We start from the raw sequence: 230686 nt of genomic DNA, 5'->3' as shown, positions 1-230686 counted from the left end.
GCTCGAGCACGCCGTCCCATTCCAGGGTGTCCCTGCGTAGCGCGTGCGGAACGTAGAGCTCTGCGTCATGTGCAGGCAGGGTCCACAGCGCGGCCCGCTCGCTGGCGCGCACCTGGGTCCACTGGCGGCGGATGAGCAGCGCCGTGATGTCGGCGGCAGCACTGCTGACGGTGGCTGCTGCGGTGAGCGCGCGAAAACGAGCAAACTTCGGGCTCACGACACTAATCCGTCGTAGACGTCATACGTGAGCTGCCGCCAGTCGTAGATGGTCTCGGTGGTGAGCTTGTCGTCTGCAGCGAACACCATGGCTGACTGGTGAGCGGCCGGATCGAATCGTTTACCGAATGCGACAGTGCCATGGCGGGTAAACAAGGCGCCATGCTCCAGCCAATCGGGGATACTCTTCGGTACTTTCACAACCACTACGAACACGGTCGTAGCGCTCTCGGTCCACTTCGTAATCCAGCTGGGCTTGAGCTGGAGCGACATGTTGCCGTTACCGACCTTGAACTGTGACGTGCACTTGATTTGGACGCGTGCCGCCACACGCGGGTACTCGATGGTGCCGTCGATGGCCATGTAGTCCGAGTCGACCGAACCTTCTTTGAAGTCGACGCCGGCGTGGGCGCACAGCGATTGGACGTACGCAACGCCGTAGCGCGCCTTGCGGGCTTCGTCGGTGAAGTGGTGGTTGGCAGCGGTCTGCAAACGGCTCAGCGGTGTCCCCGTCGCGGCCGTCGTCATGACCTCACTGTAGGGCACGGGATGCTGCGCTCAAGCTAATTCGACGAACCCTCCAACGGGGCTGCCGACACACCACGGCGTCGTCCTTCGGACACGCGGGCTGACGTGGCCGGCGATGCTGCGCGCCTAGCCTATGCAGCACCGCGCACAGAACAGGCATGACCGCTTCGTTCACCCTCGTAGACATCCTCGCGCTTGAAGAAGCTGCGAACGCCGGTCGGTCTCACCACGATACTTGGCCAACTTGGCCCGTGCCGGCGACATCCCTGCGATGAAGGCGGCACGCAACCTGGGATTCCCAGCCAGTGCTCGCCGAATATGTGAACACGCAGACGCACTTGCACACGCGCCTGAGCCCGTCATCGAGGCTGAGCTTGCTGTTCCCCTGCCCTGCCCTGCCCTGGGACCGTTCTAGCGCCGCGCCGCGCCGCGCCGCGCCGCGCCGCAAGCTAGTACGTGCGGCGTGAGCGTTACTCAGCGAGCATCCAAACACGTTTTAGCGGCAGGCCTGGGGACTGCTGCACGGATTCCCCACAGAAGATTCGGGTACACGCGAAGCCCTGCATCAACGACATCCTCTGCCGTCCCAAGGCGAACTCGGAATCGCTCGCATCGCAACCATTGACGCGCCGGACCAGAGACGCCATCCCCGGCGTGGGCATGCGACCCAGGGTGGGCGGACCCGCTTGTCAAAATCCTCGGCCTGGATAGCACAGATAGCATCTCTCCGCCCGGCCGGCACGCACCTTGGTCGGCACGGAGATCGGCAGGGCAATGTCCCTTAGCGCTTGGTGCGCGCACGCAGGAAGGAACAATTTCAGTAAATTCGCCGATTCTGGATCGCTACATAGTCTTACCGACATGAAGGTGCTGGGCCTTCCACTCGAGTAACTCGTGGAAGTCATAGCGGATCGTACGGTGCCCGTATCGATGATGGGGTGGACGAGGAAGATCCAGCCGCCTCCAACCTTCGAGTGTGCGCGGGGATATACCGAGGTACCGGGCAGCCTCCACAGTCGTTAGCGAGATGGTTTCCATCATCTCTTTTCCAGACACTGAACCTCCAAGCTCGGCCGAACGGCATCTGAGAGCCCGGCGACAAACATCCCAGCGCGCTCCTGTCCAGCCGGTGCTCTCTCTCTCGAGAGTGGTCGCCAAGCATCTCAAGTGCCATAATCAACTTCGATTTCGTTACATAAACGTGATAAAGAGGGCGCATTCTTGGCAGCATTCTTGGCAGAGCAGCCAATCGGGCAACCTAATTGGAGGCAAGAAAAGGCCCTTTTTCCGCGTAATTACGCGGAAAAAGGGCCTTGCTCTGCTCCCCGAATTGGACTCGAACCAATAACCTGCCGATTAACAGTCGGCTGCTCTGCCAATTGAGCTATCGGGGATCATGCGTCGTCGCCGAGGCAACTCCACAATCTTAGCAAACTCCATCGGATGCTCGTGACATCGTCGAAGCCCTCGGGCGTGTCGTCAGACGCGTCATCGAACTCGCGAATCTGCCTCGGCATTCGGCACCCAGAGCAGGTCTTTGCCGACGCCACGGGCGACCACGTGCCCGCCCTTCAGCATCAGCGTCTCGGCGTTCAACTCGCGAATGAATGCGGCATCGTTCGTGACGAGCAGAGCGCCCATCCCCTGTTCTTTGCGGCGTCTCGTGATCGCATCGAACACCACGGGCCGCACCTCCAGATCGAGGTTGGCGAGCGGCTCGTCGGCGATGAGCACCCGCGGCTCCAACACGAATGCACGCGCGATCGCGACGCGTTGGCGCATCCCAGCACTGAGCTCGTAGGGAAACTTCGCTGCCGTTCCCAGCGGAAGGTGCAGCTCGTCAAGCAGCGTCGCGACTCGGATCGCGAGCGCCTTTGTGTTGACTCGTTTCTCGCGGATCATGATCGGCTCTGAGATCACCTCGCTGACGGTCATCGTCGGCGAGAGATCGGCACCAGCCCCCTGCGGGATGAACCCGGTGCGGTAGGTCAGTTCACGGTGTCGACGGCCCGGCTTTCGCACATTCACGCCGCACACGTGAGCATGACCGCCGACGATACGCACCGACGGGTCGGTTGAGCCCGCGAGAGCGGCCACCAACGTGGACTTACCGGAGCCAGTGGGCCCGGCAACGCAGATGAGCTCACCAGGGGGAAGATCGAAGGTCACACCATCGACGGCGCGCGTGGCCATCCCATGCCCCATTCGATCGATGACGAGATCGGAGCATTCGATTGCGTGAGGAGAAGCAGACCGGCCAGACATAGGCTCCATCATCTCCCGACTTCGGTATACCAGGCTGTTACGACTCGGTGAAGCGCTGACGCTCGATGTCGAGATCTCGCAGCCGCATCCGCAGGGCACGACCGCCATCAGAGTCAGCAGACACCCGTTGCACTGCCCCGAGGAGTTCGTTCTTTTCGCGCTCCAGATTGCGCAGGATCATTCGCCGACCGAGATCAGCGGTCGACGCGACCGCACCGGCTTCGTCGCGCGCAGGGAATGGTGTCATGAGCAGTTCGCCGGCAAGCGAGCGGTACGGCTCACGCACCGCGTTCACAGCATCCATCGCCCATCCGACGCGGGTGCGATCTGCAACCGCGATCACGACTTCGCGTACTGCTTCGAGCGCAGGATTGCGGAACGGAACCTCCAGCGCACGGGAGAGCATCACCTGATCAACCTGATGGCCGTATTGGAGCGCCCCCATGAGCGCGCCCCGCTCCATCGCGATATCCCCAGTGCGCGGCAGGCTCGACAATGTCACCGGGGTGATTTGAGGAGCATCCGTCGTTGACTGTGACGTTGCCGCTGGCTCTCGACGCGCCGGTGCATGGCTCTGTCCTCGCGCGGCGCGTTCAACCTCAGCACGCACCTCGGTGGGATCCATGCCCAGTCGCCGTGCGAGCACTCGCTCATAGCCGGGCCGCAGCAGCCTGTCACGAATTTCCGCGACGATAGGGGCAGCAGCGCGCAATGCCCCCACCTGGCCCTCGACGGTAGCCAGGTCGAATCCTGCGAGCTTGCGGTCGATTGCGAACTCGAACATCGGCACCTTGGTGTCCATGAGTCCGCGCACCGCGGCATCCCCGCGCTGCAGGCGCAGGTCGCAGGGATCGAGTCCGTTGGGTGCGACAGCGACAAATGTCTGTGCGTTGAAGCGATCGTCCTCCGTGAAGGCGCGCAGCGCAGCCTTCTGCCCTGCCTCGTCCCCGTCGAAGGTGAACACCACCTCACCCGAAGCAGAGTCGTCACCCATCACTCGACGCAGCACCTTGACGTGGTCAGAACCGAATGCCGTGCCACACGTGGCGACCGCCGTGGTGATTCCTGCCAGATGGCACGCCATGACGTCGGTGTAACCCTCAACGATCACCACCCGGCGCGGGTCACCGCGTGAGATGTCGCGCTTGGCGAGGTCAAGCCCGTAGAGCACCTGCGCCTTCTTGTAGATCAGCGTCTCCGGAGTGTTCAGGTACTTCGGCCCCTGATCGTCATCAAACAGCTTTCGAGCGCCGAAGCCGATCGTCTGGCCGGTGACATCTCGAATGGGCCAGACCAGCCGCCCACGGAATCGGTCGTACACGCCCCGCTGGCCCTGCGATACGAGCCCAGCCGCGAGCAACTCATCGCGGGTGAATCCCTGCGTTGTCAGAGCCTTGAGCATCCCGTCCCAGCCGCGAGGAGCGAAGCCGACGCCGAAGTGCGCAGCAGCGCCGGCATCGAAGCCGCGCTCACCGAGAAACCGGCGTCCGGTCTCGGCCTCTGTGCTGAGCAGTTGGCCGCGGAAGAACTCCGCTGCCGCCGTGTTCGCTGCATAGAGGCGGCTGCGTCCGCTGGTCTCTGGCGCAGCACCGCCATCTTCGTAGTGCAGTGCGTAGCCGAGGCGCCCTGCGAGCTTTTCCACAGCTTCAGTGAAACTGACGTGGTCCGTCTCGCGAAGGAACGAGTACACATCTCCCGATTCGCCGCAGCCGAAGCAGTGGTAGTACCCCACCTGCGGCCGAACGTGGAAGCTTGGGCTCTTCTCGTCGTGGAAAGGGCACAGGCCCTTGAGGGATCCGACACCGGCAGACTTCAACGCAACGCGTTCGCCGACGATATCGGCGATGTTCGTGCGCGACTTGACCTCATCGACGTCTGCTTGAAGGATCCGCGGCATCAGTGCGCCCCCTCGACCATTCGGGTCGACGCGTGCGCACTAGCACCGGCGCGCGCAGTACGCGGGGTCCAGATGCCTACTTCGGCGGGGTCAATGTCGCCGACCAGTCTGCTGTGCCAGTCGAGCGCAGTCTGATCGGTGAGGCTTGCGATCTGATCTACTACGACCCTGGCACGCTCGAAATCGGTGGACGCTGCCAGGAAGTCAGCGGCGAAGGCAGGCTCGAGCACGTCGGCACCTGCGGTCCACAGGGTGTCGGTCGACCAGAGCGCTTCAGCGAGCCGCTTGAGCACCCGGCGCTGCTCCTTGTAGACGCCCTTGCGAGCATCGATGGTGACGATGGCCTGCCCCATGATGCCCTTGAGCACGGCGATCTCCGTCTCGACGACGCGCGGAACGACGACGTGCGCGTTGTAACGTGCAAGAGATGGCCCTCGATATGCCTCACGAGTAGCGCTGACAGAGGCACGCGCGAAGCGGCCGATCATGTCACTCGTGAGGTTCTTGAGCCGCGCAAGGTCAGGACGTGAGCGGTCGAACGACTTCAGCCACATCGGCTGACGTGTCAGCCGATACAGCCCGTCGGCCAGTTCCTCGCGCGTGAAGTCGTACCCGACCCACTGCTGGATGCGACCGACCAGCGCATGATGTTCCGCGGGGTCGGAGAGCTGAGCGACATCGAGGTAACCGTTGACGATCGCGTCTTCGAAGTCATGCACCGAGTAACCGATGTCATCCGAGAGATCCATGATCTCGGCCTCAATGCAACGCAGTCGTCCAGGGGCACCTTCGCGCATCCACCGGAAGACCGCTTCATCCTCGGGATAGACGCCGAACTTCAGTCGGCCACCGGGGTCAGGAACCGGGTTGTCGATCGTCCACGGGTATTTACAGGTTGCATCCAAGCTCGCTCGCGTGAGGTTGAGCCCGACAGAGTGCTCGTTCTCATCGAGAGCCTTCGCCTCGAGACGAGTCAGGATGCGCAGCGACTGTGCGTTGCCCTCGAAGCCTCCTATGGGCTCCGCCCAGTCGTTGAGTGCCCGCTCGCCGTTGTGTCCGAACGGAGGGTGCCCAAGGTCGTGGCTGAGACAAGCTGTGTCGACGACATCGGCCGAGACGCCGAGTTCAACCGCCAGCTCGCGTCCGACCTGCGCCACCTCAAGGGAGTGCGTCAGCCGGTTGCGGGCGAAATCGGCAGTGCTCGCTGGGCTCAGCACCTGCGTCTTCGCAGCCAGTCGCCTCAGCGCTGCGGAGTGCAGCACGCGCGCGCGGTCTCTGGCGAATCCGTCGCGCTCAGAACGATGAGTCTCTGTGACGAAACGCTCGGCGTCACGCGGCTCGTATCCGTCGAGAACCTCAACCACCGCTGTTCTCGATCTCCGCGCCGCGCAGCATCTCGCTGGCATCGGCTGCCATCTCGCGCGAGTCAAGCCACTTGTCCGGCAGTGCAGGACGCTTCGGACGACCGGCACGGCCGCGCTGACCCTCGGCATCCGCACCGGGGTACGGTGCGTCGTGGTCGAGCTGACCCAGCAGGTCATCGATGTGCGCCAGGCTCTGTGCGGTGGCAAGGCCTGTGCGCACGTCGCCACCGACCGGATAGCCCTTGAAGTACCAAGCGACGTGCTTGCGGATGTCGCGGCATCCGTGGCTTTCGTCGCCAAGGAACTCGACGAGAAGCTCTGCGTGACGACGGAAAGCGTTCGCGACGAAGCCGAGCGTCGCGTCGACCGGACGCGACTCAGCGCCGAACGCCGTAGCCAACTCGCCGAACAACCAGGGGCGCCCCAAGCATCCGCGTCCGACCACGACGCCGTCACAGTCGGTCTGTGCCATCATCTGCACGGCGTCAGCGCCCGACCAGATGTCGCCGTTGCCCAGCACCGGAATACTGGTGACGGCTTGCTTCAGCTCACCGATCGCATTCCAGTCGGCATGCCCCGAGTAGAACTCGTTCGCCGTGCGCGCATGCAGCGCGACGGCCGCAGCGCCGGCGTCCTCCGCGGCACGCCCCGCATCGATGAAGGTGAGGTGATCGGGGTCGATGCCCTTGCGCATCTTGACGGTGAGCGGAATATCACCGGCCGCTTTCACTGCCTGCGTGACGATGTCGGCGAAGAGCTTCGACTTCCACGGCAGCGCCGCGCCACCGCCCTTGCGGGTGACCTTGGGCACAGGGCAGCCGAAATTCAGGTCGATGTGGTCTGCGTGATCTTCCGCCACGATGATTCTTACGGCGTCAGCAATCGTCTTCGGGTCGACGCCGTACAGCTGGATCGACCGCGGCGTCTCGCTCTCGTGATGCTGGATGAGGCGCATGGTCGTCTCATTGCGCTCGACCAGCGCACGCGAGGTGATCATCTCACTGACGTAGAGTCCAGCGCCGTACTCGCGGCACAGGCGTCGGAACGCGGTGTTCGTGATGCCGGCCATGGGTGCGAGGACGACGGGCACGTCGAGGTCGATCGGGCCGATGCGCAAGGCGCGCGCGGGAGCAGGAGCGATAGTCATATCCGTCCTATTCTCCCACCTCTCGGCCTGTGCAGCCTCAACGCGTCATAGGCTGTGGATATGACCGATTCCGCGCTGCGCCAGATCCCGTTCACGGATGCCCAGGGTGCTGAAAAGACACTCGATGACTTCGGCGCCGATGTGCTGCTCGTCGTCAACGTTGCATCGAAATGCGGCCTCACGCCGCAGTACGAGCAGCTCGAACAGTTGCAGCGCGCTTATGGCGAACGTGGCTTCAGCGTGGTCGGTTTTCCGAGCAATCAGTTCATGGGGCAGGAGCCGGGCTCGCTCGAACAGATTCTCGAGTTCTGCTCGACCACGTATGGGGTGAGCTTTCCGGTCAATGACAAGGTCAAGGTCAACGGCCGAAACGCCTCGGAACTCTATAAGGCGCTCAAAACTGCACCGGATGCCGGCGGCAAGGCCGGCCGCGTGGAGTGGAACTTCGAGAAGTTCCTTGTCCTGCCCGACGGCTCTGTAAAGCGGTTCCGCCCGAAGCAGAAGCCGGACGCCCCCGAAATCGTCACGGCGATCGAGGGCGCCCTCATCCGCTAGCCGGCGGCTTCCTCAGTCACAAGGACATCGTCCTCTGACTCGCCGCGCTTGGACCACAGGTCGCGCAGCACGTTCTCGAACGTCTCCGGTGGCTGAGCGCCCGAGATACCGTACTGGCCGTCGATGACGAAGAACGGCACACCCTGGATGCCGTATGCCGTTGCCTGCGCCTGGTCCTGGCGGACAGCGGGCAGGTACTTGTCGTTGTTCAGCGCGTCACGAGCGGCGTCGGCATCCAAACCGACCTCGACGGCGAGCTCGATAAGATCGTCGATCCGTCCGACATGCTTGCCCTCGACGAAGTACGCGGACATCAGGCGCTCTTCCATCTCGAGCTGCATGCCCTCTGCCTTGGCATGGTGGAGAAGTTCGTGCGCCTTGACAGTGTTCGTGTGCTTGAGCAGGTCGAAGCGGTACTCCAGGTCGGCGTTCTTCGCGACGTTCGTGACGTTGTCGAGCATCTGCACGACCTGCTCGCGGGGCATGCCTTTGTGCCCGGAGAGGAAGTCGATTTCATCACCGTCGAAATCGACGGGAGTATCGGGTGAAAGTTCAAAGGAGTGGAAGGTGATGTTGACCTCGGGGGCATCTTCATCGGATGCTGTGGCAGCGAGACCCCGTTCAAGATTGCGCTTGCCGATGTAGCACCAGGGGCAGGCGATGTCGGACCAGATGTCTATCGAAATGGGGTTACTCACAACAGGCTCAACGACGATCGGTCCCTGAGTATTCCGTTGGTAGCATCTTCGAGTGCTTACCGCCGACGACTCACTGCCCATCGCTGCGCAACGTGTGCTGGTCGCGGGCATCACTGGTGCGGGTAAGACGACGCTGGCAGGGCGGATCGCCAACCGCTGGGGCCTCGTGCATTACGAGCTTGATGCTCTGTACCACGGGCCGAACTGGACCCCGCGTCCGGAGTTCCTCGACGATGTGCGCGCATTCGCCGCCACGGATCGTTGGGTCACCGAATGGCAGTACACCAGCAAAGGCACCGACGCGATCCTGCCAGTCCGCGCTGATGTGCTCGTCTGGATGGACTACCCGTACCCGCTCGTTCGGCGGAGGCTCATGCGTCGCACCATGAAGCGCCGCATCTTGCGCACGAAACTATGGAACGGCAATCTCGAGCCGAATCTGTGGCAAGCGCTCACCATTCGCGGAGACGAGAATATTCTCGACTGGCAGAAGAACACCCGATACAAATGGGACGAGCGGATGCCGGGGATCGAGGCCGATTTCCCGCACCTGACGATCGTGCGACTGCGGCATCCGCGTGAGACGGAGCGGTGGCTGGCCGCGCTTCAACGAGATCAGGAAGCGTCTGGCACGTCCACCGCACCGCCGAAGCGGCGATCTCTGGACACATAAACTTCGATCGCGCGCCACAGCTCTGCGCGCGAGAAGTCCGGCCAGAGCGTGTCGAGGAAGACCATCTCGGCGTAGGCGGACTGCCACAACAGGAAGTTCGAGGTGCGCTGCTCCCCCGAACTACGTAGGAACAGATCGACATCGGGCATGTCTGGCACATAAAGATTCCGACGGATCATCTTCTCGCTGATCGCACTCGGCTTGATCTTGCCCGCAGCGACGTCCCCGGCGATCTGACGCATCGCGTCGACGAGTTCGACCCGCCCGCCATAGTTCACACACATGGTGAGCGTCAGCACGTCGTTGTCGCGCGTGAGCTCTTCTGCGCGCTGCAGCTCTTTAATCACCGAGCCCCACAGTCGAGGTTTCCGCCCGGCCCAGCGCACGCGCACACCCCACTCATTGAGCTGGTCACGGCGCCGGTGCAACACGTCCCGGTTGTATCCCATGAGGAAGCGCACTTCCTCAGGTGATCGCGCCCAATTCTCTGTCGAGAAGGCGTACACGCTCAGGTGCTTGACTCCGGCCTGAATGGCGCCGGCCACCACATCGAGGAGTACCTCTTCTCCGGCTTTGTGACCTTCGATGCGGTTGAGCCCTCGGCGGTTCGCCCAACGACCGTTGCCATCCATGACGATTGCCACATGCTCTGGCACCTTGGGAAACGCAGGCGGATGGATGCCGGTCCAATCCAACGGGCGATACGCGACGGCATCCTTGTGCGTGTAAGGCTTCGGGGGCAACGGCTTCCCTCTCAAGGCGATTCGGAGACGTGGGAGAGCGAGCGGATGCCGCGCTCCAGATGGAACTGCACATACGCCGAGATGAGACCAGAGGCCGCAGCGGTGTCGGAGTGAGCTGCCGCATCCACGGCATCCCACTCGCCACGCATCAATGACCGCAGCAACTGCAGCGTCGAGTCCACAACCTTGGGGCTGCCTGCCGGAGCGCAGTTCGCGCACACCTGCCCACCGAGCTGCCCTACGAAGTTTCGGTGCGGACCAGGTGCCGCGCATCGGGCACAGTCATTCAGCGAAGGCGCCCAGCCCGACAGCGCCATCACGCGCAGCAGGTAGGAATCCAGGATGCTTCGCGGAGCGTGCTCGCCACGAGAGAGCGCACGTAGGCCCCCGACCAGCAGCAGATACTGCTCGGGTGTGGCCTCGGCTTCACTCAAGCGATCGGCTGTCTCGACCATGACATTCGCAGAAGTGAAGCGGTCATAGTGCGCCGCGATCTCGCTGCCGTACGCACCGAGTGATTCCGCCTGCTGCACAATATCGAGTGAACGTCCCTGATACAGCTGCACGTCCGCGACCATGAACGGCTCGAGTCGTGAGCCGAACTTTGACGAGGTGCGCCGCACGCCCTTCGCGACAGCGCGGATCTTGCCATTGCGACGAGAGAGCATGGTGACGATGCGATCTGCCTCACCGAGTTTGTGAGTGCGCAAGATCACCGCTTCATCTCGATAGGTGGGCACCCCTCGATTATCCTCCGCGCGGGACAGAATGGACGTGTGACCGAACCGCTCTTCACCATTCCGCTCTGGGCGGACCTTCTCGGCGTCGGCCTCGGCGGCATCCAGGGCGCAATGTTCGCCTCAGGCTTCCAAGGGCAGCGGCGCCTCGATCTTCTCGGCGTCGCCATCATCGGCATCCTGATCGGAATGGGTGGCGGCCTTATCCGCGACCTGCTGTTGGGACAGCCACCGGCGACGCTCCAGAACAATTGGTATCTCATCACCGCCGCCGGTGCTGCCCTGTTCGGCATGTTGCTTGCCGGTCTTCTCAACCGTGCGAATGCGATCATCGTGGGTCTCGATGCCGTGGTCATCGGTATGTTCGGCGCTTTTGGCACCAGCAAGGCACTCGGACTGGGTGTTCCGGAAGTACCTGCAGTCTTCATCGGCGTGTGCGCCGCCGTCGGCGGTAGCATCCTGCGCGACGTGATCATGGGGCTGCCCGTCGCGATCATGCACGTGGGATCTCTCTACGCCATTGCCGCTGCTCTCGGCTGCACGGTGATCGTGACGGTGCACGCGTTCGGCGTCGGCCTCACGCTCGCCGGCGTCATCGGGCTCATCGTGACCGCCGTGATCCGCGTGCTCGCGGTGATTTTCGACCTGTCACTGCCGGAACAGCGCCGTCTCTACCGCCGCAGAGTAGCGGCAGAGACGGCAGCAATCCCGATCGTGAAGCCCTCCGAGAGCTGACGAGCGCGCTGTCCCCCGGCAGGGGTCGCATTTGGCCGCCTGACTGCCACCAAAGCGGCCATCTGCGCCACCCGCTACGGATCCCACCAGCACACCAGCCCGGAAGGGGTCGCACATCGTCGCCTGACTGCCATTAAAGCGGCCATCTGCGCCACCCGGCAGGCGCAGCGCCGCGCGGCGGTGATCCTCAGACGGTGGCGAGCTCGCGGGTGCGGATCGAGCGGTTCACGCCAGACACAATCGCCTTGAGGGATGCCGTAGAGATGTCTCCGTCGATGCCGACGCCCCACAGACGCTGGTCGCCCACCTGCAGTTCGACGTAGGCCGCAGCCTGCGCGTCGCCGCCGGAGCTGAGAGCGTGCTCGACGTAGTCGTAGACCGTGATGTCGAAGCCCTGCGCGCGCAGCACCTCGACGAACGCGGCAATCGGCCCGTTGCCCTGGCCTGCGACTGCCACCTGCTGCTCATCGTCGCGGAGAGTGACGTCGAGCACGACTTCACCCGACATGTCGCTGCGCGTCTGCGTCGCGAGCAGCTCGAACCGGCCCCACTTGGCCTCGGCGTCGTCGGCCGGCAGATACTCATCGTTGAAGATCGACCAGATCTGGTCGCTTGTGACCTCGCCACCCTCAGAGTCGGTCTTGGACTGCACGACACCGGAGAATTCGATCTGGAGCTTGCGCGGCAGATCGATCGCGTGGTCGGTCTTCAGCAGGTAGGCGACGCCGCCCTTGCCGGACTGCGAGTTCACGCGGATGACCGCCTCGTAGGAGCGACCGAGGTCCTTCGGGTCGATAGGCAGATACGGCACAGCCCATTCGATGTCATCGACGGTCTTGCCAGCGGCCTCGGCTGTGGCGGCCATCGCCTCGAAGCCCTTCTTGATCGCATCTTGGTGCGATCCGCTGAACGCGGTGAACACGAGGTCTCCGGCCCACGGGCTGCGCTCTGGCACCGGCAGCTGGTTGCAGTACTCGACCGTGCGCTTGACCTGGTCGATGTCGCTGAAGTCGATCTGCGGGTCGATCCCCTGAGTAAACAGGTTGATGCCCAGCGCGACGATGTCGACGTTGCCGGTGCGCTCGCCGTTGCCGAACAGGCATCCTTCGATGCGGTCAGCGCCGGCCATGTAGCCGAGCTCTGCGGCTGCGATGGCGGTGCCGCGGTCGTTGTGCGGGTGCAGCGACAGGATGATGTTCTCCCGGTGCGCGAGCCGACGGCTCATCCACTCGATCGAGTCGGCGTAAACGTTGGGAGACGCCATCTCTACCGTGGCAGGCAGGTTGATGATGACCTTGCGCTCCGGCGTCGGCTCGAAGACCTCGATCACCTGGTTGCAGATGTCGAGGGCGAACTCGAGCTCTGTGCCGGTGTAGCTCTCCGGCGAGTACTCGTAGAAGACCTGCGTCTCGGGGATGCGCTTCTCGTATTCGCGGCACAGCCGAGCACCTTCGAGCGCGATGTCGATGATGCCCTGCTTATCGGTGCGGAACACGACGTCGCGCTGCAGGATGCTGGTCGAGTTGTACAGGTGAACGATGGCCTGCTTGGCACCTGCAATCGACTCGTAGGTGCGCTCGATGAGGTGTTCGCGAGCCTGAGTCAGCACCTGGATGGTCACGTCATCCGGAATGAGGTGCTCTTCGATCAGCTGACGTACGAAGTCGAAGTCGGTCTGGCTCGCGGACGGGAATCCGACCTCGATCTCCTTGTAGCCCATGTCCACAAGCAGCTGGAACATGACGCGCTTTCGCTCGGGCGACATCGGGTCGATGAGAGCTTGGTTTCCGTCACGGAGGTCAACGGCACACCAACGGGGCGCTTCGGTGATGCGCTGGGACGGCCAGGTGCGATCAGGAAGATCGACGGCAATCTGCTCGTGGTACGGCCGATACTTGTGGACCGGCATCGTGGACGGGCGCTGGGAGTTCTGCATGATGGGCTTCTTCTCTTCGTCTAATGGTCAGGCCAACACAAGCGCCGCGACGAGAAAGGCCCTAGCTGTTAGGACTCGTCGCGGCGACTAAGAAGAAGCAGACCGCCGAAATGCATGGCCTCAGCGTACACCCGCACGCATGCCTCTCACCAAATCAGGGGATGCCTCGACGGCGCTGTCCGCGCGGAGATGAGACGATCGTGCTGTTTGCGACACTGGAGGGTATGGACACCGCGCCCGCTCGCACGATCGCCATACGCACCGTCGCGCTCGGCGGCCTCAGCATTCTCTTGCTTCTGACTGGTTGTTCTGCGGGTGTGGAGTCCCCCCACACCGAGCGTTCCGGACACCGACTACAGCTTGGCAACCCAGCGTCCAACCCCGCCCGGACTTGTGCTTATTGCGACTGGCACCGTCATCGACGTAGACGGAAATGCCAAGCTGTGCCTCGGCGCCATTATGGAGTCGTATCCTCCGCAGTGTGTCGGCGTCCCTCTTGTGGGCTGGGAATGGACGGACCTGCTGCTGCCCGACGATGAGTCTGGAAACACTCGGTGGGGCCAGTACGGGATGCCGGGAAGCTACGACGGCACGAGTTTCACTCCCAGCGATGGCGCGATCCCACTCGACCTGTACGATCCAATCCCTCGGCCAGAGCCGGTCGTTGGGGTCTCAGGAGCTGCAAGCGCGAAAGAGCTCGCTACGATCCAGGAGACGATCAGTGAACTACTCGGCCCCGACGTGTTTCTCTCCAGCGGCACGGAAGGCGGCTATCTCGTCGTCGACGTCGTCTGGGACGATGGCACTCTGCAGAAGGCGGCTGACGCCGATTTCGGCCGAGGTGTCGTGGTCATTCGTTCCGCGCTCTGGGCCGTCGCGATCGAGTAGCCGCTCCCGGGGCGGCCAGCCATCAGTTCACGGAATGAGGGCGAGCTTCCCGCCCGGGTGACCGTCCCTGAGGAACGCGAGAGCGGCCTGCGCCTCGGTCAAAGGGTACGTGCGCGCGACAGGGACCTCGAGAAGTCCGCGCTGTGCCAGATCGGCGAGTTCGCCGCGGATGCTGTCACGGAAGCGCGTGCTCTCCGGCAGCGAGCCCACAATCCAGCGGATGCCGTCCTGCTGCGCGCGCTGCGCCGCGGCGATCGTGACGATTCTCGAGCGGTCGGCGACAAGCTCGAGTGACACGTCCACGGCCTCGTCGGTGCCAACGGCATCCAGCGCCGCCGCGATCTCGCCATCGGCGGCAGCACGCGCTCGGTCGGCAAGACCAGCGCCATACGTAACCGGGATGCCGCCGAATCGACGCACCTCATCGAATCGCGCCTCGCTCGCCGTACCGATCACGCGGATGCCTCGGTGCGCCGCCTGTTGCAGCACGCTGACACCGACGGCTCCGGATGCCCCGTGCAGCAGAATTGTCTCGCCCGCAGCCGCCGCGGTGACAGCTAGCATCTCGGCGGCCGTCGTGCCTGCCAGCAACAGGTTCGCCGCAGCCGCGTGAGTCAGCGTGGTGGGCTTCGCGAAGGCCTTCTCCGCAGGGATCGTCAGCGCGGTGGCGTATCCGCCCCGTACGCGGAACGCTATTACCTCGTCACCGATCTGTGCGGCGCCAGAGCCGATCCTCGTGTCCGGTCCGATCGCGGTGATCTCCCCCGACACCTCGTATCCGATCGGCACGGGAAGCACAGCATCCGCACGGGGCATAGTGACGTGCTTGTAGTCGGCCGGGTTCATCCCCGCTGCGTGCACACGGACAGTGATCTCGCCGGGACCAGGCGCGGGCACGTCGTACTCGACGAACGACCAGGTATCCGGCGTCCCCCACTCGGTCGCGATCCAGTGTCTGTCCACACCTGTCCCCGTCACCATGTCAGAACCCGAGGCGCCCCAGCTGCTTCGGGTCGCGCTGCCATTCCTTAGCGACCTTTACGTGCAGGCCGAGGAAGACTCGTGTGCCGATGAGCTCTTCGATACCGACACGGGCGCGCTTTCCAACATCAGCCAGGCGCTTGCCCTTGTGGCCGATGATGATCGCCTTCTGGCTGTCGCGCTCGACGACGATCTGCGCGTGCACGTCGGTGAGGTCTGTTCCCTCCCTTGCCGCGATGTCATCGATGACAACGGCGATCGAGTGCGGAAGCTCATCGCGCACACCCTCAAGAGCCGCTTCGCGGATCATTTCCGCCACTCGATCCTCGAGCGACTCATCTGTGGTTATCCCCTCCGGGTACAGCGCCGGGCCCTCCGGCAGCAGCCGAAGAATCTCGTCGGTGAGCACATCGAGTTGCTCCCGGCCAAGCGCCGACAGCGGGATGACCGCGTCCCAGTCTTCACGCAGTGCGTCAACCTCCAGCAGACGCGCGGTGATCTGCTCGCGGGTTGCGGCATCCGTCTTCGTGACGATCGCGACCTTCTTGGCGCGCGAGTAGCCGTCCAGCGAGGCGGCGATCCGCCGATCACCTGGGCCGACCTTCTCGGTCGCGGGAACGCAGAATCCGATCACGTCGACATCGCCAAGCACCTGCTCAACCAGGTCGTTGAGCCGTTCACCCAGCAGCGTGCGCGGCTTGTGAATGCCAGGGGTGTCGACGATCACCAGCTGCCCTGAAGGACGGTTCAGGATGCCGCGGATGGCGCGCCTGGTCGTCTGGGGCTTCTCACTGGTGATGGCGATCTTCTCGCCGACCAGTGCGTTCGTCAACGTGGACTTTCCGACGTTGGGACGCCCGACGAAGGTCACGAATCCACTGCGGTTGGTCTCAGTCATGGTCTGTCTCCTCTGTTGCGCCAGCGGCGCGTTCCACGAATACCGTGGCGATTCCCCGACCGCGGCCGCGCGAGGCGCCGCCGGTCAGGACCAGTCCGTCTATCGTCGCGGTGACCCCAGGCTGCGGGATCTGGTCAACGGCCTTACCGAGCAGCCCACCGATTGAGTCGACGTCCTCATCCTCGAGCTCGATGCCGAACAGGTCGCCTACGTCGTCGAGCGAGAGGCGCGCGCTGACGCGATAACGTCCGTCGCCGAGGTCTACCACTTCTGCCGCCGCGTGGTCGTACTCATCGGCTATCTCGCCAACGAGCTCTTCGATCAAGTCTTCCAAAGTGACGAGTCCGGAAATTCCGCCATGCTCATCGATCACCAGACACACATGCACGGCGTCGCGCTTCATCTGCTGCAGCAGCGTCTCCGCGCGCATCGATTCCGGCACGAAGGTGGCCGGCCGAGCGATGGGGCGAACGGATGCTGCGCGCCACGCTGCATCGTCGCGATACGCGAACTGCACGAGATCCTTCAGGTACAGCACACCGACGACGTCATCCGCTTCATCGTCAACCACAGGGATCCGGGAGACACCACGGTTAAGGAACAGCGACATGGCCTCATCGGTCGTGGCCTCGGCATCGACCGTCACCATCTCGGTGCGTGGCACCATGACGGCGCGTACGAACTGATCGGTGAAGTCGAAAACCGAGTGAATGAGGTCACGATCGTCTTCTTCAATCAGGTCGTTGGAGGCAGCCTCATCGACCATGCTCAGCAGCTGATCCTCCGAGGCGAACGAGCTGCGGCCGGTGCCGGGGGTGACCCTATTGCTGATTACGACGAGACCCTGCGCGAGGGGGCCGAGGATGAAACGCAGACCACGCACGATTGAGGCCGTCCCGCGGATCATGCCTTCGGCGTGTTGTCTGCCGAACGTCCTCGGACTCGCGCCGACGAGCACGAAGGTGATCCCGGTCATCAGGATCGCCGCGGCAAGCATGGCCCACCAGATGTTTCCGAACATGATCGTGAACGCGACGGTGACGAACACGGCCGCCGTCACTTCAACGAGCACCCGAATGAAGGAGATTGCGTTGACATGCGCGTCGAGGTCAGCGCCGATTCGAGCCAGCGTCTTGGCGTTGCGACCTTCGAGCGCCATTTCAGCGAGGTCGGCACGGGATGTGACGCCGTAGGCAGCATCTGTCGCAGCGGTGAGGCCTCCGAACGCCACGAGCAGGAGCGCGGCGAGCAGGAGAAGTACTTCGGTCATCGGCCGCGTTCAGCGTGCCCGAAAGCCTGAATCAGTTCCTTCTGCAGCCCGAACATCTCACGCTCCTCGTCGGGTTCGGCGTGATCGTAGCCGAGCAGGTGCAGGAGTCCATGCGTGGTGAGCAGGATGAGCTCGTCCATCAGAGTGTGGCCTGCGGCCTGTGCCTGTGTCTCAGCGACCTGTGGGCACAGCACGATGTCGCCGAGGAGTCCTGGTGGAGTCGGGCGATCTTCAGTACCAGGGCGCAGTTCGTCCATCGGGAAGCTCAACACGTCGGTCGGGCCTGGCTCGTCCATCCATTGCACGTGCAGTGCCTCCATGGCACCCTCATCGACGAGGACGATCGCGACCTCAGCATCCGGGCTGACGTGCAGCTGGGCGAGGTTGAAGTCTGTGAGCCGCTGCAGGACAGTCTCGTCAATGGCGATGGCGGACTCGTTGTTGATCTCGATCATGATGAGTGTCCTCGTTTAGGCGACCGATCCCGTGGTCCTGGGCGCTGGTTCGTGCGGCGCTCGGCACGACTTGCGAATTCCGCCGCCTGTTCGCGCTCATGACGGGCGGCCGTGCGCTGTTCGTCGTACTCGCTGTATGCGTCGACGATGCGGCCGACCAGCGAGTGCCGGACGACATCGGCGCTGGTGAGGCGGGAGAAGTGGATGTCTTCGATGTCGTCGAGCACGCGGGTGACCAGGCGGAGGCCTGACGCTCCCTGTGGCAGATCGACCTGCGTGATGTCGCCGGTGACAACCATCCTCGTGCCGAATCCGAGGCGCGTGAGGAACATCTTCATCTGCTCGGGAGTGGTGTTCTGCGCTTCATCCAACACCACGAATGAATCGTTGAGCGTGCGTCCTCGCATGTATGCGAGCGGGGCGACCTCGATCGTTCCGGCCGCCATCAGGCGCGGCACGAGCTCCGGATCCATCATCTCGTTCAGCGCATCGTAGAGCGGGCGCAGGTACGGATCGATCTTGTCGTTGAGGGTCCCTGGAAGGAACCCCAGCCGCTCCCCTGCCTCTACGGCCGGACGCGTCAAAATGATGCGGGCGACCTCCTTGCGTTGAAGGGCCTGCACTGCCTTCGCCATCGCAAGATAGGTCTTCCCGGTTCCGGCAGGGCCGATGCCGAAGACGATCGTGTTTTCCTCGATCGCGTCGACGTACTCCTTTTGGCCGAGCGTCTTCGGACGGATCACCTTGCCGCGCGTGGTCAGAATGGCTTCGCCGAGCACCTCGCTCGGACGCGGGCCGTCTTCCTGGCGCAGCATCCGGGCCGAGCTTTCGACGTCACTGGGCGCGAGATCGTGGCCGTCACGGGTCATGATGAGCAGTTCCTCCACGAGGGTCTTGGCATCCGCGACGCGCGCTGCGTCTCCGGCGAGAGTGATCTCATTGCCGCGTACGAGCACCTGTACATCTGGGTGCTCCTTTTCAAGCATCTTCAGCAGCCGGTCCTGTGCACCGAGCACGCGCACCATGGCCACACCATCGACGTAGATGCGTTCGGTGACGCTGTTCTGTTCGGGCTCAGGCACCGACGCTCTTCTCCGTCAGACCGCCGGCCAGGATGTGCGCATGCACGTGGAAAACCGTCTGGCCCGCGTTCGCACCGGTGTTGAACACGAGGCGGAAATCACCGTCAGAGTGCTCAGCCGCGATCTTGTTCGCGAACGCGATGAGTTCGGCCAGCAGCGCGGGGTCGCCAGCGGCAAGCTCGACGACGTCACGGTACTGCTCGGTCTTGGGGATCACAAGCAGGTGCACCGGCGCCTGCGGTGAGATGTCGCGGATGGCGAAGAGCCGATCGGTCGACGCGATGATCTCACCGGGAATGTCGCCGCCCAGGATGCGGGTGAAGATCGAGGGTTCCGTCATATGTCCATCTTAGGCGAGGCGTTTATCCCTTGGCCTGAGACACCATCACCAGCGGCCGAGCGCCGCCGACAGTACAGCAATCGCTGCGGGGCCTGCGGTAGATGTGCGCAGCACCGTGTCACCCAGTCGAACGCGCTCTGCGCCAGCCGTCTCGAACTTCGAAAGCTCCTCGGGTGCGATGCCGCCCTCCGGGCCGACGACGAGCACGATGTCTCGCTCATCCGCGCGGATCGACGACAGCCTCGTGGTCGCCGTCGGGTCGAGCACCAGCATCCGCTGTCCTTCGTTGCGTGCGATCAGCTGCGCAGTGGTGAGCGGCGCCGACACCTCGGGTACCCAGAAGCGATGCGCCTGCTTCGCAGCCTCACGCACGATCGTCGCCCAACGCTCGCGGCCCTTGACCGCCTTCGGGCCCTCCCAGCGGGAGATGCTCCGCGACGCCTGCCACGGGACGACCTCGTCTACACCGAGCTCGCACGACGCCTGCACCGCAAGCTCATCACGATCTCCCTTGGCCAGCGCCTGCGCAAGCACCAGCCGGATCGCAGGAGCATCTTGCTCGGAGCGCTCAGTGATCTGCACGTCAACACGCGACGCCGACACATCGGTGACCGCGCCCTCGAGCCACACACCGGACCCATCACCGATCGTGACCGACTCCCCCACGCGCAGCCGACGTACGACCGCCGCGTGCTTGGCCTCAGCACCGGTCAACGACACGACGTCGCCGATAGCGGCAGTCGACGAGCTCTCGACGAGGAAGTGCAGAGCCACGAGGCCTCCGATTCAGAAACTCAGATCAGCGAACAGACGATCAGTGCCGGAACCTATCGCGCAGCTTCGAGAACAGCCCCTGCTGGAACTGTGCGAGCTGCGGCCCTGGCGCCTTCTGCTTCTTGGCGAAATCCTCGATCAGCGCACGCTCCGCAGAATCGAGCTTCGTCGGGGTCACCACCTGCACACCGACTCGCAGATCGCCACGCTGATTTCCGCGCAACGGCGTGATCCCGCGGCCCTTGATCGTGAGCACATCACCGGACTGCACGCCGGACCGGATCTCCAGATCCACCTGGCCATCCAGACCGTCGATCGAGGTTTCGGTGCCAAGAATCGCATCCGACATCGACACTTCGAGCGTTGCAAGCAGATCATCGCCATCGCGACTGAACGCTGCATGGGGCGAGACAGTGACCTCGACGTACAGGTCGCCGTGAGGCCCACCCGCCTTGCCGACCTCACCGGAGCCGGGCAGCTGCAGGCGCAGACCGGTCTCGACGCCGGCCGGAATATCCAGCGAGACGGTGCGGCGAGAGCGCACGCGTCCTTGACCTGCACAGGTGCCGCACGGATGCGGAATGACTGTGCCGTAGCCCTCGCAGGTGCCGCATGGCTGTGAGGTCACGACGTTGCCGAGCAGGCTCCGCACCTGACGCTGCACGTGCCCAGAGCCGCCACAGATGTCGCACGTCACCGGCGATGTACCCGGCTGCGTGCACGAACCGTTGCACGTCTCGCACAGCACCGCGGTGTCTACCTCGATGTCTCGGTGCGCACCGAAGACGACATCGCCGAGATCGAGGGTGACGCGCACCAGCGCATCCTGCCCACGCTCACGGCGTGACCGAGGCCGACCGCCGCGGCCACCGCCCTGCGCGCCGAAGAACGTCTCGAAGATGTCGCCAAAGCCTCCGAACCCGCCGAAGTCTCCGCCACCGTTGTTGGCACCGTCACCGCCGCCCATGTCATAGCGGCGACGTGAGTCGTCATCGCTGAGCACGTCGTACGCGTGGGTTACGAGCTTGAACTTCTCAGCAGCGTCGTCTCCCGGGTTCACGTCCGGGTGCAGCTGCCGTGCAAGCTTCCGATACGACTTCTTGATCTCGTCCGTCGTTGCGTCACGTGACACTCCGAGGACCTCATAGTGGTCCGCCACAATCACCTTTCTGCGTGTGCGTGCACGCGTGCAATCCGCTTCAGCGGCTCGCTTCGTCTTCGTCGAGCATCCGTGACAGGTAACGGGCGACAGCCCGTGCCGCAGCGAGATTACTCGGATAGTCCATCCGGGTGGGGCCCATTACGCCGACGCGCGCAGTGCCCCCCTGAGTGAGATAGTTGCTCGCGACGATAGATGCCTCTGGCAGCCCGAACGGTTCGTTCTCCGTGCCGATACTCGCCGCCAGACCATGCTCGTCGGTCACCATCTCGCTCATGAGCCGCAGGAGCGTCACCTGCTCCTCGATTGCTTCGAGGAGAGGATGGATGCTACCGCGGAAGTCCTGTTCGCGCTTGGCCAGAGTCGCCGCCCCTGCCATGACCAGCCGCTCCTGACGGAACTCGGCCAGCTCCTCGCCGATGATGCCCGCCACCACGCGCAACGCGATATCGGTGTGGGTTGCGTCGGGCGTGGTGATCATCGACTGCACTCGGTCAGTAGCCTCGCGTACTGATTGGCCGGTCAGCAGCGCAGACAGACGAGCGCGAAGCACGGCGACATCAGCATCGTCGAGTTCGATCGGCAGCCCCGCGATGCGCTGCGACACACCGCCGGCATCGGTCACGAGCACCACCAGCAGTCTGTTCGGCGCGAGCGTCACCAGCTCGATGTGCGTGAGATGTGCACGCGCGAAAGATGGGTATTGCGCGAGTGCAACCTGCCCGGTGACCTGCGTGAGTACGCGCACGGTCCGCGCCATCAGATCATCAAGATCGGCAGGATCGGCAAGGAACGACTCAATCGCAGTGCGCTGGGATCCAGAGAGCGGTCGCAACTGTGCGAGATGATCCACAAAGACCCGGTAGCCCTTGTCCGTCGGCACGCGCCCCGATGAGGTGTGCGGCGCGACGATGAGTTCTTCGTCCTCGAGGAGCGCCATATCGTTGCGGATTGTCGCGGCTGAGACGCCGAAGGAATGCCGATCGACGATCGATCTGCTGCCAACGGGCTCGTGGGTCTCGACGTAGTCCTGCACGATAGCTCGGAGGACTTCAAGTCCACGTTCAGTGACCATTTTTCGCCCTCCCGTCTGGCACTCACATACTCGGAGTGCCAATTCTACCCGTAGTGCTAGTCAGTGAGCTCGCGCACCACGGCGTCAGCCAGGAGACGCCCCTTCAACGTGAGACGAATGCGTCCCTTGAGCGCCGCCGCCGGGTCTACCATCCCATCGGCGATCAGCCCCGCCACCCGGGTGCGGTTCTGAGAAGGAATAGCGGTAACCGCGATTCCCTCAGCGAGTCGACTTTCCAACAGCACTCGCTCGAGCAGGTGAGCCTGGGCATCGGGTCGTTCTGTTCCGGCGGCAGGCGATTCGGATGCCGCCAGGCGCTGCGCATACGCTGCTGGATGCTTCACATTCCACCAACGAAGTCCAGCGACGTGGCTGTGCGCCCCTGGTCCGAAGCCCCACCAGTCGCTCCCGCGCCAGTACGCCAGGTTGTGGCGCGACCGCTGCTCGGCGCTTCGCGCCCAGTTGCTCAGCTCATACCAGTCGAAACCTGCCGCGGCGAGACGCGCGTCGAGGAGCTCGTACATATCGGCCTGCAGATCATCGTCAGGCGTCGGCACCTCACCGCGACGAATCTGACGGGCAAGCTTCGTGCCGTCCTCGATGATCAGCGCGTACGCGGAGATGTGATCGGGCTCCAGCTCGAGGGCGGCATCCAGCGACGCCTCCCAATCGCCGAGAGTCTCCCCCGGCGCGCCATAGATCAGATCGACACTGACAGCGAGGCCTGCGTCCTTCGCCGCTTCAACTGCAGTGCGGACGTTCTCTGGCTGGTGCGTGCGGTCAAGCGCCGCGAGCACATGCGGCACAGCGGACTGCATACCCACCGAGAGCCGGGTGACGCCCGCATCCACCAGTGTGCGAACGACGTCGGGCGTCACGGTGTCGGGGTTTGCTTCGACCGTGACCTCGGCGCCGTCGCTCAGACCGAACGCGTCCACCGCAGTGTCCAGCATCCGAGCCAGGTCGCCCGCCGGAAGCAGCGTCGGCGTGCCCCCACCAAAGAAAACGGTGTCCATGGGTCGCAGCGCGCCAGCATCCGCCAGCACACGTCGAGCCAGCGCGATCTCGACCGCGAGCGTATCGGCGTATTCGTCCTGCCGTGCGCCGCGCAGCTCGCCCGAAGTGTATGTATTGAAGTCGCAGTAGCCACAGCGCACCCGACAGAACGGCACATGCAGATATGCCGAGAACGGCATGCTCAGATCGACAGGAAGATCTTCGGGAAATCGGCCATCTGACGGCGCTGGATCCCCGAGCGGAAGTGGACCCGCCATCAGAGCGGTGTCGTGTACAGCGGAGAGATTGCGCGCAGGTACCGTGCGAAGAGCTCCTTACGGCGGCGCTTCACCAGCCCAGGCACGAATCGATAGAGCAGCGAGTTGGGTGCGTCGAATGCGCGAACCGTGAACCAGACCTCGTCGTTGTCTTCGCGCCAGTCGATCTCGAACAGTTCCTCGCCGCTGACGACCGAGCCACCTACCGTGCCGAGCACGAATCCGATCCGACGAGCGTCCTCTGTGACAGAGATCACACGAAGCTCTGCGTCCGCGCGCATCCCTGAGACGCGTCCGCGCAGCCGCAACGTCATACCGGCACCCACGAACGGGGTGCCCTCGGCATCGAAGCGCTGCTCGACCTCGCGCTTGCTTGGCGCGACGGGGTTTCCCTCTGCGTCAAAGCTAACTCCGGCATAAGCCGGTCCAGCGGCAGGGCGCACATCCTCGAGGGTGAGGCCAGCAGCCCGCTGAGCCGTCCAAGACAGGAGTGCATCGCCCGCAGTGCGGAAGCGGTCTTCACCGCTGCCCAGGCGCCAGGCATTCTCCGCCGGCACACTGCGCTCCGGCGGGTACTGCATCAGGTCGGAGGCATGGGTAGCCCCGACGGCCGCATAATCAACCGTGTCGTCTCGGAAAGTCCCGCGCCGCATGAGTTCCAGACTACTTCGGGTTACCTGAGTGATCACCCCCACTCGCCGCGGGGGTCACATCACTACTTCTTCTCTTTGCCTTCGACGTCACCCGAGAGGGCTGCGATGAACGCCTCCTGGGGAACCTCGACGCGTCCGACCATCTTCATACGCTTCTTGCCCTCCTTCTGCTTCTCGAGCAGCTTGCGCTTACGACTGATGTCACCGCCGTAGCACTTGGCGAGCACGTCCTTGCGGAGGGCCCGAATCGTCTCACGGGCGATGATGCGCGCACCGATGGCCGCCTGGATCGGGACTTCGAAGTTCTGGCGAGGAATGAGCTTGCGCAGTCGCTCCGTCATGAGCGTGCCGTAGGCGTATGCCTTGTCACGATGCACGATCGCGCTGAACGCGTCGACTGCCTCGCCCTGCAGCAGCACGTCCACCTTTACGAGGTCGGCCTCCTGCTGGCCCGAGGGTTCGTAGTCGAGGCTTGCATAGCCCTGAGTCTTCGATTTCAGATGATCGAAGAAGTCGAACACGATCTCACCGAGCGGCATGTTGTAGCGCAGTTCGACGCGGTCCTCCGAGAAATACTCCATGCCCAGCAGAGTTCCGCGCCGCGACTGGCACAGTTCCATCACGGTTCCGACGTAGTCCTTCGGCAGCAGGATCGCGGCCTTCACCATCGGCTCGGTGACGAAGGCGACGCGCCCGTCTGGGTACTCGCTCGGGTTGGTGACAATCACCTTTTCGCCGGTGTCCGTGGTGACCTCGTAAATCACGCTCGGCGCAGTGGTGATGAGATCGAGATCGAATTCTCGGGACAGCCGCTCAGTGATGATCTCCAGGTGCAGCAGCCCCAGGAATCCACAGCGGAAACCGAAGCCGAGCGCCACCGACGTCTCTGGCTCATATGCGAGCGATGCATCCGACAGCTTCAGCTTGTCCAGGGCTTCACGAAGGTCGCCATAGTCGCTGCCGTCGATCGGGTAGAGACCCGAATACACCATCGGTTTCGGGTCGGTGTAGCCGGGTAGAGCATCGGTTGCCGGCTTCCGCGAGGTGGTCACAGTGTCGCCGACCTTGGACAGGCGCACATCTTTCACCCCGGTGATGAGGTAGCCCACTTCGCCGACGCCGAGTCCGTTGGTGGGCACCGGCTCCGGGCTCGACACGCCGATCTCAAGAAGTTCATGGTTCGCGTGCGTCGACATCATCTGAATGCGCTCGCGCGGCTCCAGGCTGCCGTCGATCATGCGCACATAGGTGACGACGCCACGGTAGGAGTCGTACACGGAGTCGAAGATCATCGCGCGCGCCGGGGCATCCGGGTCACCCTTCGGCGCCGGAATCTCCTGCACGATCCGGTCGAGCAATTCCTCGACGCCGACCCCGGTCTTGCCCGAGACCCGCAGCACATCCTCCGGACGTCCGCCGATCAGGTTCGCGAGTTCCTTGGCGAACTTCTCCGGATCTGCCGCCGGAAGGTCGATCTTGTTCAGCACCGGGATGATCTTGAGGTCGTTCTCGAGCGCGAGGTAGAGGTTTGCGAGGGTTTGCGCCTCGATGCCCTGTGCCGCGTCAACAAGGAGGATCGCACCCTCGCAGGCCGCCAACGAACGAGACACCTCGTAGGTGAAGTCGACGTGGCCGGGGGTGTCGATCATGTTCAGCGCGAAGGTCTGCTCGCTGTCTGCCCACGGCATCCGCACTGCCTGGCTCTTGATCGTGATGCCGCGCTCACGCTCGATATCCATCCGATCGAGATACTGTGCGCGCATATCGCGATCGGAGACGACGCCCGTGATCTGGAGCATGCGGTCGGCAAGGGTCGACTTGCCGTGATCGATGTGGGCAATGATGCAGAAATTGCGGATCTGCGAAGCCGGGGTCGCGGCAGGCGCGAGCGGGGTGAGAGCGCGTGGTGACATGTCCTGTCGATTGTACGGTCAGGAGGTCCTAATCCTCGATTCGCGCAGACCGGTGATAGTCTCGCGAGGTTGCCCTACACGGTCTCAGCGAAACCGAGTGTCATATTCCTCCCGACTCCGTATCAGTCGTTTTGAGGGAGATCGGTCGCACAAACGGGTCGAAGATGCTTGACTACATCCCGACTCAGCGCCCAGTCGGCAGATCCCGAGAGCGTCTGTAATAGAGAAAGACAAAACCTTGATCAAGTATCTCCTGCGCCGCACCCTCGGCTGGCTGTTGATGATCGTGATCGCGACCAACATCACGTTCTTCCTGGCTTGGGGCTTCCTCAATCCGCGGAACAACTACGTCGGTCGGCGCCCACCACTGTCTGAAGAGCAGATCGTCAATTTGCTCGAGCCTCGCAACCTCAGCGACTCCGTCCCAATCTGGGAGCGGTGGTGGAACTGGTTCAGCGGAATTCTCTTCCGATGGGACTGGGGCGTGAGCCCGACTGGCGGGTCTGTCAACGAGCAGGTTGCGTACCGCATGTGGGTCAGCGCAGAGCTTGTGCTCGGCGCAACGGTCATCATGACCGTGCTCGGCATCGCGCTCGGCGTCTACACGGCATCGCGGCAGTACAAGCTCGCCGACCGCATCGGTCAGGCGACCTCGATCATCACGATGAATATCAACATCATCGTCGCAGCCTTGGGTTTGGTGCTACTGGCCATCGGCCTGAACAACCTTGTCGGCATCCGCGTCTTCTTCGTGACCGGCGCCGCCAGCAAGGGGGTGGAGGGTTTCTTCCCGGTCCTTATAGACAAACTCCAACACATAACCCTGCCCACGATCGCCCTCGTCATCGTCGGTTATGCAGGAACGCACTTCCTTCAGCGCTCGCTTCTCTTGGACAACATCAACGCCGATTATGTCCGTACTGCGCGCGCCAAGGGCCTCACGAAGCCGCAGGCGATTCGCAAGCACGCCCTGCGCACTTCGCTCATCCCCGTCGCTACGCAGGTTGCGTTCAGCATCCCCGCGGTGTTCACCGGCGCGATCCTCACCGAGACGATCTTCGCTTGGAACGGCATGGGCAAATACTTCATTGAGACCATCACGAAGAGCGACATCAACGGTGTGGTCGCAGTCGCCGCCTTCGCCGGCCTGCTGACCGCGCTCGGAGCGATCCTCTCCGACATCGTGGTCGTCGTTCTTGACCCGCGAGTGAGGGTGAACTGATCATGACAATCGACGCAATTGAGAACCCCGTACTCGACGCGAGCAAACCGATGTCGAAGTGGACGTTGTACTCACGACGATTCATGCGCAACAAGCCGGCGGTCGCTGGCATCGCGATATTCCTCCTACTCGTGCTGTTCGCGATCATCGCGCCACTCATCGCGAAGTACGACCACATCGAGCTCGACTTCCTGAACCTCAGCAGTCCACCCTCGGCAGAACACTGGTTCGGCACCACAGCGTCGGGTAACGATGCCTTCGCCCAGGTCGCCATTGGCCTGCAGCGTTCACTCATGATCGCAGTGAGTGTTTCCGTTGGCACCACAGTGCTGTCTGCGATCATCGGCACGGCTGCGGCCTACTTCGGCGGCTGGACCGAGAGGATCACCCTCACCATCATTCACTTCATGATGGTGATCCCCAGCTTCCTCATCCTGTCGCTCCTGTCCAACAAGTCCGGCGGTGACTGGCGGGTCATTGCGCTGATCCTGATCTTCGTGGTCGGCTGGTACTTCCCGGCTCGCGTCGTTTGGACTACCGCACTGTCGTTGCGTGAACGCGAGTACGTGCACGCAGCTCGCTACATGGGTGTTTCCGGCATGAAGATTGTGATGCGGCACCTTCTGCCTAATATCGGCTCGCTGCTCGTGATCAACTTCACGCTCGGCATCGTCGGGGCGGTCATGGCCGAAACCGGGCTTTCGTTCATCGGCTTCGGCGTGAAGATCCCTGATGTCTCGCTCGGTTCTCTGATCGGATCCGGTGCGAACACAATCACCAGTGCGCCGTGGCTGTTCTACTTCCCGGCAGCAGCGCTCACGCTCCTGACCGTGTCGATGGCGCTCGTCGCCGACGGTCTGCGCGACGCCCTCGATCCCACCTCGGCTGCAGGAGGACAAGCATGAGCGCCATCATCTCGGTACGCGACCTCACGGTCAGCTTCGCTTCAGAGGCGGGTCGGGTCGACGCTGTGCGCGGCGTCTCCTTCGACCTCGAAGCAGGCAAGACGCTCGGCATCGTGGGTGAGTCTGGTTCAGGAAAGTCCGTCACCTCGCTCGCCATCATGGGCCTTCTCGACGAGAACGCCCGTGTTTCGGGTTCGATCATCTATGACGGCCAGGAACTGCTCGGGAGATCCGACAAGCAGATGTCGGTCATCCGTGGCAACGGTCTCGCCATGATTTTCCAGGACCCGCTGACCTCGCTCACCCCGGTGTTCACAGTTGGAGACCAGCTGATCGAGGCGCTGACGGTGCACCGCAGCATGTCGAAGAAGGAAGCCTGGGACCGCTCGATCGAACTGCTGCGCGTTGTCGGCATCTCGGATCCCGAGAAGCGCATGAAGGGCTTCCCGCACGAATTCTCCGGCGGAATGCGTCAGCGCGTGGTGATCGCGATCGCCATGGCGAACAACCCCAAGCTGATCATCGCTGACGAGCCGACAACGGCTCTCGATGTCACCATTCAGGCGCAGATTCTCGATCTGATCGAGAAGGCGCAGGATGAGACCGGCGCCGCGACCATCATGATCACGCACGACATGGGCGTAGTCGCACGCATGGCTGACGACGTCATGGTGATGTACGCAGGCCGCCCCATCGAACACGCTCCGGTGGGTGAGCTCTTCCACCACACCCGGATGCCGTACTCCATCGGTCTGCTCGGCGCGATCCCTCGTGTCGACAAGGCAGAGAAGGAGCCGCTGATTCCGATCAAGGGCAACCCTCCCCTGCTGATCAACCTGCCGGATGCCTGCCCGTTCGCAGACCGCTGCCCCATCGTCATGGATGCTTGCCGTACGCGAGAGCCTGACCTCGTACCGGTGCAGACGGGCACGAACGCGTCGCACAGCGTCGCCTGCATCCGTGCGAACGAGATCGAGGACGGCGGCCTCATCGGCGGCCTTCCGGTGTATCCGATCCCGCCGATCCCGGAGAGCGATCTCACCCGCACGCCGCGCGAAGAACGCCCCATCACGCTCGACGTGCGCAACATGACCAAGACGTTCCCGCTCATGAAGGGTGCATTCTTCAAGCGCAAGGTCGGCGAGGTGCACGCTGTCAAGAGCATCAGCTTCGACGTGCGCGAGGGCGAAACGATGGCGATCGTGGGCGAGTCCGGCTCCGGTAAGACCACCACGCTCCTGCAGATCATGGATCTGGTCAAGCAGCACGATGGCGACATCATCATCAACGGCACGAGCGTCAACGACATCACCAACCGCTCCATCGAGCGCCAGGTGCGTCGCGACATCCAGATCGTGTTCCAGGACCCGATGGGTGCGCTCGACCCGCGCATGACAGTCGCCGATGTGATCGCTGAGCCGCTGCGTGCTATCGGCACGCCCAAGGCTGAGGTACACCGACGCGTCACAGAGCTGATGGATCTGGTCGGCCTGAACCCTGCCCATATCGACCGTTTCCCCGGCGCCTTCTCCGGCGGACAGCGTCAGCGCATCGGCATCGCCCGTGCTCTGTCGACGAACCCGAAGATCATCGTGCTCGATGAGCCGGTTTCGGCCCTCGACGTGTCGATCCAGGCCGGCGTCATCAACCTTCTCGACGAGCTAAAGGTCAAGCTCGGGCTGTCTTACCTGTTTGTGGCACACGACCTCTCGGTCGTGCGGCACATCGCAGACCGCGTCGCTGTTATGTACCTCGGCGATTTCGTCGAGCACGGCGATGTGAACGACCTCTTCGAGAACCCCCAGCATCCGTATACGAAGGCGTTGCTCTCGGCGATCCCCGTGCCCGATCCTGACATCGAGCGCACGCGCGACCGTTTGATATTCAACCCGGAAACGCGGCAGGCCGAGCCTGTTGTGCGCTGAGTGTGTTACCGGCAGGTAACGGTCGGTCACTGTCCGATAACAGTTAGTCCCGATTCACTGTGGTCGCCGCATTTTGACCGGCGTGCGAACTATTCTCGCCTTATGACACGCCGCAAGGCGGAAGGAGAACCATGAAGCAGCACAAGCTGATGGGGACGATCGCGTTCAGCGGAGTCCTCGCACTTGCCCTCGCGGGCTGTGCAGCCGGCACCGGCGACAACGGTGACGGTGGCGAAAACGGCGCAGCGCCCGTCGAGACCAAGGCCGCGGATTACAACCCGCAGGATCGCGAGAGCCTCGCCCAGGGAGGCGAAGTCCGCTTCCCGATCAACGAGATTCCGGAGCAGCTGAACTCGTTCAACGGTGACGCGTCTGCAGACACCACGCGCGTCGCCGCCTGGTACATGCCGCAGATGATGCTGATGGAGGCAGACGGAACTCCATACAAGAACGACGCCTACCTCGATGCCTGGGATCTCGAGACTGTAGACGGCAACACCCAGATCACCTTCACCTTCACGGATGAGGCGCACTGGAACGACGGCACCGACATGGACTGGACCGCCATCGACGCCACGTGGAAGGCCAACCGCTCCACGGAAGAAGGCTTCACCCCGAACGCGACCGACGGCTACAAGCAGATCGCCTCGGTTGAGCAGGGCGACACCGCAAAGACCGCGGTCGTCACCTTCGACGGTGAGTTCGCATGGCCGGAGATGCCTTTCCTTACGGGAATCATCCACCCCGCGCTCGCCGACCCGACGACCTTCAACGAGGCCATGATCGGCGACCCGCACCCCGAGTGGGGCGCAGGCCCGTACAAGATCGAGGAGTTCGACGCGAACTCCCAGTACATCTCGTTCGTTCCGAACGAGCTGTGGTGGGGCAATGAGCCTCTTCTCGACAAGGTCTCCTTCCAGGCGATGGATGCCTCGGCCTCCATCAACGCCTTCAAGGCCGACGAGATCGACACCGTCGAGGTCACGAGCAAGGATCGCCTCGAGCAGGTCAAGGACATGACCGACATCGAGCTGTACCGCGCAACGCAGACCGCGAGCACGCTGATCCAGGTCGACGCTGACAAGCCGCAGTTCGAGGACGTCAAGGTCCGCGAAGCCTTCTTCAAGGCGATCAACATCGACCAGCAGAAGGAGATCGCTTGGAACGGTCTGGACTACGAAGAGGAGCCTGCTGGCTCGCTCACGCTGTTCCCGTTCCAGCCTGGCTACAGCAACGCTCTCGCCGAGGCCGGCTGGGAGTACGACCCTGAGGCCGCTAGCGCGCTTCTCGAAGAGGCCGGCTGGGAACTGAACGACGACGGCATCCGCGAGAAGGATGGCGAGACGCTGTCGGTCGTGTACCCGGTCTGGAGTGACAGCCCGACCAACGAGGCGCTTGCCAAGGCGCTTCAGGCACAGCAGAAGGCAGTCGGCATCGACCTGCAGGTCGAGGTTCGCCCGTCGACGGACTTCTCGAACGACTACGTGTCCAAGAACTGGGACGTCTCTTCGCTGCGCTTCACCTCTTCTGACCCGTTCGGTGCTGCCTGGTTCTGCCAGCTGTACTGCATGGACATGGGCCTGAACCTCTCCGGCGTTCAGTCGGCGGAGATGGACCAGCGCATCCACGATGAGGTTGAGTCGCTTGCGACCGCAGACGAGCAGACGGCCGCGGCCATGAAGCTCGAGGCAGAGATCTTCCAGGACTGGGGCCTCATCCCGCTCTACAACGGTCCGATCATCTCGGCCGTCAAGACCGGTCTTGCTAACCTCACCCCCGAGGCATACGTCGGCATGGACGGCTTCGGCGTCCAGCCCGTAGAGAACGTGGGCTGGGAGAAGTAAGCACCTAGCAACATCCAGCGGGGTCGGTGGTTCATCCACCGGCCCCGCTTTTTCTATGCTGGAGTGTATGAGCATCCAAGTAGTCCTCGTGCATGGCATCCGCACATCCCGCACCATGTGGCGCTCCCAGCTCGCGCATCTTGCCGAGCGAGGCGTCGATGCCGTAGCCGTCGACCTCCCCGGCCACGGTTCGCGTATGGCCGAGACATTCGCTCTCGATACGGCAATGGCGAGCATCGACGAGGCGGTTCAGGATGCCGCCGCTCGAGGCCCGGTGCTGCTCGTGGGCCATTCCATGGGTGGACTGCTTTCGGTCGCTTATGCCAGCGCCGAAGACGCACCGCCGATCGCTGGCTTCATCGGAGCCTCCTGCACTGGCCTCCCTCGGGGCACAGGGCTCAGCGCATATCGCTTCGTTGCGCGCACGTTCAACGCTCTCCCCGACCAGGGGCAATGGCTCACCTCCCAGGTGCTCGCGGCAACGCTGCCTGATGAGACCAGAGGTGATTTCGCCGCAGGCGGCTACGCATTCGCCGCGCAGGACGTCGCATTGGCGAGCCTCGGCGCGCTCGATCTCGCGGCCGGCCTCCATCGGATGACCATGCCGCTGTGGTGGATCAACGGCCAGTTCGACCAACTGCGCACGCATGAGCGGCTCTTCCAAAGCCTCACGCCGCACTCCGAGCTGATCGTCGTGCCACGCACCTCGCACCTGATCACCGCGATGCGTCCGCGGGTATTCAATGCGCTGTTGGACGTGGCTGTCGCAACACTGCAGCAGGATGCACCGCCACAGTCATAACGGCACCGAGCACCGACAGGATGCCAGCGGCGAGGAACAGCAGCCAGAAGCCTCCCACCAGCGCGACCAGGCCTGCTCCCAGAAGCGGGCCCAACAGCTGGCCGAGACTGGCGGAGACGTTCACTATGCCCAGATCACGCGCGTGATGCGAAGCCTTCGGCAGCAGATCGGTTGCGAGCGCCAGACTCACCGCCATGTACGCGCCATAACCGACGCCCATCACTGCGGCCGCGATCGCCGTGCCGAGGAAGGTCGGCGATATGAGGATCATCACCGCGGAAAGCCCTTGGATGAGCGCCGCGATGATGACGATGGACTTTCGATTTCCGGTGCGGTCTGAGATGGAGCCCGCGATGAGAGATGCCGCGACCACGAAGATCGTGTAGATCACGATGAGCACCAGCAGGTCATCTTCAGCACTCGCGGCCGGCGATCCGATTCCGTACAGCAGGAAGAAGAGCAGCAGCGCAGTGCCCAGCGCGTTGCCGATGTTCACGGTGAGGCGACTGGCCAGTACCCAGACGAAGTTCCGGTCTTGGAGCGCGCCCATCCGCTCTCGCCAGCTCTGTTGCGACGCCGGACGAGTCCACGTCGGCTGAGGGTCTGGAAGCAGCACCGCGGTTCCCACACCGACGACGAGGATCAGCCCCGCGAGCATGATGTAGCTCGCCACCACGCCAAGCCCCAGCAGCACGACGGCGCCGACGCCCACGACGATTCCCACTGCCTGGGCCGAACTCACGAACGCAGACGCGGTGCCGCGCTGGGCGAAGACCTGGTCGGCGATCATAGCTGTGAGCGCGGCTGACACCACGGCGACGCCGATCGAGACGCCCACCCACGCCGCGCCGACGGCGACCGGCTCGCTGACCGTTCCGGTGAGCACGAGGGATGCGGCAGACAGTAGAGACCCGCCGATCGCCCAGGGGCGGCGTCTCCCCCAGCGTGATCTGGTGCGGTCTGACAGCATGCCTGCGAGCGGCCCCGCAATCACCCCCGCCATTCCTCCGACAGACAGGATCAGCCCTGACCAGATGACGCCGGTGATCCAGTCGTGCTCTCCTCCAGGAGTGTCCAGCTGAAGCGGGAGCAGCAGTTGCACGGGTGTCAACTGCACGGTCCAGACCGCAAGCCACGCCAGAGCGAACAGAGTCAGCCATCCCCCGCCCACGCGTCCGTCGCGCGGCATCAGGCCCTTCATCGGCGCGCCTTTGTGATCAGCGCGCGGTACCAGTCATACGAGGCCTTGGGCGTGCGGTGCGAGGTCTGCTGGTTCACGTGTACGAGGCCGAAGCGCTGCGTGAATCCGTGTGCCCACTCGAAGTTGTCGAGCAGACTCCAGACCGTGTACTCGTCAATGCGGACGCCCTGGGCGATGGCATCCGCGACCGCGCCGATATGCCCCTCGAGGTAGGCAATGCGTCGGTCATCGTCGATCGGACCGTCGACCACGTCCGGTTCGGGGAAGGACGCACCATTCTCGCCGATGATGATCGGTGGCAGCCTGTCTCCGTATCGTCGGGCAGCGTCTGTGAGGAACATCGTGAGCGCCGCCGGTTCGATGGGCCACAGCTCTCCGAAGCCGGTGTGCTCCACACCGGGCGTGGGTACCTGGAGGAACGGCACAGGTGCTCCGTCGGGCGCCGCGGCGATTGTGGTGGGGTTGTAGAAGTTCACTCCGTAAAAATCGGATGCCGCGGAGATGACGCCCATATCGCCGTCCTTTATCGGAAGGTCGACGCCGAGAGGCGTGAGATCTGGATAGCTGCCCGTCAGCACGGGATCGGCGAACAGGCGGTTGTGGATCACGTCGTACAGGTACGCCGCGGCCTGGTCGGCCTCAGAATCGGAAGCGGGACGCACCCAGGTGTGGTTGTTTGCTATGCCGACGGTGTCCGCACCATGCGCACGCAGCACCGCGGCGGCGCGCCCGTGTGCCAGAAGTTGATGATGCACGGTGGGGAGAGAATCGAACAGCAACTGCCTGCCAGGGGCGAGCTCTCCGATCGCGTAGCCCTGCAGCGCTGTCGAGACGGGCTCATTGACCGTGTACCAGTTCTTGACCCGGTCGCCCAGAGCGTCCGCCACGATCTCGGTGTACTCCGCGAATCGCTCGACCGTATCTCTCGCAAGCCAGCCACCCGCGGCTTCCAACGTTGCGGGGAGATCCCAGTGGTACAGCGTCGGGAACGGGACGATTTCTGCGTCGAGAAGCCCGTCGACCAGGCGGTCGTAGTAAGCGAGACCCGCGCGCTCCGCGGCGCCGCCGCCGCTCGGCTGCACGCGCACCCATGAGATCGAGAAGCGGTACCGGTCGACTCCGAGTCCTCGAAGCAGAGCGATGTCGTCCTCGTAGCGCTCGTAGCTCGCGGGCCCAGGATCTGCGGTCGAGGCATCCTTCACTCGCCCTGGCGTATCGACGAAGTCATCCCAGATCGAGCACCCGCGGCCGTCCGCGTGGCGCGATCCTTCGACCTGGAACGCAGCGGTCGCCGCCGACCAGCGCATGCTGATCGGCGGCGAGAAGGGTCGATCGCTTGCATCCGCCATGGAAAGCTCCTTCGCCCGTATAGCGCCCAGCATGCCGCATCGGAAACACTCAGCGCCAGCGGCGCGCGATGAATGCGTCCGAGACCTGGTAGAGTTGGTTCTTGGCTTGCGTGTGGGTTCGCCCCGCACGACCGTCGGACTGCGGCCCTCTTCCCGCATACGACATACCCCATCCATCACTGAACGGAAGTTTCCACGCGTGGCAAACATCAAGTCGCAGATCAAGCGCAACAAGACCAATGAGAAGGCTCAGGCCCGTAACAAGGCAGTGAAGTCCGAACTCAAGACTGCCATCCGCAGCACCCGCGCGGCCATCGCCAAGGGCGACAAGCCCGCCGCCGAGGCAACGCTGAAGGTCGCTTCGAAGAAGCTCGACAAGGCCGTCAGCAAGGGCGTCATTCACGAGAACCAGGCTGCGAACCGCAAGTCCTCGATCGCCAAGCAGGTTTCGGCTCTTAGCTGATTCAAGCCGAGCTGATTCAAGCTGAGCTGATTCAAGCTGAGCTGATTCAAGCTGAGCTGGTTCGCTTCAGATAGCCCGTCCCGTTCGCGGGGCGGGCTTCTTGCTGTGCCCGGCCGTCGTTCCTCTGTCCTCAGCCGTACACCTGCAGGGCGATCGTACGGATGCAGGGCGATCGTACGGATGCCCCTGCGTTCGTGCATCGGCCCTGCAAGTGTGCAGCACTGATGAGGCCCGGGAGGGCTAGACGGCCTACTCCCCGAAGGGTGCACGCGTGGCGATGACGGTGACCATGCGCTCCAGCGCGAAGATCGGGTCGCGCGCAGCGCCCTTGACCTCGGCATCTGCCCTCGCCGTGGCCTGGATGGCAAGGCCCAGCGATCGCTCATTCCAGCCACTCAGGTCGCGACGGGCTCGATCTACCTGCCAGTCCTTCATCCCGAGGCGCTGCGCGAGACTGCGACTGGGCTCGCGCTGACCGGCCACGCGGGCCATGGTGCGCAGCTTCATCGCGAAGGCAGCGACCATCGGCACAGGGTCGGCGCCGGAGTCGAGCGCGTGGCGCAGTGCCACCAGCGCTTCGCCATACCGGCCAGCGATGGCCGTATCGGCAACGACGAAGGCGGAGATCTCGACGCGGCCACCGTAGTACTTGGTGACGGTGTCTTCACTGATGTCGCCCTCGATATCGCGGATCAGCTGCTGGCAGGCCGACGCCAGCTCGGTCAGATCATCCGCGAAGGCCGATACCAGCGCACGCAGAGCCTGAGGCGCGATCCGTCGCCGAGCCGCTGTGAACTCCCCCGCGGCGAAGTCAACACGGTCGCCATCGCGTTTGATCGTCGGGCACGCGATCTCGATGCCGCCGCCGGTGCCGTTTCGCAGTGCGTCCAGCAGCTTCTTCCCCCGCACGCTCGCGCCGGTGTGCCGCAGTAACACCGTCGCACCGTCCTGCGGATGCTCAAGGTAGGAGACGGCCTCCTGCAGGAACGCATCCGAGCACTTCTCGACGCCGGACACGCGGACGAGTCGCGGTTCGCCGAACAACGACGGCGAGGTCAGCGCGAGCAGGGTGCCCGGCGCGTAGTCATCGGCTCGCACATCGCTGACTTCGAGAGCCGGGTCTTCCGCACGCAGGTAGTCGCGGATGCCGGCAATCGCGCGCTCTGCACACACTTCTTCCGGACCGAAGACGAGCACGAGCGGGGCCGGACGCGGCTCGCGCCACGACACCTGCGGAACCTTCGTCGCTTTCGCACCACCACGGGCTGAGGAACGAGGAGCGGCCATGATTCGAGCCTACCCGGGGTCGTCGACATCGGCGGCGCCGACCGGGCAGTCATCGCGCTCGGCCCACACTTTCGGCAGCGACTTCCTGAAGCCACTGCTCCGCCGACTGCGTCCTGCGTCTGGGTAACGCCGCGCGTGGGCCTGCGGCCGCGCACTACAGGCCTCACTCGACGGACAGTGTTCTCGGGACTACTCAGGCGCGGCGGAGGCCGACGGTTCAGGCGTGCTGGCCGGGGGCGCCGTTGGCGCCGTCGAGGCCGGGGGCGCCGTCGGCTCCGTCGGGACCGGTGGCGCCGTCGGCTCTTGCGAGGCCGGAGGCTGCGTCGGGGCCGGAGGCTGCGTCGGCTCAGGTGAGGCAGGAGGTGCCGTCGGCTCAGGCGAAGCCGGAGGATCCGTGGGTTCCGGCGTGGTCGGCGGAACCGTGGGAGTCGGATCCGGCGTCGGCGTTCCCGGTGGGTCCGTCGGCGTCGGAGTCGGGTCCGGAGTACCCGTCGGAGACGGGGTCGGCGTGCCAGACGGCGTGGGCGTCGGTGTACCACTCGGCGTGGGCGTCGGTGTGCCACTCGGCTTCGGCAACGGTTTGGGCTCCGACGACCCGGGAACCTGCGCTGGCATGCCGCCCCCCGGCCTCGGGGTCCACGGTGCGACCTCGACGGGATCGCCTGCGCCGTCGAGGTAACCGCGCGGATCGACGGCCACGCCGTTGACCCGTACTTCGAAGTGCAAGTGGTTTCCGAAACTGCGGCCAGTGTTTCCCACGAGACCGATCGGATCTCCCGCTTCTACCCAGTCGCCCTCTTCAACGACGCGGCTGCCGTAGGTCATGTGTCCGTAGAGCGTCTGCACGCCGTTGACGTGTTGAATGATGACTGCGACGCCATACCCGGAGTGCGACTCGCTCGAGAGCACGACGATGCCGGGCGAGGCGGCAGTGATCGGCGTTCCTCCTGCTGCGGCGAGGTCCATGCCGGCGTGCCGCCCGCCGCGCGTGCCGAAGTTATCCGAGATTCTGGCGTTCGCGACAGGCCAGATAAATTTACCGACGGACGACATTGCTACATCGTCTTTAAACCGTGAGAGGTCGACATCCATACCCGACGCGATGGCCGACCGGATGAGCGCTTCACGGGCATCTCGACCCATCGCGGCGAGCTCGTTCTTCGTCGTCGCCGAGTAGATACTGGCGGTGCGCGGTGACACCTGGACGAGCGCGCTCTCGGCGAATCGTGTCGCCACGTCGGAGAACCCCGCGGTGGGCGACTCAAGCGCCTCGATGTGATCCGACTCGTCGTGCACTCGTATCGAGGCGGCGGCCTCCGGCGGGTTCTCGTCGGAGGCGACGATGACTATGCCCGCTCCGGTTGCCGCGACGACGAGCGCAGACGCCGCCACGCACGCATAAAAGACGCGCATCAACCGCTTGACGCGGGTGGATGCGACGTCCTTTTCTCGATTTGATTCGTCCGCCTGCATATTTCCCCTGCACTCATCCTGAGCGCTCCGGGCGGATCGCGCAAGGTCAACAGCACCTCCCGCACGCCGCGGTCGCCCTCCCGGGCGCCCCACCGCTGACTGCGCAGTGTTCTTCACCTGTCCGCATCGGCGGCATCGTTCAGGCTATCATCGCGCTCGGTCCATACAGTCAGCTCGCCATTCTTCAGCCCGATCAGGATGCGTCCCTGCAGATCTGTGCGCACGGTGAGAGCACCTGCGGCCTCTGCAAGCGCTATCGTCTCCGCGCGCGGGTGACCGTAGTCGTTGCCCTCGCCAGCGCTCAGGATCGCGACAGCGGGCCTCAGAAGCGCGTACAGACCAGGATCCTGATCGGCGCTGCCGTGATGGGCGACCTTCACGACCGCATACGGCCCGTGCAACTGTGGACTGAGCATCCGCTGTGGCACCGCCGAGAGGTCACCGAGGAAGATTGATCGCGGCACATCTCCGCCTGCGAACTCCATCACGATGCTGGCATCGTTGCCCGCCGGAAAGGCCACCGAGTCTTTGCGCGGCCACAACACGTTCCATGAGGCGGCCCCCAACGTTCCATGCATGCCCGCGGAGGCCGTGACCAACTGAGCGCCAGCCCGAGCCAGGCCTGCCAGCAGTTCCGTCTGCTGCACCGAATCGGTGGGGCCATGCAGCACCGTGCCCACGCGGCCCTCGACAACAGACACCGCGCCGACATGATCGGCATCGAAGTGGGTGAGCACGAGCAAGTCGATCCGGTCGACCTCGAGCGCATTCAGGCACGTCGAAAGCAGATCCGGCTCCATTCCGGTGTCGATCAGTGCGATCTGGTCATCAGAGCGCACGAGAAGCGCGTCGCCCTGTCCAATGTCGCACGCCGCGACAGCCCATTCGTTTGGCACCGTCGTTCCGACCAGAGGGCCGGTCAGAAGCATCCGCGCACCAACAAGCGCCATGGCGACAACGAGCACAGCGAACGACGCTCCGCGCACCCACCGAACGGCCGCGAACCTGCCAGTGCACAACACCACTCCGAGCGCCACGCTCAGCACAGTGACGAGCAGCGCCGCCCCGATCCCCGGGATCACGAGCATCGTCGCTCCCGGCAGCCCTGCAGATACCGTCGCTGTGGTCGAGATCCACGCCGCAGGAAGCCATGCGGATGCCGCGAACAGATCCGCCAGCGGAGGAATCGGAGCCGCAAGACACGCGAGCAGTCCGATGACCGTCGCGATGGGTGCGGCCGGGCCCGCCAGCATGTTGGCCGGGATACCGATGATCGACTGCTGCTCAGCGAACAGCGCGATGACCGGGCCACAGGCGAGTTGAGCGGCGAGAGGAATGCCGATCGCTAGAGCCAGCGGCTGTGGCATCCATCGGGACAGACCGCGAGATAGCGGCGGAGCCAGCACGATCAGTGCGGCGGTCGCCGCAGCAGAAAGCGCGAACCCCGGGGTTGCCGCCAGCCACGGGTCGGCGATGAGGATGCCGACTACCGCGAGGCAGAGCACACCCACTCCTGCGCTTGGGCGGCCGCACAACAGTGTCAGCATCGCAAGGCCAGCCATCACCCCAGCGCGAATCACGCTCGGCTCCGGAGTGACCAGCACGACGAATGCTGCCAGCGCCGTCAGCGCCAGCACGACGCGCAGAGCGCGGCCACCGCCACACAGCGATACCAGCCAGAACACGGCTCCGACGACTATTGCGCAGTTCGCCCCGCTGACAGCCGTGAGGTGACTGAGTCCTGAGCTGAGCATGGCAGCGTTGAGCTCCTCCGAGACGGCCCTGGTGTCGCCGACCGCGAGTCCTGGCAGCAGGCCTGCGCCGGGCTCAGGCAGTGACCCGGCGCGCGCGACAAACTCCTCCCGCACGTGCGCGGCAACGCCGAAGACGCCGCGCGCGGGTTCCACGATCTCCACCGTCGTGCCGAAGACGACCAGCGCGGAGCGCTCCCCCGGATCCGTGATCTTCGCCTGTCCGAGGACGCGAATGAGAGCGCCCAGCTCGATGCCGGGGATGCGTTCGACGCCTACACGCATGGGCACGGACAGTGCGTCGGGTGAACCAGGAGTTCCGGCATACTCGGACTGCACATCGAACCACAGGCGCCCGTCACTGCCCACCGACGATGACGACGAGACTTCCGCCAGGACTTCGATGACGCGGCCGTCAAGTTCTGCCGCTGCGGCACGTTCGGGTCCAGCGAACCCCGCCGTCATGGCAGCTGCAGCCATGGCCAGAGACACCACGACCAGCAATCCGCCCCTCGCCTGGTCCGCTGGCCCTGGCTGGCGTGCGCGCCCGGTCTGTCGAACCATCACGATGAGCATCACCAGCCCGCCTACGGTGGTGACCCCCGCGCACCACCACGCCGCTGCAGGCAGGAAAACACAGACGAAAGCTACGCCCCACACCGCCAGCGCGAGAGGCACCAGGCGCAGGTCCCGCACCCGGGTGGATCCGTTCACACGCGCACCAGGTCTTTCAAACCAGCGAGCATCTTTTCGCCGATTCCCGGCACTGCGAGTAGATCTTCCACCGACTGAAAGCGGCCGTTCTTGTCGCGCCAGTCGATGATGCGCTGGGCCAACGCGGGCCCGATTCTCGGCAGCTCCTCAAGCGCCGCCTGATCGGCGTTATTGAGGTCGATCAGGCCATCGCCGACCTGCGGAGAACCACCGCCTTCTGCAGCTGCCCCGACCACCGGGACGATCAGCTGCTCGCCGTCGCTCAGCGGCCGAGCGAGGTTCACCGCCTGCAGGTCGGCATCGTCAAGCGTGCCCCCGGCCGCCGCAAGAGCATCGACGACGCGGGCGTCGGTCTCGAGCACGTAGAGCCCCGGATGCGTGACCTGCCCGAGCACGTGCACGTAAAGCTCGCCGGCGACCGACAGCTGATCAGACGATGCGTCGGTCGGAACAGTCTGCACTGGCTGAGCCTGCCCGCGCATGATGCCGAGCCCCACGGCGGCTGACAGCACGACAAGACCGAGCACGACAGCTGCGCCGATACTCAGCCGCAGGCGCGAGCGTGCCGGGACTGCGGGGGCCGGTTCAGTCGCTGACACTCCGCCACGTTAGGCACTTTGACGCCCCGCAGGATGCCGGAATCACGGCATCCGTGCACAACTCACTCCGGCGCTGAGCTGTGCAGACGAAGAAGAAGAACTACCTGCGACAGACTCAGCCCTTGACGGCGAAGCTCACGATCTTCGGAGCGCGAACAATCACCTTCACGATCTCCTTGTCGCCGATCGCGCGGATGACACGCTCGTCAGCACGCGCAAGCGCTTCTAGCTCCGCCTCGCTGATCTTGGCCGACACCTCGAACTGTGCCCGCACCTTGCCGCCGACCTGCGCCACAGCCGTGACCGTGTCTTCGACCAAGAGTGCAGGGTCTGCCTGACGCCAGGTCACCAGTCCGACAGACGGCTCGTGTCCGAGCGCCTCCCACATCTCCTCCGCGGTGTGCGGAGCGATGAGGTCGAGCATCACAGCGATCGTCTCCACCGCTTCGCGGACGGCCGGGTCTGCCGCGCCGGCACCGGAGTCGATCGTCTTGCGGGTGAGGTTCACCAGCTCCATCAGGCGAGCCACAAGCACATTGAACTTTGTCTGCTCGACCAGTGCTGGAGCCTCAGCAAGCAGGTGATGCGTGCCCCGCCGCAGCACGGCATTGCCGTCCTTGAACAGCACGTCGACCGGGCTCGACACCTCGCCTGCCAGACGCATTGCACGAGCGAGGAACTTCTGGGAGCCCGTCGTCGAGACGTCCGCCCAGTCCTTGTCATCCTCCACCGGACCGGCGAAAGCTAGGCTCACGCGCACCGCATCGGCCCCGTGCTTGTCGAGTTCGTCCTCGAACAGCACCAGGTTGCCCTTGCTCTTCGACATCTTCGCGCCGTTGAGAATGACCATGCCCTGGTTGATCAGGCTGCTGAACGGCTCTGTGAAGTCGATCAGCCCCATGTCGAACAGCACCTTCGTGATGAAGCGTGCGTACAACAGGTGCAGAATCGCGTGTTCGACGCCACCGACGTACGAGTCGACCGGCGCCCACCGCGCGGCCTCGGTCGGGTCAAACGCGAACTGGTCGCTGTTCGGCGAGAGGAAACGCAGGAAGTACCACGAGCTGTCGACGAACGTGTCCATCGTGTCGGCATCGCGCAGCACAGGGTCGCCGCTGACAGGGTCAACCGTGCGTATCCATGACTCTGCCGCGCCGAGGGGCGAGGTGCCCTTGGGCGAGAGATCCAGACCGTCCACACTCGGCAGCTTCACCGGCAGATGGTCCTCGGGAACCGGAGTGACGTGGCCGTCTTCGTGGTGCAGCATCGGGATCGGCGTACCCCAGAACCGCTGCCGCGAGATCAGCCAGTCACGAAGACGGTAGTTCTTCGCCGCGCGGCCGGTGCCATTGGCAACCAACTGCTCGATCGCGCGAGCGACGGCATTGCGCTTGGACAGACCGTTCAGGTCGCCTGAGTTGATCATTCGGCCATCGCCGCTAAGCGCGACGCCCGTGACAGACGGATGCTGGTCATCGAAGTTCGCAGCGCCGGTGTCGATCGGCACGCCATCCTCGTCGACCTCGATGACAGGCATCGCACCGGTGACGGGAGCCATGGTGTCGACGACGACCTTGACGGGCAGGTCGAAGGCACGCGCGAAGTCGAGGTCACGCTGGTCGTGCGCAGGCACAGCCATGACCGCGCCGGTGCCGTAGTCGGCCAGCACGTAGTCTGCCGCCCAGACCTGCAGCTTCTCGCCGTTGACCGGGTTGATCGCGTAGCGCTCCAGGAAGATACCCGTCTTCGGTCGGTCAGTGGCCTGACGATCGATGTCGGTCGTCTTCTGCACCTTCGCGAGATACTCCTGGAAAGCCGTCTGCACCGCGGGCGACGCGCCAGCAGCGAGCTCCGTGGCCAGGTCGGCATCCGGAGCCACCACGAAGAACGTCGCGCCGTGCAGGGTGTCTGGGCGCGTGGAGAACACCGTTACCGGTTCTTCGCGTCCCTCGATGAGGAAGTCAACGTCGGCACCGATCGAACGGCCGATCCAGTTGCGCTGCATCTGCAGCACCTTGTGCGGCCAGCGGCCCTCGAGCTGGTTCAGGTCATCCAGCAGGCGGTCGGCATAGTCGGTGATCTTGAAGTACCACTGCGTGAGCTTCTTCTTCACGACCTCGGCGCCGCAGCGCTCACAGCGACCGTCGACGACCTGCTCGTTCGCGAGCACCGTCTGATCATTCGGGCACCAGTTGACCGGGCTCTTCTTCCGGTATGCCAGACCGCGCTCGTGTAGCTGCAGGAACAGCCACTGGTTCCAGTGGTAGTACTCAGGGTCCGAGGTGTGCAGCTCGCGCGACCAGTCAAACGAGGCGCCGTAAGCTTTGAAACTCACCTTCTGCTGGGCGATGTTCTCGTACGTCCACTCGCGCGGATCGGCGCCGCGACGGATGGCTGCGTTCTCGGCGGGCAGGCCGAAGGAGTCCCACCCGATCGGGTTGAGCACGTTGTGCCCGCGGTGACGCCAGAAGCGCGCGACGATGTCGGAGTAGAGGTAGTTTTCGGCATGCCCCATGTGCAGGTCGCCCGAGGGATAGGGGAACATCGCCAGCACGTACTTGCGCGGGCGGGTGTCTTCCACACCACCGGCGAGGAACGTCTCGTTATCGGCCCAGTACTTCTGCCACTTGGCTTGGATGGCGTGCGTCGACGGGGACTCGTCGGCGAGCTCAGTGGAGGAAGACAGATTTTCAGACAACGAACGGCCAATCTCAGGAAGCGGACTGCACAGATTCATTTGAACTGCAGAAGTCAGGAACTTCCAGGATATCGGATCACCCGCGGCGCCAGGCCTCTGGTAGCTCTGCACCGAGCGCGGCCAGCGGCGCTCGCGCCTTCGTGGCGACTTCATCGACTTCTGCGCCGGCAACAGAGCCCCAGGTGATCCCGCCGCCCGCGCCGATCACTGCACGTTCCGCGTCGATCAGGATGCTGCGGATCACCATCGCCAGATCCAATGCGCCGTCCACGCCCACATAGCCGAAGCATCCGCTGTACACGCCACGCGGAGCATCTGCCTCGAGCTCGTTCAACACCGTCATCGCCGAGAGCTTGGGCGCCCCGGTCATGCTCCCGGCCGGAAACGCGGCGTCCCACAGCGTCCGAACAGTGAGTCCAGCCGCCGCCTGGCCACTCACCGTGCTGACCAGCTGGTGCACGGCCGGATATGACTCCACCTCCCAGAGCCCGTCGACGCGGATCGTGCCCGGCACGCACACTCGCGAGAGATCGTTGCGCATCAGATCGACGATCATGACGTTCTCGGCGCGCTCCTTCGCACTGTCCAAGAGCTCTGCGGCGAGCGCGGCATCGGTCTCTGCATCCGCTCCGCGAGGACGGGTTCCCTTGATCGGTCGAGTCTGGATGCGCCCACCGGACGCGTGCAGGAATGTCTCCGGGCTGGCGCTGAGCAGCGCTCTGTCACCGATCCGGACGAATCCGCCATGGTGGGCGGGGGTCGCTGTGCGCAGCCGTAGATAGGTCTGCACCGGATCATGACGCCCCACCACGTCGAACCGTGTCGTGAGGCAGAGCTGGTAAGCGGTTCCGGCTCGGATCGCCTCGCGACATCGCTCGATGAGCACCGCGTACTGGTCTGGATCGTGTCGAGCGGTGGCCCAAGTGCGCGCGGGAGCCTCCACCGCAGAAAGCGCCATGTCTCCATCGGATGCCGCCGCCGCGTGCAGCCAGCCCTCGATCTGGATTGCAGAGCCCAGCATCCACGCGGCCCCCGTGGCGTGATCTAGTGCGACAGCACCCTGGACCCGCATCCAAGCGGGACCGCCCTCGGAGGTGGCAGCGGGCGCACCCGCCGCCTGTGCACCGGATTCGTAGTCCAGCCACCCGACCCAGCCGCCGCGGAACGGCGGAGCGTCCTTGAGCCCCGGTGAAGGCACATCGAGCGACACACCACCTGGGCCCTCGGCATCCATCTCCCCCACCCCGAGAATGCTCCATCCCGTGGCGGCGCCATCCCCGGCATCCAGCCAGAAAACGTCGTTGAACCGGGCCTCGAGAACACCGAAAAGCGCTTTGACGTCAACCGGCAAATCCGTACGTCGAAGGTCCAGGGGCAAATGGTGCGGCACCCTCTCAGCGTAAGGTGCGGCCGAGCACGTATTCTCGGGTGCGTGGACGACTTTCTCCAATGGCTTCTCGATGCCGTGCAGGCTGTCGACCCGGTCGCCCGCACACTGATCGCCGGTGTCGCCGTCATGCTGGAGACCAGCATCCTGATCGGACTGATCGTTCCCGGCGACACCATCGTGATCATCGCCTCCATGGGCGTCGAAGGTTGGACTGAGGCGATCGCGATGGTCGTCGCCGTCGTGATCGGCGCCCTCATCGGCGAGAGCATCGGTTTCTGGCTTGGCCGCTGGCTCGGCCCGCGCATCCGACACTCCTGGGTAGGACGGAAAATCGGTGAGAGGCACTGGCAACAGGCAGAGCGATATCTGCAGCGCCGGGGCGGTGTAGCGATCTTCATCTCCCGGTTCCTGCCTGTTCTGCACTCCCTCGTTCCCCTCACCGTAGGAATGAGCACATACTCGTACCGCCGTTTCCTGGCATGGACGGCACCCGCCTGCGTACTCTGGGCGACCGCGTATGTCAGCGTGACGTCACTGGCTGCCGGGACGTTCCGTGAACTCGTCGACCGAGTGCACTTCGCCGGGTACGTGTTCGTCGGCGTCATCATCGTTTTCCTGTTGCTGGTCTTCTTCGGCAAGAAACTCCTTACCCGCTGGGAAGCTCGGCACATGCACGTCGGCGATGAGGGCGAGGATGCCGCGTCAGGCATGAAAGACTGAGCTGATGCCTGAAGACAGCGCTAACACCACCAGGATCCACTGGTTCGCGCGCCTGGAGCACCGCCTGCACGTGTGGCGAGAGAGCCGGGCGCGTCGTCGTGGACGCACAGCAACGATGCTGCCGTTCGCCGGCTATGGCGGCAGCGGCTGGGTTCGCGTCGTCGGCCGTGTGCTGATCGTGCCGCCGCAGCGCCACACCGAGAATGGTGGCCAGCCCAGTGTGCGCGGGTGGAGAAGCTTCGTCGGCATCCCGGTGAGCTTCGCCAAGGTGCACGTCACGATCTCCGGTCGCACACACGATGTCATCGCCGACCGCGGTGGCGTGATCGACACAGTGATCAAGGCTGACCTCGCCGCCGGCTGGCAGACATTCACCATGACCGTCGAGAACCAAGACCCGGTCGAGGCGACCGCATTCATCGTCGGCGATGACGTGGGATTCGGCGTGCTCTCGGACATTGATGACACTGTCATGGTCACGGCGCTGCCTCGTCCGTTCATCGCCGCCTGGAACTCTTTCGTCGTCGACGAGCATGCCCGCCTTCCGGTGCCAGGCATGGCGGTGCTGCTTGAGCAGCTGGTGCGTCAGCATCCAGGAGCACCGATGGTCTATCTCTCCACCGGCGCGTGGAATGTCGCCCCGACGCTCAGCCGCTTCATGAACCGCCATCTGTTCCCCGACGGTTCCATGCTGCTCACCGACTGGGGGCCCACGCACGATCGCTGGTTCCGCAGCGGCCGAGAGCACAAGCTCAGTAACCTGCGCCGACTCGCAACAGAGTTCCCGCAGGTACGGTGGCTGCTGATCGGCGACGACGGACAGCACGACGAGTCGATCTACAGCGAGTTCATGCAGGAGCACCCGGATGCCGTCGCAGGCGTCGCCATCCGACAGCTCTCCGCAACCGAGGCCATCCTGGCCGGTGGTCGCGCCACCGACGACGACCATCCAGAAGGCACCACCCCGTGGGTCGAGGCGTCCGATGGTGCAGGCCTCCGCGAGCGGCTGACCGAGGCAGGCATCCTGCACTGATGTCTGCGTCGTCCCCGCTCGATCGCACGGCCTGGCACCTACGCGAGAGCGCTCATCACGAGCGCGCGGATTCGTTGACCTCCGCGCACCGTGAGCGCGCGGCGCGCGGTGAAAAGCATCCGGTCTGGGACTTTCTGCACACGTACTATTCCTACTCGCCCGCGCAGCTGCGGCGGTGGCATCCCGGCGCCGGAGTGCAGCTGGATGATGCATCGGAGCGGAGCGACTGGCGCTGGTACTCCCCCGGCCTGGTACCGAACTCAGTCATTCCCGACGCCAGCGCATTCGGACGAGAGAAAGCGCAGCTAGCGGAGCTTGTGGAGCGGATACTGCGTCGCACTGCCGCGCGACCAGGACAGTTCGGTTGCTTCGGCTTGCACGAGTGGGCAATGGTCTACCGTGACGATGCGCACCGGCATCCTGCACCCCTGCGCCTCGGTCAGGACGGCACTGACGCTGTCGTCGAGTCGAATGACCTGCGCTGCACGCACTTCGACGCATTCCGTTTCTTCACACCGGATGCCGTGCCACGCAATCGCCAGCTGCTGAGCCGGGCTGACCAGCCGGAGTTCGAGCAACCTGGATGTCTGCATGCCGGCATGGACCTCTACAAGTGGGCGATGAAGCTCGGGCCGCTCATCCCCGGCGAACTGCTGCTTGATACCTTCGAGCTGGCGCGGGATATCCGCCTGCTCGATATGGAGGCGGCGCCGTACGACCTCTCCGCCTGGGACGTGGTGCCTGTGCCGATCGAAACGGCCGAAGGCAAGGCAGAGTATGTGCGCAGACAGCGTGGTTTCGCCGAGCGCGGCAACGCGCTGCGCACGCGGATGCTGGATGCCTGGCTGGGTTCGGCTCAGGATGCTGGCGCGCAGTCCGCGCAAGGCGACCAGACGGCACTGGATGCTGCGCGCGCCAGCCGCAGTGTCATGACGCGCTCTGCGGCGTCCTGAAGGCGCTCCGAGGGAAGTTCTCCGGTCTCAACGGCAGCGACAATCCCCGCTGTCAACTGCGCTGCGCTCTCTGGCGTGGAGTGCGCGATCGCCAGTACGAGGTCGTTTCCCGCAGCGACTGCTACCACGGCATTGGCGACAGGATCGGCATACTCCGGGATGCCGGTGGACTGCAGCATCCCCAGGTCATCAGTCACGATGACCCCTTCGAAGCCCAGTTCATCGCGGGCGATCTCATGCCAGCGCGCGGAGAGGGAGGCGGGTGCGGAATCGACCGCGGTGTACGACAGGTGACCGAACATCAGCAGCGAAGCCCCAGCGTCGGTGCCCCCCATGAACGGCAGCGCGTCTGATTGCTGCCACTGTTCGAAGGATTTATCGGTGCTGGGGATCAGCTCGTGCGAGTCACCGGGTGCGGCGCCGTGGCCGGGAAAGTGCTTGAGCGTGGAGGCGACGAACGGCTCTTCAGCCGTGACGGCGGCGGCCACACGATCCGCCGCCGCCGCAGGGTCAGCGCCGAGCGAGCGCCCGAAGATGAACGACGACGTGTCTGCGGTGGTATCGGCGACGACGCCGAAGTTCACATTCGCACCGCCGCGTGCCACCAGTGAGGCTCGCGCGGCGAATGCCGCTGAGGTCTCGGCGGCAGGTCGGTCTTTCAACGTGGATGACGCGGCGAAATCGTCCCATGGCAGACGCGAGACGTACCCGCCTTCCTGATCTATCGCGATCAGTGGGGGCAGTTCCTCATCGACAGTGAGTGAGGCAGTCACCGCCTGCAACTCCGCCTCGCTGCCCGGCACGTTCGCGCCCATGAGGATGAAACCGCCGATACCGGTGCTCGACATGTACGCCGACAGCGCCGAGGGATCGGTCGATGGGATGTGACCCATCACGATGCTCGCGGCTTGCTGTGCGGTGGTCATCTCAGCGACGAGTTCCTCCGCCCGTACCGCCGGCCCGCCCGGTTCAGCCGGCTGCACGACTGCCGGCTGCACGACTGCGGGACGGATCTGCGCGACGGGTTGTGTCCGCGCGCTGGCAACGCCCGCTGTCGAGAGAACGACGATGCACGCGAGTGCACCTGCGACCCGGAGCGGGATATGACGGCGCATGCCTCCACCCTACGACGTGCCCTCGCACTGTCTCTCGCGGGATGGGATCCTCAGCGTGCCAGCGCCGTCGCGATGTCCTCGGATGACTCGGCAGTGCCATTTCCGAACCGAATAGTGCGTCCGATGGTGAGCGGCTCGTGCAGAGTTGCGGCAATCACCGCTGCGACATCGGCGCGCGAGACGGCACCATTGTCCGGCGCATCCAGATCGATGCGGCCGGTCGGATCGTCGAAGGTCAGGGTCCCCGGGCCGAGGATGGTGCCCTCGAGCGCTGTGCCGCGCAGATGCTCGTCGGCCGCCCATTTCGCGTCGGCATAGGCGAAGAAGGAGTCTTCAGGTGCAACGCCGTGGTCGGCGGTGGATCCCAGCCAGGAGACCATGACGTATCGTTTGACTCCGGCGAGCGCAGCAGCATCCATCGTGCGGATGGCCGCGTCGCGATCGACCGCGTAGGTGCGTTCCGGCGCCCCACCGCCCGCACCAGCCGACCACACCACGGCGTCATGTCCGCGGATGATCTCGGCGAGTGCCGCCACATCCAGCGTCTCAACATCGGCGACGAGAGCAGTGGCCCCGCCTGCCTCCACATCGGCGACGTGGTCTGGGTTGCGGATGACCGCGGTGACCTCGTCGCCACGAGCGACGAGCAGCGGAGCGAGCAGAAGTGCGATGCGGCCGTGGCCGCCGAAGACGATGACGCGGGACATGATGTTCTCCTTGCTTGTGACGGGGGCGACGCGAGTTACTGCGGCGATTGAGTGGTGTCGATGACGTAGGCCTGAGGGTGCGAGGGAAGGTAGCGGATGACCACCGGTTCACCCGATCCTACGTAAGAGCCTGTGTCCGGATGCACCGATGGTGTGAACGAGTCGTTGCGCAGGGTGTACTCGACACCGGCGCTGGAGGTGAAGCTGACCCATCCACCGTCGACTTCTCCCGTGGTGGGAACTCCGTTGTCGTGGATGTAGCCACGGGTGAGCGGCACACCAGTGGTTGCGAGGATGCCGAGAACAAGAGATACGAGCATCACAAGCCCCAGCGCGCCGAAGATGATGCGTCGGATTCGCGACAGCACCTCGATTCCGGGACGCCCCTGCGACGTGCTCGGGAGCCCTTCGCGTTCGCGGATATCTGCCAATGCGACGGAGACCTTCCGGGAACGCGCGGCCAGCATGAAGCATCCGACCATCGAAAACGCAGCGATGAAGGTGATCGCGTAGCCGTGCGTGACCGGAAAATTGACCAGCCAGACGAGCGAGTCGAGCAGATTCATCGGCCGACCTCCTGCTCGATCGTGATGGCAATCGTGTGTGGATCTTCACGCCTGTACATCGCCCACACCGGCGAGCCGACCTGCAACCGTGAGATCGCATCCGGATAGACAAACACCGTGGTGTCGGTCTCCCAGCTCGACTGACCATCCGGGGTCACCAGCACACGCAGCGCGAGCTCGCTCTGCCCTTCTCTGCGAGTACCGGTGGGGCGAGTGCTGAGAATCGAGGCCGGCGCCTGGATGCCTGAGGTGCGCGCCCGCACCTGCCGAGGTTCGATCAGACCGCGGCGGATGCGCCAGTCGAGCATTGCGTCCCGTACGACGAGGTCGGTCATGTCGGCGAGCGTGACCACGTCAGCATCGGTCACGCTGTAATGCACTGGCAACGGCATACCCACCTGAAGCATCGCTTCTTCGGCCGGCTCGAGCGTCCGACGCATATGACTGATGAACTCCACCCCGTCGGCGCCAGTGACTCGGAGGTAGATGTCGAACTGCGGCAGGTCATTCACGCGAATGCTGCCCCGGACGAGGTCCACGATCACCCCGACCCCGATCTCCGTGTCGCCACGCGGCGCCGCACGGCGACCAAATGCAGACGCCGCCCCAGCGATCGTCAAGATGATGCCCCAGCTGGTGCCGATGATGATCGGGGCGGTGAGCGGGTCATCGCTGTGGAAGGGAAGGATCGACTGCCGCTGGTCTATGCCGAACAGGCTCTCGCCCACCCAGATCAGCAGCCAGACCGACAACAGGAGCCAGATGATCGTGAACAGCGCGCGGATCATGCGTCCAGGCTATCCGGCTGCGGCCACAATGCGCCGTAGAATCTCTTCATGCTCGAGCGTGAGATCACTAATCGTGTGTCGCTCATCGGTGCAGACGGCCGGCTGAACCCGGCTGCCCTCGGGTGGACGCGCACCCCGCTGCATGACACCTCAGGCATCCCAGGTCGCGGCCACTGGGGCCGTAACAAGCGGTGGGAGTACTGGGGCATCATGACGCCCACGCACATCGTCGCGCTCACGGTCTCGTGCATCGACTATCTGTCGTTGCATTCCGTGTGGGTGTTTGACCGGGCAACGGGCGAGGAGATCGACACCACGGTTCTCTCCCCTGGCGGGCGCAGTGCGACACTGCCGGCATCCCTCGGCGATGGGCCGGCGAGGGCGCGCACCGGGAAGGTCACTCTCGACATCGATGAGATCGATGAGGATGCCGGGACCGCGGGAGGTACGCGGCTCCGCGGCACGGCGCCACGAGTGTCGTTCGACATCATTGCGGATCGACCACCCGGTCATGAGTCGATGGGCGTTGTCGTGCCGTGGCGGCGAGGCGACAGCATCCGTCATTTCCAGTACACGGTCAAGGATGTCGCGCGCCCTGCGCACGGCACACTCACGATCGATGGCAAGGCGCTCGACGTGCCCGACGGCAGCTGGGCAGTACTCGACCATGGTCGCGGACGCTGGCCGTATCAGGTGTGGTGGAACTGGGCGGCCGGCAGCGGGGTCGTCGATGGACGCGTGATCGGTCTGCAGCTCGGATCGAAGTGGACCGATGGATCAGGCGCAACCGAGAACGCGGTCGTCGTCGACGGGACGCTGTCGAAGATCAGTGAAGATTTGGTCTGGGACTACGACTCCGCCGATTGGATGAAGCCCTGGCATATTCACGGCGAGCGGGCGAATCTGACGTTCACGCCGTTCTACAACAAGCATTCACGGACGAACGTGCTCGTGATCTCTACACGCACAGATCAGTTGTTCGGCACCTGGAGCGGTTGGGTGCTGGATGCCGCCGACGAGCGCGTGCTGGTCGACGGGATCGAAGGCTGGGCCGAGGACGTCCTCAACCGCTGGTGACGCTGGTCGTCATCGTCTCGAGGGCGCGCTGCGCGCCCTTCGCAGCCGTGCGGCCTGCGCGGTTGGCGCCGATCGTGCTGGCGGAAGGTCCGTAGCCGACGAGCTGAATGCGCGGATCCTTGACTGCGGTCGTTCCGCGTCCGTTCCGATCTAATTGGATGCCACCTGATTCGCTGCGCAGGTGCAAAGGTGCGAGGTGTCCGATCGCCGGGCGAAAGCCGGTCGCCCAGAGAATTGCATCGACCTGTTCGAAGGAGCCATCCGCCCAACGCACGCCATCCGCTTCGATCCGCTGGAACATCGGACGACGGTCGGAGTAGGCGCCGAGTCGCTCTGCCTCGCGCTCCTGTTGACGCAGCATGAGCCCGGTGACGCTGACTACGCTCTGCGGCGGCAGTCCCTGCGCAACACGCAGCTCGACGAGGGCGACCGCAGCTGCTCCGGCATCGGGATTGAAGTCATCATCACGCCAGACCGGCTCTCGGCGGGTGGCCCAGAGCGTTTCTGTGATCGGTGCGAGTGCGCCGAGAAACTGAACAGCAGATGCGCCGCCACCCACGACGAGCACCCGCTTGCCCAGAAAGTGGTCAGGACCCGGATAGTCGATCGTGTGCAGTTGGTCGCCGACGAAGGTCTCCATGCCCGGGTAGTGCGGCAGGAAAGGCTGCGTCCACGTGCCGGTGGCGTTCACAAGAGTGCGGGTGCGCCATTCGCGCTCCCCGGCGTGCACGACGAGGATGCCGTCTTCGTCGGTGACATGATCGACGTGCACTGGACGGACGATGGGAAGAACATTTTCGCGCTCGTAGTCTGCGAAGGATGCCGGCACTGCGACGTTCGCACGTTTGCCATCGCGTGCCGGCGCCTGCGCATCGGGGAGTTCGGCAACGCCGTGCACGTCGACCATGGTGAGCGCGTCCCACCGATGCTGCCAGGCACCGCCCGGAGCATCGTTCGCGTCAAGGACCAGGTGATCGATGCCCAGGCGTTTCAGGTGGTACGAGGTCGACAGACCCGCTTGCCCTGCGCCGATCACGATGCTGTCCACGATCTCCATATCTATGGCAACGCATGCATCCGCAACAATGTTCCACCTCCCTCACGATGAAACACCCGGGCGCTGTGCCCGATTGGCGGACGCCGCTTCGAATGTTGTATTCTTTTCAAGTTGCCCCGTTCATCCGGGGCGCAAAGATGGGTCTGTGGCGCAGCTGGTAGCGCACCTGCATGGCATGCAGGGGGTCAGGGGTTCGAGTCCCCTCAGATCCACCAAAGAGAGAAGCCCCCGGGAAACCGGGGGCTTTTTCTTTCCCTCCGCGATGTCGGCCGAATGTTGAACTGCAGGTAGACGGCTGTCACCCGGGGCACTCTTTGCGAGGCGCTGTGAGCACGTGTCGTTTGAGCACGGTGCGTGCAGCGTTCACCCGGAGCCGAAGTCAGGCCGCGCCTTCCCGCAGGGGTCTTCTGCCCCGCGTGCAGCTTTCAACCCACCGCGTTGAACCCGAGTGATGATGACTGTGGACCGAAGTGGGGGCGACTTCGGACACTGAAAATCGAGCCATGACTACCTTTGCGCAGCGGGTATCGGTGGGGACATATGACCTGGCGGATGTAACGTTTTCGACGCTGCGGACACTTCAGAGTGAGGGATAACCTCGGAAGTGAACGGAGACACGATGGCGGCGAACATCAAGAAGCGACTCATTGTGGCAGCGATGGCGGGCGCATTCCTCGCCTCGTCGCTCAGTGCGTGCGCTGTGTCAGCGGGTACCGATCCGCAGATGGCGGAACCGGCGTCGTCGAACAGCGTTGAACTGTTGACGCCTGGACATCCAGTCACGGTCATCGATCGAGGTGATCGCGCTCAGCTCTGCCTTGGCGGAGTGCTGCAGTCCATCCCTCCCGGATGCGCGGACGGCCTCGATTTGGTCGGTTGGGACTGGGACGCGGTTCCGGGTGAATATGACGAGGCAGGGGGTACCCGATGGGGTGAGTACCTGGTCACGGGCACTTATGACACTGCTGCTGCGACACTCACAGTGGAATCAGTGTCAGACGGCGCCAATATCGTGCAGTCAGACGCTACGCCAGAACCGATGACATTCTCCACCAAGTGCACTGAGCCCGAGCACGGTTGGCAGATTGTCGACGAGTCGCGTGCGACGCTGGAAGCGTTGAACGCAGCAGTCGAAGTCGCTGCGCAGATGGAGGGCTACGCGGCCACATGGATCGACAACACCCTCGTTCCTCCTGTTCCTGCGAACACGGATCCATCGGATGGATTGGACCACTACGCGGTGCATGCGGGCCGCAACATCCTCAATGTCGCTATTCGCGGCGACGTGGCAGCGGCCGAAACGCGACTGAGAGAAGTCTGGGGTGGAGCGCTCTGTGTGGTCACCGCTGATCACACAGCGGAGGAACTGGACGCGCTTGTGCAGGAGATCGTGCACGAATATGGCGGGGCGGTGGGTTTTGACACCATGTCCGGAACTGTTTACCTCTCGGTGCCATACGACCGAGGCGGGACCCTGCAGCAGGAACTGGATGACCGTTACGGCGAAGGACAAATCGTGGTTCAACCCGCGCTGGAGCCGGTGTGAGCTCGACAGATCGTGACCTGGATGAAGGAGGAGATGGCGAGCTATGGGCGCGGGCGCTCGCAGGCGATGAGCACGCGTTCGCGACGGTGTTCGATCGGCATGTCGACCGTGTCCATCGGCACGCCCGACGCTTCACCATGAACATGGCTGACGCAGAAGACGTCACCGCGTTGGTGTTCTTGGAAGCATGGCGGGCACGCCGTCGTGTCCGCATTGTGGACGGCTCGGTCATCGCCTGGCTCCTGGTGACGGCGACGAACATCTCGCGCAACACGACCCGGTCCAGGATCCGTCACGAGAAGGCGCTGAACCGCCTGCGAGCGGAGCCTGTACATGATCATGCCGATGCCGTGTTGGAACGCGTGGCGTTGGAGGGGATGCGCGAGCCCGTTCGTATGGCGTTCGACCAGTTGTCGAGATCGGATCAGGAAGTGCTGGCGTTGTGCATTATCGAACAACTGCTGCCGCGCGAAGTGGCGACGATGATGCGGCTCCCTTCGGGAACGATCCGCACTCGACTGAATCGGGCGAAACAGCGTCTGCGCCTAGCGGTGGAGGTCACACACCCGGGCGCGCTCGAGGGCTGGATGGAGGCACGATGACTCGCGAGGATTCTCTCGATCCACAGTTCCGCGAACGGCTGCGCGGTGAGCTCGTGCGGGGCGTGCGTGCGGATGCGACACACCCCTCGAAAGCCCGACGCCGCCGCGCCGGATTAATTGGCGGGACGGGCATGGTTGTGCTTTCGGTCGGTACGTTCGGCGTCCTAGGGTTCCAGGCAGCGACATCGGCACCGGCGGAGAAGTCGACGGCGGAATCGTTGACAGTTCTGTGCGCCGACGGGGTCAACATCTCCGAAGGTCAGTCGGTCTTGGACGGGATTGAAAAAATCGTCGAGAGCGGCGGCGATGCCGACGTGCGGATGCTCGCGGCATGCGCCGAGCTGTGGGCAGACGGCACGCTGACGACCCGTGTCGAGCTACAGAGCATCCAGTCCGAGCAGCAGACGCCCACACTCGTCCCGCAGCTCACCCTGTGCACACTCCCGGATAGTACGTATACCGGAGTGCCCTTCACCTGCGAGGAGCTAGAGGCCTTGCTCAGCGTCGCCGAGGACGACTCCTCGACGCATTGATCCGGCTGCGAGTCGCTACATGCGGTGCAGTTCTGGCGCAAGCTCGAGCCAGAGCATCCAACTCGTGAGGGAGTTCAGGAGCATCAACGTGCACCCACTGCGTCATGAAGAGGGTCTTCGCCCGGCCGAGGCCGTGGCCCAACTGCTCGACCCGACGGGAAGCAGAGTGACGTCGGTCGTCCCGCCCGGCTACGAGTCGTATGTGCGCATCCTCAATCCGATCGAGCTTCGCGACGGCTCGACGGTGTCGTGGACGGATGCCGTGAACCGGAGCGGAGTCGAGCCTCGGGCTTGGATGCAGTGGCCCGAGTTCGAGACCGTTGAAGGTGTCGTGCTTCCCGACGGCGACGGGGAACCACGGATGGGAGACCCCCACGCTAGCCTCGCAATTGCGCTCATCGAGGCACTTCACGTGGATACAAGCATTCACTATTTCGCGACTTGGACCGGCTACGCCACGGAGTTCCGGGGGCCGGCAGTGATGTTTTCACCGTATCGGCGCGAGATGGTGCTCTATTCCGGCCCCTTGATCGACGAGGGTCAAGTTCCCCTCGTTCCGGCTACCGTGATCGGGCGTGTGCCGATGTACTGGTGGCCATCCGATCTCCGCTGGTTCGTCGGTCAAGACATCTACGCGCGAAGCCTCATCGTCGGATGTACACAGAGCACAGCGCTAACGATCCTTGATGCTCCCAATCTCGATGCGTATCCCATCAGCGCCTCAGATACCGTCCTCAACGAGGTGTTTTGACGGACAGCGTCAACTTGATCGGCTGTCGCATAACCTCGGTGTCTCGAAACCCATGGGGTATGAGCGGGCGCGGAAATCGTGACGATAGGGTCGAGGCATCCGCGCGTGCGTGGTGCTGACCGGAGGGAGTACGATGCGGCGTGGTCTGATCGGCGGAGGGGTGCTCGCCGTCCTGTGGTTCCTCTGCGGCTGGGCGCCGCACTTTCTGTACTCGGCCGGCGGGAGTATGGCGACGCTGGCTCAGCTCGTCCCCTCCCCCATGGGCCGCGGGGTCTTCGGAAGCCCAGTCCTGTGGGCGGCCGGCGTTCAGATGCTGATGGCGGCCGTGCTCGTCGCCGGGTTCGCTGTGCTTGCCTCCAGGTTCTCGGCAGGTCATGCTGCCTTCGCGGCCGGTTGGCTCTCCGCGGTTCTGACCGCCTTCGCCATCGGCGCTGCCCTGGATCTTGGAAATTTCGTCTCCTGGGTCGGTGCCTTCGGGGTCCGTGGCGCCGCAGGAACCATGGGTGCCGCACCTCTGACGACCTGGTGGGCCGCCCTGGTGGGGTGGATTCCGGCGCTCGTGTGGGTGCGGTCGGGACGGGTGAAGGACTCGGATTCGACGCCTTCGCGCCGTACCTCCGGTGTGACGGCGTCGACTGCCGTCGTTTCCCTGATCGCGGTCATCGCGCTGATCGGTCTTCCGTTCGCGGCCGTGGCTGGTCAAAACGCGACGCAGGAACAGCTACGCGAGGAACAGGCGGCGGCGCAGGGGCAAGCCGATCCGGAAGGGGCGGCTGCCCCGGATCCCTCCGCGGCAGGTGAACCGGTGCCGACCGCAGCGCCCTCCGAAGGCCTGTCGGCCGAAGATGCGTGCACGTCGACGAACACGACGATCCTGGCACCGGCGCCGGATGCCGCCACCGGACACCGAGGGCAGTCGCTGTCGCTCGTGAACGTCTCGGAGAAGGCGTGCGTCGTCGACGGGTATCCGGACATCGTTTACGGAGACCAGAACGAGCACCTTCTCGACGTGGTTGTCGAGCACGGCCGCTCGTTCATGGCGGAGGACCCAGGCGCATCGCCGGTCACCCTCCAGCCGGGCGAGTCGGCCTCGGCTGTGATCGGGTGGGATGCGAACTCGGTACACGGACAGCTTGCGGCCCGCAGTTTATGGATTGCCGTGCTTCCGGGAGAAGATCGGCTCTCCTGGGATACCCCGTTGGACATCATCTCCGGCGCGACCGTGCATGTGACCGCTTGGCAAGCCGCAATCCCGCCAGGGAGCTGACGCCGCTTCCTGTCATCGAGACCCCTACCGTTGGCCGAGACCGCACTTGGGACAGCGGTGAGATCGATCCGAGACAACAACAAGTCGCCTGCCTCCGTGCTCACAGCCAGCGCACTAACTATGATCGCGATCGCGACCCCAATCAAGATCGCGATCTGCATGACGTTTTGTCGTCGGGTCGCTGCAACACCGACGCTCACGAATCCACTGAGAACGGCGATCACCTCGTTCGACGCCCATAGAATTCGAGACCATCATGAACACGACCATCGCACTGGCGGCGTGACTGGAAACTGTCACCCAACCGTGCAGCAGTCCCATTCGTCGCGGAGAGGTTGTGACTATTCGGGCGGCTGCGGACATTATGAAGTGTGGCGGATGATTCGGATGAGATGGTGTGGGTGCTCGTGCTGGCGGGCGATATGCGTCGTTACGGCGTGATTTGGGACCGGCACCGTGACCGTGTCTTCCGTCATCTGATTGCGAGCGGCAATACCGCGAGTAACTCCGAGGACCTGACTGCGGCCACGTTCCTGGAGTCGTGGCGACGCCGGGGATCGGTGAGGTTCGTTGACGGGTCACTGCTGCCATGGTTGATCGTCACGGCGCAGAACGTGTCGCGGAACGCGGCCCGCGCGAGACGTCGCTATGACCGGTTCCTTGCGGCGTTGCCTGCCCCGCCCGTCGTGCCCGATCCTGCAGATCGGATCGCGGACCGCGCAGACGAAAAACTGGTCGCGCTGCGGGAAGCGATCGCGGCTGCACGCCCGGCGGACGCGAACCTTCTCGCGATGACGGCCCTGGAGGGTTTTACGATCCGTGAGGCTGCGACCGTGTTGGGGCTTACCGAGTCAGCTGCCAAGATGCGACTCTCTCGAATCCGCACACGACTGCGATCCGTCGTCGCTCCGCATCTGCTCACTGAAGGAGGGTCATGATGACAGGTTTCACCCCGGAACGCTCCGAGATCATCAGAGCGAACCTCATCAACCACGTCGCCGAGAACCCGCCCTCCCGCCGGAAGCGGAGGCTGTGGGCCGTGGGCTTTGTTCTGGTTGGCGCACTGGCAGGTGCCGGAGTATCTGCGGGAGCGTTCGCCGCCACCGGGATATTCACCGTGGCGCCGGCCCAACCGTCAGGGGAGCCCACACCCCGCTACTCGGATGCTGTCACGGCGCCCGCAGGCGTGATACCGGGCGCGCCCATCATCTCTCTGCTCGGCGAACCGATCAGCCGAACCGTCGAGACTGCGACGCAGATCTCGCTGCGAGACCGACCGGATGCGGCGACTCACGCCCGCGTCACGATCACGGCGTCGACCCAGGGATCCATCAACTGGGGCACCGATCCGGGCGGGAACAACCCTTCCGCGTCATGGAGCGCCGAGGACCTCTCCGCCGGCCCGAACTCCGCGGCCTGGTACGACTTCCCTTTAGATAGTTCCGTGGACACCTTGTACCTGACGCCCTCCGCGTTCACTGGGATCGTGACTGTTCAGTACGTCACCCACGTGCCCACCAGCCTCGGCATCAACGCGAACGGGCAGACATACGGCATCATGGGCTCAACTCAGGGCGACCCAGACCTGGTCAGCGTGGTCGGCATCGCACCAGATGGCTCAGCCGTCGAGGGATATGCGTTCGCGAACGAACTGAACTCCCCCAGCCCTGACCAAGAGGGAATGCCAACGAATCCAGATGAGGCACTGCGCTGGCAGGAAGAAGCCGCCGAGAAGTACCCGAACGGCTGGACGATCCCCGTCTACACCTCCGACGGCGAAACCGGGATCGGAGTCTTCCGTATCGCTGGGTAACGATCAGAACAGTGCCTCCCAGAGCGCTGACCGATGTGTCTCTGAACCTCAGCGCCTGACGTGTGGAGGTGTCGGTGAGTGGGCTCGCCACAAGGAGGCATCCGCGCGGATCGTGACCCCCGGGACCGTGACCTGGATACCTTGCGACACTGCCTGCCGTGTGAGAGGCGGTTGGTCGATGGTCCGTGACCGCCCGTGCGCCTGGGGAAGGGCTCACCACAAAAATCCGGGACGAACCTCTGCCACACCCTTCAGCTCGCGCTGGAGCTGATCGACAAGCAGCACGCCCCGCTCGCGCCAGCCGTTGGGATCGGCGAGCGGTTCATCCACTTGTCTCGTCAGCCACTCCTCGTTCCAATCAAACAATGCAGAGCCCAAATCAGGTGAGATATCGATGGAGCTGACGCCGAGGCGGTATTCGTCGGAGAAGTCCTCCCACAGCGGCCAGCCGCTGATCCACTCGGGGAACACGCGAAGCAGTCGCAGGCCATTGGGTAGGAGTGGTTGCAACCCGCGTTGAGTCCTGGCCAACAGGTAGCGGCTCTGCATCTGTCGGCGGAGCAGCCATTGACGTGCAGTGACAGGAGTGTCGTTGTAATCCATCCCAGAAAGCCAAATCAACCCGCGTGCACCATGCGAGTCGTCATCCACGATCGCCAACGACCAGAAGTGTTGGTCGCCGTTCGAAAGCGCATGCGCGGAATCCATGGCTTCGTCGAGGGTGGCGTCGACGAGGTCTACGGCTGTCGCTTGGTTGTCAGGGCCCTTGAACACCAGGATGCGGAAGCGAGGGTCGTCACGCTCCCATGTGGAGTCCCGCTCATCGACATACTCGCCGCGCATGAGGACAGAGTACGTGACGGGCTGCCGGCGCTTGAACGGCAGGTGCTGCTAAAGAGGTGCCAAAACAGAATCTGGAAGAATGCACACCTGTGCCGTCTTGGCCGTTGAGTAGTTGAAAGTCGTGTGATCCCCCTATGAGCTTGCATGTGGAAGTCGTCGACCGGATGAATGTCCGCCAGCTCCTCCAATGGAACAGCGTGCTGCGCGATGGGTATGCGGCCGGTCGTCAGCAAGTCTGGTTCCGTAGCGATGACGCAACGCTCGCTCAGTTTCAGAATCCGCACCCGACACGAACCTCGGCACTTCTTATGGCCAAGATCGGTGACGTACCGGTCGGCGCGGCCGAAGCGAGCGTCATTCCGAACGAGCCGGCAGACGTGGAGATCGCTGTCCTGGACAGCTTTCGACGACGTGGCGTTGCCCGGATGCTGCTTAATGCCGTGCGCGACATGCTGCGAGGCACAGCCACCGTCATTCAGACCGAAACCTATTCTGATGCTGGGGTGACATTCGCGCGCGCAGAAGGGCTAAGCATCGGCAATCGCGAAAGTCGACAGATTGTGGATCTCCCTTTCCCGACAGCGCAACTTGCAGCATTTCCGGACGCGCCTGCGGGCATTAACGTGCGTTCCTGGTGCGGGCGTTGTCCCGATGAAATTGTCAAGAACTGGGCCTGGCTGCGCGCAGGGATGTCTGACGACGTTCCGATGGGCGACCTGAGCCGCATTCCGGCGAACATAGACGTTGATGCAGTGCGCCGAAATGAGCGACGTATGCACGATCAGGGCTACATCCTGGTGCGAAGTCTGGCATGCACGGACGGCGACGGTATTGGCTACACCGAGATCCTCCTTTCGCGTTCAGATCCGGAGATTGTGCATCAGGATGACACTTTCGTCGACAAGAGCTTTCGCGGTCGAGGTATCGGCCGCGCTCTGAAGACTGCCAACCTCCGTCTGCTCATGAGCCTGCCCGAGAGTGTGGAATCACGATCCCTGCAGACGTACACGGCGCTAACCAATGAGCCCATGCTCGCGCTTAACAAGTCTGTCGGCTTCTACGGAGTGGACACCCTCACGGTCCTGGAGGGGCCACTGAGCTGAGGTACTAGGGAGCGATCACCGGCATTTGCTACCCTCGATACTCAATGACACCGAAGGACGACCTTCGGCAGCTGCATCATCAAGGGGACGGCCCCACCAAGGAGCCCGTGATGTCCCCCACAGATCTCAAGCAGTTGGTCGGAGCGACCGACATCGTCCGCGTAGTGCTCGGCTGGGGCGCATTCGGCGCACTGCTACTCGCCCGCCCCCTGCTCGATGCGCCTGTCCCGGCGCCGCTGCTGCTCATTGCGCTCGCCATAATCATCGGCGTGATCCTGGTCTGCGCGTTCGGAGTTGTGAAACAGGCGGAAGCGCTCGCCCATCGCCTCGGCGATCCGTACGGCTCGCTGGTACTCACCCTCTCGATCGTGCTCATCGAGGTGATACTCATCTCAGCCGTCATGCTTGGTCCTGGCGAGCATGCCACGATCGCCCGTGACTCCGTCATGGCGGTGTCGATGATCATCCTCAACCTCGTCATCGGGCTCGCGCTCCTCGTCGGCGGTATCCGTCACCGAGGGATGACTCACAACCGAACCGGCACCTCGGCATATCTCGCAATGCTCGTCGTGCTCGTTGCACTCGCGTTCGCCCTGCCCGCGCTCATCGGCGAGAACGGCTCGTACACACCGGCCCAGCAACTCCCGATCATCGTCCTCACTCTCGCGCTCTACGTATTCTTCCTGTTCCGACAGATGGGATCGCAAGCAGGCGACTTCATCGAGGTCGACGAACGGGGTACACCTCGACCGCAGCATCCTGCGACAACGGCACCAGAAGCGCCCGGCATCCAGCAGGTGATCCGCGAGCACCGCACCGAGGTGATCGTCCGCCTCGCCCTGCTGGTGGTCACCGTCATTCCGATCGTGTTGCTATCGCACGACATGGCAGCGCTTCTGGACGACGGGCTCGGCCGCATCGGTGCGCCCGCCGCGCTCGCTGGCGTTCTCATCGCCGCCATCGTGTTCCTCCCCGAGTCCATCACTGCCGTGCGGGCGGCGCTGAGCGGCGAAGCCCAACGGGTGAACAACCTCTGCCACGGCGCACTCGTCTCGACTGTCGGACTCACAATCCCGGCGGTTCTCATCATCGGAATGTTCACGGACCAGACCGTAATCCTGGCGGAGTCCCCCGCGAACCTTCTGCTGCTTGGTGCGACGCTATTGCTCTCCGTGACCACGTTCGCTGCAAAGAGGGTGACCGCGATGCATGGCGCGACGCACCTCGCACTCTTCGCCGTCTACGCCATCGTGCTCTTTAGCTGAGTCTGTTTGCGGGGGCCGGAAGGCGCGTGGGCTCGGGCGCGCCAAGACCTTGCTATGGTGTAAAGGATGTTCGTGTCCGCATGAGCAGGGAGCGCGTGTGCGCTCTCACGCGATAAACGCGCCCGACTGCGCGCCGAACGCAACCGATCTACTTCCCATTCGAGGATGCCTCTTAGTTTGGCGCGCCTCGAAACACCCGAACCGAAAGGAGTCGCACCCCGGGTCTCTCGTCTGTGTGCTGCCATGCACCTCAGTGATCCAGGTTCGTTCGCCCTCATGCTGACAGCATCTATGCCCCAAATGTCCATTACTCGCACCGCTTACTTCTCCCCCACTTAGCGCGCACTTTCTCTTTTCGAACAGCGACTTCTGTCGCATCAAAGACGAGAAAGTGAGACCCGGTGGGCGACCTCCAAACACTGTCAGGACCAATCGTGATCCTGCTCATGCTGCTGTTCTTCGGCGGCAGCCTGTACATGTCCATCCGCATCTCCCGGAAGAAGGAGAACGCCGACGGGTACATGACTGGCGGCGGCAAGATCGGATTCGGCATCTCGGCCGCATCCATGACTGCGACCTGGATCTGGGCATCATCAATGTATGCCTCGGCCACGTCCGGTTACACCTACGGCATCTCCGGCCCCATTCACTACGGGCTCTGGGGCGCGTTGATGATTCTGCTCATCTACCCCTTCGGCCGACGCATCCGCAAGGTGGCGCCAAAGGCGCACACCATCGCCGAGGTCATGTTCGCCCGGCACGGACGCTCCAGCCAGCTCATGCTCGCGGGCTCCAACGTGCTCGGCAGCATCATCAGTCTCACCTCCAACCTGATCGCAGGTGGCGCGCTCATTTCGATGCTGTCGCCGTTCACGTTCACGCAGGGCATCGTCGCAATCGCGATCGGCGTTCTTGCATACACGCTGTGGTCCGGATTCCGCGCGTCGGTACTCACCGACTTCGCGCAGGTTCTGGCGATCTTGGGCGCGGTGGCGATCATCGTCCCGGTGATCTTCTTCGCCGCCGGCGGTCCTGACCTGTTCGTCACCGGTGCGAAAAACCTGACCCCGCAACAGGGCGACTTCTTCTCGTCCGACGCGTTCTTCAACCAGGGTGCGCCGTACATCGCGGCCGTGCTGGCATATGCGATCGGCAACCAGACCATCGCACAGCGCCTGTTCGCCGTGCGGGAAGACCTGATCAAGAAGACGTTCATCACAGCGACGTTCGGCTACGGAGCATCCATCATCGGTATCGGCATGCTGGGCGTCCTCGCCCTGTACGCGGGTATTGAGCCGATGGACGGCGACGTCAACAACCTGATCCCGCAGATGGCGGCGACTTACCTCCCGCCTGCACTGATCTGTGTGTTCTTCGTGATGATCATCGGCTCGCTGTCGTCGACAGCGGATGCCGATATGACGGCGCTCTCATCGATCGCGATGGCAGACATCTATGGTCAGAACATCGCCGGCAAGAAGAACGCCAATCCGAAGACGATGCTGCTCGTGGGACGACTGACGATGGTCGGTGCCACCGTGGCTGCGCTCTGCTTCGCGACGATGCAGTTCAACATCCTCGATCTGCTGGTGTTCGTCGGTGCGATGTGGGGAGCCCTCGTGTTCCCCGTGATCGCAAGCTTCTACTGGAACCGCGTCACCAACGTCGCATTCAGCGTCGCCGTGGCCACTGCCCTGGCTGTGTTCCTGCCTGTGCGCTTCGAGTGGATCGACCTTTCCGGAGGCTTGGGCATCGCCAGCGATGTGCTCTCCGTAATCGGTGTGGGCGTGGTGCTGGCGCTGATGTCGTTCGGATTCTTCGGACTCCGGGTGGCAGTCGTGGTCGGCATCATCTCCACCGTGGCGGTGGCTCCGTTCGGGATCGGCTTCCTGCACACCTACCCGGTGCTGTCGGGTTCGCTGGTTGCCTACGCGGTAAGCACCATCGTCTGTGTCGCGCTGACCATGCTGAACAAGAAAAAGAGGTTCGACTTCGCCCTGATCGCCCAGCGCACTGGCGAATTCGACCCTGTGGATACTGGGGTCATCGATGTTAATGACGCGGATGCCGCCGTCAGCGGCGCATTCGCAGGAAAGGACGCATGATGGAAATCATCATTCTGACCGCATACGTGCTCGTGTGGCCGGTGGTCGTCATCGGTGTACTGGTCGTGATCGTCCGTGCATTTATGAAGGACGCACGCGAAGCGAAGCGTGAGGGTCGTCAGATTATCTGACCCCTCGGAGATCGGAGAGTGCGATGATGAGCGACATGCTGGTCAATCTCCATACGCTGCAGGAACAGTTGCTGTCGACTGCGCGTGAGTCTCATGCGCGCCGCGCTGCTAAGACCGTGTACGGCGGCCGTGAGGCGATTCTGCGGCAGACAGCGATGGCTCTACTCGCCGATCAGGAACTGCCCGAGCATGACAGTCCTCCCGAGGCGACGCTGCAGGTGCTGACCGGGCACCTGCAGCTTCGCGGCCGGGATCGACACTGGGATCTCAGTGCCGGTGACATCATCCCGATTCCACCCGAACGGCACAGTGTCATCGCGCGGGAGGACAGCGTCTTTCTACTGACGGTGCGCCGCTCGGCAGACTGAAAATGGAGTAGTTGGTGGCGCCGGGCGAACAGAGCGGCGCTACCAACTGCGCAGTTGATCTCGGATCGGCGATCCGTAGTCGTTAGACGCCCGGTCGCACCGAAAGATCGGTGACCTGAGCATCGCGCGGAAGATCAAGGACCGTGAGAATCGCGGTCGCGACTGATTCCGGATCGATAAAGCGCTCCGCGTGATACTCGTTGCCCTCTTGATGGTGCACGCGCGCCTGCATCGGTGTCGCTGTGCGCCCCGGGAAAATCGAACTGACCCGCACCCCGTGCTCGGCTTCCTCGTCACGCAGCGCATCGGCGAGAGCCTTGAGACCGTGCTTGGATGCCGCGTATGCCGACCACTCCGCGTGGGCGCGAAGACCGGCGCCGGAGTTCACGAACACCACCTGCCCATGAGACACCCGCAGCACCGGCAGCAGCAGACGCGTGAGCTCAGCTGGCGCGATCAGGTTGACAGCCAACTGCTGCTCCCAGAGAGTCGGAGCAAGGTCTGCCACGCGACCGAGGTCGACAACTCCTGCAACGTGCACAAGAGAGTCAATGCGCTCCGGAAGATTCTGCTTCGACAGCGCCCACGACAGCCGCCCAGGCTGGCTCAGATCACCGACAAGTGTTGAGGCACCAGGGAACTGCGCCGCAATCTCACGGGCGCGACCGATGTCGCGTGCAACCAGCACCAACTCATCACCGCGATCATGCAGGCGGCGAGCAAGCGCGGCGCCGATGCCTGATCCGGCACCGGTGAGCAGGTGCACGCCCACGTCAGGGACGTTCGGTTACGGGTGCGGTCTCGGAGAGCTCGAAGGGCACGACTGGGCAGTCCTTCCAGAGGCGCTCCAAGCCGTAGTAGACGCGCTCCTCCGAGTGGAAGACATGCACGATCAGGTCGCCGAAGTCGAGCAGCACCCAGCGGGCCTCCGCTCGGCCCTCACGGCGCACGCGCTTGTGGCCAGACTCGATGAGTCTGTCTTCGATTTCGTCGGCGATCGCGGCGACGTTGCGCTCACTGTTTCCGGTGACGAGCAGGAAGATGTCGACGAGCGGAAGTGGTTCCGACACGTTCAGTGCGACAAGGTCCTCTCCGCCTTTGGATACTGCGGCGTCTACTGCGAGCTGCAGCATCTCTTCGGCTGTTTCAGGTGACTGCATTAGGAGAGCACATTCATGGTGAAGGCGATGACCAAGGCCGCCGCCAGGACGAGCGCCAGACCACCGGCGGTAATCGCCAGGATCAGCATGAGCTTGTTGCCTTTTTCGGGCGCCGGCGGTCGGATGACCTCGCCGGCAGGTTTGATCGTACTGATCGCAGCGCTGGCTGCGATCGGGGTCGGGGAGGATGCCGGCGGCAGCTCACCGTCAATGAGAACGGCGTCGACTTCCTTGCCGTCTGTAGTACCGTGCGCGTGGCCTTGCGAGCCGATTCCCTGGGGCAGCTCGTAGCTGCCGGTGACCAGCACCTCACCAGTGGACGCGACGGGGCCGGAAAGCGAACGTTCGCCCGCCGACGGAGTAAAGATCAGTGTGTTCGGTGCGAGGTTCTGCGAACCGCCTGAGCCCGAGGTGATCAGATCATCAAACGAAGGGCTGAAGGTGGGCACATCAGACGGCTCATTGATCAGGCCACGGCCGAAGGTCGGGCTGACGATGGGACGTTCTCCGGTGACTACCGGCTCGGCGACGAGAAGTTCGTCGTCGGCATCGTCGGCGTCTTCAGCAGTGTCAGTGGCGGTGTCACCAGCAGTGATAGCGGCACTGACCGGCGCGACATCGACAACTTCTTCGTCGACGTCATCGTCGTCTTCCACTACAACAAGGTCTTCGCTGACCAGCTCATCGGCGATCGGTACTTCTTCGATCGGCTCTTCTTCGATCGGCTCTTCTGCGATCGGCACGGATCCAGTGCGAATCTGCTCCTGCTGACGCACCCGACGGCGGGTCAACGGCGCATCGCTTGAAGCGACGTCGGTACCAGGCTGAGGCGCGGGCGGGACATCGGCGGTCTCGGGTGGGCTCGACGGTGCAGCTTCCGCTTCAGCTTCCGCTGCGGCCGCGGCCGCGGCCGCAGCGGCGGCCGCGGCCGCGGACTCAGCCTGAGCCGCAGCAGCTTCATCCTCAGTGATCACCGGCGTGGAGCCGGTGAGACGTATCTCCCGCAGCTGTTTGCGGGTCAGCGGCAGATTTCCCTGCTGATCCGATGTACTCATGCCTTGCTCCGATACAGATGATGCTTCGCTATGTACTGAACGACTCCGTCTGGGACGAGATACCAGACGGGTTGATCGTCGCCCACACGCTCACGACATACTGTCGACGAGATCGACAGGGCCGGAACCTCAAGTTGGCTGACGTTCTCGCTCGGGAGGCCATCTGTGCTCAGAACGTGTCCTGGACGAGAGACCGCGACGAAATGAGCCAACTCCCACAACTCATCATGGTCCCTCCAACTGAGAATTTGCGCTACGGCGTCCGCACCCGTGATGAAGAAGAGCTCCGCACCGGGACGATCGCGCTTCAGATCGCGCAGGGTATCGATCGTGTAAGTCGGCCCCTCACGCGCGATATCGACGCGACTCACGGTGAACCGTGGATTGGATGCCGTCGCGATCACCGTCATGAGATAACGATGCTCACTCGGGGTGACGTGCGACTTCTGCCAGGGGTGACCGGTCGGGACGAACACAACCTCGTCAAGATCGAAGGAGTGCGCGACTTCACTTGCCGCGACCAGGTGCCCGTGGTGGATCGGGTCGAACGTCCCGCCCATCACTCCAATGCGGGGGGCACGCGTGGTCGTTGTCTCCATGCGCCCTAGTGGCCGTGCCCTGCCCCGTGTCCGTCTTTGCCGTGCTGCTCAGCCCAGGCGTCTGCCTTGGCTGAGTGACGGTTCGCAACGTGACGGTAGGAGAAGGTGACGAGTCCGAGGAGCGCGAAGATCCCGGCGGCGATGAGACCGAACATGAGGGTCTCTGCCTGCACGTTGCCGTGGTGCTCTGTTTCGGCAGCGACCATCGCAAGCTGTGCGACGAGGTTCATCCTGGCTCCGTTTCGTGACCGTGTGCGAGAAGACGCTCACCCATCCTATCGCTCACCCGCGCGTCTGACCTGCCCCACGCGCCAGCCACTTCGTGCTGGTCAACTCGGTAAGGCCCATCGGTCCCCGCGAATGCAGCTTCTGCGTCGAAATCCCGACTTCAGCGCCGAACCCAAACTCACTGCCATCAGTAAATCGAGTCGATGCGTTCGCCATCACCACGGCGGAATCCACCTCCGCGAGGAAGCGCTCTGCGCTGCGCGAATCAGTCGTGACGATCGATTCGGTATGGCCGGTGCTGTACTGCCGGATATGGGCGAGCGCATCATCCAGCGAGTCGACGACCTTCATCGCGATATCGAGGCTCAGATACTCCGTCGCCCAGTCCTCGTCAGTGGCAGCAATCACACCGCTGATGAGCTCTGCTACCGCATCATCTCCGTGAATCGTCACGCCCTCGCTCTGCAGCGCCCCGGCAACCAGCGGAACCAGGCGCGGCGCGGCCTGGCGAAGCACCAACACTGTCTCGACCGCGTTGCAGACACTCGGCCGCTGCACCTTGGCGTTCACGACGATGTCGCGCGCCCAGTCATCCGGTGCGGTTTCATCGAGGACGATATGCACATTGCCTGCTCCAGTCTCGATAACGGGAACTGTCGACTCGGTGACGACCGTTTCGATCAGAGCAGCACTGCCACGCGGCACGAGCACGTCGATGAAGCCGCGTCCGTGCATGAGCGCCTTCGCGCCGTCACGGCCGAAGTCATCGACGGTCTGAATTGCTTCGGCGGTGATGCCGGCTCCGTCAAGCGCATCGCGCATGATCTGCACGAGCACGGTGTTCGAATCGCGAGCAGCACTGCCGCCGCGGAGAACGCTCGCATTTCCCGAGCGCAGCGCCAGCGCCGCGATGTCGACAGTCACGTTGGGGCGCGCCTCGTAGATCGCGCCGACCACGCCGAATGGCACTCGCACCTGCTCCAGCGCGACGCCGTTCGGCATGCGGTGCCCGCCGACGACCTGTCCGACCGGGTCGGCCAGCGCCGCCACCTCACGAACCGCAGAGGAAAGTGCTGAAACGCGCTTCTCGTCGAGACGGAGCCGGTCGATCAAAGACTCGCCAATACCGTTCTCACGCCCGCGTTCGATATCGCGACGGTTCGCATCGATGATGGATGCCGCATTCGAGGTGATTGCCTGCGCGATCGCCTCAAGCGCCCGCGCTTTCTCGTCACTGGTCAGACGCGCGGTCGCGCGTGAGGCTTCTTTGGCGCGCGCAAGGCGGTCCTGCGGGGTCTCAGCGGTCATCCGGTCAGTGTACCGAGCCGCGACCCTGCTGGATCCGCGTGTGACAGTTCAGAGAGCGCTGACGGCCGTTGGAACGGCGGGTTCGAACCAGGTTCCGATGTTCTCACCCTTCAAAGCGCTGTCGACCAGATCTGCGCTGGTGACGAGCACCCCGATTCCGGATGCCGCGGCAAGTCGAGCCGCAGAGGCTTTGGTGGCTGCGCCCCCTGTGCCGACGCTGTTGACGACGGTCGCGCCGAACTCCAGACCGGTGAGGTCAGCGTCAGAGGCGATCACGTTGATCGGCTCAGCTCCGGGCTCGGTCGGCGGCTTCGTGTAGAGCGCTTCGACGTCGCTCAGCAGGACGAGTGCGTCGGCCTGGATGAGCTGTGCAACGAGGGCGGCCAGCCGGTCGTTGTCGCCGAAGCGGATCTCCTGTGTCGCCACGGTGTCGTTCTCATTGACGATGGGGATGACGCGCAGACCGAGCAGCCGATCCATCGCACGACGAGCATTGCTGCGCGACGTAGCGTTCTCCAGATCGCCCGTAGTCAGCAACACCTGACCGGCGACGATCTTGAAGGGTCGCAGCGCTTCCAGATAGCGGTAGACGAGCACGTTCTGCCCCACGGCCGCTGCCGCCTGCTGAGTGGCAAGGTCAGTGGGCTTGGCATCCAGATCAAGAAACGGGATGCCGGTCGCGATAGCGCCAGACGACACCAGCACAACCTCACAACCACGCGCATGCGCAGCCGCCAGGGCGTGCACGATCATCGGGATACGCCACGAGGACTCACCGCTGATCGAAGAAGATCCGACCTTCACGACGATGCGCTCGGCCTGCGCAAGATCCGCACGCGTACGTGCGGTCATGCGTCTTCTCCGTCGAGCTCCTCCTTGGGCGTGACCCGACGCTTGTTGTCTTCTTCGGCGCGGAATGCAGCCCTGGCATCCATCCGCTCGTAGTACTTCTCACGACGCTCGGTGGTCGTGCGACGCGGAATCGGGGCGAGCCGAGGATCAGTGCCTCGGGGCGCAGTCATCAGCTCTGCTGCCGAACGCATCGTCGGCTCCCAGTCGAAGACCCATCCATCGCCCTCGCCGATGACAACGGTTGCGCCGGGGGCCGCGCCGACCCGGAACAGCTCGTCCTCAATGCCAAGACGCTCGAGACGGTCAGCGAGATAGCCGACGGCCTCTTCGTTCTGGAAGTCAGTCTGCTGCACCCAGCGCACCGGCTTGGCGCCGAGAATGCGGTAGTAGGTGCCGTAGGAGCCGCCCTCGACACGGATAGTGAAGGGCTTCTCCGAGCCGCGCGGTCGGATGATGACACGTTCGGCGGGCACTTCAGCCGCTGTTTCAGCACGGTGCTTCTCGACGATGTCGCCGAGCGCGAAAGTGAGCTGGCGAAGGCCCTCGTGCGAAACGGTTGAGATATCGAATACGCGGAATCCACGCGCTTCGAGCTCCGGGCGAACGAGATCAGCAAGATCGCGGGCCTCTGGCACATCGATCTTGTTCAATGCGATGAGCTGCGGACGCTCGAGCAGCGGAATCTGCCCCTCGGGCACCTCATAGGCAGCAAGCTCAGCGAGGATGATGTCGAGGTCAGAGATCGGATCGCGACCGGGGTCGAGCGTCGCACAGTCCAGGACGTGCAACAGCGCCGAGCAGCGCTCGACGTGGCGGAGGAACTCAAGACCAAGGCCTCGACCCTCGCTTGCGCCCTCAATGAGACCGGGCACATCGGCGACCGTGTAGCGCGCCTCTCCAGCCTGAACGACGCCCAGGTTCGGATGCAACGTGGTGAAGGGATAGTCGGCGATCTTCGGGCGTGCTGCAGACACCGCTGCAACCAGGCTCGACTTGCCCGCCGATGGGTAACCGACAAGTGCCACATCGGCCACAGTTTTGAGCTCGAGGGTGACCACGCCTTCAAAGCCGTCGGTGCCGAGAAGTGCGAACCCTGGAGCCTTGCGCTTGGTCGAGGCGAGAGCAGCATTGCCCAGGCCACCTCTGCCTCCTTCGGCAACGACAACGCGCTGCCCAGGCGTAATCATGTCGACGACGGTTTCGCCGGCTTCGTTCTTCACGACTGTTCCGACCGGAACCGGAAGTTCGAGTTCTACCCCTGCGAAGCCAGAACGGTGATCCCCCATGCCGAACCCGCCATTATCGGACGAGCGGTGTGGCGAGTGGTGGTACGCCAGCAGCGTGCTGGTCTGAGGGTCGGCAACGAGAACGATATTGCCACCGTCACCGCCGTTGCCACCGTCAGGGCCGCCGAGCGGTTTGAACTTCTCGCGGTGAACGGAGACACAACCGTTGCCGCCCTTACCGGCGCGCAGTTGCAGCGTCACCGTGTCGACAAACGTGACCATGTCTCCCTTTCATTTCCTGTGCGGAACAGGCTCAGCGACCCGCCAAGTGCGGATACGCAGACGGGGCGGGCCGAAGCCCGCCCCGTCCGGATGCTTGTGTGCTGCGAGTGTTACGCAGCTGCAGCGACGACGATGTTGACGACCTTGCGGCCGCCCTTCGCGCCGAACTCGACCGCGCCCGCTTCAAGAGCGAACAGCGTGTCGTCGCCACCACGACCGACGTTGACGCCGGGGTGGAAGTGAGTGCCGCGCTGACGGACGATGATCTCGCCGGCGCTGACCTTCTGGCCGCCGAAACGCTTCACGCCAAGTCGCTGCGAGTTGGAGTCACGACCGTTACGGGTGGAGCTTGCGCCCTTTTTATGTGCCATGTCCTGAGCCTATTCTGTGCTTACTTGATGCCGGTGATCTTGACGCGAGTCAGGTCCTGACGGTGACCCTGGCGCTTCTTGTAACCGGTCTTGTTCTTGAACTTCTGGATGATGATCTTCGGTCCACGGAGGTTGGTGATGACCTCAGCGGTGACCTTGACCTTTGCCAGCTGGTCGGCGTCGGTGGTCACCGTGGCGCCGTCGACGAGGAGCACAGCGGGAAGTTCGATCTTCTCGCCCTGGGCTGCCTTAACACGATCGAGCTGAACGATCGTGCCGACCTCGACCTTCTCCTGCCGTCCACCGGCGCGCACTACTGCGTAAACCACTTGATACCTGTTTCGTTGGGGAGCTCAAGGCTCCGAAAATCTCACGGAAAGACTGTGCCTGCGTTCGTCGCAAGTCCGACGGTGCGAGCCCGGCAGTACCGCACCGACTCGTGGAAACGACTCAGTTCGCGCACCAAAGGACTACTTTACCGGATCACGGCCCCACTCGCAAAGCGAGTCCGCGCCGTGTCGCGCGGCCATAGGATCACGGGGTGACCCTACTGATCGATGACCCCATCTGGCCCGCGCACGGACACCTCTGGGCTCATCTCGTCAGCGATTACAGCTTAGACGAACTTCATGCCTTCGCACGCCAGAATGGTCTGCCGGCGCGGTCATTTGACCTTGATCACTACGACGTCCCCGAAGACACACTCCCCCGGCTCCTTGCCGCCGGCGCTGTTCACGTCGGCGGCAAAGAGCTCACGCGGAGGTTGATCGCTTCAGGACTGCGAATCCCCGCTCGCGACCGTAGACGGTGACGAGTTCACAGCAATCGGGGTGCCAGTCAGTGCCGCCGTGGTCACCCGGCGACGGTTACGCCCCTGACCTGGCGCCTTAGGCTCCGGCAGAGCATCCAGCACCGAATCCAGCATTTGTTCAGCTTCAGTCTTCGGCGCCGCGTTGCGGTCTGATGAACGCTTCTTGCGCGGCTTCTTCGGACGCTCGGTCGCGGCCGGACGCTCGGTCGCAGCCGCACGCTCGGTCGCAGCCGGTTGCGTGGCTTCCACCACGGGGGCTGAGGCAACCGCGGTCGCCTCAGCGACCGGAGCGAGCGTCGAGGCGGCGATCTGCGCAAGCGCGGATTTTGCTCCCTCAGGGATGCCGTGAGCCACGGGGCTTACTGACTGCGGGCTCTGGCTCTGACCCTGCTGGCCGTTACCGCCACGCTGGCGTCGGTTGTTGTTCGTCTGCCCACCGTTGCTGGAGGTCGAGCGGTGCTTCACAACCGGGTCATGGTGCACGACCACTCCACGACCGGCACACACCTCGCACGCCTCGCTGAAGGTCTCGAGCAGTCCGAGGCCGAGCTTCTTACGCGTCATCTGCACAAGTCCCAGCGACGTGACCTCGGCGACCTGATGCTTGGTGCGGTCACGACTCAGGCACTCGATGAGGCGGCGCAGCACGAGGTCGCGGTTCGACTCGAGCACCATGTCGATGAAGTCGACCACGATGATGCCGCCGATGTCACGCAGGCGCAGCTGACGGACGATCTCCTCAGCAGCCTCAAGGTTGTTCTTGGTGACGGTCTCTTCGAGGTTTCCACCAGAGCCGACGAACTTGCCGGTGTTGACGTCGACCACGGTCATCGCCTCTGTGCGGTCGATGACGAGAGAACCGCCAGAAGGCAGCCAGACCTTGCGGTCGAGAGCCTTCTCGATCTGCTCCGTGATGCGGAAGGCATCGAAGGGGTCGGTGTCATCCTCGTACGGTTCGACGCGCTCGAGCAGATCGGGAGCGACGCTCTCGAGGTACGCACGGATCGTCTGCTGTGACTCTTCGCCCTGAATGAGCATCTTCGTGAAGTCCTCGTTGAAGACGTCACGGACGATCTTCACGAGCAGGTCAGGCTCAGCGTGCAGGAGCGACGGAGCCTGCTGGCTCTCGACCTGCTTGCGGATGTGCTCCCACTGAGCGGTGAGGCGCTGCACATCGCGGGTCAGCTGATCCTCGGTGGCACCTTCAGCGGCCGTACGGACGATGACGCCACTGGATTCGGGCAGCACCTCCTTGAGGATGCGCTTCAGGCGCGCACGCTCGTTGTCCGGGAGCTTGCGGCTGATGCCGTTCATCGATCCGCCTGGCACGTACACGAGGTAGCGGCCAGGAAGCGAGATCTGGCTGGTGAGGCGTGCGCCCTTGTGGCCAATCGGGTCCTTCGTCACCTGCACGAGAACCCGGTCACCGGGCTTCAACGCCAGTTCGATGCGGCGGGGCTGGTTGCCGGTCTCGACACCATCCCAGTCGACCTCGCCGGAGTACAGCACGGCGTTGCGTCCGCGACCGATGTCGACGAATGCTGCCTCCATGCTGGGCAGCACGTTCTGGACGCGACCGAGGTAGACGTTGCCGATCAGCGAAGCATCGAGGTTGCGAGCGACGTAGTGCTCCACAAGCACGGCATCCTCAAGAACGCCGATCTGAGTGCGACCGTTCTTCGAGCGGACGACCATCTTGCGGTCAACCGACTCGCGGCGCGCAAGGAACTCTGCTTCAGTAACCACAGGGCGACGACGACCTGCATCGCGGCCATCACGGCGACGCTGCTTCTTCGCCTCGAGACGTGTGGAGCCCTTGATCGCCTTGGGCTCTGTGATGTACTCGACGACGCGCTGACGCTGACGCGGCTCTTCACGCTGGCGCGGCTCTTCACGCTGTTCATCGCTGTCTGCGCTGCCACCACGACGACGGCGACCACGACGGGCCGAGGGCGAGTCGTCCTGATCGGCGTCGCGCGTTTCTTCGCGATCTTGATCGCGGTCACGACCTGGGCGTGTCGGAAGCGGTGCGATCACAGGCGCATAGAAGTGCAACTGTGTGGAGACCTGCGAGACGAAGACCTCTGGGATCAGCCCGAGCGACACAGCCGTGAGCGGTCCAGACTGCACCGGCTCAGCGATCGGCGTTTCCACCTCAGGCTCGTCGACATCCGGGGTGTCGGCTGCAGCGTCAGCGGGCGTGTCCGCCGCAGTCTCAGCGGGGGTGTCCGCTACAGCGTCAGCAGGCGTGTCCGCCGCAGTCTCAGAGTCCGACGCAGCCTCGGCAACGTCGGCCTCTTCCGAGACGGGAAGGATTTCCTCCGGTGTTACCGGAGCCTCCGCGTTCTCGTCGAGGGTAGGGGTGTTGTTGTCATTGTTTTCATCGGCCATCTCTGGCGTACTCCCTGCGCGGGGCAGCGGGTGCTCCGCGAAATCTCATGCGGCACCCGCGGGTGCCGCGAACTCACTCGGTATGCGACCGGCTCGTAGCTCTGGTCGCGAGGGGCATTGGACCCCAAAGTCTGCGTCGATACTTCGTGCGGCGGTGCCGCGCTATGTATCAAAGGTCATTATCGCACCATGTTGGCCAGTTCGCGGCATCCGAGGCCTGCGACACGTCTTCACGGGGCCGTTCACGCCGCATCCATAGCGATCGCTGAGATAATTCGGAAATGAGCGAGCAGCGCACCCGCCCCGTTTTCTATGCCGTCTGGCTGATCATCGCCGGAGTGGTCGGATGGTGGGCAGCATTCCAGCTCACTGTCGAGAAATTCGTACTGCTGGCAAACCCGGATGACGCGCTCAGTTGCGACTTCAGTGTCCTCATCCAGTGCGGCAAGAACCTGGAGTCCTGGCAGGGATCGGTGTTCGGCTTCCCTAACCCGATCCTCGGCCTCACCGGCTGGATGGCACCGATCGTGGTCGGCGTCGCCGTGGTCGCCGGTGCACGTTTCCCGCGGTGGTTCTGGGCAACGTTCGGCGCGGGCATCACCTTTGCGTTCGCATTCGTATGCTGGCTGATCGCCCAGAGCATCTACGACCTCGTCGTGCTGTGCCCGTGGTGCATGGTCACCTGGGCTGTGACGATCCCGACCTTCTTCGCCACCATGTTGCACCTGTTCCGCAACGGCACGTTCAGCCGCTCTGAGAAGGTTCAGCAGCGCGCCGGCCGGCTCATGGCGTGGGTGCCGCTGGCCACGATCCTCGCTTACGCGATCATCGTCGTGATGGCGCAGCTGAAGGGCATTGACTTCCTCGGTGAGATGGCGCGCATCCTCTTCTGAATTCCACCCGAACGACGAAGCCCGCCCACACCATGATGTGGACGGGCTTCGACGTATGCGGATTCAGCTGAACCAGATGCCGAGCTCGCGGGCGGCGGACTCGGGGCTGTCCGAACCGTGCACGAGGTTCTGCTGCACGGCGAGGCCCCAGTCACGGCCGAGGTCGCCACGAATCGTGCCCGGAGCGGCACTGGTGGGGTCGGTGGTGCCGGCGAGAGAGCGGAAGCCCTCTATGACGCGGTTACCGGCGAGGCGGATCGCCACGGACGGTCCGGACATCATGAACTCGAGAAGCGGCTCATAGAACGGCTTGCCCTCGTGCTCTGCGTAGTGCTCCGCAAGGCGGTCACGGTCAGGCTCGACGAGGCGGATGTCGACGAGCGCGTAGCCCTTCGCCTCAATACGGGCGAGGATCGATCCGGTCAGGCCGCGCGCAACGCCGTCCGGCTTGACGAGGACAAGGGTTTCTTCGATGGCCATGTCAGTCACTCTCTGTATGAGTATCGGTTTCGGAAATGTTCGGATTCGCATCGGCGGGACGTGGTGCATCCAACCGGGCCCCCACGATCGTCGCATATGCCAGCATGCCGCCGAAAATCACAACGACGAACAGGATGGCCGGGACGAAGAAGGCGGAGAGCGCCACAACCACCTGCAGCGCCCAGGCCGCGCTGATCGCCCACGGCCTGGTGATCATGCCAGCGACCGCGATCATCGCGAGGGCGACGATCACGGCTCCGATGATCGCCCACCACTGCGGGATACCCGAGGGCAGCGCTTTCAGTCCGAAGATCGTCAGTCCTGCCAGCAGCACGATGATCGTCTCGAACCCGAGGATGATCGGAACGAGCTTCTGCACCAGCGTGCGAGGAGCACGGGCCCGGCGAGGGGCGGATGCCGAATCGCTCATGCGCGCCACCCTGACTTCCAGTCGTCCTCTTCTGCCAGCACGATCGCTTCGCCGGCGAGTACGACGGATCCTGCGATCACGACAGCACGACGGTCTGATGACGCAGCCCACTCTCGCGCGGCATCCGCGGCCTCCGCGAGGGAGGCGTGCACGCTCGCACGGTGTCCGGTCTGCTCAACCAGATCAGCGATGACATCCGCATCGTTCGCGCGATCTGATGTCGGCGCGGTCGCGAATACATGGGCCGTGGCCGGCGCAAGCTGCGCAACGATGCCCGCGGCATCCTTATCGGCGAGAACGCCGAGCACGAGACCCCACTCATCGAAGTCGAAGCTGTCATCCAGCGACTGCGCGAGAGCCTTCGCCCCGTGCGGGTTGTGGGCGGCATCAACGATCACGGTTGGCGCGATGCCGAGCAGCTGCAGGCGGCCAGGCGAGGTCGCACCCTGCAGACCATCGGTCATGATGTCGTCCGCGATGCGCTGTGAAGCCGCGCCGATCAGCGACTCGACCGCTGCCACCGCGAGCGCAGCGTTGTGGCCCTGGTGCGCGCCATACAGGGGCAGGTACTCCTCGACGTATGTTCCGGCAAGACCGCGGACAGTCAGCAGCTGTCCCCCGACGGCGAGCTTCTGCTCGGCGAGACCGAACTCCTCGCCCTCGAAGGCGATCGTGGCATTCTTCTCCGCGGCGACGCGACTCAGCACCAGGGCCACCTCGTCGGACTGCTGCGCGGAGACGACGGCGGCGCCTTCCTTGATAATTCCGGCTTTCACCTGAGCGATCTCAGCAATCGTTCCGCCGAGTCGGTCGGCGTGGTCGATGTCGATGGGTGCGAACACCGCAACATCACCGTCGGCCGTGTTCGTGGAGTCCCACTCGCCGCCCATGCCAACTTCCAGCACGAGAACATCGACCGGAGCATCCGCTACCGCAACGAAGGCGAGCACGGTGAGCAGTTCGAAGAAGGTCAGCGGAGCATCGCCTGCCTGCTCGAGCTCAGCATCCACCATCCCGACGAAGGGTCCGATCTCGTCCCACGCGTCGGCAATCGCGCCATCGTCGATCGGCTCGCCGTCGATCATGATGCGCTCAGTGAAGCGGTCCAGGTGCGGACTCGTGAACAGCCCTGTGCGCAGGCCGTGCGCACGCAGCAGACTCTCGATCATCCGTGCCGTGGACGTCTTACCGTTGGTGCCGGTGATGTGCACGACGCGATAGGTGCGCTGCGGGTCATCCAGCAGTTCGAGAATGCGCGCGGTGCGCTCCTTGCGGGGCTGCACCCAACGCTCGCCGGCACGAGCCAGCAGTGCGTCGTAGACAGCATCGGCGCGTTTGCGGTCAGACATTCTTCGCTCCCTCGATGTTCGTATCGATCGTCACGATGATGGATGCCTTGTCCGATCCGAGCGCCGTGGCGCCGCTACGGAAGACGCCGTCACCCGGGCTCGTGACGTTTTTCACCAGCTCATCGATCTCATCGGTCGCCTGGACGGCGAAGCCGACAGCGAGCGTCTCCCCCGCGATCAGCTCGGCGTGCGCCTGCAGCGCCTCCGCCTCGGCAGGCCCCACATTGAGCGCGAGAACAATGCGGTCGCTGACATCGAGACCAGCGTTCTTGCGCGCTTCCTGAACGACGCGGATGGCGTCGCGAGCCATGCCCTCAGACTCCAACTCCGGCGTCGTCCGCGTGTCGAGCAGCACGAAGCCGCCCGTTGGTACGATCGCCAGTGCTTCGCCCTCAGGACGACCGGTGGTCTCAAGAGCCAGGTCATACTCCGCGGGCTCCAGTGCGATACCGCCCGCTGTGACAACACCATTGACCTCAGACCAGTCGCCGCTGCGTGCAGCCTTGATCACGGTCTGCACGTTCTTGCCGAGGCGCGGGCCCGCGGCGCGAGCGTTCACGCTCAGTCGGTGGCTGATGCCGTACTCGGCCGCGGCGGTCTCGGTCAGCGGCACGAGCTCGACGGACTTGACGTTGAGCTCTTCGCGCAGGATCTCCTCGAACTGGCCGAGCGAGGCGGCGAGTGGTGAGACGACGCTGAATCGCGCGAGCGGCAAGCGCACGCGCAGCTTTTCCTTCTTGCGCAGGGCATTGCCGACGCTGGAGAGCTCGCGCACGGCATCCATCGCATCGCGGATGTCGTCAGCGGCGGGGAACGCGGCAGCATCCGGCCAATCGGTCAGATGTACGCTCCGCCCGCCGGTAAGACCCTGCCAGACACGCTCGCTGATCAGCGGCACGAGGGGCGCAGCGACGCGAGTCAGCGTCTCGAGCACCGTGTACAGCGTGTCGAAGGCCTCGCGGCTCTTCGAATCGTCTGTGACGCCACCCCAGAAGCGATCGCGTGAGCGTCGGATGTACCAGTTCGTCAGCACCTCGGCGAACTCTCGAAGACGTGCGGATGCGGTCGTCGAATCGAGGCCCTCGAGATCTTCTGACACCTCGCGGACGAGGTCGCCGAGTCGGGCCAGGATGTACCGGTCGAGCACGTCAGTGGAGTCGGTGCGCCACTGGGCCTCATATCCGCCCTCACCGGAGGCATTCGCGTACGTCGCGAAGAAGTACCACGAACTCCACAGCGGAAGCAGGAATTCGCGGACTCCGGAACGGATGCCCTCCTCGGTTACCGAGAGGTTGCCACCACGCAGCACCGAGCTCGACATGAGGAACCAGCGCATCGCATCGGAGCCATCGCGGTCGAAGACTTCACTGACCGCCGGGTAGTTCTGCAGCGACTTCGACATCTTGTAGCCGTCATTGCCGAGCACTATGCCATGGCAGCTGACGCCGGTGAACGCCGGGCGATCGAACAGCGCGGTCGACAGCACATGCATGAGATAGAACCAGCCACGGGTCTGACCGATGTACTCGACGATGAAATCGGCCGGCGAGTGCGCGTCGAACCATTCCTGGTTCTCAAACGGATAGTGCACCTGCGCGTACGGCATCGATCCGGAGTCGAACCAGACGTCGAACACGTCCTCGATACGACGCATGGTCGACTGACCGGTCGGGTCATCCGGGTTCGGGCGCGTCAGATCATCGATGTACGGGCGATGCAGATCGACCTCCCCCTCGGGGTTGCGCGGCAGCGTGCCGAAGTCGCGCTCCATGTCAGCCAGCGATCCGTAGGCGTCGACGCGCGGGTACTCCGGGTCATCGCTCTTCCAGATCGGGATCGGCGAACCCCAGTAACGGTTGCGGCTGATCGACCAGTCGCGTGCGCCTTCGAGCCACTTACCGAACTGGCCATGCTTGACGTTCTCTGGCACCCAGGTGATCTGCTCGTTGTTCGCGAGCATCTTGTCTTTGATGTCGGTCACGCGGATGAACCAGCTCGAGACAGCCTTGTAGATCAGGGGGTTCCGGCAGCGCCAGCAGTGCGGGTACGAGTGGTCGTAGCTCGCTTCGCGGACCATCCGGCCACTGTCCTTGAGCACGCGGATGAGCGGACGGTTGGCGTCCATCCACAGCTCGCCCGCCACGTCCGTGACGTTCGGGAGGAACCGTCCGCCGTCATCGAGTGAGATGATCGTCGGGATGCCAGCCGCGCCCGCCACACGCTGGTCATCCTCGCCGTAGGCAGGAGCCTGGTGGACGATGCCGGTGCCGTCGGTCGTGGTGACGTAGTCGTCGGCGAGGATGCGCCAGGCGTTCTCCGTGCCATAGGTCTCGGCATCCGCGTAGTAGTCGAAGAGGCGGTCATAGGTGACGTCCTGCAGCGCTGAGCCCTGATGGGACGCGTCGACTGCTGCGAGAGCATCCGCTGCCGACTCGTAGCCGAGATCCTTGGCATACCCGCCGAGGAGGTCGCGGGCAAGCAGGTACCGGTGTGAGGCTGCCTCGACCGGCTCGTCCGCGTTGTGCACGTCGGCAGCGCCAGCAGGGCCTGCCGGGAGGACCACGTACTCGATGTCTGGGCCTACGGCGAGCGCAAGGTTTGTCGGAAGGGTCCACGGAGTCGTCGTCCAGGCGAGAGCGCGCACGCCCGTGAGGCCGAGCGACTCGGCCTTGGCTCCGGTGAGCGGGAATGTTACGGTGACGGACGGATCCTGACGCATCTTGTATACGTCATCGTCCATGCGCAGCTCGTGCGCGCTGAGCGGCGTCTCGTCGCGCCAGCAGTACGGCAGCACACGGTAGCCCTCGTAGGCCAGGCCCTTGTCGTAGAGGGTCTTGAACGCCCAGAGCACGCTCTCCATGTAGTTCGTGTCGAGCGTCTTGTAGCCGCGCTCGAAGTCGACCCAGCGCGCCTGGCGGGTGACGTAGTCCTGCCACTGGTCGGTGTACGCCAGCACCGACTCACGTGCCTTGGCGTTGAACGTGTCGATGCCCATGGCCTCGATCTCGCTCTTCTCGGTGATGCCGAGCTGCTTCATGGCTTCGAGCTCAGCAGGGAGACCGTGTGTGTCCCACCCGAAGACGCGATCAACCTTCTTGCCGCGCATGGTCTGGAAACGCGGGAAAAGGTCCTTCGCGTACCCGGTCAGCAGGTGACCGTAGTGGGGCAGACCGTTGGCGAACGGAGGCCCGTCGTAGAACACCCACTCGTCGGCGCCTTCGCGCTGGGCGATGGAGGCGCGGAAGGTGTCGTCGCTCTTCCAGAAGTCGAGGACATCGCGCTCGATCTCCGGGAAGCGAGGGCTGGGGACGACGGTGGCATCGGCGGCGGGGCCGAAGGCGGAGTTGCGGGGGTAGGTCATATCTGCTCGCAGTGTTCGTCGTGGGCTTCTGCGAGGACGATCCACCAGGACCGCGGTACCACCTCACGTGCTGCTTCGCCGGGGACGATGCAACCACTCTCACTGCGGCGATAACGGGCCTGCCCCGCTCGGTTCTAATTGCAGTTGCCTGCGTTCTTCCGAGTGCTCCCCGGTGATGGCCGGATCAAAGCGTGTGCATCCATTGTACGCGGCTCCGCGCTCTCGTGCCGCGTACGTGCGGCCCACTCGCCTGCATGCGTGCGGCTCACTCGCCTGCGTACGTGCGGCTCACTCGGAGATGTACGCGTTCTTCGGACGTTCTGCGTGATTTCGTCCGAGGATGCTGCACATCTCCGAGCAAGCGGTACGCGTTCCTCCAGCCGCTGGGAGTCACTTCGCGAGGTGCAGCCCCTGCGCGACCGCACGCATGATCAGATCTTGCACGCCAGCCCAGTCGAACATCATCTGCTGATAGCTGATGCGGATGACGAGATAGCCCATCAGTCGTAGCTCAGCGTCATGGCGGATGTCCTCGCTGCGCTGCGCACCGACGTGAGTTGCACCATCGATCTGGATGACAAGCCGCTCCCCGATCAGAGCATCCACCCGGTGTCCAGCAATCCATGTCTGTATGAGGATTGGCAGTCGTAGCCAGCGCAATCGTGGACGCAGATATGTCTCCAGCCCCGCATCCGCGAACGGCGTGGCATCAGCGAGCAACCTGCGAGCCTGAGGCCTCCAGAGATACCCCGCGAGCGCTGCCAACGTGACGAGCCCCTTATTGAGCGCAGAATCCCAGGTCGCCAGGGCCCGTTCGTAGGGCTCGCACTCCGCCACGAGGGCGAGAACGTTCTCGATCGGGTCTTCCAGAACATCCGGATGCCGCGGCACGAGCGGCTTCGACCAGTGGATGTGCGCTCGTTCCGTCTTTCCACCGGCCCCGTGGGGATCAGCGCCGACGTGAAAAAATTCTGGTGCTTCGTGCACCCACAGTTCCAGCCGTGCAGCTCGCGACAGACAGGTGACGACCACGCCGGCACGGGCAGCAGCAACCAACACAGGATCGGCATCTGGCGTGGCTACCCATCCTCGCTTCACGCGGACGAGTCTGCCGTCGCGCAGCGCGCCGTCGATCGCACGACGCCCGGCCCCCTGCAGTCTCAGATACTCGACGCGCGCCACACCCGCCTGCTCGGTGACGAGCTGGACAAGATCGGGGACCGTGCGCAGCAGCATCCGGTCATTCTCTGACGATTGAGGCTGACGTAGACCCCGAAATCACGCGTTCTGTGCACAACTACACCGTGCTCTGCGATGTGCAGAGAGAATGAGCGCATGCGAGAGCGTGCGCCAGCCTCGGAGATGTGCGCCTTCTTCGGACGGTCTGCGCGAATTCGTCCGAGGAAGCTGCACATCTCCGAGCGGGGCGCACGGTGTCACGACGCACGAGCCCCCGGTGTCAGCCGCGCGAACGCCGCGGCAGCAGCCCGTACACCGCGACGTCGTGCCGGACATCCCCGACTGGCAACGCGCTGCGCAGCGTCCCCTCATGCTCAAAGCCGAGGCGCTCGGCCAAGCGGATGCTGCGACGATTGTGCGTGGCAGTGCGGATCTCCACGCGGGCGATGCCGCCGGAGAACATGTCGTCGACGAGCGCCTGACACGCGCGCTGCACGATCCCCTGCCCCTCCGCATCAGCGTCGATCCAGTAGCCGAGCTCGCCCGTAGCGGAGTACCGGTCCATCCGCGCCGACACCGACCCGATCGGTCGACCATCGCGCAGCACGACCGTGGGAATCGCAGTGCCGTCGATGAAACGCCGAAGCTGGTCACGATTCCATTCATCCTCCACGCCGTCAGGGTCGAAGGAATGAGCCCATGGCTCCCACAACCGAAGGCGCTCGATGTTCACGGCTGCGACATCGCGAACCTTACGAGCCATCTCCGGTGTCCGCAGAGCCAGGGTGATCCCGCCTCCGAGATCGCGTTCGAACGCCATCAGCGGTGGTACCCGTGCAGGTCTTCCTGCACGCTGTTGATCCAGACCTCATCGTCGCCGTCTGGATTCGGGATCCGAATCGTTCGCGCGAAGGCCTCGTCGACGATGGATGCTGCGAATCCGGCATCCTGCAATCGCGTAGCCAGCGCGTCGAGGTCGCCGCGCGCCTCGAACGACAGGCCAATCCTGGGCTCGCCCGCGTGCAAGCCCACCATGCCGCCGTCACAGAGCATCTCGATCCAGCCGCCGCGATCCGCGACGATTCCGGCCCGGAACCCGAGCGCTTCGAGGATCGCCCGCGGCTCGGCGAGGTCCTCCTGAAACCAGGTCGGCTGCACGGCGATATCGCCTACTCCGCGCTGGACCGCGCCCTCGGATACCGAGATCGAGATACCGGATGCCGCACGCACGATGACCATCTCTCCCACACCATCCATGGTCATGCGCTCGGTCACGAACCCAGACAGAGCGGATGCCGCGGCATCCAGATCAACGACATTGAGATGGATATCGGTCGTACCGGGGCGATGCGCAGCAGCGACTTCCACACCGTGAATGGCAAGCACGCCGTCGGCGTGGAACTCTGCCCATGCCAGCTCCGGTGGGAACGGCGCGACGAAGCCCAGGGACTCGGCCAGCTTCCACCAGGTAGCAGGCTGCTCCGTGTAGAGGATCTGTTGAACGACTGTCATGACTGCTCCTCCAGGTATCCGCGCAGCGCGGCTTCGACGAGCGCAGACAGACTGACGCCCTCATCGATGGCGCGGTGCTTGGCCTCCCGGATCAGATCCGGCGGGAGGTACACGTTGAACTGCGCCTTCTTCTCCGCGGACTCATTTGCTTGCATGCTAGCAATATAGCATCAGCGGGCGGATATCCTTTAGGCATGGCCCGAGCTACCGATTCTCCCGCACCCCCTCGCATCTCCGAGCCGGACCTGCCGCGGCACCTCGAACCCGCCCAGCCCTCCCGCGGTGCGGATTTCCTGCAAGCGGCCCTCGATTTGGTCGGCGATGTCAACCTCGCCCACGCGACACTCGAGCAGTGCACCGTCACCGCTGATGCGGACAGCATCGACCTCACCGGAGCCACAATCCTCGATGTCGACGCGAAGGACCTACGCGTCGCATCCATGACGCTCCGTAACGCTGGTATCCGCCGACTGCGCATCCAGGGAGGCCGCATCGGCACCCTCGATCTCAGCGGCACACGCATCGATGAACTCGAGATCCGGGACGTGCGCATCGACTACTTGACGCTGGGCGGCGCGAAGGGCACCGACATCCTCATCGCGGACTCCACCATCCGCACCTTCGATCTACCCCAGGCAGAGATCACGCGGATGGCGTTCGACGGATGCCGTACGCAGGAGGTCGACCCGCGCGGTCTGCGCGCGAAAGACGTCGACCTACGCGGGCTCGACGCCGAAGCTTTCGTCGACGCCAACAGCCTGCGCGGTACGACTTTGACGACGCATCAAATCGAGCAACTCGCCCCGGTGATCGCTGCGGGGCTGGGCATCCAGATCAAGGACTAGTCCCCAGATGCCGCGAGCAATTCTCGGGTGAACGGATGCTGCGGCGCCGCGAACACCTCGGCCACGGGCCCCTGCTCCACAACCACACCGTCCTGCATCACGAGGACGTCGTCAGCAACCGCCGCGACCACATCAAGGCCATGCGACACGAAGATCATGGTCAACTCACGCTCGCGCTGCAGGCGCCGCAGCAGCTGGAGCACTTTCTCGCGCACAGAGGGATCAAGCGCCGACACCGGTTCGTCGAGCACCAGCACATCCGGATCTGCGGCGAGCGCTCGTGCGATCGCCGCCCGCTGACGCTGTCCTCCCGACAGTTGGGCGGGACGACGCGTTGCCAGGTCCGGCGAGAGGTCCACCTCGGCCAGCAGATCTGCGACACGCGCTGCACGCGCCGAGCGCGGAACCCCACCCGCCTCAAGCGCTTCCCGCAGTGATCGCCCGATTGTCCACCGCGGGTCGAACGCGCCTAGGGGGTTCTGATGCACGAGCTGCACGCGGTGCTGCCCGTGCCAACGGAGACTCCCGGCGTCGGGCTCCTCAACACCAACGATCATGCGTGCGAGGGTCGTCTTTCCCGATCCCGACTCCCCCACCACACCCAGCGTCTGCCCTTTCAGGAGAGTGAACGACACCGAGTCGACCGCAGGTACACCGGAGAAGGCCTTGGAGACTTCGACAGCAGCCAATACTGACTCGCCAAGCCCGAACCGATCTGCACGAGGCTCGTGGATGCTCGCGGCGATGAGCTCGCGCGTGTAGTCCTGCTGCGGAGCATCCAGCACATCTGCCACGGTGCCCTGTTCGATCACACGCCCGGATCGCATCACGAGCACGCGATCCGCCACCCGACGCACAGCCGCGAAGTCGTGGCTGATGAAGACGATGGCGGTCCCGGCATCCGCGATCGCATGCAGCAGTGTCAACACCCGCGCCTGCACCGTGGCATCCAGAGCGGTGGTCGGCTCATCCGCCACAAGCACGGCCGGTTCACCGGCGAGCGCCGAGGCGATCAGCGCGCGCTGACGCAACCCGCCCGAAAGCTCATGCGGATATTGCGCGGCGCGACGAGCGACATCCGGCATCGACACCGATTTCAGCAGGTCCACCACGCGCACTCGGCGCTCGCCGCGTGACAACCGCGTGTGGATCACAAGCGGTTCGGCAACCTCGGCCCCGATACGGCGCAGCGGGTCCAACGACACCAGGGCATCCTGCGAGACCAGACCGATGCGGTTGCCCCGCAGTCCCCGCCAGGCTGCATCCGAGAAGCCCCGCGCATCGACACCATCGACCATCAGCACGTCTGCCGTGACTCGCGCCGAATCCGGAGTCAGCCCGAGCAGGGCCGAGCCCGTCAGCGACTTGCCAGCACCCGACTCCCCCACGATTGCCAGGCATTCACCCGGTGCGATCTCGAACGACACGTTCTCGACAAGGAACGCCCCACCGATCGTGACCGAAAGACCTTCGACGCGCAACGCACTCATGAGGTCCTCCCCTCTGCCCGCGCACGCAGCGTGCGGCCGACGATGGTCGCCGACACGACGGTCAGGGTGATCGCAATGCCGGGAAACACAGCAATCCACCACGCCGTCCCGAGAACATTTCGTCCACCCGAGAGCATGAGACCCCACTCCGGGGACGGCTCGATCGGTCCGAGGCCAAGGAAGCTGAGGCCGGCGGCCGCGAGGATGCTGGAGCCGATCCCGATCGTCCCCAACACGCTGAGCGAACCGAGCACGCCGGGAATCACATGCCGCGTGAACGCCTGCATCGGGCGCACCCCGAGAATGCGGGCGGCCTCTACATGCTCAGCGAGCGCCAGCGAGCGCGTCTGCACTCTCGCCAGCCGCACGTACACCGGCACGGCCGCGATCGTCACGGCGATCGCGACGTTCACGGGCCCCGGCCCGAGGATCGCCACGACTACCAGCGCGACGAGGAACTCAGGGAAGGCGAGCAGCACATCGGTGATGCGCATCGCCGTGGCATCCACCGCTCGCGGCGCGATGCCGGAGAGCGAACCGACGATGAGCCCGATCACCAGTGCCAGGCTCGTCGCGAGCAGTCCGATCCCCACCGAACGCCCCGCGCCATAGACGACCCTTGAAAAGACATCGCGCCCACTCTGATCGGTGCCGAACAGGTGCGCTGCACCCGGTGCCTCCAGCGCGGCGCGCACATCGGTGCGCAACGGATCATGGGTGGCGATCAGTTGCGGCATCAGCGCCATCGCCGCCACGACGGCGAGCACAGCCAGAGCAGCCCACAGCAGTACTCGTCGAGAGGTGCTCATACAGATGCCTCCCTCGCGCGGCGCTGCCGCGGATCGAGTAGCGGATGAAGCAACTCGACAACGAGATTCACGATCACGAACACCAGAGCGCTGAACAGGATGATTCCGGTGATGACCGGCAGGTCTCGATCGGTGATCGCCGCGAGCGTCACGCGCCCGAGACCAGGGCGCGCGAACACCGTCTCGACCAGCACCGCACCGCCCAGCAATGATCCGATCAGGTACGCGGTGAGAGTGAGTGCGCCGGCCGCACCATGCCGCAGCGTGTGGTGCGCGGTCAGTCGCACTTGACCCGCGCCGCGAGCGCGTACGGTCGTCGCGAATGGCTGGCGCTCGGCCGCTTCGATGCCGTCTCGCAGCACCTGGCCGAGGAGGGCAGCGACCGGCAGTGCGAGGGTGATCGCCGGTAGCACGATCGTCGTAGGGTTGCGTGTCCCAGACACCGGGAACCAGCCCAGACCGAATGCGAACACGCTGAGCAGCAGGATACCGATCCAGAATACCGGGGACGACAACACGATCAGCTCGATGCTGGCAACGATGCCGCGCGACACCCTCCCCCGCACGAACAGTGCCACGGTGAGGGCGAGCACCACGGCGATCACGAGCGCGAGCGCCGTCAGCTGCAACGTCGATCCGAGCTGGCGACCGATCACCTCCGTCACCGGCATCCGCAGCTGATACGACTCGCCGAGATTTCCCTGCAGAAGCTGGCCGAGGTACGACAGGTACTGCTCCAGCGGTGGCCGGTCGAGGCCCAACTCCGCCCGGATGCCATCCTTCACGCCCTCACTCACCTGGGCCTGCGGCCCGAGCATGACCGAGACAGGATCACCCGGTATGACGCGAAAGGCGAGGAACGCGAGCGTCGCCGCACCCCAGAGAACGATGACGACGGATGCCGCGAGCTCCGCGATCCGGATGAGGAGGCGTTTCACTCTGCTAATCAGTTCACGCTGCCGCTCAGTTCACTCGGCTCTCAGCCGACCGTGACCTCGTAGAACAGCGGACGGCCATACAAGTCGTACTCAAGGCCCGAGACGGTGTCGTTCACGGCGGTGATGAGCGAAGGGCTGTAAAGAGGCACGATCGCAGTGTATTCCGCGTTCCACTGCTGCAGCTTCTGGTAGATCGTGGCGCGCTCGTCAACATCGCTCGTGGCCATGCCTTCCTCGAGCAGAGCATCGATCTCAGGGTCGCTCACCTGCGAGGCGTTCTGGAAACCGTCGGTGTGCAGGTGACTGCGCAGCAGGTCGCCGTCGACACCTGAGAAGCCCCAGTCCGTGAGATCGAACGTCTTCGGTCCATACTGCTCGTTGTACGCACCAGGCTCGAGAACCTCACGTACAACTTCGAAGCCGATGTCGGCAAGATCTGACTGGATCGTGTTGCCGAGCGCCGAGTTGTCGTCTGAGACGGGCGTATAGGAGATCCAGCGCACCGAGAGGCGTTGACCGTCCTTCATACGGATGCCGTCACTGCCACGGTCGGTCCACCCGGCTTCGTCCAGCAGGCGGTTCGCCTCATCCTGATCGAATGGCCAACTGCCCTCGAGCGCGGCGTCGTATCCGGGGGTCGCCCCACCGAGGATGCTCCAGGCGCGCGGGAACTGGCCGAAGAAGATCTCTTCCACCGCGGCATCGATGTCAATGCCCCGGGCGAATGCCTGGCGGACCCTCTCGTCGGCGAAGACGCCGTAGGCCTCATTCAGGTACAGCGAGAAGGGGAGGCCTGGATACTCATTCGCATCGACCGTCAATGTGTCGGGCAGCTCGACGGCGAGGTTCGGCGGCAGGTTGCTGGCGAGGTCTGCCTCGCCACTCTCCACGACACCGGTGCGCACTGAAGCCTCAGGCAGGATCTGCACTCGCAGCGTCTCGAACTGCGCAGCCTCCGCGCCATCCGGTCCCCACGCGTAATCAGGGTTCCTGGTATAGACGAGCTCCTGGTCGGGCGTGTACTCGGTGAGTTCAAAGGGACCGGTGCCGACGTTGATGCCGGGGCCGCCGGCCTTGAGCTGGTCAGCGGAGCTCTCCAGCACCGCAGGTGAGTAGAAGCCAAGCAGCGGTGTGCTCGCAGCCTGAAGGAACGGCGCATACGGCTGCGAGAAACTGACCTCGACCGTGTACTCGTCGATGACCTCAGTGCCGGCGTAGAACTCACCGCCGAGCATGCTCGCCGCCTGGGCGGATGCCGTCTCCGGGTCGGCGATGCGGTCGAAGTTCGCCTTCACCGCTTCTGCGTTGAAGGGCTCGCCGTCGGTGAAGGTGACATCTTCGCGGAGATTGAAGGTGTACGTGGTGCTGTCGTCCGACGTCCAGTCCGTGGCCAACCACGGCGAGAACGAGCCGTCGGCCTCCTGGAACACCAGCGAGTCGAGCACGACGCGCTGGACCATGCTCGACACATCGAGCTGGCTGGTCTGCGGGTCCATGTGACCGGCGGAGAGATTTGCCCCTTCGATCGCCCAGACGACCTCGCCGCCACCTTCTGCAGTGTTCTCACCCGCGGGGCCGGCGCAGGCGCTGAGCGCCAGAGCTCCGGCGGCGGTGAGCGCAGTGATTGACAGAATACGGCGCACGAGTTGAGTGGGCATGCGAGTCCTCAGGAAAGATGAAAAGGGGTCGGTCCAGTCTAGCCGGGCTTTGTTGGACAGGGTCGAACTACGGTCGCCTTCCGCCGTGATGCTCTTGGCTAGAATGGTCAACACACCCCACACTCAGGCACGCTCACACAGTGCCGCATACATCGTTCAAGGAGACCTCCATGTCGGCACCCGCACAGAACCAGATTCCCGACAAGCCCGCACTCGAAGGTCTCGAAACAAAGTGGGATGGCGCCTGGACCGCGCAGGGCACGTACTTGTTCGACCGCGTGCGCGCCGCCGAGCTCGGTCGTGAAGGCGTCTACTCAATCGACACGCCTCCGCCGACGGCATCCGGCTCTCTCCACATCGGCCACGTGTTCTCCTACACGCACACCGACATCAAGGCGCGCTACGAGCGCATGCGCGGCAAGAGCGTCTTCTACCCGATCGGCTGGGACGACAACGGCCTGCCGACTGAGCGTCGCGTGCAGAACTACTACGGTGTGCGCTGCGACCCGACGCTCCCCTACGACGCTGATTTTGTCCCTCCCTTCCACGGCGACGCGAAGAGCCTCAAGGCCGCTGACCAGCTGCCGGTGAGCCGCCGCAACTTCATCGCCCTGTGCGAAGAGCTCACCATCGAAGACGAGAAGCAGTTTGAAGAGGTCTTCCGCCAGATGGGGCTGAGCGTCGACTGGACACAGACCTACCGCACGATCTCCGACGAGACGATCCGCCAGAGCCAGCTCGGCTTCATCCGCAACCACGAGCGCGGCGAGGCCTACCAGGCTCTCGCGCCGACGCTGTGGGATGTCGACTTCCGTTCGGCCATCGCGCAGGCAGAGCTCGAGGATCGTGACCAGCAGGCCGCATTCCACCGGCTCGCGTTCCACAAGAGCGACGGCTCGGGCGACATCAACATCGAGACCACGCGCCCAGAGTTGCTCGCGGCATGTGTCGCGCTCGTGGCGCACCCCGACGACGAGCGCTACCAGCCGTACTTCGGTTCCACGGTGCGCACTCCTCTGTTCGATGTCGAGGTTCCGGTGCTCGCGCATCACCTCGCGCAGAAGGACAAGGGATCCGGCATCGCGATGGTGTGTACGTTCGGTGATGTCACCGACATGATCTGGTGGCGCGAACTCGACCTGCCGATCCGCGCAATCCTCGGCCTTGACGGCCGCGTGGTCGCGGACGCCCCCGAAGCAATCGAATCGGATGCCGGGCAGGCCGCATACGCGGAGCTCGCCGGCAAGACGGTGTTCAGCGCTCGTAAGCAGATCGTCGAACTCCTGGAAGTGTCCGGCGAACTGCTGGAGGTTTCCAAGCCTTTCAACCACGCGGTGAAGTTCTTCGAGAAGGGCGACCGCCCCCTTGAGATCGTCTCGACCCGTCAGTGGTACATCCGAAACGGTGCACGCGATCAAGAGCTGCGCGATCAGCTGATCGAGCACGGTCGCGAGCTGCAGTGGCACCCCGACTTCATGCGCGTGCGCTACGAGAACTGGGTCGGCGGTCTCACCGGCGACTGGCTCGTCTCGCGTCAGCGCTTCTTCGGCGTGCCGCTCCCGGTCTGGTACGGCCTGGATGAGAACGGTGAGCGCGATTTCGACCGCGTGATCATGGCGGATGCCGCATCCCTGCCCGTCGACCCGACCAGCGATGTGCCTGCCGGCTATACGGCCGAGCAGCGTGGCGTGGCCGGTGGCTTCGAGGCCGAGACGGACATTCTCGACACCTGGGCGACATCCTCGCTCACCCCGCAGCTGGCCGGCGGCTGGCAGCGCGACGAAGAGTTGTGGAACCTCGTCGCACCGTTCGACGTGCGCCCGCAGGCACAAGACATCATTCGCACCTGGTTGTTCTCGACCATGCTGCGCTCAACGCTCGAGGACGGCCGCTCGCCGTGGAAGCATGCCTCGATCTCCGGCTTCATCGTTGACCCCGATCGCAAGAAGATGTCGAAGTCCAAGGGCAACGTCGTCACCCCGGCCGACATCCTCGAGAAGCACGGTTCGGATGCCGTCCGCTACTGGGCAGCATCCAGCCGACTCGGTGTGGATGCCGCGTTCGACCCGCAGAACCCGACTCAGATGAAGATCGGCCGGCGTCTCGCGATCAAGGTGCTGAACGCTGCGAAGTTCGTGCTCTCGTTCCCGGTGCCAGAGGGCGCGCAGGTGACGCACGCACTCGACGCATCGATGCTCGCCACCCTCGACGAGGTGGTGCGTGAGACCACGAAGGCGTACGACTCCTTCGATCATGCCCGTGCACTGGAGATCACCGAGTCGTTCTTCTGGACGTTCTGCGATGACTACCTCGAACTCGTGAAAGAACGCGCCTACGACCAGACCGACGTCGGACAGTCCTCCGCCGCGCTCGCTCTGCGGATCGCCCTGTCTACGCTGCTGCGTCTGCTCGCCCCGGTCGTGTCCTTCGCCACAGAAGAGTCGTGGAGCTGGTTCGAGGAGGGTTCGATCCACACTGCCGCGTGGCCAGAGCCGCTCGATTCCGAGGGCGACGCCGCCGTGCTCACCGCAGCCAGCGCCGCGCTGATCGGCATCCGTCGCGCCAAGACCGAGGCGAAGGCTTCGCAGAAGACGCCGGTCTCGCGTGCCGTGATCGCGGCGCCGGCAGCCACGCTCGAGGCATTGCGCGGTGCGGCCGACGACCTGCGCGCCGTCGGCCGAATCACCGACCTCGAACTGGTCGAGGGCGAAACACTGGCCGTGACTGAGATCGAGCTGGCTCCGGCCGATGTCCCGCCGACCGAGGAGTCCTGATGCAGCTGGGTACTCGTTGGGCGGCAGGTTCGGATGCTCCGGCATCCGTTCCCGCCGTCCTGCGGCCGGCCATTGCCGATGTTGAGGCTCAGGGTCTCGAAGGTCATTGGACGCTCACCTGGCTTGAAGGTCGACCGATCGCTGAGCTCGATGCTGGCTGGGAAGTCTTCCTCACCGCATCCGGTGAAGTGATCGCTCGCCCGTTCGAGGACTGACGCAGTCAGCGCAACCGCATGCCCATCTGCGCGAGTGCATGATCGGTCGCGCGTGGGTCGGCCCTGCGCGTCTGCTCATCCTTGATCGAGGCCAGCATCGCTTCATGACGATCCTGCCGGCGCTCTGCGCGGTCAGTGGCCCAGCGAGCCATCGCCGCGGCGAGTCGAATCGAGGCGCGTTCGATACGGTTCGCACCGCGAGGCACGGGGTACGTACGGGTGATGACCACGGCACTCATGATGAGGACTCCTTCTTCGTTGTGAGGGTCTTGAGCGGGAAGATGTCGGCGCGCACACTGACGCGTCGTACTCCCTCGCCCTTCTGATTGCGATACTTCTCCGATGCCTCATCGATAAGAGCTTCGATCTTCTGCGTGAGATCGATGGTCTGCTCTGCAGTCATGCTGATGCCACTCGTCACCGACTTGCTCGCATCGCCCCACTCGGCGGACTCCTTGTCGATGCGGCTTGTAAAGAACTCCATGAGCTCGTCATGGCGCCGGCGAAGTGCTTCGGCAACGGCGACCTGCAGTGCCGCCTCTCCGGCGGGTGAGCCCTGCACGGCGCGCGAGTCGTAGACGATGCCGCCCGTGGGTCGTTCCCACCACCGCTCACGCCCACCGCGGTCACTTTCAACCTCACGGATGAGGTCGTGACTCGCCAAGGATCGAAGATGATAACTGGTCGCTCCGGAGGACTCCCCCAGAATCTCAGCGAGCGTGCTTGCCGTCTGTGGGCCTTCCTGGGCAAGGATGTCGAAGATTCGCACCCGCAGCGGATGCGACAGTGCACGGAGAGCGCCAGCGTCGAGGACGCGGCGTTCTGATGCTGCGGGGAGCTTCTCGTTCTCGTTCATAATGCAAAGATACCTTTGCAAAGGTTTCTTTGCAAGCTTTTCTTTGCATGCTAGTGCCGGTCACTCCACGGCGGCGCGCGCAGCGACGAAGGCGGCCACGCAATGCTCAACCTGCTCCGAAGTGTGCGCAGCCGAGAGCTGCACTCTGATCCGCGCGCGATCACGCGGCACGACCGGGAAGCTGAAGGCGGTCACATAGATCCCTCGATTCTGCATCTCCCCCGCGATTCGGGCCGTGACGGCGGCGTCGCCGAACATCACCGGCACGATCGGATGCTCCCCCGGCAGCAAATCGAATCCCGCATCGCTCATTCGACGGCGAAACAGCTCGGTGTTCTCGCGCAAATGCCGCCGCAGCGCCGCAGAGCCGTCGATGAGATCCAGGGCCGCGAGCGTGCCAGCGACGATCGACGGCGCGAGCGTGTTCGAGAACAGATAGGGCCGCGCGCGCTGGCGCAGCAGAGCAACGATGTCACGATGGGCAGCGACGTAGCCGCCGGAGGCTCCGCCCAGCGCTTTGCCGAACGTCCCTGTGTAAATGTCGACCCTGTCCTCAACACCGCACAGTTCCGGCGTACCGCGTCCGTGCTCGCCGATGAAGCCCACGGCGTGCGAGTCATCGACGAACACGAGCGCATCGTATCGATCCGCCAGATCGCAGATCTCGGCCAGCGGCGCGATGTAGCCGTCCATCGAGAACACGCCATCCGTGACGATTACACGGAACCGCGCATCCGCCGCCGCCTTCAGCTGGTCTTCAAGATCAGCCATGTCGCGATTGCGGTAGCGCAGCCGTCGCGCCTTCGACAGCCGGATGCCGTCGATGATCGACGCATGGTTCAACTCATCGGAGATGATGGCGTCCTCCGCCGAGAACAGCGTCTCGAAGACGCCGCCATTGGCGTCGAAGCACGAGGAAAACAGGATCGCCTCCTCGGTGCCGAGGAACGCGGCCAAGCGTCTTTCCAGTTCCAGGTGCTGCTCCTGCGTGCCGCAGATGAAGCGCACGCTTGCGAGCCCATAGCCCCATTCGTCGAGTGCGTTCCTCGCCGCCTGGATGATCCGAGGATCATTAGCGAGGCCCAGGTAGTTGTTCGCGCAGAAGTTCAGCACCTCGGCGCCGTCTGCGACGATCTCGGCGCTCTGTGGCCCCAGGATGCCTCGCTCATGTTTGGTGAGCCCCGCCTCTTCGATGGCTGTGAGCTCCGTCCCGATGTGCTCACGGAATGCTCCGTACATGCGTGTTCTCCTTCTCTCGCGGCCTCAGAGCCGCGTCCAGTCGAGGATGATCTTGCCGGTGCCGGCCGATGCCGCGGCGTCGAATCCCTGTTCCCAGTCCGACGCCGGGATCACATCGGCGATGATGCGCCCGATGGCCTGCCTCAGCAGCGGGCCTGTCTGCAGCATCGCTCCCATCGCATTCCAGGTCTCGAACATCTCACGTCCGTAGATGCCCTTGATGGTGAGCATGTGCGTGACGAACTTGCCCCAATCCACTCCGAACGGCGCACTGGGAAGGCCCAGCATGGCGATGCGTCCGCCGTGGTTCATGTTGTCGATCATGGTCGGTAGCGCGGCAGCGGCACCGCTCATCTCGAAGCCGATATCGAACCCCTCCTTCATTCCCAGAGCTTTCTGCGCGTCTCGGACGTCGGAGGCTGACACGTCGACCACCTGGTCCGCGCCCATCCGCGTCGCCAGCTCCAGTCGCGGCGCGCTGACATCCGTCGCGGTGATGAAACGCGCACCGGCGTGCCGCGCCACAGCGATCGCCATGAGACCGATCGGACCGCATCCGCTGACCAGCACGTCTTCGCCGACGAGGGGGAACGCGAGCGCGGTGTGCACGGCGTTGCCGAGCGGATCGAAGATCGCACCGACTTCCGGTTCGATGTCGGAGTGGTGCACCCACACGTTCGCCGCGGGCAGGGTGAGGTACTCGGCGAAAGCGCCGTCGCGATGCACGCCCAGCCCGATGGTCCGGATGCACATCTGACGGCGTCCCGCCCGACAGTTGCGGCACATGCCGCACACGATGTGCCCTTCACCGGAGACACGGTCACCGATCGTGATGTCGTGCGCAAGCGGGCCGACCTCGACAACCTCGCCGTAGAACTCGTGGCCGGGGATCAGAGGGGCGCGCACCTCCGACGCCGCCCAGTCGTCCCAGCGACGGATATGTAGGTCGGTCCCGCAGATCCCGGTACGCAGCACGCGGACGAGGACCTCATCAGGGCCTGCGACCGGATCGGGACGATCCACGAGTGCCAAGCCCTCGTTCGGACCAGATTTAAACAGAGCCTTCATCGCCTCATCCTTCTCATGCTCCGATGCGCATGGTGGCCGGGACAGAGATCGCCCCGCCCCGGCCACCATGCAGTTAGTACAGGCCTGCTCAGGAGCAGGTGACCTCGGTGCGGTAGATCTGCATGTCGCCACCGGCCGCGTGCGGGGTGACGCACTCGGTGTGGGCGATGTACATCACCTGCTGGTACAGCGGCTGGATGACCTGGTCGGCGAGGATACGATCCTCCGCCTGCTGCCAGAGCACGTCGGCTTCCTCGGTCGTGCCTGCGGCGAGCGCGGCATTCACCAGGGCGACACCCTCGGGGTCGTCATATTGCAGACGATAGTTCGCGTCCACGTGCACGGACGCGATCCACTCGGACGCGGCAGGGAAGGACGAGCCCCACAGCTGGATGACGGGGCCGTCCAACTCGTAGGCGTTGATCGTCTCCGAGAGCGCCGCTGCTGGGACCGGCTTCGGCTCGACGTCGAGACCGATCTCCTTGGCCGAGTTCGAGATAGCGAGCGCTGTCGCAGCATCAGTGGTGTTGGCCGAGGAGTAGTTGAGCGGAATGGTTCCCGTGAAACCGGACTCCTCGATGAGTGCCTTCGCCGCGTCGGGGTCAAAGGAGCAGTACTGGCCGCACGCGTCTTCACGGTAGGCCGAGACGGAGTTGGGCATCAGTGAGCCCGCCGGCACGGTTGCATCCTTGAACAGATCCGTCGAGATGCTCTCGCGGTCGACGATCATCGAGAACGCCTGGCGCACCTCGATGGGGAATGCCTCGTCCAGATATGTCGGCCAGGTGAAGTACGTCTGCAGCGTGTTGCGATCGATGGCCGTCAGACCCGCATCGCCCAGGGCGTTCCGACCCTGCGCGATCAGTCCAGGCGGCAGGCTGCGCAGCACATCCGCATTTCCGGCCACGACATCCTGATACGAGGTGTTGGTGTCGGTGTACACCCGGAAGGTCATCTCGTCCGCCGCGCCATCTGGCACCCAGCCCTGGTAGTTCGGGTCCTTCCTAAGGACCGCCTCCACCTGCGGGTCGAGCGACTCCAGCACGTAGACGCCGTTTCCGATCGGATCCTTGTCGTACGCGAGCGGGTCGGCGAAGGCACTCTCCGGCATCGGGCAGAACGCCAGCTGCGAGAGGATGAACGGCACGTCGTTGTTCGGCGACGACATCTCGATCGTGAAGGTGCGCTCATCCACGACGGTGATGCCGGAGAATTCCGTCGCGGTAGCTTCCCCGTCGGCAAGATTGAGTTCTTCGTACCCCTTGATCGGACCGTATGCGTAGTTGGAGGGCATCGCATTGGCGCCAGCCCCGACGAAATTGAACGTGTCTACATAAGTCTGCGCGGTGATCTCCGTGCCGTCAGAGAATGTCCGGCCGTCCGCTACCTTCACCTTCCAGGTCACCTGATCATCGCTCTCGACGGACTCGGCGCCGCGCATGAACACGCTGCCGTCCTCTTCGATGCCGGTCAGCGGCTCGCACAGCGCCATGCCGATCTGGCTGCCGGGGTTCTGCGCCCCGGTGATGCGGCCGATCTCGCCGTTGTTGACGGCGACGAAGGACGTACCGTCGGCGGTGTCACTGTCGGCGGGTTGGCCGAGACAGCCGGTCAGCATCATGGCGCTCGCGGTGACGGCGATGGCGCCGACCACGATGCGACTACTCGTACGGGTCATGAGTCGTTCCTTTCAGAGGGGGAGGAAGTGAATTTGATCGTGGAGACCATACCGACGCGGGAGAGCGCGATCTGTTCGGAGAGATGACAGGATGCTTTGTGCGTTGATGCTCCACCGGGGACTGCGACGAGCGGGGGTACCTCTGTGGAACACCTCTCCACCGCGGTGTAGCAGCGGGTGTGGAACGGGCATCCTGCCGGAGGATCGATCGGCGACGGCGGGTCGCCCTCGAGCACCACGCGCTCGAGATGCTCGTTCGGAGCGAGCTTGCGAGGAATGGCGGAGAGCAGCGCACGAGTGTACGGGTGCGCTGTCGCGCTGTAGACGTCGTCGCAGTCGCCTTCCTCAACGATCTTCCCGAGGTACATCGTTACGATGCGGTCGGACATGTGCTGCACGACATCCAGATCATGGGCGATGAACACAATCGACAGCCCGAGCTCACGCTTGAGGCGATTGAGCAGATTCAGCACCTGGGCGCGCACTGAGATATCCAACGCCGAGACCGGTTCGTCACACACGAGCAGTTTCGGCTCGACGGCTAGCGCGCGAGCGATGCCGATGCGCTGCAGTTGGCCGCCGGAGAACTCGTGCGGAAAGCGATGCGCGTGGTCGGGGTTGAGGCCCACCTGGATGAGCAGTTCGCCGACGCGGGCGTCGATCCTCGCGGCCGGAAGCAGCGCGTGGGTCGTGATCCCCTCGGCTATCGACTGGCCGACGGATCGACGAGGATCGAGCGAGGCGTGCGGGTCCTGAAACACCATCTGCACCTCGCGATGCAGCAACGTTTTGCGCTCGGAGCGGGACATTTTCCCCACATCAGAGCCGTTCCATCTAACGCTCCCCTCACTCGGCTCCTCGAGACCGCAGATGATGCGGGCGAGGGTCGACTTGCCGCACCCGGACTCGCCGACCAGCCCGACCGTCTCTCCCTCTTCGACGACGAAGTCAACGCCGTCGACGGCACGGATCGGCGCGCGCGACGCCCGAGACAAAAGCGTGTGCTTCTGCTTGTAAAAGCGGCGAATGGAATCAAGCTCCAACAGTGACATCGGCGAGCACCTCCTCCTTGTGGTGGCATGCGGCCGCCCTGTCCGTCGAGAACGACACCAGCTGCGGTGTCTCGGAACGGCACTCGTCCGTCGCGTATCCGCAGCGCGGGTTGAAGCTGCAGCCAGGTGGCCGCAGCCCGATGTCCGGCGGAAGTCCCTGAATGGTCGGCAAATCGCCACCTCGATGCGCGGCGCTCGGGATCGACCCCAGCAGTCCTTTGGTGTACGGGTGGGCCGGGTTGTCGAACATCGGACCGATCGGTCCCGACTCGGCGACCCGCCCTGCGTACATGACCAGCGCACGGTCGGCGAGCTGGCCTGCGACACCGAGGTCGTGGGTGATCATCAGCAACGCCATCCTGCGCTCCGCGGTGATCGATCCCAGCAGATCCAGGATCTGCGCCTGCACGGTCGCGTCGAGCGCGGTCGTCGGCTCATCGGCAATCAGCACATCAGGATCCAGCGCCAGTGCCATCGCGATCATGATGCGCTGGCGCATGCCACCGGAGAACTGAAACGGGTAGTCGTTCGCGCGACTCGCGGCGTCAGGGATGCGCACGGCACGCATCATCTCGATGGCAGCGGTAAGCGCGTGCTTCCTGCTCATACGCTGATGCACCCGGTAGAGTTCCGCGATCTGCGTCGCGACCGTCTGCACCGGGTTGAGTGCGCTGAGCGCGTCCTGGAACACCATCGCGATGCGGGCGCCCTGTACGGTGCGCAGCTTCGCAGGCGAGAGGGTGAGCAAGTCATCGCCGTCGAACATGATGCGACCACCGGTGATCCTCGACGCGGGCTTGGGCAGGATGCCCATGATCGCCTTCGCCGTGATGCTCTTTCCCGATCCAGACTCTCCGAGGACGGCGAGCGTCTCGCCCCTGTCGACGGTGAAGCTGACATTCTGCAACGCGGTGATCGGGGCCGATCCCTGCGAACGGAATTCGAGTGACAGGTTCTGAACTTCGAGGAGGGCGGTCATCGGCGGGCCTTCGGATCGAGGGCGTCACGCAGGCTCTCGCCGAGCACGACGAATGCGAGCGTGGTGAGACCAAGCATCAGGGCGGGGAAGAACATCAGCAGCGGAGCGATCTGCCAGTTCCCGTCCTGGCTGGCGAGGGCGATCTGGATGCCCCAGGAGAACGCAGGGAGCTTCAGACCGACCCCGAGGATCGAGAAGCCCGCTTCCGCGGCCATCCCTGCGCCAACCGACAGGGTGGTCATCACAATCAGCGGGGTCACTGCGTTGGGGATCACATGGGAGCGGAGGATTCGCCACGGCCCGACCCCCAATCCCCGCGCGGCCTGGATGTATTCCAGGTTCCTCACCTGCATGACGGAGCTGCGCATGTAGCGCATGGTCCCGGCCCAGCTGAACAGGACGAGCACGAGCACGATCGTCCACACTGTCCGCGAGCGGAACTGGTAAAGGATCACCAGGCTGGCGATTCCGACCGGGATCCCGAGGATCACGTTCGAGATCCACGAGATCACCGAGTCCACGACTCCGCCGAAGTAGCCGGCCAGCGAACCCGCAATGAGTGCGATGACGAAAGTGATCGCCGCAGTGAACACGCCGACTTCGAGAGACGTCCTGGCGCCATAGACGATGTTCGACCAGTAGTCACAGCCCTGAATGTCGAAGCCCATGATGTGGCCGGCTTCCGGGCCGACGCGCGACATCGACAGATCGCAGTCGCGCGGATCGATCTGAGTGAAAAGACCGGGCACGAGCGCCATTAGCGCCACCACGATGATGATGAACGCTGCGATGTCGAAGAACGGACTCTTCCAGAGGTTGCGCAGACCGCTGCGAGGACGGCCCCGCCTGGCCTTTGCCGTGATCAGAGCGGTGGTGGACTCAGACATGGCGCACCCTCGGGTCGATGATCGGATACAGCAGATCGACGACGAGAGCCGCGACCAGGAAGAACAGCAGCATGAAGACGGAGACGCCGACGACGACCGGCCCGTTCTGCGTGTCGATCGCCCGGGCGAGTGTGCCGCCGAGACCGGGAAGGTTGAAGATCGTCTCGATCAGGACCGATCCGCCGAGCAGCGCGGCGAGACTCAACCCGAGATATGTCACCACCGGCATGAAGGCGTTACGCAGTGCGTGCACCCACATAATCCGCTGCGGGCTGATCCCCTTCGCCGTCGCCGTGACGATGTAGTCCGAGCGCAGCACGTCCACGAGGCTGGTGCGGCTCAATCGCGCCAACGGAGATGCCGTCTCCAGAGCCAGCACGACGGCGGGCATGATGAACGCGAGCGGGAACCCCATCCGCACCCCCGATATAGGGAGCCAGTGCAGTTTTATCCCGAAGATGTACTGGGAGAAATAGGCGATGATGAAGCCCGGCACTGCCAGGAAGAAGATCGTGAAGAACAGATTGAACTTGTCAGGGAACTTGCCCTGACGAAGTCCGGCCCACACGCCGAGGCACACACCGATGACGAGCTTGAGCGCGAACGCCGTCAGCGCGAGGACCACGGTGTATGGCAACGCGGTCGCGATGAGAGTCGACACCTCATTGCCGTTGAAATCGCGCCCGAAGTCGCCGTGCAGCACGTTCCACAGGTACTTCCCGTACTGCACCAGGAAAGGGTCATCCAGGTTGTACTGCGCGCGGATCGAAGCGATCGTGGAATCCGAGAGACGCTTCTCTCCACCCGCCAGCGCGAGCACGGGGTCGCCGGGGATCAGGAAGACCAGCAGGTAAACGAGGAAGGTCGACCCGATGAGGGTCGGGACCATCATCAGAATGCGCCGCAGCGAGTAACGAAGCATCAGCGTCGAGCCGGCTGATGCGCGGCGTAGTAATCGAGCAACTCCTCCGGAATCCGGGGGATCTCGAAGGGCTGAGAGGACGATCGGATCGACAGCGCACCCCCGACACCGGCGGCGACCGCGTCGCGTGCCGCGACCGGGTTGGTCTGGGTCGGCGTGCCGTTGCGGACGAACTCGACAAACTCTGCGACCGTGAGCGGGTCCGCTCCGCCGTGGCCGCCGTCGCCGCCGTCTTCGATCGGGTAGCGCACGTGCCCCTTCTCGAGGTAGTCGCTGCGTGCGTTCCACAGCCGAATTTCCCCCCCGGAGTCGTCGTCGAAGTTCTCGATGCGGCCTTCGGTGCCGATGACCGTGTAGTTGCGCCAGTAGTCAGGGGTGAAATGGCACTGCTGGTAGCTCATCAGCACACCGGAGTCGGTGCGCATCATGATCATTGAGATGTCCTCAACGTCGATGACCGGGTTGAGGTCCTGCTGTGCAGTGGGCGGGTAGTTCGACATCGAGAACCAGTCGCCCATGCGCCGATCGGAGTTGTCCCTACGCGATTGCACATCTCCGTACACCGCGAGGTCACCGACGCCGACCACAGACCGGGTGGGGGTCCCCGCGATCCAGTGCATCACATCGATGTCGTGCGCACCCTTCTGCAGCAGCAGACTCATCGCCTTGTCGCGCTCGGCGTGCCAGTCTTTGAAGTAGTAGTCGCCACCGTGCCCGACGAAGTGGCGGCACCAGATGGCCTTGACCTCGCCGATCTCGCCGCGGTCAACGATGTCCTTCATCATCCGGACGACCTGCATGTGGCGCATGTTGTGGCCGACGTACACCTTGGTGCCGGTGCGGTATCCGGCCTCAAGGATCCGGTCGGCATCTTCGATCGAGATCGCCAACGGCTTCTCGATGTAGGCGGCGATGCCTGCTTCGAGAAGTTCAACCGTGACGTCCGCATGCGTGAAGTCCGGCGAGGTCACGAAGGCGCCATCCACCTCGATACCAGAGGCGATGAGTTCGGTGACCGAGGCGAACACCGGGACATCTCCGAAGAGCTTGACGGCGCGCTCATGGGTTCGCGGGTCCGGATCGACTGCGGCGACGATCGTTCCGCCGACGGTCTGAACGTGCAGGGCGACCCCGGCACGGGCGCCGATGCCGATCACTGCAGCTCGGAAGGGGGACGTCTCGGGGACGGTCTCGCTGGTCATCTGTTCGTGCTCCGGATCGATGGTGAGAATGGGCGCCGGAACATCCGGTACCCCGTAGATGCGGTGGGAATGCTTCTGGAAGGCGAGGCCGAGGGCGCCGAGTGCTGCGGCATCCGCACCCAGTTCGCCGCCTCTGATGAGGCGAGGTCCCGCTTCGATGCCGGTGACCGCTGTACGGATGCCTTCGGCGAGGGGCCCTGCAAGGATGTCGGCGAACTCGCCGAGCTCTCCGCCGAGGACGATGACGTCGGGATCGACGGTGAGCAGCAGGGCGGCCATCGCGGGCGTCATCGCCGCGCTCAGCGCGTCCAGCGCCGCGCGGCCGCGCAGGTCGGCTGGATCGTCGCGCAGTCGCCGCAGTTGTGCTGCGACTTGAGGCACCGCGTCGAGCAGCAGCCCAGGGGGAACCTCGACGTTACTGAAGGCGCGGAGCAGACCGACCTCGCCCGCGCGCCCACGGCGCCCGCGGAGAACATGCCCTGCCGCCGTAACACGCGCCGACACGTGATGCCAGGTGAGGGCGTAAACGCCGGTGTCCGCATCCGTGAGCGCACCGTTGCGAGATTCTGCCTCGGCGGCGAGCGACAGATCGTTGTCGACGACCACCGGCGCGCCGAAGTACGCGGTGAACATCTCTACGAGGTTCTTGCCCGACCAGTCGATGATCTGCGGCGCGGAGATCAACATTCCTTCTTCATCGATGAGACCGGCGACGGCTATACCGATCACGACCACGTCGGATGGCCGGCGGCCGATGCGCTCCAGCGTCTGCTGCAGCAGCGCACGAACCGGGGCGAGGCTCGGCTTGGCCGTGGTCGGCGGCGCGACCTCGGAATCCTGACGACCGAGGGAGCGACCGTTGCGATCCGCGACCACGATCCGCACCGCACTGCGGGTCAGATCGATGCCCACGATGACCGGCGAGCCCGCGATGGGCGAAAAGGTGCGTGCCGGACGGCCGGATGCTCCACGTGCCTCGTGCTCGATCACGAGCCCGGATTCCATCAACGCTCCGAGCGCTGCGGTCACCGTGGGTCGCGACAGACCGGTGCTCTCGGCAAGATCCGAGATCGTCGCACGATCCCGCTCGCGGAGGCTCGCCAAGCACAGGGCGATGAGCTTAACGTCGATTGCCGACACCTAGACCTCAATTTCTAATCAGCTTTCATAACTATTACGAAAGTGTTTTCATCATTGTGTGATCCGGATGCCGCGGTGTCAATCTTTTTCTCGGATCGCCCCTTATGCTCGTTCCATGACCGATGCCGTGAACCCGCTCCTGACGCCATCCGCTCTCCCCTACGCACTCCCGGACTACGCCGCGATCCGGCCGGAGCACTATGTGCCCGCCTTCCGGGCTGCATTCGACGAGCACCTCGCCGAGATCAGGCGCATCACGATGGCGCGGTCGATGCCCACATTCGAGAACACGATGGTCGCACTGGAGCAGTCCGGCGCCCTTCTCGACGCCGTCGCGCATGCGTTCTACACCGTGAGCTCAGCGGATGCCACGGACGAGATCCAGGCGATTGATGAGGAGCTTGCGCCACTGATGGCTGCGCACGAGGACGCCATCCGCTTGAACTCTGAGTTGTATTGGCGAGTCAAGACCCTCCACGAGCAGCTAGACCAACTCGAGCTCGACGCGGAGAGCAAGTACCTGGTTGAGCGTCATTTCCGAGAGATGACACATGCCGGTGCTGCGCTCGACGACGAGGCCAAGGTCCGCTTGACCGCCCTGAACCAGCAACTGTCGACGCTGACAACCACGTTCGAGAAGAATCTGCTCGCCGACACCAACGATCTCGCCGTGTACTTCGAAAGCGCTGAGGAGCTCAATGGCTTGACGGACGGCGAGCTGTCCGCCGCAGCACGCGCTGCAACAGACCGAAGCCACGTAGGCGGCTTTCTGATCTCACTGCCGTTGTTCACGGGGCATCCATATCTGGCATCCCTCACGAATCGCAAGAGCCGCCAGCGCATCATGGATGCATCACGCGCCCGAGCAGCGCGAGGCAACGCCAATGACAACCGCACTGTGCTGAGCGAGATTGTCGTGCTGCGCGCCGAGCGCGCGGCGCTACTCGGATACTCGTCCCACGCGGCTTACGTCACAGCCGACGAGACGGCAGGAACACCCGAAGCCGTATCTGACCTCGTGCACCGTCTTGCACCGGCCGCAGCATCCAACGCGCGCGCCGAGCAGGCAGCGCTGCAGTCGATCATCGATGCGACAGAATCGGAGCCGTTTGCCCTCGAGGCGCACGACTGGGCCTTCTACACCGAGAAGGTGCGTACGGCACAGTACGACATCGACACGGCCGCACTACGCCCCTGGTTCGAGGCCGAGCGGGTGTTGCAAGACGGCGTGTTCTACGCTGCAACGCAGCTCTATGGCGTCACTTTCACTGAGCGCGACGACCTCGTCGCCTACCACCCGGGCGCTCGCGTGTTCGAGGTACACAACCCCGGTGGCAGTGCGCTCGGACTCTACGTTCTCGATCTGTACACGCGAGATTCCAAGCGCGGCGGTGCGTGGATGAATCCGATCGTCAGCCAGTCCGCGCTCCGCGGCACGGCGCCGGTCGTGGTGAACAATCTCAACGTGTCGCAGCCGGGCGACGGGCAGCCGACGCTTCTCACGCTTGATGAGGTGACGACGCTGTTCCATGAGTTCGGTCATGCGCTGCACGGGCTGTTCGCTACGGTCAATTACCCCCACTTCGCCGGCACGAACGTGTTCCGTGACTTCGTGGAGTTCCCCAGCCAGGTCAACGAGATGTGGATTCTCTGGCCTCAGGTACTCGACAACTACGCACGTCACTTTGAGACCGGCGAACCGCTGGATGCCGCGATCGTGGAGCGCTTGCGCGCAACTGAGACGTTCAACCAGGGTCATGACACGAGTGAGTACCTGGCTGCGGCATGGCTGGATCAGGCGTGGCATCGGGTGGGCACGGATTCTTCGATGACCGACGTCGCCGCATTCGAAGCTGCGGCGCTCGCGGAGATCGGTCTCGACAACCCGGCTGTTCCAACGCGCTACTCCTCCACCTACTTCGCCCACGTGTTCTCAGGCGGTTACAGCGCGGGGTACTACTCGTACATCTGGAGCGAAGTACTCGATGCAGACACCGTCGAGTGGTTCCGCGAGAATGGCGGTCTCACGCGCGAAAACGGCGACCGTTTCCGTGCCCGTCTGCTGGGCGTCGGCGGATCGAAGGATCCTCTGGAGGCATACCGTGATTTCCGTGGCCGCGACGCCGACATCGCTCCGCTGCTGAAGCGCCGCGGGCTCGGAGGCTGATGAACGACGAGCGACTCAGCGCCATCAGCCGTACATTCGACGCGCGGTCAGCGACCTACGATGACAGCGCGATGCATCGTGCTGTCGCGGTCGCTGTCGCTGACTTCGCCGATCTGACAGATGTCGAAGAGGTGCTCGACATTGCCACAGGTACAGGGCTCGTCCTGCGCGCGCTGAGCCAGCGCTCCCCCGCACTCGCACTCACCGGGATCGATGTCTCGCAGGGCATGCTGGCGGTCGCACGAGCTCAGCTACCGTCGGCGGTGTTCATCGAGGCGGATGCCGCGGACCTGCCGCTCGTCCACGCCTCAGCTGACCTCATCACCTGTGTCACGGGGCTGCACGTGATTCCGGACACATCCGGCGCGCTGGCGGAGTGGCGCAGAGTCCTGCGGCCGCACGGCCGAATCGTCTCTGCGACATTTCTCGCAGCCGGCCGAGGGGCGCGCCGCGCAAGACGCACATGTATCCGGCCGACCATCAGCCTTTCGAGTCGTTGGATCAACTGACGTCGACAGCGGCCGCGCACAGCTTCACGATCACTCGATCAACGATCTGGTCAGACGACGCCGACAGACTCCTCATCGCCGAGTGGGTGCCCGCGCTTCGCTGAGCGTTCCGACGAGCGTTCTGCTCGGCGCCCCTCACCCACCCAACGGCTGCAGCACGTCGAGTGGACGCGGAACGATCAATGCACCGTCCACGATCTCTCGCTCACCCAGCGGTGACTCCAGCTTCACGGTGAACGGTGTCGGCGGATTACTCTGGCAGGTCGCTACGTCATCACTGTCCGGTCGCACGGCGATATGGACGATCACCGCGCCCTCGGTCTCCTCCAGGGCGACCAGTTCGACCCGCCCTGCCGCATCCATCCCGCTGTTGCAGGCGCGTTCGGTGACGAGCAGAGTCAGCTGAGCAGAGTCAGGGTCCGGCAGCGCGGCCGGATCAAGGTTCACCTCGGCTGGTGTGAGCGGAGCGGGGTCGATCGCGAGCGCGCACGATGCACTGCTCGTGAGCATCCACCCCTCCTCTCCTGTCGCCGGCAGGGCGCGCATCTTCTCGAACTCGAGCACGTCGTGGTCTGCGCCGGCATCATCGATCGCGCCGTACGGCCGAAGCAGGGTGATGCTCGTGGAACTCTCAGCCGTCACCACCCACTCACTGAGGTTCTCGGGCGCGGCACTGGCACCCAAGCCGTCTACGACGGAGGCGAGCGCGGCTGCGGCGTCGCCAGTGAGCTCGTCGGCGCGCACATCGGCGTTGTATCGTGCTGCGTCAACCGTGCGTCCGTTGCACTCGTAGGCGACGGCGGAATCGTCCGTTGCGCTGGTCGGAGGGGTCGAGCCTGCGCCAACAGCGCACCCTACGCAGACCAACAGTGGAAGCAGCACTCCTACCGAGAAAAGCTGCTGCGAACGAATGGCTCTCATGCCAGCAAGTGTGCCAGGAGGGATATTCGTCTCACACTCATGCATTTACGCCCCACCGCGACGGCTCGTTCTACGTCCTGGTGAGCGCTTCAATCGGAGAAGTGCGTCATCTTCGGAGCAACTCGCCGAATGTCCCCGAAGATCGTGCACATCTCCGAGCGACGCGTGCGCACGAGTCGACTACTCCGCACGAACCGAGCGACTGCCCAATAGGACGTAACTGACGCCAAGTAGCACGCTGAGCACCAGCAGACCGGCACCGACCAACGGCACCGCTGTCCAGAACCAGCCGATTCCGGCCTCGGAGAAGTTGAAGCCCACAGACAGCAAGAGTGAGAGAATCGCAGCCACCAGTAGCATCGACCGGCCGCGTGTCGTTTGCCGGATCATTTCAACATCCCCTCGTTATTGCGCCCGACTCTACTCCAGGCTTCGTCACATTCGAAGAGCCTGTGGCGAATGACCATCCACCGCGCCTACGCGGCGAGCAACCCGAGCTCCCGCGCGAAGTCGCGCATCCGCGTCGCCATCTCTTGCGGTACCTCGGCGACCGTGAAGTGCCCGCCCTCCGGCAGCCGATCAAAAGAGCGCAGGTCGCGGTAGAAGCTCCGAGCGACACTCTCCGGATAATCGTGTTCGTGCCGCTGGATCGCGACAGCCGCGGGCACCTCGACCGGCCGTATGCGCTCATCTTCACCGGTATCGAAGTATCGCCTGAATGACGTGGCGATGCTCTGCGTCGCCCAATAGATCATCGCCTCAGTGAGGATGCGTTCCCGCGAGATCTTGCGTTCGAGCAACTCCGGCTGATCTGTCGGTGTGTCACTCCATTCCACGAGCTTCTCTGCGATCCACGCGATGAGGCCTGCAGGGGAATCGTTCAGCCCCGCGGCGAGAGTGTCAGGGCGGGTGCCCTGCACGTGACCGTAAGCGCCGTCCGGCCCACCGCTCGCCGCCAACCGGTCGAAGAACGCTCGTGCTTCTGGATCTTCGATGGCCGCACGCTCGTCGTCGGTACCGAAGTGCGAGTGGGTGGCAAAGATGCCGTGCACCTGGTCGGGGTAAGACGATGCGATCAGGTCGCTCACATTGGCCGAAATGTCCTCGCCGTATGTGAGATACCGCTCATAGCCGAGCACGTCGGTCATCAGCGTATGCATCAGTCGCGCCATCACGCTCTCCGTCATGGTTCCGTCGTACGGTGCGGAGAAGGCGAAGCCAGGCATACTCGGAACGATCACATCGAAGTCCGGAAGCAGCCGGGCGAACTCGAGCTGGAGCGCGAAGGTGTGCGGCCACCCGTGCATCACCAGCAGCGCCGGAGCATCAGGGCGTTCGGATCGCAGATGGACGAAGTGGATGTCGGTGCCGTCGACATCCGCGATGAACTGCGGATGCTGGTTCAGCCATTCCTCGCGTGCACGCCAGTCGAACTCCAGCCAGCTGTCCACCAGGGTCCGGAGATACTCCGCCGACATCCCCGCCTCCGGGTGTCGCGGCGAGTCGGGCAACAGGCGCGAGCGAGAGAGCCGCTCGCGCAGATCGACGATCGCGTCGTCAGGAATCGAGATCTGGAAGCTTCGCATGGCGTCACTATAGAGCGCACCTCAGACGCAGCGCCCGGAAGTCCGAACCATCACAGGAATGGCGCCGTGTACAGTCGCACGCTGCACCCCAGCTCCCCTGGCTCCAGCGAGATTCGATCAAACGACGCCCGGAACACCAAACCGTCGGCACCTCGCACCATCACGACGCAGTCGCGCACGGCCGCGATGCCGACTGCAGCGACCAGTTCTCCGTCGTCCGTCGACGTCACATCGACAGTGACGTCTGCCTCGGGGAAAGCGTCGCGAAGCTCGTCTGAAAGACTCTGTGCGTCAGACTGCAGCAACACCGCTTCTATCATCTCTGCCGTGTCGGCGGGAAGCGCAGGCTTCGGGGCAGCCGTCGGTGCGGGCACACGCTGCGGCAACTCATCGCAGTCCAGATCTTCGCGTTGCACCTCGGTGTACAGCGCCAGCGTGAATCGGTAGCAGCGCTCGGCTGTTCCCGCCGAGGTCCACTGGCCGAAAACCTCCTGGGACCTCTTCGCCTCCACATCCGACCTGATCCGGATGTCGATGATCGCTTCATCGCCGGCGTCCGTCGACCCGCTCCACCGCACTGGCTGGACTTCTGTCGAAGATGACCGAAAACGCTCGGCCGCGATGCTCTCCGCGTCTGTCGCTTCCGTCTGATAACCGAAGGCACTCGTGAGCGCGTCCGCCGTTGCGACAACACTCTTCTCTGCAATGGCGTTTCCATCGCGAGAAGCGGCCACGTCGACGCTAACCACGACCACGGTCGCAGCTACGGCGACAACACACACGCCACCGATCAGAACCAGGCTCCTGAAAACCTGCATTCTAACCCCTGGCCCTAAGCGCTCTTGCGCTTGCGCTCCATCACTATGGTCGGTGGCGCGCCTTCATCGACGGCCGCACGCGTGACTACGACCTTCTTCACGTCTTCGGCAGACGGGATCTCAAACATGATCGGACCGAGCACGTCTTCAAGGATGGCGCGCAGGCCACGTGCACCAGTCTTTCGCTCCACCGCGAGGTCGGCGATAGATCGAAGCGCGTCCTCCTCGAACTCAAGCTCCACACCGTCGATTTCAAACATGCGCTGGTACTGCTTCACCAGGGCGTTGCGAGGGGCAGTGAGAATCTCCATCAGCGCATCCTGATCCAGCGGAGAAACCGACGCAACGATGGGCAGTCGTCCGATGAACTCCGGGATCAGACCGAACTTGTGCAGGTCTTCAGGAAGAACCTCGCCGAATAGATCAAGATCCTTGGACTTGTCCTGTAGCGGGGCACCGAAGCCGATACCGTGCTTTCCGACACGCGCCGAGACGATGTCTTCCAGGCCAGAGAAGGCACCCGCGACGATGAACAGCACGTTCGTCGTGTCGATCTGCAAGAACTCCTGGTGCGGGTGCTTGCGACCGCCCTGCGGCGGAACAGAAGCGACCGTGCCCTCAATGATCTTCAGCAGCGCCTGCTGCACGCCCTCGCCGGAGACATCGCGAGTGATCGAAGGATTTTCGGCCTTGCGGGCGATCTTGTCGATCTCGTCGATGTAGATGATGCCCTGCTCGGCGCGCTTCACATCGTAGTCCGCGGCCTGGATGAGCTTGAGGAGGATGTTCTCCACATCCTCACCGACGTAGCCGGCCTCGGTCAGCGCAGTGGCATCTGCCACGGCGAACGGGACGTTCAGCCGCTTCGCCAATGTCTGAGCGAGGTAGGTCTTGCCACAACCGGTCGGACCGATGAGCAGAATGTTGCTCTTGGCGATCTCGACTTCTTCGGCCTTCTGCTCGGCGAGCTGAAGCGTGCCGTGCGCGCGCACGCGCTTGTAGTGGTTGTAGACGGCGACAGCAAGAGACCGTTTCGCGGGCTCTTGCCCAACGACGTACTCCTCGAGGAACGCGAAGATCTCGCGTGGCTTGGGCAGTTCAAAGTCAGCGACGCCGTCGGCGGAGGATTCCGCCATGCGCTCTTCGATGATCTCGTTGCACAGCTCGACGCATTCGTCGCAAATGTACACACCGGGGCCAGCGATCAGCTGCTGCACCTGCTTCTGGCTCTTTCCACAGAATGAGCACTTGAACAGGTCAGCGCTTTCACCGATACGGGCCATGCGCGTCCTCCTTGGGGAGACTAAAAAACTCCTTCGAGCCTAACCTCTCCCTCGGACACTGGGACGCATTGGCGCGGCTCAAGCCAGATCTCGTCAGCTCAGATCCCCGAGATCCACTCAGCTCAGATCAAGCTCTTGGTGTGCCACACCGTCTTGATCTCGGTTAAAGCCGCGATCCGCTCCGGCGACGCCGTCACATCACCCGGTGTGAGCACGCGCTTGAGCGTGTCAGCCGCAGCGATCTGCAGGTCAACCCATTCGAGAGCTCCGGCGCCTGCCAGGTCGAGCGCGTTGACGTCAGCGTGCGATGCGAGCCACGGCGCCATCTCTGCGGGCGATCCGGTGAGCACATTCACCACTCCCCCCGGAACATCGCTGGTAGCGAGCACCTCTGCGAAGCTGATCGCCGAAAGCGGATGCTGCTCGCTGGCCACGACGATCACCGTGTTGCCTGCGACAAGTGCAGGGGCAACCACAGAGACCAGACCGAGCAGAGCGGAGTCCTGCGGCGCGACAATCGCCACGACACCGGTCGGCTCAGGCACGGAGATGTTGAAGTACGGACCGGACACCGGGTTGGCATTGCCTGCAACCTGGGCGTACTTGTCGCACCAGCCCGCGTACCAGACCCACAGGTCGATGGCCTCGTCGACCTGCGTACCGGCCGCGGCAGCAGAAACACCCTCCTGCGCCACGATCTCGTCGATGAACTGCGCCCGCCGCCCCTCGAGGACCTCGGCGACGCGATAGAGCACTTGACCACGGTTGTATGCGGTCGCTCCTGACCATCCCTTTACCGCCGCACGGGCAGCCACCACAGCATCCCGAGCATCCTTTCGGGAGCCCTTCGCCGCGTTCGCCAGGAACGCGCCCTTCGCTGAGAGAACCTCGTAGGTGCGGCCGGACTCGCTGCGGGGGAACTTTCCGCCGATGGCGAGCTTGTACGTCTTCGGCACTGTCATTCGCTTGCTCATGCTGAGGCCCCCTTCAGGTAGGCGGTGAGACCATGTCGGCCGCCCTCGCGGCCGTATCCGGATTCCTTGTAGCCACCGAACGGGCTGGCCGGGTCGAAACGGTTGAACGTGTTCGCCCAAATGACACCGGCGCGCAGCTTGTCAGCAACGGCGAGGATGCGCGAGCCCTTGTCGGTCCAGATGCCAGCCGACAGCCCGTAGGGGGTGTTATTCGCCTTGGCAATGGCCTCGGCAGGCGTGCGGAAGGTCAGCACCGAGAGCACCGGCCCGAAGACCTCGTCACGCGCGATGCGATGGGATGCTTCGACGCCGGTGAAGATCGTCGGCGCGAACCAGAAGCCCTTCTCAGGGATGGCGCAGTCGGCCGTCCAGCGCTCTGCGCCTTCCGCCTCGCCGATGTCGCTGAGCTCGTGGATGCGAGCCAGCTGAGCGGCGGAGTTGATCGCACCGATGTCGGTGTTCTTGTCGAGCGGGTCTCCCAGACGCAACGTGGAAAGACGTGACTTCAGACGGTCAACGACCTCGTCGTGGATCGACTCTTGCACGAGGAGGCGGCTGCCAGCGCAGCATACGTGCCCCTGGTTGAAGAAGATGCCGTTGACGATGCCTTCAATGGCCTGCTCAATCGGCGCATCATCGAAGACGATGTTCGCGGCCTTACCGCCGAGCTCGAGGGTGACCTTCTTCCGGGTGCCGGCGACGGCACGCGCGATGTCGCGGCCAACGCCGGTCGAGCCGGTGAACGCGACCTTGTCGACGTCAGGATGCCGCACCAGAGTGGCACCAGTGGAACCGGCACCTGTGACGATGTTCACGACACCAGCAGGCAGGTCTGCCTGCTGCAGGATCTCGGCAAAGATCAACGCGGTCAGCGGAGTGGTCTCGGCGGGCTTGAGCACGACCGTGTTGCCCGCGGCGAGGGCCGGAGCGATCTTCCACGCGAGCATCAGTAGCGGGAAGTTCCACGGAATGATCTGTCCTGCGACGCCGAGCGCTCGCGGGTTGGCGCCGAGGCCTGCGTAATCGAGCTTGTCTGCCCAACCGGCGTAGTAGAAGAACCAGGATGCGACGAGCGGAACGTCGACGTCGCGGCTTTCCTTGATCGGCTTGCCGTTGTCAAGGCTCTCGGCGACGGCGAGTTCGCGGGCACGCTCCTGCACGAGGCGGGCGATGCGGAAGAGATACTTGCCGCGGTCGCGACCGCTCATCTTCGACCAGACCTTGTCGTACGCGCGACGAGCTGCCGCGACCGCACGATCGATGTCTTCATCGTTCGCTCCGGCGATCTCAGCAATGTGCGATTCGTCAGAGGGTGAGATGGTGTTGAAACTGGGGCCAGAGCCATCGACAAACTCGCCGTCGATAAACAGGCCGTAGCTGTCGCGCAGGTTCAGGATCGCCTTGGATTCAGGCGCGGGGGCATATTCCAGGAATGACATGTTTCTGTTCCCTTTAGTCGATTGTGACGTAGTCGGGGCCGGAGTAGTGGCCGGTGGTCAGCTTCTGACGTTGCAGCAGCACATCGTTGAGCAGGCTCGAGGCGCCGAAGCGGAACAGGTGCGGCTGCAGCCATTCCTCGCCAGCAGTCTCAGCGACGGTGACGATGTACTTGATCGCGTCCTTGGATGTGCGGATGCCACCGGCGGGCTTGACCCCGATCTTCTCGCCGGTGATGCGGTGCCAGTCGCGGACGGTCTCAAGCATGAGCAGCGTCGTCGGCAGTGTCGCCGCCGGCTGCACCTTGCCCGTGGAGGTCTTGATGAAGTCGCCCCCGGCGAGGATGCCCAGCCAGGAGGCGCGCTTGATGTTGTCGTAGGTGTTCAGCTCACCGGTCTCGAGGATCACCTTGAGAGAGGCGGAGCTACCGTCTGCGCGGCGGCATGCTTCCTTGACGGCGGCGATCTGGTCGAAAACCAGGCCGTAGCGACCGGAGAGGAAAGCACCCCGGTCGATGACCATATCGATCTCGTCTGCGCCAGCCGCGACCGCCTCTGCCGTGTCGGCGAGCTTGATGGCGAGCGAGGCGCGACCGCTGGGGAACGCAGTCGCGACGGCCGCTACCGAGATCTTGCCGTCGTCCGGGTCACCGTGAATGCCGCCCAGCGCCTCAACGGCGTGACCGACCATGTCACCGTAGACGCAGACAGCCGCGACGATCGGGGTCGAGGGATCTCCCGCATCCGGAGTCTTGGCCTTGGCAACGAGCGAGCGCACCTTGCCCGGGGTATCTGCGCCCTCGAGCGTGGTGAGGTCGATCAGCGAGATGATCTTGTCGATCGCCCAGGCTTTCGACGTCGTCTTGATCGAACGTGTGCCGAGGCCGGCAGCACGCTGCTCAAGGCCGATGGCATCTACGCCGGGCAGGCCGTGCAGGAAGCGACGCAGCGTGGCGTCATCGGGCTCTCCGCCCAGCACATCCACCGCGGAACGGCGGGCGAGTTCTTGGGTTGTCATCGTTCCTCCAACAATGCTCGGGCTGTGGTCTCATCGGTCACCAGAACGCTGCACAGGCCACTGCTGACGACTGTACGCGCGATGTCATGTTTCGCGTCCCCCGCAGTGACGAAGATCGCCTGCGCAGCACTGCGCAACCGGTCAAGGCTCACGCCGACCGTACGTGCATCGAGTTGCGGATCGACGATGTTGCCGTCGGCATCGATATAGCGGCCGAGCACATCCCCGACCGCGCCTCGACGCGCAAGTTCCTCAACGTCAGCCGACGTCAGATATCCGTTCTCGACGTGCGCCGAGGTCGCGTCGGCGGGGCCGGCCGAATAGAGGTAGGTCTGCGCATCCGCCGCCTGCTCCAAGACAGCGGAGACGGTTCGATCTGCTTCGATCGCCTGTTTCGTCTCCACACGTTCCAAAATGGCGGGGCTGGGAAGAAGTGTCGCCTGCCCGCCTGCACGCTGCGCGATGGTCATGGCCAGACTCGCGGCGCCCCCTGAGCGCCGGTTCAAGCTGACTCCCCCGTTGAGCTGCACGACGGTCACGCCACTCGCCCAGCCTTCCGGCAGTGCTTCTGCGACGGCGGTGAGAGTACGGCCCCAGCTGACTGCGAGAGTGCGCGGTACCGGTCGAAGCGCCGTGAGATGATCGGCCGCGGCCTGGGCAACGCGATCGAGAGTACTGTTCTCGTCGTCTGCTACGGGAACGACGATGACGTCTGCGAGGTCGAATCGCTGAGCGAGCTCGCGCTCCAGACCCAGTCTGCGAGCACGGGGATGCACGATCTCGATACGGACGATGCCTGCCGCTCGCGCGTGGGTGAGCAGCCGCCCGACTTTCCATCGCGAGATCTTCAGGAGTGCGCCGATCTCGTCCTGCGTCTTGCTCTCGTCGTAGTAGAGCTCGGCGACACGGACCGAAAGCAGATCATCGTCCACGGCATCCTCCCCTCGTGCCCAGAATACTCGCGAACACACAGTCGCGCACGTTGATGCGCATATGAGCATCGAATGCGCTGTGCGCTGCACATTCGCGGCTTCGCGGGCGGTTCGACGCGTCGTTCAGGCGAGCGCTTCACACGGAGATGTACAGCAAGTTCGGACGTTTTCGCGAGATTTCGCCGAGCCAAGCGCACTTCTCCGAGCGAAGCGCACACCGCGACCGGGAACGACAAAGGGCGGCAGTCAGATGACTGCCGCCCTTCGAGGAACGGATACTACGCGCGCTTGCGCGAGGTCAGCACCTGGTCGACGATGCCGTACTCAAGAGCCTCGGCAGCAGAGAGGATGTTGTCGCGATCGATGTCGCGGTTGACCTTCTCTACCGGCTGGCCGGTGTGCTTGGCCATGGTCTCTTCGAGCCAGGTGCGCATGCGGAGGATCTCCGCCGCCTGGATCTCGATGTCGGATGCCTGCCCCTGGCCAGCCTCGCCCATGGCGGGCTGGTGGATCAGGACGCGGGCGTTCGGCAACGCAAGACGCTTGCCGGGCGCGCCAGCCGCGAGCAGCACGGATGCTGCGGATGCGGCCTGTCCCAGCACGACGGTCTGGATCTGCGGCGCGACGTACTGCATCGTGTCGTAGATCGCCGTCATCGCGGTGAACGACCCACCGGGCGAATTGATGTACATCGTAATGTCACGCTCAGCGTCCTGGCTCTCCAGAACGAGAAGCTGCGCCATCACGTCGTCAGCGGATGCGTCATCCACCTGCACACCGAGGAAGATCACGCGGTCTTCGAAGAGCTTGTTGTACGGGTCCTGGCGCTTGAAGCCGTATGCCGTGCGCTCCTCGAACTGCGGGAGGATGTACCTGCTGGAGGGCAGGTTGCCTGCGGATTGGAAAGTAGGCGTGTACATATGAGTCCTTTCGAATCCGTTACTTGTTGTCCTGATCGGTTCCGCCGCCACCAATGACGTCGGAAGCCGATTCGCGGATGTGGTCGACAAAGCCGTACTCAAGCGCCTCATCAGCCGTGAACCAACGGTCACGGTCGCCATCCTCGTTGATCTGCTCAACCGACTTGCCGGTCTGGCCTGCCGTGATCTCCGCAAGACGCTTCTTCATGGAGAGGATGAGCTGTGCCTGCGTCTGGATGTCGCTGGACGTTCCGCCGAAGCCACCGTGCGGCTGGTGCAGCAGCACACGCGCGTTCGGTGTGATGTAGCGCTTGCCCTTGGTGCCGGCGGTCAGCAGAAGCTGGCCCATGGATGCTGCCATGCCGATGCCAACGGTGACGATGTCGTTCGGTACGAACTGCATCGTGTCGTAAATCGCCATACCTGCGGTGATTGAGCCACCGGGCGAGTTGATGTAGAGGAAGATGTCCTTTTCCGAGTCCTCTGCGGCGAGAAGAAGAATCTTCGCGCAGATCTCGTTGGCGTTTGCGTCGCGCACCTCTGATCCAAGCCAGATGATGCGGTCCTTCAGCAACCTGTCGAAGACGCTCGTCGCGACGAGTGGTTCTGCAGCCATTTCAGCTCCTGTTTCCGTGTTCGGTGATTCGAATCTACCGGCGCAGACGCGGCGCTCAGGCCGTGTTCGCCGTCGGCATATCAGCGCGCCGTGCGCAGTTCGCGGGCGTATGCGGCCACGGAACTCCGGTACTGCGGGAGGAACGGTGCCAGCGTCTCCAGCGCGACCGACGCCGCGGCCACGGCGTCGCCCGCAGAGACAAGTGCCAATGCGTAGAATGCCGAAGCTGCGTCAGCGAGCTCTCCGCCACGCTCGCGCTCCTCTTTCAGCATCCGAAGGCTCTCTTCGGTCTTGCCGAGATTGCGTAGCGTACTAGCGAGCTGGATGGTTGCCTGAGCGCGACGAGACTCGTCGAGAGCGCCTGCCAACGCGCGCCGGTAGTAGGACACCGCCGCGTTCTCCAGCCCCGCCGAGTCGCGCGCTCCCGCGCGTTCGAACAGTGCTACTGGATCGTCGACCGCTCGTTCAGTAGCGAGCTCATCAATGAGACGGATCCGCGCGTCATCGGTGATTGCATCATCTGCCCAGACTGCGTCGACTCGTTCCTGCCAGTCGCTCATTTTCCTCCTCATATGCGAAAAGGCGGATGCCGAAGCATCCGCCTTTTCGTCAGAATCGCGTCGCGATCACTCAGCCTTGTCGGCAGCCTTCTTGGCCGGCGCCTTCTTGGCGGCGGGCTTCTTGGCCGGAGCCTTCTTCTCAGCGGGCTCTTCGTCAGCAGCCTCAGCGTCGTCGGCCTTCTTGGCGGCCGGCTTCTTCGCAGGAGCCTTCTTGGCCGGAGCCTTCTTCGCGGGCTTCTCGTCGACGGGAGCCTCAGACTCGGCGGCCTCGTCCTCGTCGTCCACAGAGACGAGGCTTGACAGGTCAACGGGCTTGCCGTTGGTGTCGACAACCTTGACCTTGCCGAGGGTGATCGCGAGAGCCTTGTTGCGGGCAACTTCGCCGGCCAGCGACGGGAGCTGGTTCGAGGACTGCAGTGCCTCGACGAACTCCTGCGGCTGCATGCCGTACTGCGAAGCCGACTGGATCAGGTACTGGCTGAGCTCTTCCTGCGAGACCTGCACGTCGGCCTGCTCGGCGATCGTGTCGAGCAGCACCTGCGTACGGAACTGCTTTTCGCTGGCAATGGTCACCTCGGCGCGATGCTCGTCGTCCTCAAGGCGGTTCTCGCCCTCAAGGTGGTTGTGCACCTCGTCTTCGATGAGCTGCGGCGGAACAGGGATCTCGGTCAGCTCGAGCAGCGCTTCGATGAGCTTGTCGCGGGCTGCAGAGCCCTGCGAGAAGACGGCCTGCTCGTTGACGCGCTCGGCGAGGCTGTCGCGCAGCTCGGCGATCGTGTCGAACTCGCTGGCAACCTGAGCGAAGTCGTCATCAGCCTCAGGAAGCTCGCGCTCCTTGACTGCCTTGACGGTGACTGCGACCTCAGCCTCGGAACCGGCGTTGTCGCCGCCGACCAGCTTCGAGCGGAACGTGGTGTCTTCACCGGCGGTGAGCGACTCAATAGCGTCGTCGATGCCCTCGAGCAGCTCGCCAGAGCCGACCTCGTAGGAAACGCCTTCGGCGCGGTCGATCTCAGCGCCATCGATCGTGGCGACCAGGTCGAGCTCAACGAAGTCACCCTTGGCGGCCGGACGGTCAACCGGGATCAGCGTTCCGAAACGAGCGCGCAGCTTGTCGAGCTCAGCGTCCAGTGCTTCCTCGTCTGCCTCGACAGCGTCAACGGTCAGCGTGACCTCGTCGAACGCAGGAATCTCGATCTCGGGGCGAACGTCAACCTCGACCTCGACGAGCAGGTCGCCGGAGAAGTCCTTCTCGTTGGGCCACACCTTGATGTCAGCCGACGGGCGACCGACGATTCGCAGGTTGTTCTCACGTGCTGCTTCGCGGAAGAACTTGTCGAGGCCCTCGTTGACAGCGTGCTCGATGACGGCGCCGCGGCCGATGCGCTGATCGATGATCGGAGCGGGAACCTTGCCCTTGCGGAAGCCGGGGATCTGGACGTCCTGTGCAATGTGCTCATATGCGTGCGCAATGCTGGGCTTGAGTTCGTCCGGGGTGACCGTGATGCTGAGCTTGACCCGGGTCGGGGTCAGCTTCTCGACGGTGCTGTTCGCCATGCTTCGTGTTCTCCTTTGGATTTCCGCGCAACGGCGCGGCCGTGAGGTTTTAGGGGGCCGTTGTCGGGGCGACAGGATTTGAACCTGCGACTTCCCGCTCCCAAAGCGGGCGCTCTACCAAGCTGAGCTACGCCCCGGTCGGTCCCGCGTACGGGATCGGCCTCGACGAGTCTAACGGACGGGAGCCGTCTCAACGTCCGCTATGCTTGACGAGTCCGTTCTTGAACCCCTGGGTTCGGTTCGGGGCTGTAGCTTAGTGGTAAAGCCTCTGTCTTCCAAACAGATGATGCGAGTTCGATTCTCGTCAGCCCCTCCACCTCTTCCGCGGGAGGATGCGCCGTGACACAGGCACCAGCTCCTCCGATGTCAACCACCCGCAAACTGCTTCGCGTAGTCATCGGCGTTGCGGCGCTCGGCATCGTTTGCGGGGCTATTCAGCTGATAGCGAATCTCAGCTATGACGACGCGCTCGTCGCTTTCGAATCGGTCGAATCGGATGCCGAGCGCAGCCATTCCGAATCGCTTGATGACCTCAGCATCCTTGAGGACGCCGTTGAAGCAGCTGACAGCATCGCCGGCTCCGCCAGCGAAATTCTGATGGATGTCTCGTTGAAACAAGCTCTCATCGTGGCGGTTGATGATGCGGAAATCACCACGGAGGACCTCGCCGCTGTCGTTGAGATGCCGGCGCCTCAGGCCGTAGACAAGCCGGAGTGGGCGTGGGAGCTGTTCGGCGCGACGATGCAGATCAACGCCGATCGCGAGACGTCTACTCAGCTGGTCGATAGCTACGAATCTGCCGGCGAGGATGCAATCGCCGCGGTGAGCGCACTAGAGGGCGCCGGCTCTCCTGCGCTGGTCTCGGCAGCTGACGCCGCAGAAGAATTTGAATCAGGCCACGTCTCCGCACGGAATCCTGACATCATCGCGCTGCGGTCCGCGACCGAGCGCGTCCGGGCAGCCGCAGACACGCTGGACAGCACCACATCCGCCGCATATTCAGATCTGGAGAGTGCGGTCGTGCAGATGCTGGCATCAGAGCACGCCGAACTCTTGGAGAAGGCAGGACCGCTCAACGACGCACGCATCGAGATCGAGGCGTTCGCCCGCAGCCTCGCCCCCGGCCTGCTGCTCGACTTCGACTGGTCACCGCTGGTGAACGACTTCGGCTACGGCGACAGCATGGGAGGCTACGCGACCTGGTGGTTCGGCGATCCTGGCTACGCGAACATCGAGCTGTCGAATTCCGTTGCCGAGTACTGGCCGGGCGATCGCAGCAAGGCTCTTGTCGCGCACGAAGTGGGTCACGCGATCAGCGTCAGGTGCGATGGCATGTACGACGACTCATCCCAGCAGAACATCGAGAACTGGGCGACCGCCTGGGCGATCAGCATGGGCTATCTCAGCGCGTCAAACGGCACAACCACATATGGCGCTCCCCCGCAGTCACTTATCGATGCGGCGGCCGGGTGTCGTTGATATTCGTTTCTGGCGCCGCCTCGTCGCGCCGTTCTCATCGGAGTACGACAAAACCGCCACGACCCGCAGGCCGCGACGGTTCCGTCAGAGTTCAGTGGTAGCGGGTCACGCCTGTCCGCGACGCTCGCGAACCTGTGTGAGGGCATCCTCGAGAAGCTGAACAGCTTCGTCGTCAGTGCGACGTTCCTTCACATACGCGAGGTGCGTCTTGTATGGCTCGTTCTTCGAGAGCGCCGGTGGGTTCGCCTTGTCGCGCCCGGCCGGGAGTCCCGACTGCGGGTGATCGATCGTTTCCGGAATCTCCTCTTCGGGGAGACCAGCGGCGAAGTGGCGAACAGTCTCGTTGCCGAGTCCGTCCCAGTAAGACACCGCAATGCGGTCGGCGTGGTAGCCGTGGTCCTGCTCACCCATCGGGCCGGAACCGACACGGGTTCCGCGGATCGCATTGCCTCCAGAGGCCATGGTCAGATCACCTCGAGCTTCGTGATGAGGCCCAGCGCGACAATGGAGATGAACCATACGAGCGCCAGGACGATGGTGAAGCGGTTGAGGTTTCGCTCCGCGAGACCGGATGAACCGACCACAGAAGTCATGCCTCCGCCGAACATGTCGGAAAGACCGCCGCCGCGGCCCTTGTGGAGAAGGATGAGGAGAGTCAGCAGGACGCTGGTGATGCCCAGCACAACCTGCAGGACGAACTCAAGAATTGCCACGAGGGAGAGCCTTTCGATGGGGCAGAGTGCCCGTGAACGTCAAGTATACGACGGAGGCGGGGCCGAAGCCCCGCCGCCGCTCATACGCCGACGTGCTTTTCGAACCGGATGATTGCGGCGAAGTCCTGGGCGACGAGGCTTGCGCCACCGACCAGCGCGCCGTCTACATCAGGCTCACGCATGAAGCTGGCGATGTTCGCTGCCTTCACCGATCCGCCATAGAGGATGCGGGTGCGTGCTGCAGCGTCCTCGTCGAGAGTCTTCGCCAGAACGCCGCGAAGCGCAGCGCAGACATCCTGCGCCTGCTGCGGAGTCGCTGCCTGACCAGAACCGATCGCCCAGACCGGCTCGTAGGCAACGACGATGTCCGCGGATGCCGGAACACCCTTGAGCGCGGCCTCGAGCTGACCGGCCGGTACGGCACTCGCGCCGAACTTCTCCAGGTCTTCTGCCGTCTCACCGACGCAGATGACCGGAACAAGACCGTGCTTCAGCGCCGCCTGCACCTTGGCCGCCACGACATCGTCACCCTCGGCGTGGTATTCACGACGCTCCGAGTGGCCGATGATGACGTACTTCGCATCGAGCTTTGCGAGGAACTCACCGGAGATCTCACCGGTGTACGCACCGGAGTCGTGTGAGGAGACATCCTGAGCGCCAAGTGCGAACGGGATCTTGTCCGCGTCAATCAGCGTCTGCACACTGCGGAGGTCGGTGAATGGCGGGAAGACCGCGACCTCGACCGAGCCGTCCTCATGCTTCGCGTCCTTGAGCGCCCAGTGCAGCTTCTGCACGAACGCGACCGCCTGCAGGTGGTCAAGGTTCATCTTCCAGTTGCCCGCAATCAGCGGGGTACGGGTTGTTACGCCCATCCGAGCACCTCCAGGCCGGGTAGTTTCTTGCCCTCGAGGAACTCGAGGCTTGCGCCTCCGCCCGTCGAGATGTGACCGAACTGGTCATCCGAGAAGCCGAGCTGACGCACGGCTGCTGCGGAGTCGCCGCCGCCAACGACGCCGAGGCCATCAACCTCGGTGAGCGCCTGAGCGACGGCCTTGGTTCCCGCCGCGAACGCGGGGAACTCGAACACGCCCATCGGGCCGTTCCAGAACACCGTCTTCGAACCGCGGATGGCCTCGGCGAATGCCGCTGCGGTCTCCGGTCCGATGTCGAGTCCGATGCCGGAAGCACCGAACGACGTCTGCTCGATGGCATCCGCGGCAACGGTCTCGTGCGCAGCATCCGCCGCGAACGACGCCGCCACAACAACATCCGTCGGCACCACGATCTCGACGCCGCGCTCAGCGGCCTCAGCAATGTAGCCACGAACGGTGTCGAGCTGGTCTTCCTCGAGGAGGCTCGCGCCGACGGCGTGCCCCTGCGCCTTCAGGAAGGTGAACAGCATCCCTCCACCGACGAGAATACGGTCGACGCGCGGCAGCAGGTGCGAGATCACACCGAGCTTGTCGCTGACCTTCGAACCCCCGAGAACAACCGTGTACGGCCGCTCTGGGTTCTCGGTGAGTCGGTCCAGCACGTCAAGCTCTGTCGCGATCAGCAGGCCGGCCGCTGACGGCAGGATCTCGGCGAGGTCGTAGACACTCGCCTGCTTGCGGTGCACGACGCCGAATCCGTCGGAAACGAGTGCGTCACCCAGTTGCGCGAGCTCGGCCGCGAATGCCCGACGCGTGGCGTCATCCTTCGAGGTCTCCCCCGCGTTGAAGCGCAGGTTCTCGAGAACCACGATGCCGCCATCGTCGATGGCTGCCACAGCTTCCTGCGCGGACTCGCCGACGGTGTCGCGCGCGAACGCAACCGGCTTGCCGAGCAGCTCGGACAGTCGCTGGGCAACTGGTTCGAGACTGTACTGCGGATCAGGAGCACCATCGGGGCGACCCAGATGGGAGCACACGATGACGCGTGCTCCGGCGTTGATGAGGGCATTCAGAGTCGGCAACGAAGCACGCACACGGCCATCGTCCGTTATGACCCCGTCCCGGAGGGGGACGTTGAGGTCACAACGGACGATGACGCGCTTGCCTTCGAGCGAACCCAGCGAATCCAGGGTGCGCAGAGTCATGACGAACTCAGATACGCTCTGCGACGTACTCGGTGAGGTCGACGAGACGGTTGGAGTAGCCCCACTCGTTGTCGTACCAGCTCGAGACCTTCACGAGGTTGCCGCTGACGTTGGTCAGCGTCGAGTCGAAGACCGACGAGTGCGCGTTGTGCACGATGTCGCTCGAGACGATCTCGTCCTCGTTGTACTGCAGGAAGCCGACCAGGCGACCGTCAGCCGCTGCCTTCTTGTATGCAGCGTTGACCTCATCGACCGTGAGGTCTTCACGCTCGGCGATGATCGTCAGGTCGACGATCGAGCCGGTGGGAATCGGCACGCGGTATGAAGAGCCGCTGAGCTTGCCGTTGAGCTCGGGGAGCACAACGCCGATCGCCTTTGCGGCGCCGGTGGATGCCGGGGTGATGTTGATCGCAGCACCACGTGCGCGGCGCAGGTCGCTGTGCGGCCCGTCCTGCAGGTTCTGGTCAGCTGTGTACGCGTGCGCCGTCATCATGAAGCCACGGACGATGCCGAACTCGTCGTTGAAGACCTGAGCCAGCGGAGCGAGGCAGTTGGTGGTGCAGGATGCGTTGGAGATGATGTTGTGCGCAGCCGCGTCGTAGGTGTCCTCGTTCACGCCCATGACGAACGTGGCGTCGACGTCGGTGCCAGGAGCCGAGATCAGGACCTTCTTGGCTCCTGCATCGATGTGCTTCTGTGCGAGGGGACCCTTGGTGAAGAAGCCGGTCGACTCGATGACGATGTCAACACCCAGCTCGCCCCACGGGAGGTTCGAGGGGTCGCGCTCTGCGAACGCCTTGATCTTCTTGCCGTTGACAGTGATGCTGTCATCGTCGTAACTGACCTCAGCATCGAGTACGCCGCTGACGGAGTCGTACTTGAGCAGGTGCGCCAGGGTCTTGTTGTCGGTGAGGTCGTTGACCGCGACGATTTCGAGGTCTGCTCCCTGCGCGAGTGCCGCGCGGAAGTAGTTGCGTCCGATACGGCCGAAGCCGTTGATGCCGATCTTGACAGACACTAAGGTCTCTCCCTGCTTCTCGAGCGCTCTCGCGCATTTTAGATAGAGAATTCGTGGACAACGGCGTCCCGACGGGCTCGATGCCCATCAGGACGCCCGTCTTGGTTACGACAGTACCAGCAGGCCGTTCGTCTGCTTACGGGCGACGTCGAAACGCTGTGCGACGTTCTCCCAGTTAGCGATGTTCCACGCGGCCTTGACGTAGTCCGCCTTCACGTTGAGGTAGTCCAGGTAGAAGGCGTGCTCCCACATGTCGAGCTGGAACAGCGGGATCGTGCCCTGGGCCGCATTCGACTGCTGGTCGAACAGCTGCTGAATGATCAGTCGCTGGCCGATCGAGTCCCAGCTGAGCACGGACCAACCCGACCCCTGGATACCCATGGCGGTGGCAGTGAAGTGCGCCTGGAACTTCTCGAACGAGCCGAAGAACTCGTCGATAGCGGCCTTCAACTCGCCCTCGGGCGCTCCGCCACCGTTCGGGGAGAGGTTGGTCCAGAAGATCGAGTGGTTGACGTGACCGCCGAGGTTGAACGCAAGATCCTTCTCGAGCTTGTTCACGTTGGCCAGATTCCCGCTGTCGCGAGCCTCGGCGAGGCCGTCGAGAGCCGCGTTTGCGCCGGTGACGTATGCCTGGTGGTGCTTGTCATGGTGCAGTTCCATGATCTTGCCGCTGATGTGCGGTTCCAGCGCCGCGAAGTCGTAGGGGAGGTCAGGGAGCGTGTAGATCGCCATGTCGCTTTCATCCAATCCGCGCCGCGCCGCGGCGCTTGTCGGTCCTCCGCGCCACCGAAATGCGGCGAGGAGCAGACTTTTTCATCTTATCGACGACAACGCCCCCACGGTGGGGATCCTTCCTTCGATGACAGAAATTCATCCTGCATCGGCGTGAGGATTAGACGTCGAGGCCGACCGGGACCGCTGCTTCAGTTCCGGAGATGCCCTCCTGCTGAGCGCGCTTGTCTGCCATCGCCAAGAGGCGACGGATGCGGCCAGCGACGGCGTCCTTCGTCAGCGGTGGCTCCGCGTGATGGCCGAGCTCATCGAGACTCGCGTCGCGGTGCGCGAGGCGCAGCTCACCTGCGAGGCGCAGGTGGTCAGGAACGTCCTCGGCGAGAATCTCCAGCGCACGCTCAACACGAGCGCATGCCGCTACGGCCGCCTGCGCAGAACGTCGCAGGTTCGCATCGTCGAAATTGACGAGCCTGTTGACACCGGCGCGCACTTCACGGCGCTGACGCATCTCTTCCCAGGTGGCTGCAGTCTTCTGCGCACCCATCTGGCTCAGAATCGATCGGATCGCTTCGCCTTCGCGCACAACCACGCGCGGCATCCCACGAACCTCGCGGGCCTTTGCTGCCACGCCGAGTCGGTGAGCGGCGCCGACGAGCGCCATGGCTGCCTCAGACGTCGGGCACGAAACCTCGAGCATTGCCGAGCGACCAGGCTCAGAGAGCGATCCCGCGGCGAGGAACGCGCCGCGCCAGAGGCCGGCGATCTCCTCACGAGATCCTGTGGTGAGCCTGTTCGGCAGCCCCCGCACGGGGCGACGGCGCTGATCGAGCAACCCGGTCTGACGCGCGAGGGTCTCCCCCGCGGCGATGACGCGGACGGCGTACCGTGGGCCATCGTGCGAGCCGGACGATTGCACCTGGGCGATCTCGGGGCGTACTCCATAGATCTCGGCAAGATCGCGAGCGACGCGGCGTGCCAACAGATCGGCATCCACCTCTGCCTCAACGGCGACACGACCGGCGATCGAGTGAAGTCCACCGGCGAACCGGAGGATTGCGGTGACTTCCGCGACTCGCACCGAGGGGGGTGCATTGCGGATGCTGACGAGTTCAGCCTTGACGTCGGTGGTTAGTGCCACGGGACTCCTTGTAAAACTTCATGCGTCGGATCGCGACGCAAAGAACTAGTTTACCCGGCGCGGCGCCGATCTATTCTCGGCCTAGGTCTCGGTGGCGCACGTTGATCGCGATCCCGGGGATCGACGACAGTCGTTTGGCGAGCGCTTCAGACATCGCGACGGAGCGATGTTTGCCGCCGGTGCATCCGATCGCGACCGTCGAGTGCCCCTTGTTCTCCCGCTGATATCCCGCGAGAACTGGCTCCAGAGCCGCCGCATATGCCTCAAGAAACTCACCGGCACCCTCGCGAGAGAGCACGTAGTCACGTACTGACTCGTCCTGGCCGGTCAGTCCGCGCAGCTCTTCGTTCCAGTAAGGGTTCGGGAGAAAACGCATATCGGCGACCAGATCCACGTCGGTTGGCAGACCATATTTGAATCCGAAGCTCAGGATCGTCAGTCGGTGCCGGGCTGCACCCTCCTCGGAGAAGGTCTCGGAGACCTGCGTCGCGAGCTGGTGAATGTTCAACGACGAAGTGTCGATGACGATGTCTGCAGCCTCTCGCACCAGCGTCAGTCGAGAACGCTCCAGACGAATGCCGTCGAGCAGCGTGCCGTCGTCCTGCAGCGGATGTGGCCTGCGCACCGACTCGAACCGACGAACGAGCACGTCGTCAGAGGCGTCGAGGAAGACCACTTTGACACTGCCTCGCGAACGAAGAGCACGTGCCACTTCGGGGAAGTCGTTGAACAGATTGCGGCCACGCACATCGACGACGGCGGCAACCTTGGGAAGTGCTCCACCACCGAGTTCGGTGAGATCGAGCAGTGGGCGCAGCATTTGCGGCGGGAGGTTGTCGACGACGTACCAGTCAAGATCCTCCAGCGCATTCGCCACTGTTGAACGTCCTGCACCGGACATGCCGGTGACGATGAGGAACTCGTTCTTCTCCTCGTCGGCCATCGGTTCTCCTTCTCGCTGTGAAGGCCAGCCTATCGAGTCGCGAGGTGAGTGTGGATGCTCTGCGCCAGTGCAGGGCCGATTCCCTGCACTTCCTGAATCTGAACCGACGTCGCACTGCGCAGTGCGGTCACTGATCCGAAGTGCTTCAGCAGCACCTTGATACGTGACGCACCGAGGCCAGGAACCTCCTCGAGCACCGTGGAGATGTCGCTTCTGCGGCGCTTGCGCTGATGGATGATGGCGAACCTGTGCGCCTCATCGCGCAGCCGCTGCAGCAGATAGAGTGCCTCACTGGTGCGGGGCAGGATCACGGGGAAGTCCTCTCCCGGCAGCCACACCTCTTCCAATCGTTTCGCGATGCCGCACAGTCCGATCTCGGTGTGCCCGGAGTCGCGCAGTGCGCGGGCCGCCGCCTCTACCTGTGGCTTTCCACCGTCAACGAGCAGCAGTTGCGGCGGATACGAGAAGCGGGGCTTCTTGCGGGTCGTGACGACCTCTTCGCCGTCGGCGAGTGGGTCAGCATCCACGGCGAGCAACTCGGCATCATCCGGCCGGTCCAGATATGCCAGACGACGCATGAGCACCTGGTACATCGAGTCAGTGTCATCCGTCGTCTCGGCGATGTTGAACGATCGGTACTGATCTTTCCGCGGCAGTCCGTCTTCGAACACGACCATGGATGCGACGACATTCGTGCCGCCGAGATGCGAAATGTCGTAGCACTCGATGCGCAGTGGCGCGGTGCCAAGGTCGAGCGCCTCCTGCAGGTCGGTGAGGGCCTGGGTGCGCGCCACGTAGTCAGTGGTGCGACGAGTCTTGTGACGAATGAGTGCCTGCTGCGCGTTGAGCGTTGCCGTACGCATCATTTCCGCACGCTGGCCACGCTGCGCCACGGCGATCTCGACCTTGCGGCCACGGCGTTCACGCAGCCACATCTCCAGCTCTGGTGCGTCGTCCGGGAGCGAGGGCACAAGCACGCGCCGCGGCACATCAACACCCTCGCCGTAGGCGCGCTGCAGCACCTGGTCGACGAGCTCGGAACCGGAGATGTCGATCTCCTTCTCGATCGTCGTCGCGCGTACTCCCCGCACGCGTCCACCGCGGATCACGAAGTGCTGCACAGTGGCCGCGAGTTCGTCCTCTGCAATGCCGAACAGATCAGCATCCTCGTCCGCAGGCAGCACAAGAGAGCTTTTTCCGAGCACAGCCGCGATCGAGGCCAGCTGGTCGCGATACTTCGCGGCCGCCTCATAATCCATGGCAGCAGAGGCCGCCAGCATCCGCTTGGTGAGTTCCTTGGCGAAACGCTCGTCTCCGCCTGCCATGAACGCGACAAAGTCGTCGACCATCGCCCGGTGTTCCTCGATCGTCACCTTCATCGAGCAGGGGCCACCGCACTTGCCGATCTGCCCGGGAAAGCAGGGCCGCCCTGTCGCCATGGCGCGCTTGTAGCTGGCATCGCTACACGTGCGGATGGGGAAAGCCTTGACCATCAGGTCGATCGTCTCGTGCACCGCCCATACCTTCGGGTACGGACCGAAGTACCGCGCTCGAGGGATCTTTCGATTGCGTGTGACCAGTACGCGCGGTGCTTCATCACCGAGCGTCACCGCCATAAACGGATAGGACTTGTCGTCCTTGTAGCGCACGTTGAACGGCGGATCGAACTCCTTGATCCACATGTACTCGAGTTGCAGCGAGTCCACGTCGGTCGGGACGACGGTCCATTCCACAGAGGCCGCTGTGGTGACCATCCTTCTGGTGCGCTCATGCAATGTGCGCAGAGGGGCGAAGTAGTTCGAGAGCCGCTGGCGCAGGTTCTTCGCCTTGCCGACGTACAGCACACGCCCCTCAGCATCCCGGAACCGGTACACACCCGGATCAGTCGGGATCTCGCCCTGTTTGGGCTTGTAAGGTAAAACGTCGGCCATCAGCTGGCCTTCCGTGCCCCGCGTCCCGCGCCGAGGATCTCACCGAGGAACATGCCCGTGTGGCTCTCCTCAACACGAGCAATCTGCTCCGGAGTGCCGGTGGCGAGGATCTGACCGCCACCAGAGCCGCCCTCGGGTCCGAGGTCGATCACCCAATCTGCGGACTTGATCACGTCGAGGTTGTGCTCGATGACGATCACGGTATTGCCCTTGTCCACGAGAGAGTTCAACACCTCGAGGAGCTTGCGGACGTCCTCGAAATGCAAGCCGGTGGTCGGTTCGTCGAGAACGTAGATGCTGCGGCCGTTGCTGCGGCGCTGAAGCTCTGTGGCGAGCTTGACGCGCTGCGCTTCACCGCCCGAAAGGGTAGTCGCGGACTGGCCGAGGCGCACATACCCGAGCCCCACGTCGACCAACGTCTTCATGAAGCGGTGGATCGCCTGGATGGGCTCAAAGAACTCGGCTGCCTCTGCGATCGGCATCTCCAGAACCTCAGCGATGTTCTTGCCCTTGTAGTGCACCGTGAGCGTGTCGCGGTTGTATCGCTTGCCGTGGCAGACCTCGCAGTCGACGTACACATCAGGCAGGAAGTTCATCTCGATCTTGATCGTGCCGTCGCCGGAGCATGCATCGCAACGCCCACCCTTGACGTTGAAGCTGAACCGGCCAGGCAGGTAGCCACGCACCTTCGCTTCTGGCGTCTCGCTGAACAGTGTGCGGATGCGGTCGAAGACACCGGTGTACGTCGCCGGGTTCGACCGAGGGGTGCGACCGATGGGCGCCTGATCGACGTGCACCACCTTGTCGAGGTTGTCGAGCCCGGTCACGCGAGTGTGCTTGCCTGCGAGCGTGCGTGCACCGTTGAGCTTGGAGGCGAGCACCCGATAGAGGATGTCGTTGACCAGCGAAGACTTGCCTGAGCCGCTCACGCCGGTGACGGCGGTGAGCACACCCAGTGGGAAGTCGGCAGTGACGTTCTGCAGATTGTTCGCGCGCGCTCCGACGACGCTGAGCAACCGCTTCTTGTCGATCTTGCGGCGTTTCTTGGGCATCGGAATCTCACGACGTCCGGCCAGATAGTCGCCGGTCATCGACTCTGTTTCGCTGAGCAGCGCCGAGTACGGCCCCGAGTGCACGACAGAGCCGCCGTTGACTCCAGCACCAGGTCCGATATCGACGACCCAGTCGGCCGCCTCGATCGTCTCTTCATCGTGTTCGACGACGATCAACGTATTTCCGAGGTCACGCAACTTCTGCAGAGTGTCGATCAGACGTCGATTGTCGCGCTGGTGCAGGCCGATCGACGGCTCATCGAGAACGTAGAGCACACCGGTGAGCCCGGAACCGATCTGGGTCGCCAGACGGATGCGCTGCGCTTCACCGCCGGAGAGTGAGCCGGCCGCGCGACTGAGATTCAGGTATGCGAGGCCCACCTGCAACAGGAAGTCAAGACGGAGTCGAATCTCGCGCAGCACCTGAGCCGCGATCTTCGCCTCACGGTCGGTGAGACTCAGCGTCGCCATGAAATCGTGCGCGTCGGCCAGGCTCAGGTGCGAGACCTCGGCGATCGAGTGCCCGTGCACCTTGACGGCAAGCACCTCAGGCTTGAGACGGTTGCCATCGCACGCGGGGCACGGCACTTCGCGGAGGTACTCGCCCCAGCGCGCGCGCTGATTGTCGCTCTCTGCTTGCGCGTACTGACGTTCGATGTATGGCACCACACCCTCGAAGCCGGAGGCATAACGCATCTCCCGGCCGTAGCGGTTCTTCCACTTGACCGTGACCTTGTAGTTCTCGCCACGGAGAATGGCATCCTGCACGTCTACGCGCAGGTCTTTCCACGGCGTGTCGAGATCGAAGTTCAGGTCACGAGCAAGACCATCGAGGAGTCGCTCGTAGTACTGGAACAACCCCTTGCCCTGCGTCGTCCACGGGATGATGGCCCCCTCGCGGATGGAGAGTTCTTCATCGCCCAGCATCAGATCGACGTCGACGGACATGCGTGTGCCGAGACCGGAACAGGTCGGGCAGGCGCCGAATGGGGCGTTGAACGAGAAGGTGCGCGGCTCGATCTCGGTGAGCGTGATCGCGTGCCCGTTGGGGCAAGCCAGATTCTCAGAGTATGACTGCCAGGCGTCTTCGCCCTCCGCCTCGACGAAGTTGACCTGCACGACGCCGTCGGCGAGGCCCAGCGCGGTCTCGACGGAGTCGGTGACGCGGCCGAGAATGTCATCGGATGCGACGAGTCGGTCGACGACCACGGCGATGTCGTGCTTGTAGCTCTTCTTCAGCGTCGGCGGCTCAGCCAACTGGATGAGATCGCCGTCGACGATGGCCCGCGAATAGCCCTTCGCGCCGAGCTCGCGGAACAGGTCGACGAACTCGCCCTTCTTCTGCGAGACGATCGGCGCCACGATCTGGTAGCGGGTGCGGTCTGGCAGCTCCATGAGCTGATCCGCGATCTGCTGCACCGTCTGGCGCTGGATCTTCTCCCCGCATTCCGGACAGTGCGGGATGCCGATGCGCGCCCAGAGCAGCCGCATGTAGTCATAGATCTCGGTGATCGTGCCGACCGTCGAGCGCGGGTTACGGTTCGTCGATTTCTGATCGATCGACACTGCGGGGCTTAGCCCCTCGATGAAGTCGACGTCAGGACGGTCGACCTGTCCGAGGAACTGCCGCGCGTAGGCGCTCAGCGATTCGACGTAACGACGCTGGCCTTCGGCGAAGATCGTGTCGAAAGCGAGACTGGACTTCCCGGATCCGGACAGGCCGGTGAACACGACGAGCGAGTCGCGTGGGATATCGATGTCGACGTTCTTGAGGTTGTGGACGCGGGCACCGCGAACACTGAGTTTTCCGGCGCTGACTACGGGGACAATAGGCACCGAACAAGTCTACGAGGGGCCACAGACATTGGCTCCGCTACAACGTTCAGGAACGCCGCTCAGCGCGTTTCGTCCGCAGCAGGAACAGGATCGCGAATGACACCAGCGCGCCGGCCCCGATGATCGCCGCGCCGGCCACGGTCACTACCCCTGAGAGGAACGCCAGCATCACCAGCAGCGTCAGCGGTTGAGCGATGAGTTGGATGAGCAGCACACGGCGCATGCTCGGCCACAGGGCTGCGAGCACCACCCGAGAACGCCACGGGATCACCAATAGCAGCGACGACACGACATGGATGATGTGCACGGCGAGCACAGCGACCATTGCCCGCCAGATGCTGGGATCGTTCATCAACATTCCGACGGCGACGCCTGCGATCGAGAACCATCCGCCGAAGCTCTGCGGCACGATCACGCCCAACACAGCTGCCGCCACGACGGCGATCTGCCAGCCGGTCACCGGCACAAGCAGGAAGGCCACGACAGAGACAAACACGATGAACAATGCACGCAGTCCGACCGCTGAAATCGAAGCGGCGGTGCGAAGTCGATCGTTCGTGCGACGGAGTCCGCTCATTGTCTGGTCCTCGCCATCGCGCGCAACGCCGCTCCCACGTCGTTCCCCCACGCCGCTGTGTCGACACCGGCGTTGCCCAGGTCATGCAGCACTTCTTCGCGCTCGGCCAGGACGGTGCGCAGCGCCACCTGCTGTTCTCTGCTCAGCCTCGCGCGATCAAGCACCGGCAAGATGTCGACCGCGACCACACGATGTCCTGCTGCCCGCCACATCAGGGCGATATCGGATGCCGCACCGTCGAAGAACGTCGAGAGCACGAAGATCACCGAACCGTGAGGCACCGGCGGTGTCCGGCGAAATCGCGTATCTTCGCCGGCCTGTCCGGTCGCGGCGATCGCCGCTTCGACGCGGGCCAGATGCCGGGCGCCAGCCCCACTGCGCACCGAACGCCCGCCATGCATGAGCACGTGCAGTGTCACTCGGTCCCCCGCGGCGATAGCGGCGGTGGCAATCGACCGTGCCGCCTGCCGCGAGAGATCAAGCGAGGTCACGCCACTGCGTTCCAGATCACCGCTCCCCCACGTCGCCACCGCAGCGCCCAGATCATCTGCCGTGTCCATTGCGATGACGACAGTCGCGTCACTCAGAGTGTTCGTGCGTCGCACCATCAGATCGCCTGGCCGGCGCGCCATGCGAGCGGTGGCACGCCAGTCCACGCGACGCAGCTCATCCCCTGGAACGAATTGATGGGTATCTCGGAAGTCGCCGCCCTGACCCTGCCGCCGCCCTTCATGACTGCCGTGCATGCCGGTCAGTCTTGGCGATAGTGGCAGCAACGGCAGCGAAGTCTCAGCGGGAGCAATGCTGCGGACAGACTGTGTGATCGCCGTTGCAGCGCCGAGCACCGCGCCATCGACGGAGAGTCCCCGAGCGGATGCCTTCACCGCGGTGACGGGCCCCGAGTGCAGCGACCGACTGAGCGAGATCACAGACGCGCCGCCGACGGGCACAAGCAGATGGCGTCGACGCCGCTCTGACTGCACCACGACGAGTTCGGCCAGCTCCGCGTCCCCCGTGACGTTGATCTCGGTGCGCAGGACTCCGTCGTCGTTTTCGGCGGGCAGCGCCCTCAGCGTGACCGCAACTGATTCCGCATCATGGCGCCGATTCAGCGCCGCTCCGCTCAGCAACGCCAGCGGCATTCCCATCGCAACGACGTCGGGCCGCGAGAAGATCAGTCCCAAACCCGCGAGCGCAGCGGCACAGGCGAAGGCGAGCACCAGCCCAGGCCCCCAGCGGCTCTGCATAGAACCGACCTTCACGCCGGCGCACCCACCGTCGGCGGCACTGGCACCTGACTCACAATGCCCTGAATCACCTGCTCGGCGCTGACCCCCTGCGCCCAAGCCTGCGGCGTCAGGGTCAGGCGATGCGCGAGCACCGGCACAGCGATTCGCTTGATGTCATCGGGGCGCACAAACTCGCGGCCGTCCAGCGCAGCCAGAGCGCGGCCGAGCAGAAGCAGTCCCAACGATCCGCGCGGCGACGCTCCGACTGCGACGTTCTGCGCGTGACGTGTGGCGCGGGCGATATCCACGCAGTATCGCGCGATGTCCGGATGCACGTGGATCGCTTCGACGGCCTGCTGCACTTCGACGAGCCGCGCCGCATCGATCACCGGCGCCACGCTGGTTGCCTCCTGCTGACGAGCGATGCGGTTCATCAGAATCTGAGTCTCGCCGGACTCCTCCGGGTATCCCACAGACAGTCGCACCATGAAGCGATCAAGCTGTGCCTCCGGCAGGGCATACGTGCCTTCGTATTCAATCGGGTTCGACGTCGCGATCACGTGGAAGGGCGCGGCGAGCGGAAAGCTGTTGCCCTCAACGGTCACCTGGCGCTCCGCCATCGCCTCCAACATGGCCGATTGTGTCTTCGGTGTCGTGCGGTTGATCTCGTCGGCAAGCAGCAGACCGGTGAAGATCGGCCCGGGGCGAAATACGAACTCGCCGGTATCCGGCGCGTAGACATACGACCCTGTCACGTCTCCAGGGAGCATGTCCGGCGTGCATTGCAGGCGGCGGAAGTCGAGACCGAGAGCGGATGCCAAGCTTCTGGCCGCGAGCGTTTTGCCAAGTCCAGGCACATCTTCGAACAGCACGTGACCGCCGGCGAGAATTGTCGCCAGTGCGATCTCGACCGGGTTGTCCATCCCGACCACGACGGTGCGAACGGCGGCGAGGATCTGAGCACCGGTTTCTGCGATCGAGGTGTCCTGGGCGATCGAGGTGCTCCGGGCGATCGAGGTGTTCTCGGTCATTTCTTCTCCTTCGTCGGTGAAAGCCTGTCGATGGTATCCAGAGCGCGTTCGAGGTCCTGACGCTTCGTTCCAGGTCCGACGAGCCGATCCCAGACGTCGATCCCCACCAGCGCGTCGATCTGATTCCGGTGCTCGGGATTCTCGGTGTCGAGCCCATGGCGCCGCAAGCTGCGACTGAGCGTTCTGCGCACCCGACGGGTGATGAGCTCACCGGCATGTCCCGTGCTCGGATTCAGAGACCATGCCATCTGTGCGATCGCGGTTCCGCGACGCTCGGGCCCGGCAGGGATGTCAGGCGCATCGACTCTGGGGTCATCCGGGAGTGCAAGCTGTGACAGCAGCGCCAGGAGTCCGGCGAGCACAGCCCATGCGATCGCGAACACCAGTTCCACGCCGACGGCGAAGAACAGAATGAGCGTCACAACACCGGCAACCGCGAGCGCGACAAAGATTCGAGAACGCGTCATCGCCACCCCTTTTCGATGATCCGGAGCGCGGCGCGTGCGCTGTCGCGGTCGTCCTCGCCGGCTGCGTGGCCTCCGAAGCGGACGCTCTCGTACAGTCGCAGCAGCTCTTGCGCGGCATCTGAGATGCCCTCACGGCGGGTGATGATGCGCAACGCGAACTCTGATGGTGTTTCGCTCACGCCGCGTGCGATCCCCGCATCCGCTGCACTCTCCTCGAGGCCGACCCACGCTGCGATGATCGCGTCGGTCGGAACAACGCGCTCATCGATGATCCGCAGCGCACCTTCGATGCCGCGACGGATTACCGGAGCTGCAGCGTCAGGTTCTTCGGGCAGCGCTTGCTCTTCGAGGTCTTGGCCGACCTCGCTCCCATCGCGGATGCGCATGGGACGATCGCGCCATGCGCGCATCAGCGCGCGAACCACCAGCACGATGATCGCGATCGCGGCAGCGCTCGCAAGCACAATGAAGATGATCCCGATGATTGCGCTGACGATGTCTGAGTTCGACTCCGGAAGCGGAGTCGGTGTGCCCGTCGGCATCGGTTCGGTGGTCGCTTGGAGAGGCGGAATCTCGCGCGGTTCAAGGTCCGGAGGGTTGATCTCAGGGATCCCCTGCACGGATGCCGCGATCATGACGATCAGAAACAGACCGGCGACAGAGCCGAAGAGTGCGAGCCGCTTCACGCCACGCACCGACCATAGATTGGTGTGACGCAGCGCATGTCCTCACCCTATGGGGTGGGCGCAAGTCACTTGTCCACGCGACCAGAAAATGGGGATAACCCGTCACGGAGAGTCGCGACCTGCTCGACGTTCATGTGCACCGCGGCCATCACCTGGTGCGGCACATCGACAGCGCGGGCGCGAAGTGCTCTTCCCGCATCGGTGAGTGTGATGTCGAGGCGACGCTCATCTGCGCTGCTGCGTTCGCGCGCAATGAGTCCCTCTTTCTCTAGCCTTTTGACCAGCGGCGAGGCAGTTGCGGAGTCGAGCGCGAGGTCGGCCGCAAGATCGTTCAGTGTTCGGGGCGACCGCTCCCACAGAGCAAGCATCACCAGGTACTGCGGATGGGTGAGCCCCAGCGGCTCGAGGATCGGCCGATAGATCGATACGACGTTGCGGGCTGCCGTCACGAGTGCAAAGCAGAGCTGGTTCTCCAGCTTGAGCAGGTCATCGGAACTCTTCACAGTTCGATTATACATATCGCGCTAATAATTAGTACACTAAGCATCATGGAGAACAGTTCAGATCGAGTGCCCCTTCGCACACGTATCCGCGAAGCGGGCGGACTGTACAGGTGGTTCAACTCAAACCTGATCCGCCTTGCGGGTCCGGCCGCGGTCGGCCCGTACGAGTCGACGCCGCCACCCAGTGCGGCGGAGCGCGCTGAGCGTGCATGTCCGCTGTGTGGCCACCCCATGACTGAGCATGAGATCGATCGCTCCGGCACGAAGCCGCTCATGCACTGCCCGCGATAACGCACGCTTCGGAGTGACTCAATCGCGTCACCGGTCAGCGTTGTCCTCTCTGGCGACGTCCAGCCAGAACATCAACTGCGTGTCATCAACGAGCGCGTCCGCCGCGACGTCCAGCCAGCCCGACTTCATCGTGCGCGAGCCCATGATCGCGCGCGATGCTCCTGTCTGCATCAGCAGTGTCGCCGCCTGTTTATCGGACGCATGCACGAGCAGCACGCCGCCTTTGCGTGCTCCAACAAGGATTCGCCCATGCAGGAGGAACGCGCGGCTGCCGAACATCGATTTCTCTTCGCACCCCGGCTCCGCACCCAGCATCGCCCTGACTCGGTCAGCCAGCGCGAGTCCCGCCGTATCCACCCTGTCGCCTCCCGCTGATCACGCGTGACCCGCGCGCTCCATGGCGCGCAGTTCTTTCTTCAGGTCTTGCACTTCGTCTCGCAGTCGTCCGGCGAGTTCGAACTTCAACTCGCCCGCCGCCGCGAGCATCTGGTCGGAGAGATCCTGGATCATCGCCTCCAGTTGCTCAGCGCCTTCGGCCGCGATGCCCACGCGCCGCAACTGAGGTGTCGGGCTCTTACCCTTGCCGGACTTCGTGCCTTTGCCGCGCAGCAGCTCCTGAGTGTCGGATGCTTCGCGGTTGAGCACGTCCGTGATGTCAGCGATCCGCTTGCGCAGCGGCTGCGGGTCGATCCCGTGCTCCAAGTTGTACGCGACTTGCTTCTCGCGACGACGATCCGTCTCCTCGATGGCCTTCGCCATCGAGTCGGTGATCCTATCGGCGTACATGTGCACCTGGCCCGAGACATTTCGAGCGGCACGACCGATCGTCTGAATCAGAGACGTACCCGAGCGGAGGAACCCCTCCTTGTCGGCATCCAGGATCGCCACCAGAGACACCTCAGGAAGGTCGAGGCCCTCTCGAAGCAGGTTGATGCCGACCAACACGTCGTAGACACCGGCGCGCAGTTCGCTGAGCAGTTCGACGCGGCGAAGTGTGTCGACGTCGGAGTGCAGGTAGCGTACTCGGACACCGTGCTCGCTGAGGAAGTCGGTAAGCTCTTCCGACATCTTCTTAGTCAGAGTTGTGACGAGCACTCGCTCATTACGCTCCACCCGCAGTCGAATCTCTTCCAGCAGATCGTCGATCTGCCCCTTCGACGGCTTCACGATGATCTCGGGATCGATCAAGCCCGTGGGGCGGATGATCTGCTCGACGATGCCGTCGGCGATGCCCATCTCGTATTTCCCAGGGGTCGCCGAGAGATACACAGTCTGACCGATACGGTTCTTGAACTCGTCGAACCGCAGCGGTCGGTTGTCCATCGCGCTCGGCAGCCGGAAGCCGTGATCCACGAGTGTGCGCTTACGTGACGCATCCCCCTCGTACATCGCACCGATTTGCGGCACCGCCACATGAGATTCGTCGATCACCATCAGGAAGTCATCGGGGAAGAAGTCGAGCAGCGTGTGCGGCGGCTCCCCCGGTGCTCTGCCGTCCATATGGCGGGAGTAGTTCTCGATCCCGGAGCAGAATCCCAATTGCTGCAGCATCTCAAGATCGAAAGTGGTGCGCATGCGCAGTCGCTGCGCTTCGAGCAGCTTTCCCTGACGCTCGAACTCCGCAAGACGCTCTTCGAGCTCAGCTTCGATCGTTCCGATCGAACGCTGGATCACTTCCGTACCGGCAACGTAGTGCGAGGCGGGGAAGATCGGCACCGCATCAAGCTTCGCGATGATGTCACCCGTGAGTGGATGCAGCGAGTACAGCGCTTCAATCTCGTCGCCGAACAGCTCGATGCGGATCGCGGTCTCTTCGTAAACCGGGATGATCTCGATCGTGTCTCCGCGTACGCGGAAGTTGCCGCGCGAGAAATCGACATCGTTGCGGTTGTACTGCATCGCGATGAACTGGCGGATGAGGGCGTCACGGTCATAGCGCTCCCCCACCTGCAGGGCGACCATCGCGCGCAGATACTCTTCCGGAGCGCCGAGTCCGTAGATGCACGACACCGTGGAGACGACGATGACATCGCGCCGGCTGAGCAGCGAGTTCGTCGTGGAGTGACGCAGACGCTCGACCTCGGCGTTGATCGAGGAGTCCTTCTCGATGAACGTGTCTGTCTGCGGTACGTATGCCTCGGGCTGGTAGTAGTCGTAGTACGAGACGAAGTACTCGACCGCGTTGTTCGGCATGAGCTCACGGAACTCGTTCGCCAGCTGCGCCGCGAGTGTCTTGTTGTGCGCCAGCACCAGAGTCGGGCGCTGAACCTGCTCGATCAGCCAGGCTGTCGTCGCCGACTTTCCGGTTCCTGTTGCGCCGAGCAGCACAACATCGGTCTCACCGGCGTTGATGCGCGCCGTGAGTTCAGCGATCGCCTGCGGCTGGTCGCCGGCGGGCTCGTAATCGCTGATCACCTCGAACGGACGGACGCTGCGCGTAGGTTGCATCCTTCCAGCGTAGGCGGAGCCTCAGACATCGGGGCCGCGCACCTAGAGTGGGGCTGTGATTGAGTTCATCATCGGCTCCAGCCTCGCGGCATCCGCCGGCCTTAACGCGTGGATGCCGCTGTTCTTGCTCGGGTTGGCCGACCGCTTCCTGCCTGCGGTGGAACTCCCCTCTGGCTGGTCCTGGATCTCCAGCGACATCTCCCTGTGGGTCCTGGGAGCTCTGCTGCTGCTCGAGATCATCGCCGACAAGATTCCCACGCTCGATTCGATCAACGATGTCATCCAGAGCGTGCTTCGTCCGGCGTCGGGTGGAATCGCATTCGGGGCGGGTTCCAGCTCCCAGACGGTGGCGGTGGATGACCCTTCGGCCTTCTTCTCCGACAACACCTGGGTGCCGATCGTCACTGGCATCGTCATCGCGCTCATCGTCCACGTCGTCAAGGCGACCGGACGCGTGGCGGCGAACGCGGTCACGGGTGGACTCGCCGCACCAGCGCTCAGCACCGCAGAGGACGGAGCGTCCTTCCTGCTCGCGGCCCTCGCCATCGTCGTACCGGTGCTCGCAGCACTGCTCCTCATCGCGCTGATCGTGGTGGCAGTCATGTTCTTTCGGCGCCGTCGGCGGAAGCGGGAACAGTCCGCCCCCAGCGCCCGGTCGCTGCCACCGAAGACACCGTAAAACTGCTCAGACGTCAGTGGCCACTCGGACATAGGGCGTGGTCGTCGAAACCTTCACCAGGCCTGCACGCTCGAGGATCGGACGCGAGAACTCGGTGGAGTCCGAGATCAGGTACTTCTTCCCTCTATCCAGCGCGGAACGCGCCCGCTTGGCGGTCAGTGCTCGATAGATGCCGCGTCCACGCCATTCCGGCACGGTCGCACCTCCCCAGAGCCCAGCGAAATCAGTGTCGGTCACGGGCTCCAGCCTCCCCGCGCTGACGACGCGGCCGTCGACCAGCGCGATCCACAGCTCGGTGTCGGCTCCGCCGGCGATGCTGGCCACGGTGGCCTCGGCGCGTTCCCTCCACGTTGGATCGCCGAAGATCTCGCCCTGCATCTGCTCCATCGAGAAAATCTCGGCGTCACTGCGGACCTGACGGATCTCGACACCGTCAGGCACCGTCACATCCTCGGTGAGCAGCGCGGCCTCACCGATCATGATCGACTCGGGCTCCTCCGGCACGAAATCACGCGCGACGAGCGCCTCGTACAGCCCGGGCGCGACATCGTGCGAGCGGGTCTTCCACTCGATTCTGGTGACATCCTCACGCGCGACAAAGTGCGCGATCGCCGCATCCACGTATTCGATGATTCGGCTCTCGTCCGCGCCGGCGAGATCTGCATATGTGACGAAGCCATAGCCACCGGGGAACACCGCGAACCACAGCGGCCCGTGGCGTCCGGTGTTTCCCGCACGCAACATCTCGGATCCTGTACGAAGCTGCCGGTCGTAGGCCTCAAGAAGCATGTGGTGCACGGCTCGATTCTATGGAGCCTCCGGGTGATCCGGGCGCAGCACCACGGTCGCGATAAGCGCGGCAAGCAGACCCATCGCGATCACCACCGCCAGGAACCATCCCCAGCCGGCGCGACCGAACACGAGGCCGAGCGCCCATCCGAACACGCTCGATCCTGCGTAATAGGCGAAGTAGTACAGCGACGGCGCCTGCGCACGACTCTCCGGATCGGCCAGAACAGGCGCCCAACTCGAGGCGATCGCGTGCGCGCCGAAAAAGCCCGCGGTGAAGATCACGAGCCCGGCCAGGACGATGAACGGCGCCGGAACGAGCATCAGTGCCGCACCTACGACGAAGAATCCGATCGCGCCGAGCAGCACGCTGCGCCGTCCGTGTCGCGCTGCCAGCACGCCTGCCAATGGCGACGAGACCGTGCCAGCCAGATACGCGAGGAACAGCAGCGTGACCAACCACACTGGCAACAGAAACGGTGGCGCGATGAGGTGGAAGCCGAGGTAGTTATACACCGCGACGAACGCCCCCATGAGCAGGAACCCCTGTGCGTACAACGCCAACAGACGCGGCGAACGCAGAGCACGGATGAGCCGTGTGATGATGCCGGGTCCGGCATCCGCTCGCAGGCGCCCCGGGATGAATCTTCGCGCGCGAGGAACCAGCCAGAGGAAAAGCACTGCGGAGGCGGTGCACAGCACGGTGACGCTCCACACACCGATCCGCCAATCGAACGCCTCTGCCAGTGGTCCCGCGATCAGGCGTCCCGACAGCCCGCCGACTGTGGTTCCTGCCGTGTAGCTGCCCGCGGCAGCAGCGACGTGCCGTGCGTGCACTTCTTCACTGAGGTAGGCGAGCGCCACCGCTGGCACTGCGCCGAGCGCCAGGCCTTCACCGAGACGCAGCGCCAGCAGGACCGTGATTTCGGTGCTCAGCGGTGCCGCGAGCCCGAAGAGGGTGGCTGCGATGATTCCAATCGCCATCGCCGGAATACGCCCGATGCGATCTGCGACGAGTGACCACGGGATGACAGCAACGGCGATTCCCAGCGTGGCCGCCGAAATCGTCAGCGCCGCCGTGGCCGCCGGCACGCCGAGATCAGAAGCTACCTGCGGCAGCACCGCCTGCAGCGAGTACAGCTGCGCGAACGTCGCGACTCCGGCGAAGAACAGTCCGGCGATGAGCCGCCGGTATGACCGAGATCCAGGAATGTGGCCGGCGAAGTCTGCTCCGCTCACTCCCCTGAAAGCTGCTTCCAGAGCGTGTCTGCCTGCTCGCGGGTGTGCTTCAGCGTGCCGGCCGTGTCGATCACGACATCCGCAATGGCGAGCCGTTTCTCATCGGGGACCTGTGCATCGATGCGTTCCTGCGCCGCCTGCGGTGTCATCGCCCGCAGTTCGATGAGCCTTTGCAATCGCACGTCAGCTGGCGCGTGCGCGACGACGATCAGATCCCATGGGTCATTCGCCCTGGCCTCGACGAGAAGCGGAACGTCGTAGACGACCACTGGTTGAGGGTCCTGGGCGAGCGCCTCGTTCATCCGCCGCTTCGACTCTGCCCGCACCGCCGGGTGCACGATTCCGTTCAGCTGGGCGAGCGCCTCAGGGTCTGAGAACACCCGCGCTCCGAGCGCCGCACGATCCAGCGAACCGTCTGGGAGCAGAATCTCGGCTCCGAAGGCATCCGCCATCTGCTGGAGTACAGGAGAGCCGGCCGCCTGTACATCTCGAACGATCTGATCGGCGTCGATCACCACCGCGCCGTGTTCGGCAAGTCGCGCGGCGATCGTGGACTTTCCGGAGGCGATTCCACCGGTCAGCGCAATGAGAGGCATGACGCCATCCTATGTTTCGAACGCCCCTGGACTCAGCGAGCCAGCAGCTGACGCTTTGAGCTGATCACTCCCGTGTCGAAGCCCGCCAAATGCAATCCGCCGTGGAATCGCGCGTGCTCGATCTTGATGCAGCGATCCATGACGACGGAAAGTCCGCCAGCCTCCGCAGACGCGGCGGCCTCTTCGTTCCAGGAGCCGAGCTGCAGCCACAGTGCCTTCGCTCCGACGTCGATCGCTTCCTGCGCAACACCGGGAAGGTCGTCGTGCTTGCGAAAGACATCCACGATGTCGGGAACGACCGGAAGGTCGGCGAGCGACGCATAGACCGGCTGACCGAGGATCTCCGTCTCGCGCGGGTTGACGAGGTACACGTCATAGGTAGAGCTGGAAAGCAGGTACGTGGTGACGAAGTACGACGCACGTGCGGGGTTGTTCGATGCCCCGACAATGGCTACGGACTTCGACCGGCGCAGCAGCGCGAACCGCTCCTGCTGGTTCGGTGCCTGCCAACTGCGGCCAGGAACGGGTGCTGTCGGCAGCGCGCAGGCTGCGGCATCAGCCACGGGAGGGGTGAATTCGCAGGCGTCGACGGAACTCATCGGGTCGCTCCCGTCGCTGTGGTGAGGGCCTGGTCAAGGTCCCAGATGATGTCATCCGAATCCTCCAGCCCGACCGAGATACGGATCAGGTCAGGAAGCACGCCTGCTGCGGCGAGCTGATCCTCGGTCAGTTGGCGGTGCGTCGTGGATGCGGGATGGATGACGAGCGTGCGAGCATCACCGATGTTCGCCAGGTGTGAGGCGAGCTGCAGGTTCTCAATCACCGTCTCACCGGCGCGGCGACCGTCTTCGGCCGCAACACCGAACGCGAAGACAGAGCCGGGGCCGAGCGGAAGATACTTCGCGGCACGATCACGGTGCGGGTGGTTGTCGAGACCGGCCCACGTGACGTAGGAGACGCGAGGATCCGAGTCGAGCCATTCCGCGACGATGCGTGCGTTCGCGAGGTGAGCATCGATGCGCTGCGGGAGCGTCTCGACGCCCTGGAGCAGGTTGAACGCCGACTGCGGGCTGAGTGCTGGGCCGATGTCGCGAAGCTGCTCGGATCGGAGCTTGGTGAGGAAGCCGTACTCACCGAAGTTGTCCCACCACTTGATGCCGCCGTACGACTCGACGGGCTCGGTCATCTGCGGGAACTTTCCGTTACCCCAGTCGAACGTACCCTTCTCGATGACAATTCCGCCGAGCGTCGTGCCGTGACCGCCGAGGAACTTCGTCACCGAGTGGATGACGATGTCGGCACCGTGCTCGAGCGGGCGGGAGAGGTACGGCGTCGCCAGCGTGGCATCCACCACGAGAGGCACTCCAGCCTCGTGCGCGACGGCGGCGAGCCCCTCGATGTCGGCGATCTCACCGGACGGGTTGCCGATCATCTCGACGTAGACGACCTTCGTCTCCGGGCGGATAGCTGCAGCGAAGTCAGCCGGGTCGCTGGAGGGTACAAAGGTCGTCTTGACGCCAAAACGTCGCAGCGTGACATCCAGCTGCGTGACCGTGCCACCGTAAAGCTGGGCAGAGGCGACCACATGGTCACCGGCACCGACGAGGGCAGCGAAGGTGATGAACTCCGCACTCATTCCCGAGGCTGTGGCGACAGCCCCGATTCCGCCTTCCAGGGACGCCAGTCGCTCTTCCAGCGCGGCGACAGTGGGGTTGCCGATGCGGGAGTAGATGTTGCCGTACTTCTGCAGGGCGAAGAGGTTTCCGGCATCCGCAGCGTCGTCGAACACGAACGAAGTGGTCTGGTAGATCGGCACGGCGCGCGCGCCGGTGGCGGCATCCGGTGTTCCACCCGCGTGGAGTGCGCGGGTGCGGAACCCGAAGCGATGTTCTTCCGTCATGACTTCCTTCATTCAGTCGCCGCGAGCGCGGCAGCGATGCCTTCCACTGCGTCAGGGTTTTGCAGCGATGTCGTGTCGCCCAGAGGTTTCGGCTCTCGGCCGGCGCGGCGATCCTGTTCAGCCTCCCACAGCTGCGCGAGCAGCCTGCGCATGATCTTGCCCGAGCGCGTCTTGGGCAGATCCGGCACGACGACAATGTGTTGGGGCTTCGCCACCGGTCCGATCGCGGTCGCCACCTGCACACGAAGATCGGATGCCATCAGCTCTGCCGTTCCCGACGGAGTGACGAACGCGACCACTGCCTGCCCTGTGACCGCATCGAAGACTCCGGCCGTGCCTGCCTCGCCCACGGTGTTGTGCGCGACGAGGGCAGATTCGATCTCGATCGTGGACAGGCGGTGACCAGAGACATTCACGACGTCATCCAGCCGTCCGAGAATCCAGATGTGCCCATCGGCATCCTTCGTCGCACCGTCGCCGGCAACGTAATACCCGCCGAACTCGCCGTGGCCGGCATACGCAGACCAGTATGAGTCGCGATAGCGCTGCGGGTTTCCCCACACCGTGCGGGCCATTCCTGGCCAGGGACGACGCACGACGAGCGTCCCCGAGCGGCCGGGGGCGACTTCATCGCCGTTTTCGTCGACCACTGTCGCGTCAATACCTGGCAGCGGAACGGTCGCTGATCCCGGCTTCAGGGTCGTGACGCCCGGAAGCGGAACGATCATCGCCGCACCAGTTTCTGACTGCCACCAGGTGTCGACAATCGGCAGCTCGTCCCGACCGAACGTGCGGCGGAACCACACCCACGCCTCAGGATTAATCGCTTCGCCGACCGTGCCGAGCAGACGGATGCTGGACAGGTCGTGACCCGCAGGAAGACTGTCGCCGAACCACGTCATGAACGTGCGGATGAGCGTGGGCGCGGTGTAGTAGACCGTCACTCCGTAGCGCTCGATGATCTCCAGGTGACGTTCGCGGTGAGGGCTGTCCGGCGTTCCCTCATAGATCACCTGCGTCAGGCCGTTCGATAACGGACCATAGATCTCATAGGTGTGCGCTGTCACCCAAGCCAGGTCAGCCGTGCACCAATGCACGTCGTCGGGCTTCGCATCGAAGTGTGCCCAGTGCGCCCAACTCGTGTGCGTGAGATAGCCACCCGAAGTGTGGACAAGGCCCTTCGGCTTCCCCGTCGTGCCGGAGGTGTAGATGATGAAGAGCGGATGCTCCGCATCGAAGGGCTGCGCCTCATGCTCGGTCGACGCAGTGTCGACGACGTCGTGCCACCAGACATCGCGCCCCTCGGTCCACGGCACGTCTTGGCCAGTGCGTCGCAGCACCAGCACATGTTCAAGTTCTGGAAGGTCGGCCGCAGCGATATCTGCGGTCGACTTGACCTCAGCCGCAGACCCCCGACGGAACTGGCCGTCGCTGGTGACGAGCAGCTTGGCGCCGGTGTCGGCGAGTCGGAAGCGCACAGCTTCAGCCGAGAATCCGCCGAAGACGAGCGAATGTACCGCGCCGATACGCGCACACGCGAGGGTGATCACGATCGTCTCGACGAGCACCGGGAGGTAAATTACGACACGGTCGCCCGGCCCGATACCGAGCGCGAGCAGGGCGTTCGCTGCCTGAGATACTCGGCGCTGCAGGTCTGCGTAGGTGACCGTGGTGCGATCCCCCGGCTCGCCTTCGAAGTGCAGCGCGACTTTGTCTCCGAGTCCGGCGGCGACGTGTCGATCGACACAGTTGTAGGCGACGTTAAGCGTGCCTCCGACGAACCATCGCGCCGCGGGGATCGCGTCGCCCGTCGGAGGCTCCCACTCGTGAGCGGTGTGCCATGGTTCAAACCAGTCCAGCCGGCGGGCCGCCTGCTCCCAGAACGCGATCGGATCAGCATCCGCCGTCGCGTAGATGTCAGCCTTCACATTCGCCTGCGCAGTGAACGCCGCAGGCGGCGGGTACACACGGGTCTCCTGCAGTCGTGCTTCGGTCATGCTCAGGCCCACTTCTTGAGCAGGTACTTCTCAACCAGCGCGAGAATTCCGTTGGTGACCGTGCCGAGCAATGCCAGCAACACAATCGACAGCAGGATGCGGTCAACACGGCCGCTGTTCTGCGAATCGGTCAGCAGGAAGCCCAAACCCATCGACGAGGCGATGAGTTCCGCGGCGACGAGGAACAGCCATGCCTGCGCGAGGGCGAGGCGTAGCCCTGAGACCACCGATGGCACGACTGCAGGAAGCTGAACGGTGCGAAACAGCGACCACCCGCGCAGACTGAACGAGCGACCGGCCTCGACGAGCTGCGGATCGACGTGACGCAGAGCCGAAGCGACGGTGGTGTACACCGGGAAGAACGCACCGATCGCGATCAGCGTGACCTTCGACTCCTCGCCGATCTGCAGCCAAAGAATGAGCAGCGGCACCCAGGCCAGCGACGGCACGGCGCGCACGGCGGCCAACGTCGGGCTGAGCAGGATGTCACCGAGCTTCGACAACCCGACGACTCCTGCCGCGGCGAGACCGATCACAGACCCGATTGCGAAGCCGAGCAGTACACGCTGCACCGAGATGGCGATGTGGGTCCAGAGTTGTCCGCGCTCGGCGAGCTCCACACCGGCAGCGAGTACCGATGCCGGCGTGGGAAGGCGATACGGCGGCACGAGACCTGTTGTCGTCACGAACTGCCAGGCTGCGAAGATGATGACCGGCAGCAGCAGGCCGGCAGCCACGCGCGCACCGGTGCGATCCCAGATGCTGCGGGTGCCGGCATCCGCTCGACGGCGCTCGCCCTTTGCGAAATCGAGCGCGTCGCGCGAATCTGCGGGTACGACCACTCGCTGGTCCGGGATGCTCACTCGCCGCCAACCGCCTTCTCGGCGAACGTGGCGTTCACGATCGTCTCAAGTGCCTTGTCGACGGACGCCTGACCGCCCTGGACATCGCCGGAGTCGACGAGCACGGGGGCAATCTTCTCCAGTACCTCAAGCTGTGCTTCGCCGGGGACTCCGTTGACGTCGAGGTTCGAGCGCTCCTCGATGACGGTCGTCGCGACCTCGATGTCGATGCTCGCGACCTCGGCGAGCAGCGCAGCGGTCTCTTCCGGGTTCTCCAGAGCCCACGCGCGCGCCTGCTCGTAGGCGTCGACGACAGCCTGGGCGAGGTCGGGGTGGTTGTTGATGAAGTCCTCTGTGGCGTTGAGGAAGCCATACGTGTTGAAGTCGACGTTGCGGTAGATGAGCTGGTCGCCCGACTCCACCTCGGCTGCGGCCATGATCGGGTCGAGTCCCGCCCATGCATCGACTGATCCGCCGTCAAGCGCCGCGCGACCGTCGGCGTGCTGCAGGTTCTGCACCTCGACGTCATCCAGCGTCAGACCGCCTTCTTCCAGCGCCTGGAGCAGGAAGAAGTAGGGGTCGGTGCCCTTGGTGGCAGCAATCGAGGTGCCTGCGAGGTCTTCGAGCGAGGTGATGCCGCTGTCGGGGCCGACGACGATCGCCGACCACTCCGGCTGCGAGTAAATGTCGATGACCTGAATGGGCGAGCCGTTCGCACGCGCGAGCAACGCCGCGGAGCCGGCCGTCGAGCCGACGTCGACCGAGCCGGAGCGCAGCAGCTCATTGGCCTTGTTTGATCCAGCAGACTGCACCCATTCGACATCGACATCGTCGCCGAGGATCTCTTCGAGAATGCCCTGGTCGCGGATGACGAGGCTGAGGGGGTTGTACGTGGCGAAGTCGACGGTGAGCGTGTCTGAGGACCACTCACTCGTGGATGTGGCGTCATCCGTGCTCGCGGCATCGGCATTCTCACCGGCGACGCAGCCGGTAGCGATGAGCATCATCGTTCCGGCGATGGCGATCGCAGGAACAATTCGGCGGGTGATGGTGCTCATCGGGTCTCCTCAGTGGAAATGCGGTGGTGGGTATCGACGCCGAGTCCTTCTAGAAGGTCGGCGCGAAGGTCCGCGAGGCCGCGATCGGCGCGGTCACGCGGGCGGATGCCGGGCACGGTGATCGTGCGCGCGATGGACGGCGCATCCGTGTCGGCTTCGTCGACGAGTGAGCGCAACAGCAGCACACGATCGGCGAGATAGAGGGCCTCTTCGACATCATGTGTGACGAGAAGGATGGTCGTGGGCTCTGCGGCGTGGATCTTCAGGAGAAGATCTTGCATGCGCAGGCGTGTCAGCGCGTCGAGTGCGCCGAACGGCTCGTCGAGCAGGAGCACACCGGGGTTGCGTGCAAGGGCACGCGCAAGCGACGCGCGCTGCGCCATTCCGCCCGATACCTGACGCGGATGCTGGTCGGCGGCGTGGTCGAGGCCCACGAGGTGGAGCAGTTCCCGTACGCGTTCCTGTCCCGCGCGGCGGCGGGTACCACGCGGAAGACCGAGCTCGACGTTCTGTGCGAGTGTGCGCCAAGGAAACAGCCGCGGCTCCTGGAAGGCGATCGCCGTGCGCTCGTCGGTGTCGGTGACACCCGCACCGTCGAGAAGGATGTTTCCGCGGCTGGGGACGTCGAGTCCTCCGACGAGGCGAAGGAGGGTCGATTTGCCGCAGCCGGACGGACCGATAACGGCGACGATCTCCCCCGCGGCAACGTCGACGTCGACGTCACGGAGTACCTCTCGTCGACCCTCGGGCATCGCGAAGCCGCGCTCGATGTTCTCGAGTCGAACGGCGTTCGCAGCGCCGGCTGCAACCGGTTCGGCGACTGCGCGCGGCATAGCGAGGGTGGAGAACATACCTCCATCGTCATGGACGCATCCCAATGTTACGAAAACGAACGTAATGTTTGGTCACGCAGGGAGGATCAGCACGTCCACCAACGCGGAACGGGCCGCCACCCGAAGGTGACGACCCGTTCCAGAAAAAGCGTGCTTAAGCGTTGCCGCCCGAGAGCTTCTCGCGCAGAGCCGCGAGAGCCTCGTCGTCGGCAAGCGTGCCGGCGCCGGAGTCACTCGTGAATGTCTGCGATGCAGCGAAGTCGTCGCCTGCAGCGGCCTCGGCCTCGGCTGCCTTGGCAACCGCAACCTTGTGAGCTTCCCAACGAGTCTGGGCTGCAGCGTACTCCTGCTCCCACTTCTCGCGAGCCTCGTCGAAGCCGTCCTTCCAGGCACCGGACTCGGCGTCGAAGCCCTCCGGGTACTTGTACTCGCCGTTCTCGTCGTACTCGGCGAGCATGCCGTACAGAGCCGGGTCGAACTCGGTGCTGGTGAGGTCGACCGACTCGTTGGCCTGCTTGAGAGACAGCGAGATGCGGCGACGCTCGAGGTCGATGTCGATGACCTTGACGAAGACCTCTTCGCTGACAGAGACAACCTGCTCAGCCAGCTCGACGTGCTTGCTGGAGAGCTCGGAGATGTGAACGAGACCCTCGATGCCGTCTGCGACGCGAACGAATGCACCGAACGGAACGAGCTTGGTGACCTTACCCGCAGCGATCTGACCGATCGCGTGAGTGCGGGCGAAGACCTGCCACGGGTCTTCCTGCGTTGCCTTCAGCGACAGGGAGACGCGCTCACGGTCGAGGTCGACCTCAAGGATCTCGACGGTGACCTCCTGGCCAACCTCGACAACCTCAGAAGCGTGCTCGATGTGCTTCCAGGACAGCTCAGAGACGTGCACGAGGCCGTCAACGCCACCCAGATCAACGAACGCACCGAAGTTGACGATCGACGAGACGACACCCTTGCGAACCTGACCCTTGTGCAGGTTGTTGAGGAACGTCGTACGAGACTCGGACTGCGTCTGCTCGAGCAGCGCGCGGCGGCTCAGAACGACGTTGTTGCGGTTCTTGTCCAGCTCGAGGATCTTGGCCTCGATCTCCTGGCCCAGGTAAGGGGTCAGGTCGCGGACACGACGCAGCTCGATGAGCGATGCCGGCAGGAAGCCACGGAGACCGATGTCAACGATGAGGCCACCCTTGACGACCTCGATGACGGTTCCGGTGACAACACCGTCGTCTTCCTTGATCTTCTCGACGTCGCCCCAAGCGCGCTCGTACTGCGCACGCTTCTTGGACAGGATCAGACGGCCTTCCTTGTCCTCCTTCTGGAGAACAAGAGCCTCGACCTCGTCGCCGACCTTGACAACCTCATTGGGGTCAACATCGTGCTTGATGGAAAGTTCGCGGGAGGGGATGACACCCTCAGTCTTGTACCCGACGTCGAGCAGAACCTCATCGCGGTCGATCTTGACGATCGTTCCTTCGATGATGTCGCCGTCGTTGAAGAACTTCAGAGTCTTCTCGACCGCGGCCAGGAAGTCCTCAGCAGATCCGATGTCATTGATGGCGACCTGCTTGGTGGCCGGGGCGGTCGTTGCGGTAGTCATTTAGTAGGTTGTCCTTGTGGGTGAAAACTCGGGCTTCCCGGCGCTCACGCATGCGTGAATCATCGCCGGAGAGCAGATGGATTTGGTTTGTTCGACACTGGGCGCGCATGTCCACGCCACAAGTGACACTTCAGAATATCAGAGAAATACCCACGATGATGTTGTGGATAACTTCGGCGGGATTCCGCGAGTTCGCGTTACCGTATGCGGGTGACTTTTCTGCGATCAAGGGCGAACCGGATTCGGATGCTGGCACTGCTGGCGCTGACCGCAGGAACTCTGTGCGCCTGCGCGCCTGAACCCGCTCCGAGTCCGACATCGACTGCCGCATTCGCGACAGAGGAAGAGGCATTCGCCGCCGCGGAAGAGGTGTATCGGGCCTACATCGCCACTTTCAACAGCGTCGATCTGCAGGACCCAGCGACCTTCGAACAGCTCTCTGCTTTCACTACCGGTGAATACCTGAGTAGCGAGAAGGAATCACTCAGCGAAATGCATGCGAAGGGTCAGATTCGCGGCGGCGAGATCATCATTGTCGCCTTTGAAGGCACCGAATACTCCAGTAATGGCGTCGTTCTGGCCACGACGTGCAATGACGTGAGTAAAACAACGTTTACTGATCGCGACGGAGTCAACCTGGTGCCTGAGGATCGCCCAGAACGCTCCTCGCTGGTTCTTACATTCGGGCTGACGGACTCGTCACTCCGTCTCGAAAAGGCCACATCTACCTCAGCTACAACATGCTGAGCGCCGGAGTCTTGGCAATCGGCCTGGCCGCCCTATACCTCGCTCCCGCTAGCGAATTTGAGGCCCGATGCACGGCAATCGACCAGGCCACGACCGGCTGTACAGACGGCGAAGACGTCGTGATCGGCGGCACCGAAGAGGTCCCCGGATCACCGGGATCACCGGGATCACCGGGCCATTCTGACCGTCCGCCAATCAGGCCGATCGGCAACGACGGCCAGGACGCCGATCCCCTGCCCAAGCCGATCATTGTCGACTTGGTCGAGTGTCTGGAGGATTGGAACTCCTACATCCGCTGTTTCGAAGGCGCAGAGACGGAGCCCGACGAAGAACAGGAGGACGTCGTCGAGATCCCCGCCGTCACTATCAGCGACGTCGCCCGATTCGCCCCGTCGGGATCTCCGATAGCCGGCGAGCCCGACAACGTCGGAGTCGTCGGACTGCCGACAAACTTCGTGGCAACGGCGTCCGAGCACACGGTCGGCGGCGAGTTGTTCGGCTTCCCTGTCACCGTGCGCTTCACTCCATCCGGCTATGACTTCGACTACGGTGACGGCGGCACCGCTAGCACCGCGGCGGGCGGTCAGAGCTGGGATGAGCTCGGTCAGGCGCAGTTCACCCCCACAGACACGAGCCATACCTACGCTGATCGAGGCACGTTCTCCGCTCACGTGAACACTCGATATACGGCGGCGGTCGACTTCGGCATCGGCTGGTTTCCCATCGCCGGCGAGGTGACGGCGACCGGTGCCGCGCAGGAGGTCCGTATCTTCGAGGCGCACACTGCGCTGGTCGCCCACACTTGCCAACAGAACCCGACCTCACCCGGCTGCTGATCACGGCGCGTCGGAGGCCTGTGCAATGCTGAACTCATGAGCGACAAGCTGATGCTGCTGGATACCGCATCCCTCTATTTCCGAGCGTTCTACGGCGTGCCAGACAAGGTGAAGGCCCCCGATGGCTCGTCGGTGAACGCCGTACGAGGTCTGCTCGACATCGTCGCGAAGCTCGTCAAGCTTTATGAGCCGACACACATCGTCGCCTGCTGGGACGACGACTGGCGCCCGCAGTGGCGCGTCGATCTCATCCCGAGCTATAAAGCACATCGGGTCGTCGAAGTCGTCGCCGCCGGGCCCGACATCGAAGAGGTCCCTGACCCGCTCGAGGCACAGCTTCCGCTCATTCGCGAGTCCCTGACTGCGCTCGGCATCCCGATCATCGGCGTCGCCGAGCACGAGGCAGACGACGTCATCGGCACTCTGGCGACCCGCGCCACCATGCCCGTCGACATCGTCACTGGCGATCGCGACCTCTTCCAACTCATCGACGACGCCCGCGGCATCCGAGTCGTCTACACGGCACGCGGTATGAGCAATCTCGAAGTCGTCACTGATGAAACAGTCGTGAAGAAATATGGCGTGCTCCCCTCGCAGTACGCCGACTTCGCCACGATGCGCGGCGATGCCTCCGATGGACTCCCCGGGGTTGCCGGTGTCGGCGAGAAGACCGCGGCCACCCTGCTGCAGACCCACGGCGATCTCACCCAGATCCGGGCCGCCGCGGCTGCGGGTGAGGGCATGAGCGCTGGCGTGGGAGCGAAGATCCTCGCGGCGTCCGCCTACCTCGATGTCGCCCCGACCGTTGTTGAGGTCGCCAGGGCACTCGACATCACACCTCCGACCGAGCCTGTCCGCGCACTCGATCCGGCCGAGTCCGACGTCGCCGTCGACCTCGCCGAGCGGTGGAATCTCGGCTCATCGATGGATCGAGCCATCGCGGCGCTCGCACGATAGCGAAGCTACTCGGCCCGGCGGAAGGCGACGAACATCGCGGCGGTCAATCCGCCCATGCCCGAAGCCGCTCCAGGCCCCATGTCGTCACGATGCGTTCAGCCGGCACCCCGGCCTTCTCCGCGCGCTCCGCACCATAGTCCAGCAGCGAGAGATGCCCCGGCGCGTGTGCGTCCGAGTCCAGCGAGAACAGGCATCCGGCATCCAGCGCCAGCGGGATCAACTCATCAGGTGGATCCTGACGTTCGGGACGGGAGTTAATCTCCACGGCGACGCCGTGCTCGGCACATGCGTCGAAGACCGCACGTGCATCGAACTGTGATGCGGGCCGCGTTCCCCGCTCTCCCTGCACGAGCCGCCCGGTGCAGTGGCCGAGCACATTCACATGTGGATTCGAGACAGCGGCGATCATGCGCGCCGTCATTGGGCGCGACTCCATACGAAGGTGGGAATGCACGGACGCCACGACGATATCGAGCGCACTCAACAGCGCAGATTCCTGATCGAGCGCGCCATCATCGAGAATGTCGACCTCAATGCCCGCCAGCATCGTGAACGCATCCGTAGACTCGGCGCGCACCAGAGGGATCTGTTCGCGCAGCCGCTCCGCAGACAATCCTCTGGCGACTGTGAGCCTCGGCGAATGGTCGGTGATCGCGAGATAATCGTGCCCGAGGGCTCGGGCAGCCTCTGCCATGGTGCGGATGGAAGTCGTACCGTCTGACCATTCGGTGTGCGAGTGCAAATCTCCGCGCAGCTTCCTGCGCAGCTCAGAAACACGCTCCGGTTCCACCTTGCCGCGCAATTCGATCAGGTATTCAGGCACGTCCCCGGCCTGAGCCTGTCGGATAACAGCAAACGTGGACTCTCCGATGCCCTTCGCTGCGCGCAGGCGCGTTGGGTCATTTCTCACCGCATCCGGCAGCCCCTTCAGTGTGGCCGCAGCCTGACGAAACGCCTTGGCTCGATAGCGCGATGCGCGCTCACGCTCGAGCAGCGTCGCGATCTCAAGAAGAGCGTCAACGGGATCCATGATGTCTCAGGCTGAGGCGAGCTCGCGGGTGGTTTCCACCCACGCTTCCAGCTTCGCCGCCGCGCTGCCATCGTCAACCGCCGCTTCAGCTCTAGCGAAGCCGTCGCGCAGACGCTCAAGGATAGGTCGCTGCACCTGCGCCGCATCCTGCGACAACTCAAACGCGACGATGCCCGCAGCTGCGTTCAGCAGCACGATGTCGCGCACCGGACCTTTCTTTCCTGCCAGGGTGTCCCGCAGGACACCGGCGTTGTGCTCTGGTGAGCCTCCGATGAGATCGGCAATCTGCGCGGTGGGGATGCTGAGGTCGCGCGGATCGAGATCGTGCTCGTGAATGTCACCACGAGTGACCTCCCAGATGCGGCTGTGACCGGTGGTGGTCAGCTCGTCGAGGCCGTCGTCCCCACGGAAGACGAGCGCCGTAGCACCACGAGTGCGGAACACACCCGTGATCAACGGCACTCGTTCCAGCTGAGCGACACCAACGGCGTTCGCCTCCGCACGCGCCGGGTTGCACAGTGGACCCAGCATGTTGAATACCGTCGGAACGCCGAGCTCAGCACGCGCAGGGCCTGCGTGCTTGAAACCGGGGTGGAACGCCGCAGCCCACGCGAACGTGATGCCGGTGCGGTCCAGAACCGTCGCGACGTCCGCTGGAGACAGCGACAGCTGAAGCCCCAGCGCGCCGAGCACGTCCGATGAGCCCGAAGCAGAACTCGCCGCGCGGTTGCCATGTTTCACAACCGGAATGCCCGTCGCGCCGATGATGACCGCCGCGGTTGTGGAAACGTTCACCGTGCCGAAGCGATCGCCACCGGTGCCGACGATGTCCAGAACGTTGGGTGAGACCGGAAGCGGGACCGCCGCTTCGAGAATGGCGTCGCGGAAGCCGACGATCTCGTCGACCGTCTCACCCTTGGCACGAAGTGCGATGAGGAATCCGGCCAGTTTGGCGTCAGACACGTCACCCTGCATCACCTGGCGCATGGCCCAGGTCGACTCCCAGACGCTGAGGTCGCGTCGTTCCAGGAGAGTGGTGAGCACATCGGGCCAGGTCAGGGAATCAGCCATGTGAGTGATCCTATCTGCGTGAATAAAATCCTTGCGCACCCGCCCCGCGGCAGTGCATCCTTGTTTTTCGTTGAATTCACCGAGTATTCGCAGGTGGTTCTTAGGTTCCCCTAAGTCGGTGAACAGCGAAACGGGTGGCACGGATGCAAGAATCACGCTCGCGTATCGGCCATAATGGAAGAGTGACCACCTCAGCGACCTATGCCCCGGCGGCAAGAACCATCAAGCGCCCGAACTCGGTAGCTGTCGGCACCATTGTGTGGCTCGGCAGCGAGGTGATGTTCTTCGCGGGTTTGTTCGCGATTTACTTCACCCTCCGAAGCACCTCTCCCGAGCTGTGGGCTGACCGCACCGAACTGCTGAACGTTCCGTTCGCCGCGGTCAACACCGCGATCCTGGTGCTGTCCTCCTTCACATGCCAGATGGGCGTGTTCGCTGCAGAGGACCTCCAGTCCTACCGCATCAAGAAGGGCCAGGTGAACGGCGCAGGCCGTCGCCGCCTGTTCGGTTGGGGAATGACCGAGTGGTTCTGGCTCACCTTCGTGCTCGGCGCGATCTTCGTCTCCGGTCAGGTCTGGGAGTACGCAACGCTGGTCACCGAAGGCATGCCGATCCAGGCTGACGCCTACGCCTCGGCCTTCTACCTGACCACTGGCTTCCACGCCATCCACGTCACCGGCGGACTCATCGCGTTCCTACTCATCATGGGCCGCGCGTTCGCAGTGAAGAACTTCACGCACAAGGAAGCGACTTCCTCGATCGTTGTGTCCTACTACTGGCACTTCGTTGACGTCGTCTGGATCGTGCTGTTCTTCGTCATCTACTTCCTGAAATAAGAGCGGAGCTGACCTGCGAAATGGCACGAGAGAAGAAGCGTCGCTCAACTGGACGTCGTAACCCCCTGGCCGCTGCGGCGCTGATTGGAGCTGGTCTCCTCATCACCGGCGGAATCTACGCTGGAGCATCCGCGGCAATCGCCTCCACAGACACGCAGCCCACGGCGAGCACACAGCTCACCGTCGAGGACGGCAAGAAGCTGTTCCAGGCCAACTGTGCAACCTGCCACGGGCTTGACCTGCAGGGAACTGACAACGGTCCGAGCCTCTACGGCGTCGGCGAACTTTCCGTCGAGTTCCAGCTCGCCACTGGCCGCATGCCCCTGCAGATGCAGGGCCCGCAGGCGCCACAGAAGCCGGCACAGTTCACGCAGCCACAGATCGAAGCCATGGCTTCCTTCGTGCAGAGCGAAGCACCTGGCCCCACCTACCCGTCGGACGAGATCCTCGATGGTGGCGGCGATGTAGCGCACGGCGCTGAGCTCTTCCGCGTCAACTGCGCGATGTGCCACAACGTATCCGCCGCTGGTGGCGCGCTCACCGAGGGCAAGTACGCCCCCGGACTCGCCAACACGAGCGCCCTGCACATCTACGCAGCCATGGTCACCGGCCCGCAGAACATGCCTGTGTTCGGTGACATGAACCTGTCTGACGAAGACAAGCGCGACATCATCTCCGCGCTGCTCTTCCAGCAGGACGCGGTGTCGATCGGCGGCTTCACGCTCGGAAACTTGGGTCCCGTATCTGAGGGCCTGTTCGTCTGGATCTTCGGCATCGGCGGCCTAGTCGCGATCACCGTGTGGATCACGGCGAAGTCCAACTAACGCTTAATCATCGAGAAGGAACGTACGAGGAGCACCATGGCACACGACGACTCGCAGGCTCTTGACAGGGCCTACCGGCCCTCTCCGGGGCTGGGTGTCGCAGTCAGCGATCCCGTGCAGAACCCGGGCCTGCCGGCTCACCGCGAGCGGATGACCGACAAGGATCCCAAGGCTGAGAAGCGCGCGGACCGCACGGTTTACACCCTGTTCTATCTGTCGCTCGCTGGCAGCATCTGGGCAGTCGCTGCATACATGCTGTTCCCGATCGAAGATGGCTCCCTGGCTTCGATCCGGTACAACAACCTCTTCATCGGTCTGGGAATCGCTCTCGCACTCCTCTGCATCGGTATCGGCGCCATTCACTGGTCGAAGGCGTTGATGTCCGACAAGGAACACATCGAGATGCGCCACCCCACGCGTGGCACTGACGCGACACGCGAGGCTGCCATCCAGGCGTTCGCAGCGGCAAACGAGGAATCCGGGTTCGGTCGACGCACGATGATTCGCAACTCGCTGATCGCAGCGGTCGTTGCATCGATCATTCCTGGTGTCACACTTTTCCGCGGTCTTGCGCCGCACAGCACACCGGAAGATCCCACTGCAGGCGACCCCGTCGTACTGCTGAAGCAGACGATGTGGGAGAAGGGGCAGCGCCTGGTGCGCGACCCAGACGGCACTCCCATCCGCGCAGCGGATGTCACGTTGGGCTCCGCTTTCCATGTGATTCCGGAAGATCTCGCCTCACTGTCGCACCACGACGGCTACCTCGAAGAGAAGGCCAAGGCGATCGTGCTGATGATGCGCCTGCGCCCTGAGCAGCTCATCGAGGCCGAGGACCGCAAGGACTGGTCGTACGACGGCATCGTCGCGTACTCCAAGGTCTGCACGCACGTCGGCTGCCCTGTCGCTCTGTACGAGCAGCAGACACACCACCTGCTTTGCCCCTGCCACCAGTCGCAGTTCGACGTGACCGACCACGCAAAGGTCATCTTCGGCCCGGCGGCCCGCCCGCTGCCGCAGCTGCCGATCGACGTCGACGATGAGGGCTACCTCATCGCACGCAGCGACTTCACCGAACCTGTCGGCCCGAGCTTCTGGGAGCGCCATTGAGTACCGCAACGCTGTCCAAAGAGGACAAGGACACCAACGCCCCTCTGGGAGGCCGATTCATCGGCGCAGCGTCGAACTACATCGATGAGCGCACCAGCATCTCCGGCTTCGTCAAGGAGCTGGGTCGCAAGATCTTCCCCGACCACTGGTCGTTCATGCTCGGCGAGATTGCTCTGTGGAGCTTCGTCGTGGTGTTCATCTCCGGCTCCTTTCTGACGTTCTTCTTCGACGCGTCGATGGTTCCGACCCACTACACGGGTGCGTATGCACCTATGCGTGGCATTGAGATGTCTGCCGCCCTCGAGTCGACACTGCACATCTCCTTCGATTTGCGCGGTGGCCTCCTGGTCCGCCAGATCCATCACTGGGCGGCACTCGTCTTTGTGGCTGGTATCGGCATCCACATGCTCCGCGTATTCTTCACCGGTGCATTCCGTAAGCCCCGCGAGCTCAACTGGGTGATCGGCTTCGTACTGTTCGTCCTGGCGCTGGCCGAGGGTTTCACTGGCTACTCGCTCCCCGATGACCTGCTCTCCGGCAACGGCCTGCGCATCATCGACGGCATGGTCAAGGGCATCCCGCTGATCGGTACGTGGACCTCGTTCATCCTCTTCGGTGGTGAGTTCCCCGGCGACGACATCGTCGGCCGCCTGTATTCGTTGCACATTCTGTTGCTCCCGCTATTGGTCATCGCACTGATCGTGGTGCACCTGATGCTCATGATCATCAACAAGCACACGCAGTTCGCTGGCCCCGGCCGCACGAACGACAACGTCGTGGGCTACCCGATGATGCCGATCTACATGTCCAAGATGGGCGGCTACCTGTTCATCGTCTTCGGCACCATCGTGCTGATCGCGACGTTCTTCCAGATCAACCCGGTCTGGGCATACGGCCCGTACGACCCGTCCCCCGTGTCTGCCGGAACCCAGCCTGACTGGTATATCGGCTTCGCGGATGGCGCGCTGCGTCTTGCCCCGCCGCACCTGGACATCGTCTTCCTGGAGCGCACGCTTTCGCTCGGCATCCTCATTCCGGTCGCCGTGCTCGGTCTTTTCATCGTTCTCGTCGCGATCTACCCCTTCATCGAGGCGTGGGTCACCGGAGACAAGCGTGAGCACCACCTCGCCCAGCGCCCGCGCAACGCCGTGACGCGCACTGCGATCGGCGCTGCGGGAGTCATCTTCTACGCAGTCCTGTGGGCCGCGGCATCCTCCGACCTCATCGCGACGCACTTCATGCTCACGATGGAAGGCGTCATCCACACGCTGCAGGCACTGCTGTTCCTTGGCCCGATCCTCGGCTACTTCATCACCAAGCGCATCTGTCTCGCGCTGCAGAAGAAGGACCGTGAGATCGTGCTGCACGGCTACGAGTCCGGTCGGATCGTCCGCCTCCCCGGTGGCGAGTTCATCGAGGTGCACCAGCCGGTCGACAAGTACGACCGCTGGAAGCTCATGGACATCGACAACTACGAGCCTCTCGTCGTTCGTCCGAACGCCAAGGGACGCATCTCGTGGACCGAGAATGTGCGCTCGTCGGTCTCTCGCTGGTTCTACGAGGATCGTCTGGCCCCGCTCACGCAGACCGAGGTGGATGCCGCAGACGCACACCAGCACCACGTGACATCTCACACGGCTGACATTGAGGCTGAGGAGATCCAGGGCGCTCACGAGCGTGCTGGCGCCCCTGACGCCGCGCTGACACCTCCTGCGGAGACGCACGTGGGCGAGACGCCCAACACTCCGAGCACAGTGATTGCCACTGATCCGGTCAAGAAGTCCAAGAAGAAGGCGGAGGAGGGCGAGTAACACTCCCCTCCCCTACTCAAGGGCCTCGTCCATTTGGACGGGGCCCTTCTTCGTATAGCTTTATCCACGGAGAATGGCGGGAATCCTGCGCTGAGCGACAGGAGCGAGCCTTCCTCCGCACGAATGACGGGCAATAGGCTGAAGCCATGATCGATCGCGCTGACTTCTTCGCCGCCAAACTCGCCTACGAGACAGACGCCAGCGACCTCTATGCCCGCCAGAAGGCCGGAGAGGATGTCGTGGTCATCGATGTCCGTTCAGACGAGGCGTGGGCTCAGGGACGCGTTCCTGGCGCTGTGCACATGCACTACAGCGAGATCGCTTCACGTGCAGCGCAGGAGATCCCGGCTGGCACCGACGTCGTCGTCTACTGCTGGAGTCCCGGATGCAACGCCGGGGCCAAGGGAGCGCTTGAGTTCGCGAAGCTCGGCTATCCGGTCCGTGAGATGATCGGCGGCTTCGAGTACTGGGTACGCGAGGGTTATCCAGTGGAGGATCACGACGGCATCCATCGGCGCCCAGTCGACCCACTCACGGGCGTTCCGCGCATCCGCACTCGTTCCTGAAGGGCGGGGCGCGCCCAACCACGGTAGCGCCCCGCGCCCCGGCGAGGGTCGCAGATTGCCGCATTCGCGCGCACGGGGCGACCAACTGCGACACCTCCCGGCCCCGCCCGCCGCCGCGTCCCCTCGGCGAGGGTCGCAGATTGCCGCATCCGCGCGCACGAGGCGACCAACTGCGACACCTCCCGGCCCCGCGTGACCACTCCGCACACGAAAAAGGCCCCTGGACTCATCCAGGGGCCTTCTTCGTAGACTGCTCAGAACTTAGCGAGCGAAGTGTCCGCGGTAGTACTCGTACACCCAGCCGACGATGGCGACCGCGAAGATCGCTACACCGATCGGCAGCAGGAAGTGACCGACGGCCATGCCGACGAGGAACACTGCTGCGGATGAGGCGAGAATGATCGGCCACCATGACCAGGGGCTGTACTCACCAAGCTCAGGATCGCCGTCGTCGATATCGGCGGTGAGGATGTCTTCCGGCAGCTCTCCACCCTGCGCCTTGTGCGTACGCTGCAGGTAAACGGCGACCATCGCGCCCATGAAGGCAGCGAACAGCAGTGCTACCGAACCGACCCACTCCACCTTGGCGGCACCGACGAGTTCGGGATACGCAACGATGTGCCAGATGGTGTACGTCGCGGCGACGACGAGGAAGAAGACGGTGAGGACCCACCAGAGAACAACATTTGAACGCATGGCTTACTTGGCCTCTCCGCTCGCACCGGCAAGTACAGGCACGGGTGCCTCAACCGGGTGCTCTGCAGCCTCAGGGTGGTTCAGATCGAACGCAGGACGCTCACTACGGATGCGCGGGATCGACGTGAAGTTGTGGCGCGGCGGCGGGCAGCTAGTCGCCCACTCGAGCGATCCACCGTAGCCCCACGGGTCGTTGACCATGACCTTGGGCGCCTTGCGCGCGGTGATCCAGACGTTCAGGAAGAACGGCAGCATCGAGGCACCAAGGATAATCGCACCGATGGTCGACACCTGGTTGCCCCAGGTCCAGCCGTCAGCTTCCGAGTAGTCCGCGTAGCGACGCACCATTCCGTCGACGCCCAACCAGTGCTGGATGAGGAACGTCATGTGGAAGCCGATGAACAGCATCCAGAAGTGCACGTAACCGAGACGCTCGTTGAGCATGCGTCCGGTCCACTTTGGCCACCAGAAGTAGAAACCGGCGAACATGGCGAACACGACGGTGCCGAAGACCACGTAGTGGAAGTGAGCGACGACGAAGTACGAGTCGCTGAGGTGGAAGTCCAGCGGCGGAGCCGCGAGGATGACACCGGTCAGACCACCGAAGACGAACGACACCAGGAAGCCGAGGGCGAAAACCATCGGCGTCTCGAAGGTCACGGACCCTCGCCAGAGCGTGCCGATCCAGTTGAAGATCTTCACACCCGTCGGCACCGCAATGAGCATGGTCATCAGCGCGAAGAACGGCAGCAGCACGCCGCCGGTCACGTACATGTGGTGCGCCCACACGGCAACCGAGAGCGCCGCGATCGCGATCGTTGCATAAATCAGCGTCTTGTAGCCGAAGATCGGCTTGCGGCTGAACACCGGGAAGATCTCCGACACGATGCCGAAGAACGGCAACGCGATGATGTACACCTCAGGGTGACCGAAGAACCAGAACAGGTGCTGCCAGAGAAGCACGCCACCATTGGCCGGATCATAGATGTGTGCACCGAGGATGCGGTCGGCAGCTGCTGCGAAGATCGCGGCCGCAAGAACCGGGAATGCCATCAGGATCAGCAGGCTGGTGACGAGAACGTTCCAGGAGAAGATCGGCATGCGCCACATCGTCATGCCAGGAGCGCGCATGGTGATGACTGTGGTGATGAAGTTCACCGCACCGAGGATCGTGCCGAAACCGGACATGCCGAGGCCGACCATCCACAGGTTTCCACCCACGCCCGGCGAGAACGTCGCGTTCGCGAGCGGTTGGTAAGCGAACCATCCGAAGGAGGCTGCACCCTGCGGCGTGAGGAATCCGGCGACGGCGATGATCGAGCCGAAGAGGAACAGCCAGAATGCGAAGGCGTTCAGACGCGGGAACGCCACGTCAGGAGCGCCGAGCTGCAGCGGCAGGATCGCGTTTGCGAAGCCGGCGAACAGTGGCGTCGCGAACATGAGCAGCATGATCGTGCCGTGCATCGTGAACAGCTGGTTGTACTGCTCCTTCGTGGGGACGATCTGCATCCCAGGAGCGAACAGCTCGGCACGGATGATGAGAGCCATCACACCGCCGAGGAGGAAGAACAGCACAGATGCGATCAGGTACATGTACCCGATCGTCTTGTGGTCAGTGGACGTGATCCACTTGACGACGATGTTGCCCTTCTGCTCGGTACGCGAGGAGCTCAGCAGAGCTGCCTGACGTGCCGGTGTGGCGGTAGGACGCGCTCCGGTTGCGGAATTGGTCGACATGAGGCTTATTCTCCCTGTTCCTCGGAGTCCGTCTCGGACGTGGATGCGCCAGTGCCCGGGAAGTTGTTGAGACGGTCGTAAGCGTCTGTGATATCGCCCGTGTTGCCCTCGTCGCGAAGCGAGTCGAGATACGCGTCGTATTCGTCTTGCTCTACGACCTTCACGTTAAAGAGCATCATCGAGTGGTACTCGCCGCAGAGCTCAGCGCACTTGCCGGCATACTCGCCGACACGCGTCGGGATGAAGGACCAGGAGTTGTCCTTCCCGATGTACATGTCCTTCTTGTAGAGGAAGTCAATGATCCAGAACGAGTGGATTACATCACGCGACTGCAGGCTGATGTGCACCTTCTGATCGACGGGGAGCACCAGCGTCGGCAGCTCTGCGACGTCGACGTCGCCGTTCGCGTCAGCCTGAGCCTGAACGCCCATGGTCCACACTGCGTCAGACAGATCGTCGTCTTCGCCGGCGTACATGAAGTCAAACGCCCACTGCTTGCCGATCGCGGTGATCTCGACATCCGGGTCGTCCCACTGCGTCTCGATCGACGCCTGGTCGCGGGCTGTGAAGAAGAACATGCCCATGACGAGGATCAACGGGATGATCGTGTAGAAGATCTCGATCGGCATGTTGTAGCGCATCTGCACCGGCAGACCGGTCTGGCCCTTGCGGCGACGGTACGCGACTGCGGCCCACCCCATCAGCGCCCACGTGATCATGCCGACAATGAGGAGAACAATCCAGGAGTTCACCCAGAGTCCCGCAACACGGTCGGTCTGGTTCGTGGCGGCAGTGCCGTCTTCCACGAAGCCCGGGAGGAATCCGTGTAGTTCGGTGGGAGAACATCCCGCCAGAACCACGGCTGCCGCAACTCCTACTGGAATTGCGGCCCAACGAAGGCGGCGTTTCGAGGGCACGATTCACCTTTCAATATCGCGGACAGGGCTTAGCCAAGTCTAGGGCAAGCTCACACCTGATTCATGCCAACCACGCAGGCTTGGCACGGCTGACACTCAGTGGAAGCTGTCTCCACAGGCGCAGCTACCGCCAGCATTCGGGTTGTCGATCGTGAACCCCTGCTCGGAAATCGTGTCCTTGAAATCAATCGATGCGCCATCGAGGTAAGGCACGCTCATGTTGTCGACGATGACCTCGACGCCATCGAAATCAACGGTCTCGTCGCCATCGAGGTAGCGCTCGTCGAAGTAGAGCTGGTAGATGAGGCCAGAGCATCCGCCCGGCTGAACTGCGACGCGCAGACGCAGATCCTCACGTCCCTCCTGCTCGAGAAGGTTCTTCACCTTGGTCGCCGCAGCATCAGTCAGTTTGATGCCGTGGGCCGTTGAGGTCTCCGTGGTCAGTGTGGTGTCGCTCATGTCGCTCCTTATGACAGGCCGCACGCACGCGGCTGGTTGCTCTGATTCTACCTTCGGCCGCGCGATACGGCGCCGAAGTCGGGTTGATCAGAGAGTGATCTCATTCATGCGGGTCAGAAGCAGCGCCTCCGTCGCGACTGCGTGCCGGAATGTGTCGAGGTGCAGAGATTCATTAGGGCTGTGCGCACGCGCGTGCGGGTCTTCCACCCCAGTGACGAGAATCTGCGCAGCGGGGAACTCCCGCACCAGATCGGCGATGAACGGAATCGATCCGCCGACGCCGAGGTCCACCGGGTCCGCTCCGTATCCGTCTGCCATGGCCTGGCGAGCCAGACTGACCGCCCAGCCGTTGGTGTCGACAAGGAATCCGTTGCCGAGATCAATGTCGGAGAATGTGAGTTCAGCTCCGAACGGCGCATTCGAGCGCAGGTGCTGCTCGAGTGCCGCGTATGCCTCTTCGCCAGACTGCCCCGGTGCGACGCGCGCACTGATGACCACGCTCACTTCAGGGAGCAGGGTGTTGGATGCCGAAGCCACGTCGGTCGCGTCGATTCCGATGATGGTGACGGCTGGCTTGTTCCAGATTCGGCTGAGGATGCTGTCCCGCCCGATCGGGGCCGTGTCAGGCAACAGCCCTGCTTCGTCGCGCAGCGTCTCTTCGGAGTACTCCGGAGTGGGCGTGTCGCGCTGCGTCATCCCTTCGACCGCCACGGCGCCATCTGCGTCCCAGAGGGTCGAGAGCAATCGGACGGTCGCCATCATCGCGTCGGGCACCGCTCCCCCGAACATGCCGGAGTGTGAGGCGTGCTCAAGAGTCCGCACCTTCAGCGTGAAGCGTGCGTTCCCGCGCAGCGAGACGGTAAGGCCGGGTGTCGTGGCATCCCAGTTGCCGGAGTCGGCAACCACGATGACGTCGGCACGAAGGGCATCGAGGTTGTCGCTGAGGAACTGTGCAAAAGAGGCGGAGCCGTACTCTTCCTCCCCCTCGATGAACATCGAGACACCGAGATCGAGGTCATCGCCGAGTACTTCGGAGACGGCGCGTAGCGAGGCGATGTGCGCCATGATCCCAGCCTTGTCATCCGCAGCGCCTCGCCCGTAGAGCCGGCCGTCACGCACGGTTGGTTCGAACGGAGGCGTTTCCCAGAGCTCGTCGGCTCCTGGAGGCTGCACATCGTGGTGCGCGTACAGCAGAATCGTGGGCTTGCCGCCGCGTGCTGCCCTCGTCGCGAGCACTGCGGGCTGACCGAACTCGTCTGTGCCTGCAATCGCAGCGCGGAGCACGCGAACCTCGTCGAAAACACCCGTTTCGGTGGCGAGTGCCGCAACATGCTCCGCACTGCGCACGAGCTGTGTCTGGTCGAACGACGGCCAGGCAATACCGGGAATTCGCACCAGATCACCGAGATCGGACAGCGCTGAAGGGATGCCGATGGCCACTGCCTCAGCGACAGCGGATTCGATGGCAGGGTCTGCATTGGGCTGGACGGATGTCATGCGAGTAATCTTAAGGCCGATCCCTGTTCTCTACCCGAGGAGCCTCGTGGCCACTTCCACCCCATCGACACCCGACGACTCCGCCGAGACGCCGGCCGTCGGCAAGGGACGGCCGACGCCCAGTCGCGCCGAGCAGGAAGCTGCCCGTCGTCGCCCCCTCGTGGCTGACACCAAAGAAGCCCGCGCCGCAGCGAAGCTGCAGTTGCGCGAGCAGCGCGATCGCGCCCAGGCCGGGATGGCAGCGGGTGAGGACCGATACCTTCCTGCGCGTGACAAGGGGCCGCAGCGCCGTTGGGTGCGCGACTACGTCGATGCAGGCTGGCATGTCTCCGAATGGGTGATGGCGCTCATGGTCGTCGTCATCCTGGTCTCGCTCGTGCCAGACCCCACATTCTCGTTCTTCGCGTTCGCCGGCTTGTGGGCGTTCATCGTCGTTGCAGTGATCGACATGATCCTGCTCGGCATGCGCGTGAAGCGGAAGGCCGCAGCGAAGTTCGGCAAAGACCGGCTGGAGAAGGGTCTCGGCTGGTATGCCGCGATGCGCTCGCTCCAGATGCGTTTCATGCGTCTGCCCAAGCCTCAGGTCAAGCGCCGCCAGTACCCGGAGTGACGCGGCGGCTCAGCCCCGGCGCAAGCCGCGGTTGATCTGACGCGCCCAGAGCGGCCCGCGGTAGAGGAACGCGGTGTATCCCTGCACGAGGGTGGCACCGGCGTCCAGCCGTTCTCGCACGTCGGATGCCGTCTCCACTCCCCCGACGGAGATCACACAGAACTCATTCGGCACGGCGGCGCGGACCACACGGAGCACCTCCATCGAGCGCTCGCGCAGCGGCGCCCCAGAAAGCCCGCCAGCACCCGCCGCCTCCACGACAGCGGCATCCGTTGTGAGTCCCTCACGGTCGATCGTGGTGTTGTGCGCGATGATCCCGTCGAGCCCCTCGGCGACGGCGAGCCGCGCGATTGCGGTGATCTCTTCGTCGGGCAGATCGGGCGCGATCTTTACCAACAGCGGCGTGACCCCTGCAGCATCCTTCACCGCGCGAAGTAGCGGCGCCAGCGTCTCGACCGCTTGCAGGCCGCGAAGGCCAGGCGTGTTCGGCGAGGAGACGTTGACCGCCAGATAGTCAGCCAGCGGTGCGAGCTTCTTCGCGCTCGCGACGTAGTCGGCCGTTGCATCTTCCACCTCGACGACACGGCTCTTGCCGATGTTGACGCCGATGACCGTCTTCGGGCGACGGCGCCGCAGCTTCTCCAGGCGATGTGCCGCGGCATCCGCCCCTTCGTTGTTGAAGCCCATCCGATTGATGACGGCACGATCCGCCACCAAACGGAACAGACGCGGCCGGGGGTTGCCGTCTTGCGGGATCGCCGTCAGGGTGCCCACCTCGACGTGGCCGAAGCCGAGCGCCGCAAAACCCCGCACGCCGACAGCGTTCTTGTCGAAGCCTGCTGCGACGCCGAAAGGCGAATCGAAGGTGAGCCCCAGCGCGCTCACCTTCTGTTCTGCGGGTGGCGCGGTGATCGCGCGCGTAACCCATGAGAATGGCGGAACGCCGAGCACACGGATCACCACCATCCCGGCGTGGTGGGCGAACTCGGGGTCGAAGCGCGAAAGAACGGCGCGAAAGAGCAGCGGATACATCCCTGCCAGATTACCGGTCGGCGGGCTATTTCCCTGCCGCTGCATGATCTGCACGCAGATCACCGATGGCGCTCTCGAAGTCTTCCAACGACTCGAACGCCTGGTAAACACTCGCGAAGCGCAGGTATGCGACCTTGTCGAGGTCCCGGAGAGGCCCAAGAATCGACAGGCCGATCTCATTCGCGTCCAGCTGCGAGACGCCTGTCTGACGCACCGCCTCTTCGACTCGTTGAGCCAGAATAGCGAGGTCCGCTTCTGTCACCGGGCGTCCCTGACACGCCTTCCGAACGCCAGCGATCACCTTCTCGCGACTGAACGGCTCCATGACGCCCGACCGCTTGATCACGTTGAGACTGGCGGTTTCGGTCGTACTGAAACGACCGCCACACTCCGGGCATTGCCGGCGCCGACGAATAGAGAGGCCATCGTCGCTCGTACGAGAGTCGATGACGCGCGAATCGGGATGGCGGCAGAAGGGGCAGTGCATGATGTTACAGCGTACTCGCTCAGTCCTGTACGGACTCGGATACGAACCGTGCATCTATGGCCTCGCCGTGAGCGGGGAGCACCTCAGCGTTCGCTAGCGCAACGACCCCGGCGCGCACCGCGGCCAGGGCGGCGTGATCGTAGGAGATCACCTGTTGCGGGCGAAGGAACGTGTACGCGCCGAGACCTGGCGCGTAGCGCGCCTGCCCTCCGGTCGGGAGAACGTGGTTACTTCCCGCCATGTAGTCGCCCAGGCTCACCGGCGTCTGGTCTCCCACGAAGACCGCGCCTGCGCTGGTGAAATCGGATGCCGCGGCCTCTGCATCGACAAGGTGCAGTTCGAGGTGTTCTGGGGCATAGGCGTTGCTGAACGCCGTCGCCATGGCGCGATCATCGACCAGAACGATCGCCGACTGCGGACCTGCCAGAGACACCGCGACACGCTCGCTGTGTCGGGTCGCTGCCGCGAACGCTGCAACCTCTGTGACCACACGCTCAGCCAGCGTTTCATCGTCGGTGACGAGAACAGCGGATGCCTGCTCGTCGTGCTCCGCTTGACTCACGAGGTCAGCAGCGATCAGACGCGCATCCGCCGCAGCATCCGCGACGATCAGGATCTCTGTCGCGCCGGCTTCGGAATCGGTGCCGACGACTCCGGCGACTGCACGCTTGGCGGAGGCGACGTAGTTGTTGCCCGGGCCGGAGACGACATCGACAGGGTCGAGCCCGATGGCCGGGACTCCCCATGCAAGAGCGCCGATCGCGCCAGCTCCTCCGATGGCGTAGATCTCCGAGACACCGAGGAGGCCGGCCGCGGCGAGGATGTTCGGGTGGATCCGTCCGTCCGCCTGCGGCGGGGAGGCGAGTGCGATGCTGGTGACGCCGGCGACCTGCGCGGGAACCACGTTCATCACGACACTCGAGGCGAGCGGAGCCTTGCCGCCCGGAATGTACACGCCGGCGCGGCTGACAGGCTGCCAGCGCTGGACGATCCGGGCTCCCGTCCCGATCACTGTGGTTTGGGATGCAGGCACCTGTGCTGCAGAGCCCTGGCGCACTCGGCGGATCGCCTCTTCCAGTGCCGTGCGCACGATGGGATCGACGGATGCGAGCGCCTCCGCGATGTGCTCGGCGGGAACGCGAATGGCATGGCCGGTGACGCGGTCGAATCGCTCGGCCTGCTCCCGCAGGGCGTCCTCGCCGCGTGCACGCACGTCTTCCACGATCCGCGCTGCGGTCTCCAATGCCTCCGCCCGCGCCTGCGTGGCGCGGGGAGCGGCGGCGAGCATGTCTGCCGGCGAGAGTTGCTGCCCTCGCAGATCAATCGTGCGCACTTCAGCCTTTCGTAATGTCTTCAATGTCGTGCAGGTAACCGATGCGCCCGTCGTCATGGCGAACCACGTAGGCACCGCCACGGTCTTCGATGACGAGAGCCCAGGCATCCGGGCCGATCCGGAATAGCGGCTCGCCACGCGCATCGAAAACATCGCGCTCGGTGGGCGCGAGCGCCCAGAACGGCTGTGCGTCAGCGATGGGTTGCGCGTACGGCTCTTCTCGCTCAGCTTCGGCCGCAGGCTCAACTTCGCCCACCGGCTCAACTTCGACTGCCGGCTCGACGTTCGCTGCCGGCTCAGCATTCACTGCAGGCTCGGCACCTACTGCCGGCTGGACTTCGGCCACCGGCTCGGCATTCGCTGCCGGCTCAACATCGGCTACCGGCGCGGCATCCGATTCTGCTTCGTCCTGACCGCGTGACGAGCGGGCATAGCTGGGAACGTAGCCGCTTTCCCCGGCATCGTTCACCGTGCCGAGCTCCCCACCCGATGCATGTGATGTCAACGGCACGCTGCTCGCCAAGCCGAGATGCGCGATCTCGTCGGTGTCGTTCTGCATGGATGGCTCCGCGTCGAGCACAGGCTCGTCTGCGGTAGAAAGCGCGCTGTCATCGGTCGCGCGTCCTTCAACAGACTCGCCCGCCGGGGCCGAGCCCGCCGGGGCCGAGCCGACCGGGACCGAGCCGACCGGGACCGAGTCGGCCGGGACCGAGTCGGCCGGGGCAGGGCGCGGCCGCGCGATGACCGGGCGCACCGGGTTCGCATTGCGATGCGAGAGAGTGACCAAGCGGCCACGGAAGTCCTCACGCAGCCCAGGGATGAGCGGCGCAAACACCGTGAGTACGACGAGTGCCAGCATCGCGATGGACTGCACGATCGTCACCCAGCTCAACGTGAAGTAGCCCCGCCCCGCCCCTGCAGAGAAGATCTCCCACTGAGCACTCGCCCAGGAGATCGCGGAAACGGAGAACGCGACTGATGCGAACTGATCGATACCCAGTGACCCGACTCGGCGGATTCCCTCAGGGGAGAGCCTGCGCAGAACAATGAGGAATACGGCAACGGTGGGCAGCCCGATCGGCAGGATCCAGGAGATCCCCGCCATCCAGATGGTGCTGCTGCTCAGTTGCGGGTACAGCGGGAAGAACGAAGTGATGAAAGCGACCAACCACACTGCGACGACAAGAATCTCGCGCAGGGTGAAGCCGAGGATGCCGTACTCCGGTGCGACCTCTTCGTCATAGAGGACGCCGTCCTCGTCGTTGAAGGGCTCGTCGTTGAAGGGCTCGTCGTTGAAGGGCTCGTCAGGGGAATCAGTACTCATGAAGCGAGATCCTTTCCATTTGGTGCGCACCATCGGATCCGGCGCGTCCAACGCGTCCCGATATTACCTGGTGCGCCCGTACGCCTCGTCTGCGTGACTTCGGATGGCGCCTCAGCCGAGGCAGGCGGGACCCAGCAACGACTTCAGGTCACCGAATAGATCGGCAGTTACCTTTACCGGCATCGGCACGTCGAATATCTTGGCCGTTCTACCGCGATGCACCCGGAGAATGACCTCTGTCTCGCCATTGTGTCGACGCAGCACCTCTGCCAGATCATGCATCACCCGCTCGGTCGCACGCTGCTCCGCGAGAACCAGCGAGAGGGGACCCGCGGTATCGAAGGAGCCGATGTCTGGGCTGAATGCCGATTGCCCGTGCAGGTTCAGTCCATCGTCACGGCGCGAGATGCGTCCGCGCACCGCCAGAATGGCATCCTGCTGCAGCGTGTGCTGGTACTCGGTGTAGGTCTTGCCCATGAACATCACGGTGACCTCGCCGTTGAAGTCCTCGACGGTGATCATGCCGTAGGGATTTCCGCTGGCCTTCGCCACCCGATGCTGAACGCTGGTGACAAGCCCCGCGACGGTGACCTGGTCGCCGTCTTGGAGGTCCTCTGAGGCGAGCAGATTGTGGATCGAAATAGAGGCGTGCTTCGCGAGCGGAACCTCTAGCCCCGCGAGCGGATGGTCGGAGACATACAGCCCGAGCATCTCGCGCTCGAAGGCGAGTTTGTCCTTCTTGATCCACTCCGGCCGGTCAGGAACCTTCGCCGGGATCGTCTCTTCCACAGCGTCATAAAGGCTGTCGAAGTCGAAGCCGATGGCTCCCTGAGCTTCCTTGCGCTTCTGATCGACGGCTGCTTCTGTGGCATCCTCATGGATCTCCATGAGCGCACGACGCGTGTCGCCCATTGAGTCGAAGGCGCCAGCCTTGATCAGAGATTCGACGGTGCGCTTGTTCGAGACGTGCAGCGGCACCTTCTTGAGGAAGTCGTGGAAGGAGTCGAAATTCTCCTTCTTGCGCGATTCGACGATGCCATCGACGACGTTGCTGCCGACGTTTCGCACAGCACCGAGGCCGAAGCGGATGTCCTCCCCGACTGCGGCGAAGAAGTTGATCGACTCGCGCACATCAGGCGGCAGTACCTTGATGCCCATACGGCGACACTCGTTGAGGTAGATCGCCATCTTGTCTTTGGAGTCGCCGACGCTCGTCAGCAGCGCGGCCATGTACTCGGCCGGGAAATGCGCTTTGAGATACGCGGTCCAGTACGAGACGAGACCGTACGCGGCGGAGTGCGCCTTATTGAAGGCGTAGTCCGAGAAGGGCAGCAGAATCTCCCAGAGCGCCTTGACTGCTGCTTCGCCGAAGCCGCGCTCCTTCATGCCGCCTGCGAAGCCCTCGTACTGCTTGTCCAGTTCGGACTTCTTCTTCTTACCCATCGCGCGGCGGAGAATATCTGCCTGACCGAGGCTGAAGCCTGCGACCTTCTGCGCGATCGCCATGACCTGCTCCTGATAGATGATCAGGCCATAACTCGTGTCCAGGATGTCCTTGAGCGGCTCTTCAAGCTCAGGATGGATCGGGGTGATCGGCTGCAGGTTGTTCTTGCGCAGGGCGTAATTGGTGTGCGAGTTCGCACCCATGGGCCCAGGTCGGTACAGCGCGATGACGGCTGAAATGTCCTCGAAGTTGTCAGGCTTCATCAGCCGAAGCAGTGAGCGCATCGGTCCGCCGTCGAGCTGGAACACACCCAGTGTGTCACCGCGCGAGAGCAGGTCGTACGCCGGTTGATCGTCGAGCTCGAGGTGTTCGAGATCGACATCCTCACCCTTGTTCGCGCGGATGTTATCGAGGGCGTCGGAGATGATCGTGAGGTTGCGGAGCCCGAGGAAGTCCATCTTGATCAAGCCGAGGCTTTCACATGACGGATAGTCGAACTGCGTGACGATCTGACCGTCCTGCTCGCGGCGCATGATCGGGACGATGTCGATGATCGGCTCGCTCGACATGATGACACCGGCCGCGTGCACGCCCCACTGGCGCTTCAGCCCCTCGAGCCCCAGAGCACGGTCGAAGACCGTCTTCGCCTCCGGATCGGTCTCGATAAGCGCACGGAATTCGCTGGCTTCCTTGTAGCGCGGATGCGCGGAGTCGAACATGCCGGTCAGCGGCATGTCCTTTCCCATCACGGGCTGCGGCATCGCCTTGGTGAGTCGATCGCCCATGCTGAACGGGAAGCCGAGCACACGCCCGGCATCCTTCAGCGCCTGCTTTGACTTGATGGTGCCGTAGGTGACGATCTGCGCCACCCGCTCTGAGCCGTACTTTTCGGTGACGTAGTCGATGACCTCGCCGCGGCGCCGGTCATCGAAGTCGACGTCGAAGTCAGGCATCGAGACGCGATCAGGGTTGAGGAAGCGCTCGAAGATGAGTCCGTGCTCAATCGGGTCGAGGTCGGTGATCTTCATCGCGTAGGCGACCATGGAGCCGGCACCGGAACCACGACCAGGACCAACGCGGATGCCGTTGTTCTTGGCCCAGTTGATGAAGTCGGCGACCACGAGGAAGTAGCCGGGGAACCCCATCTGCAGGATGATGTCGGTCTCGTACTCGGCACGCTTGCGAACCTTGTCCGGAATGCCGGACGGGTACCGGTAGTGGAGCCCTGCCTCGACCTCTTTGATCAGCCAGCTGTCCTCGGTTTCACCTTCTGGCACAGGGAAGCGTGGCATGTAGTTCGCCGAGGTGTTGAACTCGACCTCGCAGCGCTCTGCGATCAGCAGGGTGTTGTCGCATGCCTCCGGGTTGTCGCGGAAGAGCTGACGCATCTCCTGCGCGGTTTTGATGTAGTACCCGTCGCCGTCGAATTTGAAGCGGTTCGGGTCATCGAGCGTCGAGCCGGACTGCACGCACAGCAGCGCTTCGTGAGCGTCTGCCTCGTGCTGGTGCGTGTAGTGCGAGTCGTTCGTGCCGACTAGCGGAATGCCGAGGTCCTTCGACAGTCGCAGTAGGTCCGTCATCACACGACGCTCGATGGAGAGTCCGTGATCCATGATCTCGGCGAAGTAGTTCTCTTTGCCGAAGATGTCCTGGAATTCGGCTGCCGCGGCGCGAGCCTCGTCATACTGGCCGAGACGAATGCGGGTCTGGATCTCGGCGGACGGGCATCCGGTCGTGGCGATAAGCCCCTTGCCGTAGGTCTGCAGGAGCTCACGATCCATGCGGGGCTTGAAATACTGCCCTTCCAAGCTCGCCAGTGAGCTGAGGCGGAACAGGTTGTGCATGCCCTCTGTGCTCTGGCTCCACATGGTCATGTGGGTGTACGCGCCGGAACCGGACACGTCATCGCGCTTCTGATCGGGCGAGCCCCAGGCCACTCGAGTCTTGTCGCTGCGGTGGGTGCCCGGAGTGACGTAGGCCTCGAGCCCGATGATCGGTTTCACTCCGGCGTTCTTCGCCGCGTTGTAGAACTCGAAGGCCGCGAAGGTGTTGCCGTGATCGGTGACAGCGATGGCCGGCATGCCGTAATCAGCGGCCGCTTTCGTCATGGAGGCGATCTTCGCGGCGCCATCCAGCATCGAGTATTCGCTGTGCACGTGAAGATGAACGAAGGAGTCGGATGCCACGTATTCGAGTCTACGTCGGGGCACAGACGTCGAGGTTTTGATATGGAGTAGCGCCGAGATCAGGAGGTCGTCCCGAGATCAGGAGATTTCCCCGGAAACCTCCTGATCTCGGTAATAGCTCCTGATCTCGGGACAGCCCGATCGGATGCTGCAGCTACGGCGCCGCGTCGACGACGGGGACGGTCATACGCGTGTCCGTCAGGGAATCTTCACGGATGCCGGGATCTCATCGATGACAGTCACGATAACTCTGCTGGACCAGCTGCCCTCCTCAAGATCACCGCGACCGACTATCAGCCCCTTTGTCGTATCCACATCGACTGTCTGCATCCAGTCGCTCTCGCCGCCCTCGGGGAAGGCGATCGTGGTGATATCGCCGTCCACTCGCACCACCTCGGCGCCATCCACGAGCGCGAGCGCCTGGAACATCGCAGCCCGCAGCTCCGCGGGCGCGAGGTTGAACTCAATTGGCTCGCCGAGCCGCGGCGGCGAACACGATGACAGGTACTCGTGGTCGTAGGTGTCGAGCCACTCGACCAAAAGTTTGGCGTCGCGCGGCATGTCGTCGTAATAGCAGTCCAACGCATTGCGGTGGAAATAGTGGATGTCCTCCGGTTCGACCCCTTCGGCACCGACACCGGTCAGGCTGTAGACGCCGCCTGGATACACCTGCACGCCCATTCCCGGTCCAGCTCCTTCGGACTCGAGCACGGCTCGGGCATCGTCCGCCTCGGGACCGGAGATCGAGAGAATCTCGGTCGACTCGTCGTAGTCCTCCACCCAGTCCTGCGCCCGATCCGCAGGCACGTACAGCGATCGAGTCTCGCGTACCGTCGCTTCCGTCGCCGAGCCGCGACTGTCGAGAAATCCCCGCTCGGCAGCGCTTGGATCCGGAGTCCAGCCCAGCGTCTGCGTCGACACCTCTTGGATGCGGATGTACTGTCCTGGAGCCGGATCGAGCACGGAGGCGTGCAGCGTGGCATCCGCCGCCTCGTTCAACACCTCGGCCGCCGACGCACTCGGCGCTTCCACTGGAGCCACCACCGACCCCACGACGATGGCGGTCGCTGCGACGCCGGCCACCAACCCGCCGATTCCTATTCCCGCCCAGCGGCGCCTTGTGCGACGCACCCGCTCCGGACGTCGACTCCGCGCAATCTCCCGCGTCAGCGCATTCCGCGCCATTCGGATGTTCTCGTCTGTTGCCTGCGCCTCATCGGCGCCGATCTCACGAACTCGTTCCGTAAGCGACATCGCTCTCCTCCTTCACCATCCAGGTCAGCCGGGACGCACCGTGCGACCCGGGAGGTGCGAGCTTGCGACGAACGCGATTCAAACGAGACCTCACCGTGCCGACGGGCACGCCAAGCGCCGCTGCAACCTGTTCGTAGGTCAGATCTCCCCAGGCGTACAGCAACAGGGTGTCTCGATCCTTCGTCGACAACGCTGCGATCCGTGGTGCGAGGCCGCGCAAGGCTGCCTGCGCATCGAGCTGGTCGTCAGACTCGACGTGCGGTATGCCGCTCGGCATCGCCGCACCAGAAGACGCCTCGAAAGCGCGCCATTGACGCGCCTCTGCGGCCCGGTGACTCTTGACCAGCCGCGTCGCGATCCCCAGTAGCCACGGCAATGCCGATTCCCAGGCACCGTCGAACGAAGCTCGACGCCGGAACGCCACAAGAAACGTCTCGCTGAGGACATCATCGACGGCATCCGTGCCGACCCGTCGCCGAATGTACCCACCGACGGGGCGAACGTGCCGTTCGAAGATCTGGGAGAAGGCTCCTGGTTCGTCGAGCGACCGCGCGATGATCTCGTTGTCTGTGCTCACACTGGGTATTGCCCGCCACCGCCCGGACAGTTCACACTTTCTTCGCGGACTTCGACAGATCCAGCCTCATCACGACGCGAGGGAATCCGTTGAGCACTGAACTTGTCTCCGCGGCCTGAAAGAATCCCGCTTTCTCGAACAGCGATTTGGTGCCGACATACATCATCGTCAAGTCGACTCGCTCTCCCGCATTGTCAACCGGGTACCCCTCCACGGCCGGTGCGCCGCGGTCCTTCGCATATGCGACGGCGCCCTCGATCAGCGAGTGCATCACCCCCTGCTTGCGATAGCCAGGGCGCACCCGAAAGCACCACAGTGACCACACATCGAGGTCATCGACGTCTGGAATCAATCGGTTTCGCGCGAAACTCGTGTCACGTCGCGGATGAATCGCCGCCCATCCCACAGGCTCGTCGTCGAGGTAAGCGATCACCCCCGGCGGCGGGTCGTGATCGCACAGCTTCCGCATCCGCTCAGCCCTGGCATCGCCTCGCAGCGCGTTGTTCTCTTTGCTTCCGATTCGGTAGCTCAGGCAGAAACACACGTTGGAGGTCGGTTTCTTCGGCCCGACAAGCGTCGCGACGTCGTCGAACACTGTCGCTGGGCGCACCGTCATGCTCATGAAGACAGTGTGCCGGACGCTGCAGACAAGCGGATGCCACTCCGCGTCAGTCAGCGCGAGTCAGTCGCCGCGCAGAACATCCAAAGCGTGCACGAAGTCGTCAGGGTATGGCGATTCGAACTCGACCCACTCCCCCGTTGCCGGGTGCGTGAATGCGAGCTTGTGAGCGTGCAGCCACTGGCGGGTGAGTCCCAACCTGGCCGCGATCGTCGGGTCGGCCCCATAGAGAGGATCACCGACGCAGGGATGCCGGTGGGCGGCCATGTGCACGCGAATCTGGTGAGTGCGCCCGGTCTCCAGGTGAATCTCCAGCAGCGACGCTCCAGGGAACGCCTCGAGCGTCTCGTAGTGCGTCACAGAGTCTTTACCGGAAGGCGTGACTGCAAACTTCCACGAATGGCTCGGGTGGCGTCCGATCGGCGCATCAATCGTGCCTGCGAGCGGATCAGGATGCCCCTGCACGACCGCGTGGTAGATCTTCTCGACCGTACGCTCTTTGAACGCATGCTTCAGGGCTGTGTACGCCGATTCGCTCTTTGCGACGACCATGAGGCCGCTCGTGCCGACGTCAAGCCGATGAACGATGCCTGCACGCTCGGCAGCGCCGCTGGTGGCCACGCGGAATCCTGCCCCGGCGAGAGCACCGAGCACAGTCGGGCCCTCCCAACCCTGGGAGGGGTGTGCGGCGACGCCTGACGGCTTGTCCACCACGATGATGTCGTCATCGTCGTAGACGATCCCGAGTTCGGGAACGACGATGGGAATGATCTTCGGCTCTTCTTTCGGCTGCCACTCCACGATCAGCCATCCACCGGCGCGAAGCCTGTCGGATTTTCCGAGCGTGGCGCCGTCCAGGCTCACGCCTCCCGCCTCAGCAACCTCGGCCGCGAATGTTCGGGAGAAGCCGAGCATCTTTGCCAGAGCCGCGTCGACGCGGGCACCTTCCAGCCCGTCAGGAACGGGCAATGATCGCGACTCCACGCTCAGGCGCCTTTGTCAGAATCAGCGTCAACAGCCTCGACAGCGACGGATGCATCGATCGCGGCACTCGAACCCGCAGCATCCGAATCAGCAGCATCCGAATCAGCAGCATCCGAATCAGCCTCTGCCGCGGGAGCGACATCGTCCTTCTCACGGGTGCCGTCGAAACGGAGTCCGAGCACGACCAGCAGCGCGACAGAGATCATGCCGCAGACGATGAAGATGTCGGCGACGTTGAAAATCGCCGGCATCATCCACGGCATCGAGATCATGTCGACAACGTGCCCGACACCGAATCCGGGCTCACGCAGCAGTCGGTCAGTGAGGTTTCCCAGCACTCCGCCCAGCAGACAGCCGAGAACGACCGCCCACAGACGCGAGCGCAACCCGAAGGCCTTCCAGATGATGATCCCCGCAACGATCGCGAGCGCGATCGTGAATATCCACGTCACCTCGCTGCCGAGCGAGAATGCCGCGCCGGGGTTTCGCACGTAGTACAGCTGGAGGAAGTCACCGAGAACCGGCACCACTTCATGAAGCGGAAGGTTCTCAACTGTGAGGTACTTCACAAACTGATCGGCGGCCAGCACCACTGCCGCGAGAACCGCGACAATAATACCGGCCGCCGACCGACGAATCTGGCGACGTCCTGGCAAAGGGGACGACCTAGAGACCGATCGCGGAGACCGGCGTGGAGTCCGTCGAGTTCGCCTTCTCATCAAGGTCGCGCAACTGGCCCTCGATGTACCCACGCAACTGCGTGCGGTAGTCGCGCTCGAAGTTGCGGAGCTCGGTGATGCGAGCCTCCAACGTGTTGCGCTCGCGCTCGAGGCGGGCCGACTCTTCGCGCTGCTGGGCCTGCGCCTCAGTGCGGATGCGGTCGACCTCGGTCTGAGCGTCAGTGATCAGCTGGTTCTTCTTCGTTTCGCCCTCGGCAACGTGCTCGTCATGCAGACGCTGAGCGAGTGCGATGATGCCGGCAGTAGCGGTGGTCGAACCGGTCGCGTCGGACGGAGCCGCGGCGACAGGAGCTTCCGCAGCAACAGACACCGATTCAGCGACAACGGCGGCAGGAACCTCGTCAACGACGGCAGGCGCTTCTTCTGCGACAGGTGCGGCAGCGGCCGGCGTTTCGCCAGACTCGTAAGAGGCGAGCTTTGCCTTCAGCTCAGCGTTCTCTTCGAGAGCCTTACGCCACTCGACGACGATCTCGTCGAGGAAGTCGTCAACCTCATCCGGGTCGAAGCCGTCCTTGAATCGGACGTGCTGGAACTGTTTGGTGACGACGTCATCCGGGGTCAGTGCCATTTTCTCGGCTCCTCTTTCGATGAGTTCTGTGGCCAGTGACTGAAGCATGGCTCGGTATTGATTCGGCGCGTACCCGGGGCGCACGCCTGGGTGCAAGCATAGTCCCCGCTCGCCGACGACGCGATGTGAGCAGTCATATATGCACGCATGGGGCGGGGGCTACACGTAGATGAATGCCCGCACGATCGACATCAGAATCAGCACGCCGAGCATCGTGAGAGTGAATCCGAAATCCAATGAGAGAGTCCCGATCCGCAACGGAGGAATGAAGCGTCGGAACATCCGGATAGGAGGATCGGTCACGGTGTACACGAGTTCGGCTGCGATAAGACCGGCGCCCTTGGGGCGCCACTCACGATTGAACAGCGGGATGTACTCGAGAATGAGACGCGCGAACAGCACGAAGATGTAGATCAGCAGGATCAGATGAATGATCGATGCGATCACGGAGACCAGCGTTGTCACGGTTCAGGACTGATCGAAGCCCGCAGGTTCCGGATCTGCGTGCGCAATGCCACCGTGACCCGAAATAGCGATGTTCTCCGGCGAGAGCAGGAACACCTTGCTGGTGACCCGCTCGATGCGGCCGTAAAGCCCCAGGGAGAGACCGCTCGCAAAGTCGATCAGACGGCGTGCATCAGCATCGCTCATCTGGGACAGGTTGATGATCACCGGAATGCCCTCGCGGAAGCTCTCCGCGATCAGCTGGGCGTCGCGGTACTGCTTGGGGTGCACCGTGAGGATCTCGTTGACCGTGCCAGCCGTGGGCTGACGAACAGCGACCGGACGACGCAGCGGAGTCACCGGCGCGGGAGCGGGCTCATCCTGCTCGTGATCGCGGTCGCGATCACGCTCACGATGTGCACGTGCAGGCGTCGGAGCAAGCTCCTCCTCGTAGGCCTCTTCCTCGTCGGCGAGGCCCAAGTACACCATGGTCTTCTTCAGCGGGTTTCCCATCGTGTCCTCCGTGTTTGGCATGGGCTGATCTGTTTCGAGGTTAACCCCGGTCGGGCCGGGGTCCGGTGATTGCCGAGCCGATCCGCAGGTGTGTCGCACCCGCAGCGATCGCCTCGATGAAGTCGCCGGTCATGCCGGCGGAGATCCAGGTGGCATCCGGTTCGACACGCCGGATGCTGTCGGCAATGCCGCGCAGGCGAGCGAACGCGGATGCAGGAGCCTCATCGAGCGGCGCAACACCCATCACTCCACGCAGCCGCAGTGACGGGAGCGTGAGGATGTGTTCGGCGAAGCGCTCAGCCTCATCGGGGGCGACTCCACCTCGACCGGGATCGTCAGTGAGATTGACCTGCACGAGCATGTCGAGCACGTCACCATCCTCCGCCGCTCGGTGCAGTGAGTCCGCGAGTTTGATTCGGTCGACGGAATGCACGACATCAGCAGTGCGGCGAATCGTGGCAGCCTTGTTCGTCTGCGCCTGCCCGATGAAATGCCAACGCAGGCCGTCGAGTTCCAGCTCGGCTGCCTTCGCAGAAAGCTCCTGCTGGCGGTTCTCGCCGACGTCACGCACGCCGAGGGCGTGCAGCTCACTCACGAGGGATGCTGGATGAAACTTCGTCACCACGATTCGGGTGATGTCAGCGACATCCCGCCCGGCGATGCGCGCGGCATCCGCGATCTGTGAGTCGATCGCGGACAGCCGCGCAGCAAGGTCAGTCAATTTACTTCAGGAACTCAGGGATGTCGATGTCATCGTCGGCGAACGCCGGCTCCAGGCTGGTCGTGGCGATGCGCGGGGCAGGCTGTGTGGCCTCGGGATCCTTCGCGGTGCTCTGCTCACCCGAGTCCGACAGCGCGACCTCCGGCAGTGCGGGCGCCGCTGGGCGAGAGACCACCATCGGGTCGATTCGCAGCGAGGGTCCTCCGTTGTCGAAACCAGCCGCGATGACGGTGACGCGCACCTCGTCGCCGAGGGTGTCGTCGATGACCGTTCCGAAGATGATGTTCGCCTCGGGGTGAGCTGCTTCCTTGACGAGATCCGCGGCATCGTGGATCTCGAAGATGCCGAGGTTCGAACCGCCCTGGATCGATAGCAGCACGCCGTGCGCGCCCTCGATCGATGCCTCGAGGAGCGGAGACTCGACAGCAAGCTCAGCAGCCTTGATTGCGCGGTCAGCGCCGCGGGCAGAACCGATACCCATGAGAGCAGATCCGGCACCCTGCATGACTGACTTGACGTCGGCGAAGTCGAGGTTGATAAGACCGGGGGTCGTGATGAGGTCAGTGATGCCCTGAACACCGGCGAGGAGCACCTGGTCTGCCGTGGCGAAAGCCTCAATCATCGAGATGCCGCGGTCGCTGATCTCCAGCAGACGGTCGTTCGGCACGACGATGAGGGTGTCGACCTCTTCCTTGAGCTTCGCGACGCCGGCCTCAGCCTGGCTCTGCCGACGACGGCCCTCGAAGGAGAACGGCTTCGTGACGACACCGATGGTCAGCGCGCCGATCGACTTTGCGATGCGTGCGACGACCGGAGCACCACCGGTGCCGGTGCCGCCACCTTCACCAGCGGTGACGAAGACCATGTCAGCACCCGTAAGTGCCTGCTCGATCTCTTCGGCGTGGTCTTCCGCAGCGCGACGGCCGACCTCGGGGTCAGCACCAGCGCCGAGACCCCTGGTGAGCTCGCGGCCCACATCGAGCTTGACGTCGGCGTCGCTCATCAGCAGCGCCTGTGCGTCGGTGTTGACAGCGATGAACTCGACTCCACGAAGGCCGAGATCGATCATGCGGTTGACGGCGTTGACTCCGCCACCGCCGACGCCGACGACCTTGATGACGGCGAGGTAGTTCTGGTTCTGGCTCATGGCCGGCCTCCGATATGTTGAGCCTGGAAAGAGTGTGAACTTTAAACCTCAACTAGAGGTGTAAAGTATTTCCCGGTATTGCGTTCTCTGATTGACGGTAGGCGCACTCTGCGCGCGCACGCGCAGCGACACGGGCGTGTCGCTGGTTTCCATCCCGGAACGGGCCTCAGCCGGCGACGGCAGCGTCCGGCGAGGACACATCGTACGTGTGGGCGCCCGGATTCGCCGTCATCACAGATGCCAGTACCACGGCTTTTTTGTCGGAGCGCTCTGCGCTCCCCCACACGACGACCACTCCGCTGGAGAGTGTCAGCGTGACGTCGTCCTGGGTGCTCGCCTGCACCGCGGTCAGGTTCGTACGCACCTCTGGCGGCAGCGACCTGACCACCAGACCGACCGATTTGAAGGCCGCAGATGTCGTCCCGTCTGCGACTTCGATCACCGGCTGCCCGGCCGGAGGGTCAGGCGTCGTCGACAGTGCGACCCCTGCCGCATCGACGAGCGTGAACCCGGCATCCGACGCGATGACCCCGATCGGTGTGCGCTCCACAATACGAAGCGTGAGATCGTGTGGGGGTTTGGCCTCGAGCGCGTACGTCTCGATCAGCGGAAATGCGACCAGGGCCGCCTTCACCGCGTTGTCGTCGACAAGCGCGATCGGCGTGCCAATCTGATCGGCGAGCGCTGCCTCTACCGCGGTTGGATCAAGAACGGATGCGCCGACGACTGTGACCTTGCGCACGGCGAAGAGCGGACTGTATGCGGCAGCCACGCTTCCGCCGATGAGCAACACGACGGCGCCCAGCGCACCGAGCCAGATCAGCCGACGACGACGAGACCGCTGGGTGAATCGGCGGATCTCCGCCCGCAACGTCTTGCGACGCGCGCGGGCCGCACGCCAGACATCCCGAGCGGTCAGTCCCTTAAGCGTATGCGGCTCAGCAGCCGCGACATCTGCCGCGGTCTCCGCCGAAGACGAGTTCGGCTTATGGAGATCCACAGGATCGCGCGGGGCCACCGACTCCGCCTCAACCTGCGCCTCACGCGTGAAACGTGCAAAGCGAGATGGGCGAGCCTGTGCAGGCTGCTCCTCCGGCTCTGGCGTGGTCGGAAGCGGTGCCGGACGACGCATCGATCAGTCCTCGACGGTCTTTCGCAGCGACTCGAGCACCTGCGGAATGAGCAGATAGACGTTACCGCAACCGAGCGTGATGACGTAGTCACCCTCCCGTGCCACGGTGGCCGTGTAGTCCGCGGCCGCCTGCCAGTCAGGAACGTAGTGCACGTGCTCCTGATCAGCGAAGGCGCCGCTGACCAGCTCGCCGGTGACGCCGGGAACAGGGTCTTCTCGGGCGCCGTAGACATCCAGCATGACGGTGTGGTCAGCGTATGTCTCGAGAATTTCAGCGAACTCGCGGTACATGTGCTGCGTGCGCGAGTATGTGTGCGGTTGCTGGATCGCGATGATGCGACCGCTGCCGACGACGCTGCGGGCGGCCTCGAGCGCGACCTTCACCTCGGTCGGGTGGTGTGCATAGTCATCGAAGACGCTCACGCCGCGCTCGACGCCGTGCAATTCGAAGCGTCGCACCGTGCCAGCGAAGCCCTCAACGGCACGCACGGCCTCGCTGAGCGCATATCCCAATGTGAGGAGCACAGCGACGGCCCCAGCGGCGTTGACTGCGTTGTGTGCGCCAGGCATGGCGAGCTGCATGTGCGCGCTCTTCCCGGCATGAGTGAGCGTGGCGGAGACGGGGCCAGCCGTTGAGATATCGGTGAGTCGCACATCGGCATCCGGTGCTACGCCGAAAGTGATCACGTTCTGGTGGGAGAGGCCGGCAGTTACCCGCAGCGCGCCTGCGTCATCGCTGGAAATCACGACCGCCTCGCTCGCCGCGTCGGCGAAGCGAATGAACGCGTCGTGGAACGCCTCATCAGAGCCAAAGTGATCGAGATGATCGGGATCTACATTCGTGATCAGAGCGATCGCCGTGTCGTACAGCAGGAAGGTGCCGTCCGACTCGTCAGCCTCGACGACGAAGAGGTCGTCGGCACCGGACGCACTCGAAGCACGGAGCTGCTCGATCACGCCGCCGTTGACGAAGTTTGGGTCAGCGCCGAGCGACTGCAGAGCAGTGACGATCATGCCCGTCGACGTCGTCTTGCCATGAGCTCCGGCAATCGATACCAGGCGCCGTCCGCCGATGAGCCAGTGCAGTGCCTGCGAACGGTGAATGACGTGCAGTCCACGCTCCTTCGCCGTGACGAACTCTGGATTCTCCGGCCAGATCGCACCGGTGTGCACGACGGTGTCTGCATCGCCCAGATGAGCGGCATCGTGACCGACGTGAACAGTCGCCCCAGCCTCTGCGAGAGCGCGCAGGCTGTCGCTGTCTGCGCGATCCGATCCGGACACGCGGATGCCAGCATCGAGAAACATCTTCGCGAGTCCACTCATGCCAGATCCACCGATCCCGATGAAGTGGGCAGAGGTGATGGATTCAGGAATCGGAAGGGAGAGGTCAGGTCTGATCATGTCTCGTCCATCCTAATTCGCTGCCCTGACAGCGGCTCCCTGGCACGCCGCTCGAGCTGCGCGCCCAGGTCAGTCGCGCAGCGCGCGGTCGATCATCGCAATGACGTTCTCGGTGCCGGTGCGGATGCCCACGTTCCCCGCAGCAGCGGCCATACGCTCGATCCGCGCGCGGTCGCCGAGAAGTGGCACGATGCTGTCTCGCACCGTGTCGCCGGTGAATCCACTGTCCTCGAGCAGGATCGCCGCTCCTGCGTCGACGGCAGAGGCCGCGTTCAGGCGCTGTTCTCCGTTTCCGACCGCGTAGGGCACATAGACGGCGGGGAGGCCGAGAGCACTGATCTCACTGACCGTCGCCGAGCCCGCGCGCGACACGATCAGGTCAGCGAGTGCGAAGGCGAGATCCATCCGGTCGACATAGCGACGCATGACGTATCCGGGAGCAGCGGGGTCGATGAGGTCGCTGCGCTCCCCCGTCACGTGCAGCAACTGCCACCCGGCCGCGCGCACATCTTGCCAAGAGTCGGCGAAGGCCTCATTGAGCCGCAGCGCTCCCAGTGAGCCGCCGAAGACCAGCAGAATGGGCTGCGCCGCATCGAGCCCGAAGTGCTCGGCCGCCTCTGCGCGCGTAGCGGCTCGATCCAGGTCGACGATCTCGCGTCGCAACGGCATACCGACGACTTCGCTGCCCTTGAGCGGCGTGCCGTCGAATGCGACACCGATGCCAGCCGCCCAGCGCGCGCCGAGGACGTTTGCCAAGCCCGGCTTCGCGTTGGCCTCGTGCACGACGAAGGGCACTCGCTCGCGACGTGCCGCGATGTAGGCCGGCGCCGACGCGTAGCCACCGAAGCCGACCACCACGTCGATGTCGTGTTCGCGAATGTGCGCCCGCACCTGAGCGATCGCCCTCCGGAAGCGTCCGGGAAAGCCCACTGCCTGTTTGTTCGGCCGGCGGGGGAATGGCACCTTGTCCACGATCAGCAATTCGTACCCGCGCTCAGGGACGAGGCGGGCCTCCAGCCCCTCCTTCGTGCCGAGCACGAGCACGTCGGTTCGTGGATCTCGCGCACGCAGCCCATCGGCAACGGCAAGGAGAGGGTTCACATGGCCGGCGGTTCCGCCGCCTGCGAGGAGGTACGAGGTCACTTGGTGACCTTACCCCGCTCCGTTGCAGGAATCGTGCGAGCGAACGCCAGCAGCACACCACAGGCGAGCAGTACCGACAGAAGTGCCGTACCGCCCTGCGACATGAACGGCAGCGGCACACCCAGCACCGGGAAGATGCCGATCACGACGCCGATGTTGATGAGCGCCTGACCGATGATCCATACGGTGATGCCACCCGCCGCGACCCGGATGAACGGGTCGGAGGTCTTGCGCATGATGTGGAACGCGCCGATGGCGAAGAATGTGAACAGCGCGAGAACCACGATGCATCCGATGAGCCCCAGCTCCTCGCCCACGATGGCGAAGATGAAGTCATTGGATGCGGCAGGCAGCCAGCCGTACTTCTCCTGCGAGTTACCAAGGCCGAGGCCGAACACACCACCGTTCGCCATCCCCCATACCGCGTGGATCGACTGGTAGCAGTCGTGTTCGTAGTTGGCCATGTCGGTGCATACGGCCGTAATGCGTCGCATGCGATCGGGGCTCAGGACGGCCAGTACCACGACTCCAACGACGCCGAGGAGCACCGGAAGGATGAACAGTCGCAGCTTCACGCCCGCGAAGAACAGACAGCCGAGCAGGATCAGTACGAGCACCATCACCGTGCCGAGGTCATGACCGGCCATGACTGCGCCGATCACCAGTATCGAGACAGGAATCACGGGGATGAACACATGCCGCCAGATGCCCAGCAACGTTCTCTTGCGCAGCAGCACGTATGCGATCCACAGGGCGAGGGCAAGCTTCAGAAACTCCGAAGGCTGCATAGAGATCACACCGAGGTCGATCCAGTTGCGGTTTCCGGCGTCCTCGATGCCGAGCGGCGTGAACACGAGCAGCTGCAGCAGCGTCGCGCCGATCAGCGCGGGCCAGGCCATCTTCTTCAGAACACCGATGGGGAGCCTGCTCACCAGGAACATCAGCGGGATGCCGACAGCGGCGAACATCGACTGCTTGAGCGCGGTGTCCATGACACCGGACTCAGTGGCGCTCGTCGCCGAGATCACCATGATGAGGCCGAAGACGGTCAGCAGCAGCGCAGTGGATGCGATGAAAAGGAACTCGCTCGACGGCGGTACAAAGATCCGCCCCAGCGAGACGCGTGCGGCGAGCCCTCGAGATTCAGAGCGGGGTGGGCGGGCTACCTGCGTCATCGGCGCTCCCCCGGTCGATCCATCTGCGCACCGCCTCGGCGAAGCGGTGGCCGCGATCCTCGTAGCTGGTGAACTGATCGAAGGATGCCGCGGCGGGGGCCAGTAGAACCGTTCCCCCGTCGATAGCGATCCCCGAGGCAAGTTCTACCACGCGGGTCATGACATCTTCAGTCTCCCCAGTGACCACCTCGATTACCGGGACTGCGGGCGCGTGTCGCTCGAATGCCGCGACCAGCTCGGCGCGTTCGACACCAATGATGAGCGCTGCGCTCGCGGAGCGCCCGGCATCCGCCACCAGATCGGAGAGGTCGACGCCCTTCAAATCGCCGCCAACTACCCACACAGCGCCGGGGTATGCGCGCAACGACGACGCTGCGGCGTGCGGGTTCGTCGCCTTAGAATCGTCGACCCAGGTGACACCCTGGTGACTCGCAATGATCTGGATGCGGTGGGCATCAAGCTGGAACGTCTCCAGAGCACGGCGGATGGCCTCCGGCGACGTGCCGAGCGCGCGCGCGAGCGCGCTGGCCGCCAGAATGTTCTGCACCATGTGCGGAGCCGCGAGTCCGACGCGCTCGAGATCGTCGATCGTGGTCAACTCCAGCGCGCTGTTCTTGCGGTCGTCGAGGAACGCCCGGTCGGCGAGGATGCCGTCGACCACACCGAGATCGCTTGGTCCGGGCACACCGAGGTCGAAGCCGATCGCTCGCGCTCCCTCCGAGACCTCGGCGTCTTCCACCATCTGGCGCGTCGCCAGGTCTGCTTTGTTGTACACGCACGCGACGCGGGTGTTGCGGTAGACGAAGGCCTTGGCGTCGCGGTATGCCGCGGCACTGCCGTGCCAGATCAGATGATCGTCAGCAAGGTTCAGACACACAGACGAGTGCGGCACGAGCTCACCCGCACTGCTGCTCTGCCCGATGTACCAGAGCTGGTGACTGGAGAGTTCGACCACGAGCACGTCGAATCCGGCCGGATCGCGTACCGCATCCACAACGGGAATGCCGATGTTGCCGCACGGCGCGGCACGCAGCCCGCCCTCGGCGAGCATCGTCGCCGTCAGCTGGGTGGTGGTGGTCTTTCCGTTCGTGCCGGTGATGAGCACCCAGTCAGCGGGTGTGCCATCTGCGCGCACGACCTTGTCGCGCACGCGCCACGCCAGCTCTACATCGCCCCACAGGGCAATGCCGACTTCCTGCGCCCAGACGATCAGCGGATGCGACGGCGAGAAGCCGGGCGAAGCCACAACGACCTCAGGGTCGAAGTCGCGAAGCGCCTGCGGCACCTCATTCAGCGCGCCGAGTTCGAGATTCGCACCGATCACCGGCACGAGACGCTCATACTCCTCTGATGCTGATTCCGAGAGCACGAGCACCTCTGCACCGAGTTCGGTGAGCGTGTCAGCGGCAGAGAACCCGGTGACCGACAAGCCGAGTACGGCGACACGCAGGCCTTTCCAGTCGGCGTGCCAGCTGGTCAGTGCATCCAGACGCGCAGTACTCATACCAGAGTGAGCCATTCCACGTAGAAGAGGCCCACGGCCGAGATGGCGAGAAGACCTGAGATGATCCACAGTCGAACGACGATGGTTACTTCCGGCCAGCCGCGCATCTCCAGATGGTGATGGAACGGGCTCATCAGGAACAGGCGCTTGCCTCGGGTGAGTTTGAAGTAGGTGCGCTGCAGAATCACCGAGCCCGAGGAGAGCACGAAGACACCGGCGATTACCAGGAGCAGAAGTTCGGTGCGGGTGAGGATCGCCATCGCGGTGATCACACCGCCGATGGCCATCGATCCGACATCACCCATGAAGACCTTCGCCTTGGGCGCGTTCCACCAGAGGAACCCGATGAGACCTGCGGCAAAAGATGCACCGACGATCGCGAGGTTGAAGGGGTCTCGCACTTGATAGCAGGCGGCGAGGGCGTCGGCTTCGGCGCCGGTGCCCGCGCCTGTGCAGGACTGCTTGAACTGCCAGAACGCGATCAGACTGTAAGCGCTGACGACGAACACACCGGCGCCAGCTGCAAGACCATCGAGGCCGTCGGTGAGGTTGACGCTGTTGGATGTCGCGATGCCGATCACAGCGATCCAGATCAGGTAGACGACCCAGCCGATGACCACGCCTAAGGCGAAAAGATTCAGCCAGGGGATGTCTCGGAACAGGGAAACATAGCGGCTTGCCGGCGTCTGTCCCCACTGGTTCTCGAAGTTCAGTGCGACGACGCCGAACGGGACCATCACGATCAGCTGACCGATGACCTTGCGCCACCCCGAGAGCCCGAGACTGCGCTGCGACTTGACCTTCATGTAGTCATCGATGAAGCCCACAGCGCCGAAGCCGAGCATGAGCCACAACACGAGGATTGCGGAGAGCGCCGGAGGGCTGCCCCCTGCATAGACGCCGACGAAGTAGCCGACGATCGTGCCGAGAATGAAGATGAGCCCACCCATCGTGGGCGTGCCCCGCTTTGCCTCGTGGCTCGGGTTCGCGATGTCTTCCGGGGTGCGGATGACCTGCCCCCAGCCCCAGCGGCGAAACAGCCGCAGGAAGACGGGAGTAAGGAAGAGGGTGAAGGCGAGCGATATCGCCGCAGCCATGAGGAGTGATCTCACGAGAACAATTCTCCCAGACGATCGCCGAGATGCCGAAGGCCCACGGAATTGGATGATTTGACGAGCACACGATCACCGTCGCGCAGTTCGGTGCGGAGGTATTCGAACGCCGCATCCTGATCGAGCAGATGCACGGCTTCGCTGTCCCACGAGCCTTCGCCGACCACCGAAAGATAAAGACGGCGCGCCTCTGGGCCCACCACGACGATGCGGCGGATGTTCAAGCGCACCGCGAGCAGACCGATCCGATCGTGTTCTTCCCCTGCGCTCTCCCCCAGCTCACTCATCGCGCCGAGAACAGCGACCGTGCGCTCGTCCGGCCCAGTGATCTGTGCAAGCGTGCGCAGCGCCGCGGCCATCGAGTCTGGGCTGGCGTTGTACGCGTCGTTGATGATGCGCACCCGATCGTTGCCCATCGGCTGCATGCGCCAGCGCTCAGCGATCTCGACGGTCTCAAGTCGTGCGACGGAGTCGGCGAGAGAGACACCCAGAACTCCGGCAGCTGTGATCGCGGCCAGCGCGTTACCGACATGGTGCGCGCCGAGAACCTTCAAATGCATCGGCAGCGATTCGCCCGCCGCAGCGACCATCACGCGCGTGCCATCGGCTGCGACCTGAACATCAGTCGCCCGCACATCTGCCGTGTCATTCTGGCCGAAGCCAACTACCCGCAGACCATGGGCAACGGCCTTTTCGCGCATTGCCGCCACACGGGGGTCGTCGACATTCAGCACCGCCGCACCGCCAGGACGGGATGCTGCGATCAGCTCTGCCTTGGCCGTAGCGGTCGCCTCGATGCCACCGAAGCCGCCGGCGTGCGCCATGCCGACCATCAGAATAACGGCGACATCCGGTTCAACGAGCCCGGCAAGATGTGCGATGCTGCCTGGGCCAGCCGCGCCGAACTCGCTGACCAGGTAGCGCGTGTTCTCGGTGACGCGGAGCATGGTGACGGGTGCACCGACCTCATTGTTGTATGAGTCGATCGGTGCGACGGTCTCACCCTCGTCTGCGAGGATGCGCGCAAGGAAGTTCTTCGTCGTGGTCTTGCCATTGGACCCGGTGATCCCGACGATCTTCAGTTGCCCCCTCGCGCGCACGCGCGCGACGACGGCACGGGCGAGATCAGCCAGAGCGACCACGACATCCGCGACGATGATCTGCGAGACCGGAGCGTCGACGGTGTGCTCGACCAGAGCGAGCACCGCGCCGTTCTCCACGGCCGTACCGACGAAACGGTGGCCGTCGGTCTCCGCTCCTGGCTTAGCGATGAAGATGCCCCCCGGGGTCATCTTCCTGGAATCGGTATCGACGACGCCGCTGACCACGGTGTCCGCGGTGTCAGCGTCGATGACACGTAGATCGCCGCCGGTGATGGCAGCAATCTCTGCAAGCGACAGGGCGATCATGACATCTCCATGCACGGCGAGGCGCCGGCTAGTTGAATTTGGGGAGCAGCTCGTCCATCGGTTCGGTGGACGGTGACACGCGATAGGTCTTCAGAACCTGAGTCATCGCTTTGTGGAAAGCGGACGCCGTCGCTGCTGATGATGCAAGCCTAGTCGGCTCGTCGAGCGTGACGATAACGACGTACTCAGGGTCATCCACCGGGGCGAAGCCCACCATGCTCGTGTAATAGGCGTTTGCTTTGTAGCCGGGGCCGTTCTCGTTCGGCTTCTCGGCGGTACCCGTCTTGATGGCTACCCGGTAGCCAGGAATCTCCACCTGCTCGGAGAGACCGCCCTGCACGGCGACGTTCTCCAGCATGCGCGCCACCTCATCGGCAGTGGACTCGGAGATGATCTGCTCATGCTCCGGTGCATCCGGGGTCACGACCGTGCCATCGGCCAGCGTGCAGGACTCGATGAGCGACAGATCGATCTTCTCGCCACCGTTGGCGATGGCCTGGTAGGCACCGGCAACCTGTGGCGCGGTGACCGTGAAGTACTGTCCGAACGTGGTCGTGTACAGCGACTGGCTGTCCCACTTGGAGACCGGGTGCAAAACGCCACCCTCCTCACGAGGGAAATCAATCGTCTTCTCCGTTACGCCGAACTTCTTCAGGTAGTCGTAGCGCACCTGCGGGTCGACCATGGTGCCGAACTTCGATACCGCAACGTTGGATGAGTCGATCAGTGCACCGGCCAGCGTGTACTGGTTGGCGCCGTGCACGAACGCGTCGTTGATGACAGCGCCGTTCGGGAAAGTTTCGCGGCTTGCCGCGCTCACCGTGGTGTTGCCGTCCACAGCTCCGGTGTCCAGCAGTGTCGCAGCGGTGACGGCTTTGAATGTCGACCCCGGCTCGAATGTCGTGGTGAACACCCGCGTTCCCCAGTCATCCGGTGATGAGGAATCAAGGTCGTTGGGGTCGAGCGACGGCCATTCGGCCGCGGCACGGATCTTTCCCGTTTTGACCTCTACGACAACAGCAGTTGCCGCTTTCGCGCCCTGCTTCTGCGCTTCTTCTGCAACCATCTGCTGCAGATACCACGACAGATCTCGGTTGATCGTCAGCTGTACGGTGCCGCCGTTCAGCGCGTCGACAGTGCGTTCGCTGCCGGGGATGATGACCCCGTCGGTACCACGCAGGTAGGTGCGCTCGCCATCTGTCGGGGCGAGGCATTTGGCCTCCATTTGCTCGACACCGAGTCGCCCGACGCCAGCGGTGTCGAGATAGCCGACCACGTTGCCCGCAACCGCGCCGCTCGGGTAGACCCGCGTCTCGCGCGGTGTCATGTGCAGGTAGATGAGCCCAAGGTCACGCAGTTCAAGGTACTTCTCGGTGCTGAGCCCCTTCTCCAGCAGGTAGTACTCCGATTCCGAGTTGTTCTCCAGGTTGGCTGCGACGCCGGCACGCAACTCATCCGCGTCCTGACCCGTGATCTCAGCGATCTTGTCAGCTGCTTCAGACCACGGTGTCTCCGGAGGGCCGTTCTCGTCGTTCTCCAGGAGCATCAAGACCTTCGGACTGAGCTCGGCGTCATAGACCTTCGTGCTCGACGCCAGGATGATGCCGTTCTCATCGACGATCGACCCTCTGTTGCCGTAGAGCGCATCCGTGCTGCCGAGCTTGCCGACGTTGAGGGAATCCTCCACGTGCTCGGTCGCGCTCACTACCTGGATGTCGACGAGGCGAACGACGAACGCTGCCAGTACCGCCAGTATCACCGCGAGGGCGACGACGGTGCGTCGGCGTGGGCCGCGCGTGGCTCGTGTCGTCATGGGATTCCCTCAGTGTCCGTTCAGCGGGTGGTGGGGCTGGGCAGCCCCTCAGTTATTGGCGGGGGAATATTCGGGTCGACCGTCTCGACGGCATCCTCAGCGGTCTGTTCCTCTTCTGCGACGACAACGGGCGGAACCGGGTCACCCAAGAGGGCGTTGTGAACGGCTCCGCTACCCGTCGGGTCGACCGAGGACTGCGATCCGGCCCCGGCGTTCGCGCCGAGTATGGCCGAATCGCTCAGACGCAGGTACGACGCAGAACCGGTGACGACCATGCCCAGCTCTGCGGCTTTCGTCGCCAGCATCTGCGGCGAGGAGATGCCTGCGAGGTCATCCTCAAGCGCGCTCGCCTGCAGATTGAGTTCCCGCTGCTGCGAGGTGAGGTCAGAGAGCACGAAAGAGTCGTAAGTGATAGCGAGCGACAGCCCGATCTGAGCGACGCCGATCGCCGCAGCACCGCCGAGAGCGATGAGCGCGTAGGCGAGCTTCGGTCGGCTGCGAGGTGCGGGTGCGGTGACAGGCTTGAGTTGACGCGCGGGACGCGTCGTCGGGGCCTTCGGCTGCGGCAGCATTGCTGCGGCGGTTGCGCGGCTCATACTGCCTCCCTGATTCTTTCCGCAGCGCGCAGGCGAACGGGAATGGCGCGCGGATTGCGCGCCTTCTCCTCATCACTTGCGAATTCTGCGCCCTTGGTGATCGTGCGGAACCGCGGTGTGTGCTGCGGCAACTCGACGGGGAGCCCGGCAGGAGCGGTAGAAGCGGATGCCGCGGCGAAGGCCTGCTTGATCAGGCGATCCTCCAGCGACTGGTAACTCATCACGACGATGCGCCCACCGACTGACAGCGCGTCCATGGCCGCAGGAATCGCGTCGGCAAGCACGCTGAGCTCGGAGTTGACCTCGATACGCAGCGCCTGGAACACGCGCTTGGCAGGATGTCCTGCGCGTTGCACAGCGGCCGGCGTCGCGGCCTGGAGCAGGTCGACGAGATCTTGAGAACGCTCGAGCGGCTTCTCGTCGCGAGCCTGCACGATGAAGCGGGCGTAGCGCGCGGCGAGCTTCTCCTCGCCGTATCGCTCGAAAATGCGGCGAAGGTTGCCCTCGGCGTAGGTCGCCAGAACTTCAGCGGCCGTGACGCCCTTCGTCTGGTCCATACGCATGTCCAGCGGCGCATCTTTCGAATACGCGAAGCCGCGCTCTGCCTCGTCTAGTTGCAGCGACGAGACGCCTAGATCCATCAGGATGCCAGACGCTCCGTGCGCATGCAGCCCGATCTCGTCGTACACCGTGTGCACGAGCGTGATCCGATCGGCGAAACGTTCCAGCCGCTGTCCAGCGATGCGCAGTGCATCTGTGTCGCGATCGAGACCGATGAGTCGGATGTTGTCGAATCGCTCCAGCAGAGCTTCGGAGTGCCCGCCCATGCCGAGCGTGGCATCGACCAGTACCGCGCCGTCGTGCTGCAGCGCCGGGGCCAGCAACTCGACGCAGCGATCCAGGAGGACGGGGGTGTGAATGTCGCGGAGATTCATGATCATTTCCGGTGACCTTCGACTCTGATCCCCCTCCGCTTCTCGACCCGGCACCGGGGAAGTGTGTCGGGGCGGGAGCGGCGGGGCATCACAGTCGAAGGTCAAAAGAGTCCCGGAATCACCTCCTGTTCCAGTTCTGAGTACGTGTCCTCGCCAGCGGCGAGGTAGTCGTTCCATGCCGCGGCATCCCAAATCTCGGCGTGCGCGCCGACACCTGTGACGATGAGCTCCTTCTCGAGCCCTGCGTACTGGCGGAGAGGAGCGGGGATGGTGATGCGGTTCTGGCTGTCCGGCATCTCCGCGCTTGCTCCGGAAAGGAACATGCGCAGAAAGTCACGGGCTTGCTTGTTGCTGAGGGGCGCCTGACGGATCCGCTCATGCATTGCCTCGAATTCGGCGGTGCTGAAGACGTAAAGGCATCGCTCTTGGCCACGGGTGACCACGATGCCGCCACCAAGATCCTCACGGAACTTCGCCGGCAGGATGACTCGACCTTTGTCGTCGAGCTTCGGTGCATGCGTTCCCAACAACATCAGCCATCACCCCCTCTGTTTCCGGCCAACTCGAGGTGTCCCCCACTTTACTCCACTTTGCTCCACTTTTATATGGCAAGGCCATGACAGCATCGCATATTGACATCCACTTCCGCACCACTCCCCCGTGATTCCGCGGCAGAATGCGGTTAATCAGATGTGGAGGATCGTAGAGGGGACACGAAAAAGCCCGGATGCGCAACGCATCCGGGCTTGTGAAGCTCTGTATCTAGGAGAGCACGAGGTCAGCGACCGTCTTGTCGACGATCCCAGCGGTCGTTCATACGTTCCATGAACGAGGACGAATCCTGCGGCGGCTTTGATTTCGCCGGACCTGACATGCGCGCCGGGCCGGTGCGTCGAGTCGGTGTGGCCGCGAGGATGACTCCGACGAGCATCGCAGCGAATCCGATCACGCCGACGATGATGCTGCCGACGGAGCCGAGCTGGCTCCCGAGTGCGACGCCTGCGACCAGTGCACCAATGCCGACGAGCAGCAGAACCGCACCGTAGACGAGGTTGCGGTAGCTGAGCGTGCGATCCCCTGAGGGCGCGGTGACGATGTCTGCATCATTGTGCAGGAGATGGCGTTCCATCTCATCGAGCAGACGCTGCTCCTGTTCTGACAGTGGCATTACGCCCCCCTCGGGTTCAGTGTCTCTAGTCTACGCTCGCGAAACGGTCGAGGCTACATATCAGCTGAGAACCTAAGCTGATTATCGTGCCCTCCCCCACGCTAGTCCAGGATGCCGTCGCCACTCGCCTGGATCATTTCTTGAACCTGCGACGATCCGAGTCAGATGAGTACGGATCTGATGCAGCGATGTTCATCGACGCCGCGGCAGAAACGCTGCAGGGCGGCAAGCGACTGCGCGCACGCTTTTGCGATGCCGGATGGCGCGCGGTGGCGCGCTTCGCCGATCGTAATGCCACGGAGACAGATGCCGTGTGGGACCTCTGTGCGGCGCTGGAGATCTTCCAGTCTGCAGCCCTGGTGCATGACGATCTGATCGACAACTCCGACACCCGACGCGGGCGTCCGGCAGCCCATCGCGCGCTGGAACAGCAGCACCGCGCGCTGACGTGGTCTGGGGATGCTGAGGCTTTCGGCCGCGCATCCGCAATTCTGCTCGGCGATCTGCTCGTCGCGTGGAGCGACGATCTGCTCGAGCACGCGCTCACCGAGCACGTGCAGGCTCCTGCGGTGCGCCGGGAGTACGCCCGTATGCGCCGCGATGTCACCACCGGCCAGTTCCTCGACATTGCCGAGGAATCCGCCTGGCGCGTGAATCCTGCATCCGAGCACGCGGATCGCGCCCTGCGCGTCGTGTCTCTGAAGTCAGCGCGGTACAGCATCGAACAACCACTGCTGCTCGGTGCGGTCCTCGCTGGCGCAGATGCGGTGCAGCAGGATGCGCTGCGGCAGTTCGGGCATCCGATCGGCATGGCGTTTCAGCTGCGGGACGATGTCCTCGGAGTGTTCGGCGATAAAGAAATCACCGGAAAGCCGACCGGCGACGATCTGCGCGAGGGCAAACGGACTGTTCTGATCGCATTCACCCGGGAGAGGCTGAGCGCCTCGGCGTGCCGGGTGCTGGATGAATTGCTCGGAGATCCGGAGCTGACACCGGATCAGGTGTCAGCTTTGCAGGCGACGATCACTGATTCCGGCGCGCTCGCTCGAGTGGAAGAGCTCATCACTTCCTACGCGCAGCAAGCCGACCGCGCTCTCTCCGGCGCACAGCTCGACAATGCATCCGTCAGCGAACTGCGTGATCTCGCACGAGCAGCGACGGTGCGAACGGCCTGATCCTCAGGCGGATGCGCTCAGGCGAGAGCGCGCGCTACGCGGCGGACCGGGCTCTTGTGTCCAGCCAGAAGCGCGGCGATCGGAGTGCGACCCAGCTCTGCCTGCTCGCTCAGAAGCCAGTCGATGACCTCGTCATCGGTGAGCCCGGCGTCCTTGAGGACGATGATCGTGCCGCGCAGTGACGCCAGGGGCTCTCCGTCGACGATGAAGATCGACGGAACTGCGAAGGCGCCGTTGCGGGTCGAACCGATCAGATACTGCTCAGCGATCAGACGCCGAACCCGCCCCAGCGGCTCGTCGAGAGCCTCGACGAGATCGGGCGTGGTCAGCCATTCGAAGGCAGGGGTTTCGGGAGCAGTCTCAGACACATTTCGACTATCTCACTTCCGCGAGAACATCGCACATCGTCTCATCATTCACTTGAGCCACATCTGCCCCTCTGGTTGACATCCGTATACATCCGTGTCAGCGTTTCAAGAGTCTAAATAGGGGGACCCTTGCGACTCGACATCGAGCAGTACCGCACTCGCTACACCCAGATCGGCTTTCCAGCCGCAGTTCTGGGGGTTCTTGCGAGCACATTCAGTGCCGCGCCCGCCAGCGCTGCAATTCCGGCTGAAACCGGATCGCATCAGCGACTAGTCGCTGTGCCGAAATTGGTGGTGCTAAAAACAGCAGTGCCGATATCGGTTCCTGCGAGCACGACGCCGGCCGCCTACACCGTGCAGAGCGGAGACACCGTCGGAGGAATCGCCGCCAAGTTCGGTCTCGCGACCGTCGATGTGCTCACGTGGAACGACCTCGGCTGGCGCTCCGTGATCTACCCGGGCCAGACTCTGACGCTCACGGCCCCTGCGGCTGCACCGGCACCGGCACCCGCAGCGGTTCCGGCACCGGCTCCCGCTGCCACGGGTCACACAGTGGTCGCCGGTGACACCATCTTCGCCATCGCGCAGAAGTATGACACCTCTGTCGGCGCGATTCTGGTGGCGAATGGTCTGAGCCATGACTCGGTGATCTACCCCGGGCAGGTCATCGCGATCGCCGGCACTGCCAGTCCTCAGCCGGCCCCAGCGCCTGCCCCCGCCGCGGTGCCGCCCGCCGCGCCTGACACCGCTGGCACGACGCACGCCGTTGTTGCCGGCGACACTCTCTTCGCTATCGCCCTGAAGTACGACACCACCGTGGCGGCGCTGTACGCGGCGAACAGTCTCGAGCCGTCGTCGATCATCTATCCGGGGCAGAGCATTATTGTCGCGGTCGCGGAAGCGGTCGCGGAAGCTCCGGCATCCACCCCAGCGTCGGTCTCGACAACCGCGCTGAACGCACCGCAAGCTGAGAACGCGACCATGATCATCCGGATCGGGCGCGAACTGGGCGTCTCCGAACGCGGCATCGCCATTGCCCTGGCCACCTCGATGGTCGAGTCGTGGCTGCGCAACCTCGATTGGGGCGACCGCGATTCGCTGGGCCTGTTCCAACAGCGTCCTAGCGCCGGCTGGGGCACGCCAGAGCAGGTCACGGATCGGGATCGCAGCATCCGCGTCTTTTTCGGCGGTCAGTCCGACCCGAATGGTGCGGTCACACGTGGTCTGCTCGATATCCCCGGGTGGGAGAACATGCCCTTCAGCGATGCCGCCCAGTCCGTTCAGATCTCCGCATACCCGGAGCGTTATGGCCCCTGGGAGGCCTCGGCATACGAATGGATCGCACTTTATGGCTGAATCCCCGGCGTTTCGGCGCCGAAAGGGTGAGCCGCTCCCCTGGCTTTCAGCCAGTTCTTCATAGACTCTGTACGTGACGAGCAATCAGCAGGCCGACCCCCTCATTGGGCGGCTTGTCGATGGCCGGTACCGGGTGCGTGCTCGAATCGCGCGCGGCGGGATGGCCACCGTGTACGTCGCCACCGATCTTCGCCTCGAGCGCCGCATCGCTTTGAAGGTGATGCACGGCCATCTCAGTGACGACACCGTCTTCCAGGACCGGTTCATCCAGGAGGCCCGCGCAGCGGCCAGGCTCGCCGATCCGCACGTCGTCAACGTCTTCGACCAGGGCCAGGATGGCGAGCTCGCCTACCTCGTCATGGAGTATCTGCCGGGTATCACGCTGCGCGAACTAATGCGCGAGCAGCGTCGACTGACCATTGCGCAGACCATCACGATCATGGATGCGATCCTCGCTGGACTCGCCGCCGCGCACAAGGCCGGCATCGTGCACCGTGATGTGAAGCCTGAGAACGTCCTCCTCGCCGAAGACGGTCGAATCAAGATCGGCGACTTCGGCCTCGCTCGTGCGACGACGGCGAACACCGCAACCGGTGCGCAACTGCTCGGAACGATCGCGTACCTCGCACCAGAACTTGTCACGCGGGGCACCGCTGATGCCCGCAGCGACATCTACGCGCTCGGCATCATGCTCTACGAGATGCTCACCGGTGAGCAGCCGTACAAGGGCGAGCAGCCGATGCAGATCGCCTTCCAGCATGCGACTGAGTCGGTGCCGCGCCCCAGCGTGCGCAACCCCGGTGTGCCGGAACAGCTCGACGAACTCGTGCTGTGGTCGACCGAGAAGTCGCCTGACGAGCGGCCGGACAACGCCCAGCAGATGCTCGACCGGCTTCGCGAGATCGAGCGCGCACTCGGGGTCTTTCCGATGGCCGCCACCACTGCGACCACGCCGTTGCGCTCGCAGAGCGACTCGGGCGAGCTCACCAAGATCCTGCCCGCCACGATGATCATCGACGACCCGACCGGGCCCGTGGCTGTGGCTCAACCCATGGACAACGCGACGCTGCTGCGCCGCAGAACCTCCAAGCGGCGTGCCCGCGGGGCGTTCCTACTGTCGCTGGTTCTGCTGCTCGCAGTGCTGGCCGGTGGCATCGGATGGTGGTTCGGCTCAGGACCCGGATCTCTCGTAGGCGTTCCCCCTGTTGCCGGTCTCAGCTACGAGGCGGCCGCGGCAGCCCTTGTCGACGAAGGTTTCCAGCCGGCACGCGTTGATGAGAGTTCGGTCGACGTGGATGCCGAAACCGCGATCCGAAGCGAACCAGGCGAAGGCGAGAAGCTCGATCAGGGCGCCGAGGTGAGTGTGATCATCTCGACTGGCCCAGCCGCACACACCGTAGAGGCGTTAAACGGCCGCACAGAGCAGGATGCCAGGGACTATCTGGGAACCCTTAACGTGACGGTGCAGGACGAGACACTCGAGCTGTACTCCGGTGCAGAGGCAGACATCGTCATCAACGCCTACGTGACACCGCGCGCCGGTGGTGAGTCCTACATCTGCGGTGACGGGTGCGAACTGTTCGAAACCGATTCTGTGGAGTTGTTTGTGTCGCTCGGCGGCCTGCCCGATGTCGTCGGGATGTCCGCTGCGGATGCTGTCGCCACTCTCGATGAGAAGGGTATCTCCGTCGCCGAGCAGGTCGAGGAGTTCAGCGACTCGGTCGAGGCCGGCATCGTGATCTCGATGGCTGAACGCGAAGGCGGCGAAAACTGGCGCCCCGGAGACTCGACCACGCTGGTTATCTCCAAGGGGCCTCAGCTCTTCGCAGTGCCGAACGTAGTGGACATGACCAGGGATCAGGCGAAGCGCGAGCTTGAGAACGCGGGATTCAACTACGAATACAACCGCTTCTGGGATGCCGCGCCCGATGAACTGACCCGAGTCGAGGCGCAGAGCCCGACCGGCGATCAGCGCAAGGGCACGCCCATCACCTTGACTATCGGCGGCGCGTTTTAGCAACCGCGAGACTTCACGTGTGTCCTCAGAATCGCGCGATTCGAGGTCACACGTGAAGTCTCGCGGTCATGGTGAGAAGTGTTGGCCGCGTAGGGCACGACGGATGCGGGCGATCAGTGCGGCCACGTTAGGCGCAGTCACGTCGTCGGCTCCGACGAGCATCACGCGGTAGCCTGCATCCTCGAAGAGTTGCGTTCGAGTGAGGTCCTCGAGCCACTGCTTCCGGTCTGTGCGGTGGTGATCACCCTGGTACTCGAACAGCAGCTTCACTGCCGGGTATCCGAGATCTGAATGTCTGAGCCCCTCGGCGGTCATGACAGGCACCTGCACGTCGGGCTCAGGCAGGCCGAATTCCACCATCGCGAGCCGGAGCATCGTTTCCTTCGGTGAGTGCACCGGTGAGCGCACTTGCTCGAGCGCGAGCCGCAAGGCTTTGGCGCCTCTCTGCCCTGTGCGGCGCGCCACCGCATCCGATAGCTCCTCCGTGGTGCACAGCGGAATCCTACGCCCGTCCTTATTAGGCCCGGTCAGCAGATAGTCTCCGACCGCGACCAGCCATTCATGCGTGAGGTTCCGCTTGCGGCCGTCTTCATCGACGCCCGTCGCTCCCCTGACTGCCAGCTGACACCAGACATCCGCGGGCCGCACCAGTGGCACGCCATCGAACACGCCGTGCGGGAGGTTTGTGAGCTCCGTCTCCCATCCGATGACTCCAGGACGCCTCATTGGTGCGGTGTCTGACACCGATAGAACGTGTAGCGCCTCATCCGGAGTCCACCGAGTCGGAAGCGGGCAGCCCAGGAACCGCGCGGCCGTCAGATGGCTGAAACACTGATCGTCGCTGAACAACAGCACAAGGCTTCGGCATTTCGCCGCAAAATCGGACTCGAGCGTCTTCGGCACGTAAAGTCCACGTTGTGGATGATCAACATCCGCTGCACGAAGGCGGCTCCGAGGAACTCCGGCGCAGACCGCATCCTCCAAGGTGAATGCCCCGCGCGCCAGCTGTTCCGGAAGCGGTCGAGACTGAGGCATCCCCAAATGATGCCCGCAACTGCGGCCGACCCCACGAACTTATCCACACCCCCAACCGCGAGACTTCGCGTGTGTCCTCAGAATCGCGCGATTCGAGTACACACGCGAAGTCTCGCGGGAGGTGGGGGTGGAGATGGAACGGGAGCCAGGCTCAGCGCTTCTCGAGCTCCTCAGCCACCAGGAAGGCGAGCTCGAGGCTCTGCATGTGGTTCAGGCGCGGGTCGCACAGGGACTCGTAGCGGGTCGCGAGGGCTGCCTCGTCGATGCGCTCTGAGCCACCGAGGCACTCGGTGACGTCGTCACCGGTGAGCTCGACGTGGATGCCACCCGGGAAGGTCCCCACGGCGCGGTGTGCCTCGAAGAAGCCGCGCACCTCGTCGACCACATCGTCGAAGCGACGCGTCTTGTAGCCGGTAGGCGTGGTGATGCCGTTGCCGTGCATCGGATCGGTGACCCACAGCGGGGTCGCACCCGAGTCGCGCACCGCTTCCAGCAGTGGTGGCAGAGCATCACGGATCTTGCCCGCACCCATTCGTGTGATGAAGGTCAGACGGCCCGGCTCGCGGTTCGGGTCAAGCTTGTCGATCAGCGCGAGAGCAGTCTCGGGCGTCGTCGTAGGCCCGAGCTTCACACCGATGGGGTTGCGAATCTTGGAGAAGTAGTCGACGTGCGCACCGTCGAGGTCGCGCGTGCGCTCCCCGATCCACAGGAAGTGCGCCGACGTGTTGTACGGAGTGTCGGTGCGCGAGTCGATGCGCGTCATCGGGCTCTCGTAGTCCATCAGCAGGCCTTCGTGACCGGTGAAGAACTCGACGCGCTTGAGCTCGTCGAAGTCGGCTCCTGCGGCCTCCATGAACTTGATGGCGCGGTCAATCTCCACTGCCATGCGCTCGTAGCGCTGGTTGGCCGGGTTCGACGCGAAGCCCTTGTTCCACGAGTGCACCTCGCGAAGGTCTGCAAAGCCGCCCTGCGTGAACGCGCGAATCAGATTCAGCGTGGATGCCGCTGTGTGGTATCCCTGCAGCAGGCGACCGGGATCGGGCTGGCGGGACCCCGCGGTGAAGTCGTAGCCGTTGACGATATCGCCACGGTAAGCGGGCAGCGTGACATCGCCACGAGTTTCGTTGTCGCTGGAGCGCGGCTTGGCGAACTGCCCCGCCATACGGCCCATCTTCACGATGGGCATCGAGGCGCCATACGTGAGCACGACAGCCATCTGGAGCACCGTCTTGATCCGGTTGCGGATCTGCTCGGCGGTCGCGCCAGCGAACGTCTCGGCACAGTCACCACCCTGCAGCAGAAACGCCTTTCCGGATGCTGCGCGAGCAAGCCGATCGCGAAGATTGTCCACTTCACCGGCGAATACCAGCGGAGGAAGCGTCGCGATCTGCGCCGACACGTCCGCAACACGGTCGGTGTCCGGCCAGGCTGGCTGCTGCTTGATGGGAAGTGTGCGCCAAGCGTCCAGGGCGTCGTGCTGCTGAGGCATTTCCCCAGCTTACTGGCCGCGGACAGCCGGTCGCGTCGTCAATTACGCCGCGGCATCCGCTCTTTCACGCTCGAGGCGTAGACGTCGTCGTATTGCTGCTCGCCCAGCCGCTGGAGGGCAACCATGATCTCGTCTGTGACCGACCGCAGGATGTATCTGTCGTTCTCCATGCCTGCGTACCGGGAGAAGTCCAGCGGCTCGCCGATCACGATTCCGACGCGCACCACACGCGGCACGCTCTGACCGATCGGCATCGCCGTATCCGTGTCGACCATGACGATCGGGATGACCGGGACCTTCGACTCGAGCGCCATCCGAGCGATGCCGGTGCGTCCGCGATAGAGCTTGCCGTCAGGGCTGCGCGTGCCCTCGGGGTAGATGCCGAGCAGGTCGCCTCTTCCGAGCACCTGCAGGCCCGTATTCAACGATGCTTCGGAGGCCTTGCCGCCGGATCGATCGATCGGGATCTGGCCGGTGGCGTTCATGAAGAACTTCGTCGCCCACCCCTTGATGCCGCGGCCGGTGAAGTAGTCACTCTTCGCGAGGAAAGACATCCGTCGATCGATCAGCAGCGGAAGAAATACCGAATCGGAAACGGAAAGGTGGTTGCTCGCCAGGATCGCCGCGCCGTGCGTGGGCACGTTGCTTCTCCCCACGATCCAAGGGCGGAAGATCGCCTTGACCACGGGGCCGACCACGACGTACTTCATCAGCCAGTAGAACATCGTCACGAAGTCTATCCCTGAGGCTCAACATCGATCATTGCGGCACCCCGATCCGGCATCCGAAATCGCGCAACTGAGTCTCAATAGTTATGCGACTGAATACCAAAGTCGCCCCGTCTCGAAGACTGTTGTGCCCTAGACTCATCAGAACCCGTGCCCGACCGGTACCGAAGGAGTTGCCGTGGTTCAATTCGAAGTCCCCGCGATCGTCCCTGCTGATCCCGAGGCGAACATCACCGATCTTCTGGTGAAGCGCGTCGAGGCCACACCCAATCTCGCGCTGTTCTCAGTTCCGGATGGCGAAGGATGGCGCGATATCAGCGCCGCCGACTTCCAAACCGGCGTGATCGCTCTCGCCAAAGGCTTCGTCGCGGCCGGTATCCAGCCCGGCGAAAAGGTCGGATTCCTGGCCCGCACCACCTATGAGTGGACGCTGGTCGATTTCGCACTGTTCTACGCCGGTGCTGTCATGGTGCCGATCTACGAGACCAGTTCCCCGGCACAGATCCAATGGATCATGGAAGACTCCGGCGCCATCGCACTCATCGTCGAGTCAGCTGATCACTTCGCCAAGGTCGACGAAGTACGCGGCGATTTGCCACTGATTCGCGAGATCTGGCAGATGCACCTCGGCACCATTGCTTCCCTCACCGCCGCTGGCAGCAGCATCGAGGATGCCGAGATCGAACGGCGCCGTAATCTCGCTGTGGGATCTGACATGGCGACGCTGATCTACACTTCTGGTTCGACCGGACGCCCCAAGGGCTGCGTACTGACGCACAGCAACTTTGTTGAGCTGACACGCAACTCGGCGAAGGCTCTCAACAAGGTCGTATCGATGCCGGATGCCTCGACGCTGCTGTTCATCACCACGGCGCACATCTTTGCCCGGTTCATTTCGCACCTCAACATCCATGCGGGCGTGCGCACCGGGCACCAACCCGACACGAAGCAGCTCCTGCCGGCGCTGGGATCGTTCAAGCCGACCTTCCTTCTCGCAGTGCCGCGCGTGTTCGAGAAGGTCTACAACTCCGCTGAGCAGAAGGCAGAGGCGGGCGGCAAGGGCAAGATCTTCCGCGCTGCCGCTGCCACCGCGGTCGAGCATTCTCGACTGCTCGAAGAGGGCAAGAAGATCCCGTTCGGGATGAAGATCAAGTTCGCGCTGTTCGACAAGCTGGTCTACAGCAAGCTGCGCACCGCCATGGGCGGCAATATCGTCTATGCGGTCTCCGGCTCCGCACCGCTTGGTCCTCGCCTTGGCCATTTCTTCCACAGCCTCGGCGTCGTGATTCTCGAGGGTTACGGCCTGACCGAGACCACTGCCCCCGCGACGGTGAACCTCGCGGACAAGTCCAAGATCGGCTCCGTGGGGCCGGCGTTGCCCGGCGTCGGCGTCCGCCTCGCGGACGACGGCGAGATCGAGGTGCGCGGCATCAACGTCTTCAAGGAGTATTGGAACAACCCACAGGCGACCGCCGAGTCCTTCCACGACGGCTGGTTCCGCACCGGTGACATCGGCAGCTTCGATTCGGAGGGCTTCCTCACGGTGACGGGCCGCAAGAAGGAGATCATCGTCACGGCGGGCGGCAAGAACGTCGCCCCAGCGGCGCTCGAGGATCCGATTCGCGCGAACCCGATCATCGGCCAGGTCGTCGTGGTTGGTGACCAGAAGCCGTTCATCTCGGCTCTGATCACACTCGACCCTGAGATGCTGCCGACGTGGCTCGGCAACAACGGCCTCTCCGCAGACATGACTCTTGCGGAGGCATCCAAGAACGAAACCGTCCGAGCCGAGGTTCAGCGTGCCGTTGACGTCGCGAACAGCAACGTCTCGCGAGCCGAGTCGATCCGGAAGTTCACGATCCTCGATTCCGAGTGGACTGAAGCGAGTGGTCACCTGACCCCGAAGATGTCGATCAAGCGCAACGTGATCATGTCGGACTTCGCCGACGAGGTCTCCGCGATCTACGACGAGCCGGTCAACACCACGAACGTGGCGATCGGCGGCTGACAGCGCCGAGCCGCTGACCGCGTCGCTGAGCGCGTCGACGCCCCGTCCTACCGCCGAGACCCGGTCCTACTGACGTCAGTAGGACCGGGTCTCGGCGTGAAAGCGGGGCCTCGGCGGACCGGTGTGGCGGGCGAGGCGAAGGGTCAGAACCAGTCGCTCTCGCGCACCTCGCGCATCGCGGTCTTACGATCCTCCGGTGTGAGTCGCGTGAGGTAGAGCTTGCCATCGAGGTGGTCTGTCTCGTGCTGAAGCGCCTGCGCGAGCAGCCCCTCCCCCTCGAGGACCACAGGATTTCCATCGAGATCGACGCCTTCGACGCGTGCCCATGGATGCCGCAGCGCGTCGTGCCAGAGCCCTGGCACCGACAGGCATCCTTCACCGGTAGGCACCGCCTCGCCCCGCACCTCGGTCAGCACAGGGTTGAGCACATAGCCGATGTCACCATCGATGTTGTAGCTGAATGCACGCACGGCGAAACCGATCTGGGGCGCAGCGACGCCAGCGCGGCCTGGGAGCTCGACAGTGTCGACGAGGTCTGCGACGAGTGATCGCACGCCCTCATCGACCTCTTCTATCGGCGCACACACCGTACGAAGCACCGGGTCTCCGAAGACCCGGATCTCACGAACAGACATCAGGCCGCACTCGTGCGCAGGCCCTCGACCAGGAGCGCTGCCAGTTCGCGAGCCGCCTGGCGAGTCTCGGGCTGCAGATTGGAGAAGACGATCGTGCCGCCGCCGGCGATCTGAGTGTCATACGGCATGCGCACAACGCTTCGCGCACGCGTGCCGAAGTGCGACTCCAACTCGTTCAGACGCACGAGCGGGCTGCCAGGAGTCGACTGGTTGAGCACGATGATCGCGTTTCGCGCCTGATCCTCGTACCCGTTGGTCTCGAGCCAGGTCAGTGTCTCGGATGCCAGGCGCGCCTCGTCGACGCTGAGCCCCGAGACGACGATGAGCTGATCAGCCAGATCCAACGTCGCGCCCATGACCGAGTGCACGATGCCGGTTCCGGTGTCGGTGAGCACGAGCGAGTAGTAGTGTGCAGCGACGTTTGCGACGTCACGGTAGTCGTCATCGTTGAACGCCTCGGCGATGCGCGGGTCAGTGTCGGATGCGAGCACGTCGAGTCGCGTGGTGTCACGCGCGACGATCGCAGAGATGTCGTGGTAGCCCTTGACCTCTTCGTGGATGCGAACGAGGTCACGCACCGACTTTCCGTTCGTACGCACGATGCGGTCGGCCAACGTCCCGCGGTCGGGGTTGGCGTCTACTGCGATGACACGGTCATCACGGGCGTCTGCCAAAGCCATACCGAGAAGTGCCGTGATCGTGGTCTTGCCCACGCCACCCTTGCGAGACAGCACCGGCACGAATCGGGCACCGCCGGTGAGCGGAGCGGCGATTCGCGCGCTCAGAGCCTTACGAGCGCGGGCCCGCTTGCCGTCGCCGATGTTGATGCGCCGTCCGGAGATCGCGTACAGGAAGTGGCTCCACGCACCTTCCGGTTCTGGCTTGGTCAGCTGGTGCGGGTCGAGCAGACGATCGGCGGTCAGTAGATCGGCGGATTCGCGATTCGACTGGCCAAGCTGGTCTCCCAGACGCTTGGATGTCAGCGCGACCTCGGGTCGGCTGACGGCCGGTCGCTGCGCGATCGCCGTCTCGGTGGGCTTCGGGTCTTCCTGGGAAGTGGTCACGGTCTCGCTCTTCGTCTTCTCCACGGACAGGGTCTCTGTCGACGCGTTCTTTGGCGACACGGATGCCGCAGGTGTCGGCTCCGGCATCGTGGATGTCGTCGCATCCAGCTTCATCGCGGCGGCGATCCACGCTGATGTGGCGCTTTCGCTGCGAGGTGCGGCGGCTGGCACAGTCTCTGCCACCGGGTGCGCTGCAACCTTGGCAGGCTCAGCCTTCGTCGCGGCCAGCTTTTCGACAGGCGTCGGCTCGGCTAGCGTCGGCTCGGCCGGCTTCTCCGCTGGCGTCGGCACTGCCTGCGTCGGCTCAACAAGCTTCTCCGCCTGCTTCGGCTCGGCAGACTTCGTCTCCGCAGGCTTCGTTTCAGCCGGCGTGGTCTCCGCAGGATTCGACTCCGCCACCGACTTCGACTTGGCCTTCGCCGAGCCCTTCTTCGCCTTCGACTCCACCGGGGCGGGCGCAGCTGCAACCTCAACATCTGGTTCCACAATGACCTCGGCTGTCACCGCATAATCAGGCGCTGCATCAGGCGCTGCGTCGGCCGTGGCATCCGCGCCCTTCGGCGCATCCGACTCTGGATCGACGATCGCCTCGACGACCTCGACCTCCACCGGCGCCTCGAGGGGAAGTTCGATGACGATGCCGGTGCGATCCTCTTGGATGCGCCCTACCTGCACTTCGTCCCTCTCAGCTGCCACGTTCCCGACCGGCGTCTCGTTCTTCTCGAGTTCCTCGTCTACGACGAGCTCCGAAAGGATCTCGCCGTCGAGTACGGAGTCGTCGACGAGGTCATCGTCTTCGTCACGCGGAAGCGCGACGTTGACCTGCGCGGTCAGCCCGATGATTCCCAGGGCGGTCGTGTCCAACGAGGCTGCCTCGTCGAGAACGCCGTGGGAATCATTCTCCGGAGAGTCGGGTGTGTTCTTCGGTGTCACTGTGTCACTCCAAGCTTGTGCGAGCGTGTCGCCCGCACAAGATTACTTGGCTGGACTGATTACAACCAAAAGGTCACCTGCGTCAACCTGTTGGGTGGCGCCAATTGCGAGCCGCTCAATCACGCCGTCGACGGGTGCGGTGATGGCCGCTTCCATCTTCATCGCCTCGATGGATGCGACCGGTTCACCTGCGCGAACGGAGGCTCCGACCTCGACCTTCAGCGAGACCACACCGGAGAACGGCGCTGCCACCTGACCGGGTTTGGACGTGTCTGCCTTCTCGACCTCGTGCGCATCGACGGCAACTGAGCGATCCCTTACGAACACTGGGCGCAGCTGACCGTTCAGCGTGGTCATGACGGTGCGCATTCCACGATCATCCGCCTCGCCGATCGCCTCAAGGCCGACGTAGAGCTGCACACCACGGTCGATTTCCACCAGGTGTTCCTGACCCTGCACGAGCCCGTACAGGTAGTCGCTGGTGTCGAGCACTGACAGGTCGCCGAACAGCTCGCGCTGCTGGGCGAATTCGCGCGTCGGAGCCGGGAAAAGCAATGTGTTCAGACGCTCGCGACGCTCCTGGCTGGTACCGGCCAGCGCCTTCTCGTCTTCTGCCGAGATCTCCGTCTCGCCAAGACGCACCTCGCGGCCTGCGAGAACCTTGGTGCGGAAGGGCTCGGGCCAGCCACCTGGCAGATCACCCAACTCGCCAGCCATGAACCTGACGACGGAGTCCGGCACATCGTACTTCTCGGGGTTGGCCTCGAAGTCTGCAGGATCAGCGCGCACGGCCGCAAGGTGCAAGGCAAGGTCGCCGACCACCTTCGACGAAGGCGTCACCTTCGGCACACGCCCGAGAATCCGATCGGCTGCAGCGTACATGTCCTCGATGAGCTCGAAGTCATCCGCAAGTCCTAGCGCCTTGGCCTGCTGGCGCAGGTTCGACAGCTGACCACCGGGAATCTCGTGGTGATAGACGCGTCCGGTGGGTCCGGGCAGCCCCGATTCGAACGGCGCGTACAGGTTACGAACGGCCTCCCAGTAGGGCTCGAGATCTGAGACACCATCCAGGTCGATGCCGCTGTCGCGGTCAGTATGGGCGAGGGAGGCCACAAGCGATGAGAGCGACGGCTGGCTGGTGGTGCCTGACAGCGGAGCGGATGCCGCATCCACCGCGTCAACGCCGGCATTGCTCGCTGCCAGCAGGGTCGCGAGCTGCCCACCAGGGGTGTCGTGGGTGTGCAGGTGCACTGGCAGGTCAAAGCGCTCACGCAGCGCGGTGACGAGCTTCGCAGCCGCGGCAGGGCGCAGGAGCCCGGCCATGTCCTTGATGGCGAGGATATGCGCCCCGGCATCCACGATCTGCTCGGCAAGGCCGAGGTAATAGTCGAGCGTGTACAGGTCCTCGGCAGGGTTCAGTAGATCACCTGTGTAGCAAAGAGCCACCTCGGCGATCGACGTGCCGGTGGCGCGCACCGCGTCGATGGCCGGGCGCATCTGGGAGACGTCGTTGAGAGCGTCAAAGATGCGGAAGATGTCAACGCCGCTGGCGGATGCCTCGGCCACGAATGCTTCGGTCACGGCCGTCGGGTAGGGCGTGTAGCCGACGGTGTTGCGGCCGCGCAGCAGCATCTGGATGTTGATGTTCGGCAGCGCGGTGCGCAGCTTGTCCAGACGTTCCCACGGGTCCTCGCTCAGGAAACGGAGAGCGACATCGTAGGTCGCGCCTCCCCAGGCTTCGACCGAGAGCAGCTCAGGTGTGAGACGGGCGAGATACGGCGCCGCGGCGACGAGGTCTTTGGTGCGCACGCGAGTGGCGAGCAACGACTGGTGGGCATCGCGGAATGTCGTGTCTGTGATCGCCAGGGCGGTCTGTGCACGCAGACTCTGCGCGAATCCCTCCGGGCCAAGCTCCAGCAGACGCTGGCGTGAACCGGGCACCGGCTCCGTTGTGAGGTCGACTTTCGGTAGCTTCGACACCGGGTCTGCCGCGCCGGGGTGCGCACCGTTGGGCTTGTTGACGGTGACATCGACGAGCCAGTTCAGCACTTTGGTGCCGCGGTCCTTCGAGACGCGGCCCTGGAGCAGGTCAGGGCGCTCGTCGATGAACGACGTGCTGACGTCGCCGGCGACGAATGCGTCATCAGCGAGCAGTGCCTGCAGGAACGGGATGTTCGTGGAAACGCCACGGATACGGAACTCCGCCAACGCGCGACGGGCGCGTCCGACGGCGGCTTCAAAGTCACGACCGCGACAGGTGAGCTTGGAGAGCATCGAGTCGAAGTGCGGGCTGATCTGCGCGCCCTGATGCACTGTGCCGCCATCGAGACGGATGCCTGCACCGCCGGGAGAGCGGTAGGTCGTGATCTTGCCCGTGTCTGGGCGGAAACCCTGCGTGGGGTCTTCAGTGGTGATGCGGCATTGCAGCGCCGCGCCACGCAGATGAATGTCGCCCTGCTGCAGGCCGAGTTCAGCAAGTGTGGCACCTGCCGCGATGCGCATCTGCGTCTGCACGAGATCGACGTCGGTGACTTCCTCGGTGACGGTGTGCTCGACCTGGATACGCGGGTTCATCTCGATGAAGACGACCTCACCGGTGCGCTCCCCCGCCGTCTCCAGCAGGAACTCGACGGTGCCGGCGTTCTCGTAGCCGATCGAGCGCGCGAAAGCGATGGCGTAGGCATGCAGGGATGTGCGGATGCTGTCATCCAGGTTCGGTGCCGGAGCGATCTCGACAACCTTCTGGTGGCGGCGCTGCACCGAGCAGTCACGCTCGAACAGATGCACCGTCTCACCGGTCTTGTCGGCGACGATTTGCACTTCGATGTGACGAGGCCGCAGAACCGCCTGCTCCAGGAACATCCGCGCGTCACCGAAGGCGCTCTCTGCCTCGCGCATCGCCTCGGCAAGCGCGGGTGCGAGCTCGCCCATGCTCGCAACGCGGCGCATGCCGCGGCCGCCACCACCTGCCACGGCCTTAGCGAACAGCGGGAATCCGATCCCATCGGCCTGCGCAACGAGCTCATCCACATCGGAGGATGCTTCTGTGGAGCGAAGTACGGGAACACCAGCCTCGATCGCGTGGCGTTTCGCCTCGACCTTGTTGCCCGCCATCTCGAGCACCTTCGAGGGCGGCCCGATGAAGACGATGCCGTTCGCGGCTGCCTTCTCGGCGAGCTCGGGGTTCTCAGAGAGGAATCCGTAGCCGGGGTAGATCGCGTCAGCACCCGATTCGAGGGCAACGCGGATGATCTCGTCGACATCGAGATAGGCGCGCACTGGATGCCCGCGCTCTCCGATCCCGTAGGCCTCATCAGCCTTCAGCCTGTGCTGGGAACCGCGGTCCTCATAAGGGAAGACCGCGACAGTGCGCGCTCCCACTTCGAAGGCTGCTCGGAAGGCACGGATGGCGATCTCGCCACGGTTGGCCACAAGAATCTTCTGGAACATGCACACCTCTGATGGCTCGACGTGCGGCATATTCGTCGCACACGGGGCGGGGCTGAGTGTCGTCTCAGCCTAGGGGAAGGTAACGTGGTCATTGTGCACGTACTCAGCGTCAGCTCTCTCAAGGGAGGCGTCGGCAAGACGACCGTGACTCTCGGGTTGGCCTCAGCGGCCTTCGCCCGAGGCGTCCGGACCCTCGTCGTCGACCTCGATCCGCAGTCCGATGTGTCTACCGGAATGGATATCCAGGTCGCCGGCAGACTCAACATCGCCGATGTTTTGGCGAACCCGAAGGAAAAGGTCGTCCGGCAGGCGATCACCTCCAGCGGCTGGGCGAAGGTGCACCCTGGCACGATCGATGTGCTCATCGGCAGCCCGTCCGCCATCAACTTCGATGGACCGCACCCAAGCGTGCGCGACGTGTGGAAGCTGGAAGAGGCCCTGGCCTCCGTCGAAAGCGACTACGACCTCGTCCTCGTTGACTGCGCTCCCTCGCTGAATGCGCTCACCCGCACTGCCTGGGCCGCGAGCGACCGCGTGATGGTCGTCACTGAGCCCGGTCTGTTCTCCGTGGCAGCGGCCGACCGAGCGCTCCGCGCCATTGAAGAGATCCGTCGTGGTCTCTCTCCCCGCCTTCAGCCACTCGGCATCGTCGTGAACCGCGTGCGGCCACAGTCGATCGAGCACCAGTTCCGCATCAAGGAACTGCGCGATATGTTCGGCCCGCTCGTACTCTCGCCCCAGCTGCCGGAGCGCACGTCGCTGCAGCAGGCGCAGGGTGCGGCGAAGCCGCTGCACATCTGGCCCGGCGACTCCGCTCAGGAGCTCGCAGCCGACTTCGACCTGCTGCTGGACCGCATCGTCCGCACAGGCCGCGTTCCGGTTCCGGAATCGGGCCCGCAGGCCTGATCCCCACGCTCACTGCATACGAAAAACGCGCCCAGCATCTCGCCGGGCGCGTTTTAGTGTCTTAGGTCAGGCGCTGTGTCTTAGGTCAGGCGCTGTGTCTTAGGTCAGGCGCTGTGTCTTAGGTCAGGCGCTGTGTCTTAGGTCAGGCGCTGTGTCTTAGGTCAGGCGCTGCGCTTGGCGCGACGTGCGGTGAGCTCGTCAACCTGGTCGGAGGCCGGCAGAGTAACAGCAGCCGGGTCGAACTCGACGAGAGTCGATTCAACCTCGCGAAGGACCTTGCCGACGGCGATACCAAACACACCCTGGCCGCGGCTGACGAGATCGATGACCTCATCGTTCGACGTGCACAGGTAGACGGATGCACCATCGCTCATGAGCGTGGTGCCAGCGAGATCGCGGATGCCTGCGGCGCGAAGCTGCTCGACGGCGATGCGAATCTGCTGCAGCGAGATCCCGGTGTCGAGCAATCGCTTGACGAGTTTGAGCACGAGGATGTCACGGAAGCCGTACATACGCTGCGAACCAGAGCCGCTGGCGCCGCGCACGGTAGGAACGACCAGTTCGGTGCGTGCCCAGTAGTCCAACTGACGGTAGGTGATGCCGGCCGCACGAGCAGCGACCGCACCGCGGTAGCCGACTTCGTCATCCATGGCGGGCAGACCGTCCGTGAAGAGAACTTCGGGCACGAACCGCGGGTCGCCTTCAAGCTCATCCGCATTCATTTGAAATCCTCTCTGGAACGGTTATCTCCACGCTAGAGCAGTGCCCCGGCGCGGGCAATGACATCCGCCCGTGGGCGAAGGTGTGTCGCAACCTGTTCGTTACGAAAGCACTCGCGTGAGTGCTTCTTTGACGAAGAGCGAGCGCACTTCATCGATTTTGGTCGCCAGCTCCGGAGCCATTTCGCGCGCTTTGCCGCGGGATGTGGCATCCGTTCGGCGAAGGAGTGATGACATCGCCGATTCGATCAGCGACACCTCCCGCTCCGCACTCTGGCGCAGGGTGCGCAGGTGTCGCGGCTCGATCCCGTGGCGGTCGAGCGCGACAAGGCCGCGCAGCAGCGTGACGGTCGATTCCGGATATGTCTCAGCCGCAACGATGATGCCCGTGCTGATGGCGTCGTTCAGGATCTGCGGACCGGCGCCGGCAGCCGACAGCAGCTCATCGCGGCGGTAGCGACGCGGCACGGGCGCGATAGACGGCGGAGGGGTGAGCGTTGACGTTGCCTCGCCGCCTGCCTCGGCCTCGTCGAGCTGCTCGCGGATGACGCTCAGCGGAAGATAGTGATCGCGCTGCAGAGTGAGCCCGAGCCGCAGACGGTCAATGTCCGCCTGCGAAAACTTGCGGTAGCCGGAGTCAGTGCGCGAGGGGCTGACAATGCCCTGAACCTCGAGGAAACGCAGCTTGCTGGAGGTGAGATCGGGAAATTCCGGAGTGAGCCTCGCGAGCACCTGACCGATACTCAGAAGACCCGCGGACGCTGAGCGATCGCGGGCGTGAAGTGCCGCCATCAGTTATTCGCCGCCGCAAGATCTGCGGGTGAGGCGAAGAAGTTCAGGCGGAACTTGCCGACGCGCAGCTCGTAGCCGTTCGCCAGGGCACTGCGATCGACGCGTTCCCCATTGACGTAGGTGCCGTTGAGCGAGCGCTGATCGATGATCTCGAACGTGCCAGCAGACCGGGTGATCTCGGCGTGCCGACGCGACACGGTGACATCGTCGAAGAAGATGTCAGCCTCTGGATGCCGGCCGATCGTAGTGACGTCGGTGTCCAGCAGGTAACGTGCACCAGCGAGCGCGCCGGAACGAACCAGCAGGAGCGCAGAGCCAGACGGGAGCGCGGCGATCGCCGACTGCTCTACATCGGTGAGATCGGCTCCGAATGGCACAAACGACAGATCGGACTCGTGCCCGAACGTCTGTGTGGCGTCGTGCCGCTGCTCGCCGTCGCGGTGAATCGCCGCGTTCTGTGCTGATCGGCTTTCGTAATCTGTCACGTTGGCCCTCCTCACCACCCAGACTAACTGATCGGATGCCGCTGCCGGGAGTGTCTGGATGACTCAGCCACCGCATATCGACTTTTCCTATGGTGGAGATGTGCACACACTTCAACTTCGACGCTCTTTTGCCCCAGTCGCGCTGGCTGCGACGCTGCTCGCGACATTCGTCGTGCTGTTCGCGTGGCCACAGCCTGCTGCGGCGCATGACGCCCTTGTCGATTCCACCCCTGCGGCCGATTCGACGGTAGAGACGCTTCCCGCCGAATTGACGTTGACATTCAGCGCGGCGCTAATCAGCGGAGAAGGCACCACCGCAGTCGAGGTGCTGAATGCTGAACAAGAATCCGTCACCGATGGTGAGCCGACCGTAGACGGCGCGATAGTGGTACAGCCTCTCGTTGAGGAGGCCATGCCGGGCGAATACCACGTGGTCTGGAAGGTGGTGTCTAGCGACGGACACCCCACCGACGGCGAGTTCCGTTTCACCGTGACGACGAGCACGCTTACCGAGACGGCAGAGCCCACAACGGAACCTTCGACCGAACCATCGGCCGCGCCGAGCGCCGAGGCGACGATGAATCCCACCGACGACGCGTCCACGAATCCCACTGACGAAGTCACCGCGGCCCCCGACACCGTCGACGCGAACTCCGCCAACGGATGGATCTGGGCAGGCATCGCCGCCGGCATCCTCGTTATCGCTGGAATCATCGCCTGGTTGGTCGCGCGTGCGCGACGCAAGCCCGCAGACTCCGATTCCGACACCCCCACAGAGCGATAGGCTGGAACCATGCCACATTACGATGTCGTCATCCTCGGTGCGGGCCCTGGCGGCTACGTCGCCGCAGTCCGCAGTGCACAGCTTGGTCTGAGCACAGCAATCATCGAAGAGAAGTATTGGGGTGGAATCTGCCTGAACGTAGGCTGCATCCCCTCCAAGGCTCTCCTGAAGAATGCCGAGCTCGCGCACACCCTGAATCACAAGGCCGAGTTCTTCGGCATCTCAGGTGAGTTCACCATCGACTTCGGCAAGGCGTTCGACCGCAGCCGCGACGTCGCGAACGGCCGCGTCAAGGGCATCCACTTCTTGATGAAGAAGAACAAGGTGACCGAGTACGACGGTCGCGGAACCTTCACCGGCCCGAAGGCGATCTCGGTTGCCAAGGCTGATGGCACGACCGAAGAGGTCACGTTCGACAACGTGATCATCGCCACCGGCTCCAAGGTGCGCCTGCTGCCTGGCGTGCAGCTCAGCGAGAACGTCGTCACCTTCGAAGAGCAGATCCTCACCCGCGAGCTCCCCGAGTCGATCGTCATCGTCGGCGCCGGCGCCATCGGCATGGAGTTCGCCTACGTTCTCACGAACTACGGCGTGAAGGTCACCATCATCGAGTTCCTCGATCGCGCGCTTCCCAATGAGGATGCCGATGTGTCGAAGGAGATCACCAAGCAGTACAAGAACTACGGTGTCGACATCCTCACCTCCACCAAGGTCGAGACGATCGTCGACAACGGTTCTTCCGTCACGGTCACCTACACCGGCAAGGACGGCAACCAGGCATCGATCGACGCCGCCAAGGTGCTCATGTCGGTCGGGTTCGCCCCGAACATCGAGGGCTTCGGTCTCGACAAGACCGGCGTGAAGCTCACCGAGCGCGGCGCCATTGACATCGACGACTACATGAAGACGAACGTCGACGGCATCTACGCGATCGGCGACGTCACTGCCAAGCTGCAGCTCGCTCACGTCGCGGAGGCACAGGCCGTCGTCGCAGCCGAGACCATCGGTGGCGCAGAAACGCAGACGCTGGGCGACTACCGGATGATGCCGCGTGCGGTGTTCTGCTCGCCGCAAATCGCGTCGTTCGGCCTCACCGAGCAGCAGGCCAAGGATGAGGGACGCGACATCAAGGTCGTGTCGTTCCCGTTCATGGCCAACGGCAAGGCGCATGGCCTCGGCGAGCCGGTCGGCTTCGTCAAGCTGATCGCGGATGCCGAGCACCTCGAGCTCATCGGCGCCCACATGATCGGCCCCGATGTCTCCGAGCTGCTGCCCGAGCTGACGCTGGCCCAGAAGTGGGACCTCACAGCTCTAGAGCTGGCCCGCAACGTGCACACGCACCCGACGCTGTCGGAGGCACTCCAGGAGGGCTTCCACGGCCTCGCAGGACACATGATCAACTTCTGATCCATCAGCATCCAGCCGCGCCCGAAATCAGGACGATGCCCCGAGGACAGGACAATTCTGCAGATTCCTCCTGAACTCGGGCGGAGCTCCTGATTTCGGCGACGCGGTGCGCGTCAGATTCCCCGCATTGTGATCAGATCAGCAGCGCGCCGGCGCATCGGCGCGGCCCCGAGCGTTCGGATCAGGGCGTTGCGCGCGTTCAACGTAAGCCCGGCCGCTGGCTTTCCCATCGCCATGTAGAAGGATGCACGGCGCTGCGCGCGCGCCGCAGAACGCCGCATCCTGCGCTCGTAGTCGCTGAAATCAGCCGTGCCGTCCGGCAGCGCCAACTCGATGGCTGATGCCAGAATCCTGGCGCCCACCCAGCCGAGATTCATCCCCTGCCCGCCGATCGGGCTGGTCTCGTGCGCGGCATCGCCGACCAGTACCGTCCTGCCAACGGCGAGCCTCGCCGCACGATGCTGCTGCGCTCGGAAGGGAGTCGGTGAAGAGGCATCCGACATATCAAGAAGGATGCCGGTGCGCTCAGCGATTGCTTCGGCGAAGGCGGTCGCATTCCGTATCCGGCCCTGCGGATCCGCTGCGACCCATCGCCTGCGCCCCTGCGGGAGCGGAAAGGACTCGACCAGTCCGCTCGGCTCGCAGTGCAACTGCACTCGCTGGCTGAGCTGATCGTCGGCGATGTCCGCCATCACGTAGGATCCGCTGCCTTGCCGTTCACACCATTCAATTCCGAGCAGTCCGCGAATCCCGCTGCCCACGCCGTCTGCTGCAACGACGATCGACGCGGTGGCTTCACTGGGCGTGCCGTTCTTGTCGAGACTCAGCCTCACGTGGTCGCCGTCGTCTCGAAGACCGAGGACGGTGTGGCCGAGCTGCAGTGCTCCCGGCCGCAGGTGGTCGAGACGCTCGCGAAGAAGCGCATGAGTGCGGTGCTGCGGGAGGATCAACACGCGCTGGCGCGCTGTGAAGGCGAGCGCTGCCAGTATCTGCCCACCGCAGAGCACCTCTCCCCCGTCAAGGCCCAGCGCCTCGCGGCGAACGGCTGCCCCCAGCCCCGCGGCATCCAGTGCAGCGTGACCGGGCGGATGGATCCCGATCGCGCGGGAGCGATCATCAGCGTCCGCACGCTGCTCGTACACAACGACCGCAGTCCCGGTCTGCGCCAGCAGACAGGCGAGGAGAAGACCGACGGGACCTGCGCCGACGATCGCGACCTCATGATCTGGCACGATCCGCCTCCCATCGCAGCTCGAGCCTGGCCGGGAACGCTCTGCGCACCCGCCATCCGCGCGGGGCGACGGCCGAGAGTTCTGCCACGGTATACGCGCGCCGGATGCTGGTGAGCCCATCCGGTCGGATGAAGGAACCTGCGAACAGATTCTTCGCGAACGGCAGGGTTCCCGCGGAGAATGCCCGGTAGGCGAGCCTGCTGCGCTCTATGTCACGGTGGACGACGAGCCCCTCATTGCGCACGAGCCGGGTCGAATCGACGAGCATCTCCTGCAGCTCCTCATCGCTCAGATGATGCAGCAGATGATTGGAGATCACGATGTCGAAAACCTCGCCGGCGTCGGCCAGTTCTCTCGTGTGCGCACAGCGATACTCCACTCCGTCGCCGCGGGTCTTCGCCCACCCAATCGCCCTGTCATCGGCATCCAGCGCCGTCACCCTCACGGTCAGTCCATCCCGCCGCGACCAGGCCGCGATCGCACGCGACACATCTCCACCTCCGGCGCCGACGTCGAGGAGGCGGATGGACCGCGCTTTCGCCCGTGGCCGGATGTCGTGTCGATACACCGCGCGCCAGCGCGAGACCACGGCGTTGATCAGAGCGAATCGTTCGTAGGTGTGCTCCAGCATCCGCAGATCCGCGTGCGGATCATCCATCAGCTCGCGCGTGGTGACGTCGCGAACCGAGAGGTTACCCCGCACGGCGTCCAGGAGCGACGACGGTCATGAGCGCTGTCTCCGCGGTGAGCCCTGGGCCGAAAGCCATCGCAGCGACGCGGTCTCCGCCACGCGTGTCTTGCTCCTCCAGAATTCTCTGCAACACGAACAACACCGTCGCGCTGGACATGTTGCCGTACTGCCGCAGAATCTCGCGAGCTGGCACAAGCTGATGCTCCGCGAGCCCCAGTTGCTCCTCCACACGATCCAGGATGCTGCGCCCACCCGGGTGGATCGCCCAGTGCGTGATGTGCTCGCTGATCGAGCCATCGTCGAATGCGGCAGCGAGCGAAGACTCTCCGGCGTACAGCGGCCGAAGCGCATCGTGGATGTGCGTCCCGATGAGCTGCGGAACCTTCGTCGACAAGACCATCTCGAAACCGTGGTCCCCGATCGTCCACGCCATGTCTTTCTTTCCCTCGGGGATGATGCCGGTGTGGAATCGGTCGAGCGCGAGGCCGGAAACATTGGAGTCGAATGTGCGCGCGGTGACGATTCCGGCGGCAGCCCCATCGGCGAAGAGTGAGGTGGCAACGATCATGTCTGGATCATCCGAGGAGCGCAGGTGCAACGTGCACAGCTCGACGCTGACCACCAGCACCACGGCATCCGGATCTCCGGCGCAGAACTCGCTCGCCGCCCGAAGCGCAGGCATGGAGGCGTAGCACCCCATGAACCCCAGGTGATAGCGGCGAGTGCTGTCGCGCAGTCCGAGAGCGCGGACGATCTCGTAGTCAGGACCTGGGGCGTAGAAGCCTGTGCAAGAGACAGTGATGACGTGAGTGATGTCGGCGGCGGTGATGTCGGCGTCGGCATCCAGAGTGCGTCTGGCCGCCTCGACGTAAAGCCGGCCCGCTTCACGCATGTACACCTCGTTGCGTGCTTTCGTACCTGGCTCGAGGAGTATGCCGGTGGCTCGATCGAAGAACTGCGGCGATTCGACCTCGGCAGTAAACGACAGCTCTTCAAGCACCGTGTACCGTGTGTCGATGCCGGAGCCGTTGAATGATGCGGAAACGATCCGCTTCGCCAACCGCCCAATTTCAGGCTGGGCCGCGAAGACATCGCGGACTTCGTCCTGCACGAGCGGTGTATCAGGAACGATCGTCTGCAGCGATCGGAGCACGGCCGGCAGGGTCATATCGTCACTCAAGCACGACAGAGGGCGTCAGGGAAGGGGCTTGCGCACCTTTTCTGCGGCCTGCAGGGCCGCTGAAATCAGGATGATGTCCCCAGATCAGGACAATTCTGCCGATTCGTCCTGATCTCGGTCGATGCTCCTGATTTCGGCGACGCGGTGCGGCGTCAGATGCCGAGAGCGCGGGCGAGTTTGGATCCGGATGCCGAGTGCCGCCCGCCGGCTGTGAAGATCGCTGTCTCGACCGCGATGAAGAACGCCTCGCGACCTGCGGCATCTGCGGGTGCGGCTGGCCCCAACTCCATCTCCCATTCACGCCACTCGCGCACTGCTCCTGCTCGAAGATCGGTGGCACGGACATGGTCATCGACGAACTCCGCGATGACGCCGGCCGGCCCGGTGAGCAGATAGGCCATCCGGTCGTTCTGGATGCGTGCCAGCGGCTTGAGTGGCTCAGTCGTCCATCGTGCGATGACAGTGCCGACAGCATCCGGCAGCGTCTCATCATCGCCCAGGGGCCAGCCGAGCTCAAGACGTCCGTCTCCCTCGCGGGGCCCCTTGATATGCCAGCCCTCATCTGGTCCTCCGGTGCGCCGGCGCAACGCGACCCCCGCTCGCGACAGTGCCGCATCTGCGGTGTCGAAGTAGCACGCGTCGAGCTCACGCAGCTCGCCGGAGGTCACGGCATCAACACTGGGGATCGCTCCCCAGACCGGCAGAGGCGTGAGAACTTCGACGTCATACTTGCGCTCGACCTCGACAGTGCTGGACGGCTCTGTGTGGGACGGACCAGTGTGGGACGAACCGGTGCTGGGCGGCTCAGTCGTCACTGAGCGTGAGATCGTCGCTGGCTTCGACGAACCAGAATTCCACCTCGGTCGGCCCGTCGGACGTGCCGGTATTCTGCGGCGCGCCTTGGCGACTGTAAATCACCTGCGTCTCGCTGTAGGGGACGATCAGTTTGTCGTCGACGTCGTCGCCGAGCGGAAGAATCTGCCCGTCGAGCGGGCCGCCGTGGAGCCGTGCGATTGCCATGTGGACACCATAGCGCTCAGTGACCCGCATCGTCCTATGCCACGGCGATACCGAGCGCCGCGCCGATGATCATCCATGGGCCGAAGGCGATCCTGGTAGAGCGATTCGCGCGACGAAGCGCCATGAGAGCGAGCGCGTAGAACGCTCCGAGCACGAAGGCGGAGGCCGCCCCGACGGCGAGCGCCTGCCAGCCATGCCACCCGAGCATCAGGCCGATGACAGCGGCGAGCTTGACATCACCACCACCGATTCCGCCTCGACTGGTGGCGCGCAGCACGGCGTAGAAACCACCGAGAATGAGCATCCCGATGAGCGCGCTGATCAATGGAGCGCTGCGCTGCGTTACGAGCGCATCGATGCCGACCAGCGCGAGCAGAGCGAGGAGCGTCGGCAACACGATTCGATTCGGCAGTCGGTGCGTTCGTGCGTCGATCACGAGCAGCCAGACGCCGACTCCGGCGAGCGCTATGTGCGCGAGCACGACGATGACATCACGCACCACAGCGACAGAAGGCATGCCGGAAGGCTACGAGAAGATCGGATGCCGCGTGCGAGCACTGTGGATAACTCAGCGCTGAATAGCTCAGAGATCGATGATGTCGAGGTCGACGGTGATCACGTCACCCTCTTCGATGCCCTGCGCGTCACGGATCGCCTTCTTCAACGGGAGTACGAAGGCACCGTCGGAGAAGAAGATCGAGGTGCGCCAACTCGAGGCTCCGATCCTCGCCTGCACACGCAGGGAACCGAACCCTCGCTGGGGCGCAGGCAGTTCACGCAGTTCCAGAGAGAGCTCCTCCGGCATCGTCGCGAAATACCATGCCTCCACTCGCTTGTCCCAGAGGGTGACAGGGCTCTCGAACTCGATCTGCATTCATCAAAGGTAACGCGAAAACGAATGTCCGATGTGCGAATTAGCATCGTTGTGTTACTTGATTTATTCGTAGATATATTCGAGGATGGATGCATGGGCACCGCACTCTCCGCCCCCTCGGCTCTCCCCCGCGAGAGCATCGCCTCCCGTGCGCAGGAGGTGCACCGCCTGCGCAGCGAGATCTCTCGTATGCAGCGGCGGCGCAGCGACGTGCCCTTCCTCCCTCTCGATCCTGCCTTGGAGGGGCTTTTGCCTGACCCTGGTCTGAGAGTCGGCTCCTCCTACTCCCTCTCGCCTTCACCAAGCCTGCTGGGCGCGTTGCTCGCCGCCCCATCGCAGAAGGGCTCATGGTGCGCGATCATCGGCATGCCTACGATCGGCGTCGAGGCGATGAGTGGCTTCGGAGTCGAGTTGGAGCGCCTCATCTTGGTACCCGACCCAGGCCCTCGCTGGCTGACCGTCGCCACGGCGCTCTCCGAGGTGATTCCACTCATCGCGGTACATCCACGCAGCAGGGTCTCAGATGCTGACATCGCCCGATTGAATGCACGGCTGCGTGATCGCGGCTGCACGCTGCTGGTCACGGCACCCTGGCCGCAGAGCGAGGCGACGATCCGTGTGGAAGAGACCGAATGGCATGGCCTGGGTTCCGGCTGGGGGCTCCTCGCTGAGCGCACCGTGACATTGAGCGCCTCGGGTCGACGGCACGAGTCTCCACGTCGAGTTCGAGTGCAGATGCCCACCTCTCTCGGCCGGGTGGATGCAGCGCCCGCTCCCCTGCGTCCGGTGGCTCCGCTGCTGCTATCTACCCCCTCTGCACCATCCGTCACGAATACGCCGGATTCCGATCGTTGGGCGGCGGCAGGATGAGCACTCCTCCACGTCATCTCGTGCTGTGGCTGCCGGACTGGCCGGTACGGGCGGCACTCGGTGCACCGCCCGCAGACGACCCCGTCGCCGTAATACAGGCGAACATCGTCATAGCCTGCTCCGCATCCGCCCGCGCGCAGGGGGTTCGGCGTGGTCAGCGTCGTCGGCTCGCGCAGACCCGCGCCCCGGCACTGCGTATCCTTCCTGCCGATCCCCTCCGCGACCAGCGGATGTTCCTCCCTGTGCTCCGACTGCTCGAAGAGCTGGTGCCTGGCGTGCAGCCGCTGCGCCCAGGGCTCGCTGCCCTCCGAGCCAGAGGAGCTGCGCGCTACTACGGAGGCGAGGAGCAGTCCGCCCTGCATCTCATCGACGCCCTCGCCGCGCACGGTCACCCCGGCGCGCGTGCAGGCATTGCTGACGGCCTCTTCACCGCCGAGCAGGCAGCGCGTACCGCCGACCCAACGTGCGTTGTGGATCAGGGCGAGTCTCGAAGCTTCCTCGCTCCACTTCCCGTTCATGTCCTGGGTAATGACGAGGTCACCGGGCTGCTCACGAAGCTCGGCGTGCGCACACTGGCGGATTTCGCGGCGCTAGAGGTGAAAGATGTCCATGATCGACTCGGAGACAGAGGCACCCGCCTGCACGATCTGGCTTCCGGTGCTGATTCCCGCCCGCTGACCCCGCAGACTCCCGAGCCTGAACTCGCACGCGAGATCGTGTTCGAGAGTCCGCTGGAGCAGGCCGATCAGGTGGCATTCGCAGTACGGCAGACCGTAGATACCGTCACTGCCGGCCTCGCCGCACTGTCACAGGTGTGCACCGAGGTGCGGATCGATCTGACCGACGATGCCGGAGCCGTCTCGTCTCGGGTCTGGATGCACCCGACCTCTTTCGAAGCAAGCGACCTGGTCGACAGGGTGCGCTGGCAGCTGGAGGGAATAATGGCTGCCGGGGCGTCCGCAGGCTCCGTCGGTGCTGGCAACGTCGGTGCTGACAACGTCGGTGCTGGCAACGTCAGTGCCGGCATCGTCGAGGTGCGGATCACGCCGACACGTGTCGATGAAAGTGCACATCACCAGCCTGGATTATTCGGACAGGGGCCGGAGCAGCGGCTGCACCATGCCGTCTCGCGCGTTCAAGCGATGCTCGGACATCGCGGGGTCGTCACCCCTGTTCTCACGGGCGGTCGCCGACTCGCAGAGCGCCAACTGCTCCAGCCGTGGGGAGATCGAACACCGCCAGAGCGGGATGCGACGCTGCCCTGGCCGGGGAGTCTTCCGCCACCGCATCCGTCAGAGGTTTTCGCCCCGCCGCTGCCTGCGCGAGTGACGGCCGCAGACGGCACTGCCCCGATCGTCGATGAGCGTGGCACGTTGTCCGCGCCTCCGACTCAAATCGAAGAGGTCGCTGTGCAGGGGTGGGCTGGCCCCTGGCCGCTGCGGGAGCGGGCGTGGGATGCGGATCACGCCCGCTCGGCCCAACGCTTCCAGATCGTGGATGAGTCTCAGCGCGCCTGGCTCGTGCTCTGGGAAGACGGCGCCTGGTGGATCGAGGGGAGGTATCGCTGATGGGCTGGCATAACCCGAACATGAGCTGGAGAGAGCTCGAACAGACCCTCAGCGGTCGCGCAGCGCCAGACAGCAAAGCACCGCCAGATGAGGAAAAACCGCAGCCTCGACCGGACCCTGGACCGATCAGCCGTCGCAGAGCATCGACGCCACCACCGACGATCGTTCCCCCCGAAGATGCCGTCCCATACGCCGAGTTGCACGCGCACACCTCGTATTCCTTCCTCGACGGTGCCTCCTCTCCGGAGGATCTACTCGCCGAGGCGCAGCGGCTCGGCCTCACCGCACTGGCGATCACCGATCACGATGGCTTCTACGGCGCTGCACGATTCGCGGAGACCGCTGATCTCATGATGAAGGCCGAGGCACAGAACAACGCGCGGGCCAAAGCACAGACCAAGGCACCAACCAAGGCACCGACCACCGTGCAGACCATCTTCGGGGCAGAGTTGTCGCTGGGACTCCCCGCTCCGCAGCGCGGTGTTGCTGATCCCGTCGGCGAGCACCTGCTCGTCCTGGCCCGTGGCATCCAGGGGTACCACCAACTCTCCGGCGCGATCACCAGGGCACAGCTGCGTGGTGGTGAGAAAGGACGGCCGATCTACGATCTCGATGACCTCGCGGCGAGCGCGGACGGGCAGTGGACGATCCTCACCGGATGCCGCAAGGGCGGCGTTCGCCAAGGACTCGCCAACGGAGATGCTGCCACTCCGCTACGTCGGCTGGTCGACCTGTTCGGCCGAGACAATGTCGCTGTCGAACTCTTCGACCACGGCGATCCACAGGACACACGTCGAAATGACGCTCTGGCCGACCTCGCTACTGCGCACCGACTCCCAGTGGTGGCGACGAACAACGTGCACTATGCGGCGCCGACTCGCGCCCGGCTCGCCGAAGCGGTGTCGGCGGTGCGTGCAGTGCGCAGCATGGACGATCTGGACGGATGGCTTCCCTCCCATGGCGCAGCGCACCTGCGCAGCGGTGCGGAGATGACCGCCCGATTTCGGCGCTACCCCGGGGCAATCTCCCACGGGCTGCTCATCGCAGAAGAATCCGCCTTCTCGCTGCGCAGAGCACGCCCGGATCTGCCGACGCAGAAGGTACCGGCAGGACACACCCCCATGAGCTGGCTGCGCGCGCTGGTGTGGGATGCCGTTCCCCACCGCTATCCCCGTCTCGACGATGCAGGGCGAGCGCGGATCGAGCGTGAACTCACCGTGATCGAGGAGAAGGACTTCCCCGGGTACTTCCTCATCGTGCACGGCATCGTCACCGAGGCGCGGCGTCGCGGCATCCTCTGCCAGGGTCGAGGTTCTGCTGCGGCGAGCGCCGTCTGCTATCTGCTCGGCATCACAGCGGTGGATCCGATCCTCTACGGGCTGCCGTTCGAGCGCTTCCTCGCCACTACCAGGGAGGAAGAGCCAGACATCGACGTGGATTTTGACTCTGGCAGGCGTGAGGAGATCATCCAGTGGGTCTACGACGAGTACGGCCGCGAGTGTGCCGCCCAGGTGGCGAACGTCATCCAGTACCGACCGAAGAATGCCGTCCGTGACATGGCACGAGCGTTGGGTTATTCACCGGGTCAGCAGGATGCCTGGTCACGGCAGGTCGACGGCTGGGGCACAGACCTGATGCCCGCGGACGGGCACGACATCCCCGAGACGGTGCTGGAGTACGCCGGTGAGATGTTGAAAGCCCCACGGCACCTCGGCATCCACTCCGGCGGAATGGTGCTCACCGCGCGCCCTGTGGGAGAAGTCGTGCCGGTCGAACATGCCCGTATGGAGAAGCGCACCGTCATCCAGTGGGACAAGGACGACGCCGCCTGGATGGGGCTGGTGAAGTTCGATCTGCTTGGCCTCGGAATGCTCGCAGCCCTGCAGAATTGCTTCGACCTGATCGCCGCCGCCACCGGAGAGAGATGGACTCTGGAGACGATCCCGAAGGAAGAACCCGCGGTTTATGACATGCTCTGCCGAGCAGACTCCATCGGAGTGTTCCAGGTAGAGTCCCGTGCGCAGATCGGGCTGCTCCCCCGGTTGCAGCCGCGATGCTTCTACGATCTCGCCATCCAGATAGCCCTCATCCGCCCCGGTCCTATCCAGGGCGGCGCCGTGCACCCTTTCGTGCGACGCAAGATGGAGAAGGATCGGGTCGATGAAGAGAACCTGCAGCGGGCGATCAGGGGTGAGCCTCCTGTCACGCTGGAGTTCCCCTACCCGCATCCGGTACTGAAGCCGGTCCTGGAGCGCACTCTCGGCATCCCCATCTTCCAGGAGCAGCTCATCCAGATGGCGACGACGATCGGTGACTGCACCGCAGATGAGGCAGATACCCTCAGGCGCGCCATGGGCTCCAAGCGCGGGCTGGAGCGGATCGACAGCATCCGCCGACAGCTCTACACGGGAATGACGCGCCATGGCCTTTCCCCTGAGCAGTCCGACCGCATCTACGAACAGATCCAGGCGTTTTCAAACTTCGGCTTCGCCGAGTCGCACTCGCTGTCATTCGCGCTGCTGGTCTATGCCAGTTCCTGGCTGAAACTGCACTACCCCGCGGCCTTCCTCGCTGGGCTCCTGCACGCACAGCCCATGGGTTTCTACTCCGCAGCAACGCTCTCCGCCGATGCCAGGCGGCACGGTGTCGAAGTCCGACGCCCCAACCTGCACGCCTCCTCTGCCAAGGAGTCCCTAGAGCCCCTGGAGCCGCTGGCGCCACTGACGGATTCACCGGTGCCAACGGGGCGGGAATCCTGTCGCGCGTATGAGCAGCCGACCCCGCCCCGATTCGATCGGAACGCGCCGGACGAGTCGGCAGCGCATCGTCGTGACGGTTTCTTCGCTGTGCGCCTCGGACTCAGCGGTATCCGCGGCATCGGTCTGCCGACGGCGGAGCGCATCGTCGCCGAAAGGGAAGCGAACGGCCCCTACCTCGACCTGCCTGATCTAGTGCGACGCACGGATGCCACGGCCGCACAGTTGGAGTCGCTGGCGACCGCCGGCGCATTTGATTGCCTCGGTCTGACCCGCCGAGAGGCGATCTGGCTCGCAGGTGCCGCTGCCGAAGACCGCGCGCGTTATCTTCCTGGCACCACCGTGTCTGTGCAACCGCCACTGTTCGCCGATCAGACCAGCTACGAACAGCTGTCCGCCGATCTCTCTTCTACCGGTGTATCCACAGATGACCATCCGATGGCGCACTTTCGCACAGTGCTCGACGAGCGAGGAGTGCTCACCGCGGCGCAGCTGCGCGAGCACGAGGTCGGTCGACGCATCGAGGTCGCCGGCCTCGTCACCCACCGCCAGCGTCCGGCGACGGCAGCCGGTGTCACGTTCCTCAACCTCGAAGATGAGCATGGGCTCGTCAACGTGATCTGTTCGACCGGGGTATGGAGTCGCTACCGCCAAGTGGCGAGGGATTCACCCGCGCTCATCGTGCGCGGCATGCTGGAGCGCTCCCCCGAGGGTGTGATCAACGTGCTCGCGGACGCCTTCCAGGATCTGCGCACCGGCATTGAGCATCGATCACGTGACTTCCGCTGAGGTCCACGTCACGCATCGTTGCCCGTGCTGTCACCAGCAGCGTGCTGTCACCAGCGTGCTGTCACCAGAAGCGTGGCGGCTCCGGCTCAGGTGTCCGGTCAACGCCACCCCAGCGCAGGGCTTCTTCTCTGGCCGCTTCTGCCGCGGCATCCGCCCCGCGCAGCGCGATATCCGATTCCGCCGCACCGGGGCCGATCGGATCCACAAGAAGCGTCGTGCTGAATCCCTGCCTCGTCGAAGCGATCGTGCATTCCAACACGCGTCCGGCCCACGTCGACGCCGCGGAGGACATCTGGCTGCTGTGGCGGTAGTGAACTCGTGTCTCCAAGTCGATCAACATGACCACGGAGCGCTCGCCCATGTCATCCACACTCTCGGTCACCTGAACGCGATGCCCATATGGGATCGCCGCCGGCACCGCGATAACGATCGTCCTGTCCATGGCTCCAGCCTATGAAGTCCTGCCCCCAGTGCAAGAGCCGCGCGCTGATCGGTGCCGGACGCGCTACCCGCCGGCACCACCCGCCGTAGCGCTTGCGTCGGATGCGGGAAGAATAACCCGGCTCCGGATGCCTCTGGAGCCGGGTTATTCTTCCGCCATCAGCTGGGACGAGCTCCAGAGCACAAGATGAACATCGGGTGGCTTTGCGGAGATCCTCAGCCGCCCTCTCATACGCTGGGAGCCATGGATGCCGGAGCCGAGAACCTCAACGCGATCGCAGCCTGGGCTGTCTCACTCATGGAGACGCTTGGCGGGGCCGGCGCAGGACTCGCCGTCGCTCTGGAGAATCTGTTCCCGCCGCTTCCAAGCGAGATCATCCTTCCGCTGGCCGGTTTCGCGGCCGCGCAGGGCACACTCGGGCTGATCGAGGTTCTGATCTGGACCACCGTGGGATCAGTCGTCGGCGCACTCGCGCTATACGGCATCGGTGCCTGGCTGGGCCGACGCCGCATGTACGCGATCGTCGAGCGGATGCCGCTGATCAAAAAGGAAGACGTCGAACGCACAGAAGCGTGGTTCGACAGGCACGGCTCGAAGGCAGTGTTCTTCGGGCGCATGATCCCCATTTTCCGCAGCCTGATCTCGATTCCTGCGGGCATTGAGCGGATGCCACTGCTCCGATTCACCCTGCTCACCCTCGCCGGTAGCGCCATCTGGAACACGATCTTCGTGCTCGCCGGGTACTTCCTCGGAGCCAACTGGCACGTCGTCGAGGAATACGCCGGAGTCTTCCAGAAGGTCGTCATCGTCGCCGTGGTGGTAGCTGTTGCGGCATGGATCGTGATGCGCGTGCGTCAGCTGCGGCGGAACCGGGTCGCTGTCGACTAACACCTGCACGGCCGGCCTTACGATGGCCACGTGGACAGTGAAAATCTAGGGATCCGAACCCTCGGCATCCTTGGTGCAGGCAGACTCGGCACCGTGCTCGCCCGAT

At 63.9% G+C, this 230686-nt stretch carries 221 protein-coding genes and 4 tRNA genes (2 of these 225 running past the window's edge); 60 read left to right on the top strand and 165 right to left on the bottom strand.

Annotation, left to right across the window (positions count from 1 at the left end; genetic code table 11):
• The 8 genes from AC1C2O_RS01435 to dusB all read right to left on the bottom strand — a co-directional run.
• Positions 1-217, bottom strand: partial view of a hypothetical protein gene (locus AC1C2O_RS01435; RefSeq protein WP_495428646.1) — the 5' end (the start) only. The gene continues 950 nt to the left of window position 1, outside the view; only the first 217 of its 1167 coding nucleotides appear in the window; the start codon lies at positions 215-217; its stop codon lies beyond the left edge, outside the window.
• On the bottom strand, positions 214-744 hold the full coding sequence (locus AC1C2O_RS01430; protein ID WP_495428645.1) for a DUF4365 domain-containing protein: 531 nt from the start codon (positions 742-744) through the stop codon (positions 214-216). The genes AC1C2O_RS01435 and AC1C2O_RS01430 overlap by 4 nt, the downstream gene beginning before the upstream one ends.
• 843 nt (positions 745-1587) lie before the next feature.
• Positions 1588-1782: a helix-turn-helix transcriptional regulator gene (locus AC1C2O_RS01425; protein ID WP_495431640.1), complete on the bottom strand. Its 195-nt coding sequence runs from the start codon at positions 1780-1782 to the stop codon at positions 1588-1590.
• Between the two features lie 283 nt (positions 1783-2065).
• Positions 2066-2138, bottom strand: a tRNA-Asn gene (locus AC1C2O_RS01420).
• A gap of 94 nt (positions 2139-2232) precedes the next feature.
• Entirely contained in the window at positions 2233-2937 is a 705-nt protein-coding gene (locus AC1C2O_RS01415) for an ATP-binding cassette domain-containing protein (protein WP_495428644.1), read from the bottom strand.
• 109 nt (positions 2938-3046) lie between these two features.
• Entirely contained in the window at positions 3047-4906 is a 1860-nt protein-coding gene (gene dnaG, locus AC1C2O_RS01410) for a DNA primase (RefSeq protein ID WP_495428643.1), read from the bottom strand.
• Complete coding sequence (locus AC1C2O_RS01405; RefSeq protein WP_495428642.1) at positions 4906-6312, bottom strand: deoxyguanosinetriphosphate triphosphohydrolase; 1407 nt, start codon at positions 6310-6312, stop codon at positions 4906-4908. Before AC1C2O_RS01405 ends, dnaG begins: the two co-directional genes overlap by 1 nt.
• Positions 6263-7417, bottom strand: coding sequence for a tRNA dihydrouridine synthase DusB (gene dusB, locus AC1C2O_RS01400; RefSeq protein ID WP_495428641.1), 1155 nt, complete (start codon positions 7415-7417; stop codon positions 6263-6265). The genes AC1C2O_RS01405 and dusB overlap by 50 nt, the downstream gene beginning before the upstream one ends.
• A gap of 60 nt (positions 7418-7477) precedes the next feature.
• On the opposite strand from dusB, the gene AC1C2O_RS01395 reads away from it, so the two are divergent.
• Positions 7478-7972, top strand: coding sequence for a glutathione peroxidase (locus tag AC1C2O_RS01395; protein WP_495428640.1), 495 nt, complete (start codon positions 7478-7480; stop codon positions 7970-7972).
• Here AC1C2O_RS01395 and AC1C2O_RS01390 read toward each other — a convergent pair.
• A complete protein-coding gene (locus AC1C2O_RS01390) occupies positions 7969-8670 on the bottom strand; it encodes a DsbA family oxidoreductase (RefSeq protein ID WP_495428639.1) in 702 nt (233 codons plus the stop codon). The two genes, AC1C2O_RS01395 and AC1C2O_RS01390, sit on opposite strands and share 4 nt — an antisense overlap.
• 52 nt (positions 8671-8722) lie before the next feature.
• On the opposite strand from AC1C2O_RS01390, the gene AC1C2O_RS01385 reads away from it, so the two are divergent.
• Entirely contained in the window at positions 8723-9343 is a 621-nt protein-coding gene (locus AC1C2O_RS01385) for a P-loop NTPase family protein (protein WP_495428638.1), read from the top strand.
• On the opposite strand, the gene AC1C2O_RS01380 is transcribed toward AC1C2O_RS01385, so the two are convergent.
• Together AC1C2O_RS01380 and recO are read right to left on the bottom strand one after the other, a co-directional pair.
• Positions 9286-10086, bottom strand: a complete 801-nt coding sequence (locus AC1C2O_RS01380; RefSeq protein ID WP_495428637.1) for an isoprenyl transferase — start codon at positions 10084-10086, stop codon at positions 9286-9288. The two genes, AC1C2O_RS01385 and AC1C2O_RS01380, sit on opposite strands and share 58 nt — an antisense overlap.
• 11 nt (positions 10087-10097) lie before the next feature.
• On the bottom strand, positions 10098-10826 hold the full coding sequence (gene recO / locus AC1C2O_RS01375; protein ID WP_495428636.1) for a DNA repair protein RecO: 729 nt from the start codon (positions 10824-10826) through the stop codon (positions 10098-10100).
• Positions 10827-10862: 36 nt separating this feature from the next.
• Here recO and AC1C2O_RS01370 point away from each other — a divergent pair, with 36 nt between their 5' ends.
• Positions 10863-11558 (top strand): trimeric intracellular cation channel family protein, encoded by a 696-nt coding sequence (locus AC1C2O_RS01370; RefSeq protein WP_495428635.1) that lies wholly within the window; start codon positions 10863-10865, stop codon positions 11556-11558.
• 187 nt (positions 11559-11745) lie between these two features.
• Here the strand turns inward: AC1C2O_RS01370 and leuA are convergent, their stop codons facing one another.
• Positions 11746-13494 carry a 2-isopropylmalate synthase gene (gene leuA, locus AC1C2O_RS01365; protein WP_495428634.1) on the bottom strand — a complete coding sequence of 583 codons (1749 nt, stop codon included), beginning with the start codon at positions 13492-13494 and terminating at the stop codon, positions 11746-11748.
• Positions 13495-13887: 393 nt separating this feature from the next.
• Between leuA and AC1C2O_RS01360 the strand changes: the two genes are divergently transcribed.
• A complete protein-coding gene (locus AC1C2O_RS01360) occupies positions 13888-14382 on the top strand; it encodes a hypothetical protein (RefSeq protein ID WP_495428633.1) in 495 nt (164 codons plus the stop codon).
• Positions 14383-14409: 27 nt separating this feature from the next.
• Here the strand turns inward: AC1C2O_RS01360 and AC1C2O_RS01355 are convergent, their stop codons facing one another.
• From AC1C2O_RS01355 to lepA, 12 genes are all read right to left on the bottom strand, one after another.
• Complete coding sequence (locus AC1C2O_RS01355; RefSeq protein ID WP_495428632.1) at positions 14410-15363, bottom strand: NADP-dependent oxidoreductase; 954 nt, start codon at positions 15361-15363, stop codon at positions 14410-14412.
• A 1-nt stretch (position 15364) separates the two neighbouring features.
• Positions 15365-16261, bottom strand: a complete 897-nt coding sequence (gene era / locus AC1C2O_RS01350; protein ID WP_495428631.1) for a GTPase Era — start codon at positions 16259-16261, stop codon at positions 15365-15367.
• Positions 16254-17531 (bottom strand): hemolysin family protein, encoded by a 1278-nt coding sequence (locus AC1C2O_RS01345; RefSeq protein ID WP_495428630.1) that lies wholly within the window; start codon positions 17529-17531, stop codon positions 16254-16256. The genes era and AC1C2O_RS01345 overlap by 8 nt, the downstream gene beginning before the upstream one ends.
• Complete coding sequence (gene ybeY, locus AC1C2O_RS01340; RefSeq protein ID WP_495431639.1) at positions 17528-17989, bottom strand: rRNA maturation RNase YbeY; 462 nt, start codon at positions 17987-17989, stop codon at positions 17528-17530. The genes AC1C2O_RS01345 and ybeY overlap by 4 nt, the downstream gene beginning before the upstream one ends.
• Entirely contained in the window at positions 17983-19011 is a 1029-nt protein-coding gene (locus tag AC1C2O_RS01335; RefSeq protein WP_495431638.1) for a PhoH family protein, read from the bottom strand. The genes ybeY and AC1C2O_RS01335 overlap by 7 nt, the downstream gene beginning before the upstream one ends.
• 49 nt (positions 19012-19060) lie before the next feature.
• Positions 19061-19408 (bottom strand): HIT domain-containing protein, encoded by a 348-nt coding sequence (locus tag AC1C2O_RS01330; RefSeq protein ID WP_495428629.1) that lies wholly within the window; start codon positions 19406-19408, stop codon positions 19061-19063.
• 45 nt (positions 19409-19453) lie between these two features.
• On the bottom strand, positions 19454-20182 hold the full coding sequence (locus AC1C2O_RS01325; protein WP_495428628.1) for a 16S rRNA (uracil(1498)-N(3))-methyltransferase: 729 nt from the start codon (positions 20180-20182) through the stop codon (positions 19454-19456).
• A gap of 40 nt (positions 20183-20222) precedes the next feature.
• Positions 20223-21341 carry a molecular chaperone DnaJ gene (gene dnaJ / locus AC1C2O_RS01320; RefSeq protein ID WP_495428627.1) on the bottom strand — a complete coding sequence of 373 codons (1119 nt, stop codon included), beginning with the start codon at positions 21339-21341 and terminating at the stop codon, positions 20223-20225.
• Between the two features lie 40 nt (positions 21342-21381).
• Positions 21382-22416 carry a heat-inducible transcriptional repressor HrcA gene (gene hrcA, locus AC1C2O_RS01315; protein WP_495428626.1) on the bottom strand — a complete coding sequence of 345 codons (1035 nt, stop codon included), beginning with the start codon at positions 22414-22416 and terminating at the stop codon, positions 21382-21384.
• Between the two features lie 56 nt (positions 22417-22472).
• The gene (gene hemW, locus AC1C2O_RS01310) at positions 22473-23690 is read right to left on the bottom strand and encodes a radical SAM family heme chaperone HemW (RefSeq protein ID WP_495428625.1); all 1218 of its coding nucleotides are present in this window, start codon (positions 23688-23690) and stop codon (positions 22473-22475) included.
• The gene (locus AC1C2O_RS01305) at positions 23690-24343 is read right to left on the bottom strand and encodes a DUF1990 domain-containing protein (RefSeq protein WP_495428624.1); all 654 of its coding nucleotides are present in this window, start codon (positions 24341-24343) and stop codon (positions 23690-23692) included. Before AC1C2O_RS01305 ends, hemW begins: the two co-directional genes overlap by 1 nt.
• Before the next feature lie 62 nt (positions 24344-24405).
• Positions 24406-26256, bottom strand: coding sequence for a translation elongation factor 4 (lepA, locus tag AC1C2O_RS01300; RefSeq protein ID WP_495428623.1), 1851 nt, complete (start codon positions 26254-26256; stop codon positions 24406-24408).
• A gap of 238 nt (positions 26257-26494) precedes the next feature.
• Here lepA and AC1C2O_RS01295 point away from each other — a divergent pair, with 238 nt between their 5' ends.
• The 5 genes from AC1C2O_RS01295 (at position 26495) to AC1C2O_RS01275 (ending at position 32954) form a co-directional block, all read left to right on the top strand.
• Complete coding sequence (locus tag AC1C2O_RS01295) at positions 26495-27478, top strand: ABC transporter permease (protein WP_495428622.1); 984 nt, start codon at positions 26495-26497, stop codon at positions 27476-27478.
• A 2-nt stretch (positions 27479-27480) separates the two neighbouring features.
• Complete coding sequence (locus AC1C2O_RS01290; RefSeq protein ID WP_495428621.1) at positions 27481-28383, top strand: ABC transporter permease; 903 nt, start codon at positions 27481-27483, stop codon at positions 28381-28383.
• Positions 28380-30308 (top strand): ABC transporter ATP-binding protein, encoded by a 1929-nt coding sequence (locus AC1C2O_RS01285; protein ID WP_495428620.1) that lies wholly within the window; start codon positions 28380-28382, stop codon positions 30306-30308. Before AC1C2O_RS01290 ends, AC1C2O_RS01285 begins: the two co-directional genes overlap by 4 nt.
• A 131-nt stretch (positions 30309-30439) precedes the next feature.
• Positions 30440-32152, top strand: coding sequence for an ABC transporter family substrate-binding protein (locus AC1C2O_RS01280; RefSeq protein WP_495428619.1), 1713 nt, complete (start codon positions 30440-30442; stop codon positions 32150-32152).
• Between the two features lie 67 nt (positions 32153-32219).
• Positions 32220-32954 carry an alpha/beta hydrolase gene (locus AC1C2O_RS01275; protein ID WP_495428618.1) on the top strand — a complete coding sequence of 245 codons (735 nt, stop codon included), beginning with the start codon at positions 32220-32222 and terminating at the stop codon, positions 32952-32954.
• Here the strand turns inward: AC1C2O_RS01275 and AC1C2O_RS01270 are convergent.
• Entirely contained in the window at positions 32893-34155 is a 1263-nt protein-coding gene (locus tag AC1C2O_RS01270; protein WP_495428617.1) for an MFS transporter, read from the bottom strand. The two genes, AC1C2O_RS01275 and AC1C2O_RS01270, sit on opposite strands and share 62 nt — an antisense overlap.
• Entirely contained in the window at positions 34152-35504 is a 1353-nt protein-coding gene (locus AC1C2O_RS01265; RefSeq protein WP_495428616.1) for a GH1 family beta-glucosidase, read from the bottom strand. Before AC1C2O_RS01265 ends, AC1C2O_RS01270 begins: the two co-directional genes overlap by 4 nt.
• Before the next feature lie 199 nt (positions 35505-35703).
• Between AC1C2O_RS01265 and rpsT the strand changes: the two genes are divergently transcribed.
• A complete protein-coding gene (rpsT, locus tag AC1C2O_RS01260; RefSeq protein WP_495428615.1) occupies positions 35704-35967 on the top strand; it encodes a 30S ribosomal protein S20 in 264 nt (87 codons plus the stop codon).
• A 249-nt stretch (positions 35968-36216) separates the two neighbouring features.
• On the opposite strand, the gene holA is transcribed toward rpsT, so the two are convergent.
• The 6 genes from holA to AC1C2O_RS01230 all read right to left on the bottom strand — a co-directional run bounded on the left by holA (position 36217) and on the right by AC1C2O_RS01230 (position 45879).
• The gene (gene holA, locus AC1C2O_RS01255; RefSeq protein WP_495428614.1) at positions 36217-37254 is read right to left on the bottom strand and encodes a DNA polymerase III subunit delta; all 1038 of its coding nucleotides are present in this window, start codon (positions 37252-37254) and stop codon (positions 36217-36219) included.
• Positions 37255-37443: 189 nt separating this feature from the next.
• Positions 37444-38646 (bottom strand): M23 family metallopeptidase, encoded by a 1203-nt coding sequence (locus AC1C2O_RS01250; protein ID WP_495428613.1) that lies wholly within the window; start codon positions 38644-38646, stop codon positions 37444-37446.
• Between the two features lie 194 nt (positions 38647-38840).
• On the bottom strand, positions 38841-41192 hold the full coding sequence (locus tag AC1C2O_RS01245) for a ComEC/Rec2 family competence protein (protein WP_495428612.1): 2352 nt from the start codon (positions 41190-41192) through the stop codon (positions 38841-38843).
• Entirely contained in the window at positions 41189-41791 is a 603-nt protein-coding gene (locus AC1C2O_RS01240) for a ComEA family DNA-binding protein (protein ID WP_495428611.1), read from the bottom strand. Before AC1C2O_RS01240 ends, AC1C2O_RS01245 begins: the two co-directional genes overlap by 4 nt.
• Positions 41792-41906: 115 nt before the next feature.
• Positions 41907-44528: a leucine--tRNA ligase gene (leuS, locus tag AC1C2O_RS01235; protein WP_495428610.1), complete on the bottom strand. Its 2622-nt coding sequence runs from the start codon at positions 44526-44528 to the stop codon at positions 41907-41909.
• A 37-nt stretch (positions 44529-44565) separates the two neighbouring features.
• Positions 44566-45879 carry an anthranilate synthase component I family protein gene (locus tag AC1C2O_RS01230; RefSeq protein ID WP_495428609.1) on the bottom strand — a complete coding sequence of 438 codons (1314 nt, stop codon included), beginning with the start codon at positions 45877-45879 and terminating at the stop codon, positions 44566-44568.
• A 42-nt stretch (positions 45880-45921) separates the two neighbouring features.
• Here AC1C2O_RS01230 and AC1C2O_RS01225 point away from each other — a divergent pair, with 42 nt between their 5' ends.
• Genes AC1C2O_RS01225 through AC1C2O_RS01215 form a run of 3 tightly spaced genes read left to right on the top strand, consistent with a single transcriptional unit; the run spans position 45922 to position 48585 of the window.
• A complete protein-coding gene (locus AC1C2O_RS01225; RefSeq protein WP_495428608.1) occupies positions 45922-46599 on the top strand; it encodes a DedA family protein in 678 nt (225 codons plus the stop codon).
• Between the two features lie 4 nt (positions 46600-46603).
• A complete protein-coding gene (locus tag AC1C2O_RS01220) occupies positions 46604-47632 on the top strand; it encodes an App1 family protein phosphatidate phosphatase (protein ID WP_495428607.1) in 1029 nt (342 codons plus the stop codon).
• On the top strand, positions 47632-48585 hold the full coding sequence (locus AC1C2O_RS01215; protein WP_495428606.1) for a 3-methyladenine DNA glycosylase: 954 nt from the start codon (positions 47632-47634) through the stop codon (positions 48583-48585). The genes AC1C2O_RS01220 and AC1C2O_RS01215 overlap by 1 nt, the downstream gene beginning before the upstream one ends.
• On the opposite strand, the gene AC1C2O_RS01210 is transcribed toward AC1C2O_RS01215, so the two are convergent.
• The 4 genes from AC1C2O_RS01210 to AC1C2O_RS01195 are packed head-to-tail and all read right to left on the bottom strand — an operon-like array spanning position 48489 to position 51761.
• A complete protein-coding gene (locus tag AC1C2O_RS01210) occupies positions 48489-49700 on the bottom strand; it encodes a glycoside hydrolase family 3 N-terminal domain-containing protein (RefSeq protein WP_495428605.1) in 1212 nt (403 codons plus the stop codon). The two genes, AC1C2O_RS01215 and AC1C2O_RS01210, sit on opposite strands and share 97 nt — an antisense overlap.
• Positions 49701-49750: 50 nt before the next feature.
• Positions 49751-50407, bottom strand: a complete 657-nt coding sequence (locus AC1C2O_RS01205) for an SDR family oxidoreductase (protein WP_495428604.1) — start codon at positions 50405-50407, stop codon at positions 49751-49753.
• A 35-nt stretch (positions 50408-50442) separates the two neighbouring features.
• Positions 50443-50973 (bottom strand): hypothetical protein, encoded by a 531-nt coding sequence (locus AC1C2O_RS01200; RefSeq protein ID WP_495428603.1) that lies wholly within the window; start codon positions 50971-50973, stop codon positions 50443-50445.
• Complete coding sequence (locus AC1C2O_RS01195) at positions 50970-51761, bottom strand: hypothetical protein (protein ID WP_495428602.1); 792 nt, start codon at positions 51759-51761, stop codon at positions 50970-50972. Before AC1C2O_RS01195 ends, AC1C2O_RS01200 begins: the two co-directional genes overlap by 4 nt.
• A gap of 48 nt (positions 51762-51809) precedes the next feature.
• On the opposite strand from AC1C2O_RS01195, the gene AC1C2O_RS01190 reads away from it, so the two are divergent.
• Positions 51810-52838: a DUF2804 domain-containing protein gene (locus AC1C2O_RS01190; protein WP_495428601.1), complete on the top strand. Its 1029-nt coding sequence runs from the start codon at positions 51810-51812 to the stop codon at positions 52836-52838.
• Here AC1C2O_RS01190 and AC1C2O_RS01185 read toward each other — a convergent pair.
• Positions 52825-53895, bottom strand: a complete 1071-nt coding sequence (locus tag AC1C2O_RS01185; RefSeq protein WP_495428600.1) for an NAD(P)-binding domain-containing protein — start codon at positions 53893-53895, stop codon at positions 52825-52827. The two genes, AC1C2O_RS01190 and AC1C2O_RS01185, sit on opposite strands and share 14 nt — an antisense overlap.
• A 139-nt stretch (positions 53896-54034) precedes the next feature.
• Here AC1C2O_RS01185 and AC1C2O_RS01180 point away from each other — a divergent pair.
• From AC1C2O_RS01180 to AC1C2O_RS01145, 8 genes are all read left to right on the top strand, one after another.
• Positions 54035-54110, top strand: a tRNA-Ala gene (locus tag AC1C2O_RS01180).
• 404 nt (positions 54111-54514) lie between these two features.
• Positions 54515-55441, top strand: coding sequence for a hypothetical protein (locus AC1C2O_RS01175; protein ID WP_495428599.1), 927 nt, complete (start codon positions 54515-54517; stop codon positions 55439-55441).
• Complete coding sequence (locus AC1C2O_RS01170; protein WP_495428598.1) at positions 55438-56043, top strand: RNA polymerase sigma factor; 606 nt, start codon at positions 55438-55440, stop codon at positions 56041-56043. Before AC1C2O_RS01175 ends, AC1C2O_RS01170 begins: the two co-directional genes overlap by 4 nt.
• The gene (locus AC1C2O_RS01165; protein WP_495428597.1) at positions 56040-56576 is read left to right on the top strand and encodes a hypothetical protein; all 537 of its coding nucleotides are present in this window, start codon (positions 56040-56042) and stop codon (positions 56574-56576) included. The genes AC1C2O_RS01170 and AC1C2O_RS01165 overlap by 4 nt, the downstream gene beginning before the upstream one ends.
• Before the next feature lie 64 nt (positions 56577-56640).
• The gene (locus tag AC1C2O_RS01160; protein WP_495428596.1) at positions 56641-57327 is read left to right on the top strand and encodes a hypothetical protein; all 687 of its coding nucleotides are present in this window, start codon (positions 56641-56643) and stop codon (positions 57325-57327) included.
• A 133-nt stretch (positions 57328-57460) separates the two neighbouring features.
• On the top strand, positions 57461-58594 hold the full coding sequence (locus AC1C2O_RS01155; protein WP_495428595.1) for a DUF4232 domain-containing protein: 1134 nt from the start codon (positions 57461-57463) through the stop codon (positions 58592-58594).
• A 371-nt stretch (positions 58595-58965) separates the two neighbouring features.
• A complete protein-coding gene (locus AC1C2O_RS01150) occupies positions 58966-59532 on the top strand; it encodes an RNA polymerase sigma factor (RefSeq protein ID WP_495428594.1) in 567 nt (188 codons plus the stop codon).
• Positions 59529-60407: a hypothetical protein gene (locus AC1C2O_RS01145; protein WP_495428593.1), complete on the top strand. Its 879-nt coding sequence runs from the start codon at positions 59529-59531 to the stop codon at positions 60405-60407. Before AC1C2O_RS01150 ends, AC1C2O_RS01145 begins: the two co-directional genes overlap by 4 nt.
• Positions 60408-60620: 213 nt before the next feature.
• Here the strand turns inward: AC1C2O_RS01145 and AC1C2O_RS01140 are convergent, their stop codons facing one another.
• On the bottom strand, positions 60621-61250 hold the full coding sequence (locus AC1C2O_RS01140) for a hypothetical protein (protein ID WP_495428592.1): 630 nt from the start codon (positions 61248-61250) through the stop codon (positions 60621-60623).
• A gap of 146 nt (positions 61251-61396) precedes the next feature.
• Between AC1C2O_RS01140 and AC1C2O_RS01135 the strand changes: the two genes are divergently transcribed.
• The 5 genes from AC1C2O_RS01135 (at position 61397) to AC1C2O_RS01115 (ending at position 66222) form a co-directional block, all read left to right on the top strand.
• Positions 61397-62353, top strand: a complete 957-nt coding sequence (locus AC1C2O_RS01135; protein ID WP_495428591.1) for a GNAT family N-acetyltransferase — start codon at positions 61397-61399, stop codon at positions 62351-62353.
• A 110-nt stretch (positions 62354-62463) separates the two neighbouring features.
• Positions 62464-63618 (top strand): calcium:cation antiporter, encoded by a 1155-nt coding sequence (locus tag AC1C2O_RS01130; protein WP_495428590.1) that lies wholly within the window; start codon positions 62464-62466, stop codon positions 63616-63618.
• Between the two features lie 446 nt (positions 63619-64064).
• Entirely contained in the window at positions 64065-65723 is a 1659-nt protein-coding gene (locus tag AC1C2O_RS01125) for a sodium:solute symporter family protein (protein WP_495431637.1), read from the top strand.
• Positions 65720-65854, top strand: a complete 135-nt coding sequence (locus AC1C2O_RS01120) for a putative transporter small subunit (RefSeq protein WP_495428589.1) — start codon at positions 65720-65722, stop codon at positions 65852-65854. Before AC1C2O_RS01125 ends, AC1C2O_RS01120 begins: the two co-directional genes overlap by 4 nt.
• A 26-nt stretch (positions 65855-65880) precedes the next feature.
• Entirely contained in the window at positions 65881-66222 is a 342-nt protein-coding gene (locus AC1C2O_RS01115; protein WP_495428588.1) for a cupin domain-containing protein, read from the top strand.
• 82 nt (positions 66223-66304) lie between these two features.
• On the opposite strand, the gene AC1C2O_RS01110 is transcribed toward AC1C2O_RS01115, so the two are convergent.
• The 10 genes from AC1C2O_RS01110 to rplU all read right to left on the bottom strand — a co-directional run bounded on the left by AC1C2O_RS01110 (position 66305) and on the right by rplU (position 73632).
• A complete protein-coding gene (locus AC1C2O_RS01110; RefSeq protein WP_495428587.1) occupies positions 66305-66994 on the bottom strand; it encodes an SDR family oxidoreductase in 690 nt (229 codons plus the stop codon).
• A 1-nt stretch (position 66995) separates the two neighbouring features.
• Complete coding sequence (rsfS, locus tag AC1C2O_RS01105) at positions 66996-67382, bottom strand: ribosome silencing factor (RefSeq protein WP_495428586.1); 387 nt, start codon at positions 67380-67382, stop codon at positions 66996-66998.
• Positions 67382-68437, bottom strand: a complete 1056-nt coding sequence (locus tag AC1C2O_RS01100) for a hypothetical protein (RefSeq protein ID WP_495428585.1) — start codon at positions 68435-68437, stop codon at positions 67382-67384. Before AC1C2O_RS01100 ends, rsfS begins: the two co-directional genes overlap by 1 nt.
• Positions 68434-69036, bottom strand: a complete 603-nt coding sequence (gene nadD / locus AC1C2O_RS01095) for a nicotinate-nucleotide adenylyltransferase (RefSeq protein WP_495428584.1) — start codon at positions 69034-69036, stop codon at positions 68434-68436. Before nadD ends, AC1C2O_RS01100 begins: the two co-directional genes overlap by 4 nt.
• 5 nt (positions 69037-69041) lie before the next feature.
• A complete protein-coding gene (locus tag AC1C2O_RS01090; protein WP_495428583.1) occupies positions 69042-69266 on the bottom strand; it encodes a hypothetical protein in 225 nt (74 codons plus the stop codon).
• A gap of 52 nt (positions 69267-69318) precedes the next feature.
• Positions 69319-70572, bottom strand: coding sequence for a glutamate-5-semialdehyde dehydrogenase (locus tag AC1C2O_RS01085; protein WP_495428582.1), 1254 nt, complete (start codon positions 70570-70572; stop codon positions 69319-69321).
• A 48-nt stretch (positions 70573-70620) separates the two neighbouring features.
• The gene (gene proB, locus AC1C2O_RS01080) at positions 70621-71424 is read right to left on the bottom strand and encodes a glutamate 5-kinase (RefSeq protein ID WP_495428581.1); all 804 of its coding nucleotides are present in this window, start codon (positions 71422-71424) and stop codon (positions 70621-70623) included.
• Positions 71421-72932 (bottom strand): GTPase ObgE, encoded by a 1512-nt coding sequence (obgE, locus tag AC1C2O_RS01075; RefSeq protein WP_495428580.1) that lies wholly within the window; start codon positions 72930-72932, stop codon positions 71421-71423. Before obgE ends, proB begins: the two co-directional genes overlap by 4 nt.
• A 110-nt stretch (positions 72933-73042) precedes the next feature.
• Positions 73043-73303: a 50S ribosomal protein L27 gene (gene rpmA, locus AC1C2O_RS01070; protein WP_495428579.1), complete on the bottom strand. Its 261-nt coding sequence runs from the start codon at positions 73301-73303 to the stop codon at positions 73043-73045.
• A gap of 20 nt (positions 73304-73323) precedes the next feature.
• Positions 73324-73632 (bottom strand): 50S ribosomal protein L21, encoded by a 309-nt coding sequence (rplU, locus tag AC1C2O_RS01065; RefSeq protein ID WP_495428578.1) that lies wholly within the window; start codon positions 73630-73632, stop codon positions 73324-73326.
• Between the two features lie 212 nt (positions 73633-73844).
• On the opposite strand from rplU, the gene AC1C2O_RS01060 reads away from it, so the two are divergent.
• Complete coding sequence (locus tag AC1C2O_RS01060) at positions 73845-74114, top strand: DUF4031 domain-containing protein (protein WP_495428577.1); 270 nt, start codon at positions 73845-73847, stop codon at positions 74112-74114.
• Here the strand turns inward: AC1C2O_RS01060 and AC1C2O_RS01055 are convergent.
• Entirely contained in the window at positions 74076-76505 is a 2430-nt protein-coding gene (locus AC1C2O_RS01055) for an Rne/Rng family ribonuclease (RefSeq protein ID WP_495428576.1), read from the bottom strand. The two genes, AC1C2O_RS01060 and AC1C2O_RS01055, sit on opposite strands and share 39 nt — an antisense overlap.
• A 281-nt stretch (positions 76506-76786) precedes the next feature.
• Here AC1C2O_RS01055 and AC1C2O_RS01050 point away from each other — a divergent pair, with 281 nt between their 5' ends.
• Positions 76787-77398, top strand: coding sequence for a vitamin K epoxide reductase family protein (locus AC1C2O_RS01050; protein WP_495428575.1), 612 nt, complete (start codon positions 76787-76789; stop codon positions 77396-77398).
• A gap of 63 nt (positions 77399-77461) precedes the next feature.
• Here the strand turns inward: AC1C2O_RS01050 and ndk are convergent, their stop codons facing one another.
• From ndk to AC1C2O_RS01010, 8 genes are all read right to left on the bottom strand, one after another.
• Complete coding sequence (gene ndk, locus AC1C2O_RS01045) at positions 77462-77878, bottom strand: nucleoside-diphosphate kinase (RefSeq protein ID WP_495428574.1); 417 nt, start codon at positions 77876-77878, stop codon at positions 77462-77464.
• A 1-nt stretch (position 77879) separates the two neighbouring features.
• Positions 77880-78308, bottom strand: coding sequence for a DUF4233 domain-containing protein (locus AC1C2O_RS01040; protein WP_495428573.1), 429 nt, complete (start codon positions 78306-78308; stop codon positions 77880-77882).
• Positions 78305-79657: a bifunctional folylpolyglutamate synthase/dihydrofolate synthase gene (locus AC1C2O_RS01035; RefSeq protein WP_495428572.1), complete on the bottom strand. Its 1353-nt coding sequence runs from the start codon at positions 79655-79657 to the stop codon at positions 78305-78307. The genes AC1C2O_RS01040 and AC1C2O_RS01035 overlap by 4 nt, the downstream gene beginning before the upstream one ends.
• A complete protein-coding gene (ileS, locus tag AC1C2O_RS01030) occupies positions 79650-83018 on the bottom strand; it encodes an isoleucine--tRNA ligase (RefSeq protein WP_495428571.1) in 3369 nt (1122 codons plus the stop codon). The genes AC1C2O_RS01035 and ileS overlap by 8 nt, the downstream gene beginning before the upstream one ends.
• 390 nt (positions 83019-83408) lie before the next feature.
• Positions 83409-84254, bottom strand: a complete 846-nt coding sequence (locus AC1C2O_RS01025) for an endonuclease domain-containing protein (RefSeq protein WP_495428570.1) — start codon at positions 84252-84254, stop codon at positions 83409-83411.
• A 223-nt stretch (positions 84255-84477) separates the two neighbouring features.
• A complete protein-coding gene (locus tag AC1C2O_RS01020; RefSeq protein WP_495428569.1) occupies positions 84478-85017 on the bottom strand; it encodes a GNAT family N-acetyltransferase in 540 nt (179 codons plus the stop codon).
• Positions 85017-85709 (bottom strand): VOC family protein, encoded by a 693-nt coding sequence (locus tag AC1C2O_RS01015; RefSeq protein WP_495428568.1) that lies wholly within the window; start codon positions 85707-85709, stop codon positions 85017-85019. The genes AC1C2O_RS01020 and AC1C2O_RS01015 overlap by 1 nt, the downstream gene beginning before the upstream one ends.
• On the bottom strand, positions 85706-85864 hold the full coding sequence (locus AC1C2O_RS01010) for a YlcI/YnfO family protein (protein ID WP_495428567.1): 159 nt from the start codon (positions 85862-85864) through the stop codon (positions 85706-85708). The genes AC1C2O_RS01015 and AC1C2O_RS01010 overlap by 4 nt, the downstream gene beginning before the upstream one ends.
• 39 nt (positions 85865-85903) lie before the next feature.
• On the opposite strand from AC1C2O_RS01010, the gene AC1C2O_RS01005 reads away from it, so the two are divergent.
• Positions 85904-86554, top strand: a complete 651-nt coding sequence (locus AC1C2O_RS01005) for a pentapeptide repeat-containing protein (RefSeq protein WP_495428566.1) — start codon at positions 85904-85906, stop codon at positions 86552-86554.
• Here the strand turns inward: AC1C2O_RS01005 and AC1C2O_RS01000 are convergent.
• From AC1C2O_RS01000 to AC1C2O_RS00985, 4 genes are read right to left on the bottom strand one after another with little or no spacing between them, the layout of a single operon-like run.
• Positions 86551-88044, bottom strand: coding sequence for a dipeptide ABC transporter ATP-binding protein (locus tag AC1C2O_RS01000; protein ID WP_495428565.1), 1494 nt, complete (start codon positions 88042-88044; stop codon positions 86551-86553). The two genes, AC1C2O_RS01005 and AC1C2O_RS01000, sit on opposite strands and share 4 nt — an antisense overlap.
• Entirely contained in the window at positions 88041-88853 is an 813-nt protein-coding gene (locus AC1C2O_RS00995) for an ABC transporter permease (protein ID WP_495428564.1), read from the bottom strand. Before AC1C2O_RS00995 ends, AC1C2O_RS01000 begins: the two co-directional genes overlap by 4 nt.
• On the bottom strand, positions 88850-89791 hold the full coding sequence (locus tag AC1C2O_RS00990; RefSeq protein ID WP_495428563.1) for an ABC transporter permease: 942 nt from the start codon (positions 89789-89791) through the stop codon (positions 88850-88852). The genes AC1C2O_RS00995 and AC1C2O_RS00990 overlap by 4 nt, the downstream gene beginning before the upstream one ends.
• Before the next feature lie 41 nt (positions 89792-89832).
• On the bottom strand, positions 89833-91449 hold the full coding sequence (locus AC1C2O_RS00985; protein WP_495428562.1) for an ABC transporter substrate-binding protein: 1617 nt from the start codon (positions 91447-91449) through the stop codon (positions 89833-89835).
• Between AC1C2O_RS00985 and AC1C2O_RS00980 the strand changes: the two genes are divergently transcribed.
• From AC1C2O_RS00980 to AC1C2O_RS00970, 3 genes are read left to right on the top strand one after another with little or no spacing between them, the layout of a single operon-like run.
• Complete coding sequence (locus tag AC1C2O_RS00980; RefSeq protein ID WP_495428561.1) at positions 91448-91753, top strand: cupin domain-containing protein; 306 nt, start codon at positions 91448-91450, stop codon at positions 91751-91753. The genes AC1C2O_RS00985 and AC1C2O_RS00980 overlap by 2 nt on opposite strands.
• On the top strand, positions 91644-94223 hold the full coding sequence (gene valS, locus AC1C2O_RS00975; protein ID WP_495431636.1) for a valine--tRNA ligase: 2580 nt from the start codon (positions 91644-91646) through the stop codon (positions 94221-94223). Before AC1C2O_RS00980 ends, valS begins: the two co-directional genes overlap by 110 nt.
• A complete protein-coding gene (locus AC1C2O_RS00970) occupies positions 94223-94438 on the top strand; it encodes a hypothetical protein (protein WP_495428560.1) in 216 nt (71 codons plus the stop codon). Before valS ends, AC1C2O_RS00970 begins: the two co-directional genes overlap by 1 nt.
• Positions 94439-94443: 5 nt before the next feature.
• On the opposite strand, the gene AC1C2O_RS00965 is transcribed toward AC1C2O_RS00970, so the two are convergent.
• The 10 genes from AC1C2O_RS00965 to AC1C2O_RS00920 all read right to left on the bottom strand — a co-directional run bounded on the left by AC1C2O_RS00965 (position 94444) and on the right by AC1C2O_RS00920 (position 105461).
• The gene (locus tag AC1C2O_RS00965) at positions 94444-94677 is read right to left on the bottom strand and encodes a hypothetical protein (RefSeq protein ID WP_495428559.1); all 234 of its coding nucleotides are present in this window, start codon (positions 94675-94677) and stop codon (positions 94444-94446) included.
• Positions 94674-95294, bottom strand: coding sequence for an ArsR/SmtB family transcription factor (locus AC1C2O_RS00960; protein ID WP_495428558.1), 621 nt, complete (start codon positions 95292-95294; stop codon positions 94674-94676). Before AC1C2O_RS00960 ends, AC1C2O_RS00965 begins: the two co-directional genes overlap by 4 nt.
• A 60-nt stretch (positions 95295-95354) precedes the next feature.
• Positions 95355-96533 (bottom strand): glycine C-acetyltransferase, encoded by a 1179-nt coding sequence (locus tag AC1C2O_RS00955; RefSeq protein WP_495428557.1) that lies wholly within the window; start codon positions 96531-96533, stop codon positions 95355-95357.
• 24 nt (positions 96534-96557) lie between these two features.
• Complete coding sequence (gene tdh / locus AC1C2O_RS00950; RefSeq protein WP_495428556.1) at positions 96558-97601, bottom strand: L-threonine 3-dehydrogenase; 1044 nt, start codon at positions 97599-97601, stop codon at positions 96558-96560.
• Between the two features lie 88 nt (positions 97602-97689).
• Complete coding sequence (locus tag AC1C2O_RS00945; protein ID WP_495428555.1) at positions 97690-99279, bottom strand: peptide ABC transporter substrate-binding protein; 1590 nt, start codon at positions 99277-99279, stop codon at positions 97690-97692.
• Entirely contained in the window at positions 99276-100331 is a 1056-nt protein-coding gene (locus tag AC1C2O_RS00940; RefSeq protein ID WP_495428554.1) for an ABC transporter ATP-binding protein, read from the bottom strand. The genes AC1C2O_RS00945 and AC1C2O_RS00940 overlap by 4 nt, the downstream gene beginning before the upstream one ends.
• Positions 100312-101310, bottom strand: a complete 999-nt coding sequence (locus AC1C2O_RS00935; protein WP_495428553.1) for an ABC transporter ATP-binding protein — start codon at positions 101308-101310, stop codon at positions 100312-100314. Before AC1C2O_RS00935 ends, AC1C2O_RS00940 begins: the two co-directional genes overlap by 20 nt.
• The gene (locus AC1C2O_RS00930) at positions 101307-102197 is read right to left on the bottom strand and encodes an ABC transporter permease (protein WP_495428552.1); all 891 of its coding nucleotides are present in this window, start codon (positions 102195-102197) and stop codon (positions 101307-101309) included. The genes AC1C2O_RS00935 and AC1C2O_RS00930 overlap by 4 nt, the downstream gene beginning before the upstream one ends.
• Positions 102190-103119 carry an ABC transporter permease gene (locus tag AC1C2O_RS00925; protein ID WP_495428551.1) on the bottom strand — a complete coding sequence of 310 codons (930 nt, stop codon included), beginning with the start codon at positions 103117-103119 and terminating at the stop codon, positions 102190-102192. Before AC1C2O_RS00925 ends, AC1C2O_RS00930 begins: the two co-directional genes overlap by 8 nt.
• Positions 103119-105461, bottom strand: a complete 2343-nt coding sequence (locus AC1C2O_RS00920; RefSeq protein ID WP_495428550.1) for an ROK family protein — start codon at positions 105459-105461, stop codon at positions 103119-103121. Before AC1C2O_RS00920 ends, AC1C2O_RS00925 begins: the two co-directional genes overlap by 1 nt.
• A gap of 115 nt (positions 105462-105576) precedes the next feature.
• On the opposite strand from AC1C2O_RS00920, the gene AC1C2O_RS00915 reads away from it, so the two are divergent.
• Together AC1C2O_RS00915 and AC1C2O_RS00910 are read left to right on the top strand one after the other, a co-directional pair.
• Positions 105577-107628, top strand: a complete 2052-nt coding sequence (locus tag AC1C2O_RS00915; protein WP_495428549.1) for a M3 family metallopeptidase — start codon at positions 105577-105579, stop codon at positions 107626-107628.
• Entirely contained in the window at positions 107628-108137 is a 510-nt protein-coding gene (locus AC1C2O_RS00910; protein ID WP_495428548.1) for a class I SAM-dependent methyltransferase, read from the top strand. The genes AC1C2O_RS00915 and AC1C2O_RS00910 overlap by 1 nt, the downstream gene beginning before the upstream one ends.
• A 135-nt stretch (positions 108138-108272) precedes the next feature.
• On the opposite strand, the gene AC1C2O_RS00905 is transcribed toward AC1C2O_RS00910, so the two are convergent.
• From AC1C2O_RS00905 to AC1C2O_RS00840, 14 genes are all read right to left on the bottom strand, one after another.
• On the bottom strand, positions 108273-109058 hold the full coding sequence (locus AC1C2O_RS00905; protein WP_495428547.1) for a hypothetical protein: 786 nt from the start codon (positions 109056-109058) through the stop codon (positions 108273-108275).
• A gap of 180 nt (positions 109059-109238) precedes the next feature.
• On the bottom strand, positions 109239-109448 hold the full coding sequence (locus tag AC1C2O_RS00900; protein ID WP_495428546.1) for a hypothetical protein: 210 nt from the start codon (positions 109446-109448) through the stop codon (positions 109239-109241).
• Positions 109449-109534: 86 nt separating this feature from the next.
• On the bottom strand, positions 109535-110644 hold the full coding sequence (locus AC1C2O_RS00895) for an epoxide hydrolase family protein (protein WP_495428545.1): 1110 nt from the start codon (positions 110642-110644) through the stop codon (positions 109535-109537).
• 50 nt (positions 110645-110694) lie between these two features.
• Positions 110695-111462 carry a hypothetical protein gene (locus AC1C2O_RS00890; protein ID WP_495428544.1) on the bottom strand — a complete coding sequence of 256 codons (768 nt, stop codon included), beginning with the start codon at positions 111460-111462 and terminating at the stop codon, positions 110695-110697.
• 14 nt (positions 111463-111476) lie between these two features.
• Complete coding sequence (gene clpX / locus AC1C2O_RS00885; RefSeq protein WP_495428543.1) at positions 111477-112745, bottom strand: ATP-dependent Clp protease ATP-binding subunit ClpX; 1269 nt, start codon at positions 112743-112745, stop codon at positions 111477-111479.
• A 122-nt stretch (positions 112746-112867) separates the two neighbouring features.
• Positions 112868-113719, bottom strand: a complete 852-nt coding sequence (locus AC1C2O_RS00880) for an aldehyde dehydrogenase family protein (RefSeq protein ID WP_495428542.1) — start codon at positions 113717-113719, stop codon at positions 112868-112870.
• Positions 113716-115158: an aldehyde dehydrogenase family protein gene (locus AC1C2O_RS00875; protein WP_495428541.1), complete on the bottom strand. Its 1443-nt coding sequence runs from the start codon at positions 115156-115158 to the stop codon at positions 113716-113718. The genes AC1C2O_RS00880 and AC1C2O_RS00875 overlap by 4 nt, the downstream gene beginning before the upstream one ends.
• 13 nt (positions 115159-115171) lie before the next feature.
• Positions 115172-116173 carry a deoxyribose-phosphate aldolase gene (deoC, locus tag AC1C2O_RS00870; protein ID WP_495428540.1) on the bottom strand — a complete coding sequence of 334 codons (1002 nt, stop codon included), beginning with the start codon at positions 116171-116173 and terminating at the stop codon, positions 115172-115174.
• A complete protein-coding gene (locus tag AC1C2O_RS00865) occupies positions 116170-117105 on the bottom strand; it encodes a sugar-binding transcriptional regulator (protein WP_495428539.1) in 936 nt (311 codons plus the stop codon). The genes deoC and AC1C2O_RS00865 overlap by 4 nt, the downstream gene beginning before the upstream one ends.
• Before the next feature lie 278 nt (positions 117106-117383).
• On the bottom strand, positions 117384-118025 hold the full coding sequence (locus tag AC1C2O_RS00860) for an ATP-dependent Clp protease proteolytic subunit (RefSeq protein WP_495428538.1): 642 nt from the start codon (positions 118023-118025) through the stop codon (positions 117384-117386).
• Between the two features lie 19 nt (positions 118026-118044).
• The gene (locus AC1C2O_RS00855) at positions 118045-118641 is read right to left on the bottom strand and encodes an ATP-dependent Clp protease proteolytic subunit (RefSeq protein WP_439277881.1); all 597 of its coding nucleotides are present in this window, start codon (positions 118639-118641) and stop codon (positions 118045-118047) included.
• Positions 118642-118721: 80 nt separating this feature from the next.
• Positions 118722-119201, bottom strand: a complete 480-nt coding sequence (locus tag AC1C2O_RS00850; RefSeq protein WP_495428537.1) for a tetratricopeptide repeat protein — start codon at positions 119199-119201, stop codon at positions 118722-118724.
• Between the two features lie 66 nt (positions 119202-119267).
• Entirely contained in the window at positions 119268-120758 is a 1491-nt protein-coding gene (gene tig / locus AC1C2O_RS00845) for a trigger factor (RefSeq protein ID WP_495428536.1), read from the bottom strand.
• A 63-nt stretch (positions 120759-120821) separates the two neighbouring features.
• A tRNA-Pro gene (locus AC1C2O_RS00840) sits at positions 120822-120895 on the bottom strand.
• Positions 120896-121000: 105 nt separating this feature from the next.
• Here AC1C2O_RS00840 and AC1C2O_RS00835 point away from each other — a divergent pair.
• Positions 121001-121074 (top strand) — tRNA-Gly (locus AC1C2O_RS00835).
• Between the two features lie 23 nt (positions 121075-121097).
• On the top strand, positions 121098-122237 hold the full coding sequence (locus tag AC1C2O_RS00830; RefSeq protein ID WP_495428535.1) for a hypothetical protein: 1140 nt from the start codon (positions 121098-121100) through the stop codon (positions 122235-122237).
• Between the two features lie 105 nt (positions 122238-122342).
• Here AC1C2O_RS00830 and AC1C2O_RS00825 read toward each other — a convergent pair whose 3' ends face one another.
• From AC1C2O_RS00825 to AC1C2O_RS00750, 16 genes are all read right to left on the bottom strand, one after another.
• The gene (locus tag AC1C2O_RS00825) at positions 122343-122699 is read right to left on the bottom strand and encodes an RNA polymerase-binding protein RbpA (RefSeq protein WP_495428534.1); all 357 of its coding nucleotides are present in this window, start codon (positions 122697-122699) and stop codon (positions 122343-122345) included.
• A 2-nt stretch (positions 122700-122701) separates the two neighbouring features.
• Complete coding sequence (gene secG / locus AC1C2O_RS00820; RefSeq protein ID WP_495428533.1) at positions 122702-122950, bottom strand: preprotein translocase subunit SecG; 249 nt, start codon at positions 122948-122950, stop codon at positions 122702-122704.
• Between the two features lie 80 nt (positions 122951-123030).
• Complete coding sequence (gene tpiA / locus AC1C2O_RS00815; protein ID WP_495428532.1) at positions 123031-123822, bottom strand: triose-phosphate isomerase; 792 nt, start codon at positions 123820-123822, stop codon at positions 123031-123033.
• A complete protein-coding gene (locus tag AC1C2O_RS00810) occupies positions 123813-125027 on the bottom strand; it encodes a phosphoglycerate kinase (protein WP_495428531.1) in 1215 nt (404 codons plus the stop codon). The genes tpiA and AC1C2O_RS00810 overlap by 10 nt, the downstream gene beginning before the upstream one ends.
• A gap of 7 nt (positions 125028-125034) precedes the next feature.
• Positions 125035-126045, bottom strand: a complete 1011-nt coding sequence (gap, locus tag AC1C2O_RS00805) for a type I glyceraldehyde-3-phosphate dehydrogenase (protein WP_495428530.1) — start codon at positions 126043-126045, stop codon at positions 125035-125037.
• 105 nt (positions 126046-126150) lie between these two features.
• Positions 126151-126777, bottom strand: a complete 627-nt coding sequence (locus tag AC1C2O_RS00800; protein WP_495428529.1) for a superoxide dismutase — start codon at positions 126775-126777, stop codon at positions 126151-126153.
• A 160-nt stretch (positions 126778-126937) separates the two neighbouring features.
• Positions 126938-127915, bottom strand: coding sequence for a DNA-binding protein WhiA (whiA, locus tag AC1C2O_RS00795; RefSeq protein ID WP_495428528.1), 978 nt, complete (start codon positions 127913-127915; stop codon positions 126938-126940).
• Between the two features lie 70 nt (positions 127916-127985).
• Positions 127986-128858 (bottom strand): RNase adapter RapZ, encoded by an 873-nt coding sequence (gene rapZ, locus AC1C2O_RS00790; protein ID WP_495428527.1) that lies wholly within the window; start codon positions 128856-128858, stop codon positions 127986-127988.
• 29 nt (positions 128859-128887) lie between these two features.
• Positions 128888-130789, bottom strand: coding sequence for an excinuclease ABC subunit UvrC (gene uvrC, locus AC1C2O_RS00785; protein ID WP_495428526.1), 1902 nt, complete (start codon positions 130787-130789; stop codon positions 128888-128890).
• Positions 130789-133677, bottom strand: coding sequence for an excinuclease ABC subunit UvrA (gene uvrA / locus AC1C2O_RS00780; protein WP_495428525.1), 2889 nt, complete (start codon positions 133675-133677; stop codon positions 130789-130791). Before uvrA ends, uvrC begins: the two co-directional genes overlap by 1 nt.
• Before the next feature lie 46 nt (positions 133678-133723).
• Positions 133724-134254, bottom strand: coding sequence for a hypothetical protein (locus AC1C2O_RS00775; RefSeq protein ID WP_495428524.1), 531 nt, complete (start codon positions 134252-134254; stop codon positions 133724-133726).
• Positions 134251-135501: a DUF58 domain-containing protein gene (locus tag AC1C2O_RS00770; RefSeq protein WP_495428523.1), complete on the bottom strand. Its 1251-nt coding sequence runs from the start codon at positions 135499-135501 to the stop codon at positions 134251-134253. The genes AC1C2O_RS00775 and AC1C2O_RS00770 overlap by 4 nt, the downstream gene beginning before the upstream one ends.
• Before the next feature lie 11 nt (positions 135502-135512).
• Positions 135513-136514 (bottom strand): AAA family ATPase, encoded by a 1002-nt coding sequence (locus tag AC1C2O_RS00765; RefSeq protein WP_495428522.1) that lies wholly within the window; start codon positions 136512-136514, stop codon positions 135513-135515.
• A complete protein-coding gene (locus tag AC1C2O_RS00760) occupies positions 136511-136981 on the bottom strand; it encodes a hypothetical protein (protein WP_495428521.1) in 471 nt (156 codons plus the stop codon). The genes AC1C2O_RS00765 and AC1C2O_RS00760 overlap by 4 nt, the downstream gene beginning before the upstream one ends.
• Positions 136978-137667, bottom strand: coding sequence for a DUF4129 domain-containing protein (locus AC1C2O_RS00755; protein ID WP_495428520.1), 690 nt, complete (start codon positions 137665-137667; stop codon positions 136978-136980). The genes AC1C2O_RS00760 and AC1C2O_RS00755 overlap by 4 nt, the downstream gene beginning before the upstream one ends.
• 65 nt (positions 137668-137732) lie before the next feature.
• A complete protein-coding gene (locus AC1C2O_RS00750; RefSeq protein WP_495428519.1) occupies positions 137733-138170 on the bottom strand; it encodes a MarR family winged helix-turn-helix transcriptional regulator in 438 nt (145 codons plus the stop codon).
• Positions 138171-138215: 45 nt separating this feature from the next.
• Between AC1C2O_RS00750 and AC1C2O_RS00745 the strand changes: the two genes are divergently transcribed.
• Complete coding sequence (locus AC1C2O_RS00745; RefSeq protein WP_495428518.1) at positions 138216-138461, top strand: hypothetical protein; 246 nt, start codon at positions 138216-138218, stop codon at positions 138459-138461.
• A gap of 27 nt (positions 138462-138488) precedes the next feature.
• On the opposite strand, the gene AC1C2O_RS00740 is transcribed toward AC1C2O_RS00745, so the two are convergent.
• Positions 138489-138818, bottom strand: a complete 330-nt coding sequence (locus AC1C2O_RS00740) for a TfoX/Sxy family protein (protein WP_495428517.1) — start codon at positions 138816-138818, stop codon at positions 138489-138491.
• A gap of 18 nt (positions 138819-138836) precedes the next feature.
• Entirely contained in the window at positions 138837-140909 is a 2073-nt protein-coding gene (gene uvrB / locus AC1C2O_RS00735; RefSeq protein WP_495428516.1) for an excinuclease ABC subunit UvrB, read from the bottom strand.
• Between the two features lie 55 nt (positions 140910-140964).
• Here uvrB and AC1C2O_RS00730 point away from each other — a divergent pair, with 55 nt between their 5' ends.
• Complete coding sequence (locus AC1C2O_RS00730) at positions 140965-141588, top strand: DUF4126 domain-containing protein (RefSeq protein WP_495428515.1); 624 nt, start codon at positions 140965-140967, stop codon at positions 141586-141588.
• Positions 141589-141594: 6 nt separating this feature from the next.
• Here AC1C2O_RS00730 and AC1C2O_RS00725 read toward each other — a convergent pair whose 3' ends face one another.
• The 10 genes from AC1C2O_RS00725 to rpsA all read right to left on the bottom strand — a co-directional run bounded on the left by AC1C2O_RS00725 (position 141595) and on the right by rpsA (position 152451).
• Complete coding sequence (locus AC1C2O_RS00725) at positions 141595-142377, bottom strand: GNAT family N-acetyltransferase (RefSeq protein WP_495431635.1); 783 nt, start codon at positions 142375-142377, stop codon at positions 141595-141597.
• A gap of 18 nt (positions 142378-142395) precedes the next feature.
• Entirely contained in the window at positions 142396-143616 is a 1221-nt protein-coding gene (locus AC1C2O_RS00720) for an MFS transporter (RefSeq protein ID WP_495428514.1), read from the bottom strand.
• Entirely contained in the window at positions 143613-144212 is a 600-nt protein-coding gene (gene coaE / locus AC1C2O_RS00715; RefSeq protein WP_495428513.1) for a dephospho-CoA kinase, read from the bottom strand. Before coaE ends, AC1C2O_RS00720 begins: the two co-directional genes overlap by 4 nt.
• A gap of 32 nt (positions 144213-144244) precedes the next feature.
• Complete coding sequence (locus AC1C2O_RS00710) at positions 144245-144811, bottom strand: CoA-binding protein (protein ID WP_495428512.1); 567 nt, start codon at positions 144809-144811, stop codon at positions 144245-144247.
• A complete protein-coding gene (locus AC1C2O_RS00705; RefSeq protein ID WP_495428511.1) occupies positions 144808-146112 on the bottom strand; it encodes an O-acetylhomoserine aminocarboxypropyltransferase/cysteine synthase family protein in 1305 nt (434 codons plus the stop codon). The genes AC1C2O_RS00710 and AC1C2O_RS00705 overlap by 4 nt, the downstream gene beginning before the upstream one ends.
• Positions 146113-146120: 8 nt before the next feature.
• On the bottom strand, positions 146121-148109 hold the full coding sequence (gene acs / locus AC1C2O_RS00700) for an acetate--CoA ligase (protein ID WP_495428510.1): 1989 nt from the start codon (positions 148107-148109) through the stop codon (positions 146121-146123).
• A 2-nt stretch (positions 148110-148111) separates the two neighbouring features.
• Positions 148112-148972, bottom strand: coding sequence for an ABC transporter permease (locus AC1C2O_RS00695; protein ID WP_495428509.1), 861 nt, complete (start codon positions 148970-148972; stop codon positions 148112-148114).
• On the bottom strand, positions 148969-150009 hold the full coding sequence (locus tag AC1C2O_RS00690) for an aliphatic sulfonate ABC transporter substrate-binding protein (RefSeq protein ID WP_495428508.1): 1041 nt from the start codon (positions 150007-150009) through the stop codon (positions 148969-148971). The genes AC1C2O_RS00695 and AC1C2O_RS00690 overlap by 4 nt, the downstream gene beginning before the upstream one ends.
• Positions 150006-150860 carry an ABC transporter ATP-binding protein gene (locus AC1C2O_RS00685; protein WP_495428507.1) on the bottom strand — a complete coding sequence of 285 codons (855 nt, stop codon included), beginning with the start codon at positions 150858-150860 and terminating at the stop codon, positions 150006-150008. The genes AC1C2O_RS00690 and AC1C2O_RS00685 overlap by 4 nt, the downstream gene beginning before the upstream one ends.
• A gap of 136 nt (positions 150861-150996) precedes the next feature.
• Entirely contained in the window at positions 150997-152451 is a 1455-nt protein-coding gene (gene rpsA / locus AC1C2O_RS00680) for a 30S ribosomal protein S1 (protein WP_495428506.1), read from the bottom strand.
• Positions 152452-152661: 210 nt separating this feature from the next.
• On the opposite strand from rpsA, the gene AC1C2O_RS00675 reads away from it, so the two are divergent.
• From AC1C2O_RS00675 to AC1C2O_RS00665, 3 genes are read left to right on the top strand one after another with little or no spacing between them, the layout of a single operon-like run.
• On the top strand, positions 152662-153198 hold the full coding sequence (locus AC1C2O_RS00675) for a hypothetical protein (RefSeq protein ID WP_495428505.1): 537 nt from the start codon (positions 152662-152664) through the stop codon (positions 153196-153198).
• A gap of 11 nt (positions 153199-153209) precedes the next feature.
• Positions 153210-154034, top strand: a complete 825-nt coding sequence (locus AC1C2O_RS00670; protein WP_495428504.1) for a hypothetical protein — start codon at positions 153210-153212, stop codon at positions 154032-154034.
• A gap of 36 nt (positions 154035-154070) precedes the next feature.
• On the top strand, positions 154071-154991 hold the full coding sequence (locus tag AC1C2O_RS00665; protein WP_495428503.1) for a 5'-3' exonuclease: 921 nt from the start codon (positions 154071-154073) through the stop codon (positions 154989-154991).
• A gap of 43 nt (positions 154992-155034) precedes the next feature.
• On the opposite strand, the gene AC1C2O_RS00660 is transcribed toward AC1C2O_RS00665, so the two are convergent.
• Together AC1C2O_RS00660 and trpD are read right to left on the bottom strand one after the other, a co-directional pair.
• The gene (locus tag AC1C2O_RS00660) at positions 155035-156021 is read right to left on the bottom strand and encodes a PHP domain-containing protein (RefSeq protein ID WP_495428502.1); all 987 of its coding nucleotides are present in this window, start codon (positions 156019-156021) and stop codon (positions 155035-155037) included.
• A gap of 6 nt (positions 156022-156027) precedes the next feature.
• Entirely contained in the window at positions 156028-157092 is a 1065-nt protein-coding gene (gene trpD, locus AC1C2O_RS00655; protein ID WP_495428501.1) for an anthranilate phosphoribosyltransferase, read from the bottom strand.
• 143 nt (positions 157093-157235) lie between these two features.
• Between trpD and ctaE the strand changes: the two genes are divergently transcribed.
• The 5 genes from ctaE (at position 157236) to AC1C2O_RS00630 (ending at position 162239) form a co-directional block, all read left to right on the top strand.
• The gene (gene ctaE / locus AC1C2O_RS00650) at positions 157236-157928 is read left to right on the top strand and encodes an aa3-type cytochrome oxidase subunit III (RefSeq protein WP_495428500.1); all 693 of its coding nucleotides are present in this window, start codon (positions 157236-157238) and stop codon (positions 157926-157928) included.
• A gap of 20 nt (positions 157929-157948) precedes the next feature.
• Entirely contained in the window at positions 157949-158752 is an 804-nt protein-coding gene (gene qcrC / locus AC1C2O_RS00645; RefSeq protein ID WP_495428499.1) for a cytochrome bc1 complex diheme cytochrome c subunit, read from the top strand.
• A gap of 36 nt (positions 158753-158788) precedes the next feature.
• Positions 158789-159862: a cytochrome bc1 complex Rieske iron-sulfur subunit gene (qcrA, locus tag AC1C2O_RS00640; RefSeq protein WP_495428498.1), complete on the top strand. Its 1074-nt coding sequence runs from the start codon at positions 158789-158791 to the stop codon at positions 159860-159862.
• Positions 159859-161673, top strand: coding sequence for a cytochrome bc1 complex cytochrome b subunit (qcrB, locus tag AC1C2O_RS00635; RefSeq protein ID WP_495428497.1), 1815 nt, complete (start codon positions 159859-159861; stop codon positions 161671-161673). Before qcrA ends, qcrB begins: the two co-directional genes overlap by 4 nt.
• Positions 161674-161819: 146 nt before the next feature.
• Positions 161820-162239 (top strand): rhodanese-like domain-containing protein, encoded by a 420-nt coding sequence (locus AC1C2O_RS00630; RefSeq protein WP_495428496.1) that lies wholly within the window; start codon positions 161820-161822, stop codon positions 162237-162239.
• Between the two features lie 261 nt (positions 162240-162500).
• On the opposite strand, the gene AC1C2O_RS00625 is transcribed toward AC1C2O_RS00630, so the two are convergent.
• From AC1C2O_RS00625 to AC1C2O_RS00605, 5 genes are all read right to left on the bottom strand, one after another.
• On the bottom strand, positions 162501-162935 hold the full coding sequence (locus AC1C2O_RS00625) for a cytochrome c oxidase subunit 4 (RefSeq protein ID WP_495428495.1): 435 nt from the start codon (positions 162933-162935) through the stop codon (positions 162501-162503).
• Between the two features lie 3 nt (positions 162936-162938).
• A complete protein-coding gene (gene ctaD, locus AC1C2O_RS00620) occupies positions 162939-164672 on the bottom strand; it encodes an aa3-type cytochrome oxidase subunit I (protein ID WP_495428494.1) in 1734 nt (577 codons plus the stop codon).
• A gap of 5 nt (positions 164673-164677) precedes the next feature.
• Positions 164678-165589, bottom strand: a complete 912-nt coding sequence (ctaC, locus tag AC1C2O_RS00615; RefSeq protein ID WP_495428493.1) for an aa3-type cytochrome oxidase subunit II — start codon at positions 165587-165589, stop codon at positions 164678-164680.
• 96 nt (positions 165590-165685) lie between these two features.
• Positions 165686-166048, bottom strand: coding sequence for an iron-sulfur cluster insertion protein ErpA (gene erpA, locus AC1C2O_RS00610; protein WP_495428492.1), 363 nt, complete (start codon positions 166046-166048; stop codon positions 165686-165688).
• Positions 166049-166135: 87 nt separating this feature from the next.
• Positions 166136-167545: a dipeptidase gene (locus tag AC1C2O_RS00605; RefSeq protein ID WP_495428491.1), complete on the bottom strand. Its 1410-nt coding sequence runs from the start codon at positions 167543-167545 to the stop codon at positions 166136-166138.
• Between AC1C2O_RS00605 and AC1C2O_RS00600 the strand changes: the two genes are divergently transcribed.
• The gene (locus AC1C2O_RS00600) at positions 167544-168155 is read left to right on the top strand and encodes a DUF3043 domain-containing protein (RefSeq protein WP_495428490.1); all 612 of its coding nucleotides are present in this window, start codon (positions 167544-167546) and stop codon (positions 168153-168155) included. The genes AC1C2O_RS00605 and AC1C2O_RS00600 overlap by 2 nt on opposite strands.
• Before the next feature lie 9 nt (positions 168156-168164).
• On the opposite strand, the gene AC1C2O_RS00595 is transcribed toward AC1C2O_RS00600, so the two are convergent.
• The 27 genes from AC1C2O_RS00595 to AC1C2O_RS00465 all read right to left on the bottom strand — a co-directional run bounded on the left by AC1C2O_RS00595 (position 168165) and on the right by AC1C2O_RS00465 (position 196919).
• Positions 168165-169187 (bottom strand): quinone-dependent dihydroorotate dehydrogenase, encoded by a 1023-nt coding sequence (locus AC1C2O_RS00595; RefSeq protein WP_495428489.1) that lies wholly within the window; start codon positions 169185-169187, stop codon positions 168165-168167.
• 25 nt (positions 169188-169212) lie between these two features.
• On the bottom strand, positions 169213-169674 hold the full coding sequence (gene nrdR / locus AC1C2O_RS00590) for a transcriptional regulator NrdR (protein WP_495428488.1): 462 nt from the start codon (positions 169672-169674) through the stop codon (positions 169213-169215).
• 19 nt (positions 169675-169693) lie between these two features.
• Positions 169694-171007 (bottom strand): histidinol dehydrogenase, encoded by a 1314-nt coding sequence (gene hisD / locus AC1C2O_RS00585; protein ID WP_495428487.1) that lies wholly within the window; start codon positions 171005-171007, stop codon positions 169694-169696.
• Position 171008: 1 nt separating this feature from the next.
• Positions 171009-172331: a hypothetical protein gene (locus AC1C2O_RS00580; protein ID WP_495428486.1), complete on the bottom strand. Its 1323-nt coding sequence runs from the start codon at positions 172329-172331 to the stop codon at positions 171009-171011.
• 111 nt (positions 172332-172442) lie between these two features.
• The gene (dnaE, locus tag AC1C2O_RS00575; protein WP_495431634.1) at positions 172443-175913 is read right to left on the bottom strand and encodes a DNA polymerase III subunit alpha; all 3471 of its coding nucleotides are present in this window, start codon (positions 175911-175913) and stop codon (positions 172443-172445) included.
• Between the two features lie 246 nt (positions 175914-176159).
• A complete protein-coding gene (locus tag AC1C2O_RS00570) occupies positions 176160-177215 on the bottom strand; it encodes a hypothetical protein (protein ID WP_495428485.1) in 1056 nt (351 codons plus the stop codon).
• On the bottom strand, positions 177190-177792 hold the full coding sequence (locus tag AC1C2O_RS00565) for an RNA polymerase sigma factor (protein ID WP_495428484.1): 603 nt from the start codon (positions 177790-177792) through the stop codon (positions 177190-177192). The genes AC1C2O_RS00570 and AC1C2O_RS00565 overlap by 26 nt, the downstream gene beginning before the upstream one ends.
• 31 nt (positions 177793-177823) lie before the next feature.
• Entirely contained in the window at positions 177824-178414 is a 591-nt protein-coding gene (locus AC1C2O_RS00560; protein ID WP_495428483.1) for a GNAT family N-acetyltransferase, read from the bottom strand.
• Positions 178415-178474: 60 nt separating this feature from the next.
• A complete protein-coding gene (locus AC1C2O_RS00555; RefSeq protein WP_495428482.1) occupies positions 178475-179395 on the bottom strand; it encodes an RluA family pseudouridine synthase in 921 nt (306 codons plus the stop codon).
• 2 nt (positions 179396-179397) lie between these two features.
• Positions 179398-180051: a signal peptidase II gene (gene lspA / locus AC1C2O_RS00550; protein ID WP_495428481.1), complete on the bottom strand. Its 654-nt coding sequence runs from the start codon at positions 180049-180051 to the stop codon at positions 179398-179400.
• Between the two features lie 10 nt (positions 180052-180061).
• Positions 180062-180703, bottom strand: coding sequence for a DivIVA domain-containing protein (locus AC1C2O_RS00545; RefSeq protein ID WP_495428480.1), 642 nt, complete (start codon positions 180701-180703; stop codon positions 180062-180064).
• Positions 180704-180862: 159 nt separating this feature from the next.
• Positions 180863-181159 carry a YggT family protein gene (locus AC1C2O_RS00540; protein WP_495431633.1) on the bottom strand — a complete coding sequence of 99 codons (297 nt, stop codon included), beginning with the start codon at positions 181157-181159 and terminating at the stop codon, positions 180863-180865.
• Between the two features lie 12 nt (positions 181160-181171).
• On the bottom strand, positions 181172-181660 hold the full coding sequence (locus AC1C2O_RS00535; protein WP_495431632.1) for a cell division protein SepF: 489 nt from the start codon (positions 181658-181660) through the stop codon (positions 181172-181174).
• 40 nt (positions 181661-181700) lie between these two features.
• Complete coding sequence (locus AC1C2O_RS00530) at positions 181701-182381, bottom strand: YggS family pyridoxal phosphate-dependent enzyme (protein WP_495428479.1); 681 nt, start codon at positions 182379-182381, stop codon at positions 181701-181703.
• 1 nt (position 182382) lies between these two features.
• Positions 182383-183528, bottom strand: coding sequence for a cell division protein FtsZ (ftsZ, locus tag AC1C2O_RS00525; protein ID WP_495428478.1), 1146 nt, complete (start codon positions 183526-183528; stop codon positions 182383-182385).
• A 166-nt stretch (positions 183529-183694) separates the two neighbouring features.
• Positions 183695-184660 (bottom strand): cell division protein FtsQ/DivIB, encoded by a 966-nt coding sequence (locus AC1C2O_RS00520; protein ID WP_495428477.1) that lies wholly within the window; start codon positions 184658-184660, stop codon positions 183695-183697.
• A 3-nt stretch (positions 184661-184663) separates the two neighbouring features.
• Positions 184664-186064, bottom strand: coding sequence for a UDP-N-acetylmuramate--L-alanine ligase (gene murC / locus AC1C2O_RS00515; protein ID WP_495428476.1), 1401 nt, complete (start codon positions 186062-186064; stop codon positions 184664-184666).
• A 69-nt stretch (positions 186065-186133) separates the two neighbouring features.
• Positions 186134-187207, bottom strand: a complete 1074-nt coding sequence (locus tag AC1C2O_RS00510; RefSeq protein WP_495428475.1) for a UDP-N-acetylglucosamine--N-acetylmuramyl-(pentapeptide) pyrophosphoryl-undecaprenol N-acetylglucosamine transferase — start codon at positions 187205-187207, stop codon at positions 186134-186136.
• A complete protein-coding gene (ftsW, locus tag AC1C2O_RS00505; RefSeq protein ID WP_495428474.1) occupies positions 187204-188382 on the bottom strand; it encodes a putative lipid II flippase FtsW in 1179 nt (392 codons plus the stop codon). The genes AC1C2O_RS00510 and ftsW overlap by 4 nt, the downstream gene beginning before the upstream one ends.
• Entirely contained in the window at positions 188351-189886 is a 1536-nt protein-coding gene (gene murD / locus AC1C2O_RS00500) for a UDP-N-acetylmuramoyl-L-alanine--D-glutamate ligase (RefSeq protein ID WP_495428473.1), read from the bottom strand. The genes ftsW and murD overlap by 32 nt, the downstream gene beginning before the upstream one ends.
• A complete protein-coding gene (gene mraY, locus AC1C2O_RS00495) occupies positions 189883-190998 on the bottom strand; it encodes a phospho-N-acetylmuramoyl-pentapeptide-transferase (protein ID WP_495428472.1) in 1116 nt (371 codons plus the stop codon). The genes murD and mraY overlap by 4 nt, the downstream gene beginning before the upstream one ends.
• Positions 190995-192407 carry a UDP-N-acetylmuramoyl-tripeptide--D-alanyl-D-alanine ligase gene (locus AC1C2O_RS00490; RefSeq protein WP_495428471.1) on the bottom strand — a complete coding sequence of 471 codons (1413 nt, stop codon included), beginning with the start codon at positions 192405-192407 and terminating at the stop codon, positions 190995-190997. Before AC1C2O_RS00490 ends, mraY begins: the two co-directional genes overlap by 4 nt.
• Positions 192408-192435: 28 nt before the next feature.
• Positions 192436-194220, bottom strand: coding sequence for a peptidoglycan D,D-transpeptidase FtsI family protein (locus AC1C2O_RS00485; RefSeq protein ID WP_495428470.1), 1785 nt, complete (start codon positions 194218-194220; stop codon positions 192436-192438).
• A 20-nt stretch (positions 194221-194240) separates the two neighbouring features.
• Positions 194241-194816: a cell division protein FtsL gene (gene ftsL, locus AC1C2O_RS00480; RefSeq protein ID WP_495428469.1), complete on the bottom strand. Its 576-nt coding sequence runs from the start codon at positions 194814-194816 to the stop codon at positions 194241-194243.
• A complete protein-coding gene (gene rsmH / locus AC1C2O_RS00475; protein WP_495431631.1) occupies positions 194813-195751 on the bottom strand; it encodes a 16S rRNA (cytosine(1402)-N(4))-methyltransferase RsmH in 939 nt (312 codons plus the stop codon). The genes ftsL and rsmH overlap by 4 nt, the downstream gene beginning before the upstream one ends.
• A gap of 101 nt (positions 195752-195852) precedes the next feature.
• The gene (gene mraZ, locus AC1C2O_RS00470; RefSeq protein ID WP_495428468.1) at positions 195853-196284 is read right to left on the bottom strand and encodes a division/cell wall cluster transcriptional repressor MraZ; all 432 of its coding nucleotides are present in this window, start codon (positions 196282-196284) and stop codon (positions 195853-195855) included.
• A gap of 245 nt (positions 196285-196529) precedes the next feature.
• Entirely contained in the window at positions 196530-196919 is a 390-nt protein-coding gene (locus tag AC1C2O_RS00465; protein WP_495428467.1) for an SCO2097 family morphological protein, read from the bottom strand.
• A gap of 83 nt (positions 196920-197002) precedes the next feature.
• Between AC1C2O_RS00465 and AC1C2O_RS00460 the strand changes: the two genes are divergently transcribed.
• The gene (locus AC1C2O_RS00460; protein WP_495431630.1) at positions 197003-198094 is read left to right on the top strand and encodes a polyprenyl synthetase family protein; all 1092 of its coding nucleotides are present in this window, start codon (positions 197003-197005) and stop codon (positions 198092-198094) included.
• A gap of 17 nt (positions 198095-198111) precedes the next feature.
• Here the strand turns inward: AC1C2O_RS00460 and AC1C2O_RS00455 are convergent, their stop codons facing one another.
• On the bottom strand, positions 198112-198462 hold the full coding sequence (locus AC1C2O_RS00455; protein ID WP_495428466.1) for an Rv2175c family DNA-binding protein: 351 nt from the start codon (positions 198460-198462) through the stop codon (positions 198112-198114).
• 129 nt (positions 198463-198591) lie between these two features.
• On the opposite strand from AC1C2O_RS00455, the gene AC1C2O_RS00450 reads away from it, so the two are divergent.
• Together AC1C2O_RS00450 and pknB are read left to right on the top strand one after the other, a co-directional pair.
• A complete protein-coding gene (locus tag AC1C2O_RS00450; RefSeq protein ID WP_495428465.1) occupies positions 198592-199818 on the top strand; it encodes a LysM peptidoglycan-binding domain-containing protein in 1227 nt (408 codons plus the stop codon).
• Positions 199819-199891: 73 nt separating this feature from the next.
• Complete coding sequence (gene pknB / locus AC1C2O_RS00445) at positions 199892-201835, top strand: Stk1 family PASTA domain-containing Ser/Thr kinase (protein ID WP_495428464.1); 1944 nt, start codon at positions 199892-199894, stop codon at positions 201833-201835.
• Positions 201836-201901: 66 nt separating this feature from the next.
• Here the strand turns inward: pknB and AC1C2O_RS00440 are convergent, their stop codons facing one another.
• The 3 genes from AC1C2O_RS00440 to AC1C2O_RS00430 form a co-directional block, all read right to left on the bottom strand.
• Positions 201902-202561 carry a hypothetical protein gene (locus AC1C2O_RS00440; protein WP_495428463.1) on the bottom strand — a complete coding sequence of 220 codons (660 nt, stop codon included), beginning with the start codon at positions 202559-202561 and terminating at the stop codon, positions 201902-201904.
• A 460-nt stretch (positions 202562-203021) separates the two neighbouring features.
• Positions 203022-204359 (bottom strand): class II 3-deoxy-7-phosphoheptulonate synthase, encoded by a 1338-nt coding sequence (locus tag AC1C2O_RS00435; protein ID WP_495428462.1) that lies wholly within the window; start codon positions 204357-204359, stop codon positions 203022-203024.
• Positions 204360-204397: 38 nt separating this feature from the next.
• Positions 204398-205084 (bottom strand): lysophospholipid acyltransferase family protein, encoded by a 687-nt coding sequence (locus tag AC1C2O_RS00430; protein WP_495431629.1) that lies wholly within the window; start codon positions 205082-205084, stop codon positions 204398-204400.
• Between the two features lie 181 nt (positions 205085-205265).
• On the opposite strand from AC1C2O_RS00430, the gene AC1C2O_RS00425 reads away from it, so the two are divergent.
• Positions 205266-207095 (top strand): AMP-dependent synthetase/ligase, encoded by a 1830-nt coding sequence (locus AC1C2O_RS00425; protein ID WP_495428461.1) that lies wholly within the window; start codon positions 205266-205268, stop codon positions 207093-207095.
• 143 nt (positions 207096-207238) lie between these two features.
• On the opposite strand, the gene def is transcribed toward AC1C2O_RS00425, so the two are convergent.
• Genes def through AC1C2O_RS00410 form a run of 3 tightly spaced genes read right to left on the bottom strand, consistent with a single transcriptional unit; the run spans position 207239 to position 213177 of the window.
• On the bottom strand, positions 207239-207730 hold the full coding sequence (gene def / locus AC1C2O_RS00420) for a peptide deformylase (protein WP_495428460.1): 492 nt from the start codon (positions 207728-207730) through the stop codon (positions 207239-207241).
• Positions 207730-209727, bottom strand: a complete 1998-nt coding sequence (locus AC1C2O_RS00415) for a MinD/ParA family ATP-binding protein (protein ID WP_495428459.1) — start codon at positions 209725-209727, stop codon at positions 207730-207732. Before AC1C2O_RS00415 ends, def begins: the two co-directional genes overlap by 1 nt.
• Before the next feature lie 42 nt (positions 209728-209769).
• Entirely contained in the window at positions 209770-213177 is a 3408-nt protein-coding gene (locus AC1C2O_RS00410; protein ID WP_495428458.1) for a pyruvate carboxylase, read from the bottom strand.
• A gap of 93 nt (positions 213178-213270) precedes the next feature.
• Here AC1C2O_RS00410 and AC1C2O_RS00405 point away from each other — a divergent pair, with 93 nt between their 5' ends.
• Positions 213271-214083, top strand: coding sequence for a ParA family protein (locus AC1C2O_RS00405; protein WP_439285522.1), 813 nt, complete (start codon positions 213271-213273; stop codon positions 214081-214083).
• Positions 214084-214244: 161 nt separating this feature from the next.
• Here AC1C2O_RS00405 and AC1C2O_RS00400 read toward each other — a convergent pair whose 3' ends face one another.
• The 3 genes from AC1C2O_RS00400 to AC1C2O_RS00390 all read right to left on the bottom strand — a co-directional run bounded on the left by AC1C2O_RS00400 (position 214245) and on the right by AC1C2O_RS00390 (position 216079).
• The gene (locus tag AC1C2O_RS00400) at positions 214245-214805 is read right to left on the bottom strand and encodes a MerR family transcriptional regulator (protein WP_495428457.1); all 561 of its coding nucleotides are present in this window, start codon (positions 214803-214805) and stop codon (positions 214245-214247) included.
• Positions 214806-214904: 99 nt separating this feature from the next.
• On the bottom strand, positions 214905-215594 hold the full coding sequence (gene ftsR / locus AC1C2O_RS00395; protein WP_495428456.1) for a transcriptional regulator FtsR: 690 nt from the start codon (positions 215592-215594) through the stop codon (positions 214905-214907).
• Positions 215594-216079: an FHA domain-containing protein gene (locus AC1C2O_RS00390; protein ID WP_495428455.1), complete on the bottom strand. Its 486-nt coding sequence runs from the start codon at positions 216077-216079 to the stop codon at positions 215594-215596. Before AC1C2O_RS00390 ends, ftsR begins: the two co-directional genes overlap by 1 nt.
• Before the next feature lie 100 nt (positions 216080-216179).
• Between AC1C2O_RS00390 and AC1C2O_RS00385 the strand changes: the two genes are divergently transcribed.
• Positions 216180-216863, top strand: a complete 684-nt coding sequence (locus tag AC1C2O_RS00385; RefSeq protein WP_495428454.1) for a copper resistance CopC family protein — start codon at positions 216180-216182, stop codon at positions 216861-216863.
• A 9-nt stretch (positions 216864-216872) separates the two neighbouring features.
• Positions 216873-218270 carry a dihydrolipoyl dehydrogenase gene (gene lpdA, locus AC1C2O_RS00380; protein ID WP_495428453.1) on the top strand — a complete coding sequence of 466 codons (1398 nt, stop codon included), beginning with the start codon at positions 216873-216875 and terminating at the stop codon, positions 218268-218270.
• Positions 218271-218383: 113 nt separating this feature from the next.
• Here lpdA and AC1C2O_RS00375 read toward each other — a convergent pair whose 3' ends face one another.
• From AC1C2O_RS00375 to AC1C2O_RS00345, 7 genes are all read right to left on the bottom strand, one after another.
• Positions 218384-219502, bottom strand: a complete 1119-nt coding sequence (locus AC1C2O_RS00375; RefSeq protein WP_495428452.1) for an FAD-dependent oxidoreductase — start codon at positions 219500-219502, stop codon at positions 218384-218386.
• Positions 219489-220160: a methyltransferase domain-containing protein gene (locus AC1C2O_RS00370; protein ID WP_495428451.1), complete on the bottom strand. Its 672-nt coding sequence runs from the start codon at positions 220158-220160 to the stop codon at positions 219489-219491. Before AC1C2O_RS00370 ends, AC1C2O_RS00375 begins: the two co-directional genes overlap by 14 nt.
• A gap of 34 nt (positions 220161-220194) precedes the next feature.
• On the bottom strand, positions 220195-221361 hold the full coding sequence (locus tag AC1C2O_RS00365; protein ID WP_495428450.1) for a type III polyketide synthase: 1167 nt from the start codon (positions 221359-221361) through the stop codon (positions 220195-220197).
• A 164-nt stretch (positions 221362-221525) separates the two neighbouring features.
• Positions 221526-222188, bottom strand: coding sequence for a CYTH domain-containing protein (locus AC1C2O_RS00360; protein WP_495428449.1), 663 nt, complete (start codon positions 222186-222188; stop codon positions 221526-221528).
• A complete protein-coding gene (locus AC1C2O_RS00355; RefSeq protein WP_495428448.1) occupies positions 222178-222393 on the bottom strand; it encodes a response regulator in 216 nt (71 codons plus the stop codon). Before AC1C2O_RS00355 ends, AC1C2O_RS00360 begins: the two co-directional genes overlap by 11 nt.
• A 34-nt stretch (positions 222394-222427) precedes the next feature.
• Entirely contained in the window at positions 222428-222910 is a 483-nt protein-coding gene (locus tag AC1C2O_RS00350; RefSeq protein WP_495428447.1) for a prepilin peptidase, read from the bottom strand.
• A 66-nt stretch (positions 222911-222976) separates the two neighbouring features.
• A complete protein-coding gene (locus AC1C2O_RS00345) occupies positions 222977-223267 on the bottom strand; it encodes a DUF1905 domain-containing protein (RefSeq protein WP_495428446.1) in 291 nt (96 codons plus the stop codon).
• A gap of 93 nt (positions 223268-223360) precedes the next feature.
• Between AC1C2O_RS00345 and imuA' the strand changes: the two genes are divergently transcribed.
• The 3 genes from imuA' to AC1C2O_RS00330 are packed head-to-tail and all read left to right on the top strand — an operon-like array spanning position 223361 to position 229250.
• Complete coding sequence (gene imuA' / locus AC1C2O_RS00340) at positions 223361-224137, top strand: DnaE2-dependent mutagenesis accessory factor ImuA' (protein WP_495428445.1); 777 nt, start codon at positions 223361-223363, stop codon at positions 224135-224137.
• A complete protein-coding gene (locus AC1C2O_RS00335; RefSeq protein WP_495428444.1) occupies positions 224134-225705 on the top strand; it encodes a DNA polymerase Y family protein in 1572 nt (523 codons plus the stop codon). Before imuA' ends, AC1C2O_RS00335 begins: the two co-directional genes overlap by 4 nt.
• Complete coding sequence (locus AC1C2O_RS00330) at positions 225705-229250, top strand: error-prone DNA polymerase (protein WP_495428443.1); 3546 nt, start codon at positions 225705-225707, stop codon at positions 229248-229250. The genes AC1C2O_RS00335 and AC1C2O_RS00330 overlap by 1 nt, the downstream gene beginning before the upstream one ends.
• A 61-nt stretch (positions 229251-229311) precedes the next feature.
• Here AC1C2O_RS00330 and AC1C2O_RS00325 read toward each other — a convergent pair whose 3' ends face one another.
• Positions 229312-229692, bottom strand: a complete 381-nt coding sequence (locus AC1C2O_RS00325; protein WP_495428442.1) for a hypothetical protein — start codon at positions 229690-229692, stop codon at positions 229312-229314.
• A gap of 243 nt (positions 229693-229935) precedes the next feature.
• Here AC1C2O_RS00325 and AC1C2O_RS00320 point away from each other — a divergent pair, with 243 nt between their 5' ends.
• Complete coding sequence (locus AC1C2O_RS00320; RefSeq protein ID WP_495428441.1) at positions 229936-230580, top strand: DedA family protein; 645 nt, start codon at positions 229936-229938, stop codon at positions 230578-230580.
• Positions 230581-230610: 30 nt separating this feature from the next.
• Positions 230611-230686, top strand: partial view of an NADPH-dependent F420 reductase gene (locus AC1C2O_RS00315; protein WP_495428440.1) — the beginning only. 623 nt of this gene lie beyond the right edge of the window; the window shows 76 of its 699 coding nt (coding positions 1-76); it begins with the start codon at positions 230611-230613; the stop codon falls past the right edge of the window.

This window comes from Microbacterium sp. Y355, from assembly GCF_059445345.1.
The sequence above is the reverse complement of the archived record's forward strand: the minus strand, read 5'-3'. Positions and strand labels throughout refer to the sequence as shown.

Coding starts and splice junctions, on each gene's coding strand:
- AC1C2O_RS01430 (WP_495428645.1), bottom strand. CDS start 744: ATGACGACGGCCGCGACGGGGACACCGCTGAGCCGTTTGCAGACCGCT.
- AC1C2O_RS01425 (WP_495431640.1), bottom strand. CDS start 1,782: ATGGAAACCATCTCGCTAACGACTGTGGAGGCTGCCCGGTACCTCGGT.
- AC1C2O_RS01415 (WP_495428644.1), bottom strand. CDS start 2,937: ATGGCCACGCGCGCCGTCGATGGTGTGACCTTCGATCTTCCCCCTGGT.
- dnaG (WP_495428643.1), bottom strand. CDS start 4,906: ATGCCGCGGATCCTTCAAGCAGACGTCGATGAGGTCAAGTCGCGCACG.
- AC1C2O_RS01405 (WP_495428642.1), bottom strand. CDS start 6,312: ATGCCAGCGAGATGCTGCGCGGCGCGGAGATCGAGAACAGCGGTGGTT.
- dusB (WP_495428641.1), bottom strand. CDS start 7,417: ATGACTATCGCTCCTGCTCCCGCGCGCGCCTTGCGCATCGGCCCGATC.
- AC1C2O_RS01395 (WP_495428640.1), top strand. CDS start 7,478: ATGACCGATTCCGCGCTGCGCCAGATCCCGTTCACGGATGCCCAGGGT.
- leuA (WP_495428634.1), bottom strand. CDS start 13,494: ATGCAGAACTCCCAGCGCCCGTCCACGATGCCGGTCCACAAGTATCGG.
- AC1C2O_RS01355 (WP_495428632.1), bottom strand. CDS start 15,363: ATGGTGACGGGGACAGGTGTGGACAGACACTGGATCGCGACCGAGTGG.
- era (WP_495428631.1), bottom strand. CDS start 16,261: ATGACTGAGACCAACCGCAGTGGATTCGTGACCTTCGTCGGGCGTCCC.
- AC1C2O_RS01345 (WP_495428630.1), bottom strand. CDS start 17,531: ATGACCGAAGTACTTCTCCTGCTCGCCGCGCTCCTGCTCGTGGCGTTC.
- AC1C2O_RS01335 (WP_495431638.1), bottom strand. CDS start 19,011: ATGGTGCGCGTGCTCGGTGCACAGGACCGGCTGCTGAAGATGCTTGAA.
- AC1C2O_RS01330 (WP_495428629.1), bottom strand. CDS start 19,408: ATGACGGAACCCTCGATCTTCACCCGCATCCTGGGCGGCGACATTCCC.
- hrcA (WP_495428626.1), bottom strand. CDS start 22,416: ATGGTCACTGAACGTGGACTTGAAGTCCTCCGAGCTATCGTGCAGGAC.
- hemW (WP_495428625.1), bottom strand. CDS start 23,690: ATGGCGGGTCCACTTCCGCTCGGGGATCCAGCGCCGTCAGATGGCCGA.
- AC1C2O_RS01305 (WP_495428624.1), bottom strand. CDS start 24,343: ATGCGGCGCGGGACTTTCCGAGACGACACGGTTGATTATGCGGCCGTC.
- lepA (WP_495428623.1), bottom strand. CDS start 26,256: ATGTCACCACGCGCTCTCACCCCGCTCGCGCCTGCCGCGACCCCGGCT.
- AC1C2O_RS01290 (WP_495428621.1), top strand. CDS start 27,481: ATGACAATCGACGCAATTGAGAACCCCGTACTCGACGCGAGCAAACCG.
- AC1C2O_RS01285 (WP_495428620.1), top strand. CDS start 28,380: ATGAGCGCCATCATCTCGGTACGCGACCTCACGGTCAGCTTCGCTTCA.
- AC1C2O_RS01280 (WP_495428619.1), top strand. CDS start 30,440: ATGAAGCAGCACAAGCTGATGGGGACGATCGCGTTCAGCGGAGTCCTC.
- AC1C2O_RS01275 (WP_495428618.1), top strand. CDS start 32,220: ATGAGCATCCAAGTAGTCCTCGTGCATGGCATCCGCACATCCCGCACC.
- AC1C2O_RS01270 (WP_495428617.1), bottom strand. CDS start 34,155: ATGAAGGGCCTGATGCCGCGCGACGGACGCGTGGGCGGGGGATGGCTG.
- AC1C2O_RS01265 (WP_495428616.1), bottom strand. CDS start 35,504: ATGGCGGATGCAAGCGATCGACCCTTCTCGCCGCCGATCAGCATGCGC.
- holA (WP_495428614.1), bottom strand. CDS start 37,254: ATGGCCGCTCCTCGTTCCTCAGCCCGTGGTGGTGCGAAAGCGACGAAG.
- leuS (WP_495428610.1), bottom strand. CDS start 44,528: ATGAATCTGTGCAGTCCGCTTCCTGAGATTGGCCGTTCGTTGTCTGAA.
- AC1C2O_RS01220 (WP_495428607.1), top strand. CDS start 46,604: ATGCCTGAAGACAGCGCTAACACCACCAGGATCCACTGGTTCGCGCGC.
- AC1C2O_RS01215 (WP_495428606.1), top strand. CDS start 47,632: ATGTCTGCGTCGTCCCCGCTCGATCGCACGGCCTGGCACCTACGCGAG.
- AC1C2O_RS01210 (WP_495428605.1), bottom strand. CDS start 49,700: ATGCGCCGTCATATCCCGCTCCGGGTCGCAGGTGCACTCGCGTGCATC.
- AC1C2O_RS01205 (WP_495428604.1), bottom strand. CDS start 50,407: ATGTCCCGCGTCATCGTCTTCGGCGGCCACGGCCGCATCGCACTTCTG.
- AC1C2O_RS01200 (WP_495428603.1), bottom strand. CDS start 50,973: ATGAATCTGCTCGACTCGCTCGTCTGGCTGGTCAATTTTCCGGTCACG.
- AC1C2O_RS01195 (WP_495428602.1), bottom strand. CDS start 51,761: ATGATCCGCGCGCTGTTCACGATCATCTGGCTCCTGTTGTCGGTCTGG.
- AC1C2O_RS01190 (WP_495428601.1), top strand. CDS start 51,810: ATGCTCGAGCGTGAGATCACTAATCGTGTGTCGCTCATCGGTGCAGAC.
- AC1C2O_RS01185 (WP_495428600.1), bottom strand. CDS start 53,895: ATGGAGATCGTGGACAGCATCGTGATCGGCGCAGGGCAAGCGGGTCTG.
- AC1C2O_RS01175 (WP_495428599.1), top strand. CDS start 54,515: ATGGCGGCGAACATCAAGAAGCGACTCATTGTGGCAGCGATGGCGGGC.
- AC1C2O_RS01165 (WP_495428597.1), top strand. CDS start 56,040: ATGACTCGCGAGGATTCTCTCGATCCACAGTTCCGCGAACGGCTGCGC.
- AC1C2O_RS01155 (WP_495428595.1), top strand. CDS start 57,461: ATGCGGCGTGGTCTGATCGGCGGAGGGGTGCTCGCCGTCCTGTGGTTC.
- AC1C2O_RS01145 (WP_495428593.1), top strand. CDS start 59,529: ATGATGACAGGTTTCACCCCGGAACGCTCCGAGATCATCAGAGCGAAC.
- AC1C2O_RS01140 (WP_495428592.1), bottom strand. CDS start 61,250: ATGCGCGGCGAGTATGTCGATGAGCGGGACTCCACATGGGAGCGTGAC.
- AC1C2O_RS01130 (WP_495428590.1), top strand. CDS start 62,464: ATGTCCCCCACAGATCTCAAGCAGTTGGTCGGAGCGACCGACATCGTC.
- AC1C2O_RS01125 (WP_495431637.1), top strand. CDS start 64,065: ATGCTGCTGTTCTTCGGCGGCAGCCTGTACATGTCCATCCGCATCTCC.
- AC1C2O_RS01120 (WP_495428589.1), top strand. CDS start 65,720: ATGATGGAAATCATCATTCTGACCGCATACGTGCTCGTGTGGCCGGTG.
- AC1C2O_RS01115 (WP_495428588.1), top strand. CDS start 65,881: ATGAGCGACATGCTGGTCAATCTCCATACGCTGCAGGAACAGTTGCTG.
- rsfS (WP_495428586.1), bottom strand. CDS start 67,382: ATGCAGTCACCTGAAACAGCCGAAGAGATGCTGCAGCTCGCAGTAGAC.
- AC1C2O_RS01100 (WP_495428585.1), bottom strand. CDS start 68,437: ATGAGTACATCGGATCAGCAGGGAAATCTGCCGCTGACCCGCAAACAG.
- nadD (WP_495428584.1), bottom strand. CDS start 69,036: ATGGAGACAACGACCACGCGTGCCCCCCGCATTGGAGTGATGGGCGGG.
- AC1C2O_RS01090 (WP_495428583.1), bottom strand. CDS start 69,266: ATGAACCTCGTCGCACAGCTTGCGATGGTCGCTGCCGAAACAGAGCAC.
- AC1C2O_RS01085 (WP_495428582.1), bottom strand. CDS start 70,572: ATGACCGCTGAGACCCCGCAGGACCGCCTTGCGCGCGCCAAAGAAGCC.
- proB (WP_495428581.1), bottom strand. CDS start 71,424: ATGACCGCACGTACGCGTGCGGATCTTGCGCAGGCCGAGCGCATCGTC.
- obgE (WP_495428580.1), bottom strand. CDS start 72,932: ATGGTCACGTTTGTCGACACGGTGACGCTGCAACTGCGCGCCGGTAAG.
- rpmA (WP_495428579.1), bottom strand. CDS start 73,303: ATGGCACATAAAAAGGGCGCAAGCTCCACCCGTAACGGTCGTGACTCC.
- AC1C2O_RS01055 (WP_495428576.1), bottom strand. CDS start 76,505: ATGGCCGATGAAAACAATGACAACAACACCCCTACCCTCGACGAGAAC.
- AC1C2O_RS01050 (WP_495428575.1), top strand. CDS start 76,787: ATGAGCGAGCAGCGCACCCGCCCCGTTTTCTATGCCGTCTGGCTGATC.
- ndk (WP_495428574.1), bottom strand. CDS start 77,878: ATGGCCATCGAAGAAACCCTTGTCCTCGTCAAGCCGGACGGCGTTGCG.
- AC1C2O_RS01040 (WP_495428573.1), bottom strand. CDS start 78,308: ATGAGCGATTCGGCATCCGCCCCTCGCCGGGCCCGTGCTCCTCGCACG.
- AC1C2O_RS01035 (WP_495428572.1), bottom strand. CDS start 79,657: ATGTCTGACCGCAAACGCGCCGATGCTGTCTACGACGCACTGCTGGCT.
- ileS (WP_495428571.1), bottom strand. CDS start 83,018: ATGACCTACCCCCGCAACTCCGCCTTCGGCCCCGCCGCCGATGCCACC.
- AC1C2O_RS01025 (WP_495428570.1), bottom strand. CDS start 84,254: ATGCTGCTGCGCACGGTCCCCGATCTTGTCCAGCTCGTCACCGAGCAG.
- AC1C2O_RS01020 (WP_495428569.1), bottom strand. CDS start 85,017: ATGGCGTTCGAACGCGATCTCGGAGGCGGGATCACCCTGGCTCTGCGG.
- AC1C2O_RS01015 (WP_495428568.1), bottom strand. CDS start 85,709: ATGACAGTCGTTCAACAGATCCTCTACACGGAGCAGCCTGCTACCTGG.
- AC1C2O_RS01010 (WP_495428567.1), bottom strand. CDS start 85,864: ATGCAAGCAAATGAGTCCGCGGAGAAGAAGGCGCAGTTCAACGTGTAC.
- AC1C2O_RS01005 (WP_495428566.1), top strand. CDS start 85,904: ATGGCCCGAGCTACCGATTCTCCCGCACCCCCTCGCATCTCCGAGCCG.
- AC1C2O_RS01000 (WP_495428565.1), bottom strand. CDS start 88,044: ATGAGTGCGTTGCGCGTCGAAGGTCTTTCGGTCACGATCGGTGGGGCG.
- AC1C2O_RS00995 (WP_495428564.1), bottom strand. CDS start 88,853: ATGAGCACCTCTCGACGAGTACTGCTGTGGGCTGCTCTGGCTGTGCTC.
- AC1C2O_RS00980 (WP_495428561.1), top strand. CDS start 91,448: ATGCGAGTCCTCAGGAAAGATGAAAAGGGGTCGGTCCAGTCTAGCCGG.
- AC1C2O_RS00985 (WP_495428562.1), bottom strand. CDS start 91,449: ATGCCCACTCAACTCGTGCGCCGTATTCTGTCAATCACTGCGCTCACC.
- AC1C2O_RS00970 (WP_495428560.1), top strand. CDS start 94,223: ATGCAGCTGGGTACTCGTTGGGCGGCAGGTTCGGATGCTCCGGCATCC.
- AC1C2O_RS00965 (WP_495428559.1), bottom strand. CDS start 94,677: ATGAGTGCCGTGGTCATCACCCGTACGTACCCCGTGCCTCGCGGTGCG.
- AC1C2O_RS00960 (WP_495428558.1), bottom strand. CDS start 95,294: ATGAACGAGAACGAGAAGCTCCCCGCAGCATCAGAACGCCGCGTCCTC.
- AC1C2O_RS00955 (WP_495428557.1), bottom strand. CDS start 96,533: ATGTACGGAGCATTCCGTGAGCACATCGGGACGGAGCTCACAGCCATC.
- tdh (WP_495428556.1), bottom strand. CDS start 97,601: ATGAAGGCTCTGTTTAAATCTGGTCCGAACGAGGGCTTGGCACTCGTG.
- AC1C2O_RS00945 (WP_495428555.1), bottom strand. CDS start 99,279: ATGACCCGTACGAGTAGTCGCATCGTGGTCGGCGCCATCGCCGTCACC.
- AC1C2O_RS00940 (WP_495428554.1), bottom strand. CDS start 100,331: ATGTCACTGTTGGAGCTTGATTCCATTCGCCGCTTTTACAAGCAGAAG.
- AC1C2O_RS00935 (WP_495428553.1), bottom strand. CDS start 101,310: ATGACCGCCCTCCTCGAAGTTCAGAACCTGTCACTCGAATTCCGTTCG.
- AC1C2O_RS00930 (WP_495428552.1), bottom strand. CDS start 102,197: ATGTCTGAGTCCACCACCGCTCTGATCACGGCAAAGGCCAGGCGGGGC.
- AC1C2O_RS00925 (WP_495428551.1), bottom strand. CDS start 103,119: ATGCTTCGTTACTCGCTGCGGCGCATTCTGATGATGGTCCCGACCCTC.
- AC1C2O_RS00915 (WP_495428549.1), top strand. CDS start 105,577: ATGACCGATGCCGTGAACCCGCTCCTGACGCCATCCGCTCTCCCCTAC.
- AC1C2O_RS00910 (WP_495428548.1), top strand. CDS start 107,628: ATGAACGACGAGCGACTCAGCGCCATCAGCCGTACATTCGACGCGCGG.
- AC1C2O_RS00905 (WP_495428547.1), bottom strand. CDS start 109,058: ATGAGAGCCATTCGTTCGCAGCAGCTTTTCTCGGTAGGAGTGCTGCTT.
- AC1C2O_RS00900 (WP_495428546.1), bottom strand. CDS start 109,448: ATGATCCGGCAAACGACACGCGGCCGGTCGATGCTACTGGTGGCTGCG.
- AC1C2O_RS00895 (WP_495428545.1), bottom strand. CDS start 110,644: ATGCGAAGCTTCCAGATCTCGATTCCTGACGACGCGATCGTCGATCTG.
- AC1C2O_RS00890 (WP_495428544.1), bottom strand. CDS start 111,462: ATGCAGGTTTTCAGGAGCCTGGTTCTGATCGGTGGCGTGTGTGTTGTC.
- clpX (WP_495428543.1), bottom strand. CDS start 112,745: ATGGCCCGTATCGGTGAAAGCGCTGACCTGTTCAAGTGCTCATTCTGT.
- AC1C2O_RS00880 (WP_495428542.1), bottom strand. CDS start 113,719: ATGAGCAAGCGAATGACAGTGCCGAAGACGTACAAGCTCGCCATCGGC.
- AC1C2O_RS00875 (WP_495428541.1), bottom strand. CDS start 115,158: ATGTCATTCCTGGAATATGCCCCCGCGCCTGAATCCAAGGCGATCCTG.
- deoC (WP_495428540.1), bottom strand. CDS start 116,173: ATGACAACCCAAGAACTCGCCCGCCGTTCCGCGGTGGATGTGCTGGGC.
- AC1C2O_RS00860 (WP_495428538.1), bottom strand. CDS start 118,025: ATGTACACGCCTACTTTCCAATCCGCAGGCAACCTGCCCTCCAGCAGG.
- AC1C2O_RS00855 (WP_439277881.1), bottom strand. CDS start 118,641: ATGGCTGCAGAACCACTCGTCGCGACGAGCGTCTTCGACAGGTTGCTG.
- AC1C2O_RS00850 (WP_495428537.1), bottom strand. CDS start 119,201: ATGAGCGACTGGCAGGAACGAGTCGACGCAGTCTGGGCAGATGATGCA.
- tig (WP_495428536.1), bottom strand. CDS start 120,758: ATGGCGAACAGCACCGTCGAGAAGCTGACCCCGACCCGGGTCAAGCTC.
- AC1C2O_RS00825 (WP_495428534.1), bottom strand. CDS start 122,699: ATGGCCTCTGGAGGCAATGCGATCCGCGGAACCCGTGTCGGTTCCGGC.
- tpiA (WP_495428532.1), bottom strand. CDS start 123,822: ATGGGCGTAACAACCCGTACCCCGCTGATTGCGGGCAACTGGAAGATG.
- AC1C2O_RS00810 (WP_495428531.1), bottom strand. CDS start 125,027: ATGACTCTGCGCACCCTGGATTCGCTGGGTTCGCTCGAAGGCAAGCGC.
- AC1C2O_RS00800 (WP_495428529.1), bottom strand. CDS start 126,777: ATGGCGATCTACACGCTCCCTGACCTCCCCTACGACTTCGCGGCGCTG.
- rapZ (WP_495428527.1), bottom strand. CDS start 128,858: ATGGCCGACGAGGAGAAGAACGAGTTCCTCATCGTCACCGGCATGTCC.
- uvrC (WP_495428526.1), bottom strand. CDS start 130,789: ATGGCCGACGTTTTACCTTACAAGCCCAAACAGGGCGAGATCCCGACT.
- AC1C2O_RS00775 (WP_495428524.1), bottom strand. CDS start 134,254: ATGAGCGGACTCCGTCGCACGAACGATCGACTTCGCACCGCCGCTTCG.
- AC1C2O_RS00770 (WP_495428523.1), bottom strand. CDS start 135,501: ATGCAGAGCCGCTGGGGGCCTGGGCTGGTGCTCGCCTTCGCCTGTGCC.
- AC1C2O_RS00765 (WP_495428522.1), bottom strand. CDS start 136,514: ATGACCGAGAACACCTCGATCGCCCGGAGCACCTCGATCGCCCAGGAC.
- AC1C2O_RS00760 (WP_495428521.1), bottom strand. CDS start 136,981: ATGACGCGTTCTCGAATCTTTGTCGCGCTCGCGGTTGCCGGTGTTGTG.
- AC1C2O_RS00745 (WP_495428518.1), top strand. CDS start 138,216: ATGGAGAACAGTTCAGATCGAGTGCCCCTTCGCACACGTATCCGCGAA.
- uvrB (WP_495428516.1), bottom strand. CDS start 140,909: ATGCAACCTACGCGCAGCGTCCGTCCGTTCGAGGTGATCAGCGATTAC.
- AC1C2O_RS00725 (WP_495431635.1), bottom strand. CDS start 142,377: ATGCTTCTTGAGGCCTACGACCGGCAGCTTCGTACAGGATCCGAGATG.
- coaE (WP_495428513.1), bottom strand. CDS start 144,212: ATGCCTCTCATTGCGCTGACCGGTGGAATCGCCTCCGGAAAGTCCACG.
- AC1C2O_RS00710 (WP_495428512.1), bottom strand. CDS start 144,811: ATGAGTTCCGTCGACGCCTGCGAATTCACCCCTCCCGTGGCTGATGCC.
- AC1C2O_RS00705 (WP_495428511.1), bottom strand. CDS start 146,112: ATGACGGAAGAACATCGCTTCGGGTTCCGCACCCGCGCACTCCACGCG.
- acs (WP_495428510.1), bottom strand. CDS start 148,109: ATGACCGAAGCACGACTGCAGGAGACCCGTGTGTACCCGCCGCCTGCG.
- AC1C2O_RS00690 (WP_495428508.1), bottom strand. CDS start 150,009: ATGAGCACCATCACCCGCCGAATTGTTCCTGCGATCGCCATCGCCGGA.
- AC1C2O_RS00685 (WP_495428507.1), bottom strand. CDS start 150,860: ATGTTCTCCACCCTCGCTATGCCGCGCGCAGTCGCCGAACCGGTTGCA.
- rpsA (WP_495428506.1), bottom strand. CDS start 152,451: ATGACTACCGCAACGACCGCCCCGGCCACCAAGCAGGTCGCCATCAAT.
- AC1C2O_RS00665 (WP_495428503.1), top strand. CDS start 154,071: ATGAGCGACAAGCTGATGCTGCTGGATACCGCATCCCTCTATTTCCGA.
- AC1C2O_RS00660 (WP_495428502.1), bottom strand. CDS start 156,021: ATGGATCCCGTTGACGCTCTTCTTGAGATCGCGACGCTGCTCGAGCGT.
- trpD (WP_495428501.1), bottom strand. CDS start 157,092: ATGGCTGATTCCCTGACCTGGCCCGATGTGCTCACCACTCTCCTGGAA.
- ctaE (WP_495428500.1), top strand. CDS start 157,236: ATGCAAGAATCACGCTCGCGTATCGGCCATAATGGAAGAGTGACCACC.
- qcrC (WP_495428499.1), top strand. CDS start 157,949: ATGGCACGAGAGAAGAAGCGTCGCTCAACTGGACGTCGTAACCCCCTG.
- qcrA (WP_495428498.1), top strand. CDS start 158,789: ATGGCACACGACGACTCGCAGGCTCTTGACAGGGCCTACCGGCCCTCT.
- AC1C2O_RS00630 (WP_495428496.1), top strand. CDS start 161,820: ATGATCGATCGCGCTGACTTCTTCGCCGCCAAACTCGCCTACGAGACA.
- AC1C2O_RS00625 (WP_495428495.1), bottom strand. CDS start 162,935: ATGCGTTCAAATGTTGTTCTCTGGTGGGTCCTCACCGTCTTCTTCCTC.
- ctaD (WP_495428494.1), bottom strand. CDS start 164,672: ATGTCGACCAATTCCGCAACCGGAGCGCGTCCTACCGCCACACCGGCA.
- erpA (WP_495428492.1), bottom strand. CDS start 166,048: ATGAGCGACACCACACTGACCACGGAGACCTCAACGGCCCACGGCATC.
- AC1C2O_RS00600 (WP_495428490.1), top strand. CDS start 167,544: ATGCGAGTAATCTTAAGGCCGATCCCTGTTCTCTACCCGAGGAGCCTC.
- AC1C2O_RS00605 (WP_495428491.1), bottom strand. CDS start 167,545: ATGACATCCGTCCAGCCCAATGCAGACCCTGCCATCGAATCCGCTGTC.
- AC1C2O_RS00595 (WP_495428489.1), bottom strand. CDS start 169,187: ATGTATCCGCTGCTCTTTCGCGCCGTTCTTTCGCGCTTCGACCCCGAG.
- nrdR (WP_495428488.1), bottom strand. CDS start 169,674: ATGCACTGCCCCTTCTGCCGCCATCCCGATTCGCGCGTCATCGACTCT.
- AC1C2O_RS00580 (WP_495428486.1), bottom strand. CDS start 172,331: ATGAGTACTGATTCCCCTGACGAGCCCTTCAACGACGAGCCCTTCAAC.
- dnaE (WP_495431634.1), bottom strand. CDS start 175,913: ATGCTGGATGGCGCCGCGAAGATCGCCTCCATGACGAAAGCGGCCGCT.
- AC1C2O_RS00570 (WP_495428485.1), bottom strand. CDS start 177,215: ATGTCGCTTACGGAACGAGTTCGTGAGATCGGCGCCGATGAGGCGCAG.
- AC1C2O_RS00560 (WP_495428483.1), bottom strand. CDS start 178,414: ATGAGCATGACGGTGCGCCCAGCGACAGTGTTCGACGACGTCGCGACG.
- AC1C2O_RS00545 (WP_495428480.1), bottom strand. CDS start 180,703: ATGGCACTGACCCCGGATGACGTCGTCACCAAACAGTTCCAGCACGTC.
- AC1C2O_RS00535 (WP_495431632.1), bottom strand. CDS start 181,660: ATGGGAAACCCGCTGAAGAAGACCATGGTGTACTTGGGCCTCGCCGAC.
- ftsZ (WP_495428478.1), bottom strand. CDS start 183,528: ATGAGCCAGAACCAGAACTACCTCGCCGTCATCAAGGTCGTCGGCGTC.
- AC1C2O_RS00520 (WP_495428477.1), bottom strand. CDS start 184,660: ATGCGTCGTCCGGCACCGCTTCCGACCACGCCAGAGCCGGAGGAGCAG.
- murC (WP_495428476.1), bottom strand. CDS start 186,064: ATGATCAGACCTGACCTCTCCCTTCCGATTCCTGAATCCATCACCTCT.
- ftsW (WP_495428474.1), bottom strand. CDS start 188,382: ATGACGCAGGTAGCCCGCCCACCCCGCTCTGAATCTCGAGGGCTCGCC.
- murD (WP_495428473.1), bottom strand. CDS start 189,886: ATGAGTACTGCGCGTCTGGATGCACTGACCAGCTGGCACGCCGACTGG.
- AC1C2O_RS00490 (WP_495428471.1), bottom strand. CDS start 192,407: ATGATCGCCCTGTCGCTTGCAGAGATTGCTGCCATCACCGGCGGCGAT.
- AC1C2O_RS00485 (WP_495428470.1), bottom strand. CDS start 194,220: ATGACGACACGAGCCACGCGCGGCCCACGCCGACGCACCGTCGTCGCC.
- ftsL (WP_495428469.1), bottom strand. CDS start 194,816: ATGAGCCGCGCAACCGCCGCAGCAATGCTGCCGCAGCCGAAGGCCCCG.
- rsmH (WP_495431631.1), bottom strand. CDS start 195,751: ATGAATCTCCGCGACATTCACACCCCCGTCCTCCTGGATCGCTGCGTC.
- mraZ (WP_495428468.1), bottom strand. CDS start 196,284: ATGTTGTTGGGAACGCATGCACCGAAGCTCGACGACAAAGGTCGAGTC.
- AC1C2O_RS00465 (WP_495428467.1), bottom strand. CDS start 196,919: ATGCCACTGTCAGAACAGGAGCAGCGTCTGCTCGATGAGATGGAACGC.
- AC1C2O_RS00440 (WP_495428463.1), bottom strand. CDS start 202,561: ATGAGGCGTCCTGGAGTCATCGGATGGGAGACGGAGCTCACAAACCTC.
- AC1C2O_RS00435 (WP_495428462.1), bottom strand. CDS start 204,359: ATGCCTCAGCAGCACGACGCCCTGGACGCTTGGCGCACACTTCCCATC.
- AC1C2O_RS00430 (WP_495431629.1), bottom strand. CDS start 205,084: ATGTTCTACTGGCTGATGAAGTACGTCGTGGTCGGCCCCGTGGTCAAG.
- def (WP_495428460.1), bottom strand. CDS start 207,730: ATGTCTGTTCGTGAGATCCGGGTCTTCGGAGACCCGGTGCTTCGTACG.
- AC1C2O_RS00410 (WP_495428458.1), bottom strand. CDS start 213,177: ATGTTCCAGAAGATTCTTGTGGCCAACCGTGGCGAGATCGCCATCCGT.
- AC1C2O_RS00400 (WP_495428457.1), bottom strand. CDS start 214,805: ATGAATGCGGATGAGCTTGAAGGCGACCCGCGGTTCGTGCCCGAAGTT.
- ftsR (WP_495428456.1), bottom strand. CDS start 215,594: ATGGCGGCACTTCACGCCCGCGATCGCTCAGCGTCCGCGGGTCTTCTG.
- lpdA (WP_495428453.1), top strand. CDS start 216,873: ATGCCACATTACGATGTCGTCATCCTCGGTGCGGGCCCTGGCGGCTAC.
- AC1C2O_RS00370 (WP_495428451.1), bottom strand. CDS start 220,160: ATGGATGATCCGCACGCGGATCTGCGGATGCTGGAGCACACCTACGAA.
- AC1C2O_RS00365 (WP_495428450.1), bottom strand. CDS start 221,361: ATGACCCTGCCGGCCGTGCTCCGATCGCTGCAGACGATCGTTCCTGAT.
- AC1C2O_RS00355 (WP_495428448.1), bottom strand. CDS start 222,393: ATGGCAATCGCACGGCTCCACGGCGGCCCGCTCGACGGGCAGATTCTT.
- AC1C2O_RS00350 (WP_495428447.1), bottom strand. CDS start 222,910: ATGCCTTCTGTCGCTGTGGTGCGTGATGTCATCGTCGTGCTCGCGCAC.
- AC1C2O_RS00345 (WP_495428446.1), bottom strand. CDS start 223,267: ATGCAGATCGAGTTCGAGAGCCCTGTCACCCTCTGGGACAAGCGAGTG.
- imuA' (WP_495428445.1), top strand. CDS start 223,361: ATGGGCACCGCACTCTCCGCCCCCTCGGCTCTCCCCCGCGAGAGCATC.
- AC1C2O_RS00335 (WP_495428444.1), top strand. CDS start 224,134: ATGAGCACTCCTCCACGTCATCTCGTGCTGTGGCTGCCGGACTGGCCG.
- AC1C2O_RS00330 (WP_495428443.1), top strand. CDS start 225,705: ATGGGCTGGCATAACCCGAACATGAGCTGGAGAGAGCTCGAACAGACC.
- AC1C2O_RS00325 (WP_495428442.1), bottom strand. CDS start 229,692: ATGGACAGGACGATCGTTATCGCGGTGCCGGCGGCGATCCCATATGGG.
- AC1C2O_RS00320 (WP_495428441.1), top strand. CDS start 229,936: ATGGATGCCGGAGCCGAGAACCTCAACGCGATCGCAGCCTGGGCTGTC.